Below are 225,436 nucleotides of genomic sequence, written 5' to 3'. Positions count from 1 at the left end.
CCGCTATTTCTGGCATTTGGGGCAATGGAAGGTCGATCGCCCCCCATCGACTCGGCGCTGCACGGTGCCACCACAGGGGCAAATCTGTCCTTCGCGCCCATAGACTCGCCATTGGTTGGAGAAATAGCCCAATTCGCCATCCGGCCGCGCATAATCGCGCAGAGTGGAACCGCCGGCGACGATGGCGGCGGACAGAACGGTACGAATCGCTTCTACCAGCAAAGTGAGTCGGGGCTTCGATATGCGCCCTGCCGCTCGAGTCGGGGCGATGCCCGCCATGTTCAGCGCTTCGCATACATAGATATTGCCCAGCCCCGCGACGATGCGCTGGTCGAGCAACGCCGCCTTGATCGACGTCGCCTTGCCATCCAGCGCCTGCGCCAGATAGGCCGCGTCGAAATCCGGCCCCAATGGCTCCGGCCCCATGCGGGTGAAGGGGGCATAGCCCTGCCAGGCGTCACTGCGCACCAGATCCAGCGAGCCGAAGCGGCGCGGGTCGTTGAGCGAGAGAAGATGCCCGTTGCCCGTCTCCAGCAACAGATGGTCATGCGCCCCGATTTCCGCCGGATCGATTCGCCATCGCCCCGACATGCCGAGGTGGAAGATCATCATGTCGCCGCGATCGGTTTCGATGAGGCCATATTTGGCCCGGCGCGACAGTCCCGTGACGGTGGCGCCGGTCATACGCTGACGCAGGTCCACCGGAATCGGGAAGCGCAGATCGGCGCGGCGCGGCTCGACCCGTGTGAGGGTCGCGCCCTGCAAGACGGATCGCAGGCCGGAAACGGTGGTTTCGACTTCGGGAAGCTCTGGCATGGCCCCTATGTAGGATGCCGGATAGCGGAACGACAGGGGCCTTTACACCCAGCGCCCAACCCATGCCTTCGCGCCGGACTGACGCTGAAACTGCGTAATCACACAAGAGCGGGATTCGCCGCATCGCGTGAGCGCGCATAGCGCTTCCATCTGGCACGATCAGGCTCTAGAGCGAACCGCATGAGCGAAACAGCATCTTTCGGCTATCGCGACGTCGATGCCGCCGAGAAGGCCGGCATGGTCCGCGCCGTATTCTCCAATGTCGCCGCCAAATATGACCTGATGAACGACGCCATGTCGGGCGGCGCCCATCGGCTGTGGAAGGACCAGTTCGTCAAGCGAGTGAAGCCGCAGCCGGGCGAACAGATATTGGACATGGCCGGCGGCACCGGCGACATCGCCTTTCGCATGCACAAGCTGGGCGCGCACATCACCGTATCCGACATCAATCCCGAGATGCTGGCCGTTGGTGTCGAGCGCGCGCAGAAGAAGGGCTATGAGGGCCTCATCTGGTCGGAACAGAATGCCGAGACGCTGACCTTCGGCGATCGGGAATTCGACGCCTATACGATCGCCTTCGGCATCCGCAACGTCACCCATATCGACATGGCGCTGCGCGAGGCGCACCGCGTGCTGAAGTTCGGCGGCCGTTTCTTCTGCCTGGAATTTTCGACCACCATCTGGCCGGGCTTTTCCGACGTCTATGACAGCTATTCGCACAAGCTGGTGCCACAGCTGGGCAAGCTGTTCGCCAATGACGCCGACAGCTATCGCTATCTGATCGAATCGATCCGCCGCTTCCCGCCCATGCCCAAGTTCGAGGGCATGATCCGCGACGCCGGTTTCGTGAATACCAAGGTCGAGCCGATCCTGGGCGGACTGGTGGCGATCCATTCGGGCTGGAAGATCTGACGCCCGCATGACCACCCACGCGACTCATATCTGGCGGCTCCTGAAATGGGGCCGGACACTCGCACGCCATGGCGCCCTCACTGGCATCGAACGCGATCCGCTGACGCCGACGCCGGTGCGCCGGCTGGTGCGCCTTGCCCGTTTTGGCGCGCGCGTGCCCAAGCAGCCACGCTATGCCGATGCGTTCCAGTCGATCGGCCCGGCCGCGATCAAGCTGGGCCAGACGCTGGCGACCCGCCCCGACCTGGTCGGTGAGGAGGCGGCGAACGACCTGTTGCGCCTACAGGACGCCCTGCCCCCCGTCCCGTTCGAGACGATCCGCGCCCAGATCGAGCAGAGTTTTGGCCGGCCGCTGGAGCAGGTCTATGCTCGTTTCGACGAGCAGCCTGTCGGAGCCGCATCGATCGCGCAGGTGCATCGTGCCGTTACCAGCGACGGCCGCGAGGTCGCGGTCAAGGTGATCCGGCCCGGCGTGATCGACCAGTTCAACCGCGACATCCAGACCTATGAATGGGCCGCCGCCCATGTCGAGATGCTGGGCGGCGAAGTCGCCCGCCTGCGCCCGCGCCTGGTCATCGCCAATATGAAGCGCTGGACCGCGCGCGAGCTGGACCTGCGGCGCGAGGCGGCATCGGCGTCCGAACTGGCCGAGGCGATGGAGGCGATGCCGGGCTATCGCGTGCCCGCCATCGACTGGGACCGCACGACCGGCAAGGTCATGACGATGGAATGGATCGACGGCATCAAGATCTCCGATCGCGATGCGCTGATCGCCGCCGGCCATGACCTCAAGGACATCGCCGCGCGGCTGGTCAACGCCTTCCTGCGGCAGGCGATCGCCGAGGGCTTCTTCCACGCGGACATGCATCAGGGCAATTTGTTCGTGAAGGGCAATGGCGACATCGTCGCGATCGATTTCGGCATCATGGGCCGGATCGACCGGCGCGCGCGCATGTGGCTGGCCGAGATTCTCTATGGCCTGATCACCGGCAACTACAAGCGCGTCGCCGAAATCCATTTCGAGGCGCAATATGTGCCCGGCCATCATAATGTCGACGAGTTCGCCACCGCGCTGCGCGCCGTGGGCGAGCCGATGCGCGGCAAGCCGGCGAGCGAATTGTCGGTCGGCGGTATGCTGGACGGGCTGTTCGCCATCACCCGCGATTTCGACATGCAGACCCAGCCGCACTTGCTGCTGCTGCAAAAGACGATGGTGATGGTCGAGGGCGTCGCCCATCAGCTCGATCCCGAAATCAACATGTGGGAAACCAGTGGTCCCTATGTGAAGGAATGGCTGCGCACCGAATTGGGGCCGGAAGCCAAGGCCGCCGATGCGCTGATCGAGAATTGGCGCCTGATCCAGCGGTTGCCGGCACTGGTCCGCCGCATCGAGGACGCCTTCCCCGAAAAGGGCGGTGCCCCGCCACCGCTGCCGCTGGGCGACGTGAAGCTGATCCAGGTCGGCGGCGGCTGGCGCTATGGGCTGGTCGCTCTGCTGGCGGCGGCGATCGGCGCCGGGGCGATGGCCGCGGCCACGACCTTCTTCTAAGTCGGCGACCGGACTGGACAAGTCCCGGTCGCGCGACCAAATGTTGGCCATGACCCAGCGTGTGCTTCTCATCGTCTCCGGCGGCATTGCGGCCTATAAGTCGCTGGAACTGGTGCGCCAGCTGCGTAAGCGCGGCATCGCCGTGCGCGCGGTGCTGACCGAAAGCGCGCAGCAGTTCGTCACGCCGCTGAGCCTGGGCGTGCTGACCGAGGATCATGTCTATGGCGACATGTTCGACCTGAAAGAAGAGCGCGAGATCGGCCATATCCAGCTGTCGCGGCAGGCGGACCTGATCGTCGTCGCGCCGGCGACCGCCAACATCCTGGCGAAGATGGCGGCGGGTATCGCCGATGATCTGGCCACCACGATCCTGCTCGCCACCGACAAGCCGGTGCTGGCGGTACCGGCGATGAATGTGCGCATGTGGCACCACAAGGCGACACAGCGGAACCTGGCGCAACTCCATGCCGATGGCGTCCACATCATGACGCCCGACGATGGCGAGATGGCCTGCGGCGAATATGGCAAGGGCCGCCTGCCCGAGCCGGAAGCGATCGCGGCGGAGATCGGGCGCCTGCTGACCGACCCGGCTTTGCCCGATCCGCTGGCGGGTCAGCCTGATTTTGCCGGCGCTGATCAGCCGTTGACTGGGCGCCATGTGCTGGTGACCGCCGGACCGACCCATGAGCCGATCGATCCGGTGCGCTACATCGCCAATCGCTCTTCGGGCAAGCAGGGCTTTGCCATCGCCGCCGCCGCTGCGCGTGCCGGGGCGAAGGTGACTTTGGTGGCGGGGCCCGTGCATCTGCCGACGCCTGCCGGGGTCACCCGCATCGATGTCGAGACCGCGCGCGAGATGCTGGCCGCGGTCGAGGGCGCGCTACCCGCCGACGCCGCGATCATGGTCGCTGCCGTCGCCGACTGGCGCACCGCCGATGCGGCCGAGCAGAAGCTGAAGAAGGATGGCTCCGGCCAGCCCGCGCCGCTCGCTCTGGTCGAAAATCCCGACATATTGGCGACGCTGGGCCATCATGCCCGCCGTCCCCGCCTGCTGATCGGCTTTGCCGCCGAAACGCAGAAGATCGCCGAACATGCACAGGCCAAGCTGGCCCGCAAGGGCGCCGACTGGATCGTCGCCAATGATGTGTCGGGCGACGTCATGGGCGGCGACAGCAACAGCGTCCAGATCGTCACATCCGCCGGCATCGAAAGCTGGGCTGCCATGGCCAAGAGCGATGTCGCCACCAAACTCATTGAAAAGGTTGCCAATGCCCTCTCCGCTGCCGCCGATTGATATCCAGCTCATGCGCCTGCACAATGGCGAAGGGCTCCCCGTCCCCGCCTATGCGACCGCGCACGCCGCCGGCATGGATGTGGTGTCGGCCGAGGAGATCATCCTCAATCCCGGCGATCGTCATCCGGTCGCGACCGGTTTCGCGCTGGCGATCCCCGAAGGTTATGAGATTCAGGTGCGGCCCCGTTCCGGCCTGGCGCTCAAGCATGGCATCACCCTGCCCAACGCCCCCGGTACGATCGACGCCGACTATCGCGGCGAACTCAAGGTGCTGCTGATCAACCATGGCGCCGATCCCTTCCCGATCAAGCGGGGCGATCGCATCGCGCAACTGGTGGTCGCGCCGGTTCAGCTTGCGAGCTTCGTCGAGGTCGATATGCTCGACGATACCGTCCGGGGACAGGGCGGCTTCGGTTCTACGGGAGTATGACCATCATGATGACCCCGCTGCTTTCGCTGATGCTTGCCGCCGCCACGCCGCAGGCTGCGCAACCCATGCCGCAGGATCTGAGCGAAGTACCGGAAATTCCCGACTGGCTGGGGCGCAAGAATTCGCCGCAATGGTCGGAAGAGGTCGCCAAGCTCTATCGGCGTGGCGCGTGCAGCGGTGCGGTCAATCGCCAGGGATCGCAATATCTGGAAATGGACATGCTGTTCCTGTTGAGCGGGGACGGCAAGCTGATGAAGATCGCCCCTGTCAATGCCAGCTGCCCGGGCGTGGAAAAATTCGTCAGCAACCGCATTCTGAGTTCGCTCGGCCGCAGCTTCCCCAAGACCGGCTCGGCCGAACCGGTATGGATGCGCTCGCAGGTACGCTTCCTCTGGTCGGATGCGCCGTGACGCTGACCGACGATCAACTGGAGCGCTATGCCCGCCATATCGTGCTGAAGGAAATTGGCGGCGCCGGCCAGGCGCGGCTGCTGTCGGCCGATGTCGCGGTGATCGGTGCGGGCGGCATCGGTAGCCCGGCCATCCTCTATCTGGCGGCCGCCGGCGTCGGCACCATCCGGGTGATCGACGATGATGCGGTCACCCTGTCCAACCTGCAGCGTCAGGTGCTGTTCGGCACCGATGATATCGATGCGCCCAAGGCGGAAGCGGCAATGGCGGCCGTTGCACGCCTCAATCCCGACATCAAGCTGATCCCGATCAACGCGCGGATCGATGCGGACAATGCCGCGATGCTGCTGCGCGAGGCCGATGTCGTGCTGGACGGGTGCGACAGTTTCGCGACCCGGCTGGTGGTGGCCGACGCAGCGCAGGCGCTGCGCATGCCGCTGGTCTCGGCGGCAGTCGGCCCGTTCGAGGGGCAGCTCGCCACCTATCGCGGCTGGGAGACGGACAAGCCCTGCTATCGCTGCCTGGTGGGCAGCCCGGTTGACGCGGCCGAACGCAATTGTTCGGAAACCGGTGTGATCGGCGCGCTGACCGGAGTGATGGGCAGCCTGGCGGCGCTGGAGGTGATCCGGGCGCTGGTCCCGTTCGGCACCGACATGGCGGGACAGTTGCTGATCGCGGACCTGCTGGCGATGCGGTTCCGCACGCTGGGCGTCCCCAAGGACCCGGCCTGTCCGGGCTGCGCGGCGGAACTGTGCGCGCACTGAGGATCGTCGTCATCACGGCCGATGCGGAGCGGCTGCGCGGCGCATTGGTGATGGCGACGGCGCAGGCCGCGCTGGGCGGCGAAGCCAGCCTGTTCCTGCAACTGGAGGCGGTGGCGCTGCTGGCCTCACCGCTGGCCGCGCCGGAAGATGCCGCGCATCAGGCGGCGGGCCTGCCGACGCTTGCCGAACTGCTGGCCGAGGCGCTGGACATGGGGGTGGCCCTGATCGCCTGCCAGAGCGGCCTTGCCCTGTCGGGCCTGTCCGCCGACGCCCTGCCCGCCGGGGTCGAGATTGGCGGCCCGCTTTCCTTCCTGCAACAGACCGACGACGATGCCCGGCTGCTGATCCCCTGAATCAGTCGCACAGGAAGATATCCTCGATGCGGAGGTCGAACAGGTCGGCGATGCGGAAGGCGAGCGGGAGCGAGGGGTCATATTTGCCGGTCTCGATCGCGTTGACGCTCTGGCGCGAAATGCCAAGCTGGGCGGCGAGATCGCTCTGGTTCCAGTCGCGTTCCGCCCGCAAGATCTTGAGCCGGTTCTTCATGCGCGGCCGCCGGGCAGGATCGGCGCCAGCAGCAGGCCCAGATTCCACAGGATGAAGGCGGCATAGGCGGGCGCATGGGGGGCAAGACCCGATCCTTCGAGCAGGCCCCAGACGGTGGTGATGACCAGCATGAAACCGGCCGCGATCAGCGCACGCCGGGCATGGACCATGCGCAGATATTCGTCGGCCTCCTCCACCAGCAGCCGGCCCATCGCCCAGATGAAGCCGATCAGCGGCGGCGCCGGCAGCAAGGCGACGAGCACGGCCCAGATGCCCGCCGGATGCCATTCGCGCTGGATGGTGATGGCCGCGACCACGGTGACGACATTGGCGATCATCAGCGGCACGACCCGGCCGATATAGCGGGCGATCGCCGATCCCGGCACGCCGCGCGCCAGCCGCATCGCTTCCCAGATCAGCCAGCCCAGCGCCAGCAGGCCCGGCACCATCAGCGGCAATTTGCCGTTGCCGCTGATGGTGAAGATGTTGGCGGCGACGGCGGCGGCCACCATCAGCACCGTGAACAGCGCGGCCGCCGCGCAGATGCGCCAGGGAAAGGGGTGGATGGGTTCCGGGGCGATCATGACTCGTGCCTCCTGCTCTGAAAGGGTCAAGCGTCCTTTACAGAAGCAGGAAGCAATGAGTCAATGAACCTTTACATTTTATCGTGTATGCTTGTCAGAACTGGCCATAGCGCTCATTGCCAACAAAGCCGAGCTTGGTGACGCCGGAACGGCGGATGTCGGCCAGCGTCTGGTCGACCACCAGATAGCGGGCAGCGGCATCCGGCTGGAATTGCAGTTCAGGCTCGACCGGCATGGCCAGCGTCTGGGCGAGATAGCGGCGCAGCGTCAGGGCATCGACCGCCATGCCGTTCCAGCGGACCACGCCCGATGCGTCGATCGTCACCTTGTTCTTGATCGGATCGGGTTTGGGCAGGCTGGTATCGACCGGCGCCTGGGGCAGGTTGATGCCCACGCTGTGGGTCTGGATCGGGATGGTGATGATGAACATGATCAACAGCACGAGCATGACGTCGATCAGCGGCGTCGTGTTCATCTCGCCCATCGGCGCTTCATCCTGTGCGCCACGGGATTTTGCAAAGCTCAAAGCCATAAGTCCCTCCTGCACTGATAATGATATATCAGCACATAAAACATGCGCCCGTGGGTGACTCTTGGCAAGAGGGCTTCTATTGACAGGGCAGACCGCCCATTTATGGGGAAGGCGCGGCTTTTTGGGCCGCGCAACCTGAACATTTCACAGAAAGACCCCCCGTGTCCGCCATGCTCAAGATCACCCTGCCCGATGGTTCCGTGCGTGAAGTCGCGCCCGGCACTACTCCGGCGGACATTGCAGCGGCGATCGGGCCGGGCCTGGCCAAGGCGGCGATCGCCGCGAAGGTCGACGGCGAGCTGCGCGACATCATGCGCCCGCTGGAACAGGATTCGCAGCTGGCGCTGGTAACGGCGAAGGACGAGGCCGACGCGCTGGAACTGGCGCGCCACGATTTCGCCCATGTGCTGGCCGAAGCGGTGCAGGCGCTGTTCCCCGGCACGCAGATCACCTTCGGCCCGGCGACCGACGACGGTTTCTATTATGACTTCGCGCCCAAGGATCGCCCCTTCACCGAGGAAGACCTGCCCGCGATCGAGGCGGAGATGCGCAAGATCATCGCCGCCAACAAGCCTTTGCGCCGCGAAGTGATCGCCCGCGACACGCTGATCGCCCAGTGGGAAGCCGCCGGCGAAACCTTCAAGGCGCAATGGGCCGCCGAACTGCCGCAGGGCGAGGAACTGACCGTCTATCATTCGGGCGACGGCTGGTACGACATGTGCCGCGGCCCGCATCTGGCCTCCACCGGCAAGCTGGACCCGGCCGCCTTCAAGCTGACCCGCGTGTCGGGCGCTTACTGGCGCGGCGACCAGAAGAATGCGATGCTGAGCCGCATCTATGGCACCGGCTGGCTCAACAAGAAGCAGCTCAACGAGCATCTGACGCGGCTGGAAGAAGCGGGCAAGCGCGACCATCGCAAGCTGGGCGCGGAGATGGACCTGTTCCACCTGCAGCAGGAAGCACATGGCAGCGTCTTCTGGCACCCCAAGGGCTATCTGATCTGGCGCGAGCTGGAAGCCTATATGCGCCGCGCGATCGACGATGCGGGCTATCGCGAGGTGAAGACGCCGCAGGTGATGGACGCGCGCCAGTGGGAGCAGTCCGGCCATTGGGGCAAATATCGCGAGAATATGTTCGTCATCCCCGACGAAGTGCCGAATGTGGCGGACGAAGGCCCGCTGGTGTCGGACGATGTCGACTGGATGGCCTTGAAGCCGATGAACTGCCCGGCGCACATCCTGATCTTCAAGCAGGGGATCAAGAGCTATCGCGACCTGCCGCTGCGCTTCTACGAAAATGGCTGCTGCCACCGCAACGAGCCGCATGGCGCGCTGCACGGCCTGATGCGGGTGCGCCAGTTCACCCAGGACGACGCCCATATTTTCTGCCGCGAAGACCAGATCGTCGAGGAAGTGCGCGCCTTCTGCGCGCTGGCCGACCGGATCTACCGGGATTTCGGCTTCACCTACTCGATCAAGCTGGCGCTGCGCCCGGAAAAGCGCTTCGGCACCGAGGAAATGTGGGACAAGGCGGAAGAGGAACTGCGCAACGCGGTTGCCGCCGCCGGCCTCAACACGCCCGAATATGGCTGGGAAGAACTGCCCGGCGAAGGCGCCTTCTATGCGCCCAAGCTGGAATGGCACCTGACCGACGCGATCGGTCGCACCTGGCAGGTCGGCACCATCCAGTCGGACCGCGTGCTGCCCGAGCGGCTCGACGCCAGCTACATTGCCGAGGATGGCGAGCGTCACCGGCCGGTGATGCTGCACCGCGCGATCTTTGGCAGCTATGAGCGGTTCATCGGCATCCTGATCGAACATTATGCCGGCAAGTTCCCGCTGTGGCTGGCGCCGGTGCAGGCGGTGGTCGCGACGATCGTGTCGGATGCGGACAATTATGCGCTGGACGTGGTCGAGAAGCTGCGCGCCGCCGGCATTCGTGCCGAGGCCGACGTGCGCAACGAGAAGATCAACTACAAGGTGCGCGAACATTCGCTGGGCAAGGTGCCCAACCTGCTGGTCGTCGGCCGGCGCGAGGCGGAAGAAGGCACGGTGGCGCTGCGCGAACTGGGCAAGGATGGCCAGACCATGCTTTCGCTGAGCGAAGTGATTGCGCGCCTTGAAAAAGAAGGTCGCGCACCCGATATGGGTTGAGGCAGCAATGCCACAGGGTGCGTGATTCCGTTACGACGGAGACACGCACCCCTTTCGGTTTTGTAGAAAAGCCGCTAAGAGCCACTCGGTTTTAATAGACTCAGGAGAAGCTGCTATACGTCCCCCGATGATGCGCCGCCCACTGGCGCCGCCGCCGAAGTCCGGCCCCCGGTACAACGAATTCATCACCGTGCCCAAGGTGCGCGTGATCGATGACGAAGGCGAAAATCTGGGCGTGATGTTTACGCAGGAGGCGATCGAACAGGCCGCCGACGTTGGCTTGGACCTGGTCGAAGTGTCGCCCAACGCCGATCCGCCAGTCTGCAAGTTCCTGGACATCGGCAAATTCAAGTACGAAGCCCAGAAGAAGGCGAACATCGCCCGCAAGACCCAGAAGACGCAGGAACTCAAAGAGATCAAGATGCGTCCGAACATCGACGATCATGATTATGATACGAAGATGAAGAAGGTCCATGATTTCATCGGCGACGGCGACAAGGTGAAGATCACCCTGCGCTTCCGCGGCCGTGAACTCAGCCACCAGCAGCTGGGCATGAACCTGCTCCAGCGCGTGGCGGAAAATGTCGCCGAGATCGCCAAGGTCGAAGCCTATCCGCGCATGGAAGGCCGCCAGATGCTGATGGTGCTGTCGCCGAAATAAGCGGCGGGGCGACATCGAAGAACATGCTAACGGGCGGGGTCTGGCCACAGACTCCGCCCGATACGCATTTGAGCGCGGCTTAGTCGATCAACAACGTGCCAGGCGTGGCGCGGGCATCCAGCGTCAGTTGCAGGAAGGCCAGATCGAGCCATTGGCCGAATTTCATGCCGACCTGCGGCAGCAGGCCGACCTGGGTGAAGCCCAGTTGCTCGTGCAACCGGATCGATCCGATATTGCCGGCCTCTATGCCGGCAACCATGACATGCTTGCCGATCGCGCGGGCACGATCGATCAGGGCCAGCATCAGCGCCTTGCCGATTCCCGCCCCGCGCTGATCGGCGCGGACATAGACCGAATGTTCGACCGTGTTGCGATAGCCATCCCAGGCGCGCCAGTCGCCAAAGGAGGCATAGCCAACCACGTCGCCCAGCGCATCGACCGCCACCAGCACCGGATAGCCCTGCCCCTGCCGCTCCGTCAGCCAGGCGAGTCGATCGGCGGCATCCACCTGATGATCGTTCCAGATCGCCGTCGTGTTGACGACCGCGTCATTATAGATGGCCGCGATGGCCGGCGCATCGGCCGGGCCGGCATCCCGAATGGTCATTGGCGCAGGTCACTCCTTGATGGGTTCATATAAGGGCTCAGGCGGCGTTCGGCACGATCAGATATTTCTCGCCGGTGCGGCGGGCATTATAGGCCAGCACCGCGTCGCGCGTCAGCGCATCCTTGAGCGACAGGCGCGCCTTATAGTGGCTCGCGAAGAGGCCGGTGAGATTGTCGCGCACGCGGGCGCGCATCCGCTCCACCGTTTCTGCCCCCGCCTGCGCCAGGAAGGGCGTCAGCAGCCAGCCGCCGACCCGCCAGCTGAAGCCGAAACTACGCGTCAGCAGGGTCGGCGACAGGTCGAGCGCGCCATAGATATAGGCCTGCTTCATGGTGGCGGAGCCATAACGGCTATAGGTGGCGCCCGCACTCGCCACCTGCTCCATCGCGCCCAATATCCGGCTGACCAGCGATCCGCCGCCAATCGCGTCGAAGGCGATGGTCGCCCCCGTTTCGGTCAGCGCGGCGACCAGCAGTTCGGCAAAATCATCGGCCGTGCTGTCGAGCACATGGCGCGCGCCCAGATCGCGCAGCAGGGCGACCTGGGCCGGGCTGCGGACGATATTGACCAGCGGGATGTCGTCCGCCTGGCAGATTTTGACGAGCATCTGGCCAAGGTTGGAGGCGGCCGCGGTATGGACCAGCGCCTTGTGCCCCTCTGCCCGCATGGTTTCGACGAAGCCAAGCGCGGTCATCGGATTGACGAAGGCCGATGCCCCCTGCTCCGCCGTGGCATCATCCGGCAAGGCCATGCAGGCACGCGCATCGACCAGCCGATATTGGGCGTACATGCCGCCCGGCACGCAGGTGACGCGCTTGCCGAGCAGCGCCTGTGCCTCCGGCGCTTCGCCTGCCGCGATCACCGTGCCAGCCCCTTCATTGCCGACCGGCATGGCTTCACCCAGGCGCGAGGCCATGGCGCGCATCGATGCCTCGGGCATCTGCGCCACCAGATAGCCATCGCCATATTCGGCATGGTCGACATCGGCCGACCCCAGCAGCAACCCGAGATCGGATGGATTGATCGGTGCCGCCTCGACCCGCAGCACGACCTGAGATCCGGTCGGCGCTGGCAGGGTCTGTTCTGCCAGCGATACGGTCAGGCGGCCATCGGGCGCGAGGGTCGAGAGAAGGTGCAGGCCGGTGATGTCGGACATGAGGAGGCTCCCTTGGCGGCGATGAAAGGGGCTTAGCCTGCCACGTCGCCATCGACCAGCATCGGCGCGATCAGGCGGCGGGAACCGCGCGGTAGAGCGTGGGATACATGGCGCGGAATGCCTTGAGCTTGGGCATGTCCCAGCGCTGGATATAGGGATGATAGGGATAGCGGGCCATGAAATCCTGATGATCGGCCCCGGCATCCTGGAAGCCGGTGAAAGGCTCCACCCTGGTCACGATCGGGTCGCGCCACAGCCCGGCCTTCTGCAACTGCGCCAGATAGGCGCGCGCTGCCTTGTCCTGCTCGGCATTGAGCGGAAAGAGCGCGCTGCGATATTGGGTGCCGCTGTCGGGCCGCTGATAATTGAGCGTGGTGGGATCGGTGATGACCGAGAAGAAGATGCGCAGCAGCGTGCCATAGCTGACGATCTTCGGATCATAGGTGACCCGGACCGACTCGGCGAAACCGGTATCGCCGCCGCTGACCATGTCATAATCGACCTTGCGGTCGCGGGGTCCGCCGGCGAACCCCGCCACAACGAGCCTGACGCCCTTCACATGGGAAAAGACACCCTCGACGCCCCAATAGCAGCCGCCCGCGAAGATCGCGGTTTCCAGCGATCGGGTCGGCTGCGCATCCAGCGCCGGAATCGGCGCGGGGACGGCAGGTTCGGCATGCAATGGAGAAGACGCGGCGGCGAGCGCCGCAAGGGGGAGTAGGAAAAGGCCCTTAGAGCGCCGCACTGCCGACAGGGGTCGCGGTCGACGCGATCGCGGTCGAGGTCAGCGCCGGCGGCTCATTATTGGGCTGAAGCGCGAACATCGCGACCGCCCCGATGGCAAAGCCACCCAGGAAGCGGAAGAACAGTTCGGATTTCAAAAACGCCAACATGGCCAAGCCTTTCTGTCGCGATATCTTCGCGATCGTCGCCCGGTAGGACATTGCGCCTTGCCCCTGTCTGAACATGATCGCGCCGGACAGCGGCTTTCGACCAAGGACGGGAGTGGAGCGACGAAATGCCACCGCACATAAGTTTCTTTACGCAACTGGCATATAGCGCCTGCGGCGTCAATCACAAGACGCTGCAGTGCGAAAAAGACCGTTTCAATTTCTGAGACAATGGAAAAATCCGGCCGCGATAGACAGTATCGCGACCGGATTTTCAAGAGCTTATTGCAGGCCGACGATCATCGGCCGGCGCTTATTTCAGCGCTGCGCACGCTTCCTGGATGCGCACGCAGGCGGTCTTGAGCACCTCTTCCGAGGTCGCATAGCTGATGCGGAAGGCCGGCGAGAGGCCGAAGGCGGCGCCATGGACGGCCGCGACCTTCGCTTCGTCGAGGAAATAGCCGATCAGCGCTTCGTCGCTGTCGATCAGTTGGCCCTTGGGCGTCACCTTGCCGATCACGCCGCTGGCGTCGGGATAGACATAGAAGGCGCCTTCGGGGGTCGGGCAGTCGAGGCCCGGCGCGTCGTTCAGCATGGCGACGACCATGTCGCGGCGCTTCTTGAAGGCGGCATTGCGCTCTTCCAGGAAATCCTGCGGGCCGGTCAGCGCCGCCACGGCCGCGGCCTGGCTGATCGAGCAGGGATTGCTGGTCGACTGCGACTGCAGCTTGCCCATCACCTTGATGATCCATTCGGGACCGCCGGCGAAACCGATGCGCCAGCCGGTCATCGAGAAGGCCTTGGAACAGCCGTTGACCGTCAGGGTGCGGTCATAAAGGTCCGGGCACACCTGGGCGATGGTGGCGAAGGGGGTCGGCGCGTACCAGACATGCTCATACATGTCGTCGGTCATCACCAGCACATGCGGGTGACGCAGCAGCACATCGCCCAGCGCCTTGAGTTCGGTCGCCGAATAGGCGGCACCCGACGGGTTGGACGGCGAGTTGAGCATCACCCACTTGGTGCGCGGGGTGATCGCGGCGTCGAGCTGCGCCGGGGTGATCTTGTAGCCCTGGCTGGCCGGGCCTTCGATGAACACGGGCGTGCCGCCAGCGAAGTTCACGATGTCGGGATAGCTGACCCAATAGGGCGCCGGGATGATGACTTCATCGCCCACGTCGACGGTGGCGACCAGCGCGTTGAACAGCGTGTGCTTGCCGCCCGAGTTCACGCTGATCTGGCTGCGCTTGTAGATCAGGCCATTGTCGCGCTTGAACTTGAAGGCGACGGCTTCCTTGACGTCGGCAGTGCCGTCGACATCGGTATAGCGGGTCAGATTCTTGCGAATGGCCTCGATCCCCGCCTCTTTCACGAAATCGGGCGTGTCGAAATCGGGTTCGCCGGCGGAAAGACCAATGACGTCCACGCCTTCGGCTTTAAGGGCATTCACGCGCGCGCTCATCGCCAGGGTGGCGGAGGGCTGGATGCGACCGAGGGCTGCGGAAGTCTGGCTCATGGCAATGATCTTTCTCCAGAGCGATGCCCAAACGGACAAAAGAGTCCGCGCTCGACGGCATCGCGACAAAAAATAATATTATCTCCTTGCCTGCCGCGCAGGCAGACGCGGCGGTCCTTAGTGCGCAAAGGACGCCGGAGCAACCGCCAGTTGCCGGTTATTGGCTTGTGCGCGTCCTAGGAAAACTATCGGACCAGCGAGGCCGCGACCATCCCGCGCGACGCATTGCCGATGAAGAAGCCGCGTTCCAGATCATGGATGCGCAGATCGCCCTCCACCGCCTCGCCCATGTCGAGCAGGCTCTGACGCAGGATTCCGCGCAGCAGCCCGCGCGAGGCCGGCGGCGTCACCAGCTTGTCGCCCCGCTCCACGAAGATGGAGGAGAAGCAGCCTTCGGTCAGATAGCCCTGTTCGTCGGTCATCAGCACCTCATAGGTGCCGCCGCGCTGCAGCGCGTCGCGATAGAGGGAACGGTCGGTGGTCTTGTGCTCCAGCCGCGGATCCGTGGCGGCGGCGAGCCGGGGCACGACCTTCACCTGCATGATCGCCTTGGGCCAGGTGCGATGTTCGCGCACCTCGATCGACACCGAGCCCTGGCGCGACACCAGCAGCCGCACGCGGCTGAGTTCGCGCAGGCGGAAAGTGGCGGCCTGAAGCTCGTTGCGCACGCTGTGGCGGTCGAAGGCGAAGCCCAGCGCCTGCGCGCTGTCCTTCAGCCGGCCAAGATGCAGTTCCAGCAGACGCACGCCTTCATGCGGATCGAAGGCCATGGTCTCGAGCAGATCATATCGTCCGTCAGCCACCGACATCGAACCTATTCACGCCCCACTGCAATCATCTTTCATCCCAGCGACAGGAAGCGCCCCTTGGCCAGGCATTCCGCCCATTCGGCCGACGCATCCGAATCCGCAACGATGCCGGACCCCAGGCCCAGGCGACCGATACCGCTTCCTTCTTCGACGCAAATGGTGCGAATGGCAACATTGAAAGCCGCGTCCCCCGCCGGATCCATCCAGCCCATCGCCCCGGTATAGACGCCGCGGGCAAAAGGCTCGACCATGTCGATGATCTCCATCGCCCGCACCTTGGGCGCGCCGGTGATCGATCCGCAGGGGAAAAGCACCCGCAACACGTCGACCGGCGCCAGCCCCGGCAGCACGCGGCCGCGAATGGTGGAGACCATCTGATGGACGGTCGGATAGGTTTCGACCTTGAACAGGTCAGGGACCGTGACTGATCCGGCCCGCGCCACCCGCGACAGATCATTGCGCAACAGGTCGACGATCATCAGATTTTCCGCGCGCTGCTTGGCGTCGCGCGCCAGCTCGGTCGCCAGGGCGGCATCCCGTTCCGGATCATGATCGCGCACGGCGGTGCCCTTCATCGGCCGCGCCGTCAGTTGCCCGCGCACCTGGGTGAAGAAAAGTTCGGGCGAGAAGGACAATATCTGATGCCCGCCAATGTTGACGACGCCGCCATAGCCGGCCTGCGCGCGCGGACGCAGCGCTGCATAGAGCGCCATCGGATCGCCGGCGAAGCGCAGTTCGCACGGGAAGGTCAGATTGACCTGATAGATGTCGCCGGCACGGATCAGTTCCTGCACCTGGTCGAACTGCGCGCGATAGTCGGCTTCGCTGACGAGCGGCCAGGGCGCATCGACGCTGACCGCCGCAGGATCGGGCAGCAGGTCCGCGACGCCATCGGCGGGGATGAAGCGGCAGCCTTCGAACAGGCCGAACCAGAGCAAGGGCATGGCCTGCGGCCCGCCCTTGGGCGGGCGGTGCGCGATCGGCGCCAGCCGCTCCTCCAGCGCCAGCCCGGCTTCATAGCTGATATAGCCGGCGGCATGCAGGCCGGCTTCGCGCGCCTCGGCGATGCGGTCGAGCGCGGGCTGCACTTCCTCCATCCGCCAGGCCGCGATAACCGACACCGGATCGCGATACAGCCGCGCGGGCGCTGCCCCCTGGACGCGCGCATCGTCGAACAGGGCAAAGGCTTCGGTGGGACCAGGCAGGCGCATGGCGTCCTCTTAACAGGCTTTGGCGCGCACGAAAGAGCGATGCAGATGGCGCCATCATTGCCCGGCGGGGCAAAGCTGGCCTAGACAGGGGCTATGTCCGACCAGCCCCCTGCCCCGACGAGCGAACCGCGTCCGTTCAAGCCGGCCTTGCTGCTGGGCCTGCGCAGCCGCTGCCCGGCCTGTGGCGAGGGCAGGCTGTTCGCGCGCTTCCTGAAACCGGTGCCGGCGTGCAGCCATTGCGGCCAGCGCTGGGACGGACATCAGGCCGATGATTTCCCGGCCTATATCGTCATCCTGCTGCTCGGCCATCTGCTGGTGCCGCTGATGATCGAGGTCAATGCCGCGCTGGCCATCCCGATCGGCTGGCAGGCCGTGCTATGGCCGACGCTGGCGGCGATATTGGGGCTGGCGATGATCCAGCCCGCCAAGGGGGCGGTGCTGGCCTTCCAATGGTCGCGCCGGATGCACGGCTTCGCCTGACGGCGCGCCGGGCCTTATTCCGCCGGCTTGCGGATGAAGTTGAGTTCCATCGCTTCGCGCAACGTGTCGTCGATCGAGCGACGGCCCTCCGCGCCATGGGTGACGACGGTGGTGTCGCAGGTGGCGACGCACACGCCCTTCTGGAAGCCGGCCGAGCTGATCGTCCAGCTGGTGCGGCCGATATGGCCGATCGCGCAATGGACCTCGAACGGATAGGGGAAATGCGATTCCTCGATGAAGTTGAGGTTCACATTGGCCACCAGCCAGCGCACGCCCTGTTCCTGCGGGTGGCGGCCCATATGGTGATGAAAGCGGATACGGGCCGTTTCGAAGATACCGGAAATGGCCACATTGTTGATGTGGCCCATGGTATCAAGATCCTGGAAACGCGTATCGATGCTCGTGATGAAGCGATATGCGTCGGGACTGAACCGCCAGGATTCGGGTTTGGCCATGTCCTGCTTTCCTTGAAATTGTTTTTTTCGCTCTTAGCCCAGCGATCTTGCGATGCAATGTTCGCGGCGAAAATGCCGCGACTGCGACCTTTATGACACAGACAAAATCATAACGATATTGTCACGAAACTGACGCCGCAGCGTCGCGATAGTCACATTGCAGTGCAACATGCCCAGCCTAGAGCGCCCGCCAATCACATCCGATTGGGGGATATTACCATGCGTCACGCACTCAGCCTGCTGCTCGCTTCGACCGCCTGCATCGCCGCGCCCGCCTTTGCCCAGGACATGGCGCCCGCCGCCGATGCCGCGGCCGACGCGGACAGCGCCGGCATCATCGTCTTTGGCCGGGGCGAGACCCGCCAGGTCCAGGAAATCACCACCCGCGACCTCGTCACCCTGACGCCCGGCACCAATGCGCTCAAAGCCATCGAGAAGCTGCCCAGCGTCAATTTCCAGTCGTCCGATCCGTTCGGCAGCTATGAATGGTCGCAGCGCGTCAGCATCCGCAGCTTCAACCAGAACCAGCTCGGCTTCACCTTCGACGGCATTCCGCTGGGTGACATGAGCTATGGCAATCATAACGGCCTGCACATCACCCGCGCCATCAGCAGCGAGAATATCGGCACCGTCCGCGTGTCGCAAGGTTCGGGTTCGCTCGGCACCCAGTCGACCGGCAATCTGGGCGGCACGATCGAGACCTTCTCGATCGACCCCGCCGATGCGCTGGGCGCGCAGGGCAACCTCACCTATGGCAGCGACGAGACCTGGCGCGCCTTTGCCCGGCTGAACATGGGCAGCGCCGACGGCATTCGTGGTTACGTCTCTTATGCTTACGGCTCGACCGATAAGTGGAAGGGCCAGGGCACGCAGGACCAGCATATGGTCAATGCCAAGGTCGTGATCCCGGTCGGCGACGGCAAGCTGGATGGCTGGCTCAGCTATTCGGACCGCCGCGAACAGGACTATCAGGACATGTCGATGGACATGATCAACCGCCTGGGCTGGAAATGGGACAATACCTCGCCCGACTATGCCAAGGCGGTTCTCTATGCCGACATCGGCAATAATCGCGGCGAAACCGGCGCGCCGGTCAGCAACGCCGCCGCCGGCACCGTCTATCCCGACAATGTGACGTCGGTGTGGGACGCCTATTATGATGCCGCCGGTCTGCGCGAGGACTGGCTGGGCGCGATCGGCTACAGCACGCCGCTGGGCGATCATGCCAATTTCAAGATCAAGGGCTATTACCACAACAACAGCGGCATGGGCCTGTGGGCGACGCCGTCCGTCCCCAGCCCCACCGGCGGCTCGCCGCTGTCGATCCGCACCACCGAATATGACATGGACCGGATCGGCGCGTTCGGCAGCGTCGATGCGACGATCGGCATCCAGACGCTGGAAGCGGGCGCCTGGTACGAGAATAACAAGTTCAACCAGGCCCGCCGCTTCTATGCGTTCAAGAGCCGCACCGAAGCCGGCCTGTCCTTCCGCGACTATCCCAAGAACCCGTTCGCGACCCAGTGGGAGTTCGATTTCACCACCGACACGATCCAATATTATGTCCGCGACAAGATCGACCTCGGCATGCTGACGATCAACCTGGGCTGGAAGGGCTTCAAGGTCACCAACGAGGCCGAGGCGGTCGTGTCGAGCAGCTTCCCCGAGGGCAAGATCAAGGCCGAGGACTGGTTCCAGCCGCATGCCGGCTTCGCCGTCGAGCTGAGCCCCGAGGCGGAAATTTTCGGTGGCTTCACCCAGGTGACCAAGGCCTTTGCCAGCGCCACCACCACCGGCCCCTTCTCCACCAACCAGGCCGGCTTCGACCAGATCCGGGACGACCTGAAGCCGGAAAGCTCGGACACGTACGAACTGGGCCTGCGCTACAATAGTTCGCGCTTCAACGGCACGCTGGGCGCCTATCTGGTCAATTTCCGCAACCGCCTGCTGGCGGTGCAGGTCGGCAGCCCGATCCTGGGTCTTGCCTCCGCGCTGCAGAATGTCGGCAATGTCCGCGCCGTCGGTATCGAAGCGGCGGGTAACCTCACCCTGGGTCAGGGCTTCGGCCTCTATGCCAGCTACAGCTACACCGACGCCACCTATCGCGACGATGTACTCAACAGTTCGGACGGCACGCTGGTCGCGGCGATCAAGGGCAAGACCGTGGTCGACAGCCCCAAGCATATGCTGCGCGGCGAGCTCAATTATGACCAAGGGCCGCTGTTCGGCCGGATCGGCGCCAACTATATGTCGAAGCGCTATTACAGCTACACCAACGATGCTTCGGTCAATGGCCGGGTGATCGTGGACGCCTCGATCGGCTATCGCATCACCGACCAGATCGAAGTGCAGCTCAACGCCAGCAACCTGTTCGACAAGAAATATATCAGCACGATCGGATCGGGCGGCTTTGGCAATAGCGGCGACGCGCAGACGCTGCTGATCGGCGCGCCGCAGCAATTCTTCGTCACCCTCAAGGCGGGTTTCTAAGATGAACAAGGCCGCGCTGCTTGCCTCCGCCCTGCTCGCCGTCACGCCGCTCCCGGCGCTGGCCGAGCCGGTGCTGCTGATCTCGATCGACGGGCTGCGCCCCGGCGACGTGCTGGAGGCGGACAAGCGCGGCCTTGCCTTGCCCAATCTGCGCCGGTTCCTGACCGATGGCGCCCATGCATCGGGCGTCACCGGGGTGCTGCCGACGCTGACCTATCCCAGCCACACCACGCTGATGACCGGCGTGTCGCCGGGCAAGCATGGCATCGTCAGCAACAACAGCTTCGACCCGATGCAGATCAACCAGGGCGGCTGGTACTGGTATGCGCAGGATGTGAAGGTGCCGATGCTGTGGGATGCGGCGGCCAGGGCCGGGCTGTCCACCGGCAATATCCACTGGCCGGTCAGCGTCGCCGCCAGGGGCATAAGCTGGAACCTGCCGCAAATCTGGCGCACCGGCCATGCCGATGACGCGCAACTGCTGGATGCGCTGGCGACGCCGGGACTGAAGGCGGAGCTGGAACGGGCGGTCGGCCAGCCCTATGCCATGGGCATCGACGAGAGCCTGTCCGGCGACCAGAACAGGGGCCGGTTCGCCATCGCCCTGATCACCGCGCACCAGCCTGACTTCCTGACCGTCTACCTCACCGCGCTCGACCATGAGCAGCATGGCAGCGGTCCCGATACGCCGGCCGCCAAGGCGGTGCTGGAAAAGATCGACGCGATCGTCGGCGATCTGGTCGCGGCCGAGCGCAAGGCCCACCCCGACGCGCTGATCGCGCTGGTCAGCGACCATGGGTTCGAGGCGACGCATAGCGGCCTCAACCTGTTCCGCCCCTTCATCGACGCCGGCCTCATCACCCTTGGCGCGGACGGCAAGGTCGCGTCGTGGCAGGCCATGCCCTGGATCGGCGGCGGATCGGCCGCGATCATGCTCGCCCGGCCCGATGACCAGATGCTGGCCGACAAGGTGAAGGCCTTGCTCGACAGGCTGGCCGCCAACCCCGCCAACGGCATCGACCGCATCGTCGGCCGGGCGGAGATGGCGAAGCTCGGCGGCAATCCGCAGGCCAGCTTCACGATCAACCTCAAGCCCGGCTTCGTCACCGACATCTTCCGCGGCGCCAATGCGCCGCTGGTCGCGCCGACACCGGTCAAGGGGATGCACGGCTATTTCCCCGGCCCGGCCAATCTGCGCGCCACCTTCATGGCGATGGGACCGGGGGTGAAGCCGGGCAAGGATCTGGGCCTGATCGACATGCGCGCGATTGCGCCGACCCTGGCCAAGGCGATGGGCGCCAGCCTACCCGACGCGGAGGCGGCGGCGATCGACCTGCGCTGATCCACCCGGCAACGGATCGTTTCCGGCTGCGACGATGGACTTCATTACCCCCGCGACATAATTTTGCGCCCAATCCAACAGGGTCATTTTCGGGGTAGTCCATATGCCGCAGCGTTACAGCCTGGCCGCCATCACCTTGCACTGGGCGATCGCCGCCCTGCTCGCCTTCCAGATTGCCGTCGGCTGGGCGCTGGGCAGTCTGGGCGCGCGCGGCTTTGCGCTGTTCCAGTTGCACAAGTCGATCGGTATCACCGTGCTGCTGCTGACGCTGCTGCGCATTGGCGTGCGCTGGTGGAAGCCGCGCCCGGCCAAGCTGGAAGGCGGCTGGCAGGGGGCGCTGGCATCCGGCGTTCATGTCGGCCTCTATGCCTTCATGCTGGGCGCGCCGCTGACCGGCTGGGCGCTGGTCTCGACCGCCAAGGTCAAGGTGCCGACGCTGTTCTTCGGCGTCATTCCCCTGCCCCATTTGCCGCTGCCAATGGCAAGCCATGGCCTGGCCGAAGGCGGTCATAGCCTGCTCGCCTGGATCGGCATCGCGCTGGTGGCGCTGCATGTCGCGGGCGCGCTGCGCCATCATGTGCTGATGCGCGACGGGCTGATCTGGCGGATGGCGCCGGGTCGCTCGACCGCCTTGCTGATCGGCCTGCCCGCGCTGATCCTCGCCGGCTTCCTGCTGGGACGGGCGATCCTGCCGGGTGCCGCGCCTGAAGCGCCCGCTGCCCCCGCCACCAATGCGGTCGAAGCGGAAGACGTGCCTGCCGAAGACAATGCCGTCGAAGCCGCCGGCAATGCGAGCGACAATGCCGCCACCCCGGCTGCGAACGAAACCGCAGCCGTTGCCGAGGAACCGGCCGGCCCACCGCCCGCATGGGCCGTGCAACCCGGCGGCCGGATCGGCTTTTCGGTCGGCAATAGCGGCGAGACGATCAGCGGCAGCTTCTCCAAATGGACCGCGAAGATCGTGATGGACCCCGACCATCCCGAAAGCGCCGACATCAAGGTGACGATCGACATGGCGTCGGCCAGCGTCGGCGACGCCTATAAGGACGGCATGCTGCCGGACGACGAATTCTTCGGCAGCGCCGCCCACCCGACTGCGACCTTCGTGGCCAAGGGGGCGGAGAAGAGCGGCGCCAACGGCTATCGCGCCCATGGCACGCTGACGCTGAAGGGCGTGGCCAAGCCGCAGGCGATCCGCTTCACCCTGTCGGGCAGCGGCACAAGCCGCAAGGTCAGCGGATCAGCCAGCGTCGCCCGCCTGCCCTTTGGCGTGGGCAATGGCGACAGCAGCACCGGCCTTGATCCCAAAGTGATGGTGACCTTCAACTTTGACGCCAAGGCGCAATAAGGCCATGCGATGCATGGATTAACGTAACGGTTTCTGCCAAGAAGCGGACATGGAACGACAGAGCCGGCATCGCCGAACGCAGATTGAGGATGGGGTGTTCGTCGCCCTGGTGGTGCTGGTTTCCATCGCCTTCGCGCTGGTGGTCGAGCCCTTCTTCGGGGCGATCCTCTGGGGCGTGATCGTCGCCATCCTGTTCATTCCGGTGAACCAGGGGCTGCTCAAGCTGATCCCCGGCCATCGCAATAGCGCCGCGCTGCTGACGCTGTTGCTGATCATCGCGATCGTGATTGTGCCGGCCATCATCCTGTCGATCGCGCTGGTGCAGGAAGCGACCGCGCTCTACGCCCAGATCAATGTGGGGAAGATCAACATTCCCCACATGTTCGCACAGTTCCAGGCGGCGCTGCCGGATTGGGCGTCGATCGGCCTGCGGCGGCTGGGCATATCCAATTTCGCGGCGGTCCAGCGGCTGCTGACCGATGGCCTGACCGCCAGTTTCCGCACCGTCGCGGCCCAGGCATTCCTGATCGGCCAGAGCGCCTTCAGCTTCATCATCGCGCTGACGGTGATGCTCTATCTCACCTTCTTCCTGCTGCGCGACGGACTGGATCTGGCGCGCAAGCTGGACCGGGCCGCGCCGCTGCGGGTGCTGCATCGCCGCGCGCTGATGCGGCAATTCGTCATCGTCATCCGCGCCACGATCAAGGGCAGCATCGTCGTCGCCATATTGCAGGGGCTGATCGGCGGACTGGTGTTCGGCGCACTGGGCATTTCCGGCGCGCTGCTGTGGGGCGTGATGATGGGCTTCTTCTCGCTGCTGCCGGCCGTCGGCACCGGCCTCATCTGGGCGCCGGTGGCAATCTATCTGCTGGCGACCGGCGCGATCTGGAAGGGGCTGATCCTGATCTTCTGCGGCATGTTCGTGATCGGCATGGTCGACAATCTGCTGCGCCCGATCCTGGTCGGCCGCGACACCCGCATCCCCGACTATGTGGTGCTGATCACCACGCTCGGCGGGCTGCAATTGTTCGGTTTCAACGGCATCGTCATCGGACCGGTGATCGCCGCCCTGTTCATCGCCACCTGGCAGATCGTGATCCGCACCCGCTCCAACGAAGCGGGCGCGCCACCGCTCACCTTCTAGACCCTGATCGTCTGAGGTGGAAGCGCTCCGCACTTTCACCGATGGCGTGAATCAGGGTCTAAAGCCGGAGAATCAGCCGGCTTCCAGCGCCGCGCCGGCTTCCATCCAGACTTCCTCGGCCGCTTCCAGCTTCTTCTCCACTGCGGCGCGCTTCACCATCAGTTCGCTGGTGGTCATCTTCGCCTCGGCCCCGGTTGCGCTCTTGGGATCGGACAGCACGGCGTCGATCCGCTTGCGCTCGGCAATCAGCGTGGACATCTCGCGCTCGGCCTTGTTGACGGCATTCTTGAGCGTCTTCTGCTTCTCGCGCCATTCGGCGGCAGCCTTCTTGTCCGCCTTGCGATCGACCTTGGGCGCGTCGCCGCCCGACGGGTTGCCGTCCGCCTTGCGCAGGATGATGTCGGTATAATCATCAAGCGATCCGTCGAACGGCTGGGCGGTGCCATTGTCGACCAGCACCAGCCGGTCAGCGACCAGTTCGATCATGTGGCGATCGTGGCTGACGATGACGACGGCGCCCGAATATTCGTTGAGCGCCTGCACCAGCGCCTCGCGGCTGTCGACGTCCAGATGATTGGTCGGTTCGTCGAGGATCAGCAGGTGCGGCGCGTCACGGGTGATGAGCGCCAGCGCCAGACGCGCGCGCTCGCCGCCCGACATGGAGCCGACCTTCTGCGTCGCGCGCTCGCCGGAAAAGCCGAAGCGACCAAGCTGGGCGCGCACCGCACCGGGCGTCGCGCCCTTCATGACGCGGGTCATATGCTCCAGCGGCGTGTCGGTGACGTCCAGTTCCTCCACCTGATATTGGGTGAAATAACCGACATTCATCTTGGCCGATGTGGTCATCGCGCCTTCCATCGGCGCCAGCTGCGCCGCGATCAGGCGGGCCAGCGTGGTCTTGCCGTTGCCGTTGCGGCCGAGCAGCGCCAGACGATCGTCGGGATCGATGCGCAGATTGACGCGGCGCAGGATCGGCGTGTCGTCATAGCCGACCGAGGCCATGTCCATGGTGATGAGCGGCGGGCGCAGTTCGGCGGGGCTGGGGAAACCGAAATGCAGGCTGGGGTCTTCGATCGCGGCGGCAATGGGCTGCATCTTGGCCAGCGCCTTGGCGCGCGACTGGGCCTGTTTCGCGGTCGAGGCGCGGGCGGAGTTGCGGGCGACATAATCCTGCAATTTCTCGCGCTCGGCCTGCTGCTTGGCGCGTGCCGCCTCCTGCTGGGCCAGGCGCTCGGCGCGCTGGCGCTCGAACGCGTCATAGCCGCCGGGATAGAGGGTCACCTTCCCGCCTTCGAGATGCAGGATATAGTCGACCACATTGTTGAGCAGATCGCGCTCATGGCTGATGATGACCACAGTGCCGCGATAGGCCTTGAGGAAATTCTCCAGCCACAAGGTCGCTTCGAGATCGAGATGGTTCGACGGTTCGTCGAGCAGCAGCAGGTCCGGGTTGGAGAAGAGCAAGGCGGCGAGCGCCACGCGCATCTTCCAGCCGCCCGAATAGCTGTCGAGCGGACGGCCCTGCATTTCCTCGTCGAAACCGAGGCCGACGAGGATGCGGGCGGCGCGCGCGGGCGCGGTATAGGCGTCGATCGTGGTCAGCCGCTCATAGATATGGCCGAGGCGGTCGGGATCTTCGGTATGCTCCGACTCCGCCATCAATTCGGCGCGTTCCTTGTCGGCGGCGAGCACGGTGTCGAATGGGGTGGCGGTGCCCGACGGGGCTTCCTGCGCGATATAGCCAAGGCGGGTGTCGCGCGGCATGTCGCAACTGCCCTCGTCCGGGTCGAGCTGGCCGATCATCACCTTCATCAGGGTCGACTTGCCTGCGCCGTTGCGGCCGATGAGGCCGACGCGGCTGCGCGGCGGCAGCGCGGCGCCGGCGCGGTCGAGGATGGTGCGGCCGCCCAGGCGCACGGTGATACCGTTCAAGTTAAGCATGGCCGCGCCTGTAGCAGAGCTGCGGCGGGGGGTGAAGCGGCTTGGCGCGCTTGCGAAAGCTGCAAAGTATATAGTGTCGCAGAGGACGTATTTGCGCCGCTGCCGGTCCGCAGTGATGACTTCGCAATAGGAGATTTTTGCGAAGTCGCGCGATCGACGCGCAAAAAATGGGGGTGGGCAAGGGCCCACCCCGCAGGTGTCAGAGGCCGTCGACGGCCTTGCTGACGAGGATATTGACCGCGACGCGGCGATTCTGCGCCTTGCCCTCGATCGTGTCGTTGCTGGCCACCGGATCGGCCTCGGCCATGCCGGTGGGGGTCAGCATGCGATAGGGCTTCCAGCCGCAGGCCTGCTGCAGATAATTGACCACGCGCGAGGCACGCTTTTCGCTGAGTTCCTGATTCAGCTCTTCGCCGCCGGTGGAGTCGGTATAGCCCACGACCAGCAGCAGCGCGTTGCTCATGCCATTGGCCGAGGTCGCCGCGGCGCAGAGGTCATTCTTCGCCTGATCCGACAGCACCGCCTTGCCGGTGTCGAAATTGACGTTGGTCGTACCCTTCACATTATACTGGTCGATCTCGCCCATGCGGCCACGCAGCGCCTCGGTCGCGGCGGTCTGTTCGTCGAACCGCTGGGCCGTGCCGTTGTTGATCATCGACGCGGTCTTGAGATCCTTGTTCTGCAGGGCGATCTTGCTGGCAAGCAGCCCTTCGCCGGCCTGCAGGGTCTTCACCGTCACCGGCAGACCGTTCAGCAGCGATGTCGCGGCCAGATGGTCGCGGCCAAGGCCGAACAGCCCCTTGCTGGCGCTGATCTTGGTATCGTCATTGATGGTGATGACGCTCTTGCTGCCGTCGGCGGCGGTCACCTGCATCCGGTCGCCGCTGCGCGCGGAGATGATGCCCTTGATCTCGGGCCCCTCCGTCAGTTCGGCGGCCGGCATGGCGACGCTGGCCGACACATCGGCCGGCGGCGCGTCCTGGGCCTGGTCCTGCGCCACGACGGCGGCCGGAGCGGCCCCGGCCAGCAGGGCAAGCATCACAAGATATTTTTGGTTTTTGGACATGATAGGCATCACGCTGCTCCTTCACTTCTCGATCGGTCGGGCCTGCAGCATTGCAGCTTGTCGTCCGACGGCGGCCGCCTGGTGGCGTTTCCAGCCGTCAGAACCCCCTTCTTCTGACCTTCATAAATTTTGACGTCTTGGCGCCGTGGGATGCGCCAGACACATTGCCTGTTCGTGTCCGGCTTTCTGCTGCATGAACAGCCCGTGTTCCGGCCGTGTTGCGCAGGCCAGATGAGTGGATGATGCGACGAAACGAAGGCAAAGACCGAAAGTGTTAACGCGATCCACTTGAGTCAGAACAGCTATAGATTTCCATCACACTTCGCGATGAAGACCCCTCTTGTTGTGAAACAAAAATCAGCGTCCGCGTGGAACAAATTCCGAATTTCTATTTTTGCGCTTTCATGCCATTGACTTGAAACATTATTTGACGATCCGGTCTGCGTGGGCGTGCGGAAGCAGGCCGATGGACGCCTCGACCGGCCGCAGCCGCAACGCGCATCACCCGCCGGTCGACGGCACCAACTGTGGCATTATCGTCACAGACGGAAATATTCGCATATTTTGCGCAAAATAGCATTGCGACGCATTCGCATTATTGTTGCGATCGCCTCGCAATACCGCTTAGGACGACGCCCAATTTCCTACCAGAAAACAGGGGTCTTCATGCTGTCCAAATATCACTGGCTTGCCGGCGTCGCACTATGCGTCGTCGCCCTTCCCGCCGCCGCCCAGACCAATGCCGCACCGGCCGATGAGAATCGCGACGACCAGATCGTCGTCACCGGCACCTATACGCTGCCCGACAAGATCGACACCGCGACGGGCCTGGGCCTGACGGTGCAGGAAACGCCGCAGTCGGTCAGCATCATGACCGCGCAGCGCATCCTCGACCAGAATCTGATCAGCGTGAAGGACGTCATCACCAATGCGGTGGGCGTATCCGCCAACGAAGTCGACGACGTGCGCAACAGCTTCTACGCGCGCGGCTTCGAGATCCGCAACACCCAGGTCGATGGCGTGCCCGCCGCCTGGACGCTGGCCGGCGGCAATGGCGAGACCAGCATCGACGTGTCCATCTATGAACGGATCGAGGTCGTGCGCGGCGCGACCGGCCTGCTGTCGGGCGCGGGCGATCCGTCCGCGTCGGTCAACCTGGTGCGCAAGCATGCCGACGCCACCGACCTGACCGGCTATGCCAATGCCAGCTTCGGCAGCTGGAACACCTGGCGCCTGTCGGCCGACATTGGCGGCGCGCTGACCGCCGATGGCCGCATCCGCGCCCGGCTGGTCGGCCGCTATGAAAAGGGCGACTATTTCATCGACATCCAGGACCGCAAGAAGTGGGTCCTCTATGGCGTGGTCGAGGCCGACGTCACCGATAGCACGCTGGTCCGCGTCGGCATGAGCCACCAGGACAGCAAGCCCAAGGGCGCGACCTGGGGCGCGCTGCCCACCTTCTACACCGACGGCACGCTGACCGACCTGCCCCGGTCGCAGACCACGGCGGCGGACTGGACCTACTGGAACACCACCAACCAGAATATCTATGCCACGGTGCGTCAGGAATTTGGCGATCGCTGGAACCTGACCGCCAATTACAACCGGCTCAAGACCACCGGCGATACGCAGCTCCTGTATCTCTATGGCGGCGTCGACAAGGCGACCGGCACGATGGACGGCACCAACCCCTACAAGTCCAAGGGCGAAAGCATCCAGAACAGCATCGACGCCCAGCTGAAGGGCCAGGTGGCGCTGTTCGGCCGCGATCATGAGGTCGTGCTGGGCGCGCTGCACAGCGTGCTGAAGCGGCACACCGACAATTATGTGGCGCCCTCGCCCTGGCTGACGGACGTGCCGGTGATCGGCCAGGAAGGCGTGCCCTATCCCGAGCCGGTCTGGGGCACCGACGCGGTGCGCAACGAACAGGAACGGATCGAGCAGACCGGCTATTATGGCGCGTTCCGCCTGAACGTCGCCGATCCGTTCAAGGTCATCCTGGGCGGCCGCATCGCCAGCTGGAACCAGCGCGGCTTCGCCTGGAGCGGGCCGAGCGACTATGGCGACGACAATGTGTTCATCCCCTATGTCGGCGCATTGTACGACATCACGTCGAACCATCGCGTCTATGCCAGCTATACCAAGATCTTCCAGCCGCAGAACCGCTATGACCGCGAACAGCGCCTGCTCGATCCGCTGAACGGCGCCGCCTATGAAATCGGCCTCAAGAGCAGCTTCTTTGGCGACGCTTTGCAGACCTCGATCGCGCTGTTCCGCATCGAGCAGGATAATGTCGGCGAGATGGATGGCCCGGAAATCATCCTGAACGGCCAGACCTTCCAGCCCTATCGCGCGGTCGAGGGCGTGACGAGCAAGGGCTTCGAACTGGAAACCACCGGCCAGCCGCTGCCGGGCTGGAACGTCAATGCCAGCTACAGCCAGTTCAAGATCGAGGATCCGGACGGCAACGACGTGAACACCGCGCAACCGCGCAAGCTGCTCAAGATCTTCACCACCTATGACCTGCCCGGCGTGCTGACCGGCCTGACCGTCGGTGGCGGCATCAATTATCGCAGCAAGGCCTATTCGGACGGCACCATCCCCGGCACCACGCCGGCCGTGCCCTTCCGCTTCCAGCAGGACGGCTATACGCTGGTCAGCCTGATGGCGCGCTATGCCGTGACCGAGCAGCTGCAGCTCCAGGCCAATGTCGAAAATCTGTTCGACAAGAAATATTACAGCCAGGCCGGTTCGTTCAGCCAATATCGCTACGGCGCCCCGCGCAATTTCACGATCAGCGCGAACTACAAGTTCTGATGCTGGAAGGGCGCCGCGGGAGACCGCGGCGCCCTTTTTGTTTGGGGGTGGATTGACGGCTTATGCGAAATCAGATGGGCGATAAGGACGCTTGCGCCCTATGAGGGCCGCATTTGTATGCGGCAACCGAAGTTCAAATCGCTTCAACTCGCGAGCGGCATCAACGTCTCCAAGCTTAGCAGCACGCGCCAGCCAATACCGATACCCGTGAAGATCACGTCCATTGAATGCGTTCATAGCAAGATGCTGCGCGGCGGTTAGGTGACCACGGCGAAATGCTCGATAGGCAAGACCAGCTTGGCTAAATGAATTGGCAAGGCTACCGGGCTTGTCGAATGTGCTGCCAAGTTCCGTCATCGCTAATGGATCGCGCTGAAAGGAAAGGTGCCAGATTATAGGCATAGCATAGCCAGTTTTGTGATTGTCGCGGATACCCCAATATCGATCCCAGAGACGATCATTTTTGCTCATAGCTCATCAATGCCATTCACATCGAACGTCCGCAATCAGGAACAGTTCCCGAGTGTGGACGGCACAAAATGGTCGCTAGCCGTCAAAATCCGGCATCGTCATTGCGAGCGTAGCGAAGCAATCCATGTCGTGCCGGTGGATTGCTTCGCTACGCTCGCAATGACGAGAGGTGATCGCTTCCAGCCAATCTGATACGAAAACCCGGCGACGCCGTGCGCCGCCGGGTTGCTCATTTTCAGAAGCGGTCCGCGTTCATGACCTTGGTCCAGGCGGCGGCGAAGTCGGTGACGAACTTCTCCTTCGCGTCATCCTCGGCATAGACTTCGGCCACGGCGCGCAGTTCGGAATTGGAGCCGAAGATCAGGTCGACCGGGGTCGCCGTCCACTTCGCCGCGCCGCTGGCCCGGTCCTTGCCGTCATAGAGGCCCGGCGTCGCCGACTTGCTCCACACCGTGTCCATCGTCAGCAGGTTGACGAAGAAGTCGTTGCTGAGCGTGCCCGGACGGGTGGTCAGCACGCCATTCTTCGATCCGCCGCTATTGGCGCCGAGCGCCCGCATGCCGCCGACCAGCACGGTCATTTCCGGCACGGTGAGGTCGAGGGCATCAGCCTTGTCCACCAGCGCGTCGGCCGGGCTGACCTCCGCCTTGGGGCCATACCAGTTGCGGAAGCCGTCCGCCTTGGGCTCCAGATAGGCGAAGGAGGCGACATCAGTCTGTGCCTGCGCGGCGTCGACCCGGCCCGGCGTGAAGGGCACGGTGATGCTGTAGCCGCCCTGCCTGGCCGCCTGCTCGACCGCGGCGTTGCCGCCAAGCACGATGAGGTCGGCCATCGACACCTGATTGCCGGACTTCGCGAAATCCTTCTGGATCGCGGTCAGCTTCGTCAGCACCTTGTTCAGCTCGGCCGGGTCGTTGACCGCCCAGCCGCGCTGCGGGTCGAGCCGCAGGCGGGCGCCATTGGCGCCGCCGCGCATGTCGGTGCTGCGGAAGGTCGCGGCCGAGGCCCAGGCAGTGCGCACCAGTTCCGGCCCGGTCAGGCCCGACGCCAGCACGGCCGCCTTCAGCTTGGCCTGATCGGCGGCGCTGACGGGGGCGAAGCTCGCCTTGGGCAGCGGATCCTGCCAGCTATAGGTTTCGGACGGAATGTCCTTGCCGAGATAGCGGGCCTGCGGGCCAAGATCGCGATGGGTCAGCTTGAACCAGGCGCGGGCGAAGGCCTTGCTGAACAGCTCGGGATCCTTCTGCCAGCTTTCCAGCACCTTGCGGAAACCGGGATCTTCTTTGAGCGCGATGTCGGTGGTGAACATGATCGGCGCGTGCCGCTTGTCCTTTACATGCGCGTCGGGAACCATCTGCGCGGTGGCGGGATCGGTCGGGATCCACTGGGTCGCGCCGGCCGGGCTCTTGGTCTTGACCCAGTCGAAGTTCAGCAGATTGTCGATATATTGGGTGGTGAACTGGGTCGGCGTGGCCGACCAGGCGCCCTCCAGGCCCGAGGTCAGCGTATCCTCGGCATTGCCCTTGCCGCACTTGTTCTTCCAGCCCAAGCCCTGATCCTCGATGCCGGCGGCGGCGGGTTCCGCGCCCAGGCATTCCTCGGGCTTCTTGGCGCCATGCGCCTTGCCAAAGGTGTGGCCGCCCGCGATCAGCGCCAGCGTTTCCTCGTCATCCATCGCCATATTGCCGAAGGCGCGGCGGATGTCGGCTGCGGCGCCCTTGGGATCATGATTGGCGCCGGGGCCTTCGGGGTTCACATAGATGAGGCCCATGGTGGTCGCGGCAAGCGAGCGCTTGAGCGAACCGTCGGGATTGGAGCGCTCGGTGCCCATCATCTTGGTTTCCGGGCCCCAATAGACGACGTCGGGCTGCCAGGCGTCGATGCGGCCGCCGGCAAAGCCCACGGTCTTGAAGCCCATATCCTCCAGCGCGACATTGCCGCTGAGGACCATCAGGTCGCCCCAGCTGAGCTTACGGCCATATTTCTGCTTGATCGGCCAGACCAGGCGGCGGGCCTTGTCGAGGCTGACATTGTCGGGCCAGCTGTTGAGCGGATCGAAGCGCTGTTCGCCGCCGTCCGATCCGCCACGGCCGTCACCGACGCGATAGGTGCCGGCGCTGTGCCAGGCCATGCGGATGAAGAAGGGGCCATAATGGCCATAGTCGGCCGGCCACCAGGGCTGCGACGTGGTCAGCACCTTGCGGATGTCGGCCTTGACCGCTTCGAGGTCGAGGCTGTTGAATTCCTTCACATAGTCATAATCAGCGCCATAGGGATTGGCGCGGGTCGCCTCATGCTGGCGCAGCGCGGTGAGGTCCAGGCGGTTGGGCCACCAGTCCTTGTTGGTCATGCCGCCGGGCTTTTCGGTGACGGCGGGCGCGGCAGCGGCGGGCTTGGTCTCGGCGGCGAGCGCCGGGCTGGCGAGCAGCGCGCACGCCAAAGCGAATGTGGAAATGCGGGTCGTGGACATGTTTCTCTCCCCTGTCCTGTTCTGCCTGTTCAAGGCGGAAAAAGGGGTAGTCCCGTGCGGCGGCGGATCGAAACGAATCGATTCCGTCACAGTGATCGGATTTTCCTATGAGAGAGGGTGGATCGGAGGGATCAGCCTTTCGCTGGCGGAGAGGTGGGCGCCGCCGCATAGAGGGTGAACTGGCCGTGCAGGCCGCCGGTCGAGGACTGGCCGACCCACAGGTCGAACAGGCCCGGTTCGGCGAGGCGGCGGTTGCCGGCGCCGACAAATTCGAGATCGGTGCGCGACAGGGTGAAGCGGACCTGGGTGGAATCGCCCGGCGACAGGGTCACGCGCTGGATGCGCTTCAATTCGCGGATCGGACGGGTGCGGCTGGCGACGCGGTCGCGGATATAGAGCTGCACCACCTCACTGCCCTTGCGCTTGCCCTTGTTGGTGAGGCGCGCGGTGATCTCGACCGCGCCGTCCCAGCGCAGCGCGGTGTCGGAGAGCTTGAGGTCGCTGAGGGCAAAATCGGTGTAGCTGAGGCCATGGCCGAAGGGGAAACGGGCGCTGTTGTCGGTGGTGGCGTAGCGCGCCTTATATTCGGTGCTGCCATTGTCCACGGTCGGTCGGCCGGTCGACTTGCGATCGTAGAAGAAAGGCTCCTGCCCGCTTTCCCAGGGGAAGCTGACCGGCAGCTTGGCCGAGGGATCGACCTTGCCGAACATAATGTCGGCCAGCGCATGGCCGGTTTCCGACCCCAGGAACCAGGTCGCGAGCAGGGCCTGCGCATTGGCAACGCCGTCATGCAAGGCGAGCGCGCGGCCATGGCGCAGCAGCACGACGACCGGCTTGCCGGTGGCGGCGATCGCATCGGCCAGCGCCTGTTGCGAGGAGGGCAGCTCGATCATCGTGCGCGATTGCGCCTCGCCCGACATCGCCTGGGATTCGCCGACCGCCAGGATCACCACATCCGCCGCCCTCGCCGCCGCGACGGCACGGGCAATCCCGTCCTTGATCGGGCCGTTGACCGCGCAGCCCAGTTCGACCGTCAGCTTCGCGGGATCGGGCATCGCCGCGCGCAGGCCGGTGGCGATGTCGACGCCCTTGTCGGGATCGCCGTAAAAGGCCCAGGGGCCGTAGAGATTGGCCTTGTCCTCGCCGAACGGACCGATCAGCGCGATCTTCTGCCCGGCAGCGGGATCGAGCGGCAGCACGCCGTCATTCTTGAGCAGCACGACCGATCGGGCCGCCGCCTCACGCGCCAAGGCATGATGGGCGGGCGTGCCGATGCGCGCCTTTTCAACCGCTTCGTCGAGCGAGCGATAAGGATTGTCGAACAGCCCCATCGCGGTCTTCACATAGAGGATGCGGCGCACGGCGACATCGACCGTCGCCATCGGCACCGCGCCGCTCTTCACCAGATCGGGGATGTGGCGGATATAGAGGCCGCTCTGCATCGACATGTCGACCCCGGCCAGCACCGCGAGACGGGCGGCATCGCGCTCATCCTCGGCAAAGCCATGGGCGACCAGTTCCTCGTCGGCGGTGTAATCGGAGAAGACGAAGCCGCGAAACTGCATCTCGCCGCGCAAGATGTCGGTCAGCAATTCGCGGTCGGCGGTGGCGGGCACGCCGTTAATCTCGTTGAAGGCGGCCATGGTGGTGAGCGCGCCAGCGGCAAAGGCCTTGCCGAAGGGCGGCAGATGGGTTTCGCGCAGCGTCTCGTCACTGATGTCGACGCTGCCATATTCCAGGCCCGCCGCGACCGCGCCATAGGCGGCGAAATGCTTGGGACAGGCGAGCAGCGAATCATCGCGGCGCAGATCGCGCCCCTGAAAGCCGCGAATGCGCGCCGCCGACAGCAAGCCGGTCAGATAGACATCCTCGCCTGCGCCCTCGACCACCCGGCCCCAGCGCTGGTCGCGCGCGACATCGACCATCGGCGCGAAGGTGAGGTGCAGGCCCGCCGCCGTCGCCTCCACCGCCATGACTCGCGCGGTCTTTTCCACCAGCAAGGGATCGAAGCAGGAGGCTTCGCCCAGCGGAACGGGAAAGATGGTCTTGAGCCCATGAATCACGTCGCCTGCCAGCAGCAGCGGGATGCCCAGGCGGCTGTTCTTGACCGCCATTTCCTGCGCGCGGCGCCCGCCGGCAACGCCGATGCCATTGAACAGGCAACCAACCCGGCCCTTGCGAATCTCGTCCGCCAGGCGCTTCTCGTCCTGGATGCCGGCCGCCGGGTTGGGTGGGTTGAAGGGGCGGAAGCTGTCGGCCAGGCAGGTCATCTGCCCGGCCTTTTCCTCCAGCGTCATCTTCGCGATGAGGTCATCGACGCGGGCGACGTCGGCCTGCGCCAGCGCGCGGCGGGGGATGCCAAGGGCGAGGACACCGCCCAGGGTGCGGATCAGGAGGTCGCGGCGATCAAGAGTCATGCGGGAGAGAGCGTAACCGGGGAAGAATGAACGGGGCTTGTCCGAAGACAAACGGACTTCCGCCGTTTTTGTTGCGCTGCGGCAATAAGCCTGCGGCGCGACGCCCCGATCCCGCGATCAGGCCATGCGCCGAATCATGTCGCGCGAATCAGCGGCGACGATCAGGGTCGGATATCAGGCCTGCGCCGACAATTTGGTGCCGACCACGCCGATCACGATCATCGCCATGAAGCCGATCTGGGCCATGTTGACTCGATCGCCATAGAGAATCATGCCGCCGATGATGACGCCCACGGCGCCCAGGCCCGTCCAGATCGCATAGGCGGTGCCCGCCGGCAGATCCTTCATCGCCAGCGCCAGCAGCCCCATGTTGAGGAAGCTCAGGGCAATGGGCACGACGGAAGCCTGCCAGCTGCCGACGGTGGCGGCCCATTTCAGGCTCAATGCCCAGATGATTTCGGTGAATACGGCAATGCCGAGAATGACCCAGGCCAAGCGGCGTTCCTCTTGCGGTAACGGGCTCGGCTGGAGCGGCGCGCGGACCGGAAACCCGAAAGAGGCGGCGCGCCGATGAGGGCAGTGGTGGACAGGGCTGGATTCGAACCAGCGTACGGAAACCCGGGCAGATTTACAGTCTGCTGCCTTTAACCACTCGGCCACCTGTCCAGTGCCCTACGCGGTGGAAATTTGCTGTCCCGCCGCGCTGGAGGCGGCTCAATGGCGAATGGAGGCTTGCCTGTCAATGGGGTGATGTGAAAAGAGCGAAAACATGAAAAGAGGACATCGTACCGGCAAGCCGAAAGGCGCCTTCCCCCGCTTCTACGGACGCCATGCCATCACGGCTGCGCTCGCCAATCCGAACCGCGTCGTGCGCAAGATATGGGGCACGCGCGAAGCGATCGGCGCGCTCGACCTGCCGCCTGTGCTGCCGATCGTCTATTCCGACGTCGCCGACATGGGCCGGATGGTGCCGTCGGATGCGCCGCATCAGGGCATTGTCGCCGAAGTCGAGCCGCTGGACGATGTCTGGCTGGGCGACGTGCTGGAACAGGGACGGGACGACCAGCGCCCGATCCTGGTGCTCGACCAGGTGACCGACCCGCATAATGTCGGCGCGATCCTGCGTTCGGCCGCCGCCTTCGACGCGCTGTGCATCGTCACCCAGGACCGGCATGCGCCGCCCGAATCGGGCGTGCTGGCCCGCGCCGCGTCGGGCGCGCTGGAAACCGTGCCCTGGGTTCGCGTCGTGAATCTGGCCCGTGCGCTCGAAGAGATTGCCGAAGCCGGTTACTGGCGCATCGGCCTGGATGGCGATTGCGACACCGTGCTGGCCGACGCGATCGGCGAATCGCGCGTCGCGCTGGTGCTGGGCGCCGAGGGCGAAGGGCTGCGCCACAACACCATGGCGCATTGCGACATTATCGCTAAGCTGCCGATCAGCCCGCGCATGGAGAGCCTGAACGTCTCCAATGCGGCAGCGATCGCCCTGTACGCCGCCACCAGCCGGTAAGCGGCCGCCGGGCACCATCTTGCGACGATGTGGGCGGGGCGCCCTGCCCCGCTCGCATCGTCGCGCAGACGAACGGGGGTTCGCCATGGTCCTATTGTCCCGCGCGGCGGGCGCACTGGCGGCGCTGCTGATGCTGCCCGGATGCCTGGTGACCCCCGGCAGCTTCACCTCCACCCTCGACATCCGCGCCGACCGCAGCTTCGCCTTTGCCTATAAGGGCGAGATATTGGCGTCGGACATGGACAAGGCGCTGGGCGGCCTGAACAGCGATGCGGAGGAGGATCCGCTGGAAGGCGTCGCCCCGCCCGAGGGCGAGGAGGCCGTGCTGCAGAAGGTGGCGCAGAGCCAGAGCAAGACACCCGCCCCGCCCGCCGAACCCCAGTTCGACAAGACCAGCGGCGACGATGCGCAGATGCAGGCGATGGCGAGCGCGCTCACCAAGGAGAAGGGCTTCCGGTCGGTCCAGTATCTGGGCGATCACAAATTCGCGATCGACTATGCGATCAGCGGAAGGCTGGACCATGCCTTCCTCTTCCCCTTCAACATCGACGCGCAGATCGTCCTGCCCTTCGTCGCGGTGGAAATGCGCGGGGCGGACCGGGTGCGGGTGAAGGCGCCCGGCTTTTCCAACGGTTTCGACAAGAGCCAGGGGCCGGCCGGCATGGGTGGCGGATCGGGCGACGCGGCGGCCAAGGCGCTGAACGGCACGTTCACGCTGACCACCGATGCAGAGATCGTCAGCCAGAATCAGGAAGAGGGCGCAACCACCGTGCCGGAGGGCAAGCGCATCCTATGGACCATCACGCCGCTGACCGGCGATGCGCCGGCCGCGACGTTGCGGGTCAGGCCCTGAAGTAAGGGATCAATCTTCCGGCGCGATCGTGACGCGCAGGCCGTCGAGCGCATCGCTCAGCACGACCTGACAGGACAGGCGGCTCGTCTCGTTGCGATGATCGCTGCTGTCGAGCAGGTCATTCTCGTCCTCGCTCATCGCCGGCAGGGCGTCGGCAAAGGCCGGGTCGACATAGACATGGCAGGTCGCGCAGGAGCAGCAGCCGCCGCACAGCGCAAGCAGCTCGTCAAAGCCATGGTCGCGAATGACTTCCATCACCGAGAGACCCTTGTCCCCCTCAACAGTCTGTTCGGCACCATCACGGTTGACCACGATCAGCTTCGGCATCTACCCATTCCTTTTGGACTTATCCCCGCCGCTCTGACCGACAGCGGCGGCGAAATCAAGGGCTGGACGGGCGGACATGGTAAGCACGGCGGAAGAATTGCGCGTCAGCCTGGACTTCATCGCTGCGGCGGAGCCGGCATTCGGCGCGGCGATCGCCAGCGTCGGCTATCCGGTGCCGCGCGTGCGCGAGCCGGGCTATGAGACACTGCTACGCACCATCGTCGGCCAGCAGGTCAGCGTTGCCTCCGCTGCAGCGGTCTGGCGCAAGCTGGAGGCGGAGCTGGGCGTGGGCTGCACACCCGAAGCGCTGCTGGCGCGCGATTTCGATGCGTTGCGCGCCTGTGGCCTGTCGCGCCAGAAACAGGGCTATGCCCGCAGCCTGGCCGAACTGGTCGTGGACGGCACATTGGACCTCCACGCCCTGCCCGCCGACGATGAAGTCGCGATCGCGCAACTGGTGCAGATCAAGGGGATCGGCCGCTGGTCGGCGGAAATCTATCTGCTGTTCGCCGAAGGCCGCCCCGACATCTGGCCGGCGGGCGACCTGGCGGTGCAGATCGCGGTCGGGCGGATATTGGGCCTGGGCGAGCGACCGAGCGAGAAATTGACCCGTGATCTCGCCGAAGCATGGCGGCCGCATCGCGGCGCTGCCGCGATCATGGCCTGGCACCATTATAATAGCGGGCAGGACATGCTGCAGAGCTGAGACGCGGCGGGGCACGGCCCCCGCCCGCCTGCCCGCGCTTCAGCCCAGCAGCGCGATGTTGAAGACGATGCCCAGCACCGCCGCCAGCGCCAGCGCCAGCAGACACAGCGCAATCACCAGCGTCACCGAGATCGGGAAGCGGCTGTCGGAGTGAATCAGCCCATCCTCCGTCATGATCTTGCGCCGATCTCGCAATTCGGTCGCGAACTGGACATGGCGCACGATCCCGCCGGCCAGCAGCACGATGCCGAACACCAGCAGCGCCACGCCGAAATTGCGCGGCGCGTTGACATTCTGGATGCTGCCCGCGTCCTGCATCTTCTGGAATGCCTGGTTGATGGTGAAGCCGAAGCCGATCAGCGACAGCGCCGTACGCATTTCCGACATCAAAGTCCGGTCCGCGCTCATGCGGGTGCGCTGGAACGACATGCCGGTCCGGCGCATCGACATTTCGGTGCGATGCCCGGACAGGTCGGTGCGATATTCGGACAGGTCGGTGCGATGTTCCGACAGGCCCGTGCGATGGCGCGACAGGCCGGTGCGAAAATGCGAATAGGCGGTCGATGCCCCTTCGGCATCGCTCATGTCGACCGACGGAATGGGCGGCACGGGCTCGCCCACATTGCGGGTCGGGCGGATGGGCACGCCCCTGGGTTCCTGCGATTCGGCCATATGCCTCCTCCTGTCAGTTCGGCTTGATCGGCGGCGGGAAATTGGCGAGCACGGCGGTCACCGCCTTGTCGATCACCGCCTGGTCGGGACTCTTGCGGCTGACTTCCTGCGTGGCCGTGCCGTGCCAGACCGGCTGTTTCGTCCCGGTGTCATAGATATCGACCGTCAGCGTGCCGTCGGTCACGTTGCGCACATCGACATTGCGATAGCCGCCCCAGCCGGCCCACCCGCCCCAGGGACGATAATAGGTGGCGTAGGGACCGAAATCGGTCACCTCCACCCGGTCGCGGGCGCCCAGGGTAAAGCCGATGGCAAATTCGCCGGGTTCAGCCTGGCTATAGCCGCGCGCCGCGAGGGCGGTGTCGATCGACGCCTTTACGCGCTGGAACAACAGCGGGTTCATGCCCTGCGGCACGGTGATCGACGCCCAGCTATAGCTGCGATAGCTGGCGAAATTGGCGGCGGGATCGGCATCATAATTGACCCGTGGCGTGGTGGCACAGCCTGCCAGCGCCAGCAGCAGACCCGTGACGAATATGCGCCTGTACATGTCGCGACCTCCCTTGGAATATCCCTGGGCATAGCCAAGCGCACGCCCGGCCAGCCATCGGGATTCTCCCCTAGGGAGCGCCCCGGATATCCCTATCCCATGGCGTGAAGCGGCGCCCGGCAGGCGCGATCGGACCAAAGCGGGACGATCGTCCGACCCCCGGAGAATCCGCTATGGCGCGATGCCCGCGAATGCGCGATCATCCCCTTATTCCAGCGGTCGGACGGGTGAGTCGCGGCGCCAATCGCGAAACTTTTCCTGCCGATCGCAGCCCAGCAGAGGGAGCTGTGTGCGATGGTAAGAGACTGGCCTGCAATGGTCGCAGCGGGCGCCGGCATTTGTGTGGCATTGGCCACGGCAAGCAGCATGGGCACGCCGCAGGATGCAACCCCCACCGTCAGGCTGGCGCCGCCCGCCCTGCCCTGGCTCGACGATCTGAACGCGGACAAGCCGGCGGTGCGCGCCGGACAGCAACTCGCCAGCAACCGCTAGCGCGGCCATCATCCGAGACGGACGGGCCTGCGTTGAACAGGCCGACGGATTCACGCTGAACCAGCCTGCGCTCAACCGGTCCAACTGAACCGGGAAACATTCGGCTGGGGGGCTGCACGGCTCGACTGCACGCCCTGCCCCGGCGGCGGGATGACAGCCTTCCTCATGATCGGGAGTATCGATGGATTTCCTACGCCTGTTCCAGTCGCTGGAAGAATTTCTCTATGAGGCGATGAGCTGGCTGGTCTTCTATCCCCGCACCCTATGGCGGACCATCCGCCACCCGATCCAGATGCTACGCTATTCCGACAAGGAACTGGAGGATGCGCCGGATCAGCAATTCACCGACATGCTGAGCCCGCCCTTGTTCCTGATGCTGACCATATTGCTGTCGCACCTGATCGAGGTGGCGTCGCACCAGAAGATGCCGGAGGTCGCGACCACTGGGATCGGCAAGGAAATCACCGCGTCGGAAATGAACCTGCTGGTGCTGCGCGCCTTCCTCTTCGCCATCTATCCGCTGATGTTCGCGGTGCGACGGCTGAAGGCACAAGGCCTGGCGCTCAACCGCGACACGCTGCGCCGCCCCTTTTACGCCCAATGCTATATTGCCGGGCCGGCCGCGCTGGTGCTGGGCATCGCATCGATCCTGGCGCGCCTCGGCGATGTCGGCTGGGCGGTCGCCGCGCTGGTCATCATGCTGGTGACGATCAGCTGGTATCTGCGGATCGAGACGATCTGGCTGCGCAGCCGCACCCGGAAATCGACCGGCAAGGCGTTTCGATCGGCGTTGGGCACCTGGCTGCTCGCCTCGCTGATCAACAGCGGGGCGAGCTTCCTGATCCTGGGCGGCTGACCCGGCTATTTGCCGTCCGGCGTCATCGCCATCACGTCGACGAAGCGACGCTGCGCGTCGAAGCGGCAACGGAAGCGCTTGATCCCCTCGCTGCCCTTGTCGACCGTGCCGTCGATGAAGAAGCCACCGGGCGCCTTGGCGATCGCGCCGGTCTTCACATAGGTCGGGCGAGTGCCATATTGGCCGGACGCCTCCCCCCGGCAATAAGCGGGCATGTTGCCGGGCGTCAGCGCCGGGCCGGTCGCCGCCGGCATCACCTGCGCCGCGGTCGCCGCCAGCGCCTGCACGCTGACGGTCAGGGTATAATTGGCGACTTCGTTGCGGCGGGCGGCATTGCGCATCAGATAGACGCGGATGCGATAATCGCCATTGGCGGGCAGGCGGCCGGCAAAGCTGTTGCCGGCGGTCGAACCGACGAACATGGCGCTATCCCCGGCACCGGGCGCGATCACGTTGAAATAGCTGGAGGCGTTGCTGGTCTGGAGCCGGACATTCATGGTCTGGCCGGCCCGCGCGCCGACCAGATAATCAACCATGTCATAGCCCTTGAGCGACGCCTTGATGACCTTGGACGCGGTCCCTTTGGCGAATTGCACCCGCTCGCTGCGCACCGGGGGCTGAGCGATGGCCGGCATGGCCAATGCCGACAGCGCGACGATCGCGATCATGGCATTCCTCATGATGCATCCTTTCGATCAATAGGGGTCCATCGACATCACATTGCCATTCCCCGTCACAGTGCAACGCGAGCGATAATGGCCGGACGCGATGATGATCTCGTAGCGATCCCCACCTTGCGGATAGACGCTGACCGGCACGGAACTGCCCGCCGGCACATTCTGAAACTCGTCGCCGCGCCGGGCACAGGCCCGCTGCGCCGCCGCCGGCGCGCCCCGCACGATCTGGCTGTTGGCGGCAAGCCGATTGCTCCGCTCCGCATTGCCCGCCGAAAAGCCCGAATGATAGGCTTCGCTGTCGTTGCGATCATAATCGCCGCCATACAGGCCGTCATGATAGCCGCGCTCATATTCGCTGTCATGCTGGGCCGAGCTGTCATTATGGCTCTTCTTGTGGCTGGCAAGCGCCGCGATCAGGCCGATCGCTGCCACGCCGGCTACGGCCGCTGCGGCCGTATTGCCGCCGCCATGACCGCAATCACCGTCCGACGCGCTGTCGATCGCATCATAGCGGCCATTATAGGTGACGACGCGGATGCACTGGTCCTTCGCGCTGTTCCACCAATAGTTGGTGAGGCCATTCTGCTTGGCGATGCGATAGCCGCGCGACCGGAGCGCACTTTCCCCCGAAGAGCCCCGCGCGCCGACCAGATCATCGACATCGCGCGGCGCCGCCGCATGGGCTGGCGGGATCGGAAGGGCAGCCGCCAGCAAGGCGGTCACCGACAAAAAGGTCGAAAAACGCGTCATCCTTATTTCCCCTGTTCCTGCGACGCCGGAAAGCGGAGTCGCAGACGGCCGCATGCTACAGCAACGCTGGCGCCGCGCATTCGGCAAAGCCGTGGATAGGGCTCAGGGAAAATACCGAGAAATAAAGTCCGGGAGCGATGCAAGCACCGCTCCCGGACGGCCATGGTGCCCACCGCGAAAGGGGTTAAGCGGCGGCACGGACCCGCGCGCCGATTGGGGCGACGCGCTTATGGCAAAATTCAGACGACCAGCTTGGCCGCGTAGATCAGGCTGCCCCGGCCCAACTGGGCCATGACCTGCGACCGGACGCTGTCGCCGACCGCGAAACAGCCCTGGCTGCGCCCCAGCTTGCCGCGCGCACCGGCCAGCGTGGGTTCGGCATACCAGGCACCATGCAGCACGATCGCCCGGCTCATCGCATTGTCGTTGGTCGGATCGAGCCCCTGCAAGCGCTGCGACGGGCCATGTTTGCCGACATAGGGATCGGCCGTCAGGAACGCGCCCGAACAGGAGGCGTTGGAACCGGGCGCATTGGAAAAACGCTCCAGCCAGCCGCTATGATCCGGGTCCGACCCGCTGCCATGCGCCACCAGATAGGAGGTGGTGGTGCCATCCAGCAGATTGACGATATGCAGCCGCGGCTCTGACGAGGGCGCTGCAAAATCGACCAGCGCCATGCGGTGCCGGTTGACGATCTGCGGATGCCGTTCCAGCGCCGCGCGCGCCTGCGCGAACAAAGCGGGCTTCACCAGTGCCGGCGGGGTCGGCGTGGTGAGCGGCGCGATCGGCTGGGCCGGCACCATGGGTTTCAGCGCGCGCATCGGCCCCGGCGCGGAGGCACGCGCGGTGCCAACAGCGCCCGCGACCAGGACGGAAGCGGAAAGGAGAAAACGGCGACGATCGGGGTTCATGGATGGTGCAACTAGGGTGCAGGCCCCGCCAAGGTCTTTGCCGGAATCGGGCACCGCGCACAAAGTCTTGCGCACATCCGTCCGGCCCGGCATTTTTGGCGGGCGGGGCACGTCGAAGCGGGAGAAGCGGGACATGGCCGGAACGCGGCTATCGAACGGCATCTATCGGGAAGCGGTCGCCACCATCGTGCGGCGCATCCAGAAGGCCCATGGCCTGTCCGACAGCCAGCTGGCGGAGCGGATCGGCTGTTCGGCCGGCACGGTCAAGAATGCCCGCAACGAGGCGAGCAACCTGGACGCCGTGACCCTTGCCAATATCGAGCAGGTCTTCGGCCCCGGCGCGATCGACCCCTATCTGGCGCTGGCCGATGTTCGCGCCGTACCGCTGACCCCGCCGGTGCCGGTCGAGCGGTTGCATCCGACGCTGGCGATCGTCGAGGCGCTGCACCGGATCATCGAGAAGCAGATGCCCGACAGCGAAGGCGGCACCCGCATCACATCCCACGAACTGCTGACGATCCTGAGCGAATTGCGCGAGGCGCGTGGCGTGTTCGACGCCCTCATCATGATCGCCGATCCCGCGATCGACAGCGGCGAGATCCGCTTCCGCGACAAGGGCCGCAAGCGGCTGGCCGTGGTTCACAGCCAGGGCGGCACCATCACCCGCGCCGACATCATGCACAGCGAGGACGAGGACTGAGGACTAGCGGCAGTCGATATGCGCGCCGTCCAGCCGGTGCAGGCGCAACGCCTTACCGCGCGGTTCCGCCGTCACGAAATTTCGCCAGGACGATCGGGCCTTCGGCAGCCCCACCGCGACCAGCCGGCTGTCATCGCGGATGATGGTCTCCCCTTCCAGCGTGCCGATCCGCACCGCCATCTTGCCGCATTGCCCCGCCCGGTCCTGCGCAGCATCATGGGCCAGTGCCGTCAGCACGGCGCTGCGCTCGGCATAGGCATCGCGCAGGCAGGCCGGCTGATCATCGGCGAAGGCGCAACGATTGCGGCGCTGGAACCAGGCGTCCTGCCGTTCGACATAATCGGACGCGGCATCCAGCAGCCGGGCCTGATCTGCGCTGGGCACCCGGACACGCGCATCGGCCGCCTTGAGCGCCGGGTCGGCGCAGACCAGCTTGTCCACGACGAACGCCGATCCTTCGCAGCCGGCGAGATCGGCCGGGGTTGGCGGCGGCACGGCATCGGCCGCGACCGGCGTCAGGAACAACAGCAGGGAGCAGAGCCGGGCACGCATCATGACGTCAGCCTTTTCACGCGGGGCGCCGCGACCATAGGCCAGCGCCGCCCCGCCCGGCAATCGCCCGTCGTCAGCCCGCCGTCTTGGCAATCTCCGCCGCGTAGATTTGCGGCGCGCCGTCCATGTTGGAGCGGAAGATCATCCATTTGCCGTCGGGCGTGAAGGTGATGTTGGGCTCCAGCCGATAGTCATGCTTGCGCATGTCGACGATCTTCTCGACGCCGAAAGTGCCGGGCGCGATCAGGTCTGCGGCATTGTCGGCATGGATGCCGGCCACGTCGGGAATGGCCTGGGGCGTGAAGAGATAGAGATATTTGCCGTCGGGGGCATGGGCGACCATTTCACTGTCGCCGCCGTCGCCGGAGAAATGCTGGAGGTCGGGCGCCTGGTTGTAGTGGACCGACCATTGGTTGCGGTCGACCTTGAACCATTGGCGATGCCCGGTCGCCAGCTCATAGCCCGCCAGCCAGAACACCTCGCCGCGCGGTGTCTGCAGATCATACCAGATCCACTTGCCGTCGGGCGAGAAGAACTCGTGGCCGGCGATTTCCATGTTCATGCTGCGCTTGTGGACCAGTTGCTGGCCGCTGCCGTCGGTGCGGATCGTCCAGATCCGGTCGACCTTGTGCCAGGGGCCTTCATGGCAATACATGATGAGATTGGGGTCGGTCGGCGAGAACTGGATATGGTTGAGCCAGTCGGTCGATGCGACCACCACCTTGCGCTCCCCGGTGCGGATGTCGATGGTGAAGATCTCCATCGGAATGCGCGCTTCCAGTCGCTCGTTGAGGCGCACTTCCTTCGCCTCGGCAAAGCTGAGCGGCTTTCCGTCCGGGCCGTTGGCGGCATAATTGGCCTGGCCGAACTGCTGCTTGATCTCCGGCGCGGCGCGCTTCTGGGTGCCGTCGGGCTGGAGCGGCTTGTCGCTTGCCGCCCATTGGCCGAGCAGCAGCGTCTCGTCCGCATTGATCGAGCCGATCGAACCGCGATCGACGGTCGCGATCTTGCGCACCTTGCCGCTGTCGATGTCGGCGGCATAGAGGGTCGTCGCGCCGGCGCCATCATCGCGCCTGTGACTGGCATAATAGGCGGTGCGCGTCTTGCGCCCGGTGAAGAGCAGCTGGATATCCTTGCCCTTGACCAGCGGCCTTATGCTCCAGTCCGCCAGCGTCAGCACCGAAATGCCGTCGGGGGTGGAGATCACCATCTTGTCGCCCTGCGGCGTATAGCTGTTCTGGTGGAAATAGAGGCTGGCGCTGCCCGGCGTGTCGGTCAGCCGCAGCACGCGATGACCGGTGGTCTGGTCGACCCATTCGGCCACGGGCTTGGCCAGCGCCGGGGTCGCCGCGCTTACGGTCAGCGCCGCCATCAGGCCAATCATCATCGTCTTCATCTTAAGGCCCTTCATCAGTTGGCGGCGTCAGCGAGCGCGTCGGGAATGAGCGCCAGATTCTCGATCGCGGCAAGGCCCCATTGCGACGCCGCATTGGTGGAGACGTCGGGCCATTCGACGATCGGGCGGACATAGGCCGGCCCCTTCAGCGCCACGCGCGGATCGCCGTTCGACAGGCCGAGGCCCGCGTCGCCGCCCAGAAACTCCTTCCAGGCCCGGACCGCCAATTCCCTGTCGCCGGTCTCGCGCGCGACATAGGCGGTCAGGCGCGAATGGCCTTCCTTGAGGTTGCGGCGGCCGAAGGGCTGGTCGAACTTCGCCTTCCATTCCTGTGGCGAGGCATTGAACCAGCGGCAATAGTCGAGCCAGGCGGTGCGATAGCGCGGCACGTCGAGCAGGTCGAGAAGCTCGGCATTCACCTCCAGCGCGCCGAACACGGCATTGAGGTGCGAGATGGAAATCTTGTCCCCCGCCCCCATGAAGCGCCCGGTCTTGAGGTCATAGGGGGCGCTGCCCGCCAGCCAGCCATATTTCAGCCGACCGATGCTATCCATGCCGTTCAGCAGTCGCTCGCGCCACTTCTTGTCGCCGGTCCGCTCCCATTCGGTGAGCCAGGCCGAGGCGACCGAACACCACATGGTGCCGAAGCTCAAATCAATGACCCCCGCCGGCAGCGGCGTGCGCTCCGCCCCCGGCACCTTGCGGCCGATCTCGACATGCTCCAGCGACAGGTCGGACGTCACCAGATCGCGCATCAAATCACCGGCCCGCTCGTCGGCGGTCAGATAATAGAAGATGCGGCGATACATGGCGTTGCTGACGCGCGGCTGCTTGCTGCTGTCGCTCCAGTGCTGGACGCCATGGCGGGTGCCCAGCCCCTTGAACCGGCCGAGATGATAGACGTCGACCTCGCCGGTATGGCGGGTCAGCGCCTCGGCAAAGCGGAAGGCGGCGGCATTGCCGGTGCGCAGCACGCTGGTCCAGAACCACAGGTCGGGCGACAATTCGCTATTGTCCCAGGCGAAGCCGCCAATGTCATAGCGCCAGACATGCCGGTCGAAATCATAGGTGTGCATGATGTCGCCATGGTTCCAGAAACCATACCAGCGGCGGCGATCCACTTCACCGACATAGAAGTCGACCAGGTTGCTATTCTGGTCCTCGATCCGCGCCTTCATCGGCGTCGAGCGGTCCGGCAGGCTCCAGATGCCGAACACGCCGGCTTCATGGATGCGGTCGGGCGTCACCATCAGCTGCGGCGGCACGGCGTTCGCCTGTGCCATGGCGGCCAGCGCATCGGCCGAAGGGGTGGCGGCGCAGGCCCAAAGGGTCAGCTCGCTGGTGCGGGCGACGCCGGTCGCGGCATCCCAGCCCGGTTCGTAATCCTCATAGGTGATGTCGAGCCCTTCATTCTGGGCGTCATAACCCTCCATCCCCAGGACGCCGCGATAGGAGCGCATGTCCATCGGCTTGGCGTCGGGCGACCAGAGCCAGGCGGTCAGCGTCGCGGTGTCGCTTTCGGCGTCCCGAATGCTGATCTGGGACGGGTGGCGCTGCCAGAAATAGCGGGTGGCGATCGCCGCGCCGCCCTGGGGCGATCCGATATAGCCCAGGCCCTGCGACCGGCTGCCGGCAACGGAATCGACCCAGGCATGGCCGTCCTGCGTCCGCTTGGCGATGGCGAAACCGTCGGCCGACAATTGGGTCAGGTCGAAATCGCCCCAGGTCGGGATGCGATCGAGCAGCTTGGCGACGCCGGGCGCCATCGCGTCCATCGGCACCGCCTTGCCGGCGATCTGTGCGGCGCGCACCACCTTGCCCGGATCGCGGCGCAGGCCGGTGAGCGGCCGCACCGCTTCGCTGAACAGGCCATCGTCGGCGGTGGCGAGGCGGACATGACGGTCATGCGCGGCGCCGGCCATCGGCACGGCGGCGGTGAGGCCGATGCCGCTGATGAAATCCTTCGCCGGATCGCCATCGAAGATGAAGCTATGGACGATGCGCAGATGATCGCCGCCGGCATGGGCATAGAGGCGCAGGGTGAAGGGCAATATCTGCCGCCCCTGCCCTTCATGCCCCTGTCCTTCATGCATGCCGATCAGCTTGACGACGGCGCGGACCGGCCCCTTTTGCTCGACGGTGGCGCTGGTGATGCGGCCGGTGAAGGGCGTGCGGGTGCCACCTTCAGGCGCGCTGTCGACGCTGGCGACCAGCGTCAGGGGACCAACGACGGTGCGGCCGCCCTGCTGCGCCGACTGGATAATCGCAGTACCCGACCGGCCGATGCTCCAGCGCAGCGCGCCGACCTGAATCTCGATCCGGTCCGCCAGTTCGCGCACCAGCACCGGCGCCTGCGGCGCGGCGGGCTTGCCCTGCACCACGCGCAGCGCACCGGGCTGGCCGGTGCCGGCGGGCAGCGCATGGGCGGTCCATTTGATCGACCCGTCGGGCCAGGTGGCGAGTGTCCAGTGCTGCGAGGGCAGAGCGGTGCCATCGGCGCCCTGCACCGACAGCGGCTTGCCGGCGCGCAGCACCCCGCGCGGCCATGGCACGCCGAAGGTCTGGCCGAGCGAGAGCGGCGGGGCGGCATCGTCGATCCAGCGCACCGGGGTGTCCGGCATGGCGCCGCCGCGCGCACTGGTCGCCGCCTGCGCCGCGCCCGGCAGCAGCGCGGTCGCGCTCGCCATCAATCCCGCCTTCAGGCTGTCGCGCCGGCTGATCCCCGCCCTGATATCCACTTTGCTCTCCCTTTTATGTTGTTCAGATCTTGGTGATGGTGAAGTTGCGGACCTGGAGATGGCTCTGCGTCGTGCGCAGGCCGAAATGGCCGCTGCGATAGGGATCGGGATCGTCGAGCGCGAACAGGGTCGCCCCGTCCCGCTCCACCACGATTTGCGATCCATTGGCGATCAGGCCGATCGAAAACCATTGATTGGGCACCAGCATCGCCGCCTTGTCGGTGCGGTCATGCTCGGGCAGCAGCGGGCGATGGCCCGGTTCGCCGACATAGCGACGCATCCGCGTGGTGCTGTTCCGGTTGCCGCCAATGCCGACATAATAGGTGCGGAGGCTGTCATACTCCTCGAACGTGCCGCTGCGCGTGCGGCCGAGCGCCGATCCGCCGGGCGCGGCCGGGTCGCGCGCCATCCAGAAGGCGTTGACGTCGCTGACCTCGTCATAAGGGCCGCCATCCGACACGGCGCGCACATCATAGCGGATCGCGACCGGACCCTTGAGCACCTGACGGAACCAGAGCGTCAGTCCCTTCGGCGCGACGATATCGAGCAGGCCATCCTGCGCGGTCACGCGCGCGTCGCCCACTGCCTCCAGCTGCCATTGCTTGAGGCCATGACGGAAATCGTCGCGCCACAGCGGCTTGCGGCCAGCAGCGTTCAAGGGGCCGGCGATCGGCGCGAGGGCCAGCGATGCAAGGAGGGTGCGGCGAGAGAACATGGCGACCTGTCCCGCTTGATCTTGAAAAAATGATGCTGCGGGTCGGGCATGTCCCGACCCGCAGCCTGTCTCATGACCTGGGGGAGGCCAGGCCATGAGCGCCAATCAGAGCTTGAAGCGGATACCGCCATAGACGCGGCGGCCGACCGTCTCGATGATGGTGCGGCGTTCGACGCTGTTGGCATTTTCCTTGCGCGTCGCGTCGAGCAGGTTGACGCCTTCCAGGAACATCGAGATGCCCGGCATCAGCGTGACGTTGAGCGACGCATCGAGCTGGCCATAGGCTTCGCCGAACTCGGGATTATTGCCGCGGCCCTGCGCCGTGATCAGATATTTGGACCGCCAGTTATAGGCGCCCCGCAGGCTGACGACGTCGTCTTCATAATAGGCCGAGATATTGTAGGCATGGCGCGACAGACCCTGGAAGGGCAGGGAATCGCCGGTGAAATAATCCTTCCCTTCGTAGCCGCTATCCTTGGAATAGGTATAGTTGGCGACCACGCCCATCTGCTTCAGCACCGGCACGTCGATGAAGTCGAACGCGATCTGCGCGCCGGCTTCCACGCCGTTGATCGTCACCTTCTGCGTGCCGTTGGTGGGCACGGTGATGGTGTAGGTCACGCCGCTGGCATCGGTGTAGGGCTCGGTCGTGTTCTGGATGAACGAGCTGATTTCCTTGCGGAAATAAGTGACCGACGCGAAGCTGGTGCGGTTGATATAATATTCCAGACCCGCATCATATTGGCGGGCGCGGAATGGCTGCAGATCCGGGTTGCCGCGCGAACCCGACAGGCCGACCACGTCGATGGTGAAGCGCGGTGCCAGCTGCTGCGGCAGCGGACGGGCCATCACTTCGGTCGCGGTCGCACGCGCCATCAGCTTGTTGGGGATGAGTTCCGCCTTCACGTTGATCGAGGGCAGGAATTCGGTGCCGTTGCTGTCATAGGATACGGGTGAGATCACGCCGCCGGTGCTGAGATAGCCCGAGGTGTTGACCTTGGTATTGACGACGCGGGCGCCGATCACGCCGCTGACGGGCACGGCCCCGACGTCGAAGGCAAAGCTGGCCTGGCCATAGCCGGCCAGATTGCGTTCGCCGACCTTCCAGGTGTCGGTATAGACCTGGCAGGTGCCGTCGGCATTGGCCGGGCAGCCGCCTTCCGCGAACGGATCGGGAATGCCGACCGCATCGGCAATGCCCTGCGTCATGTTGAGCCAGCCGCTATAATCGCCGGTGAAGCCCAGATTGCCGGTGTGGAAGAAGGGCGAGGTGCCAAGCGCTGCATTGCCGCTGATGATGCTGTCGATCTGCGACTGCACCGCCGGATCGCTGAAGCCATTGAGCGTCGTGGTGCGGGTGTAGAAGCGGCTCTTGACCGTCAGGTCACGATACTGGCCACCGATCTTGAACGAGGTGAACAGGCCACCGTCGGTCTTATACTCGGCGTCCAGCTTGGCCATCTTTTCGGTCTGGTCGTCATAGCGCGGACGGCGCAGCACGGTCAGCTGGTTGATGCCGGCCGTGGTGGTCGGATCATTGGGCAGGATGATGTTCGGCGCATTCTGGCCGTTGCTATAGTCGACGATCAGGCTGGACATGCCGGTAACGGCCGCGGTCGCATTGATCTCGTTATTATAGGCCTTGGCCTTGGACAGCGAGATTTTCGGCGTCAGCGTCAGGTTGCCGGTCGTCCAGTCGGCGCCCAGCGCGACATTATAGGTGGTGCGCTTGATGTCGCCCAGAATGTTGCGATAGGACACGCCCAGCTGGCTGGTCTGCGCCTTCGACGTATTGTTGGTCATCACCAGATATTCGACCGTATTGTCCGGGCCGATGATGGTGTTTTCCGTGTCGACGATGCCGCCGCTGGTGCCGGTCTGCAGATATTGCGAGGTCACCGACTGGATCGACTTGGTCCAGTTGCTTTCGACATAGGCCTTGAAATCGTCGCTCGGGCGCCATTCCAGGATGCCGTTCAGCGCATAGCGGCGGGTTTCCAGGCGGTTGATGACATAGCGCGGAATGTCGGGGAAGAAATCGCCGACGCCGTCATTGTTGAGGTCATAGACGGCACCGTTGGCGTCCTTCAGCTGGACCCAGCCGGTGGTGCGCGCCTGATGGCTTTCGACATTGCGGTTCTCGAACGTGCCCGACACCAGCACGCCGATCGTGCCATTGGCGAAGGTGTCGCTGCCGATCAGCGCCAGGCGCGGATCCATATGGTCGCCGATATCGGCATAGATGGCCTGGGCGGAACCGGCCAGATAGGGCTTACCGCCATTGTCGAACGGCCGGCGGGTGATGACGCGCACGGTGCCGCCGACGCCGCCTTCGGTCATGTCGGCGGTGGCCGACTTCACCACTTCCAGGCGGTTGACGAATTCGGAGGGCAGATCGCGGAAATCGACGTCGCGGCCGCCGCCCACGGTGGTGGACAGGGCGGTGACGCCGTTGATCTCGACGCGGTTCAGTGACGGATCGGCGCCGCGGATGGTGATGCCGGAGCCTTCGCCGTCGGAACGGGTCAGCTGGACGCCGGTCACGCGCTGCAGCGCTTCACCGACATTCTTGTCCGGGAACTTGCCGATATCCTCGGCCGAAATGGCGTCCAGAACCTGGGCGGCGTTGCGCTTGGCGTTGAGCGCGCCCTGAAGGCTGGAACGGATACCGGTGACGACGATATCCTCGCTGCTCGCTTCGGGCGCCTGCTGGGGCTGTTCGGACTGCTGCTGGTCTTGTGCCGCGGCCGGCATGGCGCCCAGCAGGACGGCGGCGACGGCCGACGTCGACAACAAGGCGCGATAATTGGAAAACCTCACTTAAACATCCTCCCTATGCGTGCCCCCCCGTTTGGGCACGGGTTTGAGGTCGACCGCGACCAGACCCCGCCGCGACAACCCTTTGATATCCCATATATTGGGTCTTTATATCTATATATGGACACGTAGGGATGGCGCTCTATTTGCGACGAAGCGAGCCAAACCATCGACAAATCGTTGACATAACGGACCATGGTTCCATCATGTGGATCATTAGGCGTCACCAGACGCTTCACCGCGAATCCGGACGCGCCAGTCGCGTTAAGCCGCCTGGCGGATCGAGCGCCAACGCGTTCCAGATTGTGGAATGGGTGCGCCGCTCAGGCGACAGGTCGCGCCAGCAGGGCGTGCAACTGTTGTTCGACAGCGATGTCCGCCCGATCTGCGATCAGCCAGCATTCGCCCGCCATCCAGGGCTGACCGTCGATCAAACCGCTCCCCTGCAACGGGATGAACCAGAACGGCCCCTGATCCTGCCGAACCCGTTCGCCAGCCTCATGCACCAGATTTTCGAGCGTGAAGGGGGCGCCGGTTTCCTCCACCAGCATAGCGGCACCCTCGCTGGTCACATGCTGCGCCAGCCGGTCATAGGGCACAGGCTCACTGACGGCCATGCCGGCATCCAGATGCAGTTCGCGGGGGCGCCCATAATCAAACAGGCGATAGGTCACGTCGTTATTCTGCTGCACTTCGACGAGGGTGATGCCGCCGCCGATGGCATGGATCGTGCCTGCCGGAATATAGTAGAAATCGCCCGGCTTCACCGGCTTCCAGTCGATCAGCTGCTCAATCGACCCATCCAGCGCGGCCGCTCTCAACGCATCGGTATCGACCGGTCGGGTCAGGCCGATACCCAGCCGGGCGTCCCCTTCGGTTGCCAGCACATACCAGCATTCCGACTTGCCACCAGTCAGCCCCATGGCCTGCGCCTGGGCATCGTCGGGATGGACCTGCACCGACAATTTTTCGCTGGTGAAGAGATATTTGACCAGCAGCGGCTGGGGCATATCGGGGGCCGCCGTGAACCAGATCTCGCCCACGCGACGATCGGTACTCAACCCAAAGCGCGCAGGCAAATCCCTGCGTCCCCAAGGCTTTTCGACGGCGCTCGGAATCAGGCGATAGGACGACATATCTGAAGCCATAGCAGAATGGCAATCGCTGTCATGCCATCATCCGTGCCAAGCCGATATCTTCCTGCGTCAACAAGTAATTCTCGACCAGACGCATGTATCAGCCTGCCAGCCCTTTGATATCGGCAGTCAGATCCAGCACCTGCGCTGCCTCGAAACTGGCGACCGGATAGGCGCAATAATCGGCGGCATAGTAAGCGCTGGGGCGGTGGTTGCCCGATGCGCCCAGGCCGCCGAACGGCATCGCCCCGCTGGCGCCGGTGGTCGGCCGGTTGCGGTTGACGACGCCGGCCCGACTTTCCAGCAGGAACCGGTCCCAAAGCGCATCGTCGGCGGAAACAAGCCCCGCCGCCAGGCCATAGCGGGTCGCATTGGCGGCCGCGATCGCCGCGTCGAAATCGGCGACGCGGATCACCTGCAGCAGCGGTGCGAAAATCTCCTCGTCGGGGGCATTCACCCCGGTCATGTCGATGATGCCCGGCGTCAGGAAGGCCGCGCCCAGGTCCGCCGGCTGTTCCAGCGGCAGCAATTCGACGCCGCCCAGCGCCAGCAGCGCGGCATGGCGCGCTTTGGCATGGGCCGCCGCCTCAGCGGAGATCAGCGCGCCCATATAGGGTTCGGGCTGGCTGTCCCAGGCGCCGATCGTCAGCCGCCGGGCCAGCGCCACCGTTGCGTCGAGGATCGCGTCGCCCGCCGCGCCCTGCGGCACGATCAGCCGGCGGGCGCAGGAACAGCGCTGGCCTGCGGTGATGAAGGCCGACTGGACGATGATCGAGGCGACCGCCTGTGCATCGCCGTCCCAGGCGACCAGCGGATTATTGCCGCCCAGCTCCAGCGCCAGGATGACGCCGGGCCGGTCGGCCATCACGCGCGAGAAATGCGCGCCCGCTGCCGCTGATCCGGTGAACAACAGGCCGTCGATATCCTGCGCGATCAATGCCGCGCCAGTGTCCCGCCCGCCCTGCAACAGGGTGAAGACGCCATCGGGCAGGCCCGCGTCGCGAAACGCCTGCGCCATCAATTCGCCCACCAGCGGGGTCAGTTCGGACGGCTTGAAGATGACCACATCGCCTGCCAGCAGGGCTGGCACGATATGGCCGTTGGGCAGATGGCCGGGGAAATTATAGGGACCAAGCACGGCCATCACGCCATGCGGCTTGTGGCGCAGCACGGCCCGGCCGAACGGGGTCGCCTGCTCGCGCGATCCGGCGCGTTCCGCCTGTGCCGCGATCGAAATATCGACCTTGCCGATCATCGAGGCGATTTCGGTCTTCGCCTCCCATAGCGGCTTGCCGGTCTCCCGCGCGATCGCCTTGGCAAAGGCAGCGCTGCGGTCCGACAGCAGCGCCTTGTAGCGGCGGACATGATCCTCGCGTTCGGATTGCGACAGTGCTGCCCAGGCCGGAAAGGCGGCGCGGGCGCGCGTCACGGCCGCTGCACAGGTCGCGGCATCGGCCGCCTCCCCTTCCCACAGGAGCGTGTCGCTGGCCGGATCGATCGAACGGAAAATCATATGGCCTCCAGAAAGCGGGACAAGGATAGCGCACCCTTTTCCAGCCTCCTAGCGCCTTGCGGGCGCGACGGGATAATGAATCCCGCCGCGCCCTTCATGCCGATCCGGAATAAGCGGTGCCTATTCCAGATAGGTGGTGCGCAGCGCCGCAATGTCCACCGGCGTCAGGCCGATTTCCTGAGCCAGATAGGCATCCACCGATCCCCAGCGCGTGTCGATTTCGGCGAAGGCATAGGTCAGGAAGGGCGTGCCGTCGGGCAGCACCAGCGGATTGGCCTTGGCCATCGCTCCGCCCTTCTGCATCTGTGCGAACATGCCGGCGATCGGGCTGCTCTGCGCCACGGCATCGCTCATCGGCGGCACTTCATATTGCGGGCGGCGCGACGGCGTCGAGAGCACATAGTCGCGATAGATGACATCGCGCGGCACGCCCAGCGACGACAGGATCATCGCGCTGACAAAGCCGGTGCGGTCCTGCCCGGCCGAGCAGTTGTAGAGCAGCGGTCCGTCCTTCGACAGCAGCCGGGCGAAGAGGATACGCAGTTGCGGCTTCAACTGGGTCGGCAGGCTGCGATAGGTGCCGGCATAGGCCTCGACCTGCTTGGCCGGGTCCATATTCTTGGGATCGAACTTCATGCCCTGCATCATCGCGGCCATCGAATAGCCGACCGCATTATAGGGGATGCCGTCCAGCTTGGTCGGCGCGAACAGCCGTTCCTCGTCCGAGCGGAGATCGACCAGATTGGCGACGCCCAGCGCCTTCACCTGTGCCACGTCGGCCGGGGTCAGCATGGCCTGCCCGCCCGATCGATAGATCCGGCCCCAGCGGACATGCTTGCCGCCGGCCGCCGGATAGCCGCCCAGATCCCGGAAATTGGAGGATTGCTCCATCACCAGCACACGCTCGGCCACGCGCGTCACCGCGCCGCTCTTGCTGTCGCGCAGCAGGAAATAGGGGCGGGTGCCCGGCGCCACCTGTACCTCCCGCACGCCGTCCTTGTCCCCGGCCGCCACCAGCGTAGCATTGGCAATGGGGGCATCGGGGCGATCGGCCTGCAACAGATCGACCGGATCGGCATCGCTCCAGCGGATCGCCAGCTTGTCGGACGCCACCCGTTCCACCACCGGATCGGCGATGGTGCCGGCGAAGGCTGCGACTGACATCGTCAGGGGCAGCGCCACCAGCGCGGCGCGGATCATCATCTTGCGCATAATCTTTCCTCTCTCCCTCTATTTTAGAAGCGGACCGTGGCTTCCAGGCCATAGGTGCGCGGTTCGTTGAAAATGCCCAGTTGCAGCGACGAAGAGCCGGTCTGGAAGAATGTGTGCTGTTCGTTGAACAGGTTGCGCGACCAGGCCGAAATCTGGAGCTTGGCGTCGCCCTTGAGCGTGATGTCGGCGAGCGACAGGCGGGCATTCACCAGGAAGGAGGAGTCGGTCAGCGCCGCGTCGCTGGACTGGGAATGATAGCCATCGCCGCCATTGGCATCGACATGGGCGCGCAGCGTCGCCCAATTAAGCGGCAGGCTATAGTCGATCGCGCCGCTGAAGGCGTTCTTGGGCGTGTAGACCACGAACACGGTCTGCAGCGCATTGCCGGCAAAGGGGTTGGCCGCCTGTGCCAGATCGCCCTTGGTATAGGCATAGGCGGCGGTCAGCGTCAGCCCCTCGACCGGCATCACCACCAGATCCGCCTCGAAGCCCTTGATCGTGCCATGGCCGTCGACATTGACGGTCTCGATCGTGGTGCGGGTCGGGCCGCCCGGCACTTCGGACAGCACCGCGTTGAAGTCGATCTGCTGATTCTTGTAGATCGTCTTGTAGGCGGCCAGGTTCAGCCGGACATGATGATCGAGGAACTCGCCCTTGAAGCCGATTTCGGAGGTTTCGACCTCCTCGGGCTTATAGGCGCGATAGGTGACGGAGCGCGAATTGGCGCCGCCGGCGCGATAGGCCGTCCCCCATTTGCCATAGAGATGGATATTGTCGGTCGCGTCGAACGCCAGCGTGACGGTCGGGTCGATCCGGCTGCTGGAAATGTCGAAGCGGAAATCCTTGTCGACGCCATTGACCTTGAACAGGTCGCCGCTCTTCTTGTCGCGGGTATAGCGCGCGCCGCCGGTCAGGTGCAGCGCATCGTCCAGGATCGCCGGGGTCCAGGTCGCCTGCCCATAGAGGGCGAAACTGTCCGCCTTGGCGTCGCTGGCACGGTCGGGATAGGGCGTGACCTGGCCGGCTTCCAGCGTCGGCAGCCGGGTCGGCGCGTCGGCCGCGGTTGCGCCCCACTGCATGGTGTAGGGCGCCCAGGCCCAATCCTCGCCCTTTTCATGATAATAATAGGCGCCGGCGACGAAATCGACGCGCGAGAGCGAGCCCACCAGCTGCACTTCCTGGCTGAACTGATTCTGGTCGAGACCCGCCAGACTGTAGCGCGCGAACTTGGCGTAGGGGGCAAAGGCACCCTGATGCGCGCCGCCATTGTCATATTGGCTCTGGCTCAGTTCGCGATAGGAGGTGATGGAGCGCAGGTTGATGCCATCGGCGACCTGCCAGTCCATGTGCAGCGCATGGCCATGGGTCTTGCCGATGCTCTTCTGGATCGGCACGCCGATATCGGCGGTCCTGGCGCGATCGGGCTGGACCTCGACCATGTCCGCGACCGGCAGACGATCCGACTTGCCCAGCATCTGGAAATAATAGGGCGTGCTGGCGTCATAGGAGGTGTCGAAATCATATTGGGCGGAGAAGCGGCTGCTCGGTTCCCACAGGATCGCGCCGTGCATGCCGCGCTGGTCGAGCTGGTTATAATCCTCCTCGCCCGCCATCGGATTGTCGGTGGTGCCGCCGCGCTTGGTGACGAGCGCGTCCAGCTTGACGCTGAAATTGGCGAAGCTGGGCAGGTCGAGATGGGTTTCGACCTTATAGCCGTCATAGTTCATGACGCCCATCGTCTGGCTGAGGTGAAACTCGCCGCTCGGCTTCCTGCTGACGATGCTCAGCGCGCCGCCGGTCGAGTTGCGGCCGAACAAGGTGCCCTGCGGCCCCTTCAGCACCTCGATCCGTTCGATGTCGAACAGGGCGGTGCCCAGCCCCTGCGAGCGGCCGAGATAGACGCCGTCAATATAGATGCCGACGCCAGCGTCGCGGCTGGGCTGGTTGGCGTCGAACGGCACGATGCCGCGAATGCCGACGGTCAGCGCCGAATTGCGCGACGCAAAGGGGGCGATGCGCAGCGACGGCACGGCGCCGTCGCCCAGATCCTTCAGGCTCACCACGCTGCGCGCCTTGAGATCATCGCTGCCCAGCACCGAAATGGCGATCGGCGTCTTCTGCAGATTGGTCTCGGTCTTCTGTGCAGTGACGACAATCGAACCAAGGCCGGCATCTCCTTCGTCAAGCGGCGCGTCCTCCGCATGGGCCGGGGCCGCGAAGCCCGCCCCCATCAGCCCCGCCCCCATCAGCATGGTGCCGGCCAGAATGAGTGCGCGACGGCGCAGGACAGACGAACATTTCATGATGCGTATCCCCCGAATGATGTTGAATTCGGAGGGGCAGTTAGAACGTCTGTATGCAGCCGCAGTTACATATGTATCTCAGTTCGATGACAGGATCAGCGACAATATGACAGCGGCGAGACACGGATATCGCCCCGACGCAGCCTTTGCCAGTTCGGGGGGATATGGCATAAAGGACGCTATGGCGACGGCTGCACATTCGGGAAAAACATCGGAAATCGGCGCAATGGCGCGGCTTATCGAGGCGGTTATCGACCTATGGGAACGTGATGGCGCGAGCGGCACATCGGCCCGTGCGATCAGCCGCCTGGCCCAGACCCCCGTATCCGGAATCTATCATCACTTCGGATCACTGGAACAGTTGTTTCTATCCAGCCACGAGCAGGCCCAGCGCGAGTCGGAGCGCTGGTGCGCGGCGCGGCTGGCGGAACTGGAGGGGGGCGTGCCCCTGTCGCGTGACGCCTTTGCGCCCCTGCTCGCCGCGCTGATCGACCAATGGTGCGAGGAGGAACGCCGGCTGGCCTTCGCCTGGCGCGAATGCCAGCTGATCGCCGCGCGCGATCTCCGCTATGTGCCGGTCTGCGATCGCTGGGCGGCGATGTGGCGCAGTTTCTGGGAAGAGGTCTGCGCGCGCTGTGGCCATCCGGGCCGGGGCGCCTTCACCGCCTATCTGTTCGACGGCGAAGCGACGCTGCACCTGATGCGCTGGCGCCGGCCGGTCGACCGCGCCGCGCTGGACGACATGTGCGCCGGCTGGAACGACTGGCTGTGCGGTCGCCCGGTGCGCGCCGGCCATTGGCGTCAGTTCGCCCGCGAACAGGCCGACCTTGCCCTGCCCGAACAGACGATCAGCAGCGGCACGATGGAACAGATTGCCGAAGCGGCTGCCGATGTGCTGGCGCAGGAGGGCATGGCGGCCCTGACCCATCGCGCCGTCGCCACGCGGGCGGGCCTGACGCTGGGCGTCGTTTCCTATAATTTCCGGTCCAGCGCCGAACTGGTCCGCGCAGCGTTCGAGATGATCTATCGCAAGGCGGTGGACTCGGGCGGCGGCACCGTGCCGGAGGCAGTGACATTGACCGACGAGCAGTTGCTCGCGCGCTATTCCAATCCCCCGCCCCGCAACGACCGCATCCTGCCGGCGATCGACGAACTGATGCTGGCCGCCGCGCGCGACGGCGACCTGCGCGATTTCGCGCCCCAGTTGCGCTATCGGCGCGGTCGTACCAGCGGCGGCCTGCTCCGCGCGATCCTGGGCCGCGATGTCGCGCCGCTGGAAGCCGCGCTCTTTTCCGGCGTCATATCGGGTCATCGCAAGACCTGTTTCGGCCTGACGCCGGCCGAGGCCGCCAGAGCCGGCGCACAGGCCATGCTGGACCTGCGCACGATGGTGCGCGCCGCTGCGGACGCCGCTCAGTCGGAAAGCGCCTGAGCCCGCGCCGCCAATATATCCTCCAGATGGTTGACCGGATCGCCGGCAACCACCCCGCCCTCGACCGGCATGGCGATGCCGGTGATCTGCCGCGCGCGGTCGCTGGCCAGGAACAGGGCCGCCTGCGCCACGTCGTCCGGTACGCCACGCCGCTTCAAGGGCTGGTTGGAGAGATAGACCGCGTCGATCGCGGCATCGACCCGCGCCGCCCGGTCCGCCTCTGCCCCCTGGGCGCTGAAGGAGGACAGGCTGGTGCGGATATGACCGGGCACCAGGCAATTCACGCGGATGCCATGCTGCGCGAGGTCAATCGCTACCGACTTGGAGAATTGGATCAGTCCCGCCTTCGACGCGCGATAGCTCATCATCGCCTGTCCGGCGAGCAGGCCCGCGATCGAGGCATTGTTGAGGATGACGCCGCCGCCATGATCCTTCATGTGCCGGGCCGCCGCCTGCGTCCCCAGCATCGGGCCGAGCAGATTGACCGCCATCACCCGGTCGAAATCGGCCAGACTGTCGTCCAGGAAATGCGGGAAGGGCGCGCAGCTGATCCCGGCATTGTTGAACAGGATGTGCAACCCGCCAAAGGCATCGACCGCGCGCGCGACCATCGCCTGCACCTGGTCCCGGTCGGCGACATCGACGGCCATGAACAGCGCCGATGGCCCGAGCGCGGCGGCCAGCGCGGTGCCGGCCGTCCCATCGCGGTCGGCGATCAGCACTTTGGCACCTTCCGCCACAAACAGCTCCACCGTTGCCCGACCGATGCCGCCCGCGCCGCCGGTGACGATGGCGACCTTGCCCGCCAGTTCCCCTGCCATGCGCCTCAGCCCCGCCGCGTGAAGCGGATCGGCAGCCGCTCGATCGACTGGGTCGCGACCGTGGGCAGATAGCGTATCTCCTCGGGCGCGATCGCCAGTTCGATATCGCCGATCCGCCGGACGATCTCGCGCGCGGCGACCTTTATCTCCATCCGCGCGAGCGCGAGGCCGATGCAGCGATGCACCCCACCGCCAAAGGACAGGTGGCGGCCGATATTGGGCCGGTCGAGGTCGAAGCGGCGCGGATCGGGGAACACATCCTCCTGATCGTTGGCCGAGGCATACATGAGCAGCAGATGCGCGCCGGCCGGCAGGATGCGCCCGCCCAGTTCCACCTCGCGCGTGGTCATGCGCGACAGGCCGCGCACCGGCGGTTCGATCCGCAGCAATTCCTCGACGAAACGGTTCATCAGCCGATCGTCATCCACCGACGCCTGCAGCAAGGTCGCAATCTCCGGCCGGGTCGCGAGAATGTAGAAGAGATTGCCGAGCGCCGTCGCCGTCGTCTCATTGCCGGCGATCAGCAGCGCCCGGATCAGCGACACCGCTTCGGCGAAGGTCAGCGCCTGCCCCTCGGCATCGCGGGCATGGACCAGGTCGGAAATCATGTCCTCGCGTGGGTCGGCCTCGCGCTCGCGCATCTTGGCGATCAGATAATGTTGCAGGTCGCAAATCTCGCGCGCATGGCCCAGCATCTGTTCCCGATCCTGCATCCGGCCGATCTGCGCCGTCACCGCGATCGACCAGCGCGCGATGCGATCCTTCATGTTCCAGTCGAGCCCCAGTTGCTCGCAGATGATCCGCACCGTCAGCGGCACGGCGAAATCCTGCACTGCATCCGCCTCGCCCCGGTCGGCGACGCTGTCGATCAGGTCGGTCACGACCTTGGTGATCCGCGGCTCCAGTTCCTTGACGCGATGCGCGCTGAACGCCTTTTCCATCAGCTTGCGGATGCGGGTGTGATAGGGCGGATCGGACATGATCGCGTCGGGGAAATAGCCGCCGCCCTCGCGCTCCAATATCGCCTGGAACTCCTGCTGGAAGCCCTTGGCCTGCTGCGTGTGATAGCCCTTGTTCACCGAATAGGTGATCGGATCCTGCTGGATCGCGGCGATATCCTCATAGCGGGACACCAGATACATGCCGAGCTTCTCGTCCCAATGGACCGGGTCATGCGACCGCATCGCCGCATAATAAGCACGCGGCCGGGCCGAGATGATCGGATCGGTCATCGACGCGGTGCCGAGCAGTCTGCGCGCTTCGGGCGCCAGGGTGTCTTGCGTCATTGCTGCGCCACCACGACGCGCAGGCCGTCGAGCGCCTGGCTCAGGCGGATCTGACAGGCGAGGCGGCTGGTGTCGCCGACGACATCGGACACCATGTCGAGCATCGCATATTCGATATCGTCGGGCGCGCCGGTGCGATCGACCCAGGCCGGATCGACATGGACCAGGCAGGTCGCGCAGGAACAGGCGCCGCCGCAATCGGCCGCGATGCCGTCGATCCCGTTCGCCTTGGCCAGTTCCATCAGCGACAGGTCGCCCTCCCCGGCGACCGCCTGCTCCACGCCATGCACATCCACAAAGGTGACCCGCACCATCGACATCCTTCTCCTCATGAAGGGGCAGGATGGCCGATGGCGCCGGACGCGGAAAGGCATGGCGCCGCGCAGCCGCTTGACTGGCGCGGCAGGCAGGGCGGCGGCGAGAGGACACGCCAAGTGCGCGTGCAGTCATTGGGTCAGGAAAGGGCGCGGCCTAGTCTTCACAGCAGAAGAGGATGCCATTCGTGCCGACGACGCTCATCGCCAACGCCACCATCTGGGACGCCACCGGCGCGCCTGCCTTTGCCGGCGACCTGCTGATTGAAGGCAACCGCATCCTTGCGGTCGGGCCGGATGCCGCCGCCGGTCATGCGCCGGCCGATCAGGTCATCGACGGCAGCGGCAAGACGCTGATGCCGGGCCTCACCGAAGGCCACGCCCATATCTCCTTCGGCGACGCCGCCTCGACCGAGGATCTGATCGCGCCCTCGCCCGAAGCCCATACGCTCATCACCGCGCGCATGGCCGGCCGCCTGATCGATCAGGGATTCACCAGCTGCTATGGCGCGTCGGCGGCCAAGCTCAAACTGGATGTCGCGGTGCGCGATGCGGTCGATGCCGGCCATATCCCCGGCCCCCGCATCCGCGCCGGATCGACCGAGATCACGGTCACCGGCGGCATGGGCGACGAGAGCAAGCTGCACAATCCGCGCATCGGCATTTCCTGTGTCGTCGACGGGCCGGAGGAGATGCGCCGCGCGGTGCGGCTGGCGATCCGCGAGGGCTGCGACAATATCAAGCTCGATGTCTCAGGCGACCCCTTCTATCCCGGCAGCCCGTCCCATGTGACGCCGATGGCGTTCGAGGAAGTGCAGATGGCAGTCGACACCGCCCATGCCTTCGGCCGCAAGGTGAACGCCCATAGCCGGTCGATAGAAGGTAGCAAATATTGCGTCCGCGCCGGGGTCGATGGCCTGTTCCATGTCGAATATGCCGACAGCGAACTGCTCGACATGCTGGAGGAAGCGAAGGACCGGATCGTCATCGCGCCCTCGATCGGGCTGTTCCATGCGATGATCCATCATGGCGAGCCGTGGATCAGCCGGGCCGCCTGCGACGCGATGGGCATAGCCGCGCTGATCGAAGCGTCGGTCGAGACGCACACCCAATTGCGCAAGCGCGGCATCCGCCACCTGATCGGCGGCGATTATGGCCTGGCCTGGAACCCGCAGGGCACCAATGCCCGCGATATCCAGCTGATGATCGACTATTATGGCTATGACGCCGCCGGCGCGCTGGCCTGCGCCACCCGCAATGGCGGGCAGGCGATGCGCGACCAGGGCGACCTTGGCACACTGGTGCCCGGCGCGCTCGCCGACATGCTGCTGGTGGACGGCGATCCACTGGCCGACGTCACCATCCTTGAAGACAAGAACCGGCTGGCCATGGTGATGAAGGACGGCGCGATCCACCGCATCGCGCCCGGCCTGATCGACTGTGCCACGCCCGCCCAACGGAGAGTTGCATGAACATGGAAAGCGGCCCGATGGCGGCGGGCGACGCCCGCTGCCCGGCGATCAGCACGCAGGATATCATCGCCCGCGACAAGGTCGCCGCGCCCGGCTGGGTGCGCAGCGAATCCTACGCCTTCCAGGGCAGCGAGGACGTGTCGACCGACCGCTATATCGACCCCGATTTCGCCCGGCGCGAGATGGACAGCCTGTGGACGCGCAGCTGGCAATTCGCCTGCCGCGAGGAGCATATACCGGAAATCGGCGACTATCAGGTCTATGAGATCGGCCGCCACAGCTTCATCATCACCCGCGTCGCGGCGGACGAAATCCGCGCCTATTACAACGCCTGCCTGCATCGCGGCACCAAGCTGCGCGCGTCGGGATCGGCCGGCTGTGCCAGCGAGTTCAAATGCAGCTTCCATGGCTGGAGCTGGCACATTGACGGTTCCAGCAAGAGCATCACCTGCCCCTGGGACTTCCCCCATGTCGACCCGGCCAACAACAGCTTGCCGCAGGTCCGCGTGCAGACGCTGGGCGGGTTCGTGTGGATCAACATGGACCCGGACGCACCCAGCCTGGAGGACTATCTGGGCGCCGAGGCGCTGGCCCATATAAAGGCCTGGAAGCTGGAGGATCGCTATATCCACCTCCATGTCCAGAAGAGCTTTCCGGCCAACTGGAAGCTGACGATCGAGGCCTTCATGGAGGCCTATCATGTGATCGAGACCCACCCGCAAGTCGCGCCGTCCAATGCCGACGCGAACAGCCAATATGATGTCTATGGCGATCATGTGAACCGCTTCATTTCCTGCCTGGGCGTTGCCTCGCCGCATCTGGAGGGGCGCTTTTCCGAGCAGGATATTCTCGACCAGTTCACCGTCGGCGACGCATCGGTGCTGAGCGAGGATCGGCCGCAGGTGGGCGATGGCACCGCGCGGCAGGCGATGGCCGACCTGTTCCGCACCATGTTCGGCGCGGCCACCGGCAGCGACCTCAGCGCCACATCCGACAGCGAGATGCTCGACTGTTTCTCCTACACGCTCTTTCCCAACACCTATCTCTTCCCCGGCGTGTCGCTGCCGATGGTCTATCGCTTCCGCCCGGACCCCAGGGATCATCGCCGCTGCATCTATGAGGTCTTCTTCCTGCGCCCGGTGCCGGACGGCGGCGCCCGCCCCGAACCGGCCGAGCCGATCCTGCTGACCGACGATCAGAGCTTCTGCGAGGCGCCGGGCATGGATGCGGGCTTCGGCAAGATACTCGACCAGGATACCGACAATCTGTTCCTGCAACAGGAGGGTATAGAGGCGAGCACCAAGCGCGGCCTGACGCTGGGCAATTATCAGGAAATCCGCATCCGCCATTTCGAGCGGGCGGTCGACCGCTATGTCGCGATGCCGCCGCTGCGGCCCGGACGCTGAGGCAGGCCCATGTCCTTTGCCCTCAACGCCCAACTGGCCGCCAAGCGCCCGCCCCTGCCGACCGCGACGGTGATCGATCCGGTCACCGCCAGCATCATTCGCGGCGCGCTGGAAACCGTCTGCTATGAAGCGACGACCCATCTCGGCCGCGCCGCCTCCTCGCCGATCATCAACCAGTCGAACGAGCGCAACGCGGCGATCGTCGACGCCCATGGGCGGCTGGCCATGGGGTCGATCGGCACGCCGCATCTGACCTTCGTGTCGCAGCTCACCGTCCGCTACGGCCTGATGCGGCAGCAGGATTATGACTGGGGGCCGGGCGATGTCTTCGTCGGCAACGACCCCGATTATGGCGGCGGCCACCTGCCCGACTATAATGTCTATGCGCCGGTCTATGACGCGGCGGGCGAACTGGTGCTGGTCCAGGCGCTGCAGGCGCATCAGGGCGATACCGGCGGCAAGGATCCGGGCGGCTTCACCCTCGACGCCACCGACATCTTCACCGAAGGGCTGGCCATCCCCTGCCTGAAGCTGGTCCATCGCGGCGAAAAACGGCGCGACGCCATCCATCTGCTCGAACGCAACAACCGCTTCCCCAGCTTCGCCGGCGATCTCGCCGCGATGATCGGCGCGGTCGAGAAGGCAACCGTCTCGATCCGCGCGATCCTCGACAAATGGGGGGCGGACATGGTGCGGGCCGCAGTCAATCATGCGATCGACCAGTCGGAACGGCAGATGCGGGCCACCGTCTCCGCCTGGCGGGACGGCCGCTATGACGCGACCGTCCATATCGATCATGACACGATGGGGACCAGGGATATCCGCGTCCAGGTCGGCTGCACCATCGCCGGCGACCAGTTGACCGTCGACCTCAGCGGCACCGACGATCGACAGGATCTGGTCGGCGTTTGGAACACCTTTGCCAATTCGCGCGGCTATATCATGACCCAGATCGCCGCCAGCATCGACCCCGACATCGTCAAGAATGAAGGGCTGTTCAACGCGGTCGAGATCATCCTGCCCGAAGGCTGCATCGCCCATCCGGCGCCCAACCGCCCGGCGGCGCTCGGCTCCTTCCACCCTGCCTGCGAGATTACCGAAGCGGTGTGCGTCGCCCTGTCGCAGGTCGCGCCCGACCGGTCCGCGCCGCAGGTCTACAAGATCGGCATGCCCAATGCGGTGATCGGCTTCGACGCGGGCGGCCAGATGTGGATGGACCAGGGCGTCGATTGCCGGTCGATGGACGTGTCGGCGGTGCAGGGGATCGACGGCTGGGGCAGTTGCCCGGTCTCGCTCGGCAATCTGCTGCTGTCGCAGGCGGAGGATGGCGAAGCGCGCTTCCCGGTGATCAATATTAGCCGCGAACTGGTCACCGACAGCGGCGGCGCGGGCCAGTGGCGTGGTATGCCGGGCAGCCGCAACGTGAAACGGATATTGGAACCGGCAATGGCGATGGCCTGGATGGTCAGCCACGATCATCCGATCAGCGGCCTGGCGGGTGGCGCCGACGGCACCCCCTATCTCAACCATTTTCAGGTCGGGACGCCCGATGAATATCGGGTCGAACTGACGGCGCGGGCGCAACTGCCGGCGGGGGCCGTCATTGCCTATCAGCATGGCGGCGGCGCGGGTTTCGGCCCGGCGCTGCGCCGCGATCCGCAGGCGGTGTGCGAGGATGTGCTGGACGAACTGGTGAGCATCGCCGCCGCCCGCGACCTTTATGGCGTGGTGCTGACCGGCAGCCTGGAGGATTACAGCCTGGCGGTGGACCATGCCGCCACGGCAGCATTGCGCGGGGAGCGGATCGCGGCATGAGCTATCGCGTCGGCATCGACATTGGCGGCACCTTCACCGACTTCGCCCTGCTGAAGGATGGGCCAGAGAACCGGCAGGTCATCCTGCACAAGAATCTGAGCACCCCACAGGATCGCTCGATCGGCGTGATGGAGGGGCTGGAGACGCTGGCCGGCAAGGAGGGGTTGTCGCTGGGCGACTTCCTTGCCCGCTGCGAGGCGATCGTCCACGGCACCACGGTTGCCGACAATATATTGATCGAGATGGACGGCGCCGTCACCGGCCTCATCACCACCCAGGGCTTTCGCGACGAGATGGAATATCGGCGCGGCTACAAGGAAAGCATCTGGGACGTGCGGCTGGAGCCGCCGATCCCGATCGTGCCGCGCCGCCGCCGGCTGACCGTGCCCGAACGGGTGCTGGCCGATGGCAGCGTGCATGAGGCACTGGACGAGGCGGCGGTGCGTGAAGCCTGCGCCAGGCTGCGCAAGCAGGGGGTCGAATCCGTCGCGATCGGCCTGATCTTCGCCCATGTGAATGGCGACCATGAGAACCGGGTGGCGCAGATCGTGGCGGAGGAAATGCCCGGCATCCCCGTCTCGCTCGGCCACCGCATCCTGTCGCGCGCGCCGGAATATGACCGGATCAGCACGACGGTGGTGAACGCCTATGTCGCGCCGCGCGTGAACGCCTATCTCGAACGACTGGTCAGTCGGCTGGCCGACGCCGGCTATGCAAAGCAATTGATGGTGATGCAGGCGTCCGGCGGGGTGATGACCCGCGCCTATATCGAAGCCGCACCGATCCGCCTGCTCGCCTCCGGTCCGGCCGGCGGCGTCATCGCATCGGCGCGCACCGGGGGCGCCAAGGGGTATCGCAACCTGCTGTGCGTCGACATGGGCGGCACCAGTTACGACATGTCGGTGGTGCGGGATGGCGCCGCCCCGGCCGAGGCGGGATGGAACATGCATCACCGCTATCTGGTCGGCGTGCCGATGGTGCAGGTGGAGACGCTGGGCGCGGGTGGCGGATCGATCTGCCATGTCGACAAGGGGGAACTGAAGGTCGGCCCCGCCTCTGCCGGCGCGGCGCCGGGACCGATCTGCTATGGCCGGGGCGGGTTGCGGCCGACCGTCACCGACGCGCTGCTGATGCTGGGCATCCTCTCCACCGGCGAAGGCTTTGCCGGCGGCAGCTTCCGCCTGCGCGACGAGGGCGTGGCGGAGGCGTTCGCGGCATTGGGCGCGGAGCTGGGCTATGATGCGCAGCAGGCGGCGTTCGATTGCTGGCGGCTGGTCAACGCCAATATGACCCAGGCGGTGCGGCGCACGACGGCGGCCAAGGGCATGGACCCGGCCGACATGGTGATGCTCGCCTATGGCGGCAACGGCCCGGCCTTCGCCGCGATCCAGGCGCAGGATCTGGGGATCGGCCAGGTGCTGGTGCCCCGCGCCTCCCCCACTTTCTCCGCGCTCGGCACGCTGGTCGCCCATCCCGCGATCGATGAAGAACGATCGTGCAGCGCGCGCGCCGATGCGCTGGATCTCGACCGGCTGCGCGGCCTGTGGGCCGATCTGGCGGCCGATGCCGCCGCGCATTTCGGCGAGGCGGGCTTTGCCGCCGATACAGTGCAGGCGCGCTGGCGGGTGGCGATGCGCTATGCCGGGCAGAATTGGGCACTGACCTTCGACCTGCATGAAGGCCGGGGGCTGGATGATCTGGGCTTCGTCGACGACACCCTGTCGGCCCGCGCCATCGCCGCCTTCAACGCGCGGCATCTGGCCGAATATGGCCATGTCCGCGAGGGTGAGGTGCCGGAAATCACCGGCGTGCGCCTGACCGCCCAGGTCGAAACGCCGATGCCGCCCGCCGGTGGCGGCTTCACCGCGCCGGTGGTGGAGACCGCGCCCCATGGCCATCGCCGCGCCAATCTGGGCGATGGCTTTGCCGATGTCGCGATCCACAAGGGGCCGGACCTGATCCCCGGTGCCCGCGTCACCGGCCCGGCGATCATCGAGGAGGTCTTCACCACCATCGCCGTCTATCCCGGCTGGCAGGCGCGGGTCGATGATGTCGGCGACTATCTGCTGGTGCGCCAGTCGTGACGGCGCTGGCCGGGCTGGTGATCGTGGAGACGGCGGAGCGGGTAGCGGGCGAATTTGCCGCCCGGTTGCTGGCCGATTTCGGCGCGGAGGTGATCAAGGTCGAAGCGCCCGGCGGCGCCCCGACCCGCGCCATGGGTCCGTTTCATGAGGGGCAGAGCACCTTGTTCCGCTATCTCAACAGCAACAAGAAATCGGTGCTGCTCGATCTTGAAGCGCCGCAGGAGCGCGCCCTGATCGACCGGCTGCTGGCGCGCGCCGATGCGCTGATCGACGATCATGGGCCGGACTGGGCGACGCAACACGGACTGGCGCTGGGGAGCCAGCCCGATATCGTCCATTGCGCGATCACGCCCTTTGGCCAGGACGCCCCGCCCCATTGGCAGATTGCCCGCCCGATCAACGTCATGAATGCTGGTGGCTGGGCCTGGCACACGCCCAGCGAGAGCGCGCCCGACCGGCCGCCGCTGATGGGCGCGGGCCGGTTCATGACCGATTATGAGGCGGGGCTGGAGGCCGCGCTCTGCACCGCCGCGTCGCTGCTGCGCAAGCGGCGCACCGGTAGCGGACAGGCGATCGACATCAGCGAAGTCGCGGTCCAGCTGTCGCGGGCTGACTGCGTGCTCGGCCGGATGCTGGCGGGGGATGCGGAGCCGGGGCCGGAGCGCACCCGCTATGACATGGGCGGGCCGGGCGCCGCCTTCGCCTGCGCCGATGGCCATGTCTATCTGCTGATGACGACGCGCGCGCACTGGCGCGGGCTGTGTGCGCTGATGGGCGATCCCGAATGGGCCGCGGCCTTCCCGGAGGACTGGCTGGAATATCATTGCACGCCCGATCGGGTCGCCGATTTTCGCCGTCATTTCCGCGTCTGGATCGCGACCCAAGCCAAGGATGTCGTGGCGCAGGCGGCACAGCAGGCGGGCGTGCCGCTGGTGCAGGTCAACAGCGCCGCCGACCTGATCGACCATGTCCAATATCGGCATCGCGGCTTCTTCCAGTCGCTGGGCGGTGCGCTGCACCCGACCGTACCCTATCGCATGAGCGCCTCGCCGGTGCAGCTGCACAGTCCGGCCCCCGCGGCGGGCGCCGATCAGGCGATGCTGGCATGAACCGGGGCGGACCGCTGGCCGGTGTCCGTGTGCTGGAGATCGCCAAGGTCTGGGCCGGTCCCTATGCCGGCAAGCTGCTCGCCTTCCTCGGCGCGGAGGTCATCAAGGTCGAAAGCCGCGCCAATCTGGACGAGATGCGCGCCTATGGCGGGGTCGATATCGACAGCGCCCCCTATTTCCGCAGCATCAACCAGGAGGTGCTGAGCGTCCAGCTCGACATGAAATCGGATGAGGGCATGGCCCATCTGCGCGCGATGATCGCCGCGTCCGATGTGCTGATCGACAATCTGCGGCCCGGCGCGATGGAACGATCGGGCCTGGGCTATGAGGATGTCCGCGCGATCCGCCCCGACATCATCCAGCTGTCGATCAAAATGTATGGCAGTGACGGGCCGCTCGGCTACCAGACCGGCTATGCCCCCTGTTTCGCGGCGCTGGGCGGGCTCAATGCACTCGTCGGCCATGTGGGCGAGACACCGGCGGGGATGAATATCCGCTATGGCGATTCGACCGTCGGCACCGCCGCCGCGCTGGCGATTGTCGCCGCACTTCACCATCGCGAGACGAGCGGCGAGGGCCAGTTTATCGACCTGTCTGCGGTCGAGACGCTGTCGATGATGGTCGGTGACAGCCTGTTCGCCTATGGCCTGACCGGCGAACTGCCGCAGGCGACGGGCAATGCCCATGCCGACATGGCGCCTCATGGCTGCTATCCTTGCGCTAACGGGCAATGGATCAGTCTCGCCATCGCCGACGATCGGGAATGGACGGCCTTCTGTGCCACCATCGATGCGCAGGCGCTGGCCGCCGATCCCCGCTTCGCCGATGCGGCCGCCCGCATCGCCAACCGGAACGCGCTTGATGCAGCGCTCGCCGGGCTCAGTCCCGAATGGGATGCCGAGGCGATGGCGCAGGCGCTGCTTCTGGCGGGCGTGCCGGCCTTTCGCAGCCAGTCCTCGCTCGACCTGATCGGGAGCGAGGCGCTCTGGGCACTGGGCGCCTATCGCATGGTCAGCGACGCCAAAGGCGAAGCCCGGCCGGTCATCGGGCCGGGCTGGCGCATGACACCGGACGAGGCCAGCATCACCCGTGGCGCGCCGTTGCTCGGCGAGCATAACCATCTGGTCTATGGCGAGATATTGGGATTGAGTGACAGCGAAATTGACGACCTGATCGCCCGTCGCGTCATTTGGTAATCAGCCGCTCTTGCAAGTTGATCCGCAGCCATTAGATTTTTGCGAACGATTCGCAAAAAGGAAAGAAGATGGCGCAGCCCAATGTCTATCAGGTGTCGGACTGGAACGGATCGAGCGGCGAACGCTGGGTCACGCACCGGCAGCGGCTCGACGCGATGCTCGCGCCCTTTGGCGATGCGGCGATGGCGGCGGCGACGGTTCAGCCGGGCGAGCGCGTGCTGGACGTGGGATGCGGCGCGGGCACCAGCAGCATCGCGCTTGCCCGCCAGGTCGGCGCGACCGGCGAGGTGCTGGGCCTCGACATTTCCGGGCCGCTGATCGCCCTCGCCCAATCGCAGCAGCCCGCCGACCTGCCGGTCCGCTACGCGCTGGCCGATGCCGGCAGTGCGACATTGACCACCCATGGCTTCAACCTGCTCTTCTCGCGCTTCGGCGTGATGTTCTTCGACGATCCGGTGGCCAGTTTCGCGCATATGCGGCGCTGGCTCCGGCCGGGCGGACGGATCGCCTTCGTCTGCTGGCGGGCGGCGGCGGACAATGACTGGGTGCGCCTGCCAATGGGCGCGATCCGTGATATCGTGCTGCCGCTGGCGCCGCCCGATCCCGAAGCGCCCGGCCCCTTCTCCTTTGGCGATCCGGCACGGGTAACGCGTATCCTGACCGACGCCGGCTTTGCCGCAATCGACCTCGCCCCGATCGATGGCGTCATCCCCTTCGGCCAGGGCACCGATCGCGAGGCGGCGCTGGACGATGCGCTCGCCATGGCGTTCGAGGTCGGCCCGCTCTCCCGCGCGCTGGCCGATCAGCCTGCCGATGTGCGGGATCGCGCCGCCCAGGCTGTGCGCCAGGCCTTCGCCGCGCGGGCCGGCGAGACCGCCATCCTGATCGACGGCGCCGCCTGGATCGTCACCGCCATCAATCCGGGCTAGAGTAGCCGCACCGGCCGGGATATAGGCGCGCCATGACCGAGCATTCCGCCTATCGCCAGATCGGCCTCATCGGCACCGGCCGGGTCGCCCGCGCGCTGGCGCTGGCGCTGGCGCCGCACAGCGCCGCGCCGATCCTGGTGCAGGGGCGCAATCCGGATCATGCCGCTGCAGCGGTCGAGGCGATCGGCCGTGCGCAGGCCGTTACCCTGTCATCTTCGCTGTCATCCAATTGCGACCTGATCCTGCTGGCGGTGGTGGATGATGCCCTGCCGGCAGTGATCGCGGGCCTGGCTACCATGCCCATGTCCGCCACCATCTGCCATGTCAGCGGGCGCAGCGGCGCGGCGCTGCTCGATCCGCTCCGGGCGCAGGGCGCGACCACCGCCGCCGTTCATCCCGCCATGACCTTCACCGGCGATCCGGCCGCCGAAGTCGCGCGGATGCAGGGCGCCCGTTTCGCCATCACCGGCGCCGACGCGCCCTCTATCGCGGCGGCGCGCAGGCTGGTCGCGCTGCTCGGTGGCGTAGCGGTCGAGGTCGCGGAGGCGCATCGCCCCCTTTATCATGCCGCCCTCTGCCATGCGGCCAATCATCTGGTGACGCTGATCGCCGGGGCCTCCGATGCGCTGGCGGCGGCCGGCGTGGCGGAGCCCGGCGCGCTGCTGGCGCCGCTGGTCCGGGCCGCACTCGACAACAGCCTGGATCGCGGGATCGACGCCCTGTCCGGCCCATTGCTGCGCGGCGACCGGGAGACGATCGGCAATCATCTGACGGCACTGAACGCGCACGCACCCGAGCTGCTGCCAGCCTATCGCGCCATGGCGCTGGCGACGCTCGACGCGCTGGACCGGGACGAGGGCGCGCTGCGCGACGATCTTGGAGCGCTGGCCGATTAGATTGAATCGGCCAGCGCTCCAATTGTCTTTTGTTTTTCGCATTCTGCGAGCCATCGGCTGTTCCAGCCGATTTCAGAACGCTCTAGCCGGCAAAGCGGCTGTTGATCATCCGGGTGGTCGACCAGCCGCCGTCCACCGCGATCACCTGGCCGTTGATATATTCGCCTTTGTCGGAACAGAGGAAGGCGACGACATGGGCGACATCCTCCGGCGCACAATCGCGGTAGAAGGGGGTCAGCCCCTGGTTGATCCGCTGGAAGGCGGGATAGTTCCAGGCGGCATCGGTCATCGGCGTGCGCACCACGGTCGGCGCGACGATGTTCGATCTTATGCCCTGTTCGCCATATTGCGCCGCCATCGTCTGGGTGAGGCCGGTCAGCCCCGCCTTCACCGCGCAATAGATGCCGCCATCCATCCCGCCCATGATGCCGAAGGTGGACCCGATAGTGACGATCGCCGACCCCATGCCCATATGCGGCAACACGGCCCGGCACAGGCGGAACGGCGCGCGCAGCGACAGGCCGATCACTTCGTCCAGCATGGCGTCGCTGGTGTCATGCACCGGTGCCCAGACCCCCGCGCCGGCATTGTTGACCAGATGATCGACCCGCCCGAACCGGGCCGTTGCCTCCGCCACGATCCTGTCCGGCGCATCCTCATCGCCAATGTCGGCCGCGACAAAGGCAAAGGCGGCGTCCTGCGGCAGTGCGGCCGCCAGCGCGGCGAGCTTGTCCGCGCTGCGGCCGGTGCCCAGCACGGCCACGCCATCGGCGCACAGGGCGCGCACGATCGCGGCGCCAATGCCGCCGGCCGCGCCGGTGACGATCGCGACCTTCTGTTCCGTCATGCCGTCATCCTCTGCTGCTCGTTCGCCCGCGCCGCAATGTCGCCCGCCGCGACAAAGCCGAAGGTCAGTGCCGGACCGATCGTCGCACCGGCGCCGGGATAGCAATCGCCAAAGGGACTCGCGGCGCAATTGCCGGCGGCATAGAGATGCGGGATCGGCCGGCCGCCGCCATCCAGCACCCGTGCCTGCGCATCGCAGCGCAGCCCGCCCTTGGTGCCCAGATCGCCATTGTTGATCGGCACCGCATAGAAGGGCGCGGTATCGATCGGCCCCAGATTGGGGTTGGGGGTGACGCCGGGATCGCCGAAGAAGCGATCATAGATATTGCCGCCCCGGCCAAATTCGGGATCGACGCCGGTCTGCGCATAGCCATTCATCACCTGCACGGTTTCGCTCAATGCCTGCGGCGCGATGCCGATCTTGCGCGCCAGTTCCTCGATCGATCCGGCGCGGAAGACATAATGGTCCCACCAATGGCCGGGAATGCGATGGTCGGGCGTATGGACCGTAGGCATCAGCCCGCCGGCGCTGAACTTTGCCCGGAACTTTGCGTCGAAGATCAGCCAGCAGGGCATGTTGGCGCCGGTCTTTAGCTGATCCGCCACCATCGCCTGGCCGAACCGGTCATAGCCGGTCGCCTCATTAACGAAGCGCAGCCCCAGCCGGTTGACGCACACGCTCCACGGCCGGCCGACATCGAAAGCGGCCTGATGGATTTCGTGGAAATTGGCGGCGCCCGGCGCCGGCAGGGTCATGGTCGGTATCCACCAGCCCTGATCGGTATGGGCGAGCGATGCGCCGATCGCTTCCGCCGCGATCAATGCGTCGCCGCGATTGCCTTCCTCCGGGGTCGAACTGTGGCGGGCGAGACCGGGCACCGGGTAGAAACGGTCGCGCAGCGCCTGATTCCATTCAAAGCCGCCGGCCGCCAGCACCACGCCATGGCGCGCGCCAATCTGCTGCACCTGCCCGAAGCGGCGGACGGTGATGCCCGACACGCGGCCGTCAGCGCCGAGCGTCAGCCCTTCCAGCGCCGTTTCCAGCCGCAGCTCGACACCGCGCGCGAACAATTGCTGGTAGAGCGCGCCCATCAGCCCCGCCCCCTGGGTGAAGCGCCGGTCCCGCGCCGACAGGCGCCGCGTGCCGATGTCGAGCCAGTAGCGCGCGATCATCTTCGCCGCGGTCCAGCGCCAGCCGCGCTGCTGCATCATCAGGGCGAAGGTCTGGCCAAGGTCCATCGCATAGCGGCGGAACAGCGTGAATCGGCTATATTGCGCCCGCATCAGCGGATAGCGATCATCACCCAATTGCCGCCCGTCGAAGGTGGGGCAGATGATCGAGCGATCGGCCCGCGCGCCCGGCGCATCGGGAAAATAATCGGGCCAGGCCGCCGCCATCACCGGCACGCCGCTGTCCTTGAGGAAGCGCAGCATTTCCGGCGCGCGATCGACATAGGCGGCCAGCCGTTCCGCATCGACCGGCACGCCGATGACGCTGCGCAGATAGCGCAACGCCTCGACCGCGCTGTCGCCCCGGTCGCCGTCCAGCCCATGGCCCGGCACCCACATTACCCCACCCGAAGTGGCCGATGTGCCGCCGAACTGATGCGCCTTCTCCACGATCAGGACGGAGAGGCCGAGATCCGCGCCGCGCAAGGCTGCCATGGCGCCGGCCGCGCCCGATCCGACGACGATGAGGTCGAAGCTCTCCATCATCAGAAGCTCGGCACCGCGTCGAGATGCGATCCGGGCGGGAAGCAGAAATATTCGAGATAATGGCCCAGATCGGCGCGCGCATCGAAATAGGCATAGGTGCCGCCCATCGTGTCCCAGGCGATCGACATCGCCCAGCGGGCTTTGGCCGCCGCGACCGCCGCGTCAAAGGCGGCGCGATCGCCGAAATGCCGGCCCTGATGATGATAATGAAGGCCAAAGCCCTCCGCCGGCAGTCCCCATCGATAGACGGCGATGTCGCCCGACAGGGGCTGAATGATCTCGAACTGCAGTTCATCCCTGGTCGCCAGCGCGAAATGGGCGACCGCCTGCCGGTCCTGCCCGGTGTCGAACAGCGCGTCGGGCATTTCCATATAATGGCCGATGCCGTGCAGCGCGCCGATCTCGTCCATCGCCCGGCGCCAGTCGGTGGTCACATAGGCATGCTGATAATAGTCCCGGCGCACGGATCGCCCTCTCCTGCTCTGTTCTTCTGCCAGCCACTATCGAAGGCAGGGCAGCGAAGCGGAATGACCCCGGCGGCAGCGCCGCTTGCACCGGCACGCGCATCGGGTTGCGGGCAATTGCCGCGCCCGTCGGCCCATGATGAATGGGGCCATGACCATGCTGACCTTCACCGCCGTCGCCCATGTCGACGATGTGCCGCCAGGCACTGCCAAGGCCGTCGCCGTCGATGGCGAGAGCATCCTCCTGTGCCACAGCAATGGCCGGCTGTTCGCGGTCGCCAATCGCTGCTCCCATGCCGACGAGCCGCTCGCCTGCGGCCGGGTGCGCGCGGGCTGGATCGCCTGCCCGGTCCATGGCGCACGCTTCGATCTGGAAACCGGCCGCGCCATGAACCCGCCGGCCAAGGCACCCATCAGGGTCTATGAATTGCGGATTGTGGACGACCGGATCGAGATCGCGCGCTAGTCCCTGCGCGGCTGCATCAGGGCCAGGAAATCCGCCAGCGCCAGTCGTGCGTCGAGCTGGGTGAAGAGGCGGATCGAGCGGCCGGGGATTTCCGCGCCATAGCGGGAATCGTCCAGCAGGCGCCGGCCCGAGATGATCGACGAGGCACTGCTCTCCGCAGACACGGACGTCAGCAACACCATCGGACTGTCGCCCAGGGTGATAGCGCCGCCCAGCTGAACGAAAGGCGGCAGATCGGCATAGCGGCCATAGAGCCAGTTCGTCGCGGGCGACATCGGCCGCAAGGTCGCCGTCATTTCCGCCACCGACATCTGTAGCTGGCGATAGGCGCCGGCGGGAATTTGCCAGATCGGCATGCGGCTCCGTTCGATCACGGCACGCGCGGCTTCCAGATCGGTGGACAGATTATATTCGCTGCCACCCTGCGGATAGTCGGCGCCGCCGATCCAGACCAGGGTCATGCGATCGGCGATCGCCGGCTCCAACTGCAACGCCTGGGCAAGGTTGGTGAGCGGTCCGCCGCAGGTGAAGAAGAGCGGCAGCGGATCGTCGCGCATCGCCTCCGCCACGATCACCCGTGCCGCCGCCGACGCCTGTGCCCCGGCGATGCCGAACTGCTCGCTGCCTGCGATCACCGGGCAGAGGTTCGTCAGACCCATGATCTGCATCAGGTCCAGCGCGGCCTGTCTGCCCGCCGCGGCGGTCGCGCCGGCCGGCTGCCCGCCCAGCGCCGCAAGCTTCGCGTCGAGCGCCGATGTCGTCACCAGCACCGGCCGCGCCGCCTTCGTCGCCAATTGATGCGCGAGCGCGATCAGGCCGTCGGGATCGCCGGCGAAATCATTGTCGATGATGATCCGTGCCTTGGGCGACTGCCGGATCACCGGCAGGGCAGATCGGGCGGCGCTGCCGATCATCAGGCTGGCGCCCGCTGCGATGAACCCGCGCCGATCGATCCTTGTCCGCATGCCTCTCCCCTGTCTGGACCGAGGGCTGGCATGGGGCAGCCAAAGGGTCAAATAGCGATTTGCAGGTAGCCCATAGGCCCGAGCTATGGATGGCTGAGCCGCGCCACCGCGACCGCGCGAATGTCGGCGGCCTTGGCCTTTTCATTGCCGGTCAGGGCAAAGTCCGCCTCGTCCAGCAGCAGCACCCGGCGCGGTACCTTGAAGCTGGCCATGCGCGCCTTGAGATGGGCGATCAGGTCGCTTTCCGTCACCCGCGCGCCATCGACCGGGACGATGCAGGCGACCACCATCTCGCCCAGCAGATCATCGGGCACGCCGACCGTCTGGCTGCGCTTGACGCCGGGGAAGGTGGCGATCGCCGCGTCCACTTCCTCCGGCGCGACATTGGCGCCCCCGGTCTTGATCATGTCGGTCAGGCGCCCTTCCCAGAAGAAGCGCCCCTGTTCGTCCACCCGACCACCGTCGCCGGTGCGGTAATAGCCTTCCGCGTCGAAACATTCTTCCGGCGCCTTGCCCAGATAGGCGGTCATCAGGGTCGGCCCCTTGATGCACATTTCGCCAGGCTGGCCGACCGGCAGGATCGCGCGGGTCAGCGGATCGACGATCTTCAGGCTGTTGCCAGGCAGCGGCGCGCCCGCACTGCCGCCATAATCCGCGTCGGACGTGTCCGCATCGAACGCCGTGCAGATCGTCATCGTCTCGGTCGTGCCGAACGCCCAGGGCGTGGTCCAGTCGGTCTGCACGGTGGGATGCTCGCCGATCCGTTCGCCCTTGGTCACATATTTGAGGCTGGAAAGGTCCGCGCGCGCCCAATTTTCCGCCGCCTGCACCCGCGCCCATTGGTGCGGCCGCCCGGTGAGGAAGGTGACGCGCTCCTGCTCGATCACATCCAGCGCCGCGGCGGCATCGAACACCGGTTGCAGCACCGCCGTCCCGCCGGTCGACAGCGCGGTGCCGATCACCAGGCTGATATTGCCCGACCAGAACAGGCCGTTGCCGGTCCAGCTCACCACCGGTTCGCGCATCGCAAAGACGCGCGGCCAGCGCCACCACTGGATGCAGAAGGCGCGCTGGGCATGGACGATGCCCTTGGGCAGGCTGGTGGTGCCGGACGAGAAGAAGATGCCGCCATGGTCGGACGGGGTGACGGTGGCGGCGCGCTGCGCCACCTGCGCATCGGGCACCGCCGCGCCGCTGGCGAGAAAAGCATCCCAGCCTTCATAGCCCGGCGCTGGCGGATCGGCATCGGTCACGCTGTCGAGCTGGACCAGACGATGGAGAAACGGCCCCTTGTCGATGCCGGCCAGCATGGCGGCAAAATCCTTCTTCATCACCCGCGTGTCGAAGAGGAGGATGCCGATCGCCGAGGTCTGGACCAGATGGCTCAGTTCCTCCGCGCTTGAAAAGCTGCTGAGTGCCACGGTCACGCCGCCTGCCATCGCGATGCCAAAGACGCTGGCGAGATATTCGGGCCGGTTCGCCATCAGCACGCCGACCCGGCCATCCTTGCCGAGGCCGGCCGCGATCAGCGCCCTGGCCACCGCGACGGACCGGGCGTGGAGTTCGTCATAGCTCCAGCAGATGCGCCGATCCGCCGTGCGCATCACGACCGCATCCCGCGCGCCGTGCCGCGCCCGCACCATGTCGAGATAGGCCGGGATGGTCTGCACGCTCTGCCCCGGCTCCTGCGCCAGCGACGTCCCATGGACCAGCGAAAGCGGCGCGCTCAATAGGGCAACTCCACCTGCGCCGTGCCCTTCAATATCTCCTCGCCATCCTGGGTGGTCATCACCGTGCGGACCTTGACCACCGGCATGCCGAAGGGGGACCGGTCGATCTTTTCCACCACCTCGCCATCGACCCAGGTGACATCGCCCTCGAACGCGGGGGAACGGAACTGGGTCTTGCTGTGCCAGACATAGCCGCCATGGCCGGCCCAATAGGCGACCGTGTCGAGATGCCAGGCATTCATCGACGCGCCATAGCCATAGGCGCCGCCCATGCCGACATTCTCTGCCTTCTCGGCATTGATATGGCCCGATGACGGGCCGTGATAGAGGCCATCACCCATGCGCGGGTCGATCTTGCGTGCGTCATGGTCGTAGCTCATGTCGGCGCCGAAGCCGGCATCCTCGGTCGCGGGATCATGAATGCCTTCGGGCGCGTCCCACGCCCAAGTCCCCCAGATATTCTGGCGATGGGCGCGGCATTCATTGGCGAAGCTCACCACCGAATGCGGCCCGATCACCCGGCGCGGCAGCCGGTCTCCGACCTTTACATCGCCATAGGCAGGCGAATGGCCGTCGCGGTTGGACAATATCCAGTCGTGGCGCGCCTTGTGAATCTCCGCCAGTTCCGCCTTGGTCCAGCGCCGGGGACTGCGCTTCTCCTTGGCATAGACGCCGCGCTTGTTCGCTTCATCGACCAGATAGCGGATCGCGGTCGCCTGTTCCTTGGCCACCAGCGCGCCATGCTGGTTGCGGTGGATCGTGTCGCCGCGCGCGAACATGGTCGGGCCGGCAAAGCCGGTCTCGGCAATCGAATAGCCGTCGAAGCGGCGGCTCTGCACCAGCTTGTCGCCGGGGCGAACGGGGGTGCCGTAGAACCACCATTCCTCCCCCGCAAAGATCAGATGCGTGCCCGGCACCTTGCCGACGCAGGCCGGGTGGCAGCCATGGCCATAGTCCATCGCCACGGTGAAGCTCTGCGGCGCGACGATGCCGCCGAAGCGGGAGGCGCGGGCGAAATTCTCGTCCCAATGAATCGGGTTGGGATAGTCCATCGCCTGCACCCAGCGACGAATGTCGGTCGCATTGCAGGCGTCCCACATCTCGGCGAAGATCACCGGCTTGCCGACCCACTGGTCGACGTCGCTGGTATCCAGCGTCAGCTTGCTGTCCTGCACATCCATATCGGCCATGATGTCCTACCCGATCACTTGCGGCGCGCCGGTGCCGAGATAGTCGGCCAGCACGCGGTGGAAATTGATGATCGCCCGTTCCTCGACCGGGCTGGGTCGCAGCCCGTCGCAGCCGCGCGAGCGCAGGCCCCGCTGCACCGCGCCCATGTTGGAGAAGTCCTGGCACAGCACCTTGCGCCAGCTTGCCTCGTCCATGTCGGGCCTGTGGAGATTGGCGGGTCGCGGCTCGGTGCCTTCGGGGAAGCGTTCGAGCGTATAGACCTCGAAGATGCAGCGATCGGGATCATGGCCATCGGGCCGGGCGCGATAGCAGAGCGCGAAGGTCGGCCCGTGGATGATCACCGTGTTGGGGAAGATGTGCCAGACATTGCCCGCCGCCGCGAAATGGGCCGGGTCGATGCGCGGCCAGGCGACACCGCGCCTGGCATCCTCCTCCACCGTGCGGCGCATCAAATGCATCTGCACCTCGGCCGGCGGCGTCCCTTCGGGCAGTTCCTCGACCAGCAGATTGGCGACCCGCACCATCGTCTCGGTGGTGGTGCCGTTCACTTCCTCCCACAGCTGGTTGAGCGAATCCGCCAGCCCCTGGCGCATGTCGGCCGCGCCGGCCGCCCCGGCGGTCGCACCGCCCGTGCCCTCGCGCGCCTGCGACCCGAACACGCCATGGAAGCCACGCCCGTCGCTCCAGGTCGGCTTGGGCGAATATTTGGTCAGTTGCGGATGGGTGCCCGCGACATGATAGCCCTCGTTGAACGCCTCGATCGCGACCTTCCAGTTGCAGGGGAAATGCAGCCACTGGCGCCAGCGATAGCGCATCTGCTCCAGCTCGAACGGGTCGAGCATCGATGCCGCCGGCTCCAGATAGTCACGCAGCGGCGGCGCGTCCGGGTCCATGCAGACGAACAGCCAGCCGCCCCAGCTGTCGACGCGCACGTCGCGCAGGCGCAGATCATCGGCCTTCAGGCAGTCGCCCCAGGCATCCTTGCGGACCACGCCGACATTATTGCCGTCCAGATCCCAGCTCCAGGCATGGAAGGGGCAGACCAGCCGCTTCGCATGGCCGCACCCTTCGGTCAGTTGCCGGCCACGATGGCGGCAGACGTTGAAATAGGCGGCAATCCGGTCGGGCGCGGCGCGCACGACGATGATCGAGTCATCGACAATGTCATAGGTGACATAGTCGCCGACCTCCGGAATTTCCTCTTCCCGACAGGCGACCTGCCAGACTTTGGGCCATAGTTTCGCGGCCTCGGCATCGGCATAGGATTGCGAGACATAGGCGGTGTTGCCGATCAGGACCGGCGGTTGGGTGATGTTGCCCTGCATGGTCATGCGCCCCTCCCGCTCAATGCAGCGCAACCGGCGGCGGCGGCGCAGCCTCCGCGCGATAGTCGCTGGGGTTGCGGGCATAGACGCGCTTGAACATGCGGCTGAAATGGGCCGGGCTTTTGAAGCCGACGGCATAGGCGATCTCGCTGATCGAGATGCTGGCCGCGTCCGATCGCGCCATCCAGGCCCGCGCCTGTTCCAGCCGGCGCTGCCAGATCAGGTCGGAAAAGCTGGTGCCATTCTGCTTGAGCAGGGTGGTGAGATAGCGCGGCGAAATGCCGCAGCCCTTGGCCGTCATCGCGGCGGACAGGCCCGGATCGGACAGATGGACCTCGACGAAGCGGCGCACATCGGCAAAGCGCTTCTCCGCGACGGAAGGGCGCGGCGGCACCGCGCGCACATCATGGCGCAGCCCCTGGCCGATCACCGCCAGCGCCGCTTCCACCAGCGTCCGCGTGGTTTCCTCCGCCACATCCGCGTCGCGCTGGAACAGGCCGGCCAGGATGCCATCGGCGATCCCCAGTTCCGCCCTCTGCATCGGCAGCAATATGCCCGCCCCGGCATCGCAATCGACGAAGCCGCGCAGCACATGGGTCGGCACCGTCACATGCAGCACCTCATGCACGCCCTGCGCATCGGGCTGGCATTCGATCAGGAAGGGCGCGGTCGAGCGCGTCATCAGGAAATCGCCATATTGGGCGGCGCGGCTACCAAGCTGGTTGGAAAAGACCAGTCGACCGCGTTTCACGAACCACAGGACGGTAAGGTCCGTGCCATCCTCGCGGATATGCTGGCGGGTGCGGCGGAAGAAGAGGCGGGTGGCCGATCGCAGCAGGATCGCCGCGCTGGGACCGGCGGGCTTGCGCCGTGCCTCCACATCGATGATGGAGCCTTCCTCCATCCAGTAATCGCCGCGATAATATTCCTGCTCGCGTTCGCCGCGAAACAGGTGCTGGCATTCGCGATAATTGCCCCGGTCGAGGCTGAAGAGCGTTTCGATCATCGCATCCGCTCCTTTCAGCGCTGTGCCCGGCCGGCGCGGCTCAGCCGCCATTCCGGGGGGTAGTTGAGGTCATTATTCTTGACGGTATGGGCGATGCCCTGGTCGAAGCCGCCGGCGCCCAGATCGATATCGGTCGGCCGGTCGCTCTTCATCAGCGGCAGCATGCCTTCCAGCCAGCCGGTGAGCAGGCTGCCCATATATTCGCCGCGATATTGCTTATAGGCCTCGATGAAGGTCTTTTGCGCGACCACCACGTCGAGCGGCCGGGTGCGGGCGCAGGCATCGGCATATTTGTCGGTCTCCGCCTCCAGCGCGTCGCGCGGCACGACGGCGTTGACGAAGTTGCAGTCCATCATCTCGGCGGCGGTGAAGGGCCGGCCGGTGAACAGCATTTCGGAAAAGCGGCGGATGCCGACCATTTCCAGCCATTGCCACATGCGCGGCCCCCAGCCGGCATAGCGGAAGGAGGGATGGCCAAAGAGCGCATCGTCGGACGAGACGATCAGGTCAGCGTCGGCGCACTGGTAGAAATGCCAGCCATAGCAATAGCCCTTGGCCTCCACGATGCTGATCTTCTTGAATTCCTGCAGCGGCCGGTTGCCGGCATAGCCCTTGGCATAATGGTCGGTCAGGCCGTGAAGGAAGCGATAGGAACCGGGCGGCGGATAGCGCACGTCGGGATCGTCAATCTCCAGGTCGGGCAGGAAATCATCATCCTCTCCCGGATGCAGATACATGTCGCCATGTTCGTTGATGTCGCCGCCCGATCCCAGATCCTGGCCGGCGCCGCGGATCACCAGCACCTTCACATCATCGTCGATATTCGCCTTGTGGACGATCTCGCCGAACAGCAGGCGCATGCCGATCGTGGTCGTATTGGCCTTGCCCGGCCGGTCGAAGGTGACGGTCGCGATCTTGCGCGCCCGGTCCTTCTCATAATGCACGAACTGCGCCGCCTCGCGCTTGAGCGCTGCCGCGCTTGCCCTGGCCATGCCGCTCTCTCCCGTCTTTCTTATGCCCGGCAGGCTGGCACGGGGCGGCGATGGCGTATTGGCATTAGGCGCAGGTTTATCGATATGATATGCAGCGACGCAACAAGCAGACAGGCAGGCGCGCGATGGAGGAGCAGGATTTTTTCTTCGGGCTGGAAGGCCCGCTGGAGGCGGCGCCGGCCGCCGGCCAGATGCGCGCGGCCAATCTGCGCGGCTTTTCCGACTATGTCCGCGCGCGCGGTGGGGGGCCGCGCCGCATTCTGGCCCAGCATGGCCTCGACCCGATGGTGCTGGCCGATCCCGACAGCCATATCGCCTGCCAGCAGGTGGCGGCGATGTTCGAATATTGCAGCCTGCTGTTCGACGATCCGCTGTTCGGCCTGCACCTTGCCGCCACCCAGGATGCCGACATTTTCGGCAGCGTCACCGCCGTCTGCCGCGCCGCGCCCGATCTGCGCGCCGCGATCGCCAGCCTGATCCGCTACCTGCCGGTCGCCCATTCGCCCGAGGCGCAGCTGGAACTGGTGGACGATGGCGGCATGGCCGAACTGCGCTGGGTGGTCGGCGCCGATCTCGGCTTCAACGACCAGGCCAATTATCAGGCGATGATGCTGATCCTGCTGCTGTTGCGGACCGTCAGCGGACAGCGCTTCCGTGCCGCCTGGGTGCAATTTTCCGCCGACCCCAGCCCACGCGATCTGATCGAGATAGAGGCGTTGCTGGGCACGGCCGTCCGCCCGCGCGCGCCGGGCAGCGCGATCGGCTTTTCCGCCGCCTTGCTCGACCTGCCGATCGCAACGGCCAATCGGCTGACCTATCGGCTGGTCGGCGGCTATCTGGGCCGGCTGCGCCTGTTCAACCATGCCGACATGGCGGAACGGGCGCGATCCTATGTGCGCGGCGCGCTGCCGGCGGGGACATGTGCGATCGAGCGCTGCGCCGACCGGATGGGCCTGTCGGTGCGGACGCTGCAAAGCCGGCTGGCCGCCCATGGCCTGCATTTCAGCGATCTGGTCGAGGAACAGCGCGAACAGCTCGCCCGCATCTATCTGCGCCAGACGCCGATGCCGATCGACGAGGTGGCGGAGCGGCTGGGCTATGCCGAACAGACCAGCTTCGGCCGCGCCTTCAAACGCTGGACCGGCCAGACGCCACGGCAATTCCGACAAGGCTAGCGCAGCAGGCGCACCCAGGCATCGGACAGCGCGTCGAGACCGAAATGATCGATCCGGTCGCCGGGACGGATCGCGGTGGCAAGATCCAGTTGCCGTGCCAGCGCATCGGCCATCGCCGCCGTATCGGCCGGGTCCACCAGCAGGCCGCACCGTCCATCATCGAGCAGGTCGGCTGCATTGCCCGCGCTGCGCGACGCAACGATCGGCACATCCACGGCCATCGCCTCCAGCAACACATTGGGCGATCCTTCCCACCAGCTGGGCAGGATGAAGGCATCGGCATGGGCCAGCCAGGGAAAGACATTGTCGACCGTGCCGGGCAGGTCGATATGCGCGGCCACGCCCAACGCCGCCGCCTGCGCGCGCAGGCTGTCGCAGGCGCGGTCGCGACTTTCGCCTAGGATGATGAGGCGCGCCGGCCTTTGCCCCCGCAGGATCGCGAAGGCGGCAAGCAGGGTGGCGAAATTCTTCTGCGGTGCCAGCCGGCCGATCGCCAGGATCACCGGCGGCGTGCGCCCCATCCAGCGATGCGGCACCGGCCCGTCCGCCAGGAAGCGGGCGGCATCGGCGTCGATGCCATTGGGGATCACCGCCACCTTGCCCGCCCGCGCCGCGCCGGCAAAAGCAGGCGTATCCGCCAAGGTCGGCGACACCAGCACCAGATGATCGGCGTCGCGCGCCAGCAGCCGCGCCATCGCGGTGCGGCTGAGGCGCCCGAGCCCACCTGATGGCGCCCCCGCCGCATTGCGCATGACGTCGTTGCTGATGCGATAGATGCGCCGCACGTCGCGCAGCCCCTGGCTCGCTGCCCAGGCGGTGCCATGGCCATGATTGCCCGCCGAAATCAGCGTCGCCCGCCCCCGCGATCGCAGATGCCGCCGCAGCGCCGCGATCGCCTGCACCTTTTCGCGCGGGCGCGACGGGTTTGGCCCGGCCAGCAGCGCATGATGCGGCACGCCGGTCACGCCCTCGCCGCCCGGCAGCGCCGTCACCAGTTCGACCGCCAGACCGCGCGCCGCCAGTTCGGCGGCCAGGATACGGACATTGCGCACCACGCCGGTCGCGGCCAGCGCATGGACATAGAGGATGATCACGCCCGGCGTGGGTCGCGCTCGATCGCGCCGGCCGCCTGCCAGCGCTGCGGCGGCAGATGGCGCAGATGATGGCAATAGAGCGCGCCCAGCCGGCTGTCGGCCAGTCCCCGGCCGCTCACCAGTTGCATGATGTCGGTGCCGGGGTTCCAGTTGCCCTCCACCAGCACCGGGCCGTCCGGCGTCAGGCCAACATCCCAACCGATCACGGTAAAGCCCGATCGAAAGGCGAGATGCGCCCGCAACGCCAGCGCCACGGCGGCATCCAGATCAGGCACCGGCCAGCCGCTGACAAGTGCGCCGGTCAGCGGATGCCGGTCGCAGCAGATCGGCGCGCCGTCCGGTCCCGCCTGCCATACCGGACCGCAGCGCCCGTCGGCGTCGATCGACAGCACCAGATTGCCGGCGTTGAAATTATCCACAGGGCGCCCGCCCCCGGCGGACAGTCGAAGCGCCAGCGCGCAGGCCTCGGGCGTGCCGACCTCGTCCAGGCAGGTGACGACCCGCAAGGTCGGCAGCGCGCCCGGCGAGATGTCTGCCAACGCTTCATGGGTGGCCAGGCAGCGCTGGATCACCCCGCCGGCCGCCCACAGCGCCAGCAGGCGCGCGCGCAGCGCATCGTCGGCGATCGGTCCTTCGGCCCCTTCCCAGCGTCCGCCCTTTTTCTCGAAGCGCACAACCCCCTGCCCCTTGGAACGATAGCTGGGCTTGGCGATGATGACGCTCTGGCCATTTAGCCAACTGGCGATGTCGCTCGCCTCCAGTTCGAAACTGTCGGGCAACGGCAATCCCGCCGCCACGGCTTGCCGGGCGAAAAGCTGCTTGTTCTTGAGCGGATTGGCCTCGGCCGGGAAGGCGCCGGGATTGAGCAGCCGATGCAATCCCTTGCGATCGCGCATGCTGAGCCCCTGCGCCCGCACCGCATCGCACAGCAGGCGCCGTTCCGATGCGGCCCAGCCACTGCGCCCGCTCGCCGCGATCAGCCGCGCAACCGTTCGCCGGCCCAGCGGCCAGTGGCGACGCAACCCGTCATGATAGGCCGCCAGCAGGATATTGCCGTCGGCCGGGGGCAACGCGCGCAACGTGAACAAGGGTCAGGCCGCCTCGACCCGCGCCAGCCGCCGCTCCAGCAATTCGCTTGCCACGCCATGGCTGCGCGCATTGTCGACGTCGATCGCGACCGCGCCGTCGCTCAGGATCACCGGCGCGATCACCATGCGGAAGCGGCGGGAGAAACGCGCAAAGGCCTGGCCCAGCGTGCCGATGCCGAAGCGGAAACGGATCAGATTGATCAGGCCGAAGGCGCCGATGATGCGCATCGGATGCTTCACGAACTGCCCGCCCGAGCGGAAGGTTTCGGCCGCCGCCAGCGCCTTTGCATCCTTCAGCCAATAGGTGTTACAGTTGGAAAATTCGTCGTCGGCGAAGCGATAGAATTTCCGCTGCCCCTGCGGATGAGCCGCCAGCACCGACGCTCGGCGGGTGAAGGCGACGGCGGCGTTCGCGCCCTGCGCGGCGCACCCGTCCAGCATCTCGGCTAGGGCATCGGGCGTCAGCAGCACATTGTCGGCGGTGGTGATAAGCAACGGGAAGCGGGCGCCATCGGCCGCCGCCAGCACGGAATCGACCAGATTGGGCCGGGCAGGAATAGCCACCAGCCGCCCGGTGTTCCGCAGTCCGCGCAGTTGCGGCAGCGCGTCGAGCACCGCCACATCCTCGATCGCGACCCGGATTTCGCCGATGCGCGGGCTGGCCGCCAGCGCCTCGATCACATGGACCAGCATCGGCTGGCCAGCGACCGGGACAAGGCATTTATGCGTGACATCTGCTGCCAGCGCGAGCGGATCGGTCGCTCCATCGCGCTTGCCGGCCAATACCAGTGCCGTCGCTGTCCCCGGCATCAGGCAGCCTCCAGCACCGGCATTTCGGTCAGCAGGCCATGCCGGGCCAGGCTGTGCGCGACGATGGTTTCGACCAGGCTCTGATGATCGACGCCGATCGACGCGGCCGAGCGCGAGATCGTCTTCTTCGACCAGAGATTGCAGGAGAGGTTCACTTCCATGAACAGCAACTCGCCCGACGCCGGGTCATAGCGATACTCGAACCGGCCATAGTCGAACGGCCAGAGTTCGGGCAGCAGGCGGCGGGTCATGTCCTCCAGCCGCGCCCGCAGGTCATGGTCCTCGACCAGGATCAGCGGATCGTCGCCGGTATCGATCAGGCCGCGCTTTTCCTCATAGCTGCGCTCGCGATGCGGATCGGCCGGCACATACATCATCGGCGGGAGAATCCAGGGCTGGCCACCGCTGCCGCCGACGACCGGCACGGCCACGTCGAGCAAAGGCGCCCAGGCCTCGACCAGCACATCATGGCCCAGGCCATGGAGATGATCGGCATGGGCATGGGCCTCCGCCCAGCTGTCGACCATCGCGAGGCCCCAGGAGGCCGAGGAGGCGTTGGGCTTCACCACCAGCCGTTCCGCCTGGAATTCCGGACCGGCCGGCATGGCGCCCCGGCGCAGGATTCGCGCCGGCATGGTCGGCACGCCATGGGCGCGGGCGATCAGCTTGGAAAGATATTTGTCGTCCGACACGCCGCGCACGATCGGGCTTGCGCCCAGGAACGGCACGCCGCGCCAGGACAGCAGGAGCGGCGCCAGCATCTCGCTATTCTGGAAGCCGCCGCGATTGAGCAGGGTGACGACGAAGTCGACATCCGGCTTGTCGAACAGCGCATCATAGCTGTCGGCGGCCGCGACATGGAGGCCGATCGCCTCCAGCGTCGATCGCATCTCATGATGATAGACGGCATGATTGCCATCCACGCTGTCGGCCCCGCCGCCCTTGCAGGCATGCTTGGCCAGGAACAGGAGGCGCAGCCGGGCCTTGTCGGCCGGGGAGATGCGCATGCAACGGTCGATCGGGTTCAGCATGGCGCCGCAATAACGCGCGCCCGTTACGCTGGATTGACGGTGCGATGACGCCGAAGGGACGAAGACGGGTCAGGGCCGTGACGGCTTCATGACCGGGCGATGTCAAACCCGTCGCAGATCAGGACTGGACCATCTGAACCGCCACCGCCTCGGCCACCTTGATGCCGTCGATCGCCGCCGAGAGGATACCCCCGGCATAGCCCGCGCCCTCGCCCGCCGGGTAGAGGCCGGCAACGTTGAGGCTCTGAAAATCCTTGCCGCGCGTGATGCGGATCGGCGAGGAGGTGCGGGTTTCCACGCCGGTCATCACCGCGTCGGGATCGTCATAGCGGGCGATCTGGCGACCAAAGGCGGGCAGCGCCTCATGAAACGCCTCGATCACATAATCGGGCAGGCAAAGCGACAGGTCGGTCGGCGTGACCCCCGGCTTGTAGGAGGGCACGACCGATCCCAGCTGGGTCGAAGGCCGACGCGCGAGGAAATCGCCGACCGTTTGCCCCGGCGCCCAGTAGGAAGAACCGCCCGCGACATAGGCCAGGCTTTCCCAATGGCGCTGCAGTTCGATCCCGGCCAATGGCCCCTCGGGGAAGTCGCGCGCCGGATCGATGCCGACGACCAGCCCCGAATTGGCGTTGAATTCGGCGCGGCTATACTGGCTCATGCCGTTGGTGACGACGCGCCCTTCTTCGGAGGTCGCGGCAACCACCCGGCCACCCGGACACATGCAGAAGCTGTAGACGGTCCGCCCATTGGCGCAATGATGGGCGAGGCTATAGGCCGCCGCCCCAAGATCGGGATGACCGGCACAATTGCCATAGCGCGCCTTGTCGACCCAGCTTTGCGGATGCTCGATCCGCACGCCGATCGAGAAGGGCTTGGGCTCGATATGCACGCCCTTGCCGTGTAGCATCTCGAAGGTCGGGCGAGCGCTGTGGCCCACTGCCATCACAACATGATCCGCCTCGATCACGCTGCCGTCATGCAGGACCAGCCCGCGCAGCTTCTGCGTGCCGTCGCCCTGTCGTTCCAGCACCAGATCGTCGACGCGGTGCTGCCAGCGATATTCGCCGCCCAGCGACTCGATCTGCTTGCGCATCGCTTCGACCATCGAGACCAGGCGGAAGGTGCCGATATGGGGGTGCGCCTCCCACAAGATATCGTCAGGCGCGCCGGCGGCGACAAACTCCTCCAGCACCTTGCGGCCCAGGAAGCGGGGATCCTTCACCCGGCAATAGAGCTTGCCGTCGGAGAAGGTGCCGGCGCCGCCCTCGCCGAACTGGACGTTGGAATCGGGGTTGAGTTCGGCCCGGCGCCACAGGCCCCAGGTGTCCTTGGTCCGCTCGCGCACCACCTTGCCGCGATCCAGGATGATCGGCTTGAACCCCATCTGCGCCAGGATCAGGCCGGCGAACAGGCCGCACGGCCCCGCCCCGATCACCACCGGGCGCTTGCCCTGCCAGCCGTCGGGCACATGGGCGACGAACTTGTAGCTGGTGTCGGGCGTCGGCCGGACATCATGGTCCTTGGCAAAGCGCTCCAGCACCGCGACCTCGTCGGCCACGTCGATGTCGAGCGTGTAGACCAGCTGGATCGCGCTGCGGCGGCGCGCATCATTGCCGCGCCGCACGACGCTGTGGCCAAGCAATTGCTGCGGCTCCAGCCCCAGGCGTTCGCAGATGGCGACGGGCATCGCCTCGGCCGGATGGTCGAGGGGCAGTTTCAAACCGGAAAGACGGATCATGGCGCCGCCCATAGTCGCAAATCGCCCGAAATGCTATTCCCGCAGGCCGTGGCACGGCCGATCGTCCTGCGCATCTTCTGACCTTGACGTAAACGTAAACCCGTCATAGTCTTTGCTCATGAACACGCGCACCAGCATTGCCGGCATCGAGCTTCCCGATGACCGTGACCAGCAGAGCTACAGCATCACCGACCTCAGCGAGGAGTTCGGCGTCACCGCCCGTGCCCTGCGCTTCTATGAGGATGAAGGACTGATCGCACCGGAGCGCCAGGGCCTGGCCCGCGTCTATTCGCGCCGCGACCGCGCCCGCCTTGCCTGGATCCTGCGCGGCAAGCGCGTGGGCTTCAGCCTGAACGATATTCGCGAGATGATCGACCTCTATGACGCCGACGAGGGTCATGAGGAACAGCGCCGTGTGACGATCGACAAGTGCCGCGCGCGCATCGACCTCCTGACCCGCCAGAAGGACGATATCGATGCCGCCATCGCCGAACTGGCGAGCTTCATCGGAACGATCGAGAAATAAGCCGGAGCCGCATCGTCGGCTCCCCCGCAGCAGAACAAAAACGCCTGGAGAAGATTCATGCCCAGCTACAACGCCCCTGTCCGCGACACCCGCTTCGTGCTCGACCATGTCGTCGGGCTGGATCGCTACGCCAATCTGCCCGGTTTCGAGAATGCGACCCCCGATCTGGTCGAGGCGATCCTGACCGAAGGCGGCAAGATCGCGTCGGAAGTGCTGTTCCCGATCAACGCCGTGGGCGACAAGGAAGGCTGTACCCGTCATGCCGACGGCAGCGTCACCACGCCGACCGGTTTCAAGGCGGCCTATGACCAGTTTGTCGAGGGCGGCTGGACCACGCTGCACGCGCCGACCGAATTTGGCGGCCAGGGCCTGCCCAATGTCGTCGCCACCGCCGTCACCGAATATGTGCTGTCGGCCAACCAGGCGTTCGAAATGTATCATGGCCTGACCGCCGGCGCGATCGCCGCGCTGATCGCCAAGGGCAGCGACGAGCAGAAGGCCACCTATCTGCCCAACATGGTGTCGGGCGTCTGGACCGGCACGATGAACCTGACCGAGCCGCATTCAGGCACTGACCTCGGCCTCATCAAGACCAAGGCCGTGCCGAACGGGGATGGCAGCTTCGCGATCAGCGGCACCAAGATCTTCATCTCGGCCGGCGAACATGACCTGGCGGAGAATATCATCCACCTCGTCCTCGCCAAGACGCCGGGTGCGCCCGACAGCAGCAAGGGCATCTCGCTGTTCGTCGTGCCCAAGTTCATCGTCAACGAAGACGGCTCGCTGGGCGACCGCAATGCCGTGTCCTGCGGCTCGCTCGAGCACAAGATGGGCATCCACGGCAACGCCACCTGTGTCATGAACTATGACGGCGCCAAGGGCTGGCTGGTCGGCGAGGAGAATAAGGGCCTGGCCGCCATGTTCATCATGATGAACGCCGCCCGGCTGGGCGTCGGCCTGCAGGGCCTGGGCCAGGGCGAAATCGCGTTCCAGAACGCCGTCCATTATGCCAAGGACCGTCGCCAGGGCCGCGCGCTCACCGGCCCCAAGGAGCCGGAAGAAAAGGCCGACACGCTGTTCGTCCATCCCGATGTCCGCCGCATGCTGATGGAAGGCAAGGCGCTGACCGAAGGCCTGCGCGCGCTGATCCTGTGGGGCGCATTGCAGCATGACTTGTCGCACAGCGCCGCGACCGAGGAAGAGCGCCAGGCGGCCGACGATCTGCTGCAGCTGCTGACCCCGGTGATCAAGGGCTATGGCACCGACAAGGGCTTCGACGTTGCGGTGTCGAGCCAGCAGGTGTTCGGCGGCCATGGCTATATCTGGGAAAATGGCGTCGAGCAGTATGTCCGCGACGCCCGCATTGCCCAGATCTACGAAGGCACCAATGGTGTGCAGGCGATGGACCTGGTCGGCCGCAAGCTGCCGATGAATGGCGGTCGCGCGCTCCAGGCCTTCCTCAAGATCCTGGCCACCGAAATCGCCGAGGCCAAGACCAATGAGAAGCTGGCGAGCTTCGCCGATGCGCTCGAAAAGGCCAAGGGCCAGCTCGAAGCGGCGACCATGTGGCTGATGCAGAACGCGATGAAGAACCCCGACAATGCCGGGGCCGGCGCGCATCATTACATGCATATCCTGGGCATCGTCGCCACCGGCCTGATGTGGCTGCGCATGGCGAAGGCCGCCACCGGCCTGCTCGACGCGGGCGAGGGCGATGCCGGCTTCCTGGAAGCCAAGCTGGTCACCGCGCGCTTCTTTGCCGAGCGCATCATGCCCGACGCCGGTTCGCTCCGTCGCAAGATCGAGGGCGGCGCCGACACGCTGATGGCGCTCGACCCGGACATGTTCCTGGCGGCCTAATCAGCCTTAATCCCGCCCTGCCGTGCCTTCGGGCCGGGAGGGCGGGCATTCGCCGATGCGCCGGCCGTTGAGCAGATAGCGCGTTTCGTCGCGAAAGCGCTCCATTTCGGTCGTCGCGAGCATCATTCCCTCGATTGTCTCGGCGGACAATATCGCACTCAGGCGCATGTCGGTGCTGCCATAGCGCGACGGACAGGAGCGGGTGACACTCAGCCGCCCCTCCTCCACCTCCATGCGCGCCATCATGCAGCCCTTGAGCCCCTCACGCTCGAAATGATCATCGACAAATTGCTGCAGCGTCTCCGCATCGCTGCGGCTGAGGCATAGCTGATAGCGATAGCCCGGCGGTGCCGGTGGCACACCACCTGGCCGTCGGGCACCGATGACCTTCCACCCCACCATCTGGCTGAACATCCGCCCCTTCTCGATCTCCCACAGACCCGGCCTGATCCGGTAGCGCGATCCGGTGACGAGGATGTCCGCATCCCGCTCGGCCGGCGGCAGGTTGATCTGCGGACCGGGCAGCGCGACCGAAGCGACCGGTTGTCGCGCCTGCTCCAGCGCAGCGGGACGAACAAGGACCACATCCTCCGCCTCCATATCCGCATCGACCAGCGCCGCGATCCGGTCGCTGACACAGGCCTGCGCCTCGCGCCGTCGGCCATGGCCATCGGCGACACACTGGCGCACGAACTCGCACATCGCCTGATCGACCCGATCCTCGCCGCTGCTGCGCGTGATCGTGCAGCGGACAAGATCGCGGCCGCGCACATCATAGTCGATACCGACCTTGCGCAGCTTGGCGGCGGTGACGACGATCGGTTCGTCCGCATCGGCCGCGACGAGCAACGAGGACAGAAGCATCAACGCGCCTATTGCGATCGGTCGCATGCCCCGCCTCTCCTGCTCTTTCCTTGGCCAAGGATCACCCGAAGCGCGCCGCCATGCAAGTCCGAACGAAGGCGCAACGATCGGCTCTGGCCCTGGCCCCTTTTCACCGATAGACAGGGATGATGGACAGCCCGCCGCCGGCACAGGATGTGATCCCCCACCGCCCGGTGCGGACGCTGGGGCTGGCCGCCTGCATCGCGCTGGTCATGGGCAATATGATCGGATCGGGCGTGTTCCTGCTGCCGGCCGCACTCGCGCCCTTCGGCTGGGATGCGGTCGCCGCCTGGGTCTTCACCATCGCCGGCTCCTTGATCCTGGCCTTCGTGATCGCCCGGCTGACCGTCGCCATGCCCGACGCCAATGCCGCGCAGATGAGCGCGCGCGCCTATGGCCCGCTGGCCGGCTTTGCGATCGGCTGGATCTACTGGCTGTCGATCATCATCACCAATGTCACGATCGCGGTCGCGGCCACCGCCAACCTGTCCAGCCTGTTGCCGGCGTTGAACCGGCCGGGCATGGGCGCGCTCTGTTCGATCGGCTTCATCTGGCTGACCACCGCGATCAACCTGCGCGGCGCCCATGCCGCCGGCACGGCGCAACTGGTAACGACGATCATCAAGGTCTTGCCGATCCTGGTCGTGCTGGTGCTGCTGGCGTTGACGATCGGGCGCGGCACGGCGGAAATCGTACCCTTCCCGACCCAGGGCTTTACCGGCAGCGGCATCACGGCAGCGGCGGCACTGACGCTGTGGGCACTGCTCGGCTTCGAATCCGCCTCGGTCGCGGCCGACAAGGTCAAGTATCCCGCCCGCACCGTGCCGCGCGCGACGATGATCGGCACGGCCGTCACCGGCCTGCTCTATCTGTTCGCCTGTTCCGGCATCGCCCTCACCCTGCCCGGCGCGGAAAGCCAGACCGGGTCGCCCTTCGGCGCCTATGTCACCCATTATTGGTCGGCCGGTCCCGCCAGCCTGATCGCGACCTTTGTCGTCATCAGCTGCCTTGGCGCGCTCAATGGCTGGACCCTGTTGCAGGGCGAGGTGCCACTGGCGATGGCGCGCGCAGGCGAGCTGCCGGTCTGGCTGGCGGGCACGGATGCGCGCGGTACGCCGGTGCGCGGACTGATACTGTCCAGCATCCTTGCCAGCCTGCTGCTGGTCGCCAACAGCCTGCAAGGGCTGGTGGCCTTGTTCACCGCCATGGCGCTGCTCGCGACATCGGCGACCCTGTGGCTCTATGTGGGCTGTGCGCTGGCCGCGCTGCGGCTGCGGATTGCAGTCCCCGCCGCAGCGGTCGGCCTCGCCTATGCCTGCTGGACTTTATGGGGCGCCGGCCTCATTCCCAGCGGCGCCAGCTTCCTGCTGATGGCGGGTGGCCTTCCCTTCTACTGGTGGGCGCGGCGCACCAGCGCCACGCCCTGACCAGCCAAGTGGGGAGGTTCAGTCCCCCCACAATTCCTTGAGCTTGCCGAAGAAGCCGCTCGATTGCGGGCATTCCTCGCCGGTTTCGGTCTCGCGGAAGGCTTCGAGCAGTTCGCGCTGCTTGGCCGTCAGCTTGGTCGGCGTCTCGACATCGACCTGGACGACCAGATCGCCCTGACCGCGCCCGTTCAGCACCGGCATGCCGGCGCCGCGCTGCTTGATCTGCTTGCCCGACTGGATGCCGCTCGGGATCTTGATCTCGTGCCGCTGGCCATCGAGGCCCGGCACTTCGATCATCCCGCCCAGCGCCGCCGTCGTGATGCTGACCGGCACGCGACAGAATAGCGTGGTGCCATCCCGTTCGAAGATGCTGTGCCGCTTCACATGCAGGAAGATGTAGAGGTCGCCCGCTGGCGCGCCGCGCGCACCGGCCTCGCCCTCACCCGACAGGCGAATGCGGGTGCCTTCGTCGACGCCCGCCGGGATATTGACCGACAGCGTCTTGGGCCGATCGACCCGGCCTTCGCCGCGACAGGATTTGCAGGGGCTTTCGATCACCTGGCCCGCGCCATGACAGCTGGGGCAGGTCCGTTCGACCACGAAGAAGCCCTGCTGTGCCCGCACCTGGCCATGGCCATGGCAGGTGCCGCAGGTCTTGACCCCGGTGCCCGGCTGGGCGCCCGAACCGTCGCAGCTGTCGCAGGCGGCCGAGACCTCGATCTGGATCTCGGTCTTCTTGCCGTGATAGGCTTCGTCCAGCGTGATTTCGAGATCATAGCGCAGGTCCGCGCCGCGACGCTGCTGCTGGCGTCCGCCACCACCGCCGCCAAAGCCGGCCTGGCCAAAGATCGTCTCGAAAATATCGCCAAGGTCGGAGAAACCACCGGCACCGCCGTGGAAGCCGCCGCCGCCGCCCTGTTGCTGCTGCTTGAACGCGGCATGACCGAACCGGTCATAGGCCGCCCGCTTCTGCGGATCCTTCAGGCAGTCATAGGCTTCGGAAACGGCCTTGAACTTGGCCTCGCTGTCGGTGCAGCCCCCGGTCTTGTCCGGGTGATATTTCATCGCCAGCTTGCGATAGGCGCTCTTGATCGCGGCCCCGTCGGCTGTGCGTTCTACTTCGAGCAGTTCGTAATAGTCGATTTCGGTCGTCATCTCGCCCTCGGCGCGCACGGTCCCCGGCCTCGCTCCGAACGGATGCACTGGTCAGAAACCAGCCTGTCCGCCCGAAGCGAAGTCGAGGAGCGTTTCATGGGGCTTACGCCTTGTTGTCGTCCACTTCGGAGAATTCGGCGTCGACGACGCCGTCATCGGCCTTCGGCGCTTCGGCCTCCGGCGAGGCTGCAGCAGCCTGCTCCTTCTCGTAGATCGCCTGGCCCAGCTTCATCGCGACGGTCGCGAGTTCCTGCGCCTTGGCCTTCATGGCTTCGGCGTCGCCGCCTTCGATCGCCGACTTGGTTTCGGCAATCGCGGCTTCGATCTCGCCCTTCAGCGACGCGTCCACCTTGTCGCCATGTTCGGCCAGCTGCGCCTCGGTCGTGTGGACCAGGCTTTCGGCGTTGTTCTTGGCTTCGGCCGCTTCACGACGCTTCTTGTCCTCTTCGGCGAAGCGCTCGGCATCCTTGACCATCTGGTCGATGTCGGAGTCGCTGAGGCCGCCCGAGGCCTGGATGCGGATCTGCTGTTCCTTGCCGGTGCCCTTGTCCTTGGCGGACACGTTGACCAGGCCGTTGGCGTCGATGTCGAAGGTGACTTCGATCTGCGGCACGCCGCGCGGCGCTGGCGGGATGCCGACCAGGTCGAACTGGCCGAGCAGCTTGTTGTCCGCCGCCATTTCACGCTCGCCCTGGAACACGCGGATGGTCACCGCCTGCTGATTGTCGTCGGCGGTCGAATAGACCTGCGACTTCTTGGCAGGGATGGTGGTGTTGCGGTCGATCATGCGGGTGAACACGCCACCCAGCGTCTCGATGCCCAGCGACAGCGGGGTCACGTCGAGCAGCAGCACGTCCTTGACGTCGCCCTGCAGCACGCCGGCCTGAATGGCGGCACCCATGGCGACGACTTCGTCCGGGTTCACGCCGGTGTGCGGTTCCTTGCCGAAGAATTCCTTCACGGCTTCGCGCACCTTGGGCATGCGGGTCATGCCGCCGACCAGGACGACTTCGCTGATTTCGCTGGCGGTCACGCCGGCGTCGGCCAGAGCCTTCTTGCAGGGCTCCATCGTGCGCTTAATGAGGTCGGCGACCAGACGCTCCAGATCGGCGCGGGTGATCGTCTTCACCAGATGCTTGGGACCATTCTGGTCCGCGGTGATGAAGGGCAGGTTGACTTCGGTCGACTGGGCCGAGGACAGTTCGATCTTCGCCTTTTCAGCGGCTTCCTTCAGACGCTGGAGGGCCAGCTTGTCCTTGGTGAGGTCGATGCTTTCCGCCTTCTTGAAGTCGGCAGCCAGATATTCCACCAGCTTGGCGTCGAAATCCTCGCCGCCCAGGAAGGTGTCGCCGTTGGTCGACTTCACTTCGAACACGCCATCGCCGATCTCCAGGATCGAGATGTCGAAGGTGCCGCCGCCAAGGTCATAGACGGCGATGGTCTTGCCGTCCTGCTTGTCGAGGCCATAAGCGAGCGCGGCCGCGGTCGGCTCGTTGATGATGCGCAGCACTTCAAGGCCCGCAATCTGGCCGGCGTCCTTGGTCGCCTGACGCTGGGCGTCGTTGAAGTAGGCGGGAACGGTGATGACCGCCTGCGTCACGGTTTCGCCCAGATAGCTCTCGGCGGTTTCCTTCATCTTCTGCAGGATGAAGGCGCTGATCTGCGACGGGCTATATTCCTCGCCACCGGCCTTGACCCAGGCGTCGCCGTTCGGGCCCTTCGCGATGTCGTAGGGGACGAGTTCCATGTCCTTCTTGGTCATGGGATCGTCGAAGCGGCGGCCGATCAGGCGCTTCACCGCGAAAATCGTGTTGTCCGGATTGGTGACAGCCTGGCGCTTGGCCGGCTGGCCGATCAGACGTTCGCCATCCTTGGCGAAGGCGACGATCGACGGCGTGGTGCGCGCACCTTCCGCATTCTCGATCACCTTGGGCTTACCGCCGTCCATCACAGCGATACAGCTGTTGGTGGTGCCAAGGTCGATACCGATAACTTTTGCCATTTGTGTCCTCTTTGAACCCCAAAATAAATTCAGCGGTTGACGGCCCCATACCTCACGTAAGCGCCAAGGCAAGGCCGGTTTGCGCAAGGGATATAGGCGCGCTTTCGCTTGGCACAAGGATCAGGCGCGATTAGTCAGGCATTGACCGGAAACGAGACAGTCACGGAGCCCTGATCCATGCGTGCGCCCCTTGCCCTTATTGCCCTCGCCGCGCCGCTGGCCCTTGCCGGCTGCGGCGACCCCGCGCCGAGCTATGTCGACCAGGCCTGGGTCCGGCTGTCGCCCAACAAGGATACGCCCTCGGCCGGCTATTTCGTGGCGCATGGCGGCGATGCCGGGGTGCAGTTGCGCGGGGTGATGACCGACTATGCGCTCAAGGTCGAGATGCATGAGAGCGTCGGCAAGGACGGCATGATGTCGATGCAGCCGATCGAAAGCGTCGACGTGCCGACCAAGGGCACGGTGGCCTTCGCACCGGGCGGCAAGCATCTGATGATCTGGGGCGTCAACGATACCGCGATCAGCCGGGGCAAGATGCAGCTGACCTTCCTGATGTCGAACGGCGACCGGTTGCTGGTCGATGCGGTGATCCGCAAGCCCGATGGCAGCGCACCGGCGGCGCCTGCCGCGGGCAATGCGACGGACGAGCATAAGGCGCATTGACCAGCCGCCCGCTGACACTTGAGGAGGCCGCGCTCTCCCGGACGATGTTCGGCGACGCGATCGCCTATGACCGGGTGCGGGTCCACAACCGGAAATGGTGGCCCTTCCAGCCTCGCGCCGTGACCATGGCGCCCGATGGCGACCTGTGGTTTCATCCCGAAGGCGGATTGTTCTGCGACGATTTCTGCGCCAGCCCGCTCAGCCTGCAGGGCCTGTTCATCCATGAAATGACCCATGTGTGGCAGGCGCAGCGATCGGGCAAATATTGGCTGCCGCTGATGCGCCACCCCTTCTGCCGTTATGATTATGCGATCGAGCCGGGCAAGCCCTTCGCCCGATATGGCATCGAGCAGCAGGCCGAGATCGTCCGCCATGCCTTCATCCTGCGCCAGGGTGGCCGGGTGGACGGCAAGCCGGGGATCGCGGTTTATGAGGCGCTGCTACCGTTCTCGACGGCATGAACTATCTTACAGATCGCTGCTTGTAAGCACAGCATGCCAACCCACCGCAACCAGCAGCAGGATCGACAGAACAAAGGCTGCAAGGACAGCGCAGCCGATCCGGCGCATAGTCCTTTTCACCCACCATGGCCGCTGCGGCAACCGTCGGGGACGACGCTGCGGCTGAGCGAGGCGGTGGAGAAGATATCCGCTTCGGGCAGGCTGTGGCTGTAGGTGAGGACCGCACTGGTCAGCCGCTCGGTCGCGTCGTCATTGGCGTCATGGATCGTCGCCGCGATGATCGCGCCGTCGTCGAGCACATCATAGGTGCGACGATTGCCGTCATCGGCGACCGCGATGCGGGATACGGGGCCATAGCGACCGCCGGTCTCCCGCCCCAGAAACTCCTTGGCGACCAGCTTGCGGTTGGCGTTGACGCCACAGGCGGCGGCCGCGAGTGACGGCGAAGTTGACACCTCTCCGGTACGTACATCCAGATGCTGCGCCTCCCCGGTCGCGCAATTGGCGACGATCCGGTCGCGCGGGGTTTCGACCCGGTGACGGTCGCCCTGATGATATTCGGCCGCCCACTCCTTGAGCTGCACTTCCTCGCTGGGCGTCACCACATTCCAGGTGCAGACCGCATATGTCGCTTTCGTTGTCCGCGTCAGCGCCAGCACCGCGTCCACATCTTCAGGGGGAGCCGCCGCCGTCAGCAACAAGGGCAGCAGGATCATCCCCTGACGTCCAACAGGTTTCCGCATCGCCGGCACCTCCTTGATCGATCGGCACCCAAGCTAGAGCCTGATCGCGCGCGCGCAATGGGCAAAGAAAAAGGGCGGACCAGATGGCCCGCCCTCTTCGGATTTCCGGCATGATGCCAGAGGCTTAGTATACGCGCGCCTTCGGCTTGATATACTCGGCCTCGTCGGTCATCGTGTAGTCGTGGACCGGACGATAATCGAGCGTCACCTTGCCGCCCGAACCACCCCAGCCTTCGAACCAGCTGATGGTGTGCTTCATCCAGTTTTCGTCGTCACGGTTCGGAAAATCCTCATGCGCATGGGCGCCGCGCGATTCCTTGCGGGCCTCGGCGCCTTCCATCGTGCAGATGGCCTGGCTCATGAGATTGTCCAGTTCGAGCGTCTCGATCAGGTCGGTGTTCCAGATCAGCGAACGGTCGGCGATCTTGACGTCCTGAAGGCGCTTGTTGACCGCCTGCATCTTGACGACGCCGTCGGCCAGCAATTCGCTGTCGCGGAACACGGCGGCATGCTTCTGCATGGTGCGCTGCATGTCCATGCGGATGTCCGCCGTCGAGGTGGTGCCGTTGGCGTTGCGATAGTGATCGAGGCGCGACAGCGCCAGATCGGCCGCATTGGCCGGCAGCGGCTTGTGCGGGGTGTTGGGCTTGAGATTGTCCTTGAGGAACAGGCCGGTCGCGCGGCCGAACACGACAAGGTCGATCAGCGAGTTGGAGCCAAGGCGGTTCGCGCCATGGACCGACACGCATGCCGCTTCACCGACCGCGAACAGGCCCGGCACCACGACTTCCGGATCGTCGCCAACCTTCGTCACCACCTGGCCATGATAGTTACAGGGGATGCCGCCCATATTATAATGGACCGTCGGGGTCACCGGCAGCGGCTGGCGGGTCAGGTCGACACCGGCAAAGATCTTGCCGCTTTCGGTGATGCCCGGCAGGCGCTCGGCCAGAACCTTGGGGTCGATATGGTCGAGGTGCAGGAAGATATGATCCTTGTGCTCGCCGACGCCGCGGCCCTCGCGCATTTCCATCGCCATCGAGCGCGACACGACGTCACGCGACGCCAGATCCTTCGCCGACGGGGCATAGCGTTCCATGAAACGCTCGCCTTCGGAATTGGTGAGGTAGCCGCCTTCGCCGCGCGCGCCTTCGGTGATCAGCACGCCCGCGCCATAGATGCCGGTCGGGTGGAACTGGACGAACTCCAGATCCTGCAGCGGCAGGCCGGCGCGCAGCACCATGCCGCCACCGTCGCCGGTGCAGCTATGGGCCGAAGTGGCCGAGAAATAGGCGCGGCCATAGCCACCGGTCGCCAGCACGACGGCATGGCTGCGGAAGCGGTGGATACTGCCATCTTCCATGCAGATGGCGATGACGCCGCGGCATTCCTTGCCGTTCGGGCCATCTTCCATGATCAGGTCGATGGCGAAATATTCGATGTAGAAGTCGGCGTCATACTTCAGGCTCTGCTGGTAGAGAGCGTGCAGCATGGCGTGGCCGGTACGGTCGGCGGCGGCGCAGGTGCGCTGCACCGGCGGGCCGGCGCCCATATTCTGCATGTGGCCGCCAAAGGGACGCTGATAGATGGTGCCGTCCTGGTTGCGGCTGAACGGCACGCCGGCATGTTCCAGCTCGATCACGGCCGCCGGCGCTTCGCGCACCATATATTCGATCGCGTCCTGGTCACCCAGCCAGTCCGACCCCTTGACGGTGTCGTACATGTGCCAGGTCCAGTGGTCGGGGCTGTTGTTGCCGAGCGAGGCGGCAATGCCGCCCTGCGCCGCCACGGTGTGGCTGCGGGTCGGGAACAGCTTGGTGATGCAGGCGGTCTTGAGACCCGCTTCGGCGCTGCCCATGGTGGCGCGCAGGCCCGAGCCGCCGGCACCCACGACGACGGTGTCGTAGGTATGGTCGATGATCTTGTAGGCTTCGCTCATTACTTGACGACCCCGATGAAGGCGATCTTGGCGATCGCGAAGACGCCCGCGGCAGCGCCGGCATAGGCATAGAAGTTCAGCAGCAGCATCGAGAAGAAGGCCAGGCCCTTGTCGTGGACATAGTCCTCCAGCATGACCTGCATGCCCAGGCGCAGATGCATGAAGATGCTGACGACCATCAGCATCAGCGGCACGGCGACCAGCGGATTGTGGATCCAGTTGACCACGCTCTCATAATCGAGGCCGGGCAGCGCGATCAGGCTGAAGAGCAGCCACAGCACCAGCAGCAGATTGCCGATGGCGGTGTAGCGCTGTGCCAGCCAGTGGTGCGCGCCATGCTTGGCCGAGCCAAGACCGCGGACGCGGCCGATTCCGGTTCCGGTACCCATCAGAATTTCCCCAGGCAGATCGCGGCCCAGAAGGCGGCGGTAGCGATCGTCGACAGCACGAAGGTCAGGATCGACCAGGTCTTGCTGGTCTTCAGGTCATAACCCGCACCCATGTCGAGCACGAAGTGACGCAGACCCGAGAAGAGATGCTGGAAGAAGAACCAGGACAGGCCCGCCATGACCAGATAGCCGATCGGCGAGGTCGCGCAGGTGACGAAGGTGGCATAGGCTTCCGGGCCGGTCGCAGCGGCCATCAGCCACCAGATGAGGCCAAGAGCACCGGCGGTGGCCAGGCCATTGCCCGTCACGCGGTGAATGATGGAGACGGCCATTGCCGGCCCCCATTTCCAGATCGTCAAATGCGGCGAGAGCGGCCGGCTTGTGGTTCGCGCCATGTCTACCCAGGTCCCTGCTATGTCCTTTGAGTCCGCTCCCCTTAGGAGCGAAGACGCCGAAGGGCAAGCCGCGCGGACCATGTCGATGCGCGCGCCCAAATAAGAAGTGATTAACCAAATGGCGCTATCACCGCCTGGTTCGTCCTGACACCTATTTGGGGTTCTGCAATCCATGACTTCCGCCACCACGCCCAGGAACGCCATCGCCCAGATGCTGGCCGAAGTGGACCCCCGCGGTGATCTGGCCCGTGGCATGGCCGAAATCGAGCAGCTGGTTGCCGACGATGCGGTCGTCGCCGCCCGCACCTTCTTCTCCACCTATATGGACAGTTCGGGCCTGCGAAACCGGTTGCAGCCCACGACGCTGGCGAAGATCGAGACCGCCGCGCATGAATATGTCCGCCAGAAGCTGCGCCATTACAGCGCCGGCGACTGGGCGCTGTCCTCCACCGCCTGCGTCCGCCACGCCCGCAAGCACGGCATTTCCGTGCGCGGCGTGCTGCTGCCCGTCGCCGCGGCCAACGAGAAACTGACCGATATCATCTGGGAACGCGCAGCCGATGACGCCACCCGGCGCCGGCTGGTCGACATCATGGCGCAGGTCGGCATGGTCGATGCCGGGCTGATGGCCAATGTGATCGCGATCGACGATGCCGAAAGCCAGCGCAATGCGCGCCAGCAGTTCGGCGTCCTGTTCGAGCAGCGCATCATGGGCGAGATCGACGGCGCGTCGCAGCTGGGCGAATCGCTGCGCGAGCAGGCCAAGGACGCTTCTGCCGCGACCCGCGGCATGCTGGGCAAGGCGTCGGAAGTCGCCGCCGCCGCCGAACAATCCGCCCTTGCGATGCGCGAGGCTGCCCGCACCTCGGCCGGCCTGATCCGCGCCATCGAGGACGCGCGCACCGAAGTGGAAAGCGCCGCCGAAGTGGCACAGCGCGCCGCGTCGCAATCGGGCGACGCCGTTTCCATGTCGGCCACCCTGTCGGACCATGCCAAGTCGATCGAATCGATCCTGGGCCTGATCCGCGACATTGCCGGCCAGACCAACCTGCTGGCGCTCAACGCCACGATCGAGGCCGCCCGTGCCGGTGACGCCGGTCGCGGCTTTGCCGTGGTAGCGCAGGAAGTGAAGAGCCTGGCCAACCAGACTGCCCGTGCCACCGACGAGATTGCCGGCAAGATCGCCGCCATCCAGGCATCGACCCGCCAGTCGGTGGAGACCAACGAGCGCATCCGCGACACCGTCGGCGAAGTGCAGGCCAGTGCCCAGCGCATCCGCCACGCCATGGACGCCCAGGCCCAGACCGTGACGATGATCACCGCCGCCGTCGACGAGACCGCGCTAGCGGCCGACTCGATGTCGACCACCATTTCGGCGATCCGCCAGGACACCGAAGTGGTCGCATCGGAAATCGACCAGCTGGAACGCGGCTTCATGAGCGTCGAGGGCAAGCTGTCCAGCCTGCGGCATGCCTCCAGCGACTTCGGCCGTCAGGTCGCCTGAGACTGGGCTGAGGCCGGGCTGCAAATAGCGCCTTTCTGCGCTTCCGGTGCTCACGTGCTTCAAGCACGCTGCGTCGGACCGAGGCACGTGACTCGGTCCGAGGTTCTCGAAAGTCACTATTTTCGCTCCGGCCTGAGCCCAATCTGACAATTGCCAGATGCTTCCCCTCTTCCCTCTGCTGGTCTAAAGGCGGCGGCATGAATGATGTCGCTGCGCCAGCCGCCCAGAGCTGGAAAGTCACCCTGCCCTGCACCCGCGCCGAAGCGGAGGCGCTGGACGGGGACATCGCCGCCTTCGCCCTGATGGAGCATCCGCCGGTGCTGATGACCAGCGAGGCGGAGCCGGACGACGAGAATAAGTGGCAGCTCGACGCCTATTTCGAGGGCAAGCCGAGCCCGGCGGCGATCAAGCTGCTCAAGACCCTGGTGCCCAGCGCATCGGGAATCAAGCCGCAGGTGGAAGCGCTGCCCGACGAGGATTGGGTGACGATGAGCCAGCAGGGGCTGGAACCCGTCACCGCCGGCCGATTCCATGTGCGCAATGTCGCCAGCGACCCCGAACAGCCCGGCCATGTCAATTTCCTGATCGAGGCGAGTCGCGCCTTTGGCACCGGCCAGCATGAGACCACCGCCGGCTGCCTGGCGATGATCGACCGGATGCGCAGCGTCGGCATGCGGTTCCGCAATGTCGCCGATATCGGCACCGGCACCGGCCTGCTCGCCTTTGCCGCAATGACATTATGGCCGCGCGCCCATGCGATTGCTTCCGACATTGATCCGGTGGCGGTCGACATCAGCCGGGAAAATGCCGTGGCGAACGGCATTGCCCTGGGCGGGGGGGCCGGCCAGTTGGCGCTCTGCACCGCCGCCGGCGTGGATCATCCCGCGCTGGTCGGCCGCGCGCCCTATGACCTGCTGATCGCAAACATCCTGGCCGGGCCGCTGATCGAACTGGCGCCTTCGCTCTGCGCGCTGGTGGAGGATGGTGGCACGATCGTGCTCGCCGGCCTGCTCAATGAACAGGCCGATGCGGTAATCGCCGCCTATCGCGCGCAGGGCATGCGCCTCGCCGAACGCAGCGATCGCGGTCATTGGCCGACGCTGCGCCTGCGCAAACGGCCGCAGATCGGCTGGAAGCGCCCCCGCCGCATCAATACCGCCGCGCGTGGCGAAGCCCCCGGCTTCGGCAGCATCTGACTTTTCGACTTATCCACAGGAGACGCTTTCATGGTCCTCACCCGTCAGACGATCATCCATGACGGTCCGGGCGGCACGTTCGAAAGCGTCGCCGTGGTCGACGATGCCGCCGCCGGCCCGGTGCCGGGCATCCTGCTGGTTCCCAATGTCCTGGGCACCAAGGAAGCCGACTTCCTCTATGCGGAGAAGGTCGCGGCGCTGGGCTATGCGGTGCTGGTCGCCGACGTCTTTGGGCAGGGCAAGCGCACCACCCGCGAGGATCCCGATGCCGGACGCTACATGAACGAACTCAACGCCGACCGCGTGCTACTGCGCGACCGGATGCTGGGCGCCCACGCGCTGCTCAAGAATATGCCGGCAGTCGATGCCGCCCGCACGGCCGCGATCGGCTTCTGCTTCGGCGGCAAATGCGTGTTCGATCTGGCCCGCGCGGGCGCCGACATTGCCGGCGGCGTCAGCTTCCACGGCGTCTATGAGGCACCGCCCTTCCCCAACGCCACGATCACCGCCAAGCTGCTGGTCTGCCAGGGCTGGGAAGACCCGATCGCGCCGCCCGAGGCGACCATCGGCCTGGCGAAGGAACTGACCGAGGCGGGCTGCGACTGGCAGATCCATGCCTATGGCCATACCGGCCACGCCTTCACCGACGAAAGCGTCCATATGCCCGAAAAGGGGCTGGCCTACAGCGCCGACGCCGACCGCCGCAGCTTCCGCGCGATGGTGAATTTCCTGGAGGAATTGTTCGGCTAAACCGCCAGCAGCTTCTCCACCGCTGCCGCGATCGCGAACAGGCGCTGGTCCTGCCCTGCCCGCGCCATCAGCATCAGGCCGACCGGCAGGCCGTCCTCGCGCGGCAGCGGCAGGGAAATGGCGCACAGGTCGAAGCTGTTGCCGAGGCCGGTGTTGCGCAGCAGCAGCCGGTTGCGGGCGACGAAGTCGTCGGCATGCGCCACCTCGGCCTGAGTCGGCGCGACGATCGGCGTGGTCGGCAGCACCAATATGTCCAATCCGGCCAGGCGCGCGTCCATCGATCGCACCAGCGCGGCGCGCTCCACCAGCATCTGCCGGTGGCGTTCGGGCGTCACGTCACGGCCCGCCTGCATCCGTGCCAGCACGATCGGATCGAAATCCTGCGCGCGGGTCGCGATTCGATCGCGATGGATGGCATAGGCCTCGACCGAGGCGATCGGCACCGGCGACTGGAGCGCCTGCATCGCGTCGAATTGCGGGAAGACTTCGTCGCTGAGCGTCATGCCCGCCTGGCCCAAGCGCGCCAGCGCATCGGCGAAACGGGCCGCGACGGTCGCGTCCAGATCGGCCAGCGGCAGGCCCTGGGGAATGCCGGCGCGCAGCCCCTTGAGCGGTGCAAGGTCGAGCCGGCGGGGTGCCTCTCCCGCCAAGATCGCATCGGTGCGGAAACAGGCGTCGACGCTGGTCGCGATCGGCCCGATCGAATCGAGCGTGGGCGAGAGCGGAAAGGCGCCGTCGGTCGGCACCCGCGCCTTGGTTGGCTTGTAGCCGACGACACCGCACAGCGCGGCGGGGATGCGGCAGGAACCGCCGGTATCGGTGCCGATCGCGATCTCGCACATCTGATCGGCCACCGCGACGCCGCCGCCGCTGGTCGATCCGCCGGGCACGCGGGTCCGGTCGGCGGGATTGCCCGGCGTGCCATAATGGGGATTGGCACCGACGCCGGAAAAGGCGAATTCGACCATGTTGGTCTTGCCGACGATCACCGCGCCGGCCTGCTTCAGCCGGGCAACGACCGGCGCATCGGCGGTGGCGGGCGGCGCATCGGCCAGGATCAGCGACCCGGCGCGGGTCGGTTCGCCTGCGACATCGAACAGATCCTTGATGCTGACAATGGCACCGTCGATCGGCGAGAGCGGCGAACCGGCGCGGGCATCGGCCGCGTCCGCCGCCGCCCGCGCGCTGTCCGCATAGAGGGTGAGGTAGGTGCGCCTGCCCTCCCCCGCCGGGTCGGCAATGCGCGCGAGCGTTGCTTCCAGACGCTCGCGCGACGGGCGGGATTTGGCGATGGCCGGCGCGCCGACGGTGCCGAGCACCATGGCGCCACCGGCGCCGTGCAGGATCGTCCGTCGCGTCACGCCGCCATGCTCCATCTATTGCCCCCGATCAGCCCGGTCAGATATCCTCGATCATCTCCGCCAGCACCGCCAGGCAATCCTTGCCGAGCTGTGCCGACCGGGCCGGCGACCAGCCGAAATCGGCGTCGGGCAGATCGTCATTATCCTTGAACGGCATTTCCAGCGTCATCGCCACCGCGCCGAAGCGTTCGGCCAGCTGGTTGGTCGACATGGCGAGATTGGCCTTGCCGCCACCCGCCACCGGATAGCCGAGGCGCGTCTGAAAATCGGGCGTCCGGGCCGCCAGCGTGTCGCGATAGCGATGATAGAGCGAGAGTTGCCGGTCGGTGATCGAGGGAATGCCCTCAAAGCCGGCCAGGAACACCGCCGGGATCGCCTCGTCGCCATGCACGTCCATGGCGAAATCGACACCGGTCTCGTCCATCGCGGCACGGACCAGATAGACTTCCGGGCTCTTGTCCATCGACGGCTCATGCCATTCGCGGTTGAGATTGATGCCCGCCGCATTGGTGCGCAGATGACCGCGCCGGCTGCCGTCGGGATTCATGTTGGGGACGATGTGGAAGGTCGCCTTCTGGCGCAGATAGCGCGCCACCGCGTCCTCGTCGTCGGTCAGGCGCTCCAGCGCGCCTTCCATCCACCATTCCGCCATGCTTTCGCCCGGATGCTGGCGGGCATAGAGCCAGACATTCTTGGGGCCTTCGCCGACGCTCAGCATGTCGAGCGGCTGGCCATCCAGCGTCAGGCCCAGTTCGCGGTGCTCGACGCCCGGCTGGCAGGCGGCCCAGGCGACCAGATCATGATGGCGCTCCATCGAATAGGGCGCGAAATAGGCAAGCCAGACGGCATTGCTGTCGGGCGAGAGGCGGATCGTCAGCGTGCCGTCGGCATAATCGGTATCGGCCTGAAGCCAATTCTCGCGATCTTCGCTCATCCGCGCCTTGTAGCCCGGCCAGCCGTCGGGATAGGCCGAGCCGGCGCAGTTCACGATCGCCAGTTCCACCTCCCGTCCGGCGGCGCCCGCCAGACGGAAATGGAACCATTGATAGAAGTCGCTGTCCTTGTCCTTGACGATTTCCAGCTCGGCGCGGACGCCTTCTGGACTGTCGGTGATGGAAAGAACGCGGATGTTGCCGCTGTCGAAGGCGCTCGAAATGGAGATGGTCATTTGACCGTTATAGTGCGCCCGGATTCGCCCGGATAGCCCCCGAGGAGGGCGGCGGCGAGCTTTTGCGCGACGGTGCGCGGCTGCGACTCGGGCGTGCCTTCACGCGATTCGGTCGAGGCGCGGCCTTCCCAGATGGCGGCCTGATCGCTGCGACGGCGAATCTGGATCTGCAATTCGGTGGAGACGATATCCTTGGGCTTGCCCGACAGGTTGATGCCGACGCCCAGCCCCAGGCCGGAATAGCCGCCACTGCCCAGCGCCCCGCCAACGCCGACGCTGACCGGCTTGTCATTGCGCGCGGTGCCGGTCGGGCGGAAGCTGCGGCGGAAGCCGACCAGCGCGACATAGTCGCTGCCTGCATCGCCCGCATTGGTGAAGCCGACCCGCTGCAACTCCTGGCTCACCGCCCCGGCATAGGTGCGGAATTCGAGGCCAACGTCCGGATTGCCGGGGATTTCCTGTACCGCGATCGATCCGGTCTGTGCCGGGCTGCCATTGTGGAATCGCGTCACCTCCACCGACGGCACCGTCGCGCAGGCGGCGAGCGACAGGGCAAGGCAGGAGGAGAGGATGATCTGTTTCAACATGCGATTGCACTCCAACGGGACTATGTCCAACACGCCGCCGACATAGCATTCCCTTCCAACGGGTGAAGCCATGACTTGGCTGCATGCAGGATGAACGGTGGCAAAAGGCGGTGGCCTGCGCTTGACTTTCGGCCGCCTCCCCCATAGGGGCTGCGCTTCGATTTTTCCAATCAGACATGATTCCAGAAGGCTGACAATGAAGATCCGCAACTCGCTCAAGTCGCTCAAGGGCCGCCACCGGGACAACCGCGTGATCCGTCGTCGTGGCCGGACCTACGTCATCAACAAGACCAACCGTCGCTTCAAGGCCCGCCAGGGCTAAAAGCGCGGACGGATCGGCTCGCCGATCCTCCGGACCTTCCAAAGGTCTTATTGAGCGCCCGATCCCATGGATCGGGCGCTCAACGTGTTGGCGCGGCATTTTCACGCGAATCGATTCGCGGCCATGAAAAAAAGCGCGGCCGCCCGAATGGGGCGGCCGCGCCGAATCGATCATGCCAAAGCCGTCAGGCCGGCAGGCTGGGTGTCTCGTCGCGCCCCTTCAGCTCGTCGCCGCGCACGGTCGCCACATGCAGCACATTGGTCGAACCGGGCGTGCCGAAGGGCACGCCGGCCAGCACCACGATCTTGCCGCCCTTGGCGCTCATGTCGTGGCGCAACGCCATGCGGCGCGCCTTGCCGATCATTTCCTCGAAATTGCCGATATCCTTGGTGCGGATCGCATGGACGCCCCAGGTCAGGCCCAGCTTGCGCGCGGTATCGGATCGCGGCGTCAGCGCCAGGATCGGTGCAGACGGCCGCTCGCGCGCCACGCGGCGCACGGTGCTGCCCGATGAGGTGAAGCAGGTGATGACGCTGGCGCCGACGACCGGCACGATGCCGGCGGCAGCCTCCGCCAGGGCGTCGGCGGTGGTCGGGTCGGGCCGCGTTTCGGTGAAGTGCAGACGGGCGAAATAGCCCGGATCGCGCTCCACGCTATGGGCGATGCTGTCCATCATCGACACTGCCTCGACCGGCCAGTCGCCCGCCGCCGTTTCGGCAGACAACATGATCGCGTCGGCGCCGTCATAGACCGCGGTCGCCACGTCCGACACTTCGGCGCGGGTCGGGGTCGGCGCCTTGATCATCGATTCGAGCATCTGGGTCGCAACCACCACCGGACGGCCCATGCGGCGCGCTGTCGCGACGATCTGCTTCTGCAGCGGCGGCACCGCCTGCGGCGGCAGTTCCACGCCCAGATCGCCACGCGCGACCATCACGCCGTCGGCCATCTCGATAATCTCCTCCAGCCGCTGCACGGCCGAAGGCTTCTCGATCTTGGCCATCAGCGCGCCATGACCACCCATCAGCTTGCGCGCCTCGGCCAGATCTTCGGGCCGCTGGACGAAGCTCAAGGCGATCCAGTCGCAGCCCTGATCGACCGCGAAGCTCAGGTCACGGCGATCCTTGTCGGTCAGCGCCGGCACCGGCACGACCACGTCGGGCACATTCACGCCCTTGCGGTTCGACAGGGTGCCGCCGATTTCCACGATGGTATCGATTCGCGTGTCCGTGACCGCCTTCACCCGCAGCACCAGCTTGCCGTCATCCAGCAGCAGCCGGGTCTCGGGAACCAGCGCGGCGTAGATTTCGGGGTGCGGCAGGTTCACGCGCTCGACGGTGCCCGGCGTGTCATCCCGATCGAGGACGAAGGCCGCTCCGGTTTCCAGCACCACCAGCCCCTTCTCGAACGTGCCGACGCGCAGCTTGGGGCCCTGAAGGTCGGCCAGAATCGTGGTCGGCCGGGAAAATTCCTTTTCCAGCTCGCGGATCGTGGCGATGCGGGCGGCATGATCCTCATGCGCGCCATGGCTCATATTGACTCGAAAGGCGTCGGCACCCGCGACAAACAATGCGCGGATCATCTCTGCGCTCTCGCTGGCGGGACCGAGGGTCGCGAGGATGCGAACCTTGCGCGAGCGGGGCGATAGTCGTGTCATGTCTTCTCCTGGCCGTATTGATCGCCTCTGGCTTGCCAGGGCGTCGTTATCGATTATCCGTGCTGCACGACAGGATGATGTAGATTAAGCGAAAGGTTCCGCCTGTGTCCGCTACCATACTCAGTGACGCCGTCGCTGCAACCGCCTTCCGTCGGCTGATCGCGCATTTGCAGCATCGGACCGACGTGCAGAATATCGATCTGATGGGCACGGCCGGCTTCTGCCGCAACTGTCTGGCCGACTGGATTGCAGAGGCCGACGGCGATCTGACCCGCGACGACGCCCGCGCAATCGTCCACGGCATGCCCTTTGCCGAATGGAAGGCCCGCCATCAGGGCGAGGCGACGCCGCAGCAGATCGCGAAGAAGCAGGAGAGTGTGGCGAAGAACGCGGACAACCATTAAGCGTTCGGCAGATCCTGCCGGACCGGCGCCGCGCGCGAAACGCAGTCCGAATTTCGCGAATGGAGCCTAATTCACGGTATCGGCGGACGCGCAAAGCGCTTCCACCTCGCCCGATCAGGCTCTAGGAGCGTCCACCAACCGATTCACACTGACACGGAGATTCCCATGAGCGAGGGCAATATCGCAGCCGACCAGCTGCGCCTTCTGATCGAGCGCATCGAGCGCCTGGAAGAAGAAAAGAAGGGCATCGGCGACGACATCAAGGACGTCTATCTGGAAGCCAAGGCGACCGGTTACGACAACAAAATCATGCGCCAGATCATCCGACTGCGCAAAATGCCTGCCCATGACCGGCAAGAGATGGAAGCGGTGCTTCAAACCTATCTTGCCGCACTCGGAATGGAGTGAGCTACTCGTCCCGCTCCCGATGCACTCGCTCGTAAAGCGCGAGCGTATCGGGATCGCCGGCTATAAGTTCATCTACAACTTTTCGTGTCATTAATGCGCTGATACGAAGCTCCCGTACAGTTTGCTCCATGACATGAAGCGACATTTCCAAAAACCAAAAGAAGCCCACCTTGGCAGCCTCAACATCTCCTTCAGAAACGTCTAAATCCTGATTTTTCTTGGGGTGGGTTATCCTGTTCCGCGTAGCAATCGCGACTTTCAATCGCTGCCATCCTACATGACCGAAATCCACTACCAAATCTGGACAGAATGTTTGTGCAACCTTGGTTGAAAAGCGGATCATAGCGGTCAAAGAAATATAACGGGCCTGCTCCACCATTTCTCCGCTACTCGAAATGGAAAAAGTTGCTTCTGCGAACGCCATCTCCATCTGCGGCGTAGCAACGTCCAAGTCCTTGGCCATCGACAGTATATGCATGCGATATACCCATGAGACACCTTCGGCGGCAGATACGATCGTCCGAAGCAAATTGCGTCGATCAGCAGCAGTATCTGACTTCGCGGCTCCATCGAGCGCCCATTGGACATCCTCAAGCAATATCCGAAAAAATTCCGTTTGCTCCTTATCCACGCTACGATACCCCCTCACTGGAGCACGTATAATAGCCTGCAACGAGGGCCGAAGAAATGACCGACATCATCGTCAGCACCACCAGCCGCCTGGAAGGCCGTCCCGCCCAGGATTATCTGGGCATCGTCACCGGCGAAGTGATCGTCGGCGCCAACCTCTTCCGCGACCTGTTCGCCAGCGTGCGCGACATCGTCGGCGGCCGATCGGGCGCCTATGAGGATGTGCTGCAACGCGCGCGCAGCGAAGCGATCGAGGAGATGCAGGGCAATGCCCGCAAGCTGGGCGCCAATGCCGTGGTCGGCGTCGACCTCGACTATGAAGTGATCGGCGCCAATGGCTCCATGCTGATGGTCTCCGCCTCGGGCACCGCGATCCGCTACTGATCGCACCGCCTCCGCTATCCTCTAGCGTTGCAGGATGGCGACGCGCTCGCTAGAGAGCGCGCTTCGGTTTCACAGAAAATGTCAGGAGAAGGCCGTGGCCGGCCATTCCAAATTCAAGAACATCATGCATCGCAAGGGTGCGCAGGACAAGAAGCGCTCGTCGATGTTCTCCAAGCTGTCGCGCGAAATCACCGTCGCGGCCAAGATGGGCATGCCCGATCCGGACATGAACCCGCGCCTGCGCCTGGCAGTCAACGCCGCCAAGGCCCAGTCGATGCCCAAGGACAATATCCAGCGCGCGATCGACAAGGCGATCGGCGGCGACATGGAGAATTACGAGGAAATCCGCTATGAGGGCTATGGCCCCGGCGGCGTCGCCATCATCGTCGAGGCACTGACCGACAATCGCAACCGCACCGCGACCAATGTCCGCACTGCCTTTGCCAAGAATGGCGGCAATCTGGGCGCGTCGGGCGCGGTGAGCCATGGCTTCGACCGCCTGGGCCTCATCACCTATCCCGCCAGCGCCGGCGATGCCGACGCCGTGTTCGAAGCCGCGCTGGAAGCGGGTGCGGACGATGTCTCGTCGAACGAAGACGAGCATGAGATCTGGACCGCGATGGACGCGCTGCACGAAGTCGCCAAGGCGCTGGAAGCCAAGCTGGGCCCGGCAGAGGGCGCCAAGCTCGCCTGGAAGCCGCAGACCACGCTGGAAGTCGACGAAGCCAATGCCGCAACGCTGCTGAAGCTGGTCGACACGCTGGAAGATGACGACGACGTCCAGACCGTCTGGGGCAATTATGAAGTCTCCGACGCCGTGATGGAGAAGCTGGGCTAAGATGCCCGGCTCCCGTTCGCTTCGGGCGAGATCGCGCAGCGCCGATGCGCGCCGGTCTTGCCCGATGCGGACGATCCTGCACCCATGATCATACTTGGCCTTGACCCCGGCCTCGGCACCACCGGCTGGGGCCTGATTGCCGCCGACGGCAATCGCCTGACCCATGTCGGCAACGGCCAGATCAAGACCGACAGCGCGATGTCGCTGGCGACGCGGCTGATGGCCCTCGACCTGGCGCTGACCGACCTGATCCTCGAACATCGGCCCGATGGCGCCGCGGTCGAGGAGGTGTTCGTCAACGTCAATCCGCAATCGACGCTGAAGCTGGGCCAGGCGCGCGGCGTCATCCTGCTGAATGCGGCCCGATCCGGCATGGAAGTGGGCGAATATGCCGCTCGCCTCGTCAAGAAATCGGTCGTCGGCGTCGGCAACGCATCGAAGGACCAGGTCCATGCCATGGTCCAGCGGCTGCTGCCCGGCGCCAAGATCGTCGGGTCGGACGCGGCCGACGCCCTTGCGGTGGCGATCACCCATGCCCATCATCTGGCGAGCGCCCGGCGGATGCCCGCGCGCTGACCTGCCATCGGAGACCATCGCGACCATGACCGACCTGCCCCACGCCCGCTACATCATCGTCCCGCATGACGGCGCGTGGAAGATCAACCTCAACAACAGCTATTATGGCCCCTTCGCAACGCAGCAGGCGGCCATCGAGAGCGCCACCGAAACGGCGAAGAAGGCGGCGGCAGGCGGCTATCCGGCATCGGTCCTGCTGATGAACGGCACCGCGTTCGACACAGCCTGGACCAGCATCGAAAACGACGACACCTGATTTTTACATATTTCGGGAACTCTTCGTCCCTTTCCGCATTTATCGACACCAGCATAAGCGGGCGCAGGGATGAGCAAGAAGATTCTGATCGTCGAGGACGAGATTTTCGTCGCGTTGGAAATCGAACAGATTGTGCAGGATGCCGGCTTCGACGTCGGCGGCATCGCGGCCGATCGCGAGGCGGCGATGGCCGCCGCCGAATCCTGCGACATCGCCCTGGTCGACCTCAACCTGCGTGATGGCCCCACTGGTCCTGCCATCGGCATGGAACTGGCCAGCCGCTTCGGCATCAAGGTCATCTATGTGACCGCCAATCCGGCGCAGATCGGCACGGCTTCCGTTGCCGCGCTGGGCGTCGTCACCAAACCCTTCCGCGCACAGAGCATTGCCCAGACCGTGCGCCTGGCCGCCACCGAAGCAGCCGACCTCGCCACGGCGGAGATTGCCGGCTTTACGCCCTTCCCGCCGCAGCGCGGTGCATCGAGCGTCGCGGTATCCGCAGGCTGAGTCGAAGCCCTTCGGGGCACCATTGTCGTTCGAGCTGACCACCCAGCTGACGCTCGACGCTGAGCGCAATCAGGCGACTGCCAAAGCCTTCGCTGGCGATCGGCGCCACACTCGGCCCGCCCTCTTCGCGCCAGTCGAGCCGGATATCCTCATCCTGCGTCACGACATGCAGCGCGATGAAGCCATCAGGCGTAGATAGCGCGCCATATTTGGCGGCATTGGTCGCCAGTTCATGAAACAGCAGCGCCAGCGGCGTCGCCGAGCGATCATCGATCGGCGGATTGTCGCCCGACAATTGCAGTCGTTCCCGGCCTCCATAGGGCGCAAAAATCTCCTCCAGCACGCCATGCAGCGATGCCTGCTCCTCCGCCATGCTGACGCCGCCGCCATGGGTCCGGACGAAGTCATGCGCCCGTCCCAGCGCCAGGATGCGGTCGCGCAGATCATCCGCCCCTTCCTGCATGCCCGGTCGCTCGCGCGCCGACAGGCCGATGAGGCCGGCGATGACGGAAAAGATATTCTTGATCCGATGCGACAGCTCATGCGCGATCATCTCGCGCTCTTCGAGCATCAGCTTCTGTTCGTGAATCTCGGTGCAGGTGCCGATCCAGCGGATGATCTGCCCCTGCGCATCGCGGATCGGCAGGGCGCGTCCCAGCGTCCAGCGATAGAGGCCGTCACGATGCCGCAGCCGATATTCGATTTCATAGGGATCGCCGCTCGCCAGCGAATGGCGCCATTTCTCCCAGGCTTTGGGCTGGTCATCGGCATGGAACATGCCGTTCCAGGCATCGCCATCGGTCGATCCCGCCGGCACACCGGTATATTCATACCAGCGCGCATTATAATAATCATGATAGCCGTCCGGCAGAGTCGACCAGACCATCTGCGGCATGGTGTCGGCCAGGGTGCGAAACATGCGGTCGCTGTCCGCCACTGCCTCTGCATCCAGTCGCTGCTGGGCGATGACATCGCGGTCGCGCCGCCGCCCTTCCAGTTCGATCATCACCTGCCGCGCCAACAGCGAAAGCCCCTGGCGCTGCAGCGGGGTCAGATCATCGCGCGGCACCGTGTCGATGACGCAGAGCGCGCCCAGCGGCTCACCATCGCCGCCGACCAGCGGCGCCCCGGCATAGAAGCGGATATGCGGCGCACCGGTGACCAGCGCATTGTCGATGAAACGCGCATCCTGCGTCGCGTCGGGCACGACGAAGATATTGTCGCCCAGCATGGCAAGAGCGCAGAAGGAGACGTCACGCGGCGTCTCCTCCGCATCCAGCCCCACCCGCGCCAGAAAGCGCTGCCTTACATCCTCGACAATGCTGACGAGCGCGATCGGCGCCCCGCATAGTTGCGCGGCGAAGCTGGTGATGTCGTCAAGGGTACGGAAACCGCCGGCGTCGAGATCATAAAGCGCCAGCAGCGCCGCCCGATCCGTTGCCAGGCCGCGTCCGTCAGCCATCGCTGACCCGCTCGATGTCGGCGCCGACGGCCGAGAGCTTTTCCTCCAGCCGTTCATAACCGCGATCGAGATGATAGACGCGGCTGACGATGGTCTCGCCTTCGGCAGCAAGGCCGGCCAGGATCAGGCTCATCGAGGCGCGCAGATCGGTCGCCATCACCGGCGCACCGACCAGCTTGTCGACGCCACGCACGACCGCAGTGCGGCCGTTGACGCTGATGTCGGCACCCATGCGCGCCAGTTCGGGCACATGCATGTAGCGATTTTCGAAGATCGTCTCGGTCAGGACCGACGCGCCCTCCGCCTTGGTCAGCATCGCCATGAACTGCGCCTGCATGTCGGTCGGGAAGGCCGGGAAAGGCGCGGTCGACAGGGTCAGCGGCTTGAGCTTGCCGTCTGACGAAACGCGGATGCCGTCGCGATGCTCGTCGACCTGCACGCCCGCGTCGCGCAGCGCAGCCAGGATGGCGTGCATGTCGTCGGCATTGGCGCCGATCAGATCGAGCGAACCGCCGGTGATCGCCGCAGCGCAGGCATAGCTGCCCGCCTCGATACGGTCGGGCATGACGCTGTAGGTCGCGCCGTGGAGACGATCGCGGCCGTGGATCACCAGCTTGTCGGTGCCCACGCCCTCGATATCGGCGCCCATCGCGATCAGCAGCTTGCAGAGATCAACGATTTCCGGTTCGCGCGCGGCGTTTTCCAGGATGCAGGTGCCCTTGGCAAGCGAGGCCGCCATCAGCGCATTTTCGGTCGCGCCGACCGACACCACCGGGAAGGTATAGATGCCGCCGGGCAGGCCGCCATCGGGCAGGCTGGCGCGGACATAGCCGGCCGCGATCTCGATGATCGCGCCAAAGGCTTCCAGTGCCTTGAGGTGCAGGTCGATCGGCCGGTTGCCGATCGCGCAGCCGCCGGGCAGCGACACCCGTGCCTCGCCGGCGCGGGCGAGCAGCGGGCCGAGCACCAGGATCGACGCGCGCATCTTGCGCACGATGTCATAGGGCGCCTCGGTCGAGGTGACGCGACCGGCGCGCATCGTCATGACGCGGCCGAAATCCTCCGGACGGGCGCCCTCGATCATGGTCGACACGCCAAGCTGGTTGAGCAGATGGCCGAAGCTGTCGACGTCGGCCAGGCGCGGCAGATTGCGCAGCGCGACGGGCTCGTCGGTCAGCAACGCGCACGGCAGCAGCGTCAGGGCAGCGTTCTTAGCGCCGGAGATGGGAAGGCGGCCATTGAGTTGCTTGCCGCCGCGAATGTGAATGCGGTCCATTGGCTAGGTTTCATAGCGTCTATTGCGCGCCGTGCAAGGCGCGCGCGCGGTCGTTCGGCGTGAAAAACGGGCAAAGCCGGGCGTAGCGGAAGACTATTTTCGCGGATCGCCGCAACCTTGATCGAGTTTAGTGCGCCTTGCCGAAATGCAGCCAAAAGGAGGTTGGGGCGTTCTGCCATCGTAACAACAATTTCAAGAAGAAGGTGTATTGGTGGCGACGAGCTGTTTCGCGGAAAGACTGGCCAAGACGGTTCCCCTGTCCGACGCAGAAAAAGCAGCATTGGCTCGGCTGGAAGAAAATCCCCGCAAGATCAAGCGCGGGGCCATGATCCAGCGCGTCAACGAGACGATCACTGAGTTGTTCGTGCTGCGCGAAGGTCGGGTCATGAGCTATGTCATCCTGCCCGATGGCAGCCGCCAGATATTGCGCGTCTACTTCCCCGGCGATTTCATCGGTTCGGCGAGCACCATCTACAGCAAGGCCCCGGAATCACTGGTCGCCCTGTCGGACGCCATGGTCTGCCCGTTCGACAAGCATGCGCTGCGCCGGCTGCTGGAGGAATATCCGCGCGTCGCCGCCCTGCTGTTCCTGCTGTCCAATGCGGAGCGGGTGGCGATGACCGACCGGCTTGCCTCGCTCGGCCGTACATCGGCGAGGGCGCGGGTCGCCTCCTTCCTGCTCGACATGTTCGACCGGCTGCGCGTGACGGACGACAGCATCACCGACAGTTTCGACCTCAAGCTGACGCAGGAAGAGATTGGCGACGCGATCGGCCTGACGTCGGTTCATGTGAACCGGATGATCCGACAGATGGAGCAGGAAAAGCTGATCAGCCGCGCCAATGGCCGGATCACGCTGGTCGACATGGCCCGGCTGGAAGAGATCGGCCATTATACCAACCGGCACAAGCATATGGACCTGGACTGGCTGCCCGCAATGAGCTGACGCGCCGCGCGTCAGGCCAGCAGTTCGACATCCCAATAGAGCCAGTCGTGCCAGCTTTCGTGGAGATAGCCGGGCGGGAAGGCACGGCCATGTTCCTGCAGCTGCCAGCTGGTCGGCCGGATCGGCTGGACATGCAACTGCATGCCCGCTTCTCTGGGCGTGCGCCCGCCCTTCTTGAGATTGCAGGGCGAACAGGCGGTCGCGACATTCTCCCAGGTGGTGCGGCCACCCGCGCGCCGCGGCACGACATGGTCGAAGGTCAGATCGTGCGTCGTGCCGCAATATTGGCAGCTGAAACGATCGCGCAGGAACAGGTTGAACCGGGTGAAGGCCGGATGCTCCGAGGGTCGCACATATTGCTTGAGCGCGATGACCGAGGGGATGCGCATCTGCAGGCTGGGGCTGTGGACTTCCCGCTCATAGGAAGAGACGATGTCCACCCGCTCCAGAAAAATCGCCTTGATGGCGGTCTGCCAGGGCCACAGGCTCAGGGGATAATAGCTGAGCGGGGTATAGTCCGCATTCAAAACCAGCGCCGGGCAGTTTTCCGGATGCCGTATCAGGTCGGGATGGTACATAGTCGCCTCTACCCCCTTGCCGACGCCGCTGATCGACCAACAACGTGACAAGAGCATGACAGCATTAACGAATATCCGCCGTCAAGAGCCTGTATGACTCAATCCACCGCACCACAGCATCTTGTGAGTCGTTTCGCGCCAAGCCCCACCGGTCGATTGCATGTCGGCCATGGCTGGTCGGCGCTGATGGCGATGGACCTGGCACGGGCCGCGGGTGGCGCCTTTCGCCTGCGGATCGAGGATATCGACGGCACCCGTAGCCGGCCCGAACATGTCGACGGGATAATCGAGGATCTGCGCTGGCTGGGCGTGGCATGGGATGGGGAGATCATCTTCCAGTCGCAGCACCTGGCCGACTATGACGCGGCGCTCGACCAGTTGCGCGCGATGGACCTGCTTTATCCCTGCTTCTGCACGCGCGCCGATATCCAGGCGAGCCTGACCGCGCCGCATGGCCCGGAAGGCCCGGTCTATCCCGGCACCTGTCGCGCCCTGCCGAACGCCGAGCGCGCGCAACGCATCGCGGCGGGCATGCCCCATGCCTGGCGGATCGACATGCAGGCGGCGGTCGCACGGGCGGGGCCACTCCGCTGGGCCGCCCTGCCCTATCCCATCGACCTGGATGCGCACGCCATCGACAGCCCTGCCGATCCGGCGGCGGCCGGTGATGTCGTGCTGGCGCGCAAGGATGCGCCGGCCAGCTATCATCTGTCCTGCACGCTGGACGATGCGGCGATGGGCGTCACCCATGTGCTGCGCGGCAATGACCTGCGCGCCGCGACCGACATCCATCGCCTGCTGCAGGCGCTGCTCGACCTGCCCAGCCCCGCCTATATCCACCACCCGCTGCTGCTGGGCGCCGATGGCAAGCGGCTGGCGAAGCGGGACGGCGCGATCGCGCTCGCCGAACTGCGTGGCGCCGGCATGGACCCGCAGCGCCTGGCCGATGATCTGCGCGCCGGGCGCTTTCCGGTTGGCATCACCGCCGGAGCGGCCTAGCATCCCCCTATGACCACCGTGCTCGTCATCGCCCTGATCCTTGCCATGGCCGCGACCCTGTTCGCGCTTGTCCGCGGCATCATCGCCTTCCTCCAGGCGACGAAGGAGGAACTGAACCTGCCGGAGGGGGCGCCGCGCCCGTCCAGCCTGAAGCAGAACCGGATGATGATGAACCGCATCCTGTTCCAGGCCGGCGCCGTCATCATCATCGCCTTGCTGCTGATGATGAAGGGCAATGGCTGAGGGCTGATGGTCAAGCTCAACAAGATCTACACCCGCACCGGGGACGCGGGCACGACCGGTCTGGTCGATGGGTCGCGCCTGCCCAAACATGCGCCGCGCATGCAGGCGGTGGGTGACGTGGACGAGGCCAACAGCGCGATCGGCCTCGCCATCCTGGCGATCGGCGACAGGCCCGAAGCAGCCTGGCTGACCACCATCCAGAATGATTTGTTCGATCTGGGCGCGGACCTTGCCACCCCGATCCCGGATGGCGCGGACGAACCCTGGGCGCTGCGCATCATTGCCGGGCAGGTCGCGCGACTGGAGCAGCAGATCGACGACATGAATGCCGATCTGGCCCCGCTCGACAGCTTCATCCTGCCGGGCGGCAGTCCGGCCGCCGCCGCCGTCCATCTCGCCCGTGCGATCACCCGCCGGGCCGAGCGCAGCGCGACGGCCGCCGCCGCCGATGTTGCGCTCAATCCGCAGGCGCTGGCCTATCTCAACCGTCTGTCCGACCTGCTGTTCGTGCTTGCCCGCTGGCTGAACGACAATGGCGCGCGCGACGTTAAATGGGTGCCGGGCGCGTCAAGACAGGTCTGATTTCAACGGCCTGGCTACCATCGGCCACGCTTTGCCTTGCACCGCAACATTAACCCTATTCATTCAGAGCGCGTTTAGCCAATTCTCCAAATTTGCGGGTTATTCGCAATTAGTGAGAGGGCCAAGATGCAATTCTATCTGGCAACATCCTTCATCTTTCCGCGCAGCCTGCGCCTGCGCCTGTTTGCACTCTGTTTCGTCGCGACCCATCTGCCGCTGATCGGCTATATCAGCTGGGGCATGGCCACCGGCCGGATCGCACTGGCCGAGTTCCTGCTGCTGCTTGGCGCCACGCTGGTCGGCACGATCATGGCACTGATGGGGATCGGCGCGCTGCTGAGCCCGATCCATGCGCTGGCCGATACGCTGCGCCCCGACAGTCCCGAGGCGCCGGTCCTGCCCGAAGTCGGCGACGTCATCCGCACCCTCTATGCCGGCGTCCACCGCGCCGCGACATCGACCCGCGCGCAGATGGACGAATTGCAGGTGGCGGCGCATGAAGACCCGCTGACCGGCATCGCCAACCGGCGCGGCCTGCTGGCGCAGATCGAAGAGCTGCCGGTCGAGAAGCGCCAGGGCTGCATCGCGATCATCGACATCGATCATTTCAAGCAGGTCAATGACCGGCTGGGCCATGACGAGGGCGACCGGGTGCTGCGCGATTTCGCCACCCGCCTGTCCGCCCAGATCCGGCGCATCGACATGGTCGCGCGCTGGGGCGGCGAGGAATTTGCCGTCTTCTTCCAGCATTGCATCGAGGATGAAGCGAGCTGGTCGCTGGCCCGCCTGGCCGAACAGATTCGCGAGCATCCGCTGGGTGATGTCGATGGTCGCCCGATCACCTTTTCCGCCGGCATCTGTCGCTGGAAGGGCGAGGAGATGGACGAGGTGCTGCGCCTTGCCGACCAGGCGCTGTACGAAGCCAAGGCCAATGGTCGCAACCAGCTGCGCCGTGCCCGGCCGGAGCGCACCGCCGCCTGATTCTGCGCCGCAGCGGGCCGGCAAGGAACCGACCTGCCCGGTCATGCGCTTACCCCTTGCGAGAGCGGTGCAACCGTATCGAAAGGGGCGTGCATGGCCAAAATCTGGATCCAGCCCGGACAGGAGGCGCTGGCGGAACGCCATCGCGCCGTCCGCGCCCTGACGCAGGCGCTGGCCGCGCCTTTGTCCGACGCGGATGCCACGGTGCAGTCGATGCCCGACGCATCGCCCGCCAAATGGCATCTGGCCCATGTCAGCTGGTTCTTCGAAACCTTTGTCCTGCGCGATCATGTCGAGGGTTATCGCCCGTTCGACGACCGCTTCGCCTATCTGTTCAACAGCTATTATGAGGCGGAAGGGCCGCGCCATGCCCGGCCGATGCGGGGCATGCTGACCCGGCCGAGCCTGAACGACGTGCGCGCCTATCGCGCCCATGTCGATGCCGCGCTGCTGGCCGCCATGCCGCATCTGCCGGAGGCCGCCTGCACGCTGGTGACGCTGGGCCTGCAACATGAGCAGCAGCATCAGGAATTGCTGCTGACCGACCTGCAGCATCTTTTTTCGCTCAATCCCATCGCCCCTGCCCTGTTCGACGCACCCAGGGCGATGCCCGCGCCGGTGCCCGGACCGCTGCACTGGATCGAGGGGCGCGAGGGGCTGGTGGAGATCGGCGACGACGGCAAGGCCGGTTTCGCCTTCGATTGCGAGGGACCGCGCCACAAGGTCTTCCTGCGCCCCCACGCCCTGGCCCACCGGCCGATCACCAATGGCGAATGGATCAGCTTCATCGAGGATGGCGGCTATCGCGACCCCGCGCTCTGGCTGTCGGATGGCTGGGCCTGGGTCCAGGGGGAAGGGATAGAGGCGCCGCTCTACTGGCAGCGCGGCGAGCAGGGCTGGACCCGTTTCGGCCTGGACGGACGCCAGCCGGTCAATCCGGCCGCCCCGGCCTGCCATATCAGCCTGTATGAAGCCGATGCCTATGCCAGCTGGGCGGGCGGGCGCCTGCCGACCGAGGCGGAATGGGAAAGCGCGGCGCTCAACATCGCGCCGACCAGTGGCGAGCAACTGGACGGCGCCGCCTGCCCCCGCCCCCGCGCCGCCGAAGACGGCACCAGCCTGACCCAGATGTTCGGCGACGTGTGGGAATGGACCGGCAGCGCCTATCGCCCCTATCCCGGCTTTCGCACCGCCCCCGGCGCGGTCGGCGAATATAATGGCAAGTTCATGTCCGGGCAGTTCGTGCTGAAGGGCGGCAGCTGCGCCACCCCGCGCGGCCATGTCCGCGCCAGTTACCGCAATTTCTTCCACCCCCATCAACGCTGGCAGTTCACGGGACTGCGGCTGGCCAAGGATCTGTAAGCCCCATGCTGCTGACACATGACATGCCCGCCGCCCGCACCATCGACCCGGCCTTTCGTCGCGATATCTTGGCCGGCCTTGCCCGATCGCCCAAGGCGACCCCGCCCATCTGGTTCTATGACCGGCGCGGATCGGAATTGTTCGAGGATATTACCGACCTGCCCGAATATTATCCGACCCGCACCGAAACCGCGCTGCTGGCCGGACATGGCGATGATTTCGCTGCCGCCATCGGCCCCGGCCGGGCGGTTGTGGAATTCGGCGCCGGCAGCGCACGCAAGACGCCGCACCTGCTGCGCGCGATCGCCCCAGCCGCCTATGTGCCGATCGACATCAGCGGCGATTTCCTGCGCACCAGCAGCGCCGAACTGGCGAGCGCCTTTCCCGGCCTGCCGGTGCTGCCGCTGGTCGGCGATTTCACCGGCGCTTTGGCTCTGCCCGATGCGATCGATGGCCTGCCGCGGCTCGGCTTCTTCCCCGGCTCCACCATCGGCAACAGCGAACCGGACACCGCCGTCGACCTGCTGCGCGCGATGCGCCGACTGCTGGGCGATGACGCGATGCTGCTGATCGGCATGGACCGGATCAAGGATCGCGACCGGCTGATCGCCGCCTATGACGATGAAGCCGGTGTCACCGCCGCCTTCAACCGCAACCTGCTGGTACGGATCAACCGCGAACTGGAGGGCGACCTGCCGGTCGATGCCTTTGCCCATCGCGCCATCTGGAATGACGAGAAGGCGCGGATCGAGATGCATCTGGAAGCGACCGAGCCACTGCATTTCCATGTCGCGGGCCAATGTTTCCACATGAAGACGGGCGAGACCATCCACACCGAGAGCAGCCATAAATATGGCGCGCGCGACGAACGGCTGCTGCTGCGCGCGGGCGGATGGGAACCCACGGCCGAATGGATGGACCCGGACGGCCTGTTCGCGCTGGTGCTGGCGAAGGCGGGGTAGAATCTGCCGGGGAATTTCACGCGACAGTCGAAGTTCACAGTGTCGCGAGGCCGATTCCGGCCAAATGCGCCGGCTATGCGCCTGCAACGCGCCGGTGAAGCGACAGTCGCGCGACAATCGGGTCAGGGCGACGCGCCTTCGACGCCACACTGACGCGACAGTGAGGCGACAGTGAAGCGCCATTTGGCGGCGGAAACCCGATGATGCGGGGTTGGTCTGGGGTTCGACTTCCATCGCCCAGGATAGATCAGAGAAAGGCCGAGTAGGAAAGCGAGGGGCGGGGCTCTTGCCGCTGCCCGGCAACTGGCATCGGGATTGAAGATGCGATATGATAAAATCATATCGGAATGGAGGCAGGCATGGCCGCGAAAGCAATTACCGTGACGCTGGGCGAAATGACGTCGCATGCCGAACGTCATCTGGCATCCGGCCGCTATGCATCGATGAGTGAAGTCATGCGCGCCGGTCTGCGCGCGCTGGATCGGGAAGAGGCTGTGCTGGACGAACTGGTGCGCGTCCGCGTGGCAGAAGCGCTGGCCGATCCGCGCCCCCCGATGCCGCTCGACAAGGCATTTGCGCAGGTCAGGGCCGCGATCGACAAGGCATGAGCCATCATGTCCAATTGTCGGCATTGGCGATCGAGGATCTGATTGCGATCCACCATTGGGTGCGTGCGGAAGCCGACCTCGCCACGGCCGATCGCTATCTGGCCCGGATCGAGGAGCGCGTTGCCGCACTGTCCGACTTCCCCGATCGCGGATCTCCGCGCGATGATCTGATCGCGGGCCTGAGGACACTGACCTTCGAGCGCCGGCTATTGATCGCCTATCATGTGGACAGAGAGATGGTCACCGTTCAGCGCGTCATCCATGCGGTGCGCGATCTGGGGGCGATGCTTCAGACACCCTGAAGCTGGCGCCGACCCGCTTATTCCGTCGCCAGCAGCAGGTCGCGCAGGTCGTGCAGGCTGGGCAGGACGGCGGTGGCCGCCAAGACCAGTTCCTCGGTCGGCGGCAGGAGGTCAGGGACCATCACCGTCGCCATGCCCGCCGCCACGCCGGCGCGGACGCCGGCATGGCTGTCCTCCACCGCGACGCAATCGGCCGGATCGACGCCCAGTCGCTGCGCGGCCAGCAGATAGGGCTGCGGATCGGGCTTGGGGCGGTCGACGTCATTGCGGGTGACGACGGTCTGGAAATAAGGAAGCAGCCCCGCCTTCTCCAGCCGCTGCTGGGCATAGGGCGCCATGGTCGAGGTGGCGATCGCCATCGGGATGCCGGCCCTGGCCAGATGATCCAATATGACCTCCGCGCCCGGCCGCAGCGGAATGCCCGCCTCCAGCGCGGCGACGAACAGCGCGTCGCTGTCGGCATAGAATTGATCGACCGGAAAGTCCGGCCCCATGCGGTCGGCCAGCATCCGCAGATTCTCGTCGCGATGGATGCCGACCATCGACAGCAGCATCTCGTCCGACATCGGCCAGCCCATCGCCGCGCCGGTGCGGGCGAAGGCGTCGCGATGCGCGGCCTCCGTATCCAGCAGCGTGCCGTCCATGTCGAAGATGACGGCGCGGATCGGGTTGGGCAGCGCAGCGGCGGCTTGCGGCGGCGCGTCGGAAAGGGATGCGGTGCTTGCCATGCCCGTCATATGGTGTGTGCGCTGCAATATTTCCATTGCAAAGCGCGCCATCGGGGCTGCAATTTTCCTATTGCAGCTGCGTCCTATTCGACCACCTGCGCGGTCCAGACGGGGATCCAGCGCCAGGCGCCACGGCATTCACCCATGCTGGTCGCTTCGGTCAGGCGGAAGCGGCTGCCATCCCAGACATAGGTCTGGCTGGTGCCGCAATCGCCGATGCCGCGCCCCTTGGCGAAGCTTTGCAACAGCGACTTTTCGGGCGCCCAGCCGGCATTGACCAGGGTGGGATGGCCGATCTCCTCCGTGCCCCAGCCGGGCGCATAGTCGAACGGCGCGAAGCGGAAGCTGCGGCGGCCCGGAATGCCGCTGGCGATCACCGGCACAGTAGTAAAATTATAGGCGCCAGAGCCACAGGGGACCAGGATCAGCGTGTCATTCTTCGACAGGCGATGCAGTTCGGACTGGCCATTGGCCATCTCGTCGGTGCAGCCGGTGAACTTGCCGAGCGCGGTCCGCTCCTCGCGCCACAGCGCGGCCGGGGCATCGCCCGCCGCGATGATCGCGCGATGGATCGCCGGCGTCGGCGGCGCGACCCGCACCGCCAGCGGCCCGAGCGGCCCGGTCGCGACCAGCGCTGTGGTGGTGCCGGCCCGACCCTGGCGCGCATCCATGTAGCGGATCGCCGCGCCCGCGCCCGCGAGCGAGGGACGACCGAGCGACCGGTTGCCGGTGCGCACTTCCATCGTGCTGCCGCGCGCCATCGCGATCGCCAGCGCCGACGCCTGCGGCCCGCGCAGGGTGGCGTCGCCATCGCGCGCGGTCACCGTCGCGACCTTGCGGCCGTCGACCAGGAAGCTGACGTCGGAGGAACCCTTGGCATCGCGGCTGACCCAGACTTCGGCCGCAGCATCGGGACCAGCCGAACGGGCAACACCGACCATCACCGGATTGTCGGGCCAATCGCTGCCGGGCAGCAGCGACACCGCCTCGCACCGGTTGCGGTTGTCGCAACCGATGGTCCAGTCCTTGTAAGTTTCAAGCGTGCCAGGCTTGGGCGCGGGCGCGTTGGTCTGCGCCGTTGCCATGCCAATGGTGCCGATGGCCGTTAAGACGGCCGCGAAAAATCTAAGTTCCCCCATCGGTTAACCATAACCGATTTGTTAAGCCGGGGGTAGAGCCTCTGTTAAGTAATCGAAATGATTTGGTTAAAGGCTTAACATCAACCCGGCCAGCGCCGCGCTCATCAGATTGGCCAGGCTGCCGGCGACCAGCGCCTTCAGCCCCAGCTTGGCGATCATCGGCCGCTGATTGGGGGCAAGATTGCCGGTCACCGCCATCTGGATCGCGATCGAGCTGAAATTGGCGAAACCACACAGCGCGAAGGTGATGATGGCGATAGTCGAGGGCGACAGGCCGTCCTGCACCTGGCCAAGGTTGATATAGGCGACGAATTCGTTGAGCACGACCTTGGTGCCGAACAGGCCGCCGGCTACCTGCGCCTCGTTCCAGGGGATGTTGAGCAGATACATGACCGGCGAGAAAACATAGCCGAGCAGTTGCTGGAAGCTGAGTTCGGGATAGCCGAAGATGCCGCCGATGCCGCCAAGGATGCCGTTGGCGAGCGCCACCAGCGCGACGAAGGCCAGCACCATGGCGCCGACGGCGACGGCCAGCTTGACGCCGGTCTGGGCGCCCTGCGCCGCCGCCATGATGATGTTGGCGGGCTTTTCCTCGTCATGGGTGGCGACGGGCATGGGTTCGCCCGGCGTGGTTTCCGCGTTCAGCACCGCCGCGACCGCAGCCGCACGGCGCGTTTCGGGCAGGTGGATATCATCCTCCAGCGGCAGTTCCGGTTCGCATTCCGGCTCGTCGGGCATCATGATCTTGGCCATCAGCAGGCCGCCGGGCGCCGCCATGAAGCTGGCCGCGAGCAGATAGTCGATCTTGATCCCCATCGAAGCATAAGCGGCCAGGATCGTGCCGGCGACGCCCGCCATGCCGCTGGTCATCACCGCGAACAGCTGCGGCCCGTTGAGGCCGGCAAGATAGGGACGGATCACCAGCGGGCTTTCGCTCTGGCCGACGAAGATATTGGCGGCGGCGCACAGGCTTTCCACCTTCGACACGCCCGTCACCTTCTCGATCGCGCCGCCGACCCAGCGGACGATGAACTGCATGATGCCCAGATAATAGAGGATCGACACCAGGCTGGCGAAGAAGATGATCACCGGCAGCGCGGCGATGGCGAAGCTGGCGCCGCCGATTTCGGGCTTCGCCAGCGGGCCGAAGATGAAATTGGTCCCCGCCTGCGCATAGCCCAGCAGATTGGCGACGCCGTGCGACATGCCCGCGATGATGGCGCGTCCGGCTGGGACATAGAGCACCAGCAGTGCGATCCCCGCCTGCAGCAGGAAGGCCGCGCCGACCACGCGCAGCCGGATCGCGCGGCGGTTGGAAGAGAGGGCAAAGGCAATGGCAAGAATCAGCAATATGCCGGCGAGGCCGATAAGAAGATGCATGAAGCGCTTTCGCGGGAATGGGCAAACCGCGCGACTATACAGGGCCAGCGCGCGGAAACCAGCAGGGAATCCCGCCCCGCGATATAAATGAGATAACCTCGCTTTTTGTCGGCAAATCGATCAGAACCATGAGGACACAGAAGATGCGATGGGGAGAGGCGATGCTGATGGAAACCGACAAGCCCGGTGCCGCTACGGAATGGCGGCGCCATTATATGCTGCCGATCGCGGCCGCGCTCGGCTATGCCACCAGCGTCGTCCATATCTATGGGCTTGGCCCCTATATCCAGCCGATCAGCGACCAGTTCGGCTGGACGCGGACGCAGGTGACGGTGGGCCTGACCCTGTCCACCCTGGTCCAGGCTGTCTTTTCCGTGCCGATCGGCCTGATGGTCGACCGGCTGGGGCCGCGCGTCTTCGGACTGGTCGGCGTGCTGCTGACCTGTGGCGCCTTTGCCCTGCTGGGCACGGCGACCGGCAGCCCCGGCCAATGGTATTTGCTCTGGGCGCTGCTGGCGCTCGCGACCCTGCCGGTGCAGGCGACGATCTGGACCAGCGCCGTCGCCACCCGGTTCGAGGCGTCACGCGGCCTGGCCTTTGCCATCACCCTGTGCGGCGCATCGATCGCGGTCGCCATCTTTCCGCTGATGGGCAGCTGGCTGATCGGCCATTATGGCTGGCAACGCGCCGCGCCGATCCAGGCGGCGATCTGGGCGGCGTGCAGCTTCCCGCTGATCTTCCTCTTCTTTCGCGGCGCGCGTGATCGGCGGCGCGGCGAGGCCGTTGCGGCCACCGCTGCGGCACCCGCTATCGGCGCCACGCTGGCAGAAGGGGTGCGCTCCTCCATCTATCATCGCCTGCTGCTCGCCAGCCTGCTCTTCACCTTCACCATCATCGCGCTGGTCGTGCATTTCGTGCCGATCCTGACCGATCGCGGCGCGGACCCGATGCGGGCGGCCGGCATAGCCTCGGTCGTGGGCCTTTGCTCGATCATCGGCCGGCTGGCGACCGGGCTGCTGCTCGACCGGTTCCGCGGATCGCTGGTCGGTGCCGGCGTCTTCCTGCTGCCGGCGGCCGCCAGCCTGTTGTTGCTGGGCGCCGGAAACAATGTCGCGCTGCTGATCGCGGCGGCCGCGCTGATCGGCCTGACATTGGGCGCGGAAGTCGACGTGATCGTCTATCTCACCACCCAGCATTTCGGCCTCAAGACCTTTGGCGGCCTTTATGGCGGGCTGCTGATGGCACTGTCGGTCGGCACCGCCACCGGGCCATTGGGCGCGTCGGCGATTTTCGACCGCTTCGGCAATTATGCGCCCTTCCTGTGGATAACGCTTGTCCTGATGGTCGGTAGCAGCCTGGCGCTTGCCAGCCTGCCGCGCCCGGCCTTTGCCCGGCCGCGAGGCCATTGAGGGGGCATTGACATAAAGCGCTACAAAGCCGCCACGTCGAGACATCGCGAGGATATATGGCGCGCCTAGTCCTGCCCTTCTGACAGTCCACAGACGACAGAAGGGTAGAGCGAGATGATGCAGGATGGCGCGCATGACGACCATGGCCATGGCCTGGCCGATGACCTGGCGCAGATGCGCAAGCTGGCCGGCGAGGCGATGGGCCGGCGCCGCACGTTGCGCCTGCTCTTTTCGGCCGGCAGCGCCGCGCTGATCACCGCCTGTGGTGGCGGCGGCAGTGACAGCGATAGTGACACGTCGACCGCCACGCCGACGCCCACCCCTACCCCGACGCCCACACCCACGCCGACCCCGACGTCGAGCACCTGCATCGCCGATCCGGAAGAGACCAACGGCCCCTATCCGGCGGACGGATCCAACAGCAGCAATGGCAGCGTGGTCAATGTGCTGGACGACACCGGCATCGTGCGCACCGACATCCGGTCGAGCTTCGGATCGTCGAGCGGCACCGCCGAGGGCATCTATATGCAGCTCACCATCACGGTGGTGAACGTCAATGGCAGCTGCGCGCCGCTGGAGGGCTATGCCGTCTATATCTGGCATTGCACCCGCGACGGCCTCTATTCGCTCTATACCGTGCCGGGCGAAAATTACCTGCGCGGCGTGGGCGTGACCGACGCCAATGGCCAGGTGACCTTCACCAGCATCTTCCCCGGCTGCTATGACGGGCGCTACCCGCATATCCATTTCGAGGTCTATCCCAGCCTCGCCAAGGCGACCAGCTATGCCAATCGCGTGCTGACGTCGCAGTTCGCGATGCCGACGGCGGCCTGCAATACGGTCTATGCGACCAGCGGCTATTCCAGCAGCAAGACCAATTTCGCCAAGATCACCACCAGCAGCGACAATGTGTTCGGCGACAACACGTCGGCCCAGGTCGCGGCGATGACGCCCACCATGACCGGCGATACGACCAATGGCTTCACCGGCACGGTGACGGTCGGCATCGCCATCTGACAGGAATTATGCGGATGACTTTGCAGGGATCGCCTTCAATCGATATGCTGACCGCCAATATGGACGGATCGCGCATATTGGTGGTCGACGATGATGCGGACATCCGCATCCTGTTGTCGGATTTTCTGGAGCAGCATGGCTTTGCCGTGACCGCGGTCGCGGACGGCGTGGCGATGGATCAGGCGCTGGCGGCGCAGACATTCGACATCGCCGTGCTGGACGTGATGATGCCGGGCGAGGACGGGCTGTCGATCCTGCGGCGGCTGGCCGCGAGCGGCGACCTGCCGATCATCATGCTGTCGGCGATCGGCGGCGATATCGACCGGATCGTCGGGCTGGAAATGGGGGCGGAGGATTATCTGCCCAAGCCGTGCAATCCGCGCGAACTGCTCGCCCGCGTCCGCACCGTGCTGCGCCGCAATCGCCGCCAGACATCGGAACCGCAGGTGCCCGCCGGACAGCGGCTGCGCTTTGCCGGCTGGCAGGTCGACATGGGCGTGCGCCTGCTGACCGATCCTGACAATGTCGTCGTCACCTTGACCGATGGCGAGTTCCGCCTGCTGCGCGCCTTCATCGAGCATCCGCGCCGGGTGCTGAGCCGCGACCAGTTGCTCGACTATTCGGCCGGCAGCGACGCGGAAAGCTATGACCGGGCGATCGATGTCCAGGTCAGCCGGCTGCGCCGCAAGCTGGAACGTGGCGAGATGGGCGACGAGCTGGTCCGCACGATCCGCAACGAAGGCTATATGTTCACCGCCGAGGTCCGCCCGGCGTGAGCCCGGCGATGCTGCCGGGCGCCGGCGAGCGGGGGCGCTACAATCCCTCGATCCTGACGCGGATCGTCTTTCTGGTCGCCGCCACCCTGTTGCTGGCGCTGGGCGCGATGATGCTGGTCGCCTTTCGCGGCCCCCCGCCCCATGCCCGGCCGATGATGCTGGTGGAGGCGACCGGCCTGCTGCGCGGCGGCACCCAGCCGCCCGGAAGCTGGCAGATCAGCCGCTATCAATCCGATCGCGCGCCCACGGCCGACGCCGGGCAGGAAAGCAACCGTGCGGGGGCCGAGCGCATTGCCGGTCTGCTGGGCGTGCCGGCCAATGCGGTGGCGCTGATCCAGGAACGGCCGCCGATCGGCATGCCGCGTCCCGGACCGGAAGGCGAGCCCCGGCCCGACATGGGCATGGAGTTCGACCCCGGCCGGATGATGCTGCGCGGCAACTTTGCCCTGGCCGTGCGCGAGGATGGCAAGAACTGGTCGGTGCTGCTGGGGCGGCAGGGGCCGAACTGGCGTTGGTATGCGATCACTCTGTCGCTGATGGCGGGCATCTTCATCCTGCTGCTGTTGCCGGCCTATTGGGTGGCGCGGCGCATCACCCAGCCGATCCGCCTGCTGGCCGAAGGCGCCGCGCGCGAGCGCCCCGAACGGGCCGAGCCGCTGCCGATCGGCGGCCCGCCCGAGGTGCGTGCCATGGGCATCGCCTATAATCACATGCGTGCGCGGATCGCCGATTATGTGTCGGAACGCACCGCCATGCTGGTGGCGATCGCCCATGACCTGCGCACGCCGATGACCCGCCTGTCCTTCCGCCTGGAACAATTGCCCGACGGCCCGCGCGCCAAGGCGCAGGCGGACGTGCAGGAAATGCGGGCGATGGTCACCGACCTGCTCGACTTCATGCGCGAAGGGACCGAAGGGCGCCAGCGCGCCCGCATCGACCTGTCGGCGATCGTCGAGACGCTGGCCGACGACCTGGCCGACATGGGCCATGACGTCGTCGTCACCGCCAGCCAGCGCGCGGTGATAGAGGGGGACGCGCTCGCGCTGCGCCGCTGCATCGGCAACATGGTCGAGAATGCGGTGCGCTATGGCGGATCGGCGCGGGTCAGCCTGCGCGTCGAGGGTAGCCGGGCGATCGTCGATGTGGTCGATTCCGGCCCCGGCGTTCCGCCCGAGATTCTCGACCGGCTGTGCGAGCCCTTCTATCGCGGCGAAGCCTCGCGCAATCGCGAGACCGGCGGCGTGGGCCTGGGCCTGTCGATCGCGCGCACCATCGCCGAAGGGCATGAGGGCAGCATCGGCTTTGCCAACCGGGCCGAGGGCGGATTGCGGGCGACGGTGATCCTGCCGCTCGACCGCTAGAGCATCATTCCCTTCAGTTCCTGCAGCACCATCGCGGTCGGCATCGACAGGAACATCGCTACCAGAAAAGGTGCCAGCGTCGCCGCGATCAGGATCAGCAGGCTGCGCAGGTCGACCGGCAGGAAGCGCATGGCATAGACGTTGGACACCACGCCATAGAGGTCGGCCGCCGCCGAAAAATCCGGCGCGGAGAGAAGATCGGGCTGTTCCTTCGCGCTGCCGTGGAACCAGCGATCCTCGAACGACCGGCCCAGCGCCACCGCCAGCGCGCCATAATGCATCGCGTTGCGCCGCCAGGCCCGCGCCATGACCGGGCGGAACACGCCGAGCGGCGCAACGCACAGCAGCAGCACCAGCGCCACCGTGCCACCGATCAGGAAGCCGCCGGTCATCGGCGTTGCTGCGCCCTGGAGATGGATGTTGGCGAAGCGGCCCGCGGTGATGCAGCCGATGCCCAGCGCAAAGGTGCCGAAGGCCCGGACCGACTGGGCCAGAAAGCCCAGGCCGCCGGCATTGTCGGGATGGGCGACGACCAGCCGCAGGTCCATGGCCGCGACCTTGTGCAGCAGCCGCGTCCAGATGAGGATGCGCCAGAGCCAGCCCATGAGCAGCGTCAGCAGCAGCGGCAGGCTGACCAGCATATGCCACCAGCCGGCCGCCGATAGCCGCCCCGGCCCGGCGATGGTCCAGGCCGGCAGGCCATGGTTCGAAATGCCGGTCGCAAACAGCCACAGGATGAACGCATAGGCGGCGAGCAGCACCAGCAGTTCGGCGACCGGCGCACGCACCGCCGCGCGCGCCCTGGCCAGTTCGGCCTTCAATCCGCCCCCGGCATCGGGCGGGATCAACCCGGAAATGGCGAAATGGCGCACCACCGCGCCCAGCCGCCGCGCGGTTTCGACATGGGCGACCAGCAGGAGCGGCACGGCAAAGGCGAAGCGGGCATGTGCCCCGACGTCGCGCAGGAAGTGGCGCAGGTCGCCGGCCCGGTCATGGCCCGGCAGGACGAGGATGAGCAGCAGGAGCGGCAGCCAGCCGACCGCCAGCGCAAGCAGGGCGCGGACGCGCACCGTGGGCAGGGCCGGCACCGACAGGCGGACAAGGCTGGGCAGCCCGCGCGGCGGCCCCCATTCGAACAGGTCGTGCCCCTCCGCCTCCGCTTCGTTGGTCACATGCACGCCCTTCCGCTTCGCCTCGGCTCATCCGAACCGCGACGATAGGAAGCATGCCCTTCCCGCCTATCGGGATTTATGCTGAGCCGGCCGGAAAATGGCGGCCTTCACGGGTTGGCGGACTTGCCGTCCTTCTTGGCCTTGTGCGCCTTCAGCAACGCGTCGATCTCGACGATCCGCTCGCGTTCCGGCGTGCCCTTGGGCAGGCCCTTGAGACGGCATTCCGCCCATAGCTTGCGCCGCTCGGATTCCAGCGCTTTGAGATAGAGATCGGCCATGGGGCCTCCTGGATAAAGGAAAAGGGCCGGCGCCTCGCGACACCGGCCCTTTTCGAAACCTACTTACCTGAAAATCAGGCGGCCTGCATATGGGCCACCCTGATAAATCAGGCGGCCTTCGAGCGGCTCATGCGCTTGCGCTCGTTCGGATCGAGGTAGCGCTTGCGCAGACGGATGGTCTTGGGCGTGACTTCGACCATTTCATCGTCGTCAATGTAGGCGATCGCCTGTTCCAGCGTCATCTTCTTCGGCGGGGTCAGGCGGACGGCGTCGTCCTTGCCGCTGGCGCGGAAGTTGGTCAGCGCCTTCGACTTCATCGGGTTGACTTCGAGGTCTTCCGGCTTGGCGTTTTCGCCGATGATCATGCCTTCATAAAGGGCTTCACCCACGCCGACGAACAGGATGCCGCGATCTTCCAGCGGACCCAGCGCATAGGCATTGGCTTCGCCGGCGCCGTTCGAGATCAGGACGCCATTCTTGCGACCTTCGATCTTGCCCTTGTGGGGGCCGTACTTCTCGAACAGGCGGTTCATGATGCCGGTGCCGCGCGTGTCGGACAGGAATTCGCCATGATAGCCGATCAGGCCGCGCGAGGGCGCGGAGAAGGTGATGCGGGTCTTGCCGCCGCCCGAGGGACGCATGTCGGTCATCTCGGCCTTGCGGATGTTCATCTTGTCGACGACCGTGCCCGAGAATTCATCATCGACGTCGATGACGACGGTTTCGTAAGGCTCGGTCTTGCCGCCATTCTCGTCTTCGCCGAACAGCACGCGCGGACGCGAGATGCCCAGTTCAAAGCCTTCGCGGCGCATGGTTTCGATGAGCACGCCCAGCTGCAGTTCGCCACGGCCGGCGACTTCGAAGCTGTCCTTGTCGTCCGATTCCGTCACCTTGATGGCGACGTTGGATTCGGCTTCGCGGGCCAGACGATCGCGGATCATGCGGCTCGTCACCTTGCTGCCTTCACGGCCCGCCATCGGCGAATCGTTCACGGCAAAGCGCATCGACAGGGTCGGCGGATCGATCGGCTGGGCCTTGATCGGCGCGCTGACCTGCGGGTCGGCGATGGTGTTGGCCACGGTCGCGACGGTCAGACCGGCGAGCGAGATGATGTCGCCAGCCTTGGCTTCCTCGACCGGCACGCGGTCAAGACCCTGGAACGACATGATCTTCGACGCACGGCCGGTTTCGATCACGTTTCCTTCAGCGTCCAGCGCGTGGATCGGCTGGTTGACCTTGACCGTGCCCGACTGGACGCGGCCGGTCAGGATACGGCCCAGGAAGTTGTCGCGGTCGAGCAGCGTGACGAGGAAGCTGAACGGCGCATCCTGGTCCAGCGACGGCGGCGGGACATGGTCGACGATCTTCTGGAACAGCGGCTCCAGCGTGCCTTCACGGCGCTGCGAATCCTCGCTGGCATAGCCGTTGCGGCCCGATGCGTAGAGGACGGGGAAGTCGAGCTGTTCGTCGGTGGCGTCGAGCGTCACGAACAGGTCGAACACTTCGTCCAGCACTTCCTGGATGCGCTCGTCGGGACGGTCGACCTTGTTGACGACGACGATCGGCTTCAGACCGAGCGCCAGCGCCTTGCCGGTCACGAACTTGGTCTGCGGCATCGCGCCTTCCGACGAGTCGACCAGCAGGATCACGCCGTCGACCATCGAGAGGATGCGCTCCACTTCACCGCCGAAGTCGGCGTGGCCGGGCGTGTCGACGATGTTGATGCGGGTGCCGTTCCATTCGACCGAGGTGGGCTTCGCCAGAATGGTGATGCCGCGTTCCTTTTCCAGGTCGTTCGAGTCCATGGCGCGCTCTTCGACGCGCTGGTTGTCGCGGAAGGTGCCGGACTGGCGGAAAAGCTGGTCGACGAGCGTGGTCTTGCCATGGTCGACGTGCGCGATGATCGCGATATTACGCAGGGACATGTCTTGCCTTTGGGATATGGGGCTCCCCTGGCCGACACAAGGCCGCGCAGAGGCTTCGGGCGCGCCCCTACAGGAAATGACGCGATGCGGCAAGGGGAGCGGAAGGATCGGCCGGAGCGCAGATGAATATCCTGTCATGTTATGATGTTTCCCTTGCCCCGCTGTGGCAGCCGCCTATGACACCGCGTCAGGTTCGCACCCTGAAAAGAAAAGGACACCCCATGCGGCTGACCGCCACCCTTGGCTTTGCTTCCCTCCTCGCCCTTTCCCTGTCCCACCCTGCCCTCGCCCAGAAGGATGGCGCGCCCGACGCGGCCAAGCAGCATGCCGAGCAGACGGCGGACGAGATCGCCAAGAACTGGGCCAGCGCCCCGGTCGAGGAAGTGACCAAGACCAGCAAGGGCACGGCCAGCGTCGACGGCAAGTCGATCGCCTACACCGCGACCGCCGGTACGCTGACCATCCGCGATGCGCAGGGCAAGCCGACCGCCAGCGTCTTCTACACCGCCTATACCGCGCCGGGTAAGCATCGGCCGCTGACCTTCTTCTACAATGGCGGCCCCGGCTCGGCCTCGCTGTGGCTGCGCATGGGCAGCTTTGCGCCCGATCATGTCCGCACCGGCAATCCCGAAGCGGTCGCGCCCGCGCCCTTCGATGTCGGCCCCAATCCCGACAGCCTGATCGGCAGCACCGACATGGTGTTCCTGGATGCGGTGGGATCGGGCTATTCGCGGCCGCTGGGCGATGCCAAGGGCGCCGACTTCTATGGCGTCGACCAGGATGTCGATGCCTTTGCCAAGGCGATCCTGCGCTACACCACCAAGAATGGCCGCTGGGGCGACCCCAAATATATTTTCGGCGAAAGCTATGGCACCACCCGATCGGGCGCGCTCGCCTATCAGCTGGAAGATCGCGGCATGGCGCTGAACGGCGTCATCCTGCTGTCGTCGATCATGAACTATGGCATCCGCCAGTCGGGCTTCGACACCATCCATATCGGCTATCTGCCCAGCTATGCGGCGACCGCCTGGTATCATAACCGCGTCCCCGGCGGCCGCCCGGCCAGCCTGGAAGCCTTTGTCGAGGAAGCGCGCCAGTTCGCCAACGGCCCCTATGCCGCCGCGCTGCTGAAGGGCCAGGACATCAGCGCCCAGGAGGAAGAAGCCGTCGCCCAGCAGATGAGCCGCTTCACCGGCCTGTCGGTCGATTATTTGAAGCGCGCAAACCTGCGCGTCAGCCTCAGCCGCTTCCGCAAGGAATTGCTGCGCGACGGGCGCGAGACGCTGGGCCGGTTCGACAGCCGCTACAAGGGGATCGACGAGGATGCGGCGGGCGAGGATCCCGAATATGATCCGTCCGATACCGCGATCAGCGGCCTCTATGTCGGCAGCTTCCTCGATCAGCTGACCAACAAGCTCGGCTATCAGACCGAGCTGAGCTATCGGCTGAGCGCGCGGGAGGGCGGCGCCTTCAACTGGGACTGGAGCCATGAGCCGCCGTCGGGCCGCAAGCAGAATGTCGCCGACGTCACCGCCGACCTCAGCACCGCGATGCGCATCAACCCGCATCTGCGCGTGCTGTCGCTCAATGGCTATTATGACATGGCGACGCCCTTCTTCTCGACCGAACGGGACCTCAAGCACATGATGCTGGAGCCGGCGCTGCGGCCGAACCTGCAGTTCAAATATTATCCGGCGGGCCACATGGTCTATCTGAACCCGGAAGCGCTGCACCAGATGCGCCTCGACATGGAGCGCTATTACGCCGAGGGCGCGCGCTGATCTGATTTCCCGTCGTCATTCCCGCGAAGGCGGGAACCCATCTCCTGACTTGGCGCATAATTGCATCGTCGGGAGATGGATCCCCGCTTCCGCGGGGATGACGGCGAGGGTCAATAGCGCAGCTTCGGATACCAGTCGGCCGGCCGCCCTTGCGGCGTCAGGTCGAGGATCGACCAGAGCGCGGCGATGTCGGGCGCGTCGCGGGGATCCTGGCCCGGATCGGCCATCTCCCGACCCATCTCGCTCATCCAGAAGAGCCGCACCTGATCGCCGTCGCGGCGATAAACGATCAGCGCAGGATATTCGCCGTCCGGCTGGAGCAGGTCGAGATCACGGGCATAATCGTCGCCGATCGTCTGGATGAAGTCGGTGTTGCGCCAGCCCCGCTCCTGCGCGAAAGCGAATTGCCGTTCGACCGGGCTGCGGCTCAGTATCTTGTAGGCGACGCGCTGCTTGATATCGTTGGCATTGCCATCGACCGCGCCGATCCAGTTGGTACACATCGGGCAGGGTCGCTCGCGTTCCGGCCCGTACATCCAATAGTAACTGACCAGCACGTCCTTGTCGCCGAACAGGTCGAGCAGGCCGACCTCGAAGCCCTGTTCGTCCTTGAAGCGATAATCCTTTTCGATCAGCGGACCGGGCGGCAGCGCCTGGCGCTGGGCGGTCAGGCGCGTCATGTGGCGGCGAAAGTCGATCTCCGCCGCCAGCAGTTGCTGCCGCGCCCTGGCATAGTCCGCGCTTTCGCCCGGAAATGCCGGCCGGCGATGCGCCGCCATATCGGCGGCCGGTGTCAGTTGTTCGTCCATGGCCTCTCTCCTCCCGCGCCGAACGCGGCGCGGGAGGAGAAGGTTCAATGGTCGCTGGCGGCGAAGGCGCCGATGCCGGTTTCCGCCCGCACCCGCTGGGCCGGATAGCCCGCCTTGTCCACCGCCGCGCGGGGCGAGCGGTCGAGCCGGGAGATCAGCCAGATGGCGATGAAGCCGGCCGGAACCGAGAAGATCGCCGCCGAGCTATAGGGGAAAGGCGCCGGCCCAAGGCCGAAGGTGGCGGTCCACACCGCCGGCGACAGGAGCGTCAGGACGAAGGCCGTCAGCAGCCCGATGGTGCCGCCCCAGGCTGCGCCACGGGTGGTGCAGCCGCTCCACAGCAGCGACAGGATCAGCACCGGGAAATTGCCGGACGCGGCGAGCGCGAAGGCGAGGCTGACCATGAAGGCGACATTCTGCTTCTCGAACACCAGCCCCAGCAGCACCGCCAGTGCGCCGAGCGCCAGGGTCGTGATCCGCGACACGCGCAGTTCGTCGGCCGAGTTGGCGCGGCCCTGTTTCAGCACCGTGGCGTAGAGGTCATGACTGACCGCCGAGGCGGCCGACAAGGTGAGCCCCGCCACCACCGCCAGGATCGTCGCGAAGGCCACGGCCGAGATGAAGCCGAGGAAGGCGTTGCCGCCGACCGCATGGGCGAGATGGATCGCCGCCATATTGCCGCCGCCGCGCAGTGTGCCGTCGGCCATCTTGTAGCCGGCGTCGGTGCCGACCAGGATGATCGCGCCGAAGCCGATGATGAAGGTGAGGATATAGAAATAGCCGATCCAGCCGGTGGCCCACAGCACCGACTTGCGGGCTTCCTTGGCATCCGGGACGGTGAAGAAGCGCATCAAGATATGCGGCAGGCCGGCCGTGCCCAGCATCAGCGCGAGGCCGAAGGAAATGGCCGAGACCGGATCCTTGATGAAGCCGCCTGGCGCCATGATCGCCCGACCCTTTGCCGCGGCTTCGGCCGGGGTGGCGCCGGCGGCCTGCGCGGCCGCACTCTTCACCGCGACCGCGCGGGCGAACAGCGCTTCGAGCGAGAAGCCGAACTGGGCCAGCACCATCAGCGCCATGAAGCTGGCGCCGCCGAGCAGCAGCACCGCCTTGATGATCTGGACCCAGGTGGTCGCGCGCATGCCGCCGAACAGCACATAGAGCATCATCAGCGCGCCGACGATCACCACCGCCACCGCATAGGGCAGGCCGAACAGCAATTTGATGAGCTGCCCCGCCCCCACCATCTGGGCGATCAGGTAGAAGCTGACCACCAGTAGCGTGGAAACCGCCGCGAAGCTGCGCACCGGCGGCTGGGCGAAACGGTAGGAGGCGACATCGGCAAAGGTGAAGCGGCCAAGGTTGCGCAGCCGCTCCGCCATCAGGAACAAGAGGATCGGCCAGCCGACCAGGAAGCCGGTGGAGTAGATGAGGCCATCATAGCCGTCGGTGAAGATCTGCGCCGATATGCCGAGGAAGGAGGCGGCGGACATATAGTCGCCCGCCATGGCGAGCCCGTTCTGGAAGCCGCTGATGCCGCCGCCGGCGGTGTAGAAGTCCGACGCGGTGCGGGTGCGCGCGGCCGCCGCCTTGGTTATCCACAGGGTCAGGCCGACAAAGGCGACGAACATCGCGATCGCCACCCAGTTGATCGGCTGACGCTGCGCCTCCCCCTCCAGCGCGGCGGCGAAGGCGGGAGCGGGCATCAGGGCAAGAACGGGGGCGAGCGCGCCGGCAAGCCGCGCCCTCATGCGCCATGATCCTTGAGGATGGCGGCCATCTGCGCATCATGATGCCGGTTGGCATAGGCGACATAGAGGCCGGTCAAGACTATCGCGAGCAGGATGAGGCCCAGACCGATCGGAATGCCGATCGAAGTGACGCCGTTGCCGATCGGCCTGCCCAGCAGCGCCTTGTCAAAGGCGATCAGCGCCAGATAGCCGACAAAGGCGGTGAAGATGATCGCCGACAGCCACCAGCCCAGCCGCGCCCGCCGCGCCACCAGTTCGATATAGCGGGGATCGGCCCCCACCGCCGCGATCAGCGCCTCGTCCGGGCGCCCAGCCTCTTGCGTCATCCATGCTCCCCTGTTCTTGACCGCCATGCTAACCGGGCGGCGAGCGATTGCAATGGCATGGCCCGAGCGCCTATATCTGCACGGAGAGAGACTTGCAGCCTTACCGTTTTATGCACATATGACAGTAAGGCCGATCTGGCCCCTGGGAGATGACATGGCTTCGACCGCGCCGACCGCGACCGCTGATACGCTGAACCTCACGCCGCCCGACCCGGTGCCGGTGGTCGCGCCCGAAAAGGCGGCGGGGCTGGTGCCGATCGACGACGACAAGCGATCCAAGCTGGACGAGAAGGTCGATGCCTTCATCGACGATCTGGTGGCGCAGGACGCCAACTCCCCCGCCTTCGGCCAGCGCGTCGACCAGTTGACCAATATGGGTCGCAAGGAAATTGCCGAGGCCGCCGGACACAGCAACCGCTTCCTCGATCGGCCGGTGCGGGCAATGGACAGCGACAATAAGGTCGGTGCGGACCTGGCTGAACTGCGCCGCACGGTCGAGGATCTGGATCCGGGCAAGCGCGGCAGCCTGACCGCGCCCAAGAAGCTGTTCGGCATCATCCCGTTCGGCAACAAGATGCGCGACTATTTCGACAGCTACAAGTCGAGCCAGACGCATATCAACTCGATCCTGGGCAGCCTCGCCAGCGGCAAGGACGTGCTGATCAAGGATAATGCCGCGATCGACGTGGAACGCCAGAATATGTGGCAGACCATGGGCAAGCTGGAGCAGATGATCCACATCAGCAAGACCATGGACGCGCGCCTCGAGTCCAAGGCGCTGGAGCTGGATTCGACCGATCCGACCAAGGCCAAGGCGATCCGCGAGAGCGCGCTCTTCTACATCCGCCAGCGCACCCAGGACCTGCTGACCCAGATGGCGGTCACGGTGCAGGGCTATCTGGCGCTGGACCTGGTGAAGAAGAATAATGTCGAGCTGGTGAAGGGCGTCGACCGCGCCAGCACCACCACCGTCGCCGCGCTGCGCACCGCCGTGACCGTGGCGCAGGCGCTGGTTGGCCAGCGGCTGGTGCTGGAACAGATCACCGCGCTCAACACCACGACCGCCAATATCATCGATTCGACCGGCGAACTGCTCAAGAGCCAGACCGCGCAGATTCATGAGCAGGCCGCCAGCAGCACGATCCCGATCGAGACGCTGCAGCGTGCCTTCCAGAATATCTACGACACGATGGACAATATCGACACGTTCAAGCTCAAGGCGCTGGAGAATATGAAGACGACGGTCACTGTGCTGTCGAGCGAGGTGGAAAAGTCCAAGGGCTATATCGCCCGGTCCGAGGGCCAGGCCCAGGCCGCCAAGGAAGCGCGCGCGGAAAACCCGCTGCTGAGCGCGATCGAGGGATAAGGATGCGCCCCACCCTGCCCCTTTTCCCGGAGTTGATGGCATGAGCCGGTCCGACCGCGTGCTGGCCGATGCCGAGGCGGTGCTGCGCCGCCATAGCGAGCGCGGCCAGAGCCTGACCAGTCGTGCGCGCGAACGGCGCAACGCATCGATCATGCGGCGGCTGGGCCGGATCGCTGGCGCCGCCTTCGCGATCATCATTGCGGCCATGGTCGCCGGCTGGTTCATGCCGCTGGGCACCAGTGGCGTGATGATCGTTCTTGGCCTGCTGCTGGTCACCACATTGTTCTTCGCGCTGCTGCCGGGCGAGCGGGCGGTCAGCCCGGACAAGCTGGCGGACACGGCGTTGACCGCCCTGCCGCTGAAGACCGAAATCTGGCTGGAAAATCAGCGCAAGGCGCTGCCCGCGCCGGCGGTCACCCTGGTCGACAGCATCGGCGTCAAGCTGGAGACGCTGGCGCCGCAGCTTGAACGGCTGGGCGAGCAGGATCCGGCCGCACACGAGATTCGCAAGCTGCTGGCCGATCATCTGCCCGAACTGGTCACCGGCTATCAGTCGATCCCCGCGCCGCTGCGGCGCGAGGAACGCAATGGCCGCGTGCCCGAGAAGCAGCTGATCGAGGGACTGTCGGTGATCGACGCCGAGATCGGCCGGATGAGCGAGCAACTGGCGAGCGGCGATCTCGACAAGCTGGCGACCCAGAATCGTTTTCTGGAGCTGAAATATCAGGAGGCGAAGGAACTTGGCGCCTAGCGCCGTCTTCCTTCCTGCATGATCCACCTCACCCTCATCATCGTCGATTTCCTGACGGGCCTGCTGGCCGCCGGGGCCTGGGCGCTGGCCTCGGCCGGCGGCGCGATCGCGGCCGTGGTGGGCGGCGGGGTGCTGGGGCTATCGCTGTTCCGGCGCTGGCGACGGCGGGGCTGACAGCCTGTGCCGGCGGCCGGCGATCCCGCCTGCCTCCGGCACATCCACACTGCCTGATCTAGAAGCGAAAGGTCAGGTAGGTGGCGGCGTAATAGAGGTCGCGGCCGGGTTTGAACTTTTCCGAGACGTCGCCATAGATGGTGTAGAAGCCCAGCGTCATGAACGGGTTGAGCGCATATTGGCCGGCCGCCGTCGCGCGCTTGCCGAAGAAGCGGCTGTCGCTTTCGTCGCCGCGCCGTAGCACCTGGCCCCCAAGCGAATAGACGCCGTCCTTGGTGGAGGTGCGCCACAGGCCCGCCGCCGAGAAATCGAGCTTCAGCTTCGCGGTCGGCTGGATCGACAACTGCGGTTGTATGATGGTCAGATTATGTGGGCCAAGGTCGCCATTATAGGTGAGCGGTTTGGGGAAGAGTGGCGCATAGGTGCCGATCTTGCCGTCATTGGGGTTCCTGTCGCCCGAGCCGACATCGACGCGCAGGGCCAGCTTGGGTTTCCATCCGCCCTGCCAGCCATAGGCGGCCGTGCCGGTGACATAATAGGCGTCGATGTCGAGATCGCCGAACGAGCCCCATTGGCGAATACCCTCGACATCGATGCTCCAGGCGTCGCGCTTGCCGGCATAGCGCAGCGACAGGGTGCGACGCTGGTCGCGGGCGGCGGCTTCGCTGTCGAAGGCGAGGCTGGCGCGGTCGGACGAGACGAACAGCGCCTCGGCGCGCCCGGTGCGGGCGCCGGCGCCGAAGCTGCGGCCGGCATGAAAGCCGGTCAAGTCATAATCATGGTTGGTCTTGTCATCGAAGGTGCCGAGCTTCTCCAGCACCGCATGGCCAGTGAGGAAGCCGCCATCCCATGGTCCCTGCGTCGCCATGACGCGCAGCAGGTCGAGCGAGCGGCGGGTATTGGCGCCTTCGCGCATGTCGAACACGGTCTGGTTGCCGATGCCGATTTCCTGCCGGCCGAGGCGCGCGGTGATGCGCCCCTTGCCGACCGGGACATGCGCCTCGAAAAAGGCCTGGTTGAAGTCGAGCCGGCCTTCCTCGATCGGGGCGACGACGGAATCGAGGCCGGTGCTGGTCGCATGTTCAAGATCGACGAAAGCGCGGAACAGGCCTTCGATCTGAATGTCGCCCCAGATGCGGCTGCGCTGCTGGAAATTGCCGTCGTCATCCTGCGGGCCGCGGCCCCAGCGCTCGCCCAGCCGCAGTTCGGGGCGCAGGCGCAGTTCGCCGCCCAGCGTGGCATAGGTGTTGCCGACGATCGGCAGATATTTGAGGCGGGTCCACAGATTGGCGTCGCGCACGTCGCGGAAGCCGGAATAATCCTCGTCATGGTTGATCGGGCGGAAGGCGGGCTTGGGCGCCTTGGGCCGCTCGCTGGTCTGTGATGGGGGTAGTTGGGCCTCGGCCGGCGCCGTCTCCTTCGGCGCGACTTCGACAGGAGCGGGCGGCGGGGCGGGGGCGGCTTGTGCCGCGGAGGCGGCCAGTACGGGCGCCAGAAGATCGAACATGCATACTCTCCGGTATATGGGTTTTTCTGGTTATGCGGTGGCCCGTTCGGGCTGTTTCGTGATGGCGCTCTGGAGCAGGTGGACGGCGAGGCCGAAGATCAGGCCCCAGAAGGCGGAGCCGAGCCCGGCCAGCGTCATGCCCGATGCGCTGACAGCGAAAGTGACAAGGGCGGCGTCGCGTCCCTGCTCGGCGCGCAGCGCGGTGCTGAGCGAATTGGCGACGACCGGGAACAAGGCGAGGCCCGCCAGCGCGGCGATCAGCGTCTTGGGCAGGGTGGCGAACAGGGCGAGTACGGTGGCGGCAAAGGCGCCGAAGACGAGATAGGTGACGCCGCCCGCGATGCCGGCCATGTAGCGGCGGGCGGGATCGGGATGGGCGTCGGGGCCAAGGCAGATGGCGGCGGTGAAGGCGGCGAGGTTCAGGCCATGGCAACCGAATGGCGCCAGCGCGATCGAGGCGATGGCGCTGGTCGAGACGATCGGCCGGGCGGCGGGCTGGTCGTAACCGGCGGCGCGCAGCACGGCGATGCCGGGCAGGAACTGACCGGTCAGCGCGACCACCGCCAGCGGCACGGCGATGCTGGCGGTCGCGGCCCAGTCGAAGCGCGGCGTCGTCCAGACCGGCATGGTCAGGTGCGGCGTGCCGATCGATCCGGACAGGCCGCCGCTGAGCGCGGTGATCGCGACACCCGTTACCAGCACCGCGACCACGGCATAGCGCGGCGCCAGCACGCGGCCAGCGAAGAAGGCGGCGATCATCGCGATCAGCATCAGCGGCGCGGACGGCACGGCGCCAATCATATCGATAACGAAACGAAATAATATGCCGGCCAGCATCGCGGCGGTGATCGCGGCGGGCAGCCGCTGCATCAACCGGTCGAAGGCGCCCGACAGGCCGACCAGCAGCACCGCGAGATTGGCGACGATATAGGCGCCGATCGCGGTCGCGAAATCGGTCTGCGGCAGCATCGTCACCAGCAGCGCCGATCCCGGCGCCGACCAGGCGATGACGATCGGCACGCGCCAGCGCCAGCTAAGCACGATGCCCAGAATGCCGCTGCCGATCGAGATTGCCCAGATCCAGGAGGCGACGAGGGCCGGTTCGAGGCCCTGCGCCGCCTGGAAGATGATCACCAGCGGGCCGGCATAGGATATGGTGGTGGCGATGATCCCGGCGATGATCGCCGGGATCCAGCCGGTCTGGCTTGCAGTCATGATGGTCCGATCACGCCGCCAGGGCGTAGTTTTCTCGGGCAACCTGCTGGCGACGGCTCAGCATGAAGACCAGGGTGGCCAGCACCGAGACGAGGCCCGGAATGGCGAAGGCGACGAAGTTGAGCGTCATCGGCAGTTGCGCTGCGAGCAGCACGCCGCCCAGCATCGGCCCGACGATCGCGCCGACCCGGCCCATGCCCGATGCCCAGCCAAGCCCGGTCGAGCGGACCGACAGGTCGTAGAAATCGGCGACGCTGGCATAGAGCAATATCTGCGTACCGGTGGTGCCGGCGCCGGCAACGAAGATCAGCAGATAGAGGATCGGCATCGGCCCGTTGAGGCCGAGCAGGCTGATGCAGATTGCGCCGAGCAGGAAATAGGCGATGACCACCTGGGGCAGGCCGAAGCGGTCCGCCAGGCGTCCGCCGGCGATCGCGCCGAACATGCCACCGAAATTGAGCGCCAGCAGGAAGGACAGGCTGGACCCCAAACTGTATCCGGCGCTGCGCATCAGCTGCGGCAGCCAGGAGCCGAGCGCATAGACCATCAGCAGGCAGCAGAAGAAGCAGAGCCACATCGACAGCGTGCCGAGCGTGCGATTGTGCTGGAAAAGGGCGGCGATGCTGGTTTTGGCGGCAGCGCCCTGCGGCTGGATCAGCAGGCCGTCGAGGCGCTGGCCGGGCGACAGCCGCTGGAGGATGGCGCGGGCCTGTTCCTGGCGCCCCTGACGGACCAGGAAGCCGGCCGATTCCGGCAGGCCACGCAGGACGAGCGGCAGGAGGATGAGCGGCACGGCTGCCGCGAAGAACATCGCCTGCCAGCCGAACAGCGGCAGCAGCCAGATGCCCAGGCCCGCGGCCGCCATGCCGCCTACGGCATAGCCGCTGAACATCAGCGCGACGAGCGTGCTGCGCATCCGCTTGGGTGCATATTCATTGGTCAGCGCCACCGCATTGGGCATCAGCCCGCCGCAGCCGAGGCCGGCAAGAAAGCGCAGCACGCCGAACATGGTCGGGGTCGTGGCAAAGCCGTTGACGAAAGTGGCGGCGCTGAACAGCGCGAAGCAGATGGTGATGCAGGTCTTGCGGCCGATCCGGTCGCCCAGAGGACCGAAGAAGAGGGCGCCCGACATCATGCCGAACAAGGCCCAGCTGGCAAGCGACCCGGCCTGTGGGGCGCTAAGTCCCCATTGGTCCATCAACTGCGGAAGGACGACGCCGTAAATGAAGACGTCATAGCCATCGACTATAAGCAGGATAGCACAAGCAATGATGATCTTGAGATGTAGGTTTCCGAACCTGGCTTCGTCGATGTGACGATTTATATCGATACCCTGCATATCGATTCCTCTCCCTTATTGATGGGTATGATTTCCCGGGAAAGTGAAGGACATGCAGGGCGGCGCCAAATACCAATTAAGTCCGATCGAAATACGCTGAGGGTATGGCGGGCGGTTCGGTGGCTTCAAAGCTCCTCGGTCAGGGCGGCCGGCACCTCATAGCCCCATTGCGCATATTGGCGCGCGATCACCGACGCCATCAGCGCCAGTTCGGGCGATCGGTCGCCGGGGCGGTGGCTCATGATGATCGGGGAGGTGGCCGGCTCGACCAGGTCGCGAAAGGCGACATCGTGGCTGCGGGCGCGATGGACCGATTCGGGGACGATCGCCATCCCCTCCTGCGCCGCGACCAGGCCGATGGCGATCTGCAGTTCGCGCGCCTCATGGACGATGCGCGGTTCGATCGCATGGTCGCGGAACAGCGATATGACCTGGTCGGCATAGCTGGGGCGCGGCGCGCGCGGATAGATGATCTGCGGTTCTTCGGCCAGGTCGCGGATCGAGATCGGTCCTTCGCCGCGGGCCAGCGGGTGGTCCATCGGGAAGGCGGCGACCATCTTCTCATTGCGCAGGATGATGCGACGGACGGCAGGATCCTCGAACCGGATGCGGCCGAAGCCGACATCGATGCGCCCGTCCTTCAATGCTGCAATCTGTTCCAGCGTGGTGCTTTCCACCATGACCAGTTCCACATTGTCGGCGACCTTGCGAAATTCGCGGATCAGTTCGGGTAGGCGGGCATAAATGGTCGAAGCGACGAAGCCGATCACCAGCCGGCGGCGCTGGCTGGTGGCGGCGGTCTTCACCATTGTCTCGACATCCTCCATCCGCGCCAGCAATTGCAGCGCCTGCGCATGGAGCAGGCGTCCGACATCGGTCAGCCGCAGCGGGCGGCTGGCGCGGTCGAGCAAAGGCGCGCCGACATGCGCCTCCAGTTGCTGGATCGCGCGGGACAATGGCGGCTGGGCAATATGCAGCCGGTCGGCGGCGCGGTTGAAATTGCCTTCGTCGGCCACCGCCACGAAATAGCGCAAGAGGCGCAGGTCCATCACTGACTTATACCTCCAGAGTATGGCCCCTTGACCGCATTGATCTTTGAAACCGGCGCGGACGAGGCATAGCTATCCCATGAAACGTAAGCATTTGGGAGAGTCGCCGCAATGGCTGGATTGAGCCACGCCGATACCTTCATCGTCGATGTGCCGACGATCCGCCCGCATGTGCTGGCCATGGCGACCATGCACGCCCAATCGATGGTGATTGTCCGCCTGACCGATGCCGACGGTATCGAGGGGATTGGCGAGGGCACCACGATCGGCGGCCTCAGCTATGGCGAGGAAAGCCCCGAAAGCATCAAGTCGGCGATCGACACCTATATCATCCCGGTCCTGGAAACCTGCGACCTGGCGCAGGTCGGCGCCACCATGGCCAAGGTCGCCCGCTGCGTGCGCGGCAATCATTTCGCCAAATGCGCGGTCGAAACCGCGCTGCTCGACATGGCCGGCAAGCGGCTGGGCATCCCGGTATCCGAACTGATCGGCGGTGGCCGGGTGCGCGACAGCCTGCCCGTCGCCTGGACGCTCGCCAGCGGTGATACCGCGCGCGACATTGCCGAGGGCGAGGAAATGCTCGACCGTCGGCGCCATCGCATCTTCAAGCTGAAGATCGGCAAGCGCGAGGTCCGCGACGACGTCGCCCATGTCGGCGCCATCTGCAAGGCGCTGGGCGACCGCGCCAGCGTACGCGTCGACGTCAACCAGAACTGGTCGGAGGCGCAGGCCAAGATCGGCATGGCCATGCTGCATGATGTCGGCTGCGACCTGGTCGAGCAGCCGATCGCCGGCGACGCGATCGCCGCAATGGCGCGCCTGTCGAAGAACCAGCCGGTGCCGCTGATGGCGGACGAGGCATTGAATGGTCCGCGCAGCGCGATGCGGATCGCATCGGCTCATGCCGCCGGCGTCTTCGCGCTCAAGATCGCCCAGTCGGGCGGCCTGTTCGCCGCGGCCGACGTGGCCGCGATCGGCACGGCGGCCGGCATCGGCCTTTATGGCGGCACGATGCTGGAGGGTGGCGTCGGCACGGTCGCGTCGGCCCATGTCTTCGCCACGCTGCCGGACCTTGCCTGGGGCACCGAACTGTTCGGTCCGCTGCTCCAGACCGAGGACATATTGCGCGATCCGCTCGGCTATGCCGACTTCTCGCTGGCCGTGCCGACCGGGCCGGGCCTGGGCATCGCCTTTGACGAGGACAAGCTCGCCTTCTTCCGGCGCGATCGCACAGCTTCGGTTGTCGGTGGGCCCACCCTTCACGCCGTTACCGCAGGAGCCTGAAACCCATGCTGTTCATGGTCGAAATGGACGTCAACATCCCGCTGGATTTCGATGCGGCGGAAGCCGCCCGGATCAAGGCGGCGGAAAAGGCCTATTTCCAGACGCTGCAGGCGGCCGGCACCTGGCGCCATATCTGGCGCAAGGTCGGCCTCTATTCCAACGTCTCGATCTTCGATGTCGAGAGCAACGCAGCCTTGCATGACACGCTGATGGCGCTGCCGCTCTACCCCTTCATGACGATGAAGATCACGCCGCTCTGCCGCCATCCGTCCTCGATCCATGAGGATGATCGCTGATCGTCCGACACAGACCGCAAAGCTTAGGAGAGAAAAATATGGGTACCAGCTTCGTAGAAACACCGGAAATCCAGAACCTGCTCGACCGTGTCGCGGGGCTGGACTGCGACGGTGGCAACGCCCGCATGAAGGGCATCGTTCGCGACCTGATCCAATCCTGCATGACTGTCATCGCCCGCTATGACGTCAGCGAGGACGAGGTTTGGAATGCCGTCAACTTCCTGCAGGGCGCGGCGGGCGCGGGCGAACTGGGCCTGCTGATGCCGGGCGTCGGCCTCGAACATTTCATCGATCTCTACATGGATGCCAAGGATGCCGAGGCCGGCAAGTCGGGCGGCACCCCGCGCACGATCGAAGGGCCGCTCTATGTCGAGGGCGCGCCGATTGTCGAGAGCGGCGCCTATCTGACCAACGATGCCGACGATACCGACACGCTCTACATGACCGGCCGCATCATCGGCCCCGATGGCGAGGCGGTGACGGATGGGCTGGTCCATGTCTGGCATGCGGACTCGCACGGCTTCTATTCGCATTTCGACCCGACCCATGAACAGACGCCGTTCAACAATCGCCGTCGCCTCAAGATCGCGGCCGATGGCACCTATGCCTTCTCGTCGAAGATGCCGAACGGCTATTCGGTGCCGCCGGGCGGCGCGTCCGACACGCTGATGAAGGCGCTCGGCCGGCACGGCAATCGCCCCGCCCATGTGCATTTCTTCATCGAGGCGCCGGGCTATCGCCGCCTGACCACGCAGATCAATTTCGGCGACGATCCGTTCGCTGCCGACGATTTCGCCTTCGGCACCCGCGAAGGTCTGCTGCCGGTGCCCAACCGTCAGGGCGACAGCGCCCATATCGCCTTCGATTTCCATCTGCAGCGCGCGGACGATGAGGGTGACGAGGCCTTCTCGACCCGCAAGCGCCTGGTGGTGGATGCCGTCGAACCGGTCGCAGAGCCGGCCTGAGAGGAGAGAGGATCATGACCAGCCCCATGGCTTTCCTGCGCGATCGTGTTGAAACCGCGGTCGTGGACGATCCGGAAACCGGCATCTTCCGCTGCCGCCGCGATGTCTTCACCGACCCGGAACTGTTCGATCTGGAGATGAAATATATCTTCGAGAGCAACTGGGTCTATCTGGCCCATGAAAGCCAGGTCGAGAAGAAGAACGACTATTTCACCACCTGGATCGGCCATACGCCGGTGATCCTGACGCGGGCCAAGGATGGCGGCCTCAATTGCGTGGTCAATGCCTGCGCCCATCGCGGCGCCAAGCTGTGCCGCCGCAAGCGCGGCAACCAGCCCTTGTTCGTCTGCCCTTTCCACGGCTGGAGCTTCAAGACCGACGGCAAGCTGCTGCGCGCCAAGGATGCCAGCACCGGCGCCTATCCCGACAGTTTCGACCATGAAGGGTCGCACGACCTGACCAGGGTGCGGGTCGAAAGCTATCGCGGCTTCATCTTCGGTTCCCTGAACCATGATGTCCTGCCGCTGGAGGCGCATCTGGGCGAGGCGAAGGTCATCATCGACCAGATGGTCGATCAGGCGCCCGAGGGTCTGGAGGTTCTGACCGGAAATTCCACCTACACCTTCCATGGCAACTGGAAGATGCAGATGGAAAATGGCTGCGACGGCTATCATGTCAGCTCGGTCCATGAAAATTATCAGTCGACCATGGGCCGCCGCGCTGAAGGCGGGACCAAGGCGGTCGACGCCAATGGCTGGTCGAAGGCACCGGCAAGTGGCGTCTATGGCTTCGAACATGGCCATATCCTGCTCTGGACGCAGGTGCTGAACCCCGAAGTCCGGCCGGTCTGGAATTACAAGGACCAGCTGGTCGAGCGACTGGGCGAGGACAAGGCCCGCTTCATCCTGGAGCAGACGCGCAATCTGGCGCTCTATCCCAATGTCTTCCTGATGGACCAGTTTTCGACCCAGATCCGCGTCGTCCGCCCCATCGACGTGCATACGACCGAAGTCACCATCTATTGCTACGCCCCCAAGGGCGAGAGCGCGCAAGACCGGGCGCATCGCATCCGCCAGTACGAAGACTTCTTCAACGTCACCGGCATGGGCACGCCCGACGATCTGGAGGAATTCCGCAGCTGCCAGTCGGCCTATGAGGGCGCTGGCGAATTGTGGAATGACCTGAGCCGTGGCGCGACCCGCTGGATCGCCGGGCCGGACAGCAATGCGACGGCGATGGGGATGAACCCGCTGCTGTCGAGCGAGCGGAGCGAGGATGAAGGACTGTTCGTGCGCCAGCATGAATTCTGGGCGCAGATCATGCTCGACGGCATGGCCCGCGAAGCCGGTGTGCCGATGATGGAGGCCGCAGAATGACACTGGTTCTCGACACGGAGCGCGCGGCGCTCTCCTATCAGGATGTCTGCGCCTTTCTCTATCGCGAGGCACGGCTGCTCGACGATCGCGAACTGGACGAATGGCTGGAATGTTATTCGGAACAGTGCGAATATTGGATGCCGGCCTGGACCGATGATGATGCGCTGACCACCGATCCGCACAGCGAAATCTCGCTCATCTATTATGGCAACCGCAAGGGGCTGGAGGATCGCGTCTATCGCTTGAAGACCGAACGGTCGTCGGCGAGCACGCCGGAGGCACGTACCTCGCACTTCCTGGCGAATATCGAGGTGATCGAGACGCGGAGCGATGCGATCGACCTGCGCTACAACTGGCACACGATGAGCCATCGCTACCAGAAGACGCAGCAGTTTTTCGGAACCAGCTTCGTCACGCTGGACATCAGCGGCGCGGCGCCGAAGATCCTGAAGAAGACGATCGTCCTCAAGGACGACTATATTCATCAGGTCATCGACGTCTATCATATCTGAGGGGCGGGCGATGATCTTCCAGGGACGCTTCGCCGGCAAGGTGATGGTCGTGACCGGCGCGGCGCAGGGCATCGGTGCCGGTGTCGCCACCCGCGCCGCGGCCGAAGGCGCCAGCCTCGTGCTGGTCGACCGGGCGGACTTCGTGGCCGATGTCGAGCAGGCGATCGTGGCGGCGGGCGGCAAGGCGATTTCGGTCACCTGCGACCTTGAAACCTATGAGGGTGCGGCGCAGGCGATGGCGGCGGCGATCGCGGCGTTCGGGCGCATCGACATCCTCATCAACAATGTCGGCGGCGCGATCCGCATGCGGCCCTATGCGCAGTTCGAGCCGGATCAGATCGATGCGGAAATCCGCCGCTCGCTGATGCCGACCCTCTATTGCTGCCATGCGGTCCTGCCTGTGATGCTGGAGCAGGGCGCGGGGACGATCGTCAACCTGTCGTCCAACGCCACGCGCGGCATCCGCCGCGTGCCCTATTCGGCGGCGAAGGGCGGGATCAATGGCCTCACGCAGGCACTGGCGATGGAATATGCCGAGAGCGGCATCCGCGTCGTCGCAACCGCGCCCGGCGGCACCAGCGCGCCGCCGCGCCGCGTGCCGCGCAATGCCGAGGGCGACAACCGCCAAGAACAGGCCTGGATGGCCGAGGCGGTGGAACAGGTGACGTCGTCGGCCTTCATGAAGCGCTACGGCACGCTGGACGAGCAGATCGCTCCCATCCTTTTCCTCGCCTCCGACGAGGCCAGCTATGTGACCGGATCGGTCTTGCCCGTTGCGGGCGGCGATATCGGCTGAAGGGACTGAAGACATGCAGAAAATCTACGACAGCCCTCGGGTCGCACTGGAAGGCCTGTTGTTCGACGGGATGACGATCATGTCGGGCGGCTTCGGCCTGTCCGGCAATCCCGAAAGCCTGATCCCGGAAATCCGCGCGAGCGGCGTCAACGATCTGACCGTCATTTCCAACAATGCCGGCGCCGACGGCTTTGGCCTGTGGATGCTGCTGGAAAGCCGGCAGGTGCGGAAGATGATCTCTTCCTATGTGGGGGAGAACAAGCTGTTCGAAAGCCAGTATCTGTCGGGCGAACTGGAGCTGGAGCTGAACCCGCAGGGGACGCTGGCCGAGCGCATCCGCGCTGGGGGCGCCGGCATCCCGGCCTTCTATACCAAGACCGGCGTCGGCACGGTGGTGGCCGAGGGCAAGCCGGTCGAGAATTTCGAGGGCGAGGACTATGTCCGCGAAACCTGGCTGCGCGCTGATCTGTCGATCATCAAGGCGTGGCGCGCCGACCCGGCCGGAAACCTCATGTTCCGCAAGACCGCGCGCAACTTCAACCCGAATATGGCGACCGCCGGCAAGGTCACGGTGGTGGAAGTCGAGGAAATCGTGCCCGAGGGCAGCTTTGACCCCGACTGCATCCACACGCCCGGCATCTATGTCGATCGCATCGTCCTTTCCACCATAAACGAGAAGCGGATCGAGAAGCTGACGGTTCGCGAAAGGGAGACCGCCTGATGCCTTGGACCCGCGACGAGATGGCGGCGCGCGCCGCGAAGGAACTGCGCGACGGCTATTATGTGAACCTCGGCATTGGCATCCCGACCCTGGTGGCGAACCATGTGCCCGAGGGCGTCAATGTGACGCTGCAGAGCGAAAACGGCATGCTGGGCATCGGTCCCTTCCCGTTTGCGGGCGAGGCGGACCCGGATCTCATCAACGCCGGCAAGCAGACGATCACCGCGCTGCCGACCAGCAGCTTCTTCTCCTCGGCGGACAGTTTCGCGATGATCCGGGGCGGCCATATCGACATGGCGGTGCTGGGCGCGATGGAGGTGGCCGCCAATGGTGACCTCGCCAACTGGACCATCCCCGGCAAGATGGTGAAGGGCATGGGCGGCGCGATGGACCTGGTCGCGGGCGTCAAGCGCGTGGTCGTGGTGATGGACCATGTGTCGAAAAATGGCAGCCCCAAGATCCTCGACGCTTGCACCCTGCCGCTCACCGGCAAGGCGGTGGTCGACCTCATCATCACGGACCTCGCCGTGATCGCCGTCGATCGGGCGAAGGGCGGCCTCACCCTGGTGGAACTGGCCCCCGGCGTGACCGAAGCCGAAGTCATCGAGAAGACCGGCGCGCCGCTGGCGATCCTCGAAAACGCATAGACTGGAATTTACCGTGCCCAATCTGATCGTCGTCAACCGTGCGGGGGACGAAACCAATATCGATGCCCGTGAGGGCGTCTCCGTGATGGAGGCCATTCGCGACAATGGCTTTGACGAACTGCTGGCGCTGTGCGGTGGCTGCTGTTCCTGCGCCACCTGCCACGTCTTCGTGGATGATGCCTGGACCGGCGCGGTCGGCGCGGCCAGCGGCGACGAGGATGACCTGCTCGATTCCTCCGACCATCGCGGCGATCGGTCGCGCCTGTCCTGCCAGATCATGATGACGGCCGCGCTTGACGGGCTGCGCGTCGCCATCGCGCCGGAGGATTGAGCATGGCCTTCATCCAGCGCAATGGCGTGAACCTCTACTGGAAGCGTGACGGGCGGGATGACGCGCCCGCGCTGCTACTGCTGAACAGCATCGGCACCGACATGGATTTGTGGGACGGCGTGCTGCCCCATCTGCGTGATCGCTACGCTGTGCTGCGAATCGATGCGCGCGGCCATGGCGCTTCGATCGCAGAGGCGGGTGATTATGCGCTCGCCATGCTGGCCGACGATGTGCTGGCGGCGTCTGATGCCGCCGGCTTCGATCGTTTCTCTGTGGCGGGTGTCTCGCTGGGCGGCATGATCGGCATGGAACTGGCGCTGCGGGCGCCGGGCCGGGTCGAGAAGCTGTTGCCGATCTGCACTTCCGCGACGATGGACAGCGCGTCATGGAACGACCGTATCGCCAAAGTACGGGGTGAGGGCATGGCGGCGATCACCGATCTTGCCATGGGCCGTTTCCTGTCCGACGCTGCCGAGCCGGCCCTTTATGAGGCGGTGCGCCGTCAGCTGCTGACGATGGATGCGCAGGGCTATGCCGGCTGCGGCGCGGCGATCCGCGACATGGACCTGGCCGACCGGATCGGCGGCATCGCCTGTCCGACCCTGGTCGTGACCGGCACCCGCGACACATCGACACCCTATGCGGGGCATGGCGAGCATCTGGTCGCCCGCATCCCCGGCGCGGCGCATGTAGCGCTGGAAGCCGCGCATCTGGCCCCGCTCGAAGCGCCCGAGGCGCTGGCGGGCGCCATCACCTCTTTCCTGGAAAGCTGAGACATATGGCACAGGCCTTCATCTGCGATGCCGTCCGCACCCCGATCGGCAAGCTCAACGGATCGCTGGCGACCATTCGCGCCGACGATCTGGCGGCGCTGCCGCTCAAGGCGCTGATGGCGCGCAATGCACAGGCCGACTGGTCGGCGCTGGACGATGTAATCCTGGGCTGCGCCAACCAGGCGGGCGAGGATAATCGCAACGTCGCCCGCATGGCGGTGCTGCTGGCGGGCATGGGCGAGGCCGTGCCGGGCGTGACCGTCAATCGGCTTTGCAGCTCGGGCCTCAACGCGCTGGGCATGGCGGCGCAGGCGATCCGCAGCGGCGACGCCGATTTCCTGATCGCCGGCGGTGCCGAGAGCATGACCCGCGCGCCCTATGTGCTGGGCAAGGCCGGCAGCGCCTTTGGCCGCGACCAGAAGATTGAGGATACGACGCTCGGCTGGCGCTTCATCAATCCGGCGATGCAGGCCGCCTATGGCGTCGATACCATGCCCCAGACCGGCGAGAATGTCGCCGAACAATGGGGCGTCAGCCGCGAGGAGCAGGATCGCTTTGCCCTGGCCAGCCAGGAAAAGGCCGCACGCGCGCAGGCGAACGGGCGCTTCGCCGCCGAAATCGTGCCGGTCTCGATCCCGCAGAAGAGGGGCGATCCGCTGCTGTTCGAGGCGGACGAGCATCTGCGCGCCACCAGCCTGGAGGCGCTGGCGAAGCTGAAGCCGGTGGTGAAGGCCGACGGCACGGTGACGGCGGGCAATGCATCGGGCCTGAATGATGGCGCGGCGGCGATGCTGGTCGCGTCGGAAGCGGCTGCGGTGACGCACGGCCTGACGCCGCGTGCTCGGGTGATCGGCATGGCGGCGGCCGGCATCGCGCCTCGCATCATGGGCGCCGGTCCGATCGAGGCGGCGCGCAAGCTGCTCGCCCGCAACGGCATGACCGTCGACCAACTGGATGTGATCGAACTCAATGAGGCCTTTGCCAGCCAGGCGATCGCGACGCTGCGCGACCTGGCCGTCGATCCCTTCGACCCGCGCGTCAATCCCAATGGCGGGGCGATCGCGCTCGGCCATCCGCTCGGCATGTCGGGCGCGCGCATCGCGCTGTCGGCGGTCGAGCAACTGCATCGGACCGGCGGGCGCCATGCGCTGGCCTTCATGTGCATCGGCGTGGGCCAGGGCCTGGCCCTGCTGCTGGAGCGGGTGTGATGGACCGCGCAGATATCGTCATCGTCGGGGCCGGCCATGGCGGCGCGCAATGCGCGATCGCGCTGCGCCAGAACGGCTTTGCCGGGACCATCATGGTGATCGGCCGCGAGCCGGAATATCCCTATGAGCGGCCGCCGCTGTCGAAGGATTATTTTGCGCGCGAAAAGGCGTTCGAGCGGCTGCTTATCCGTCCGCCGGCCTTCTGGGCCGAAAAGGATGTGAACTTCCTGCTCGGCACCGAAGTGACGGCGGTCGATCCGGCCGGCAAGCAACTGACGCTCTCCGACGGGCGTAGCCTTGGCTATGGCAAGCTCATTTGGGCGACCGGCGGCGATCCGCGCCGGCTGAGCTGCGCTGGCGCCGATCTGGCCGGCGTCCATGCGGTGCGGACGCGCGCCGACTGCGACGCGCTGATGGCGGAAATCGACGCGGGCAAGCGGGAGATCGTGGTCATTGGCGGCGGCTATATCGGGCTTGAGGCCGCCGCAGTGCTGAGCAAGATGGGCCTCAAGGTCACTTTGCTGGAAGCGCTGCCAAGAGTGCTGGCGCGGGTGGCGGGCGAGGAATTGTCCGCCTTCTACCAGCAGGTCCATCGCGACCATGGCGTCGACCTGCGCCTGGATGCCAGGGTCGATTGCCTGGAGGGGGCGGACGGCCAGGTGACGGCGGTGCGGATGGCGGATGGCGAGCGCATCCCCGCGCAGGCGGTGATCGTGGGTATTGGCATCATACCGGCGGTCGAGCCGCTGATCCGTGCCGGGGCGAAGGGCGTCAATGGCGTCGATGTCGATGCCGGATGCCGCACCTCGCTGCCCGACATCTATGCCATCGGCGACTGCGCCGCCTTCGCCTGCGACTTTGCCGGCGGGCAGGTGATGCGGGTGGAATCGGTCCAGAATGCCAATGACATGGCGACCTGCGTGGCGAAGGCGATCTGCGGCGACGAACGGCCCTATCGCGCCTTCCCCTGGTTCTGGTCGAACCAATATGATCTCAAGCTCCAGACCGCCGGGATAAACGCAGGTTTCGACCAGACGGTGATGCGCGGCACGCCCGCCGACGGCGCCTTCTCGATCGTCTATCTCAGGGATGGCAAGGTTATCGCGCTCGACTGCGTGAACAGCGTGAAAGACTATGTGCAGGGCCGCAAGCTGGTCGAGAATGACGTGCAGATCGATATCGACCGGCTTTCGGATAGCAGTGTCGCGCTCAAGGACACCGTCCGCGCGACACCGGCTGCCGTCGACTAAGTGCAGGCGATCGCCGTGCTCCCATGGCGGCGGCGGTCGCTCACGGGCCGATCATGACCATGCCAAGGGCGTGGCCACGGCACCGCATGCGGCTGTGGCCACGCCCTTATCAATCCACGACACAAGGAGCGCCTGGCCTGGTTCCAAAGCCCGTTGCAGGTTTCCGCCCGCCTCTATGCGGGCACCGGATTGGTTGCTTCAATCACCTCGCATTCGGTTTGTGCGCCCGATAATATCGGCCCGGCCACAACTTCGCTTTGCAGAAGGTCCGGCAGCTCGTCTAAAGGCAGGCCGTCAGGATCTGAAACACAATGAATTATCGCCATTCCTTCCATGCGGGCAACAGCGCCGATGTGGTCAAGCACAGCCTGTTGATCGCCCTGATACGGGCCTTGCAGCACAAGCCGGGCGCGCTCACGCTGATCGACACCCATGCCGGTTGTGGCCTGTACGACCTTGGCGGCGATGCCGCTCAACGCACCGGCGAGGCGACGCAGGGCGTGCTGCGGGCCTTTGCCGACCAAAACCCCTTGCTGGACGACTATCGCGCCGCCGTGCGGGCGGTGAATGTGAGGGACGAGCCGCAGCTTTACCCCGGCTCGCCGCGGTTTCTGGCACAGCTTTTGCGCCCGCAGGATGTCCTGATCCTCAACGAGAAGCACCCGGAAGACGCTTACACCCTGCGTGGCGTGATGCGCGGGACGAGCGCTGCCGTGCATGAACGCGACGCCTACGAATTGTGGCTGGCAATGGTGCCGCCCCGCACCGCGCGCGGCGTGGTGGTGGTCGACCCGCCCTATGAGCAGACGGACGAACGCGCCCGCATCACCGCCACCCTCGCCGCCGCGCAGCGCAAATGGGCGCATGGCGTGACGGTAATCTGGTTTCCGCTGAAAGACTACGCCACGCATGCGCGGTGGAAGGCGCAGTTGCGCAAGCTCGGCATCCCGAAATTTCTGTGCGTGGAGCATTGGCTATATGATAGCGAGCAACCCGGCATCTATAACGGTGCGGGCCTCTTCATCGTCAATCCGCCCTACGCTTTCACGCAGGCATTACCGCCCATGTTGGAGGCCTTTCGCGCGGCGTTGGCACCCGAAGGGCATCGGGGCGAGATTCTCGCCGATTGGTTGAGCGACTAGGATAAGCCGAAACCCACTCTTCCCCCAGAGCGAGCGTTGCTGCGCTCCAGATTGCAGGCAGCCTGGATCAGGCTGATCGCTGAAACACGAAGTTCGCCGATCATATCGCCAAAGCCGCAGCCCGCAGGCATAAGGAGGCGGCAGAGATGATGCGCCTCCAACAGCCCACCCCTTTCCTGAAATTGTGCTGCGCACAACCTTGCTTCGTTGAGCATTCCGACACCTCATCCGCTCTGCATTCCGCTAATGGAGCCGGCATGGGTGCTGCCGCGATCGCCAAGACCATGGGGATCGGTCGGGCATCGGTCTATCCGGCACTGGCTGACTGATCGGTATCCTCCGGGACCCCGTCTTCACCGCCGACGGTCGTTACCAGCATCAGGCCGGGATCATCTCGCCCGATCGTCGACCCGACATCGTCAGGCCACATCGTCATCCGCCGACCATCACCGCCCATGCTCTGGGCGACCGTCAGCGACATCATGGAGATCAGCATATGGCATCACGTTCGAAGCCGAAGGCAACGTCGGCCACCCATGCTGCTGCCCATGATCAGGGGGAGAGCGTCGCCGGGATCATCGAACATATCGATGGTGACGCCGGGGACGATGGCGAGGAAATGATGGCCGAGGACGCTGGTTCGCCGCAGCCCTCCAGAACCACCCGACAGACCCGCGCCACCCGCTCCACCTGCCTCGCATCGCCTTGATCTCCATCGTGACGCTCGATCCTCCGGCGTGATGATATCCCGCGCGATCACAGCAGTGACGATCGGTGGAGACGGTTCGAACCCGGTGCGGAAGTCGAACTACTGCTCCACTTCAACGCTACAACCTGCTACGTTCACCCCTCAAAAAGGCACGCAATATCAGCATGTTTGACGCGAAGAACGGCTTCCCTCCCTCTCCGCCACGACTTTCCTAAGTGATTGTCGTTACTCAACTTTATAAAATAGCGTCGCTTTTACCATCCGGGTTCTACAAAACGGTCAATTCTCGTAGGAAATATCCGTCAAAAGCCCTGTATTATATTACATATAAGCATAATGGCCATCGGAAGGGGAAAAATGTTCAGAGTTTTTGCTAGACTACGGAGTCTACCAGAGACACTTATGTTCCGGTTTTACCCCCAACTTTCTCAATTTCAGCTCGACCGTGCAACCTATAATGCACGACAGCAGATGGATTGTCACCCAGCACTTCGCATTCTCGTCGACAATACTATCCTCGATTTGGCAATCACGCACGAGTCTCGATGGATAACCACTGGCGCTGTTGATTGGGGCGGACAAGTGAGACACACCGGCTACCAAGCCCGAGTTCCAGTCTACAGCCGGAAAAATCTAACGGAAAATACCGCAATGTCACTTTCCTAACAGGCATAGCGCACCTCGCTCGCCTCGGTGCGCTTGAACTTTGCCAATCGGCCGAACTGGATGACGAGCTGTTTCGTCAGCCTGTTGGCCGCTACAAGGGCTATGGTTATTTCGACTATTCGCTCTTCTCTGGTATCAATATCAGAAGTGTGGACGGTTCCGCATTCACCACATTGGGACCATCGTGGATGAATCTGCCCTCACCTGAACAGCAACAGCGGACTCGTTTGGCTCAATCTGACGATCAACTATTTCATGATCTTTACGCCCTGCTACGCGAGCAGCTTGGTAAGAAATGCGATCAAGATGCGTTGCATATCCGCACAGCAGAACGGCATGGCGCTCTTTGCTTTCTCACCACTGACCGTCCGCTCTTGCTTACATGCAAAAGCCTATCAAAAAAGGAACCCCTTCGTTCGCTCAAGGCAAAATAATGGGCCCCATAGACCTCGGGAATCATCTCTCGATCAAGCCGGTCCCACCACATCTATTGAGCTACAACGACGCGAGTTGGTTTGTCCGAATAGGCCATACCATGCCGGAGCGGCGACGGCGCAAGCGAGGTGAATATGGATGATCGAATTTATAAGATTTGAGGGTCGTATCGCGGCAGAATGGCAATAGCTGCCGCCAAGACATCAATCGGCCAATCCCCGTAAGCCTCCCCAACGCTACGTGGCGCGTGCCCCTGTATGGCATCTCGAACTTCCGGATCGATCCCAGCACGACGAGCGATCGTCTTGAACAAATGTCGCCACCCATGGTTTGGCTGAACGTGGGTATCATCAACGCCGAGGTCGCGCACCCACATAGCCAAGCGCTCGCCTACCTTTTTGTAATGGGCGTTGCCAGCAGACCCGCCTCGACCACGCGCGGGGTCATAGAAGATCGGTCCGTCGCAATCTGGACACCTCGAATAACCGGGTGATTTTGGTCTGATGGCGTAGGAAGGGGCACGCGGCGCTGATGAAAGGCGGCGTTTCGGCTGCATTGGCGGCGTGATCGCGGTATCGGCCGAGTTCGGGACGCCAATTCCATGTCATGCAGGCGTAGTTCTGCCCTCGAGCCATGCAAGGCGCTGGAAGTTATAGACCAGGTTGGCCATGCCGATCTTGATCCTGGCACGAGCGATGCCGATGGTACGGATGACGAGGCTTATGCGGTGTTTCTGTCCGGCAAAGACATGCTCAACGGCGGCGCGTACCTTTGAGCGCCTTGCATTGGCTCTGGCTATCCGTTCAGGCAGCGGCCGCCTAGGCAAGCGCTTCTGGTGGATATTGCTGGTGAACATGCCCCTCGCGAGGAATGCCTCGTTCTTCTTCGATCGATAGGCGGTATCGGCCCAAACGCCCGAGGCGGTGTTCTCCTTGCTGATCAGATCGGGCAGTCGCGCCCCATCATGGGCATTGGCGGCGCTCGCATCCCAGGTGCGGATCAGGCCGTGAGTCCGATCTATGCCGATATGATTTTTATAGCCGAACATCGGAATGGCCAGATCGACCGGTTTTGTCGCCCTGGGATCGGCGCCTTCCTGGGCCTTGGCCTTGGTATATTTGATCGACCAGCGCGCATCGCGGTCTTTCTGCCGAACCCTGGCCGGCGTCCAGTCCTTGGGGATGCGGCCTTCCTTGATCGCCGTTTTCTCCTCCTGGGTGTTGCGCTGCTTGGGCGCGGGCACGACGGTGGCATCAATGATCTGACCGCCCATGGCCAGATATCCCCGGTCCTTGAGCGCGGCATCGAAGCGCGCGAATAGCCGGTCGATCGCCTTGGCCTTCACAAGCCGTTCGCGGAACAGCCAAACCGTGGTGGCATCGGGCACGGTGCCTTCCAGCCCCACGCCCAGGAAACGCTGGAACGATAGCCGGTCCTTGATCTGGAACTCGGTCGCTTCGTCGGACAGCGAATACAACGCCTGTAGAACCAGGATCTTGAACATCAGCACTGGATCGAACGGCGGTCGTCCGCCCTTGTTACGAGGGCCGCGTCGCAGCGCGGCCACCAGCGGTCCCCGGAATAGCTCGAAGTCCACCACGGCCGACAACCGTTCCAGGGGATCGCCCGCCGCGCTCAGCACCTCGTATCGGTCCGAAAGATCAAAGAAACCCGGCTGTACTGCCATCTCTGCCTCCGCTGTCGCGTACCGGCAGTGAATCACCTCAAGCCGTCAGACGCCACCGGTTTTTCGAGGTGTCCAGCTTTCTCCCATCGGCATCGTTCGCGCCGGGATCAAGATCGGCATGGTCAATCTGGCCTATAATTTCCAGCGCCTCGCAAACTGCGTCTGCATGACACGAAAACCGGACCCAGCGATCGGCCTTGCCCGCCCGCCGAGGCCTCCTCCTGCGTCCATCAGGACATAATCCGACGGTTCTTCGAATCCGCCAGCTGGCATATGATTGATATCTCACCGTCTGCCAATTTTAGGTGCATTCGGCATTGACTACAATTCCCACGTCCACTTAGTCATAGCGACGAAAAATGTTCCAGCACGCGCCAGGTCCCTGTATGTGTCTCTTGATTTGAACCTCATAGAATAAGAGAGCGTCAGAGGTGTAACGCGCTTGGACGCGGCCATTTGGATAAATTGCAGGAATGAATATGCTGAGCCCAGAAAATCAATATAGCCGTAAGAGCAGTGATGTTCAGGAACAATCTTACGATGCTCTGACCGCGATGCAGGCCGACCATGCGCGGGTCGTTGATAATCTTGCAAAGGCAGAAATCGAGCTCTTACGCATTTCCAGATTGTGGAGCGAGGCAGAAGCAAAAAATATTAATTTGCAGAATAATATATCTAATCTGGAATCCAAGGTTAGAAATATTGAAGATTCTTCAAAACCAATCTACAGCATTAATGATGAAATAAAAATATTGCAGAAAAAATTAGACGATCGACATCATGAGATCGCTTCATTGACAAAACTTCTTAAGTTTTCTCAGCATCAGACAGATGAAGAACAAAAAAAATATGAATGGATGCGCGAAATAGCCATGTTTCTAATTAAAATTCCGCGCTGGTGGAGTGTGCTGCCAAAGAAAGAAATGGATAAAAAGAAAAATGAATCACTTTTAAACTCAGGATTGTTCGATTCAGAATATTATATTAACAAATATCCTGATGTGGGGTCATCGAACATTAATCCATTGAAACATTATATATTTCATGGAATAAATGAAAATAGATCAATACGTCCTTAATTAATATTTTTCTAAAAAATGGATAAGTATCTATATCATGAGTAATGACCTAGAAAATTCCACGTTCGATGCAAAATGGTACGCATCAGAATATCCTGATGTTGCTCTGACGGGAATGGACCCCCTTGATCATTACAGATGGATAGGTCAAAAAATCGGTAGAAAACCCAGGCCTTCCGGCAATATTTCTTCGTCGGTACAAAATGGTGCTTTTCCATCAGAAAAAACTATTTCCACAGATGTGGATCGCAATGATGGCGCGCCGACCACGCTTCCAATGCCAGTTGCGACAGGCAATCGCCTGTCGCAATTTTGTGCGATAGAGCAAGATCCATCCGCAGCCGCACCTGGCCTCAGCCCGCTCATGCTGCACATCTGGAATTCACGACCAGATCTTCAGGCGGCCTTCGATTGTGCGAACGCGGCCGGCCGCGCGGCTTTTTTAAATTGGTTCAATGACAGTTTCAGTCGGGAATATGGCCTGACGCTGGAAGATCGGGCGCTACCTGCCGGCACCTTGCGGGACGATGGCGTGAATTTGATTGGCTATGCACATGCACCTACGGGACGGGGGGAGGATGTCCGTATGGTCGCACATTCTCTGGCAGCCAATGATGTGCCTTTTACCTTGCTCGATGTTCCTATGGCGGCGGACCAAAAGGATATGAGTGTCGCCCATTGGATTTCCGACAGCCAGCCATATCGAACGAATATTTTCCATGTCAATGCCGACATGTTCCCGATCGAAGCCCTGAAATATGGCAAGGGCCATCATAATATCGGTTACTGGGCATGGGAGCTTGCGGATTGCCCTCCTGCCTTTGACGATGCGTTGCAACTGGTCGATGAAGTCTGGGGCATTTCCAATTTTGTTTCCAACGCATTTCGCCGCCGGTCCAGTGTGCCGGTGCACACCATTCCACTAGCTGTCGAGGTTCCGCATTTGCTGGAAGCGGACCGCAGCAAGGCCCGTTTTGGACTAGCGGACAATCCTTTCACCTTCCTGTTCACCTTTGACGCATTTTCCTATTTGGATCGGAAAAACCCGATCGATGTCGTTCGTGCTTTCAAGCGTGCTTTTCCTAATGGTGATGAAAATGCCCGCCTGGTGCTGAAAACGCACAATGTGGAAAAAGTAGTCCAATCACCACACGCCGCCTTTCTCTGGAAAGAGCTGGTCAATGAAATTGGCAATTCTCCTTATATCCATATTCTGGACCGCACACTTCATCGCCATGAAGTTTTTGCGCTTACAGCTTCTTGCGATGCCTTTGTTTCCTTGCATCGGTCTGAAGGTTTCGGGCGAAATCTGACGGAAGCCATGCTCTATGGTCGCCCTGTGATATCGACGGGATATTCAGGATCAAATGAATTTATCAACGACGATACCGCTATCCCTATTCAATATTCTCTCACCCCGGTGGGCGAGGGCACTTATCCCCACGGGGATGGTCAATTTTGGGCACAGCCGGATGTAGACCACGCCGCCTGGGCGATGCGTCGCGTGAAAGAAGATAGCGACTGGCGTGAACGTATTGCGCGGTCGGGTCAGAAATTTGTGTCTGAGAATTTCAATAAGAAACTCATCGGTCACAAAATAGAACGGCGTATTGAAGCGCTGCACCGGACCACAAAATTTGTTGGCTATAGCCCTAGCCCGTCCCGGAATGCAATTAACAGCTTCGACGCCGAAATTCTTTCTCATGTTGGCGAAAAGAAGACGGTATTGTTTACCGTTGTTTCCCAGAATTATATGGCTTTTGCACTAACTGTCCTTCAATCCGTTCGCGAACAGCACCCTGAATTTGCGTTGTTCATTTGCCTGGTCGACGAAGGCAATGGTCTTGATATCGAAGAAAAGGATGACTTCAAAATCGTCCGAGTTAAAGATATCGATTTACCAAATTTTCTCGACATGCGTATTCGCTACGATGTTATGGAGTTGAATACTGCGGTCAAGCCTTTCTTTATAGATTGGATTTACAATAAAACAGATGTTGAAAAGGTTATATATTTCGATCCAGATCTATTTTTGTATAATAGGATTGAACATGTTATTAATCCTCTCGATGCAGGGGCCTCAGCTGTATTAACGCCGCATGTAAATAATCCTATTGAAGATGATGGGTTTTCCCCCACAGATCATACGATCATGCAATCAGGCGTCTTCAACTTGGGGTTCATCGCCACGCGGCGATGTGATGAGACATTGCGCTTCATTCGCTGGTGGGCAAAGCAGTTGGAAACGGCATCCATATCCGATGTCAGCAACAACCTGTTCACCGATCAGCGCTGGTGTGATTTTGCGCCATGTTTCTTGCAGAATCTGAAGGTTCTTCATCATGAAGGGCATAATGTTGCCTATTGGAATCTGGATCAACGTTCAGTCCAGCGTGATGAATCTGGAAACGTAACCGTCAATGGTGTCCCGTTGGTATTTTTCCATTTCAGTGGGTTCCATCCTCGTCGGCTTGAGCAAGTGTCTAAGCATCAGACGCGCTTCACCTGGGGCAAACTGTCCGAAACCACACGCGAGTTGATGCAGGCTTATGGGGACAGGTTGCTGGCCAACGGATTTGAAACTGCTACCAATAGTCCCTATTCCTATGACGATATCGAAGGATTGAAAATTCGACCTGTAATGCGGCAAATTTACCGCGCAGCCTATCCCCAGCCTCATATTTTCAGGTCTTCAGTGGAAGGGCGCGATTGCTTGATCGAATTGTGCCTGGCATCCGTCGCCCCCCCCCCAGCAGATGAAGGTCAACCATTCAGCGAACTGGCAATGCAGATTTATCGAATTCGCCCTGACGTGCAGGCAGCCTTTCCGATCTCCTCACCGCAAGGTGCTGCTGGCTTCCGGGGCTGGCTTAACCACAGCATCAAGGGCGAATATGGCATTGATATGGAAGCTCTGCTAGCAATCCATCAGAAGGCATTGGCTTGAATTCCAGCCATTCCCTAATACCCACCGTGACGAGGTGGGCCTAGATTGGCACTCTAATATGCGCGTCGTTGTGCATGGGGCGGAACAGAGTAGCGCATTTAAATCCTGCCTGCTTGCCCCCCCCTGGGTGCCGTTGGTTTGTAAAATTAGAAAGGTAACATCATGCTAGAAACTCAATACTATCCTCCACATATTGTGAAAAAATTCGAAGTGGATCAGATTAAGGACGCAATTTCTTATTTTAACGAAAATGGTTATGTCGTTTTCAGGAATTCATTCGATGTAAATGAAGGAGAGAGTTTTTGGAGTGATGTAGAGAACGCTCTTAATAACGGCACTCCCCTTAAGTTCTCGCATTATGGTAAAATTTATACCAATCCGGATGTGCCTTTGGAAGGTTTTAAAATCCCTCGAATTATTGATGCGGAAACGCATATCGAAAGTGCTCGTCGGATGATGTTGCATCCGATCGTCAGGAATTTCTTGCGCGAACTTTATGATGGTCAGGAGCCAACCTGCCTGCAGACGCTGACCTATAAATATTCCAGCGAACAAGGCGCGCATTCAGACAAATCGCTCGTCGCCCCGCCATATGCATCGTCCTATGATCGCGAAAGTCTGACGGCATCCTGGTTTGCGATTGAAGCATCGGACGAACGCAATGGAGCCCTGATTATTTATCCAGGTTCTCATCGTCTGGAAAAGCGTCCGATCCATGACGGCTTTGGTGACGACTATGGCGCATTCGTCAAACATTGCATTGACGTATGCTTGGAAGCTGGCTGCAAGCCTATTTCTTTCCGCGCAGAACCTGGCGACGTACTTTTCTGGCATGGTGATTTCGTACATGCTGGCGGCCCCATTCTGGCTCCTCATAATCAGCCTACGCGGCGTAGCCTAGTGTGCCATTATGCCGCCATTCCCGAAGGCAAAGGCAGCGATGACCCAAGCTGGGAACGTGTTCCCTTCGATGGTGCGACTTATTTTCGCGCTTGCGCCTGACAGGCACTCACCAAATAGGCTGGGGATCAGATATGCGTCAAATTAGTGCACGTAATGCCGTTCGCAACATGCGAAGTTTGGGCGAATATGCGCAATGGTCATTTGGCGGTCCGGAAGCAGATGCTCAGGGATATGAGAATGCCACGGGCGACATGGCCGCCAATCGGGTCTATCGTGAATTTTTACCGAAGATTAAGCCAAAATTCCTTCTCGGCGAAAATCCATCTATATTCACCAGTGGATCCTGTTTCGCGCGCGAGATCGAGCATGCTCTGCATGTTCTGGGGAAATCGGTCCTGAGCTGGTCGCCCAATGAAACCTCGCTGGATCCCGGATCATTCAACCGTTACAATACTTTTTCCGTAATCAACGATTTTCGATTGGCCCATGAAGGCGGTTATGATGAAAATCTGATTTGGGAAACACCTGTTGGCTGGGTCGATTATTCCGCAAATGGGATTCAATCTTCTCGCGAAAAACTGATTGAAACACGTCAGTCGTCGATCGAAGTGCATAAGCGGTTGGCACAAGCTGATGTATTTGTCCTTACTCTTGGACTTATCGAAGCATGGTATGATCTCAAAACAGAAACATATCTAAACTTCACACCTAGTGAAGTTTTGGCAGGAAACTTAAGCCGTTTCGAATGTCGTGTTACAGATTACGAAGAAAACGTAGCGGCGGCAAAATATCTTATCGATTATTTGAGAAGAAATTTCAATAATGATTTGAAGGTCATTATAACTGTTAGCCCAGTTCCTCTCGGTGTATCTTTTACTGGGGAAGATATATCTCAATCAAATACTCTGTCTAAGTCAACTCTTCGTGCGGTTGCTCAGAAGATCGCAGATGAAGATGATATGGTTGACTATTTTCCTTCTTATGAAATAGTAACTTTGTCAGACCCGCACAAAACTTGGCTTCCAGATTATAGGCATGTCCGTAGGGAAGCGGTGTCTCGTATCATGGCTACATTCATAGAGCATTATTTGAATTAGAGCGGTTTTCGACCGTTCTGAATCGGCATGGGATTCCTTTCCGGCGCAATTTTTGATTTCAGAATCCGTGCTGGTGAAGGAGGCCGGCATGGATGGCTCTTTCGATAGATTTGCGCACTCGGCTTTTGGCAGCGGTGGATAGTGGATCGAGTTGCCGTGCTGCGGCGGACCGGTTCGGTGTAGCACGGCAACGGCTGTCCGCTGCCGGACACAGCAGTGCGAGATGGGGGGGGGCATTGCCCCATAGCTGGACACCTCGAATAACCGGGTGATTTTGGTCTGATGGCGTAGGAAGGGGCACGCGGCGCTGATGAAAGGCGGCGTTTCGGCTGCATTGGCGGCGTGATCGCGGTATCGGCCGAGTTCGGGACGCCAATTCCATGTCATGCAGGCGTAGTTCTGCCCTCGAGCCATGCAAGGCGCTGGAAGTTATAGACCAGGTTGGCCATGCCGATCTTGATCCTGGCACGAGCGATGCCGATGGTACGGATGACGAGGCTTATGCGGTGTTTCTGTCCGGCAAAGACATGCTCAACGGCGGCGCGTACCTTTGAGCGCCTTGCATTGGCTCTGGCTATCCGTTCAGGCAGCGGCCGCCTAGGCAAGCGCTTCTGGTGGATATTGCTGGTGAACATGCCCCTCGCGAGGAATGCCTCGTTCTTCTTCGATCGATAGGCGGTATCGGCCCAAACGCCCGAGGCGGTGTTCTCCTTGCTGATCAGATCGGGCAGTCGCGCCCCATCATGGGCATTGGCGGCGCTCGCATCCCAGGTGCGGATCAGGCCGTGAGTCCGATCTATGCCGATATGATTTTTATAGCCGAACATCGGAATGGCCAGATCGACCGGTTTTGTCGCCCTGGGATCGGCGCCTTCCTGGGCCTTGGCCTTGGTATATTTGATCGACCAGCGCGCATCGCGGTCTTTCTGCCGAACCCTGGCCGGCGTCCAGTCCTTGGGGATGCGGCCTTCCTTGATCGCCGTTTTCTCCTCCTGGGTGTTGCGCTGCTTGGGCGCGGGCACGACGGTGGCATCAATGATCTGACCGCCCATGGCCAGATATCCCCGGTCCTTGAGCGCGGCATCGAAGCGCGCGAATAGCCGGTCGATCGCCTTGGCCTTCACAAGCCGTTCGCGGAACAGCCAAACCGTGGTGGCATCGGGCACGGTGCCTTCCAGCCCCACGCCCAGGAAACGCTGGAACGATAGCCGGTCCTTGATCTGGAACTCGGTCGCTTCGTCGGACAGCGAATACAACGCCTGTAGAACCAGGATCTTGAACATCAGCACTGGATCGAACGGCGGTCGTCCGCCCTTGTTACGAGGGCCGCGTCGCAGCGCGGCCACCAGCGGTCCCCGGAATAGCTCGAAGTCCACCACGGCCGACAACCGTTCCAGGGGATCGCCCGCCGCGCTCAGCACCTCGTATCGGTCCGAAAGATCAAAGAAACCCGGCTGTACTGCCATCTCTGCCTCCGCTGTCGCGTACCGGCAGTGAATCACCTCAAGCCGTCAGACGCCACCGGTTTTTCGAGGTGTCCAGCTTTCTCCCATCGGCATCGTTCGCGCCGGGATCAAGATCGGCATGGTCAATCTGGCCTATAATTTCCAGCGCCTCGCAAACTGGACACCTCGAATAACCGGGTGATTTTGGTCTGATGGCGTAGGAAGGGGCACGCGGCGCTGATGAAAGGCGGCGTTTCGGCTGCATTGGCGGCGTGATCGCGGTATCGGCCGAGTTCGGGACGCCAATTCCATGTCATGCAGGCGCAGTTCTGCCCTCGAGCCATGCAAGGCGCTGGAAGTTATAGACCAGGTTGGCCATGCCGATCTTGATCCTGGCACGAGCGATGCCGATGGTACGGACGACGAGGCCCATGCGGTGTTTCTGTCCGGCAAAGACATGCTCAACGGCGGCGCGTACCTTTGAGCGCCTTGCATTGGCTCTGGCTATCCGTTCAGGCAGCGGCCGCCTAGGCAAGCGCTTCTGGTGGATATTGCTGGTGAACATGCCCCTCGCGAGGAATGCCTCGTTCTTCTTAGATCGATAGGCGGTATCGGCCCAAACGCCCGAGGCGGTGTTCTCCTTGCTGATCAGATCGGGCAGTCGCGCCCCATCATGGGCATTGGCGGCGCTCGCATCCCAGGTGCGGATCAGGCCGTGAGTCCGATCGATGCCGATATGATTTTTATAGCCGAACATCGGAATGGCCAGATCGACCGGTTTTGTCGCCCTGGGATCGGCGCCTTCCTGGGCCTTGGCCTTGGTATATTTGATCGACCAGCGCGCATCGCGGTCTTTCTGCCGAACCCTGGCCGGCGTCCAGTCCTTGGGGATGCGGCCTTCCTTGATCGCCGTTTTCTCCTCCTGGGTGTTGCGCTGCTTGGGCGCGGGCACGACGGTGGCATCAATGATCTGACCGCCCATGGCCAGATATCCCCGGTCCTTGAGCGCGGCATCGAAGCGCGCGAATAGCCGGTCGATCGCCTTGGCCTTCACAAGCCGTTCGCGGAACAGCCAAACCGTGGTGGCATCGGGCACGGTGCCTTCCAGCCCCACGCCCAGGAAACGCTGGAACGATAGCCGGTCCTTGATCTGGAACTCGGTCGCCTCGTCGGACAGCGAATACAACGCCTGTAGAACCAGGATCTTGAACATCAGCACTGGATCGAACGGCGGTCGTCCGCCCTTGTTACGAGGGCCGCGTCGCAGCGCGGCCACCAGCGGTCCCCGGAATAGCTCGAAGTCCACCACGGCCGACAACCGTTCCAGGGGATCGCCCGCCGCGCTCAGCGCCTCGTATCGGTCCGAAAGATCAAAGAAACCCGGCTGTACTGCCATCTCTGCCTCCGCTGTCGCGTACCGGCAGTGAATCACCTCAAGCCGTCAGACGCCACCGGTTTTTCGAGGTGTCCAACTGCGTCTGCATGACACGAAAACCGGACCCAGCGATCGGCCTTGCCCGCCCGCCGAGGCCTCCTCCTGCGTCCATCAGGACATAATCCGACGGTTCTTCGAATCCGCCAGCTCTCGACCTCCGAACATGCGTCATCAACCGCATTTTGTAGCACCCGGACGGTGAAAAGCGACGCTATTTCAGAAAGTTGAGTAACGACAATCACTTAGGAAAGTCGTGGCGGAGAGGGAGGGATTCGAACCCTCGGTACCCTCACGGGCACGCCGCATTTCGAGTGCGGTGCATTCGACCACTCTGCCACCTCTCCGCAGAAGACCGGAAGCATTGAACCGCAAGGGAAAATGCCGCACCGATCGGGTCGAGGGGCGGCCATTAGCGAATGATTCCATCCTTGCCAAGCACCCTTTTCGGTATTTTTCTTGTCTCCCTGCGCGGGCACCCTAAATTGGTCATATGAAAGTCACGATTCAGAATATCGGTACCGGCATCACCGCCCCGCCGGTCGTCCATGCCCGCTTCAGCATCGGCGATGTCCTCAAGCATCGCAGCTTCGGCTTTCGCGGCGTGGTGTTCGACATCGACCCGGTCTTCGCCAACAGCGAGGAATGGTATGAATCGATCCCCGAACATGCCCGGCCCGACAAGCAGCAGCCCTTCTACCACCTGCTCGCCGAAAATGGCGAGAACAGCTATGTCGCCTATGTCAGCCAGCAGAATCTGGTGGCCGACGATAGCGAGGAGCCGGTCGATCACCCGGCGATCACCGGCCTGTTCGGCGATTATGCGGATGGCAAATATCAGCTGCGCCCGCGCCATCGGCACTGAGCCGCACTGGCGGGCGGCGCTGGGCCTTGCCCTGCTGCTCGCCGCGACCGGGCCGTTGCAGGCTGCCCCGCTGCCGGCGCCGGACAAGGTCGCGGTTCCCAATGCCGACCCGACCTTCCCCTTCTCCAACGAGATCGCCGCCTTTGCGAAGGCCGAAGCGGCCGGCCCGCCGGTCGCCGACGCCACGCTGTTCCTGGGCAGTTCCAGCATCCGCCTGTGGGACATCAAGGGCAGCTTCACCGATATCGGCACGGTCAATCGCGGCTTTGGCGGCGCGACCACGCCCGACGTGCTCCATTATTACAAGCTGCTGCTGCCCAAGGCCAAGCCGCGCTCGATCATCGTCTATGTCGGCGAGAATGACCTGGCCGCCGGCGCCACGCCGGACAAGGTCGCTACTGACGTGCTGACCCTGCTCCGCCAGCTTCGCGCCGACTATCCCAGGGCGCATATCGCCTATCTCTCGCTCAAGCCCAGCCCGATCCGCTGGACGCTCTGGCCCCAGATGGCAGCGGTCAACATGACCGTTTCGGCGAGCAGCAAGGCGATGAAGTTCGATTATCTCGATGTCGGCCGCCCCTTGCTCGCCACTGACGGCCTGCCCGATGCATCGCTGTTCCGTGCCGATGGTTTGCATATGAATCCGCGCGGTTACGAGCGCTGGACCAGGCTGGTCGACGCCTATCTGGACCATGCCGTGCTGGCGGATGCGGGCGCCGGCCGCGATTCCTGACCGTCCTGCCGGCCAGTTTAAGATTGATCCAAGCGCCAGCAACATTATTACCAGCCGCTTGATCGATCGACTGGCGAAGGGAAAAGAGCAGTGACAACCGATTCGGCCAAGGCCGTGCCGATGGCGGAGCTGACGCTACGCGGCGTCATCCTGGGCGCGCTCATCACCCTGCTGTTCACCGCCGCGAACGTCTATCTGGGCCTCAAGATCGGCCTGACCTTCGCCACCTCGATTCCCGCCGCCGTCATTTCCATGGCGGTGCTGCGCCTGTTCGCCACCGGCACGATCCTGGAAAACAACATCGTCCAGACCATCGCATCGGCCGCCGGGACGCTGTCGGCGATCATCTTCGTGCTGCCGGGCCTGGTCATCATCGGCTGGTGGCAGGGCTTCCCCTATTGGCTGTCCGCCTGCACCATCGCGCTGGGCGGCATATTGGGCGTCATGTATTCGGTGCCGCTGCGCCGCGCGCTCGTCACCGGATCGGACCTGCCCTATCCCGAGGGTGTCGCCGCTGCCGAAGTGCTGAAAGTCGGCGCCGGTTCGCGCGAGGGCCTGGAAGAGAATAAGCGCGGCCTGGCCGCCATCGTCATGAGTTCGATCGCCGCCGCCGGCTTCTCGATCATCGCCAAGACCAAGATCCTGGCCGAGGAAGCCGCCACCTTCTTCAAGCTCGGCGCGGGCGCCAGCTCGGTCTCGACCAGCTTCTCGATGGCGCTGATCGGCGTCGGCCATCTGGTCGGCATCTCCGTCGGCGCCGCCATGTTCGTCGGCCTGCTGATCAGCTGGGTCGGCATCGTCCCCTATCTCACCAGTCCGCTGCCCGCCGGCGCGGACCTGGCCGACCTGGTCGGCACCACCTTCCGCATGAAGGCCCGCTTCATCGGCGCCGGTACCATCGGCATCGCCGCGATCTGGACCCTGCTCAAGATCCTGGGTCCGATCATCAGCGGCATCCGCTCCGCCCTCAACGCCGCCAAGGTCCGCAAGTCGGGCGATGCCGGCACGCTGGACATTACCGAGCGCGACCTGCCGATCGGCATCGTCTTCGGCACCATCCTCGCCTCGCTGGTGCCGATCGCCGTCTTGCTGTGGATCTTTGCCCAGGGCGGGCCGATCGCCGCCAATCCGGTGCCGATCATCGGCCTGACGCTGGCCTATATCCTGGTCGCCGGCATCGTCATTGCCTCGGTCTGCGGCTATATGGCCGGCCTCATCGGTGCGTCGAACAGCCCGATCTCGGGCGTCGGCATCCTTGCCGTGCTGGGCGCCTCGCTGATCCTCGCCGCCATCTATGGCTCGGGCCATCCCGAACAGAGCCAGGCGCTGATCGCCTACGCCCTGTTCACCACCGCGATCGTATTCGGCGTCGCCACCATTTCCAACGATAACCTCCAGGACCTCAAGACCGGCCAGCTGGTCGGTGCGACGCCGTGGAAGCAGCAGATCGCGCTGGTGCTCGGCGTGCTGTTCGGCGCGCTGGTAATCCCGCCGGTCCTCGACCTGCTGAACAGCGCCTTCGGCTTTGCCGGCGCGCCCGGTGCCAAGGCGACCGCCCTGCCCGCGCCGCAGGCCGCGCTCATTTCCGCGCTGGCCAAGGGCGTGCTGGGCGGCGACCTCGACTGGGGCCTGATCGGCTTTGGCGCCGGCATCGGCGTGGTCGTGGTCGCGCTCGACGAACTGCTCGGCAAGACCGGCAAGATGCGCCTGCCCCCGCTCGCGGTCGGCATGGGCATCTATCTGCCGATGGCGCTGACACTGCTGATCCCGGTCGGTGCGGTGATCGGCCATTTCTACAATCGCTGGTCGCTGCGCCAGGCGAACCCGGAATTTGCCGAGCGCATGGGCGTGCTGATGGCAACCGGCTTCATCGTCGGCGAAAGCCTGTTCGGCGTCGCCTTTGCCGGCATCGTCGCTTCGACCGACAGCGACGCGCCGCTGGCGCTGGTCGGCGAAAGCCATTGGGCGGTGCCGCTGTCAGTGCTGATCTTCGCCGGCGTGATCGCCGCCCTTTATGCGCGCCTGCGCCATTGGGCGACCGCGCCGCTCGCCTGACGGGATGAGATGGGGCGACCGAACCAAGGCCGCCCCATGCTCACGAAATCCTACGATGATAGAATGGATATGGGCTGGGCTACGGCTCGAAACCCTATGTCCGGCGGTTTAATTCTCCAGCAGCATCCAAAGGCTGGAGAGACTCTGATGCCCGCCGAATTTCTGGTCGCCATTGCCCTGTGTATCGGCGCTGTCTTTTTCATCGACCATATGGCTCGGCTGGAAAAAGGCGGCTGGCTGCGCCATCGTGGCGGCCTGTCCCTCCGCAGCGGCCCGCGGCGCGATTGAGCCTTCACAATGTGGCCCCTGTATCACGTCACATAAGTTACATTTTTCAGACTTTTAACTGCAATCATACTGCCATGAAGCCGTAAGGACTCATCGCCAATGGCCTCCCCAACCGAAGGGGAGCATTCACCATGAAGACCTTGTTCCGTGGCGCGAGCCGCGCCGCGATCATCCTTGCCACCGCCATGCCCGTCGCCGCCCTGGCCGGCACCATCAGCGGCACCGTATCCGACGGCACCGGCACCCGCGCGCTGCAGTCGACCCAGCTCCGCATCGTCGAAAATGGCCGCATCGCCGAAGCCGGCCGTGACGGCTCCTACCGCTTCCCCGACGTTGCACCGGGCACCTACACGATCGAAGCCCGCTACACCGGCGCTGATCCGGTGCGCACCACCGTCGTCGTGCCCGCCACCGGTGACGTCGATGCCGACATTCGCATCGGTTCGAACGTCGACGCGTCGATCATCGTCGTCGGCCAGGTCGCCAACCAGGCATCGGCCCTGTCGCGTCAGCGCGCGGCCGACGGTGTCGAAAGCGTCCTGACCCGCGACGCGATCGGCCAGTTCCCCGACCAGAATGTCGCCGAATCGCTGCGCCGCCTGCCCGGCGTCAACATCATGAACGACCAGGGCGAAGGCCGCTTCGTCTCGGTCCGCGGCCTCGACCCGGAACTCAATGCCGCGTCGGTCAACGGCGCCCGCCTGCCCGCGCCGGAAAGCGATGTCCGCTCGGTCGCGCTGGACGTCGTGCCTTCGGAACTGATCGAATCGATCGAAGTGAAGAAGTCGTTGACCCCGGACATGGACGCCGACACGATCGGCGCCTCGATCGAAATCAACACCACCAGCGCCTTCGACCGCAAGAAGGATCTCTATTCGGTCAAGCTGGAAGGCAGCTATAACGACTATGCCGACGCCGTGACGCCCAAGGGCAGCGTCGATTTCGCCACCCGCCTCAGCGACAATTTCGGCGTCTCAGGCGGCTTCAGCTATTACAAGCGCAAGTTCGAGACCGACAATATCGAAGCTGCGGACTGGACCACCAGCGACGACGGCATCGCCTATGCCGAAACGCTGGAATATCGCGACTATGACGTTCAGCGTAAGCGCATCGGCGGCACGCTGAACCTGGACTGGAAGCCGTCCGACACCACCAAGCTTTATGCCCGCGGCATCTACAACCAGTTTGAAGACCATGAATATCGTCGCCGCCTGACCTTCGTCCTGGATGAGCAGCCCGCTTCGGGTGATGCCGACAGCGCCAACTTCACCGATGAGGATGGCCGCATCGAAGTGCGCCGCGATCTCAAGGATCGTTTCGAGCGTCAGCGCATCAAGTCGCTGGTGCTGGGCGGCACCACCGAAACCGGTCCGTGGAAGCTGACTTATTCGGGTAGCTGGTCGGAATCGACCGAGAAGGAAAAGGGATCGATCGACCCGATCCGCTGGCGCGCCCGGTTCGACGGCGATGGAGTCGATGTCGGCTTCAACTATTCCGATCCGCGCGTGCCGACCTTCAACGTCACCAGCGGCGCCGACCTGTTCAACGACCCGTCGGAATATAGCTTCAACCGCGTCGAGCAGACTGCCCTGTCGGACTCGCGCGACCGCGAATATGCGCTGAAGGGCGATGTTTCGCGCGCCTTCGCCACCGACGGCGGCACCTTCACCGTGCAGGCCGGTATGAAGGCCCGCTGGCGCAAGAAGAGCTATAATTTCAACATGAACTATTATGGCGATGCCGATCTGGATCTGGCCGATGTGCTGGGCGCCCAGACCTATCGCCTGTCCGATCTAGGCCCGCTGCCCGGCAAGGGCCAGGCCACCGACTATTTCTACAACAATATCGGTGAATTCGAACTCGACCCGATCACCAGCGCCTATGAATCGGCAGCGCAGGATTACAGCGCGAAGGAAGATATCCTCGCCACCTATCTGCTCGGCCGTTGGGATAGTGAGAAGGTCCGCATCATCGGCGGCGTCCGCATGGAGCAGACCCGCAACGTGCTGCGTGGCAATGTCACCGAATATGAGCTGGATGACGAAGGCGAAGCCACTGGCGTCATCTCGACGCCCAATGGCTTCACCAAACATTATACCGACTGGCTCCCCAGCCTGACCGCGCGGTTCGAACCGAGCCAGGGCCTGGTGTTCCGCGCCGCCGCCTACAAGAGTCTGGTCCGTCCCAAGCTGTCGCAGCTCGCGCCGCGCTTCATCCTCGACGAGGATTATGCCGCCGAATTCGGCAACCCGGACCTCAAACCCTATCGCGCCTGGAACTTCGATGCCTCGGCCGAGTGGTATTTCTCGAACAATGGCGCGCTGAGCGCAGGCCTCTTCTACAAGTCGATCAAGGACTATAGCGCGCAGGTCCGCGACTTTGACGACGGCGTCTATAATGGCGTCGCCTACAGCGAGGCATCCTATTATGTGAATGGCGACACCGCCAAGGTGAAGGGCGTCGAACTCTCGTTCAGCCAGGTTCTGAACTTCCTACCGGCGCCGCTCGATGGCTTCCTGGTGAACCTCAACTATACCTTCACCGACGCCGACGGAAAGATCACCAGCTACGACGGGGACGATAACGCCTATACCCGCAAGATCGGCCTGCCCAATGCTTCGCGTCACACCTTCAATGCGGTGCTGGGCTATGAAAAGGGTCCGATCTCGCTGCGCGCCGCCGGCACCTATCGCAGCAAATATCTGGACGAGATCGGCGACGGTCCGGACACCGACCGTATTGTCGACAACCACTTCCAGCTCGATCTGAGCGCGAAGTACAAGATCCTGCCTGGCGTCCGCCTGTTCGCCGACTGGGTCAACGTCAACAACGCCAAATATTTCGCCTATCAGAACTTCGAGGGCAGCAAGCGCCTGCTCCAATATGAGGAATATAACTGGACCGCGAAGTTCGGCGTCACCGCCAGCTTCTGATCCCGTTCGATGCCCCCTGCTTGCCGGTCGCGCCCTTGCGCGGCCGGCAAGTCCCGTTTTCCCGGAAAGGACGCCCATGTCCCGACTGTTCCTGACCATGCTGCTGATGGCGAGCGCCGCGCCGCTCTCCGCCCAGCCGACCGCCAGCCCGCCCGTGCCCCGCTCCGCCGGCACGCCCTATGCGGCACGCAGCCTACCCGACCGGATCATGCTGACGCCCGCCGCCGATCCGTCACACGGCATGGCTGTCGCCTGGCGCACCGATGCCACCCAGACCGGCAGCGAAGCGCAGATCGCCATCTCCGTCGACGGCCCGACACTGGAGGAGAAGGCAAGGACCGTGACCGGCGCCGCCGGCATGGCCAAGGACAGCGCCAATGGCCCGGCACTTTACCACCAGATCCGGTTCGACAATCTGACCCCCGACACCGTCTATGCCTATCGGCTCAAGGGCAGCGCGGGCTGGAGCGAGTGGCTGCAATTCCGCACTGCGGCGGCTGAGGCCAGGCCGTTCCGGTTCCTCTATCTGGGCGACATCCAGAACGGCATCCTCACCTATGCCAGCCGCGTCATCCGCCAGGCCTTCCACGCCAATGGCGGGATCGAGCTGGTCGCCCATGCCGGCGACCTCGCCGCGCAGCGCGACGACCTCGACCATGACGATGAATGGGGCGAGTTCAACCAGGCTGGCGCCTATAACTGGTCGATCGTCCCGCAACTGCCGGCGACCGGCAATCATGAATATGTCGATGTGGTGAAGCCCGACGGCAGTGAAAGCCGCACGCTCGGCCCCTATTTCCCGCTGCAGTTCGCGCTGCCCGACAATGGCGTGCCGGGCCTAAAGACCACCTATTATGTCGATTATCAGGGGGTGCGCTTCATCATCCTCGACGGCACGTCGGCGATCGACCTCGGCACCATGGCGCAGCAAACCGCATGGCTCGACGCCACCCTCGCGTCCAGCAAGGCGAAATGGAATGTCGTGCTGTTCCACCAGCCCGTCTTCACCTGCGCCCGGCCGCAGGACACGTCCGAGGTGAAGGCCGCGTGGAAGCCGGTGTTCGACAAGCGCAAGGTCGATCTGGTGCTGCAGGGCCATGACCATTGCTACAGCCGCCTGACGTCGGAAGCGGGCCGCGAGGCATCGGCGCAGGCGCGGGCCAATGGCGCGATCCAGGGGCCGGTCTATCTCGTCTCGGTCACAGGCTCCAAGATGTACGGCCTCAACGACCGTGCCCGCACCCAGCCGGACAAGACCGCCGAAGCGACCGAACTCTATCAAGTCGTGGACGTGGATGGCGATCGCCTGAAATTCCGCACCTATACCGCGTCGGGCAAGCTCTATGACGGCTTTGACCTCACAAAGCGGGCGGACGGCAATCACCTGAGCGACACCAGCGAACCCACCATCGCGGTGCGCACCTGCACCGGCAACATTGGTCCCGACGGCGGCAAATGCGTCGCGCGCGGCAAATGAGGAATATCGTGATGAAGCCTTTCTTCCTGTCGCTCACCAGCCTGCTCGCGCTGGCCGCCTGCACCACCGCCGAGACGGAAGCGCCGGTCGAAGTACGCATCGCCAACGCCACGCCGGCCGTGACCGTCACCGCGCGCGGTGAAACTACGCCGGTCGGCACGCCCAATGCCGATGCGGCGGATGATCCGGCAATCTGGCGCAATGCCGCCAATCCGGCCGCCAGCCTGATCGTCGGCACTGACAAGAAGGCCGGCCTCTATGTCTATGGCCTGGACGGCAAGACCCGCGATTTCCTCGACGCCGGCCGGGTCAACAATGTCGACCTGCGCGATGGCGTGGCGGTGAACGGCCAGGCCGGCATCCTGGTCGTGGCGTCGGACCGCAATGACGTCGCCAATGCCAAGCTTGCCCTGTTCCGGCTCGATAGCGTGACAGCGAAACTGACAGCCCTGGGCAAGGTCGATGCTGGCAAGGGCGAGGCCTATGGCATCTGCCTGTACAAGGCACCGGAGGCGACCTACGCCTTCATCGTGCTGAAAGACGGGACGATCAATCAGGTCGCGCTCGACGCATCCGGCACCACGCCGACCGGCCGGATCGTCCGCAGCATGAAGCTTGGCACCCAGTCGGAAGGCTGCGCAGTGGATGACCGCACCGGCATCCTCTATGTCGCGGAGGAAGATGTCGGCCTGTGGCGCTTCGACGCGCGCGCATCTGGCGCCGCCACGGCCACGAAGATCGCGTCGGCGGATGGCAAGAATCTGGTCATGGATGCCGAAGGTGTCGCCATCGCGCCGATCGGCGAGAAGGACGGCTATGTCCTCGTCTCCAGCCAGGGTGACAATGCCTATGTCGCCTATCGCCTGTCCGACGACAGCTATATCGGCCGCTTCCGCGTCGTCGACGGCGCGATTGGCGGGTCGGAGGAAACCGACGGCATCGAGCTGATGCTGGGCGATTTCGGCCCGGCCTATCCCGGCGGCCTGTTCATCGCGCAGGACGGCCATAACGCGGCGGCCGCGCAGAATTTCAAGCTGGTCGCCTGGGACGACATCGCCAGGGCATTGAACCTGCCCCGATAAGCAGCCTTGTCCCCCTCCCTTTCAAGGGAGGGGTTAGGGGTGGGTAGCCTCCGAAGGAGGCTCGCTTCGCTCGCCACCCACCCCCCGGCCCCTCCCTGGAAGGGAGGGGAGGCAAGCCCTATTTCTTGCCCGCGAACCAGGCCGCGGTCGGCGCCTTCAGGCGGCTGCGCGTCTCGATCCGGGTCTTGATCGCGGCAATCGAGCGGTCGACCACCTTGCGCGATTCCGGCGTCAGATACTGGGTCGCATAGGCGTCCAGCTTGGTCACCATCGCCGGGTCGGCCGATCCGCCGCCCAGACGGGCCAGCGCCTGGCTGCGCGCCGACACGTCGATCAGCGCCTCATATTGCGCCTTGTGCGCCAGCACATAGTCGACCGCCAGCATCGGATGGGCAACGCCCACCTGGCCGATGATCGCGGCGCTCGTGGTCTTGCCCGGCTCGTCGGTCAGGGCGAGATCCAGAGCCTGCTGCCCAAGCTTCTCGTCCTTCGCCTTGCCGAGCAGCGCATAGAGCGTGCTCTTTTCGAGATCGCTCTGCGCGCCCTTGGCCATGACGCGCAGCTTGTCCCAGGTCGCCTGGTCCGCATTCTGGGCGATGATGCCCAGCCAGACATTGCGCAGCGGCCCGTCGAGCGCGGCCGGGTTGGTCGCCAGCGCGGCGAAGCGGCGGTTGGCCTCGGCCACCACACCCTTGTCGCCCATGCTGCCCAGCGTCGCGACCAGACTGGTGCGCAGTACCGGCACCTGCGGCCCTTCGCCGGCCTTGGCATCATAGCCGATGGCCGTCAGCGCCGGGGTCAGCTTGGCCGAGGCATAGGCCGCGACCTTCGCCTGCGCGGCGGCGTCGCCCTCCAGCATGTCATAGCTGCTCTTCAAATAGCCGGGCACTTCGGCCAGCACGGCCGGGCTGCCATTGACCGGCACGGCGTCGACCAAGTCGAGCGCCAGGCCGATCGGCTGGTATCCGCCCAGCGCCAGCTGGAAATTGTCCGCCATCAGGCCGGTCTGGTCCATGCTGGACAGCTGGCTGAAGCCCTTGGCCAGCGCCTGGATATTGGCGGCGGGATAGAGCGAGCGATAATAGCCGGTCTGGCCCGCATTGATGACATAGGCGCCGCAACCCGGCAGCGTGATCTGGCCATTGCCCTGCAGGATCAGGCGCTGCGCCTCGCCGCCCTGTACCTGCGCTTTGACCGGCACATTCCACTTGAGCGGGGTCTTGTCCTTGGCGTCGCGGCTAAACTCGCCCTGGCTCAGCGTCAGGATGGTGTTGCCGCCCTGGCACTGGGCGCTCTCCACCTTGACCAGCGGGATCCCCGGCTGGCTGGTGAAGTCATGGGCGATGCTGACCAGCCCCTTGGCGCCCGCGCCCTCGACCGCCTTCCACAGATCGTCGGTGACGGTGTTCCCGTAAGCATGGCTCTTCATGTAGGACTGGATGCCTGCCTTCCACGCATCCTCGCCGGCATAGCCTTCGAGCATCGTGATGACCGCCTCGCCCTTCTGATAGGTGATGGCGTCGAACGCCTGGTTCACCTGATCGACGGTGGTGATCTTCTGCACGACCGGGTGGGTGGTCTTGAGCGCGTCGAGGCTCATCGCCCGCTCGCGGCCATCGACGCGCGACAGCAGGGCTTCCCATTCCGGGTTCAGCTTGTCGGTAACCTTGGTCGCCATCCAGCTGGCAAAGCCCTCGTTCAGCCACAGATCGTCCCACCAGGCCATGGTGACAAGATCGCCGAACCACTGATGCGCCATTTCATGCGCGGCCACTTCATAGATGGCGCGCTTGGTCTCTTCGGAGGTGAAGCGCGGATCCACCAGCAGGGTGCGTTCGAAGGTGAAGATCGCGCCCCAATTCTCCATCGCGCTGAAGAACTGGCTCTGGCCCGGACCCGCGACATTGTCGAGCTTGGGCAGCGGGAAGGGCACGCCGAAATAATCGTTATAATAGGGCAGGATCGCCGCCGACGCATCGAGCGCCAGCTGCGCCTTGCCGGTATTGCCCCGGCCGGTGATGACGCCGACTTCGGTATTGCCCGCCATCTTGGTCGCGCGGTCCAGTTCGCCGAGGCCAAAGAAGAGCAGATAAGAGGACATTTTGGGGCTGGTGCCGAAGGTCACCAGCTTCTTGCCGCCGCCGATGTCCTTGGTCGCCTTGACCGGCATGTTGCCGACCGCCAGCTGGTCCGCCGGGACCACGGCGCTGAGGTCGAACGTCGCCTTGTAGCTCGGCTCGTCGAAGCTCGGCACGAAACGGCGGGCGTCGGGCGCCTCGAACTGGGTGAAGAGCGCGCGCTTCGCCGCGCCTTCATTGTCGGTATAGTCGAGCGCGAACAGGCCATTAGCCTGCTGGTTGATGATGCCGGCATAGACCATGGTCAGCTTGTAGCTGCCCGGCTGGACCGGCTTGCCGAAGTCGAGGCTGACGGTCTGGGCATCGGCATCCACCTTGGCGGTGCCGGTGATCGCCTTGCCCTTGGCCGGGGTCAAGGTGACGCTGGAGACGGCCAGGTCGGCGGCGTTGAGCACCAGCGCCGGCATGGCCGTGGCGACGGTGACATCGATCGTCACCTTGCCGGTGAATTTGAGGTTCGCCGCATCGGGCGTCACTTCGATCGCATAATGGCTGGGCGCGGCGCCACGGGGCAGCTGGGTGGTGACGCCGGCGGCGGGGCCGGCAGGCGCGGTCTGGGCCAGCGCGGGCGCGGCGATCGCCAGCGGCGCGGCCGCCATCAGGAACGGCAGGATTTTCGACAAGGGCATGGGGGAAGGCACTCCGATACGGCTTGGATGGCGCAATGAGACATAGTCACGCGCAACATGCAAACCGGATCGGCCCTTTCCCGCGGGGGGTCAAGTGAACTATCCGCAAGAGAATGTCGTTGGTCGAAACCTGTTGCGCGTTCGTCCAACAAGGGCAGATGCTTGCTCGTCCCTAGTCAGCGAACAAGGTCTCGCTCATCCTCCCCTGCAAGGGGAGGGGGACCATTTGCGCAGAAAATGGTGGAGGGGTGTCACTTCTATCGAGAGGGCGACACCCCTCCGTCTGGCCTTCGGCCAGCCACCTCCCCTTACAGGGGAGGATGAAATGGAAACTTATCCCCGGCCGCGATAGCCCGGCACGTCCTGCGGCGGCAGCCACAGGCCGGCGGGCGGTTCGCCCGACTGCCAGAAGACGTCGATCGGGATGCCGCCGCGCGGATACCAATAGCCGCCGATGCGCAGCCAGATCGGCTGCATCTCGGTGAACAGCCGCTCGCCGATGCCGACGGTGCAATCCTCGTGGAAGCCGGCATGGTTGCGGAAGCTGCCCAGGAACAGCTTGAGCGCCTTGGATTCGACGATCGTCGCGCCGGGCGCATAGTCGATCACCAGATGGGCGAAGTCGGGCTGCCCGGTCACCGGGCAGAGCGAGGTGAATTCCGGCGCCGTGAAGCGCACCAGATAGGGCTTGCCCGGACGGGGATTGGGGACATAGTCGAGGACGGCGTCCTCGGGCCGCTGCGGCAGGATGCTGGCGCGGCCGAGATGGAGCGGGGTATCGGTCATGAGGGCGCATGTAGTCGATTGCACGCAATTTGTCATCGGTCCGGCGCGCAAGGCCATCCGTTCATCTGGCGTTCAGCAAAATTTCTGCCTTGGCAGGGCCATGGGGTCTATGCGTCTGTTCCTTTCCGCCCTGCCGCTGCTGGCAGTCACGCCCGCGCTGGCACAGCAAGCCACCGGCAGCGATCCGGTCGTCAATCTGCAGCGCGCCGCGCCGCCGCCGCCGGCCGATGACCCGCGCCGTCAAGGCCCCGAACTCGACGTGTTCCGGGGCACGGCAACGCCGACCCCGGCGCCCACTCCGTCGCTGCCGCCGATCGTCGCCCCCACGGTGACGCCGGCGCCGACCCAGCGCGCGCCCACGCCTGCCCCCGCATCGCAGCGCCCGACACCAGCGCCAGCGCCGACGCGAACCGAAACACCGCGTACGACGCCCACGCCCGCCCCCACCGAACGCCCGGCCGCGCGCGACACCATGCCGGCGCAGGCCAGTCCGGCGCCCACCGTGGCGGAACCGGACAATGCCGCCAATGCGGTGGAAACGCCGCCGCCGGCCGCCCTGCCCGCGCCCGAGCCGGTCACGGCCGACAACAGCGTCACGACTGCCGAACCCGCCCCGGCAACCGAAGCGCAGGGGCTGAGTTGGCCCTGGATCGCCGCCGCCATCGCCGCACTGGCGGTGATCGCCGGCTTCCTGCTGATGCGGCGCCGTCGTGCCGCGGTGGACGTCGATACCACGCCGGCGAGCGCGCCACCCCCGGCAGCGCCCCAACCCGCCCCGGCCCCCGTCGCGCCGCCGGCTCCGGCACCTGCTCCCGCGCCCATCCCTGCGCCCACGCCAGCACCTGCCCCCGAACCCGTGGCATCGGCGCCGGCCAGCGACGCCGGCGATCGCCCCTGGATCGAACTGGGCCTCGACATCAGCCTCGCCCGCTCCTCGCTGATCGGCGTGACCATCGGCTATACGCTGCTGCTCCATAATCGCGGCGATCGCCCGGCCCGCGACATCATGGTGCGCGGCATATTGGGCAATGCAGGCGCGCAGCAGGATGCGTTGCTGCGCCATTTCTTCGGTGGCGAAACCGGCATGCCGCTGCATTCGATCGTCTCGATCGCGCCGGGCGAAACCGTGCGCATGACCAACGAGCTGCGCCTGGCGCAGGACGAGATCGTGCCGGTGACGATGGGCGAACGGTCGCTGCTGGTGCCGATCGCCGCCTTCGACGCCCATTATCGCTGGGGCGAGGATGAGGAAGCGCCCGAAGGCACCGGCCGCACCGGCCGCGCCTTCATCGTCGGCCAGGAACAGGATCCGCCCGCCGAGCGCCTGTCGCCCTTCCGCCTCGACCAGGGGCCGCGCCAATATCGCCGGCCGGCCGCCCGCGCCGCCGCCGAAGTGCCACCGGCCTGAGCATTTCCCTTTCCTGTCCGGCCAGGCGCTCCTAAAGTGCCTGCCGGACAAGGCAAAAGGGGCCGCATGGACATTCTCGTTTCCACCGACTGGCTGGCCGGCGAAATCGGCAAGCCCGATCTCGTCATTCTCGACGCCAGCCTGTTCCTGCCCGGCACGCCGCGCGACCCGCGCGCCGAGTTCGACGCGGCCCATATTCCCGGCGCCGCCTTCATGGACCTGCCGAGCCTCAGCGATCCCGCCGATCCGGTGCCGGGCCAGTTGCCGCCCGACGCGCTGATGACGCAGCGCATGCAGACGCTGGGCGTCAACGCCGACAGCCGCATCATAATCTATGACAACAGCCCGACCCACAGCGCGGCGCGCGGCTGGTGGATGATGCGCGTCTATGGCCTGGGCGCATCGGCTGCGATCCTGGACGGCGGCCTGCCCAAATGGGTCGCCGAAGGTCGCCCGGTAGACAGCGGCATGCCCGCCATCGCGCCCGGCAATGCCGTCGCCCGGCTCGACCGGACGCAGGTGCGTAGCAAGGCGGACATTCTCGCCAATCTCGACAGCGGCACGGCGCAGCTGCTCGATGCGCGCGGCGCGGGCCGCTTCACCGGCGCCGAAGCGGAACCGCGCCCCGGCATGGCGTCGGGCCATATTCCCGGCAGCCGCAACATCCCCTCTTCCGCCTTCTTCGGCGCCGACAACAGCCTGAAGCAGGGTGAGGAACTGCGCCGCCTGCTGCTCGACGCCGGCACCGATCTCGACCGGCCGATCATCACCACCTGCGGCAGCGGCGTGACCGCGGCGATCATCCTTGCGGCGCTCGAAACGCTCGGGAAGCGCGACGTCAGCCTCTATGATGGCAGCTGGTCGGAATGGGGGTTCGATCCCGCCACGCCCAAGGCGACCGGGCCGGCCGCATGAGCGAGGACAGCAGAAGGCCGCTGACCAGGCTGGCGCAGGCCGGCCGCCGCGCGGACTGGACCGGCATGCCGGGACAACCCGGCGCGATCGTCAGCCCTGGCGTGTGGCGCGCCTCCACCATCCTCTATGACGATGTCGCCCATTTGCGGAAGGCGGCCGGCAGCAGCACGCATGAGCGGCTCTTCTACGGGCGCAAGGGCACGCCGACCAGCTGGAGCCTGGCCGATGCGCTGACCGAAATGGAGCCGGGCGCGGAGGGCACAATGCTCTTCCCCTCGGGCGTGGCGGCGATCGCCTGCGCGCTGATGACGGTGCTGCGGCCGGGCGACCAGTTGCTGATGGTCGACAGCGCCTATGACCCGACCCGCAATTTCTGCGAACAGGTGCTGAAGCCCTTCGGCGTCGAGACGCTCTATTATGATCCGACCATCGGCGCCGGTATCGCCGACCTGTTGACCGATCGCACCCGCGCCATCTTCCTGGAATGCCCCGGCAGCCTGACCTTCGAGGTGCAGGACGTGCCGGCGATCACCGCGATCGCGCGCGATCGCGGCATCGTCACCCTGCTCGACAATACCTGGGCGACGCCGCTTTTCTTCCCGGCGCTGGCCCATGGCGTCGATATTTCGATCCTCGCCTGCACCAAATATATTGTCGGCCATAGCGACGTGATGATGGGGTCGGTCACTGCCACACCGGCGCTGTTCCCGAAGGTCCGCCAGTCTGCCTATCTGTTCGGCCAGATGACCAGCCCCGACGATGCCTGGCTCGCCAGCCGGGGGCTGCGCACGCTCGGCGTCCGCCTGGCCCAGCATCAGGCGAGCGCGCTGGAGATCGCGCAGTGGCTGGCCGAGCAGCCCGATGTCGCCCGCGTGCTGCACCCGGCGCTACCCGACTGCCCCGGCCATGAATTGTGGGCGCGCGATTTCAGCGGCTCGACCGGCCTGTTCAGCTTCGTGCTGCAGGGCGGGGACGAGGCGGCCCGCGCCGCGCTGATCGACGGGCTCGCCCATTTCGGTATCGGCTATAGCTGGGGCGGGTTCGAAAGCCTGGCCCTGCCGGTCGATCCCGCCCGCTATCGCACCGCGCCCCAATGGGAAGCTGAAGGGCCGGTCATCCGGCTGCAGATCGGGCTGGAAGATTCCGCCGACCTGATCGCCGACCTTGACGCCGGTCTCGCCCGCTTCCGGGCTGCCCGCGGATGACGCAATTGTCCGCATGGCTGGCCCGGCTGCCGGGCAATGCGGACATCACCCAGCCGCTGATCGCGGTCGGCATCGCGCTGCTGCTCCATGCCATGGCCTATGGTCTGGCGCGGCTGCTGGCCCCGCGCATCCGCGAGCGCCTGCCTGCCCTCAGCGAACTGGCATCCACCCATGTCCGCCCGATGCTGCGCCATGCGATCAGCGCGCCGCTGTTCGCGACGGCGCTGGCGCTGTGGCCGGCGGACAGCATCGCCCATCTGATCCTGGGCGCGGCGCTCGCCTTTGCCGTCGCCCTGTTCGCGCTGCATCTGCTGCAGGCGCTCAGCTTCCCGCGCTGGGCGATCACCCCGCTCGCCCTGCTGCTGTTCGTCATGGTGATATCGGGCAGCAGCGGCGGGATCGCGCCGGTAGGCTCGATGCTCGACGATGTCGCACTGACGCTGGGCAAGCGGCGGATCAGCCTGCTCGACCTATTGTCGGTCGCGGCGACATTGGTTGCACTGCTTGCCGGCATCCGCCTTGCCAACCGGCTGATCCGGCGCAGCATCCAGAAGGCGCCCGATCTCGACCCGACCCAGAAATTGCTGGGCCAGAAGCTGGCCGGCATCGCCGTCATCATCGCCGCCTTCTTCATCGGCATCGACATATTGGGCATCGACCTCACCGCCTTCACCGTCTTTTCCGGGGCGCTGGGCCTGGCGGTCGGCTTCGGCCTGCAGAAGACGGTCGGCAATCTGATCGCCGGCATCATCCTGCTGATGGACCGGTCGATCAAGCCGGGTGACGTGATCGCGGTCGGCGACAGTTTCGGCTGGGTCAGCAAGATCGGCGTACGCGCCGTGTCGATCATCACCCGCGACGGCAAGAAGCATCTCATCCCCAACGAAAATCTGATGACGCAGGAGGTGGAGAACTGGTCCTATTCCGACCGCAATATCCGCGTCCGCATCCCGGTGGGGATCAGCAATGACAGCGACATCGCGCTGGCCCAGCAACTGATGCTGGAAGCGGCCAAGGAAAGCCCGCGCGCGCTCAAGCATCCCGAGCCCAAGGTATGGCTGACCGCGCTCGGCCAATATCGGCTGGAGCATGAGATCCGCGTCTGGATCAACGATCCGGAAAATGGCGTGGGCGGCGTGACATCCGACGTGCTGATGCGGGTGCTGGACAAGTTCCAGGCACAGGGCATCATCGTCCCCTATCCGCGCCAGATTATCGAATTGCGGCAGCCGCAGGACAGACATGATCCAGCAATGAATGAGCCCGACATTTCGGACCATTCCCCGTCCTGAGCGACCGCGACAGGGTTCGAATATCCGAATAGTAACGCCTTATCATATAGATACATCGCACATCCGGCGAACCCAGTCGCGCACCTTGTTGCGTCGTAGCAACAATAAAAGACGTAAAAGACATGAAACAGCAATAATATCTTGTGCGCCGCAGCGCGCGCAGGCATGGCCAAACTTGTTGAGGCAAGCTGGCCCACTTCCCCTGGGGGAAGCATAGAGGCAGGCGCCTGAACGCAGGCGGGACGATCGCAGAACCATCAAGGGGATTATCATGCGTAAGTCCATTCTCGGCCTCTCGGCCTTCGCTCTTGTTGCGCTGTCGGCACCCGCCATGGCCCAGGATGAGCCCGCTCCCGCGGTGACCGTCACCGGCAATGCCGCCGTCGTCAGCGATTATCGCTTCCGCGGCATTTCGCAGACCAACAAGAAGTTCGCGCTGCAGGGCGGCATCACCGTCACCCATGAATCGGGCTTCTATGTCTCGACCTGGGGCAGCTCGATCGACGAATATGTCGCCAACGGCTCGGACCAGGAACTCGACCTGATCGGCGGCTATTCGACCACGGTCGGCGGCGCGACGATCGACGTCGGCGTTCTCTATTATTACTATCCGGGCAATGCCGGTGCGAACACCGACTTCGTCGAGCCCTATGCCTCGATCAAGGGCACGTTCGGCCCAGCCACCGCCAAGCTGACCGCCAACTACGCCCCCAAGGCGAAGGCGCTGACCGTCGGCAATGGCAAGGAAGACAATCTCTACCTCGCTGGCGACGTCTCGGCCTCGATCCCCAACACCCCGCTGGGCGTGTCGGCGCATCTGGGCCACAGCTTCGGCCCGAGCTACTTGACCATCGGCAAGGAATATACCGACTGGAATATCGGCGCGACCTACACCTGGGGTCACCTGACCTTTGGCGTGTCCTATGTCGACACCGACAAGTCGCTCTATTCGTCGGCAGGCCACAATATCAGCAAGGCCGGCGTGCTCGGTTCGCTCACCGCCTCCTTCTGATCCGCCTTCCCTTCGGGGATGAACAGGGCCGCGCTCTCCAGGGGGGATCGCGGCCCTTTCCTATATGCGGTGTTTACGGGTCGCCTTGGCCCGCGCCGCTGCCTATAAGGCGCCGATGCCTCCGATCGCCCTCCTGCTGCTCTTCGTCGTCACGATCGCGCTGATGGAGGGTTTTGCCTATGTGATGCACCGCTGGGTGATGCATGGGCCGGGCTGGTTCCTCCACGCCAGCCACCACCGCCCCCGGACCGGCTTCTTCGAGGCCAACGACCTCTATTTCGTGATCTTCGCCATGCCCTCCATCCTGCTATTGCTGGGTGGGGTGCAATGGGGCTGGGGCAATTGGGCGACGGCCGTGGGCGCCGGCGTCGCCGCCTATGGCGCCATCTATCTCGGCTTCCACGACATCATCGTCCACCAGCGGGTGCGCCACCGCTATGTCGCCCGCTCGCGCTACATGAAGCGGATCGTCCAGGCGCATCGGCTGCACCATGCGGTCGAAACCAAGGAAGGGACCGTCAGCTTCGGCTTCCTGATCGCGCCCCATCCCACGGACCTGAAACGCGAACTGGCGCGGCGCGGCCGGGCCGGCGTGCGCGCCGCAAGGGATTGGCAGCCCGGCACGCGGGACTAGATCCGCGCGACATCGGTGGGAAGTAGACTGTCCGATAATCCTCCCTAAGCTTGCTTGGGGGGGGGGAAATGAGAAACGTCCACCCTTGGTCGTCAGCCGCCCTTTCCTATTCGGTCATTCTCTGCTCCACCCTTGTCCATGGACGAGAGTGCCCGCCAATCCATGCGCGACATCCCGCCAATGGCTGGCCGACGCCTGACTGGCGCGCCCTTGTCGCGTCACTGTCGCAAATAGGGTGAATCACCCCGATAAGGGTGTGAACTTCGGCGGACATGAAACTGTCGCGTCGCGAACCGGACTGGGCAGGCCCCTATCCGCGCAGCGCGCAGGGGACGATGCTGGACGGATCGGGTCGCGCGGTGCTGCGACGGAAACGGGCCATATAGCCACCGGCAGTGGGCTTGGCGATCATCTCCTCCAACCGGAAGCCCATCGCCGCCAGTTCGCAGGTGAGCAGGCGCCGGGGCGTGCCATGCTGGTCGGTCGGCCGATCCGCATCGACCACGATCAGTTCGCCATCGGCTTTCAGCGCGGGGCTGAGGTGCCACAGGAACGCATAGGGTTCGGCGATCTCATGATACATATGGACCATGAAGATGCGGTCGAAGCTGTTTTCGGGCAGCTTGGGATCTTCCGGCGCGCCCAGCTTCACGCTGACATTGGTCCAGTTTTCGCGGGTGATGCGGCGGCTGAGCGCATCTATGACCTCGGGCAATATATCCTCGGCCAGCACCCGGCCCCTGGCGCCGACGCGCTTGGCCAGGCGGACCGTATAATAGCCCTCGCCAGCACCGATGTCCGCGATGGTCATGCCCGGCCGGATGCCGGCCCGGTCCATGATGTCCTCCGCCTCATTGACCCGGTCGCGCGCTTCCTCGCTCGACCAGCGGGTCGACACGATCGGCGCCACCGGCCGGTCAGCGCGGGGGAAGGACGCGGCGCCGGCCGCGCGTTCCGACTGATTGCCGCCCGACCACTGGCCACAGGCAGCCAGCAGGAGCGACGCCCCCAGTGCGGCCACCTGCCGGTGGATCATTAATCCACATCCTCCACATCGACCTTCTCGCCCGTGACCTTCTGCGACAGGGCAGCGGCCATGAACGGATCGAGCGCGCCATCGAGCACATCGTCCGGGGCGGTCGAGGTGACGCCGGTGCGCAGATCCTTCACCAGCTGATAGGGTTGGAGCACATAGGAACGGATCTGGTGGCCCCAGCCAATCTCGGTCTTGGCGGCATAGTCGGTCGACGCGGCTTCCTCGCGCTTGCGCAGCTCTGCCTCGTACAGACGCGCCTTGAGCATATTCATCGCGGTGGCGCGGTTCTTGTGCTGCGAGCGGTCATTCTGCGACGCCACGATGATGCCCGAGGGGACGTGGGTGATGCGGACCGCGGAGTCGGTGGTGTTGACGTGCTGGCCACCCGCGCCCGAGGCGCGATAGGTGTCGATCTTGAGGTCGGATTCCTTGACCTCGATATCGATATTGTCGTCGATCACCGGATAGACCCAGACCGACGAGAAGCTGGTGTGGCGACGCGCCGCGCTGTCATAGGGGCTGATGCGGACCAGGCGGTGGACGCCGCTTTCGGTCTTGGCATAGCCATAGGCATTCTCGCCCTTGATCAGGAAAGTGGCCGACTTGATGCCGGCGGTCTCGCCCGCCTGATAGTCGACCAGTTCCACCTTATAGCCGCGCCGTTCGGCCCAGCGGCGATACATGCGCGACAGGATTTCGGCCCAGTCCTGGCTTTCGGTGCCGCCGGCGCCGGCGTGGATTTCCAGATAGGTGTCGCTGGCATCGGCCTCGCCCGCCAGCAGCGCCTTGATCTTGTCCTCGTCGGCGCGCTCGGCCAGCGCCTTCAGGGCGGCGATGGCTTCGGAGACCATGTCCTCGTCGCCTTCGGCCTCGGCCATTTCGATCAGTTCGGCATTGTCGGTCTTTTCGGCCTCGATCGCGCGGGTGGCGCCGATCGCGCTGTCGAGACGGGTGCGCTCGCGCATGACCTCCTGCGCCAGCTTGGCATTATCCCACAGGGTCGGATCCTCGACGCGGGCATTCAGCTCGTCCAGCCGGCGCAGCGCACGGTCCCAGTCGAGGAAGCGGCGCAGCAGGTCCAGCGCGGCGTCGATACGGTCGATATATTGCTGCGCTTCGGCGCGCATGGGAGGTCTCCAGAATCTCGTGGCGTCTCAACGCATCAAGCGACCGCCCCTATCCCAGACCGGCAGGCTTGGAAAGATTCAATCCTCCCCTGGCAGGGGAGGTGGCAGCCCGCAGGGCTGACGGAGGGGTAGCTCGCCCCGTGCCTTGGCGGTGATATGAAGCACAACAGCCTCCACATCCCTCAGCACGTCCGTTGCCGGGATACGCAGCACCCGGATACCCTCGCCGACCAACCAGGCATCGCGGTCAGCATCGCGAACCGGTGCGTCACCACGCCCATGCACTTCCCCATCGACCTCGACCGCAAGGCGATGACGGGGACAAAAGAAATCCAGCACATAGCTGCCAGCAGGATGCTGTCGCCGAAAACGCAATCCAGCGGGGCGCTTGCGCAATTCCTGCCACAGCAGCACTTCGGGCAGGGTCATCGACTGGCGCAGGCTACGGGCGCGATGTTGCGTGCCTTTGGGACCATGGAGCATGGCGGCACCCTACCCCTCCGTCTGGCCTTCGGCCAGCCACCTCCCCTTCCAGGGGAGGAATTTACGCTGCAGGCGGCAGCGGCAACGGTCCGAAATCTGGGGGACATAATCGCATCTTAGCCCGATGGCGCAGACCGCCCCGCGCGAGGGCGGCGCATCAAGGGGGAAAAGCTTTTTCCATGAAAGGCGATCCCATGAACCCGACCCCGCCCATGCCGGCAACGCACAGCCCGGCCACCCTCTATATCCTGCTCGACGCCGTGCGTTGCTGGGCAGCGGCGCGACGCCGACATCGGCCGGCGATGGCCCAGTTGCACCTGCGGCTGCGACGCTATGGCTGCGAACAGCTATCGCCTGCGCTCGACAGCCTGTTGCGCCTGGGCGAACAGGTGACCGGCCATGGGCTGCGTACCGGCCGGGGCCCGCGCCTGAGCGAAGACGAGAATCTGCTGATCGACCTGTTGCAGGCGCGCTGGACCGGCCCCGTTCCCTATGCCTGCAGCGACGCGATCGCCTGCGCCTTCTGCTATGCGGTGCGATCAACCCAGATCCTGCTGGCGCAGGCGCTGGAGGGCCGGCGCGGCGCCACCAGCCTGTCGATCCGCGACGCCAATCCGCGCCACTGCTGAGGGAAAGAGGGCGGGCGCCGACGCGCCCGTCCTTCAATAGATGCCGCCCTGATCCTGCAGGAAGTCGGCGTCGTTGCGCTGGCGGGTGCGGACCGCGTCGGCCTTGGCCGCGACTTTGGCCTGGGCCTCTGCCTCTTCCTTGCGGATGGTGCGGCGCGGTTCGGATTCGGGCTTGAACGCTTCCCAGATGACCGCCGGCTTGGGCTCGTCGGTCGGCCAGGCGCCATAGACGCGCTTGCCCGAACGGCGGTCGATCGCGACCATGCGAATGCCGGCCGGGGCGATGAACGGCGTCTTGGGCATGGTCTCCAGGATCGGGGCCATCGCCTCCTTCCAGATCGGCGCGGCGATGCGGCCGCCCTGTGCCCAGCCGCCCAGGCTGCGCGGCTGGTCGTAACCGATATAGACGCCGGCGACGAGATCGGGCGAACCGCCGACGAACCAGACATTGGTCGGGCCATTGGTGGTGCCGGTCTTGCCGAACAGCGGGCGCTTGAGGTCCGCCAGCACGGTCGCGGTGCCGCGCTGGATCACGCCCTCGGTGATGTGGACGACCTGATAGGCGGTCATCGGGTTCATCACCTGGCGCCCCTCGAACCCGAAGCGCGGCATCGGCTTGCCGTCCCAATTGGCCATGTTGCAATTGTCACAGGGATGCCAGCGTTCCGGCCAGATCACCTTGCCGCGCCGATCCTGGACATAGTCCATCAGCTTGGGCGCGAACTGCCGGCCCTGATTGGCGAGCGTGGCATAGGCGTTGACCATGCGCTCCACCGTCGTCTCGCCCGCGCCGAGCGCGAAGGAGAGATAGGGCTGATAGTCGCCGATGCCCATATTCTTGATGGTACGCACCACGCGGTCCATGCCGGTCTGGCTGGCGGCGCGCACGGTCATCAGGTTGCGCGACTGCTCGACGCCCCAGCGCATCGTCTGCGGCCCGGCACTGCCGCCCGAGAAGTTGCGGAAGCATTTCTGGCCAAGGCCGGCGCCCTGATAGACGCACAAGGGACCGTCGACGATGATCGAGGCCGGCGTCATGCCATTGTCGAGCGCGGCGGCATAGACGAAGGGCTTGATCGTCGAGCCCGGCTGGCGCTGGGCCTGGGTCGCGCGGTTGTAGGAGGACAGGCGATAGTCGAAGCCGCCCTGCATCGCGCGGATGCGGCCCGAATGCACTTCCTCCACCACCATGCCGCCCGACACTTCGGGAATATTGCGCAGCGCCCAGCTGGCGCCGTCGCGGGCGACAAGGATCAGGTCGCCCGGCTTCATCGCCGAGATGGCGGGGCCGCCGGTGCGGCGATAGGGCAGCTGCGCCAGGCTGGCGGGCAGGGTGCCGGTGGTGCCGTCGGCAAAGCCGATCTGAGCGCCACTGCTGTCGCGGCTGATGACGGCGGCGACGCGCCAGCCGGCATAATCGACGCTGATGAAGCTGGCGGCCAGTTCGCGTTCCCAGCCCTTGTCGGGGTCGATATGACCGACCGGGCCGGACCAGCCGCGGCCGGCGCCAAAGCGCAACAGGCCGTTGCGCAGCGCGGTCTGGGTATGGTCCTGCGCCACCGGATCATAGGGGCTGCGCACCCACAGGCCGCCGGCATAGACGCTGTTGGGGCCATCCTCCGCCTTTTCGCCGAACTGCTGGATCAGGCGACGACGCACCTCCTCCATATAATAGCCGCCGGCATTGGCGTCGAAGCTGGAGCCATGGGCGGCAACGGTGCCGAGCGGCAGGGCGATGGCGGCGTCGCGCTGGGCCGCGCTGATCCAGCCATTTTTCTCCATCTCGCCCAGTGCCCAGTTGCGGCGGTCGATCGCGCGGGCATGGCCGGTGGTGCTTTCCGGACGATAATTGGCCGGCCCCTTGGGCAGGATCGCCAGATAGGCCATTTCATGCAGCTGGAGATCGGCGACGTCCTTGTCGAAATAGGCGCGCGCCGCCGCCTGCACGCCATAGGCGTTCCGGCCGAGGAAAATCTGGTTGAGATAGAGTTCGAGGATCTGCTGCTTGGTGAGGACATTTTCCATGCGCCAGGCGAGGATCATCTCCTTCACCTTGCGGGTGGGCGAATATTCGTCGCCGATCAGAAGATTCTTCGCCACCTGCTGGGTAATGGTGGAGCCGCCACGGGCGCGCTGGCCCGAGCCGAGCTTGCTGGCATAGTCGAACACGGCGCCGGCAAAACCGGGAATGTCGACGCCATGATGTTCGAAGAAAGTCTTGTCCTCCGCTGCCAGATAGGCGTGGATCAGCTGCTGGGGATAATCGCTATATTGCAGCTGGACCCGGCGCTCGCGCGCATAGCTGTGGACCGGCTGGCCATTGATGTCGCGCACCATGGTCGGCAGCGGCGGCTCATATTCCAGCAGCGTCGCCGCATCGGGCAGACCGCGCGCGAAGATCAGCCAGAACAGGAAGATGGCGAGCAGGAAGCCGCCCAGCAGGATCGCGGCCCAGCGGAACAGGCGACGCTGCCACAGCGGCTTCAACCGGTCGGCAATGCCCCCGCCGCCACGGCGCAGGCGATAGGCGAAGGACGATGCGGGCGGATTGGAACGGGCCTCTTCCATGGTGAAAGAGGCTCTAAGGTCAAAAGTCCTTCAATACCAGCACCGATGCGCGGATAGGCGCGTCAGCCGCCCGACCGGCCGCTGCCCATGGCGAGCTTGCGCGCGAAATGGACGTCGATGGCGCGGGCGACGCCGCGCGCGATTGCCTGCTGCCCCTCGTGCGAGGAGAGGAAAAGGGCATCATCCGCATTGCTGATATAGCCGGTCTCGAACAGGACCGAGGGCGTATCCGGGGCCTTCAGCACCATCAGCGAGGCGAAGCGGTGATAGGCGCTGCGGAACGGCACATAGGGTGCCGCCTCGCGCTGCAGCAGCCGCGCGAAATTGGCCGAAATGTTCATCGATTCCCGCTGCGTCAGATCGATGAGGATCGAGGAGACATCGCCCGACTGATTGCCGAGATTGACGCCGTTCAGCACATCGGCCTTGTTCTCGCGCGCGGCGAGCCGGGCCGCCTCCCGGTCCGATGCGGTTTCGGAGAGGGTGTAGACGGTGGCGCCATGGGCATCGGCATTGTCCGCCGAATCGGCATGGACCGAGATGAAGAGATCGGCACCCAGCTTGCGGGCGATGCCATAGCGTTCCTGCAGCACGAGGAAGCGGTCATCGTCGCGGGTCAGCGCCACGCGCACCCGGCCGGACTTGACCAGCTGGTCCCGGATCGCCTGCGCGATCGCCAGCGTCACATCCTTTTCGCGCTTGCCATTTTCCTTGTTTATGGCGCCCGGATCATGACCGCCATGCCCCGCATCGATCACCACCAGCGGGCGCGATCCGTCGCGCACGCCCTCGATCGCGGGCAGATCGACGCCGCGCGCGACCGGCGGGATCGGCACGGTGATCGAATGAATGCGCTTTTGCGGCCGGGCGCTCATATTGGCGGGCGCGTCGAAGCGCAGCCGCCCCTGCCCCACCGCGGTACGAAACCGGCCATCGGTCACATTCTGGAGCGAGAAGCTGAGCGACTTGCCGTCGGCCGCGATCTGCGGGTCGCCCAGCGTCGCCGGCGTCGTCAGGTCGAGCACGATGCGCGCCATGGTGTCGCTGAGCTGCCCCTGGCGAATGCCGCTGACCACGGCATTGGAACCGGCATAGCGACTGGCACCGGCCTGCGCGCCGGCGACATCGAGCGCGATGCGGCGCGGCCCATCGAGCAGGAAGGCGGACGCGCCCTCGACCCGATCGTCGAACCGAACGGTGACGCGGTCGCCCTGCACGTCCACGGCCGCGATGCCGCCGGCATCGCCGGGGGTCGCGGCCAGCATCGTCGTTGCCAGCGCAATTATGTTGAGCATGCGCCGCTTGTGCAACGCGCGCCCATCGGCCGTCCAGCCCATTTTCATGACGTCTATCCGTCCAGCGTCCCCACGCTGAATTTCGGATTAAGCATCGCCTGTTGTGACGGGGTAAAATGAAACGGTTAATATCAGTTTCAGCATGAATCGCCGACCGGCCGATCAAGGTCATCATAAAGACATAATCTTTTCAGGGACCGTTGCTCCCCGCGCCCATGACTGCTACCCCTTCACATTCCGGGAGGACCGACCATATCAATAAGGTCCTTTGCGGATCTTGATTATTTGCATCGGCGCGCGCCTGTCGCTCGAGCCGATGCGCAACAGGTTGACGCTGCATGAGGCATGACTTTCCTTCCACGCTGGCCCCGATACCGGGTGCTGTGGCGTGGATGGTCCGGCCCGGCGCACTGTCCGGCCCTGCCGACGCAGCAGACACGCAATTTTTCCTTCAAACCTGGACGATGCCGCCTCGCGCGCCGAACCCGGCGCGCGCACGGCCGTCCCATCACTATCGCGTGGCGGCCCGGCCCAGTGCCTGCGGCCGCCATCGCCGGAGACACATAAATGACAATGCGTATGCTGATCGATGCGCGCCACCGGGAAGAAACCCGGGTCGCGGTCGTCAAGGGAAACCGGATCGAGGAATTTGACTTCGAATCCGCTGAGCACAAGCAGCTCAAGGGCAATATCTATCTCGCCAAGGTCACCCGCGTAGAGCCTTCGCTCCAGGCGGCCTTCGTCGATTATGGTGGCAATCGCCACGGCTTCCTCGCTTTCAGCGAAATCCATCCCGACTATTACCAGATCCCGCGCGAAGATCGCGAGGCACTGCTGCGCGAGGAACGCGCGCATGCCGAGGAAGAGGCCGCGCTGCGCGCCGATTATGACGAGGATGAGGACGCCGCCGGGGACGATGGCGTCGAGGTCGTGGAAGCGACCCATCATGACGATGAGGAAGGCACCCACGAAGCCGAAGCCAGCGAAGGCGAAAGCAACGAAGGCGGCCGCCCCAACCGGCGCAAGCGTGAAAAGGGCGACGACGCGGCCGACGAGCTGCGCCGCAAGCGCATGGCGCTGCGCCGTCGCTACAAGATCCAGGACGTCATCAAGCGCCGCCAGGTGCTGCTGGTGCAGGTCGTCAAGGAAGAGCGCGGCAACAAGGGCGCGGCGCTGACCACCTATTTGTCGCTGGCCGGTCGCTATTGCGTGCTGATGCCCAACACCAGCCATGGCGGCGGCATTTCGCGCAAGATCAGCAATGCGGCCGATCGCAAGCGGCTGAAGTCGATCATCGCCGAAATGGCGCTGCCTTCGTCGATGGGCTGCATCGTGCGCACCGCCGGGCTGCAGCGCACCAAGCCCGAGATCAAGCGCGACTTCGACTATCTCGCCCGCCTTTGGGACGAGATTCGCGAGAAGACGCTGCGCGCCGCCGCGCCCGAGCTGATCCATAACGACAGCGACCTCATCAAGCGGGCGATCCGCGATATCTACAACAAGGATATCGAGGAAGTGATCGTCGAGGGCGAGCATGGGTACAAGGCCGCCAAGGACTTCATGAAGCTGCTGATGCCGAGCCATGCCCGGCGGGTGAAGCAATATGCCGACGCGGTGTCGCTGTTCCAGCGCGCCAGCGTCGAGGACCAGCTGGCGGCGATGTACAACCCCGTCGTGCAGCTCAAGTCCGGCGGCTATCTGGTGATCAACCCGACCGAGGCCCTGGTGTCGATCGACATCAATTCGGGCCGGTCGACCCGCGAGCATGGCATCGAGCAGACCGCCGTCGCCACCAATCTGGAAGCGGCGCGTGAAATCGCTCGCCAGCTGCGCCTGCGCGACATGGCAGGCCTGGTCGTCATCGACTTCATCGACATGGAGATGAACTCCAACATCCGCAAGGTCGAGAAGGCGATGAAGGAGGCGCTGAAGGACGATCGCGCCCGTATTCAGGTCGGCCGCATTTCGGGCTTCGGCCTGATGGAAATGAGCCGTCAGCGCCTGCGCACCGGCGTGCTGGAAGCGTCGACCCGTCAGTGCCCGCATTGCGAAGGCACCGGCCTGGTCCGTACCGCATCGTCGGCGGGTCTGGGCGCGCTGCGCATGCTAGAGGAAGAGGCCGCTCGCGGTCGTGGCAGTGTCATCACCCTGCGCGCCAGCCAGGAAGCCGCCTTCTACGTCCTCAACAACAAGCGTCGCGAATTGGACGAGATCGAACAGCGCTATGGCGTGCGCATCGTCGTTCTGCCCGATGGCGAGATCGAGGGCGCCCGCATGTCGGTCGAGCCCAGCGGTCCGCGCCCCGAACGCGTCGTCACCTATGCCCCGCTCGCGGAGGAAGAGGATGACCTCGACGTGATCGAGGACGAGGAAGAAGAGGAAGAGATCGAGGAGGAAGCCGCCCCCGAACGCCAGGAGCGTGGCGAGCGCGGTGACCGGGGCGAGGAACGCGAAGGCGGTCGCCGCCGTCGCCGCCGTCGCCGTCGCCGTGGTGGCCAGCGCGATGATGCGCAGGGCGAGACCGGCGAAGACAATGGCGCCGAAGACGGTGAGGAAGGCGAGGAATCGGCTGACGTCGAGACCGATGCCGAGGCTGTTGCCGCCGAACCGGCCGCCGAAGGCGAGGATGAAGGTGGCAGCCGCCGTCGTGGTCGCCGCGGTCGCCGTGGCGGTCGTCGCCGTCGCGAAGGTGGCGAAGCGGGTGCCGAAGCCGGTGAGACCGCTGGCGAGGACGGCGCTGAGACGGTGATCGAAGCCGAAGCGGCCGCGCCTGTCGAGGAAGCTCCGGTTGCCGATGCAGCGCCGGAAGAAGCTCCGGCCGAGGAAGCACCCAAGACGCGCCGTCGCCCCCGTGCCCGCAAGGCGAAGGACGCGGCGGCCGAGCCGGCTGCCGTCGAAGCGACCGAGGCCCCGGCCGAAGTCGTTGCCGAAGCGCCCGCCGCCGAGCCGGTCGTCGAGGAAGCGGCCGAAAAGCCCAAGCCCAAGCGCACCCGCAAGAAGAAGGCGGATGTCGAGGCCGAAGCCGCTACTGCCGCCGAAGCGCCCGCCGTCGAGGTGGTTGCCGAGGAAGCGGCCGAAAAGCCCAAGCCCAAGCGCACCCGCAAGAAGAAGGTCGAACCGGTCGCCGAGGAAGCTGCCGTCGAGGCCGCGCCGGCCGTGACCGAGGTCGCTGCGGCGCCGGCCGAGGCACCGGCTGCGGCTGCACCGGCCAGCGAAGCCGTCACTGCCGACCCCGCCACAGAGGCGGAGAGCGACGAGAATGGCGAACCGCGCCGTGGCTGGTGGCAGCGCACCTTCGGCCAATAAGGCAGAAGTTCAGACCTGAATGAAACACGCCGTCATCCAGCCCCAGGGGTCGGATGGCGGCGTTTTTCGTGGCTTCACTTGATGTTCAGGGCGAGAAGGGCATAAATCGGGCCAATGCCTGTTCCCCTTCCCCATCAAGGCTTTGCATGATGACGCGGTGGCTGCGCCTTGCCGCGCTCCTGTTGGGGTCGCTGATGCTGATGGCGCGGCCGGCACTGGCCCAGAGCATCCTGCGCGATGCCGAGACCGAAGCCTTCATGGCGGACATGTCGGGCGATCTGGTCAAGGCGGCGGGCATGCAGCCGCGCAATGTCCAGGTGATGGTGATCAACGATCCGGAGATCAACGCCTTCGTCGCGGGCGGCCAATATGTCTGGGTGCATAGCGGGCTGATCGCGCAGGCCGACAATGTGAACCAGTTGCAGGGCGTGGTCGCGCATGAACTGGGCCATATCGAGGGCGGCCATGTGATCCGCACCGACGGCATCAAGGAAGCGACCAGCATCACTTTGCTGAGCCTGGTGCTGGGCGCGGCGGCGATCGCAGCGGGCGGCGCGGAGGCCGGCATGGGCATCATGGGCCTGGGCCAGCAGGTCGGCATGTCCAAATATCTCGCTTTCTCGCGCGCGCAGGAAAGCTCCGCCGACCTTGCCGGCGCGCGCTATCTGAGCGGCGCGCATCTGAGCGGCAAGGGCAGCCTGGAATTCTTCAAGAAGCTGCAGAATCAGGAATATCGCCTCGCGATCCCGCAGGACAATAGCTATGGCCGCACCCACCCGCTGTCGGGCGAGCGCATCAATGTGCTGCGCGAAGTCTATACCGTCGATCCGGCCTGGGACAATCCGCCCAATCCGCAGCTGGAAGCGCGGTTCGAGCGGATCAAGGCGAAGCTGATCGGCTTCGTGTCGGAACCGCAGCAGACGCTGCTCAAATATCCCGAGAGCGACCGGTCGATCCCGGCCCATTATGCGCGCGCCTATGCCTGGCATAAAAGCGCCTATCCCGAGAAGGCGCTGAGCGAAGCGGACGCGCTGCTGACGGCGGCGCCGCATGATCCCTATTTCCTGGAGCTGAAGGGCCAGATCCTGCTGGAGAGCGGGCGGCCGGGCGAGGCGATCCCGCCGCTGCGCGAGGCGGTCGCCAAGACGCAGCAACCGCTGATCGCGGTATTGCTGGGCCATGCCCTGATCGCGACCGAGGATGAGAAAAATTACGCCGAGGCCGAGACCGTGCTGCGCAATGCGATCGCGCGAGACCGCGAAAATCCCTTCGCCTGGTATCAACTGGGCGTCGTCTACGAGCATCGCGGCGACACGCCGCGCGCCGCGCTGGCCAGCGCCGAGCGCTTTTCGATGATCGGCCAGGACGCCATGGCGCTGCGCAGTGCGGACGCGGCGATGCAGGGTTTGAAGCCCGGAACGGTTGACTATCTGCGGGCGCAGGATATCGCGATGGTCTCGCGGGCTGCCGTCGAGCAGAAGCGGAAGAGAAGATGACAGATCAGACCCGGCCCAGCTTTCGTGCGGCCCTATCCAACAGGAAAATTCAGATGACCCTGGGCGCCCTCGCCTTGATCGCTGGCGCCGCCGGCACCGCCCTTGCCGTGCAGGCGCCCGGCAGCGTCTCCACCGGCGACAAGGCCGCGATCGAAAAGATCGTTCACGACTATATATTGGAGCATCCCGAGATCATCCCGCAGGCGATCGAGAAGCTGCAGGCCAAGCGGATGGAAGGCACGATCGACGCGAATCGCCAGACGATCGAGACGCCCTATGCCGGTGCATGGGAAGGCGCGGCCGATGCCGATGTCACCGTGGTCGAATTTTTCGACTATGCCTGCGGCTATTGCCGCGCCTCGCTGCCCGACCTTGCCAAGCTGGTCGGTGCCGATGCCAAGGTGAAAATCGTCTATCGCGAACTGCCGATCCTGTCGGAGGAAAGCTCCGACGCGGCCAAGGTGTCGCTGCTGGCGGCCGAACGCAATCGCTACATGGTCTATCACAAGGCGCTCTATGGCGCGGGCAAGGTGACCCGCGAATCGATCATCGGCGCCGCCACCCAGGCCGGAATCACCAAGGCCGATGCCGAAGCGGCGATGGCGTCGAGCAAATATGATGCCGAGCTGCAGTCGAACATCGCCCTCGCCCAGAAGCTCCAGGCGAGCGGCACTCCGACCTTCGTCATCGGCAATCAGGTGCTGAACGGCGCGGTCGGCTATGATTCGCTCAAGGACGCAGTGACGAGCGCGCGCGGGAAATAAGCCTGACGACGGTTCGGGCGGGACAAGCGGGAGTTTGCGGGGAAGCGCGGCGCAGCGCCATTGACTTCCCCGCCCCATTTCCCTATCGGACGGCCCCTGACTTGCGGTCGCCCCGTGTGGCGGCCCTTTTTTGTCATACCTGATTCTCTAGTTTGTTTGAGGAATGAACGATGAAGCGCACTTTTCAGCCGAGCAATCTGGTTCGGAAGCGCCGTCACGGTTTTCGCGCTCGCATGGCGACCCCCGGTGGCCGCAACATCATGCGCGCCCGTCGTGCCCGCGGCCGCAAGAGCCTGAGCGCCTGAGCGACCTGACGCCGCCGGCCGCGCCTGCCATCATGGGCAAGCGCGCGGATTTCCTGGCGGCGAATCGGGGCCGACGCGCGCCCATGCCGGGATTCGTCCTGCTGGTGCGTGAGCGCGGCGATGGCGATCCGGCGATGCGTATCGGCATCACGGTGACCAAGAAGATAGGCGGCGCTGTCATCCGCAATCGGATGAAGCGCCGTTTTCGCGTCCTGGCACGCGAACTGCTGCCTGTGCATGGTGTGGCTGGTGCCGACCATGTGCTGATCGGCCGTGCCGAAGGCGTGGAGCGCGACTTCGCGCTGCTGCGCGGCGAACTGGAAAAGGCGCTGGGCAAGATATTGACCCGGCCCGAAGGCCAGGGCCGCCCGCCCCGCCGCAAGGGCGCGAGCCAGGCAACGACGAATCACGCCAAGCGGCCCTCCCCCTCCGACGCGCCTGCGGCGCGCCACCTCCCCGCCAGCGGGGAGGAGTGATGATTGCCCGGCTGCTGATCCTGATCGCGCGCACCTGGCAGCTGGGCCCGTCCCGCATCCTCCCCCCCACCTGTCGCTATGCCCCCTCCTGTTCGGAATATGCGATCCAGGCGGTCGGCAAATATGGTGCGATCAAGGGTAGCTGGCTGGGGTTCAAGCGGCTAATGCGTTGCCACCCATGGGGTGGTTCGGGCTATGACCCGGTCCCCTGAGACATTGACGAGTATAGACGGCGGAGCCGAATAGCGTGGACGACAAGAAGAATATCATTCTGGCGGTGCTGCTGACCGCCGCGATCCTGTTCGGCTGGCCCTATATCTCCGAACATTTCTTCCCGGCGGCCAATCCGCCCGCGACGAAGATCGAGGGGGGCAAGACCACCCCGCTGACGCCGGCGGGCGAGGCCCCGGCGCAGGATGCGTCGACCGCGATCCGTGATCGTGCGCTGGTGCTGAAGGAAACGCCGCGCGTCGCGATCCGCACGCCCAAGATCATAGGCTCGATCAACCTGAAGGGGGCGCGCATCGATGATATCGTGCTGCCGACCTACAAGGAAACGATCGCCAAGGATTCGCCGGCGATCCGCCTCTATAGCCCGAGCGGCACCAAGGACGCCTATTTCGCCGGCTTCGGCTGGCAGGGCGAAGGCATCAAGACCCCGGACGCCAACACCGTCTGGACCGCCAGCGGCACCGAACTGACCCCCACCAGCCCGGTCACGCTGAGCTGGAACAATGGCGCGGGCCAGAGCTTCGAGATCCGCTATTCGATCGACGAAAATTACATGATTTCCGCCGCGCAGAAGGTGTCGAACAGCGGCACCGGCGCGATTGCGGTCAAATCCTATGGCTATGTCAGCCGTGCGGCTCCGTCGGCCGATCCCGACACCTGGACCATCCATGTCGGCCCGATGGGCGTGTTCAACGGCGCCGCCAATTATGACGTGAACTACAAGGATCTGGAAAAGGGTCCGGCCAGCCAGAGCTTCCAGTCGACCGGCGGCTGGATCGGCTTCACCGACAAATATTGGCTGTCTGCGCTGATCCCCGACCAGAAGGACGCCTTCACCGGCCAGATGCGCAAGGGTGCCGGCACCCAGTTCCAGACCGATATCGCGCTGGCCCCGGTCATGCTGGCCCCCGGCAAGGCGATGACCCAGACCAACCGGCTGTTTGTCGGCGCGAAGGAAGTGAAGACGCTGCAGGCCTATGAGCGTGCCGGCGTGCCGCTGTTCGACCGCGCGATCGACTGGGGCTGGTTCTACTGGTTCGAGCAGCCGATCTTCGCGCTGCTGCACTGGCTGTTCGAGACGCTCGGCAATTTCGGCGTCGCCATCATCTGCCTGACCTTCTGCGTCCGCGCCCTGATGTTCCCGGTCGCCCAGCGCCAGTTCGCCAGCATGGCGGCGATGCGCGCGGTGCAGCCCAAGATGAAGGCGCTGCAGGAGAAATATAAGGACGACAAGCAGCAACTGCAGCAGAAGATGATGGAGCTGTACAAGCAGGAGAAGGTCAATCCGCTGGCCGGCTGCCTGCCCATCTTCATCCAGATCCCGATCTTCTTCGCGCTGTACAAGGTGCTGCAGCTGACGATCGAAATGCGTCACCAGCCCTTCGTGCTGTGGATCAAGGATCTGTCCGCACCCGACCCGCTGCATATCCTCAACCTGTTCGGCCTGCTGCCCTTCACCCCGCCCTCCTTCCTGGCGATCGGTGTGCTGGCGCTGCTGCTGGGCATTTCGATGTGGCTGCAGTTCAAGCTGAACCCGGCCCAGATGGACCCGATGCAGCAGCAGGTGTTCGCGATCATGCCTTGGATGATGATGTTCATCATGGCGCCGTTCGCCGCCGGCCTGCTGGTCTACTGGATCACCAACAACTGCCTGTCGATGGCGCAGCAATGGTGGCTGTACAAGCGCCACCCCGTGCTGAACACCGCGACGGCCACCAAGTAAGGAAAAGGAAATCCTCCCCGAAAGGGGGGGATTTTTTCGATATGACAGAAGACGACAACACCGCCCTGATCGAGGAAGCCCGCAAGCTGTTTTCCGGGCCGATCAGCTTCCTCAAATCCGCGCCGACGCTCGACTATCTGCCCGACATGGCGGTGAACGAGGTCGCCTTTGCCGGCCGTTCCAATGTCGGCAAATCGTCGCTGCTGAACGCGCTGACCAACCGCAATGGCCTGGCTCGCACATCGAACACGCCGGGCCGGACGCAGGAACTCAACTTCTTCGACGTCGGCGATCCGCTGCGCTTCCGCCTGGTCGACATGCCCGGCTATGGCTATGCCAAGGCGCCCAAGGATCTGGTCAAGAAGTGGCGGTTCCTGGTGAACGACTATCTGCGCGGGCGTGCTGCGCTCAAGCGTGCGCTGGTGCTGATCGACAGCCGCCATGGCATCAAGGATGTCGACACCGACATGCTGGACATGCTGGACGGCGCGGCGGTCAGCTATCGCATCGTCCTGACCAAGAGCGACAAGATCAAGGCGAGCGAACTGGTCGCCGTGACCCAGCGCACCGCCGATGCGATCCGCAAGCGCCCGGCCGCCCATCCCGAGATCATCGCCACGTCGAGCGAAAAGGGCATGGGCATCCCCGAGCTGCGCGCCGCCGTGCTCGAATCCGTAAGCCAGGGATAAGCCGATGGCCGACGATGATTATGTCTATGACGAGGCGAGCGGCGAATGGATCAGCGCGGCGGATGCCGCCGCCAGGGCCGATGCCCGCGATGCCGTGGAAGTCCGCGATTCGGTCGGCAATCTGCTGGCCGATGGCGACCAGGTGACGCTGATCAAGGATCTGGTGGTCAAGGGCGCCGGCCAGACGCTGAAGCGCGGCACGCTGATCAAGTCGATCCGCCTGACCGGCGACGCGCAGGAAATCGACTGCCGCTATGACGGCATCAAGGGGCTGGTGCTGCGCGCGGAATTCGTGCGCAAGCGCTGAGCGCCATCAGAACAGGCTATATTGGCCGCTGCCGCGCAGCGGCCATCGCCCCAGCAGCTCATGATGGGTGCGGCCGACATGGCTGCATAGCAGCACGAAATCCTCCACCCGCCAGTGGAAGCCGCTGATCCGCTGGGTGGCCGGCGCGCCGTCGCGATAATAGAGCGTCTGGTGCGGGTTGAAGCTCCAGCCCGGACGGGCGCCCACCCCTGCCCGCTTCATCGCCAACGCCACCTTGCGCTGCAATTCCCGGAGCGGCGGCAGTGCATGGGCCGGTCGCAGCGCGGCCGACCGGCCGCCCTCGCTCAGCTGGTTCAGCGACAGATCGAACGGATCGGCCAGGATGCCGGTGAAGCTGCGGTGCATCGCCTTCACCAGCGCATAGGGATAGTCCGGCCAGTCGTCGGTGATCCCCAGCGTGATATGCTGGTGCGCCGGCAGGATGCGCTGGGCATCGGGCGCCAGCGTCTCGGCGAAATGGTCGATCTGCCGCGTGACAAGGATCGGCGGCTTGAGCGCCACGATCAGGCGATAGAGCGGCGTGGTGCGGGCAAGCATGGCGAACATCCTCCGAATCGGACCATTTGTTCACTATATGTTCTTTTCTTCATCCTGACGCATCCGAATCCGCTCTGTCAGCGTTGAACCGGGCAGAAGAGGAGAGCGACCATGGCCCAGCAGACCATCGCCACCCTGGCAGACAAGATGCAGCAGATCGATTTCGCGATGCTGTCCACCCATACCGAGGACGGCCAGATTGGCGCCCGGCCGATGAGCAACAATCAGGATGTCGCCTATGGCGGCGACAGCTATTATTTCACGACCGAAGACACGTTGATGGTGAAGGATATCGAGCGCGATCCGCGGGTAGGCCTGTCCTTCCACGGCAAGGGCGGACTGCTGGGGCAACGCCCCCTGTTTATCGCGGTCGAGGGCCGCGCCGATCTGATCCGCGACCGCAGCGCCTTTGAAGCGCATTGGAACCCGGACCTGGAGCGCTGGTTCGCGCAGGGTGCCGATACGCCCGGCCTGGTGATGATCAAGGTCCATGCCGAACGCGCCCATTATTGGGACGGCGAGGATGAAGGCGAGTTGGAGCTGTAGCCGTTACCGCGCGCGTCATCGCCCGTGCCGTCCTGGCGCTGGCCTATGCGGTTGCGGGCGCGGCGCATCTGATGCGGCCGACCGGCTTTGTCGCGATCACGCCACATTGGGTGCCGGAGCCGCAGCTCGTCGTCGCGCTGACCGGCATTGCCGAACTGGCCGGAGCCGTCGGGCTGATGATCCCGGCCACGCGCCGTGCCGCCGCGATAGCCCTCGCTCTTTATGCGCTGTGCGTCTGGCCGGCCAATTTCAACCATGCTCTGCATGACATAGCGCTGGGCGGCGTGCATCTGAGCTGGTGGTATCATGGCCCCCGGCTGGCGCTGCAGCCGGTGATCATCTGGTGGGCACTCTGGGCCGGCGCGGTAATCGACTGGCCGTTTCGCCGACGATAGCGGTCAGGCCTTCGCCAGCAGGTCCGCGATCAGGGCGATCTCGTCGGCGCTGTTGTAGATATGGGGCGAGAAGCGGATGGTCGGCTTGCCGTCGGCCTTGGACGGCGCGACCACCACCTTGCCCTGGGTCCACAGATGGTCGCGGATGGCCAGCACATCCTTGCCGGCGAAGGTCGGGGTGATGACCGGGCCGGTCAGCCCCTTGGTGGTCGTGCCGACCAGCTTCGCGCCGGGCAGGCGCAGCACCATGTCGCGCATCTGGTCGCCGATCGCGAAGGCGCGGCGCTCCACCTCCGCCTCGCCGATCGCATCCAGCGCATCGAGCGTCGCGTCGATCGCGATCAGCTTGGGATCGTCGCGCTGGCCGAGAATCTCATATTTCTGCGCAGTATCGAGATTCTTCTCGTCGGTCAGCCAATAGCCATGGCTGAGCATGATCGGCTGAAGCTGTGCCTGGCCTTCGCGCCGGACATAGAGGACGCCGCCCTCCAGCGGCCCCATCATCCATTTATGGGTGCTGCCCGAATAGGAATCGACGCCGAGCGCCGGCAGGTCGAGCCGCAGCCAGCCGAAGGTCTGGGCGCCATCGCCATGCAGCCAGATGCCTTTGGGCCGGGTCAACTGCGCGATCTGCGCCAGCGGGAAGATCATGCCGGTGACGTTCGACATGTGCGACAGGAAGATGGCGCGGGTGCGCGGCGTGATCGCGGCGGCGAACAGATCGACCACCGCCTGGGTAGAGGTCGCATAGACCGGCACCGGCAGGATCTTGAGTAGCAGCTCCTCGCGCGCGGCGCGCAGCTTCCATGTCTCCAGGGTCGAGGGGTGGTTGTGGTCGGTCAGGATCACCTCGTCCCCGGCCTTGAGCGCCAGGCCGCGCACGGCGACCGTATTCGCCTCGCTGCTGTTGCGGACCAGCGCAATCTCCTGCGCACTGACGTTCATCCGCTTGCCCAGGCGCGCGCGCAGGGCATCGGCCGCGACCGGATATCTGGTGCGATATTGGGGTGAGGGGTTAGCCTGGAAGGCCTGGGTCTCGCGCTCATGGGCGGCGATCGCGCTGCGGAAGGCCGGGCCGATATTGGCGGCGTTGAAATAATGGATGTCGGGCGCGAGCAGCAACTGGTCGCGCGTCGCATTGCCCGTTGTCGCCGCGCGCGCCGCCAGCGGCAGTGCCGCACCCACGACCGCCGCCGCCTGCAACAAGCCCCTGCGCGAAACGTCCTTGCTCCGGTCGGTCATGCGATGCCTCCTGCCCTGTTCACCCGATGGACGAACGAACGCGCCCGAATCCCCTAACCCCGACAAGCGCCTAACCCAGACTGGCGGTTGTCTTTCGGGGGGAGCGGCCTAGTGTGGCGCCCAATCCCTATCCCGAACCGTTGAGAGAGCGATGACCCGGCACATTCCATGGATACTGACTGCGCTGGTGGGCGCGGTGTCGCTGGCGGTCGTCGCGGTCTCGCGCGGCGAAACAGTCAATGCGCTGTGGATCGTAGTCGCATCGGTCAGCTGTTTCCTGGTCGCCTATCGTTACTATGCGCTGTTCATCGCGCGCGAGGTGATGCGGCTCGATCCGGCCCGGCCAACCCCGGCGATCCGCCGCGCCGATGGCCTCGACTATGTCGCGACCGACCGCACCGTGCTGTTCGGCCATCATTTCGCGGCGATCGCCGGAGCGGGGCCGCTGGTGGGGCCGGTGCTGGCGGCACAGATGGGCTATCTGCCCGGCACGCTGTGGATCATCGCCGGCGTCGTGCTGGCGGGCGCGGTGCAGGACTTCATGGTCCTGTTCATCTCCATGCGCCGCGACGGCAAGTCACTGGGCGAACTCATCCGCATGGAAATGGGCCAGGTGGCGGGCACGATCGCGCTGTTCGGCGCCTTCATGATCATGGTCATCATCCTCGCCGTGCTGGCGCTGATCGTGGTCAAGGCGCTGGCGGAAAGCCCCTGGGGCATGTTCACCGTCGCCGCCACCGTGCCGCTGGCCATGGCGATGGGCGCCTATACGCGCTGGATTCGCCCCGGTCGCATCGGCGAAGTGTCGATCCTGGGCCTGATCGGCCTGCTCGCGGCGATCGTCTATGGCCAGGCGATCGCGCAATCGCCGGTCTGGGGACCGATCTTCACCTTCACGCCCGTACAGCTCTGCTGGATATTGATCGGCTATGGTGCGGTCGCGTCGGTGCTGCCGGTGTGGCTGCTGCTGGCGCCGCGCGATTATCTGTCGACCTTCCTCAAGATCGGGGCGATCGCGGCGCTGGCGATCGGCATCGTCATCATGGCCCCGCCGCTCAAGATGCACGCCGTCACCCAGTTCGCCGCCGGCGGCGGGCCGGTCTGGTCGGGCGGCCTCTTCCCCTTCCTGTTCATCACCATCGCCTGCGGCGCGGTGTCCGGCTTCCATGCGCTGATCGCCAGCGGCACCACGCCCAAGCTGATCGCGACCGAAAGCGACGCGCCGCTGATCGGCTATGGCGCGATGCTGATGGAGGCGTTCGTGGCGATCATGGCGCTGGTCGGCGCATCGATCCTAGACCCCGGCATCTATTTCACGATGAACAGCCCGGCCGCTGTGATCGGCACCGATCCTGCCAGCGTGTCCGCCGCCGTCACCGCCATGGGCTTCCCGATCAGTCCGGACATCATCGTCCAGACGGCCAAGGATGTCGGCGAACATACGATCATCAGCCGGGCGGGCGGCGCACCGACGCTGGCCGTGGCAATGGCGGAAATCTTCAGCCATGTGTTCGGCGGCCCGGCGATGAAGGCCTTCTGGTATCATTTCGCCATATTGTTCGAGGCGCTGTTCATCCTGACTGCGGTCGATGCCGGCACCCGCGCCGGCCGCTTCATGCTGCAGGATCTGATCGCGCTCGCCGTGCCGAGCTTCAAGGACAGCAAGAGCCAGGTGCCCGGCTTCATCGCCACCGGCCTGTGCGTCGCGGCCTGGGGCTTCTTCCTCTATCAGGGCGTCACCGATCCGCTGGGCGGGGTGAATACGCTGTGGCCGGTGTTCGGCATTTCCAACCAGATGCTGGCCGCGATCGCGCTGATGCTGGGGACCGCCGTGCTGTTCCGGATGAAGCGCGACCGCTTCGCCTGGGTGACGATGGTGCCGGCGGCCTGGTTGCTGATCTGCACCTTGTCGGCCGGCTTCCTGAAGCTGTTCTCGACCGATGCGAAGGTCGGCTTCCTGGCCCATGTCGCCAAATATAGCGCCGCCCTCGACAAGGGCGAGATACTGGCGCCGGCCAAGTCGGTGGCGGAAATGCGCCAGATCCTGTTCAACGATTATGTCGATGCCGGGCTGGTCGCGATCTTCCTGGCGGTGGTGCTGGCATTGCTGGTGTTCACCATCCGCACCTGTCTCGCCGCACGCGGTTTCGCTGCGCCGACCGCGCGCGAGATTCCGGCGCAACTGGTCACGACGCCATGAGCCCGTTCTTCCAGACGCTGCGGCGCATGGCGCATCTGATGGTCGGCCAGCCGGACTATGACGCCTATCTGCGCCACATGCGCGACCATCATCCCGGCCATGCGCCGATGGACCGCACCGCCTTTTTCCGGAACCGGCAGGAGGCGCGCTATGGCGGCAAGAATGGCGGGAAATGCTGCTGAGCGATTGCGCCTGATCAGCGACGGGCGTTGAAGCCGGCGACCATGCCGGCGGTGATCGACAGGGCGATTTCCGCCGCACCGATCGCGCCGATGTCCAGCCCCGCCGGCCCGTCGATCCGGACGAGGTCGTCCGTGCCGAAGCCCTGCGCTGCCAGCCGTTCGAGCCGTGCGGCATGGCTGCGCCGGGAGCCCAGCGCCGCGACATAGCCGGTCGGCGCGGCGAGCGCCGCGATCAGCGCGGGATCGTCGATCTTGATGTCATGGCTCAAGGTCACGACGGCGGTGGATTCGCCGGGATGATGCGCGGCGATCGCCGCGTCGGGCCAGCGATCGTCCAGTTCGATGCCGGGGAAACGCTCCGCCGTCAGGAAACGGCCGCGCGGGTCGATCACCACCGGGGTGACGTCGATCGCCTGTGCCAGCGCGGCCAGCGACTGGGCGATCTGCACCGCGCCGACGATCAGCAGCCGGCGGGGCGGATCATAGCGGTTGAGGAACTGTCCCTCGACCACGCCCTCGCGGGTGACGCCGCTGTCCAGATCGGTCGAGAGGGTGAGCGCCCGGCCGCGCGCGCTTTCCGACGCGATCCGGTCGAACAGGGCGGGGGCAAAGCCACCGTCCCCCACCGGCTGCACCAGCACGCTGATCTCCCCGCCGCAGGGCAGGCCGACCTCCCAGGCATCGCCATCGGCCACGCCATAGCGCGCGACATGGCCGGGCCGGCCGGCGATCACCTCGGCCGCGCGCTGCAACACATCGGTCTCGACGCAGCCGCCCGATATGCTCCCCTCCAGCCGGCCATCCTGATGGACGATCATGTGGCTGCCACGCGGGCGCGGCGCCGATCCCCAGGTCGACACGACGGTCGCCAGCGCCATCGGTGCGCCGCGCCATTCAATCGCCTTGCGGATCACTGCGCCATTATCGTTCATGATCCAGCCTTCCCCTGTTTTCCTAGACATAGGAAAGGCACGGCGCCTTTCAAAGACGGATCAGACTTCTCAGACCAGCCGCCTGCCTGTCCAGACGACCCGGCCGACGATCGCCACCATCGCCGGATCGATATCGGTCCAGTCGGGATAATGGGGATTGTCGCTCAATACGCTGAACCGGCCGCGCAACGGCCCCATCGCCACCCGCTTGACCATCAGCACGCCGTCGAGCCGCAGCACATAGACGCCATCACGCAGGCGATCGGCATCATCCTCATGATCGACCATGATGTCGTCGCCATCGTTGAGCGTGGGCGCCATCGATTCGCCATCGACCCGGATGATCGACACGCGCTGCGGCCGCACGCCCAGATGCCGCAGCCATTGCGCGTCGAACGCCATCACGCCGGCCGTGCGCTCATCCTCATCCAGCGAGCCCGCGCCAGCGGAGGCGCCAAGCGACAGGCGCGGCACCGCCACCACCGCCGGCAGGCCGCGCACACGCGGGATCGGTGCGCCGGCCTGCACAGGACTGCCCAGCATCGTTTCCGCCACGCCGAAATAGCGCGCCAGGATACGGCGATCCGCCTCGTCCAGCTTGCGCGGCGTGCCGCGCTTGATGAACTGCTGAATATAGGCGGGATTGCGCCCGATCAGCCGCGACAGATCGGCATAATTTTCCCCGCGTTCGACGATCAGCCGATCGAGGGCAGTCCGGGCGTCCTGCGCTTCATCCATGTTGCATCCATAATGATAGGAATTTTCCTAGACAAGTAGGAAAATGAATATGAGATAGGAAATTACCTATCGATTCGCAGGGGGCGAATCGGCTCGAAAGAGGAGAGTTCCGTCCATGCTGTTGCGCACGATTGAGAAATTCCTGCGGGATCATCAGATAGCGCCGACCAGATTTGGCCGCGATGCCGTGCGCGATCCGCGCCTGGTCTTCGACCTGCGCATGGGGCGCGATCCGGGCGATCGGGTAAAGAGGCGCGTGGAACATTTCATGAACGAATATCGCAGGAGCGTGAGCCAATGACAAGCGCCGACATGCTGCGCACGAGCGCGAATCTGGTCCGTAATCGAGCAGGAGAACGGCGCGAGGCCGATCCACTGGCGCAGTTGTTGGTCCAGCTGATCGCCCGAATCGGCGAGCCGGCGACGGTCGAGCGCGCGGTCAGCCGCCCCTGGGCCAGCGCCCTGTTCGAAGGACGCCGCCATGTCATCCTGTTGCGGGTGGCGGGCGGCAGCCTGCGCGCGCGCCGGGAGGCGCTGGCCAGCGAATTGCAGGATGCGGAATGGGCATTGCCGGGCCATTTCGTCGCCGACATGGTGATCGACGACCTGCGCGGCGACGCGGAAGGCGAATGGATCGAGCTGTCCGCCCTCACCATCCGCGACTGGTAGCCTGATCGTTTAGCGCGGGCGCCCGGTCATGGTGCGCAGCGTGCCGAGCGCGGCACGCAGCGCATCCTCGACATCCTCCGACACCGCCTCGCGCACCGGCACCGCCGAGGCGATCGGCATGTCGGCGATGACGCGCGGCGCGGTTGCCGGCCGGCCACGCTGGACCAGCGCCCGCTCCAGCCGCTCGGTCAGTTCGGTGATCGACAGACTGTCGATGCTGCGCGGGGTCGGAGCGGGCGATGCCTCCGCCCTCGGAACGAAAGGTGCAGGCTCGGGCGCTGGATCGAACGCCTGGATCGGTTCTTCGATCACCGGTTCCGGGACGAAGGCAGGGGCCTGCTCAGCGATCGGCTCCGGTGCGATATCCGGTGCGATATCGGTCGGCTCTTCATCGAAGGCGGCAAATTCCGCCGCTGCCTCTTCTTCCCAGGGCTCGAATATAGCGTCTTCCGGCGGCGCGAACGGTGCGCGGCCGAGCGGGATCGGATTGGCCGACAGGGTCGGCATGGCATCGAACGGACGCGAGAAGGCGGGCGCGGGTGCGATGGCCATATCCTCGACCGGTGCCTCTTCATGCGGGGTCGGCATGGCAAAGGCGGCTGGCGTCTCCATGCGCACCACCGTCGCCGTCGCCGGCTCTACCGGATCGCTATCGACCACCAGACGACGACGCCCCGATTCCGGGCGCGCGAAGATATCGGCGCCGCCAAAGTCGCGGCTGGCAAAGATCGGAGGACGGGGCGGCGCATCGGGATGCGCGTCGGCACGGCGCTGGCTAGGCGCAGCCTCTTCGGCAGCGGGCACATTGCGTCCGCGGGCAAGCGCGGTCAGCTTTGCAAATGCGAAACCCATTTTTCTTGCTCCTTGGGCGTCTGGATGACGCCTTCCGCTTATTCTCAAGCGCCTGTGCGGCGCATCCGATCCATCTCGCCGCACCGCGGCCACAATTCCTACACTCATCAGCGCGGCAAAACCGGCCAGCAGCAATCTTGCCTTCATGCCCAGCGGCGGACCGGCCGCCGGGATCGTCTCTTTCAGGCCGCTCGATGCGACCAGCATTTCCATCCAGCCGACCGGCAGGGTCAGCACCACCAGGGCGCCGCCGCCTGCCGCGGCCAGCGCCATGATCGCCAGTCCCCGCATGGACGGTGTGAACTTTGGCATCGCCGCCGTTCCTCAGGCCGCCTTTGCGGTCGAGTCGCGTCCCAGAAGTTGCTGGTAAACAGGCTCATAACGCAAAATGTTTGACGACCAGTTACGCTCCCTCTCGACGAAATCGCGCGCCACGATGCGGCGTTCGTCCCAGAATCCGCGATCCGCGAACATGCCTGCCAGCGCCTGCGCGATCGCGGCCGGATCGTCCGGCGCGAACAGGGTGCCGGTCACGCCATCCTCGATCAGTTCGCGATGACCGCCGACGCTCGACGCAGCGACGAGTCGGCCCTGCGCCATCGCCTCCAGCGGCTTCAATGGCGTCACCAGATCGGTCAGGCGCATCGCCTTGCGCGGATAGGCGAGGACATCGACCTGGGCATAATAATGTTCGACCTGGTCGTGCGGCACCCGGCCGACAAAGACGATATGGTCAGTGAAGGGCGATGCCAGCGCCTGATCGCGCAGCGCCTGTTCCATCGGCCCGCCGCCAACCAGCAGCAGCTTGGCCCTGGGCCGCGCCCGCACGAGTCGCGGCATGGCGGCGATCAAATCGTCCAGCCCTTCATAATCATAGAAGCTGCCGATGAAGCCGACGACATCGGCCCCCTCGAGCCCCAGCTTCGCGGTCAGGGCGGTATCACGTGGCACCGGCGCGCCGAACTGATCAAGATCGACGCCATTGGGCGACACGGTGATCTTGCCCGCGTCGATTCCGCGCGCGACCAGATCGGACCGCAGCCCTTCGCAGATGACGGCGACCGCGTCGGCCGCACGGACGGCATGGGTTTCGAGCTGGCGGGTCAGCCAGTAGCGCGGGCTGCCTTCGGTCCCGGTGCCGTTGCCGACCGCCGCATCCTCCCAGAAAGCGCGGATCTCGTAGATCAGCGGAATGCCGTGCCGGCGCGCGACTCGCTGCGCGGCCATGGCGTTGAGCACCGGCGAATGGGCATGGATGATGTCGGGCCGCCATTGGCGCACCAGCGACTCGATCGCATCGGCATGGGCGGATATGTCCCGCCATTCGCGCAGCAGCGCGTTGCCGCCAGCCGCTTCGCCCGGTGTGCGGTGGAAATGCAGGCCGTCGACCAGTTCCTCCTGCGGTCCCGCCGCGACGTGACGCCGGCCGGTAAGCCCGCGCACATCCCAGCCCTTGGCCAGTTGCGCGCGCAGGATCGCCCGCGTGCGGAACGTATAGCCGCTGTGCATCGGCAGGCTGTGATCGAGAACATGAAGGATACGAGTCATAGCGGTAACTTTTTGCCGAAAAAGGTTTAACGCCCCGTCAACTCTGTCACGCTAGGGATTTTACGGGGCAAGAGTCCAGAACCGGCAGATCAAAACGCGCAATGATTGATACCCTATCCCTGCTGATCAGCCATGGCGTCATCCTGCTGGCCGCCTGGCGGCTGCTGTCGCGCCCGGACCTGGATCGCGACATCGACACCCCGCCGGCATCGCCGGACGGAGACGCCGCCGATGCGTGACCTTTTCTTCATCGCCTTCCTGGGCGCCTTCTTCCTGATGGGATTCAAGCGGCCGTTCCTGCTGGTCATCATCTACGCCTATATCGACATCGTTTCGCCCCAGCGGCTCTGCTATTATCTGCTCAATTCGATCCCGATCTCGCTGATCGCCTTCGTCTGTGCGGTCGGGGCGTGGATAGTGGTGGACGACAAGAAGGATTGCCGCTTTTCCGCGCGGCAGGTGCTGCTGCTGATCCTGCTTGCCTGGTGCGGCTATACCACCGCCACCGCCGATTTCCCGATCAACGCCGCGACCAAATGGGCCTGGGTGTGGAAGGCGATCGTCTTTGCCGTGTTCCTGCCGCTGGTGCTGCGCACGCGGTTGCGGATCGAGGCGCTGGCGCTGTTCATGGTGCTGTGCGCGAGCACGATCATCATCAATGGCGGCATGAAGACCGCGCTGTCGGGCGGCGGCTATGGCGTGCTCAATCTGATGGTCGACAATAATAGCGGCCTGTATGAGGGCAGCATCATTTCCTGCGTGGCGATCGCGCTGATCCCGATCATCCTGTGGCTGACCCAGCATGGCACCATCTTTCCGCCCGACTGGAAGGTGAAGGCCTTTGCCTATGCCTTGTGCCTGGCCTGCATGCTGATGCCGGTCGGTACGGAGGCGCGCACGGGCCTGGTCTGTCTGGTCATCCTGGCCGGCATGATGCTGATGCGGTCGAAGCGCAAGTTCGTCTATGGCCCGTTGCTGGCCTTTGCCGCGCTGGCCGCCATCCCCTTCCTGCCCGCCAGCTTCACCAAGCGGATGCAGACGATCGAGAATCATCAGGGCGACGAAAGCGCGTCCACCCGCGTCGCCGTGTGGATGTGGACGCTCGACTATGTGAAGACCCATCCGGGCGGCGGCGGCTTCGACAATTATCTCCAGAACAGCTTTACCTATTTCGCCCAGAGCGAGGTCGGCGACGGCGACGAGAAGCGGATCGAGCGCCGCCTGGTTACCGACAAGGGCCGTGCCTATCACAGTGCCTATTTCGAGATGCTGGGCGAACAGGGCTATTTCGGCTTCTTCCTGTGGGCGCTGCTGCATCTGAGCTGCTTCATCCGCACCGAATCGATCCGGCGCATGTATCGCAAGCGCGACGGACCGGATGAGGCCTGGATCGCCCCCTTCGCCGTGGCGCTGCAGCAGGGCCATGTCGTCTACATGATCGGATCACTGTTCGTGGGCATCGCCTATCAACCCTTCATCTTCATGATGCTCTCGCTCCAGATCGGCCTCGACACTTATTTGACCCGCAAGCGCAAGGACGCCGGACGCGTGCCGTTCTTCGAACAGCCTGGCGCGCAGGCGGGAGTGACGGCATGACCATGGAATTGCGGATTTTGGGCTGGCTTCAGGGACTGATGCTGGGATTGATCCTGGCCGCCCCGCTGCTGTCTCCCGCTTATATGCCATGGGGTGTGCAGATGCTGTTTGCCCTGTCCGCCTTCCAGTTGCGGCAGGCCGATCGACGCTGGGCATTGCGGCCGGGCATGACCGGCTGGTTCAGCCATATCCGCATGGCACCGTCGCGGATGCTGCCCTGGGCGGCGAGCGCGGTCGTCGCCTTCATCGCGGACGGACGGGGCGCGGCGGCCCCTGGCGCGATCCTGCTGGCGGCGCTGACCTGCGAATTGCTGCTCTATCCGCTGCTCACCCGCCTGATCGGTGGCTGGCAATGGCGTCGCGCATCGCAGGCGATGATCGGGCTGATTGTCGCCTGCGCGATCGTGCCGGCCGGCGCGATGCAGAATATCGCCATGTTCGCGCTGGGCGTCACGGGCTGCCTGTTCTGGCTGCGCGGTCCCGACGGCGACCTGCGGGCGACGCTGGCGGCCTTTGGCGGCGGGCTTTCGGCGATCACCCTCGCCTTCGCCATGCCCTCCACCATGATGCTGGCCTTCCCGCTGGCGGTCATCAGCCTGATCGTCGGCTGCGCCCAGGCGACGACGGTGCGCCGCCAATTGCTGCCCTGGACCGGCCATTATGGTGCGGGCACCGGCTGGTTGCAGCGGCTGCGATCGCGCCCGTCCTGACGGCGCCAAGCCGGCTGCACGCGGAACGAAGCGGATCATCACGGGTTGGACCGGAAGAAAGAAGGTCGCCCGGTTCCCATGTCGTCCCCCGCCATCATCCACAGCCATGACGGCATGCCCGGCATCAGCCGGCGTGCGCTGAAGCAGGGATGGGCCTATCGCGCAGCGGACGGCAGCCGCATCACCGAACGGGACGAGATCGACCGGCTGAACGCGATCGCCATGCCGCCCGCCTATCGCGACTGCTGGTTCTGCCCCTCCCCCCACGGCCATATCCAGGCGACCGGCTATGACGAGCGGGGGCGCAAGCAATATCGCTATCACCCCGATTTCCGGGCCGCGCGCGAGGCGGAGAAATATGCCGGCTGCCCCGCCTTCGGCCGTGCCCTGCCGCAACTGCGGGCGCAGATGGAGGAGGATCTGTCGCGACGCGGCCTGCGCAAGGCGCGGACGATCGCGGCGGTGGTGCGGCTGCTGGACCTCGCCAAGCTGCGGGTCGGCAACGAACATTATGCCACCACCAACAAGAGCTTCGGCGCGACCACGCTGCGGCGGCGGCATGTCGACCTGAATGGCCGCAGCCTGACCCTGCGCTACCGCGCCAAGTCCGGCAAGGAGCAGCAGCTGAGCATCACCGACAGCCGCCTGCTGCGATTCGTGCGGGCGGTGCAGGATCTGCCGGGCCAGCATCTGTTCCAATATCTGGACGAGGATGGCGAGGCGCGGCCGATCAGTTCGAGCGACGTCAACGCCTATATCGCGCAGGCCATGGGCGGCGACTTCACCGCCAAGCATTTTCGCACCTGGGGCGCATCGACCATCGCCTTCGAGACGCTGGCAGCGGGCCATGTCTCGCTCAAGGAGATGATCGACCCGGTCGCGGCGGCGCTGGGCAACACACCGGCGATCAGCCGCAAATCCTATATCCACCCCGCCCTGATCGACCTGTGCAAGGACGGACAGGATGAATGGCGGCAGGGGCTTCGCCTGCCGCGCCGGACGCGCTATCTGTCGCGTCACGAACGCGGGCTGATCGCGTTCCTCGACGATCTGGCCAACGCGCCCCCGCTGGCAGCGGCGGCCTGATCGAGCCCACGGACCATCAATCAAGGATCAGCATGGCCAACAAGAACGACCCCGGCATCGACATCAGTGTGCGTGCGCCCAACCTCACCGAAATGTGGCATTCGACCATCGCCTGGTTCCAGCTTCATTATATCCAGATCCTGATCGCCATCGGCGCGGCCACGATCATCTATCTGGCGCTCGCCACGTTGCGCCGGATCGGCACCAAGCATCGCGGCCGGCGTGGCGACCCGCTGGGCCTTGGCAATGTGCTGAGCCGCGCGGCGGCGCGCACCACGCAATATTTCATGGTCATGGTCGCGGCCCGACTGGTGGTGGTGTTCGCCGATGCGCCCGCGTCGCTGGACAAGACCGTCACCTTCTTCTTCACCATCGCCGTGGTCGTGCAGGCCGCGATCTGGGCACGGGAGATCATCCTGGGCCTGATCGAGCGCAAGACGCTGGCCGAGGATGGCCAGGGCGAGACACTGGCCAATGCGATGGGCCTGATCCGCATCCTGGTGACATTTGCCCTGTTCGCGATCGCCGCAATCGTGGTGCTCGACAATCTGGGCGTCAACGTGACCGGCCTGGTCGCGGGTCTGGGCATCGGCGGCATCGCGATCGGCCTTGCCGCGCAGGGCATCTTCTCCGATCTGTTCGCGGCGCTGTCGATCATCTTCGACAAGCCGTTCCGCCAGGGCGAGATCATCACCTATGACCAGACCACGGCGCGGGTCGAGAAGATCGGCCTGAAATCGACACGGCTGCGGGCGATGAGCGGCGAGAAGAAGGTGATATCCAACGCCAATCTGCTGCAGAAGGAAATCACCAGCCTGCAGACGCTGATCCAGCGCCGCGTCACCTATGCCATCGGCATCATCTACCAGACGTCGGAGGAACAGGCCGAAGCGATCCCCACCATATTGAAGGAGATCGTCGAGGCGGAAGGCATGATCTTCGTCAATGCCGGTATCATTGCCTTTGGCGCCAGCAGCCTGGACTATCAGCTCAATTTCGATGTGCCCGATCCCGACCATCATGACTATTTCCAGATGCGCCATCGCATCGGCCTGGCCATCTGGAAGCGGTTCAATGCTGAGGGTATCGAGTTCGCCTATCCAACCCAGACCAGCTTCACCGCTAGCCCCGACGGCAAGGCGATCATGCCCTATGCCGAGGTGCAGCCGGTGCGCCGCGTCGACGGATAGAGCGAAACACCTCGCTTTACCGCAGGACCGATTCGGCTGGTCCCCTTTCCGCTTGCCGGCGGGGACCGGCCGCGCCCTTACCCACCCATCACCAATGACTGATATGGATTTGCCATGAAAATGAACCGGATGGCGGCCCTTGGCCTGCTGATCGCTGCCCCCCTTATGGCGCCTGCCGCCCATGCCGAAGGACTGGGCGCCGAAGTCAATTATGGCCGCGCCGACGGCCATTGGGGCACCGAGATCGGCGCCGGCTATGCGCTCGACATGGCGGGCTTCAGCCTGACGCCGGGCGGCGGCGTCTATCTGCGCGATGGCGACACCAAGCTCTATGGCCGGGTCGAGGCGGCCTATACGATTCCCATGTCGGTCTCGATCGGTGCGGGCGTGCGCTTCAGCGGCGACAATACCCGCCCCTATGCGACGCTGGCGATGCCACTGATCCCCAAGCTGCGTGCCAAGGCCAATGTCGGCCCGAAATATTATAGCGTCGGCCTGACGCTGGGTTACTGAGCCGAGACAATCTGCCGCGATCGGCGGGCCTGGCAGGGTCACGCCGACGCGACAGCCCCGAAGTTCACAGTGTCGTCGGGCAAATCGGGCCGTTTGCCCCGGATATGCACCACCCACGCCCCTGTCACGCGACGCCGGCGCGACACCTGGGTCACAGTTGCCTGCCGATCGGGCCACGACCAGGCGACGGTGACGCGCCATCGAGGCGACATTTGGGTCACCCCGCCATGGGCAACGGGCGATGACGCGGATTGCATCGCCGAGGATAGACCAGAGAGAGGCCGAGTAGGAAGGCGGTGGTCGGTTGGGGCCAGTTCAAGGCGGCCTGCCCCCTCCACCATCCTTCGGATGGTCCCCCTCCCCGCAAGCGGGGAGGAATGGTTTCAGCCCTGGCCCCAGAGGGTGCCGGGGTGGAGCAGGCCATCGCGCAGCGGCAGGGCACCGTCGCGATCCTTCGCCAGCAACAGCGCGCCGTCGAGATCGATCCAGTCGGCACCCTGTGCCACCAAGGCGGCAGGCGCGATGCCGAGCGAGGTGCCGAGCATGCAGCCGACCATGATGCGAAAGCCGCGCGCGCGTGCTGCCTGCGCCAATGCCAGCGCTTCGGTCAGGCCACCGGCCTTGTCGAGCTTGATATTCACCGCGTCGAAATCGCCCAGCCGGTCGAGATCGGCGCGGGTGTGGCAGCTTTCGTCAGCGCAGAGCGGCAGCGGCGCGTGTAGGCCGGCCAGCCTGTCCTCCCGCCCGTGCAGGATCGGCTGCTCGACCATTTCCACGCCCAGTTCGGCGAGCGCCGCCGCCTCCGCCACGATGTCCCGGTCATGCCAGCTTTCATTGGCGTCGACGATCAGCCGGACGCCGGGTGCGCCGGCACGCACGGCGGCGATGCGGGCATGATCGCCCTCCCCCGTCAGCTTGCATTTGAGCAGGCCGAAGCCGCGCGCGACGGCAGTGCGGGCATCGGCCTCCATCCGCTCCGGTTCGCCCAGGCTGATGGTGAAGGCGGTGGGCAGCGGGGCAGGCGCGGCAAGGCCGGCCAGTTGCCAGACCGGGACGCCAGCCCGTTTCGCCTCCAGATCCCACAGCGCGCAGTCGAGCGCATTGCGCGCGGCCCCGCGCGGCATCGCCTGCAACAGCGCCTCGCGATCGAGCGGCCCGGCATAGCCGTTGATCGCCGCCGCGCAGTCCTGTGCGGTCTCGCCCTCATAATAGATGGCCGTGCCCTCGCCCCGTCCGACATGATCGCCGTCGCCCACGGTGCAGACGACGACGTCCAC

215 protein-coding genes and 2 tRNA genes (1 of these 217 cut by a window edge) are annotated in these 225,436 nt (G+C 64.9%); 119 read left to right on the top strand and 98 right to left on the bottom strand.

Translation table 11 applies throughout. The features are described 5' to 3' along the window. Positions 1-3: 3 nt before the first annotated feature. Entirely contained in the window at positions 4-816 is an 813-nt protein-coding gene (gene mutM / locus ACI6S0_RS23330; RefSeq protein WP_434404517.1) for a bifunctional DNA-formamidopyrimidine glycosylase/DNA-(apurinic or apyrimidinic site) lyase, read from the bottom strand. Positions 817-996: 180 nt separating this feature from the next. Between mutM and ACI6S0_RS23325 the strand changes: the two genes are divergently transcribed. From ACI6S0_RS23325 to ACI6S0_RS23295, 7 genes are read left to right on the top strand one after another with little or no spacing between them, the layout of a single operon-like run. Next, on the top strand, positions 997-1,728 hold the full coding sequence (locus ACI6S0_RS23325; protein WP_434404516.1) for a class I SAM-dependent methyltransferase: 732 nt from the start codon (positions 997-999) through the stop codon (positions 1,726-1,728). A gap of 7 nt (positions 1,729-1,735) precedes the next feature. Continuing rightward, positions 1,736-3,277 carry a 2-polyprenylphenol 6-hydroxylase gene (gene ubiB, locus ACI6S0_RS23320; RefSeq protein WP_099233554.1) on the top strand — a complete coding sequence of 514 codons (1,542 nt, stop codon included), beginning with the start codon at positions 1,736-1,738 and terminating at the stop codon, positions 3,275-3,277. A gap of 49 nt (positions 3,278-3,326) precedes the next feature. Further along, entirely contained in the window at positions 3,327-4,571 is a 1,245-nt protein-coding gene (gene coaBC / locus ACI6S0_RS23315) for a bifunctional phosphopantothenoylcysteine decarboxylase/phosphopantothenate--cysteine ligase CoaBC (protein ID WP_434404515.1), read from the top strand. After that, positions 4,546-5,001 (top strand): dUTP diphosphatase, encoded by a 456-nt coding sequence (dut, locus tag ACI6S0_RS23310; protein ID WP_434404514.1) that lies wholly within the window; start codon positions 4,546-4,548, stop codon positions 4,999-5,001. Before coaBC ends, dut begins: the two co-directional genes overlap by 26 nt. Before the next feature lie 5 nt (positions 5,002-5,006). Then, on the top strand, positions 5,007-5,411 hold the full coding sequence (locus ACI6S0_RS23305) for a hypothetical protein (RefSeq protein WP_169863142.1): 405 nt from the start codon (positions 5,007-5,009) through the stop codon (positions 5,409-5,411). Then, a complete protein-coding gene (locus ACI6S0_RS23300) occupies positions 5,408-6,175 on the top strand; it encodes a HesA/MoeB/ThiF family protein (RefSeq protein ID WP_434404513.1) in 768 nt (255 codons plus the stop codon). The genes ACI6S0_RS23305 and ACI6S0_RS23300 overlap by 4 nt, the downstream gene beginning before the upstream one ends. Continuing rightward, positions 6,163-6,528, top strand: a complete 366-nt coding sequence (locus tag ACI6S0_RS23295) for a DsrE/DsrF/DrsH-like family protein (RefSeq protein WP_206434112.1) — start codon at positions 6,163-6,165, stop codon at positions 6,526-6,528. The genes ACI6S0_RS23300 and ACI6S0_RS23295 overlap by 13 nt, the downstream gene beginning before the upstream one ends. Before the next feature lies 1 nt (position 6,529). On the opposite strand, the gene ACI6S0_RS23290 is transcribed toward ACI6S0_RS23295, so the two are convergent. The 3 genes from ACI6S0_RS23290 to ACI6S0_RS23280 all read right to left on the bottom strand — a co-directional run bounded on the left by ACI6S0_RS23290 (position 6,530) and on the right by ACI6S0_RS23280 (position 7,837). Further along, entirely contained in the window at positions 6,530-6,721 is a 192-nt protein-coding gene (locus ACI6S0_RS23290; RefSeq protein ID WP_434404511.1) for a helix-turn-helix transcriptional regulator, read from the bottom strand. After that, positions 6,718-7,305 carry a hypothetical protein gene (locus tag ACI6S0_RS23285; protein ID WP_434404510.1) on the bottom strand — a complete coding sequence of 196 codons (588 nt, stop codon included), beginning with the start codon at positions 7,303-7,305 and terminating at the stop codon, positions 6,718-6,720. The genes ACI6S0_RS23290 and ACI6S0_RS23285 overlap by 4 nt, the downstream gene beginning before the upstream one ends. Before the next feature lie 94 nt (positions 7,306-7,399). Next, a complete protein-coding gene (locus ACI6S0_RS23280; protein ID WP_434404509.1) occupies positions 7,400-7,837 on the bottom strand; it encodes an ExbD/TolR family protein in 438 nt (145 codons plus the stop codon). A gap of 170 nt (positions 7,838-8,007) precedes the next feature. On the opposite strand from ACI6S0_RS23280, the gene thrS reads away from it, so the two are divergent. Both thrS and infC read left to right on the top strand, forming a co-directional pair. Next, positions 8,008-9,990 carry a threonine--tRNA ligase gene (gene thrS / locus ACI6S0_RS23275; protein WP_069337495.1) on the top strand — a complete coding sequence of 661 codons (1,983 nt, stop codon included), beginning with the start codon at positions 8,008-8,010 and terminating at the stop codon, positions 9,988-9,990. 127 nt (positions 9,991-10,117) lie between these two features. After that, positions 10,118-10,651 carry a translation initiation factor IF-3 gene (gene infC / locus ACI6S0_RS23270; protein ID WP_029547879.1) on the top strand — a complete coding sequence of 178 codons (534 nt, stop codon included), beginning with the start codon at positions 10,118-10,120 and terminating at the stop codon, positions 10,649-10,651. A 79-nt stretch (positions 10,652-10,730) separates the two neighbouring features. On the opposite strand, the gene ACI6S0_RS23265 is transcribed toward infC, so the two are convergent. From ACI6S0_RS23265 to pabB, 7 genes are all read right to left on the bottom strand, one after another. After that, entirely contained in the window at positions 10,731-11,258 is a 528-nt protein-coding gene (locus ACI6S0_RS23265; protein ID WP_434404508.1) for a GNAT family N-acetyltransferase, read from the bottom strand. A gap of 37 nt (positions 11,259-11,295) precedes the next feature. Further along, complete coding sequence (locus ACI6S0_RS23260; protein ID WP_434404507.1) at positions 11,296-12,414, bottom strand: zinc-binding dehydrogenase; 1,119 nt, start codon at positions 12,412-12,414, stop codon at positions 11,296-11,298. A 70-nt stretch (positions 12,415-12,484) separates the two neighbouring features. Further along, the gene (gene msrA / locus ACI6S0_RS23255; protein WP_434404506.1) at positions 12,485-13,159 is read right to left on the bottom strand and encodes a peptide-methionine (S)-S-oxide reductase MsrA; all 675 of its coding nucleotides are present in this window, start codon (positions 13,157-13,159) and stop codon (positions 12,485-12,487) included. Continuing rightward, complete coding sequence (locus ACI6S0_RS23250) at positions 13,146-13,307, bottom strand: hypothetical protein (RefSeq protein ID WP_170319005.1); 162 nt, start codon at positions 13,305-13,307, stop codon at positions 13,146-13,148. The genes msrA and ACI6S0_RS23250 overlap by 14 nt, the downstream gene beginning before the upstream one ends. A 310-nt stretch (positions 13,308-13,617) precedes the next feature. Further along, on the bottom strand, positions 13,618-14,820 hold the full coding sequence (locus tag ACI6S0_RS23245; RefSeq protein WP_434404505.1) for a pyridoxal phosphate-dependent aminotransferase: 1,203 nt from the start codon (positions 14,818-14,820) through the stop codon (positions 13,618-13,620). Between the two features lie 185 nt (positions 14,821-15,005). Next, entirely contained in the window at positions 15,006-15,629 is a 624-nt protein-coding gene (locus tag ACI6S0_RS23240; protein ID WP_004210299.1) for an aminotransferase class IV, read from the bottom strand. Between the two features lie 32 nt (positions 15,630-15,661). Next, on the bottom strand, positions 15,662-16,840 hold the full coding sequence (gene pabB, locus ACI6S0_RS23235; RefSeq protein WP_017500848.1) for an aminodeoxychorismate synthase component I: 1,179 nt from the start codon (positions 16,838-16,840) through the stop codon (positions 15,662-15,664). A 93-nt stretch (positions 16,841-16,933) separates the two neighbouring features. Between pabB and ACI6S0_RS23230 the strand changes: the two genes are divergently transcribed. Continuing rightward, positions 16,934-17,320, top strand: a complete 387-nt coding sequence (locus tag ACI6S0_RS23230) for a DUF983 domain-containing protein (protein WP_434404504.1) — start codon at positions 16,934-16,936, stop codon at positions 17,318-17,320. A gap of 14 nt (positions 17,321-17,334) precedes the next feature. Here the strand turns inward: ACI6S0_RS23230 and ACI6S0_RS23225 are convergent, their stop codons facing one another. Then, entirely contained in the window at positions 17,335-17,775 is a 441-nt protein-coding gene (locus ACI6S0_RS23225; protein ID WP_004210293.1) for an acyl-CoA thioesterase, read from the bottom strand. 219 nt (positions 17,776-17,994) lie between these two features. Here ACI6S0_RS23225 and ACI6S0_RS23220 point away from each other — a divergent pair, with 219 nt between their 5' ends. From ACI6S0_RS23220 to ACI6S0_RS23205, 4 genes are all read left to right on the top strand, one after another. Beyond that, on the top strand, positions 17,995-20,265 hold the full coding sequence (locus tag ACI6S0_RS23220; RefSeq protein WP_434404503.1) for a TonB-dependent receptor: 2,271 nt from the start codon (positions 17,995-17,997) through the stop codon (positions 20,263-20,265). A 1-nt stretch (position 20,266) separates the two neighbouring features. Next, positions 20,267-21,607, top strand: a complete 1,341-nt coding sequence (locus tag ACI6S0_RS23215; RefSeq protein ID WP_434404502.1) for an alkaline phosphatase family protein — start codon at positions 20,267-20,269, stop codon at positions 21,605-21,607. A 103-nt stretch (positions 21,608-21,710) separates the two neighbouring features. Continuing rightward, positions 21,711-22,955: a YceI family protein gene (locus ACI6S0_RS23210; protein WP_434404501.1), complete on the top strand. Its 1,245-nt coding sequence runs from the start codon at positions 21,711-21,713 to the stop codon at positions 22,953-22,955. Between the two features lie 49 nt (positions 22,956-23,004). Continuing rightward, a complete protein-coding gene (locus ACI6S0_RS23205) occupies positions 23,005-24,099 on the top strand; it encodes an AI-2E family transporter (protein WP_037515942.1) in 1,095 nt (364 codons plus the stop codon). 72 nt (positions 24,100-24,171) lie between these two features. Here the strand turns inward: ACI6S0_RS23205 and ACI6S0_RS23200 are convergent, their stop codons facing one another. Continuing rightward, positions 24,172-26,040 (bottom strand): ABC-F family ATP-binding cassette domain-containing protein, encoded by a 1,869-nt coding sequence (locus ACI6S0_RS23200; protein WP_434404500.1) that lies wholly within the window; start codon positions 26,038-26,040, stop codon positions 24,172-24,174. A gap of 199 nt (positions 26,041-26,239) precedes the next feature. Then, entirely contained in the window at positions 26,240-27,115 is an 876-nt protein-coding gene (locus ACI6S0_RS23195; RefSeq protein ID WP_026109112.1) for an OmpA family protein, read from the bottom strand. A 657-nt stretch (positions 27,116-27,772) separates the two neighbouring features. On the opposite strand from ACI6S0_RS23195, the gene ACI6S0_RS23190 reads away from it, so the two are divergent. Next, positions 27,773-29,923 carry a TonB-dependent siderophore receptor gene (locus tag ACI6S0_RS23190; RefSeq protein WP_434404498.1) on the top strand — a complete coding sequence of 717 codons (2,151 nt, stop codon included), beginning with the start codon at positions 27,773-27,775 and terminating at the stop codon, positions 29,921-29,923. A 60-nt stretch (positions 29,924-29,983) separates the two neighbouring features. Here the strand turns inward: ACI6S0_RS23190 and ACI6S0_RS23185 are convergent, their stop codons facing one another. The 5 genes from ACI6S0_RS23185 to ACI6S0_RS23165 form a co-directional block, all read right to left on the bottom strand. Then, positions 29,984-30,394 (bottom strand): hypothetical protein, encoded by a 411-nt coding sequence (locus tag ACI6S0_RS23185; protein WP_434404497.1) that lies wholly within the window; start codon positions 30,392-30,394, stop codon positions 29,984-29,986. Positions 30,395-30,629: 235 nt separating this feature from the next. Continuing rightward, positions 30,630-32,864, bottom strand: a complete 2,235-nt coding sequence (gene katG, locus ACI6S0_RS23180) for a catalase/peroxidase HPI (protein ID WP_434404496.1) — start codon at positions 32,862-32,864, stop codon at positions 30,630-30,632. Between the two features lie 131 nt (positions 32,865-32,995). Beyond that, positions 32,996-35,281, bottom strand: a complete 2,286-nt coding sequence (bglX, locus tag ACI6S0_RS23175) for a beta-glucosidase BglX (RefSeq protein WP_434404495.1) — start codon at positions 35,279-35,281, stop codon at positions 32,996-32,998. Positions 35,282-35,455: 174 nt separating this feature from the next. Then, positions 35,456-35,776 (bottom strand): DMT family transporter, encoded by a 321-nt coding sequence (locus ACI6S0_RS23170; protein ID WP_097385455.1) that lies wholly within the window; start codon positions 35,774-35,776, stop codon positions 35,456-35,458. A gap of 85 nt (positions 35,777-35,861) precedes the next feature. Further along, positions 35,862-35,947, bottom strand: a tRNA-Tyr gene (locus tag ACI6S0_RS23165). Between the two features lie 103 nt (positions 35,948-36,050). Here ACI6S0_RS23165 and rlmB point away from each other — a divergent pair. Next, positions 36,051-36,791, top strand: a complete 741-nt coding sequence (gene rlmB / locus ACI6S0_RS23160; RefSeq protein WP_004210274.1) for a 23S rRNA (guanosine(2251)-2'-O)-methyltransferase RlmB — start codon at positions 36,051-36,053, stop codon at positions 36,789-36,791. 85 nt (positions 36,792-36,876) lie between these two features. After that, the gene (locus tag ACI6S0_RS23155; RefSeq protein ID WP_434404494.1) at positions 36,877-37,644 is read left to right on the top strand and encodes a hypothetical protein; all 768 of its coding nucleotides are present in this window, start codon (positions 36,877-36,879) and stop codon (positions 37,642-37,644) included. A gap of 9 nt (positions 37,645-37,653) precedes the next feature. Here ACI6S0_RS23155 and ACI6S0_RS23150 read toward each other — a convergent pair whose 3' ends face one another. Next, positions 37,654-37,971, bottom strand: coding sequence for a 2Fe-2S iron-sulfur cluster-binding protein (locus tag ACI6S0_RS23150; protein WP_004210272.1), 318 nt, complete (start codon positions 37,969-37,971; stop codon positions 37,654-37,656). 76 nt (positions 37,972-38,047) lie between these two features. Between ACI6S0_RS23150 and ACI6S0_RS23145 the strand changes: the two genes are divergently transcribed. Further along, positions 38,048-38,677 (top strand): DNA-3-methyladenine glycosylase family protein, encoded by a 630-nt coding sequence (locus tag ACI6S0_RS23145; protein WP_004210270.1) that lies wholly within the window; start codon positions 38,048-38,050, stop codon positions 38,675-38,677. Positions 38,678-38,716: 39 nt separating this feature from the next. On the opposite strand, the gene ACI6S0_RS23140 is transcribed toward ACI6S0_RS23145, so the two are convergent. Beyond that, on the bottom strand, positions 38,717-39,349 hold the full coding sequence (locus ACI6S0_RS23140) for a YidH family protein (protein WP_017499384.1): 633 nt from the start codon (positions 39,347-39,349) through the stop codon (positions 38,717-38,719). A 13-nt stretch (positions 39,350-39,362) separates the two neighbouring features. Next, entirely contained in the window at positions 39,363-39,899 is a 537-nt protein-coding gene (locus ACI6S0_RS23135) for a DUF4136 domain-containing protein (RefSeq protein ID WP_434404492.1), read from the bottom strand. A 294-nt stretch (positions 39,900-40,193) separates the two neighbouring features. Here ACI6S0_RS23135 and ACI6S0_RS23130 point away from each other — a divergent pair, with 294 nt between their 5' ends. Both ACI6S0_RS23130 and ACI6S0_RS23125 read left to right on the top strand, forming a co-directional pair. After that, positions 40,194-40,391, top strand: a complete 198-nt coding sequence (locus ACI6S0_RS23130) for a hypothetical protein (protein WP_185705936.1) — start codon at positions 40,194-40,196, stop codon at positions 40,389-40,391. Between the two features lie 181 nt (positions 40,392-40,572). Continuing rightward, a complete protein-coding gene (locus ACI6S0_RS23125) occupies positions 40,573-41,247 on the top strand; it encodes a hypothetical protein (RefSeq protein WP_185705938.1) in 675 nt (224 codons plus the stop codon). A gap of 5 nt (positions 41,248-41,252) precedes the next feature. On the opposite strand, the gene ACI6S0_RS23120 is transcribed toward ACI6S0_RS23125, so the two are convergent. From ACI6S0_RS23120 to ACI6S0_RS23110, 3 genes are all read right to left on the bottom strand, one after another. Further along, a complete protein-coding gene (locus ACI6S0_RS23120; RefSeq protein ID WP_434404491.1) occupies positions 41,253-41,927 on the bottom strand; it encodes a hypothetical protein in 675 nt (224 codons plus the stop codon). Between the two features lie 15 nt (positions 41,928-41,942). Next, positions 41,943-42,674: a hypothetical protein gene (locus ACI6S0_RS23115; RefSeq protein ID WP_434404490.1), complete on the bottom strand. Its 732-nt coding sequence runs from the start codon at positions 42,672-42,674 to the stop codon at positions 41,943-41,945. Between the two features lie 239 nt (positions 42,675-42,913). Further along, on the bottom strand, positions 42,914-43,585 hold the full coding sequence (locus ACI6S0_RS23110; protein ID WP_029547954.1) for a murein L,D-transpeptidase catalytic domain family protein: 672 nt from the start codon (positions 43,583-43,585) through the stop codon (positions 42,914-42,916). 133 nt (positions 43,586-43,718) lie between these two features. Here ACI6S0_RS23110 and ACI6S0_RS23105 point away from each other — a divergent pair, with 133 nt between their 5' ends. Further along, positions 43,719-44,285 (top strand): XRE family transcriptional regulator, encoded by a 567-nt coding sequence (locus ACI6S0_RS23105; protein WP_367348276.1) that lies wholly within the window; start codon positions 43,719-43,721, stop codon positions 44,283-44,285. Positions 44,286-44,288: 3 nt separating this feature from the next. Here the strand turns inward: ACI6S0_RS23105 and ACI6S0_RS23100 are convergent, their stop codons facing one another. The 9 genes from ACI6S0_RS23100 to ACI6S0_RS23060 form a co-directional block, all read right to left on the bottom strand. Then, entirely contained in the window at positions 44,289-44,840 is a 552-nt protein-coding gene (locus ACI6S0_RS23100) for a hypothetical protein (protein WP_367348275.1), read from the bottom strand. Between the two features lie 70 nt (positions 44,841-44,910). Continuing rightward, the gene (locus ACI6S0_RS23095; protein WP_434404489.1) at positions 44,911-46,233 is read right to left on the bottom strand and encodes an oligogalacturonate lyase family protein; all 1,323 of its coding nucleotides are present in this window, start codon (positions 46,231-46,233) and stop codon (positions 44,911-44,913) included. A gap of 14 nt (positions 46,234-46,247) precedes the next feature. After that, on the bottom strand, positions 46,248-48,971 hold the full coding sequence (locus ACI6S0_RS23090; protein ID WP_434404488.1) for a Tat pathway signal sequence domain protein: 2,724 nt from the start codon (positions 48,969-48,971) through the stop codon (positions 46,248-46,250). Positions 48,972-48,993: 22 nt separating this feature from the next. Beyond that, the gene (locus tag ACI6S0_RS23085; RefSeq protein WP_434404487.1) at positions 48,994-49,686 is read right to left on the bottom strand and encodes a DUF6250 domain-containing protein; all 693 of its coding nucleotides are present in this window, start codon (positions 49,684-49,686) and stop codon (positions 48,994-48,996) included. Positions 49,687-49,791: 105 nt separating this feature from the next. Then, entirely contained in the window at positions 49,792-52,506 is a 2,715-nt protein-coding gene (locus ACI6S0_RS23080) for a TonB-dependent receptor (protein WP_434404486.1), read from the bottom strand. Between the two features lie 320 nt (positions 52,507-52,826). Then, the gene (locus tag ACI6S0_RS23075; RefSeq protein WP_434404485.1) at positions 52,827-53,639 is read right to left on the bottom strand and encodes a class I mannose-6-phosphate isomerase; all 813 of its coding nucleotides are present in this window, start codon (positions 53,637-53,639) and stop codon (positions 52,827-52,829) included. A 100-nt stretch (positions 53,640-53,739) separates the two neighbouring features. Next, a complete protein-coding gene (astD, locus tag ACI6S0_RS23070) occupies positions 53,740-55,152 on the bottom strand; it encodes a succinylglutamate-semialdehyde dehydrogenase (protein WP_434404484.1) in 1,413 nt (470 codons plus the stop codon). A 120-nt stretch (positions 55,153-55,272) separates the two neighbouring features. Then, entirely contained in the window at positions 55,273-56,364 is a 1,092-nt protein-coding gene (locus ACI6S0_RS23065; RefSeq protein ID WP_434404483.1) for a tyrosine-protein phosphatase, read from the bottom strand. Between the two features lie 23 nt (positions 56,365-56,387). Continuing rightward, a complete protein-coding gene (locus ACI6S0_RS23060) occupies positions 56,388-58,667 on the bottom strand; it encodes a TonB-dependent receptor (protein ID WP_434404482.1) in 2,280 nt (759 codons plus the stop codon). A gap of 226 nt (positions 58,668-58,893) precedes the next feature. Here ACI6S0_RS23060 and ACI6S0_RS23055 point away from each other — a divergent pair, with 226 nt between their 5' ends. Continuing rightward, positions 58,894-60,099, top strand: a complete 1,206-nt coding sequence (locus tag ACI6S0_RS23055) for a TetR/AcrR family transcriptional regulator (protein WP_434404481.1) — start codon at positions 58,894-58,896, stop codon at positions 60,097-60,099. Here the strand turns inward: ACI6S0_RS23055 and ACI6S0_RS23050 are convergent. Genes ACI6S0_RS23050 through ACI6S0_RS23040 form a run of 3 tightly spaced genes read right to left on the bottom strand, consistent with a single transcriptional unit; the run spans position 60,081 to position 62,526 of the window. Continuing rightward, positions 60,081-60,920 carry an SDR family NAD(P)-dependent oxidoreductase gene (locus ACI6S0_RS23050; RefSeq protein WP_434404480.1) on the bottom strand — a complete coding sequence of 280 codons (840 nt, stop codon included), beginning with the start codon at positions 60,918-60,920 and terminating at the stop codon, positions 60,081-60,083. The two genes, ACI6S0_RS23055 and ACI6S0_RS23050, sit on opposite strands and share 19 nt — an antisense overlap. 5 nt (positions 60,921-60,925) lie before the next feature. Then, the gene (locus ACI6S0_RS23045; protein ID WP_434404479.1) at positions 60,926-62,206 is read right to left on the bottom strand and encodes a cytochrome P450; all 1,281 of its coding nucleotides are present in this window, start codon (positions 62,204-62,206) and stop codon (positions 60,926-60,928) included. Next, complete coding sequence (locus ACI6S0_RS23040) at positions 62,203-62,526, bottom strand: 2Fe-2S iron-sulfur cluster-binding protein (protein ID WP_434404478.1); 324 nt, start codon at positions 62,524-62,526, stop codon at positions 62,203-62,205. Before ACI6S0_RS23040 ends, ACI6S0_RS23045 begins: the two co-directional genes overlap by 4 nt. Before the next feature lie 173 nt (positions 62,527-62,699). On the opposite strand from ACI6S0_RS23040, the gene ACI6S0_RS23035 reads away from it, so the two are divergent. From ACI6S0_RS23035 to ACI6S0_RS23000, 8 genes are all read left to right on the top strand, one after another. Continuing rightward, a complete protein-coding gene (locus ACI6S0_RS23035) occupies positions 62,700-63,992 on the top strand; it encodes an amidohydrolase family protein (protein WP_434404477.1) in 1,293 nt (430 codons plus the stop codon). Beyond that, complete coding sequence (locus ACI6S0_RS23030) at positions 63,989-65,398, top strand: aromatic ring-hydroxylating oxygenase subunit alpha (RefSeq protein ID WP_434404476.1); 1,410 nt, start codon at positions 63,989-63,991, stop codon at positions 65,396-65,398. The genes ACI6S0_RS23035 and ACI6S0_RS23030 overlap by 4 nt, the downstream gene beginning before the upstream one ends. A 9-nt stretch (positions 65,399-65,407) precedes the next feature. Next, positions 65,408-67,213 carry a hydantoinase B/oxoprolinase family protein gene (locus ACI6S0_RS23025; RefSeq protein ID WP_434404475.1) on the top strand — a complete coding sequence of 602 codons (1,806 nt, stop codon included), beginning with the start codon at positions 65,408-65,410 and terminating at the stop codon, positions 67,211-67,213. Beyond that, positions 67,210-69,297, top strand: coding sequence for a hydantoinase/oxoprolinase family protein (locus tag ACI6S0_RS23020; protein WP_434404474.1), 2,088 nt, complete (start codon positions 67,210-67,212; stop codon positions 69,295-69,297). Before ACI6S0_RS23025 ends, ACI6S0_RS23020 begins: the two co-directional genes overlap by 4 nt. Then, positions 69,294-70,406: a CaiB/BaiF CoA transferase family protein gene (locus tag ACI6S0_RS23015; protein WP_434404473.1), complete on the top strand. Its 1,113-nt coding sequence runs from the start codon at positions 69,294-69,296 to the stop codon at positions 70,404-70,406. The genes ACI6S0_RS23020 and ACI6S0_RS23015 overlap by 4 nt, the downstream gene beginning before the upstream one ends. Continuing rightward, positions 70,403-71,602, top strand: a complete 1,200-nt coding sequence (locus ACI6S0_RS23010) for a CaiB/BaiF CoA transferase family protein (protein ID WP_434404472.1) — start codon at positions 70,403-70,405, stop codon at positions 71,600-71,602. Before ACI6S0_RS23015 ends, ACI6S0_RS23010 begins: the two co-directional genes overlap by 4 nt. A gap of 68 nt (positions 71,603-71,670) precedes the next feature. Continuing rightward, positions 71,671-72,531, top strand: a complete 861-nt coding sequence (locus tag ACI6S0_RS23005; protein ID WP_434404471.1) for a class I SAM-dependent methyltransferase — start codon at positions 71,671-71,673, stop codon at positions 72,529-72,531. 32 nt (positions 72,532-72,563) lie between these two features. Beyond that, positions 72,564-73,427, top strand: coding sequence for a Rossmann-like and DUF2520 domain-containing protein (locus tag ACI6S0_RS23000; protein WP_434404470.1), 864 nt, complete (start codon positions 72,564-72,566; stop codon positions 73,425-73,427). An 82-nt stretch (positions 73,428-73,509) separates the two neighbouring features. Here ACI6S0_RS23000 and ACI6S0_RS22995 read toward each other — a convergent pair whose 3' ends face one another. From ACI6S0_RS22995 to ACI6S0_RS22985, 3 genes are read right to left on the bottom strand one after another with little or no spacing between them, the layout of a single operon-like run. After that, entirely contained in the window at positions 73,510-74,274 is a 765-nt protein-coding gene (locus tag ACI6S0_RS22995; protein WP_434404469.1) for an SDR family NAD(P)-dependent oxidoreductase, read from the bottom strand. Then, the gene (locus ACI6S0_RS22990) at positions 74,271-75,989 is read right to left on the bottom strand and encodes an FAD-dependent oxidoreductase (protein WP_434404468.1); all 1,719 of its coding nucleotides are present in this window, start codon (positions 75,987-75,989) and stop codon (positions 74,271-74,273) included. The genes ACI6S0_RS22995 and ACI6S0_RS22990 overlap by 4 nt, the downstream gene beginning before the upstream one ends. Next, positions 75,989-76,453, bottom strand: a complete 465-nt coding sequence (locus ACI6S0_RS22985) for a hypothetical protein (protein WP_434404467.1) — start codon at positions 76,451-76,453, stop codon at positions 75,989-75,991. Before ACI6S0_RS22985 ends, ACI6S0_RS22990 begins: the two co-directional genes overlap by 1 nt. Positions 76,454-76,604: 151 nt before the next feature. Here ACI6S0_RS22985 and ACI6S0_RS22980 point away from each other — a divergent pair, with 151 nt between their 5' ends. Next, complete coding sequence (locus ACI6S0_RS22980; protein ID WP_251007528.1) at positions 76,605-76,919, top strand: Rieske (2Fe-2S) protein; 315 nt, start codon at positions 76,605-76,607, stop codon at positions 76,917-76,919. Here ACI6S0_RS22980 and ACI6S0_RS22975 read toward each other — a convergent pair. The 6 genes from ACI6S0_RS22975 to ACI6S0_RS22950 all read right to left on the bottom strand — a co-directional run bounded on the left by ACI6S0_RS22975 (position 76,916) and on the right by ACI6S0_RS22950 (position 84,128). Next, positions 76,916-77,884, bottom strand: a complete 969-nt coding sequence (locus tag ACI6S0_RS22975; RefSeq protein WP_434404466.1) for a nucleoside hydrolase — start codon at positions 77,882-77,884, stop codon at positions 76,916-76,918. The genes ACI6S0_RS22980 and ACI6S0_RS22975 overlap by 4 nt on opposite strands. A gap of 83 nt (positions 77,885-77,967) precedes the next feature. Beyond that, a complete protein-coding gene (locus ACI6S0_RS22970) occupies positions 77,968-79,614 on the bottom strand; it encodes a class I adenylate-forming enzyme family protein (RefSeq protein ID WP_434404465.1) in 1,647 nt (548 codons plus the stop codon). Further along, positions 79,611-80,804, bottom strand: a complete 1,194-nt coding sequence (locus ACI6S0_RS22965; RefSeq protein WP_434404463.1) for an FAS1-like dehydratase domain-containing protein — start codon at positions 80,802-80,804, stop codon at positions 79,611-79,613. Before ACI6S0_RS22965 ends, ACI6S0_RS22970 begins: the two co-directional genes overlap by 4 nt. Before the next feature lie 6 nt (positions 80,805-80,810). Next, positions 80,811-82,136: an aromatic ring-hydroxylating oxygenase subunit alpha gene (locus ACI6S0_RS22960; RefSeq protein WP_434404461.1), complete on the bottom strand. Its 1,326-nt coding sequence runs from the start codon at positions 82,134-82,136 to the stop codon at positions 80,811-80,813. Between the two features lie 13 nt (positions 82,137-82,149). Further along, positions 82,150-83,136 carry a helix-turn-helix domain-containing protein gene (locus tag ACI6S0_RS22955; protein WP_434404460.1) on the bottom strand — a complete coding sequence of 329 codons (987 nt, stop codon included), beginning with the start codon at positions 83,134-83,136 and terminating at the stop codon, positions 82,150-82,152. 14 nt (positions 83,137-83,150) lie between these two features. Beyond that, complete coding sequence (locus ACI6S0_RS22950) at positions 83,151-84,128, bottom strand: enoyl-CoA hydratase/isomerase family protein (RefSeq protein ID WP_037515860.1); 978 nt, start codon at positions 84,126-84,128, stop codon at positions 83,151-83,153. A 125-nt stretch (positions 84,129-84,253) separates the two neighbouring features. On the opposite strand from ACI6S0_RS22950, the gene ACI6S0_RS22945 reads away from it, so the two are divergent. Beyond that, a complete protein-coding gene (locus tag ACI6S0_RS22945) occupies positions 84,254-85,303 on the top strand; it encodes an AraC family transcriptional regulator ligand-binding domain-containing protein (protein WP_434404459.1) in 1,050 nt (349 codons plus the stop codon). Here the strand turns inward: ACI6S0_RS22945 and ACI6S0_RS22940 are convergent. The 5 genes from ACI6S0_RS22940 to ACI6S0_RS22920 all read right to left on the bottom strand — a co-directional run bounded on the left by ACI6S0_RS22940 (position 85,300) and on the right by ACI6S0_RS22920 (position 91,067). Continuing rightward, a complete protein-coding gene (locus ACI6S0_RS22940; RefSeq protein ID WP_434405997.1) occupies positions 85,300-86,397 on the bottom strand; it encodes a glycosyltransferase in 1,098 nt (365 codons plus the stop codon). The genes ACI6S0_RS22945 and ACI6S0_RS22940 overlap by 4 nt on opposite strands. Further along, on the bottom strand, positions 86,394-87,485 hold the full coding sequence (locus ACI6S0_RS22935) for a sugar-transfer associated ATP-grasp domain-containing protein (protein WP_434404458.1): 1,092 nt from the start codon (positions 87,483-87,485) through the stop codon (positions 86,394-86,396). The genes ACI6S0_RS22940 and ACI6S0_RS22935 overlap by 4 nt, the downstream gene beginning before the upstream one ends. Positions 87,486-87,488: 3 nt before the next feature. Next, positions 87,489-88,295 (bottom strand): NTP transferase domain-containing protein, encoded by an 807-nt coding sequence (locus ACI6S0_RS22930; RefSeq protein WP_434404457.1) that lies wholly within the window; start codon positions 88,293-88,295, stop codon positions 87,489-87,491. Continuing rightward, positions 88,295-89,326 carry a phosphoribosylglycinamide synthetase gene (locus tag ACI6S0_RS22925; protein WP_434404456.1) on the bottom strand — a complete coding sequence of 344 codons (1,032 nt, stop codon included), beginning with the start codon at positions 89,324-89,326 and terminating at the stop codon, positions 88,295-88,297. The genes ACI6S0_RS22930 and ACI6S0_RS22925 overlap by 1 nt, the downstream gene beginning before the upstream one ends. Positions 89,327-89,444: 118 nt before the next feature. Then, positions 89,445-91,067, bottom strand: a complete 1,623-nt coding sequence (locus ACI6S0_RS22920) for an FAD-dependent protein (protein WP_434404455.1) — start codon at positions 91,065-91,067, stop codon at positions 89,445-89,447. A gap of 118 nt (positions 91,068-91,185) precedes the next feature. On the opposite strand from ACI6S0_RS22920, the gene ACI6S0_RS22915 reads away from it, so the two are divergent. Both ACI6S0_RS22915 and ACI6S0_RS22910 read left to right on the top strand, forming a co-directional pair. Further along, positions 91,186-91,593 (top strand): MerR family transcriptional regulator, encoded by a 408-nt coding sequence (locus ACI6S0_RS22915; protein WP_004210206.1) that lies wholly within the window; start codon positions 91,186-91,188, stop codon positions 91,591-91,593. A gap of 57 nt (positions 91,594-91,650) precedes the next feature. Further along, entirely contained in the window at positions 91,651-93,453 is a 1,803-nt protein-coding gene (locus ACI6S0_RS22910) for an acyl-CoA dehydrogenase C-terminal domain-containing protein (protein WP_037506263.1), read from the top strand. Between the two features lie 6 nt (positions 93,454-93,459). On the opposite strand, the gene ACI6S0_RS22905 is transcribed toward ACI6S0_RS22910, so the two are convergent. Continuing rightward, positions 93,460-94,344, bottom strand: coding sequence for a DUF3617 domain-containing protein (locus tag ACI6S0_RS22905; RefSeq protein ID WP_434404454.1), 885 nt, complete (start codon positions 94,342-94,344; stop codon positions 93,460-93,462). Between the two features lie 122 nt (positions 94,345-94,466). On the opposite strand from ACI6S0_RS22905, the gene ACI6S0_RS22900 reads away from it, so the two are divergent. After that, a complete protein-coding gene (locus ACI6S0_RS22900; RefSeq protein WP_434405996.1) occupies positions 94,467-95,765 on the top strand; it encodes an amino acid permease in 1,299 nt (432 codons plus the stop codon). An 18-nt stretch (positions 95,766-95,783) separates the two neighbouring features. Here the strand turns inward: ACI6S0_RS22900 and dnaJ are convergent, their stop codons facing one another. Both dnaJ and dnaK read right to left on the bottom strand, forming a co-directional pair. Continuing rightward, on the bottom strand, positions 95,784-96,920 hold the full coding sequence (gene dnaJ, locus ACI6S0_RS22895) for a molecular chaperone DnaJ (RefSeq protein ID WP_026108782.1): 1,137 nt from the start codon (positions 96,918-96,920) through the stop codon (positions 95,784-95,786). A 103-nt stretch (positions 96,921-97,023) separates the two neighbouring features. After that, on the bottom strand, positions 97,024-98,922 hold the full coding sequence (dnaK, locus tag ACI6S0_RS22890) for a molecular chaperone DnaK (protein WP_004210200.1): 1,899 nt from the start codon (positions 98,920-98,922) through the stop codon (positions 97,024-97,026). 177 nt (positions 98,923-99,099) lie between these two features. On the opposite strand from dnaK, the gene ACI6S0_RS22885 reads away from it, so the two are divergent. Both ACI6S0_RS22885 and ACI6S0_RS22880 read left to right on the top strand, forming a co-directional pair. After that, the gene (locus ACI6S0_RS22885; protein ID WP_434404453.1) at positions 99,100-99,585 is read left to right on the top strand and encodes a copper chaperone PCu(A)C; all 486 of its coding nucleotides are present in this window, start codon (positions 99,100-99,102) and stop codon (positions 99,583-99,585) included. Then, a complete protein-coding gene (locus ACI6S0_RS22880) occupies positions 99,582-100,046 on the top strand; it encodes a vgr related protein (protein WP_434404452.1) in 465 nt (154 codons plus the stop codon). The genes ACI6S0_RS22885 and ACI6S0_RS22880 overlap by 4 nt, the downstream gene beginning before the upstream one ends. A gap of 116 nt (positions 100,047-100,162) precedes the next feature. Here the strand turns inward: ACI6S0_RS22880 and ACI6S0_RS22875 are convergent, their stop codons facing one another. From ACI6S0_RS22875 to sdhC, 4 genes are all read right to left on the bottom strand, one after another. Beyond that, positions 100,163-100,789, bottom strand: a complete 627-nt coding sequence (locus tag ACI6S0_RS22875) for a hypothetical protein (protein ID WP_434404451.1) — start codon at positions 100,787-100,789, stop codon at positions 100,163-100,165. Positions 100,790-100,913: 124 nt separating this feature from the next. Then, complete coding sequence (gene sdhA, locus ACI6S0_RS22870) at positions 100,914-102,728, bottom strand: succinate dehydrogenase flavoprotein subunit (RefSeq protein WP_010339302.1); 1,815 nt, start codon at positions 102,726-102,728, stop codon at positions 100,914-100,916. Further along, positions 102,728-103,117, bottom strand: a complete 390-nt coding sequence (gene sdhD / locus ACI6S0_RS22865) for a succinate dehydrogenase, hydrophobic membrane anchor protein (RefSeq protein ID WP_004210192.1) — start codon at positions 103,115-103,117, stop codon at positions 102,728-102,730. The genes sdhA and sdhD overlap by 1 nt, the downstream gene beginning before the upstream one ends. Next, complete coding sequence (sdhC, locus tag ACI6S0_RS22860; RefSeq protein ID WP_037490915.1) at positions 103,117-103,512, bottom strand: succinate dehydrogenase, cytochrome b556 subunit; 396 nt, start codon at positions 103,510-103,512, stop codon at positions 103,117-103,119. Before sdhC ends, sdhD begins: the two co-directional genes overlap by 1 nt. Before the next feature lie 211 nt (positions 103,513-103,723). Between sdhC and ACI6S0_RS22855 the strand changes: the two genes are divergently transcribed. From ACI6S0_RS22855 to ACI6S0_RS22845, 3 genes are all read left to right on the top strand, one after another. Beyond that, complete coding sequence (locus tag ACI6S0_RS22855) at positions 103,724-105,016, top strand: methyl-accepting chemotaxis protein (RefSeq protein ID WP_004210187.1); 1,293 nt, start codon at positions 103,724-103,726, stop codon at positions 105,014-105,016. A gap of 197 nt (positions 105,017-105,213) precedes the next feature. Next, positions 105,214-106,212 carry a 50S ribosomal protein L11 methyltransferase gene (locus tag ACI6S0_RS22850; RefSeq protein WP_037515821.1) on the top strand — a complete coding sequence of 333 codons (999 nt, stop codon included), beginning with the start codon at positions 105,214-105,216 and terminating at the stop codon, positions 106,210-106,212. A 30-nt stretch (positions 106,213-106,242) separates the two neighbouring features. Continuing rightward, on the top strand, positions 106,243-106,962 hold the full coding sequence (locus tag ACI6S0_RS22845; protein WP_434404450.1) for a dienelactone hydrolase family protein: 720 nt from the start codon (positions 106,243-106,245) through the stop codon (positions 106,960-106,962). On the opposite strand, the gene ACI6S0_RS22840 is transcribed toward ACI6S0_RS22845, so the two are convergent. The 3 genes from ACI6S0_RS22840 to ACI6S0_RS22830 are packed head-to-tail and all read right to left on the bottom strand — an operon-like array spanning position 106,959 to position 110,078. Continuing rightward, a complete protein-coding gene (locus ACI6S0_RS22840) occupies positions 106,959-108,323 on the bottom strand; it encodes an amidase (RefSeq protein ID WP_434404449.1) in 1,365 nt (454 codons plus the stop codon). The two genes, ACI6S0_RS22845 and ACI6S0_RS22840, sit on opposite strands and share 4 nt — an antisense overlap. Positions 108,324-108,360: 37 nt before the next feature. Beyond that, the gene (locus ACI6S0_RS22835; protein ID WP_017499327.1) at positions 108,361-109,491 is read right to left on the bottom strand and encodes a M14 family metallopeptidase; all 1,131 of its coding nucleotides are present in this window, start codon (positions 109,489-109,491) and stop codon (positions 108,361-108,363) included. Next, positions 109,488-110,078: a DUF4136 domain-containing protein gene (locus ACI6S0_RS22830; RefSeq protein ID WP_434404448.1), complete on the bottom strand. Its 591-nt coding sequence runs from the start codon at positions 110,076-110,078 to the stop codon at positions 109,488-109,490. Before ACI6S0_RS22830 ends, ACI6S0_RS22835 begins: the two co-directional genes overlap by 4 nt. A 196-nt stretch (positions 110,079-110,274) precedes the next feature. On the opposite strand from ACI6S0_RS22830, the gene ykgO reads away from it, so the two are divergent. Further along, positions 110,275-110,400, top strand: a complete 126-nt coding sequence (gene ykgO, locus ACI6S0_RS22825; protein ID WP_004210176.1) for a type B 50S ribosomal protein L36 — start codon at positions 110,275-110,277, stop codon at positions 110,398-110,400. Between the two features lie 184 nt (positions 110,401-110,584). Here ykgO and pyk read toward each other — a convergent pair whose 3' ends face one another. After that, complete coding sequence (pyk, locus tag ACI6S0_RS22820; RefSeq protein ID WP_080726918.1) at positions 110,585-112,057, bottom strand: pyruvate kinase; 1,473 nt, start codon at positions 112,055-112,057, stop codon at positions 110,585-110,587. Positions 112,058-112,161: 104 nt separating this feature from the next. Between pyk and ACI6S0_RS22815 the strand changes: the two genes are divergently transcribed. Both ACI6S0_RS22815 and ACI6S0_RS22810 read left to right on the top strand, forming a co-directional pair. Then, the gene (locus tag ACI6S0_RS22815; protein WP_434404447.1) at positions 112,162-112,461 is read left to right on the top strand and encodes a DUF1244 domain-containing protein; all 300 of its coding nucleotides are present in this window, start codon (positions 112,162-112,164) and stop codon (positions 112,459-112,461) included. Positions 112,462-112,626: 165 nt separating this feature from the next. Then, positions 112,627-112,869, top strand: a complete 243-nt coding sequence (locus ACI6S0_RS22810; RefSeq protein WP_097385405.1) for a DUF2312 domain-containing protein — start codon at positions 112,627-112,629, stop codon at positions 112,867-112,869. Between the two features lies 1 nt (position 112,870). On the opposite strand, the gene ACI6S0_RS22805 is transcribed toward ACI6S0_RS22810, so the two are convergent. Then, positions 112,871-113,500 carry a hypothetical protein gene (locus ACI6S0_RS22805; protein ID WP_150131291.1) on the bottom strand — a complete coding sequence of 210 codons (630 nt, stop codon included), beginning with the start codon at positions 113,498-113,500 and terminating at the stop codon, positions 112,871-112,873. Positions 113,501-113,556: 56 nt separating this feature from the next. Between ACI6S0_RS22805 and ACI6S0_RS22800 the strand changes: the two genes are divergently transcribed. The 5 genes from ACI6S0_RS22800 (at position 113,557) to ACI6S0_RS22780 (ending at position 116,060) form a co-directional block, all read left to right on the top strand. After that, the gene (locus tag ACI6S0_RS22800) at positions 113,557-113,883 is read left to right on the top strand and encodes a heavy metal-binding domain-containing protein (RefSeq protein ID WP_004210170.1); all 327 of its coding nucleotides are present in this window, start codon (positions 113,557-113,559) and stop codon (positions 113,881-113,883) included. A gap of 94 nt (positions 113,884-113,977) precedes the next feature. After that, the gene (locus ACI6S0_RS22795; protein WP_004210169.1) at positions 113,978-114,721 is read left to right on the top strand and encodes a YebC/PmpR family DNA-binding transcriptional regulator; all 744 of its coding nucleotides are present in this window, start codon (positions 113,978-113,980) and stop codon (positions 114,719-114,721) included. Between the two features lie 84 nt (positions 114,722-114,805). Further along, complete coding sequence (ruvC, locus tag ACI6S0_RS22790; RefSeq protein ID WP_004210168.1) at positions 114,806-115,297, top strand: crossover junction endodeoxyribonuclease RuvC; 492 nt, start codon at positions 114,806-114,808, stop codon at positions 115,295-115,297. Positions 115,298-115,322: 25 nt separating this feature from the next. Next, positions 115,323-115,553 carry a DUF2188 domain-containing protein gene (locus ACI6S0_RS22785; RefSeq protein WP_434404446.1) on the top strand — a complete coding sequence of 77 codons (231 nt, stop codon included), beginning with the start codon at positions 115,323-115,325 and terminating at the stop codon, positions 115,551-115,553. Between the two features lie 69 nt (positions 115,554-115,622). Beyond that, positions 115,623-116,060 (top strand): response regulator, encoded by a 438-nt coding sequence (locus ACI6S0_RS22780; RefSeq protein ID WP_037515798.1) that lies wholly within the window; start codon positions 115,623-115,625, stop codon positions 116,058-116,060. Here ACI6S0_RS22780 and ACI6S0_RS22775 read toward each other — a convergent pair. Further along, positions 116,005-117,522 carry a PAS domain-containing protein gene (locus ACI6S0_RS22775; protein ID WP_434404445.1) on the bottom strand — a complete coding sequence of 506 codons (1,518 nt, stop codon included), beginning with the start codon at positions 117,520-117,522 and terminating at the stop codon, positions 116,005-116,007. The genes ACI6S0_RS22780 and ACI6S0_RS22775 overlap by 56 nt on opposite strands. Further along, entirely contained in the window at positions 117,515-118,798 is a 1,284-nt protein-coding gene (gene murA, locus ACI6S0_RS22770) for a UDP-N-acetylglucosamine 1-carboxyvinyltransferase (protein WP_004210161.1), read from the bottom strand. The genes ACI6S0_RS22775 and murA overlap by 8 nt, the downstream gene beginning before the upstream one ends. 208 nt (positions 118,799-119,006) lie before the next feature. Between murA and ACI6S0_RS22765 the strand changes: the two genes are divergently transcribed. Then, the gene (locus ACI6S0_RS22765) at positions 119,007-119,744 is read left to right on the top strand and encodes a Crp/Fnr family transcriptional regulator (RefSeq protein WP_434404444.1); all 738 of its coding nucleotides are present in this window, start codon (positions 119,007-119,009) and stop codon (positions 119,742-119,744) included. An 11-nt stretch (positions 119,745-119,755) separates the two neighbouring features. Here the strand turns inward: ACI6S0_RS22765 and ACI6S0_RS22760 are convergent, their stop codons facing one another. Beyond that, positions 119,756-120,322: an HNH endonuclease gene (locus tag ACI6S0_RS22760; RefSeq protein ID WP_037506283.1), complete on the bottom strand. Its 567-nt coding sequence runs from the start codon at positions 120,320-120,322 to the stop codon at positions 119,756-119,758. A 93-nt stretch (positions 120,323-120,415) separates the two neighbouring features. Between ACI6S0_RS22760 and gluQRS the strand changes: the two genes are divergently transcribed. The 8 genes from gluQRS (at position 120,416) to ACI6S0_RS22720 (ending at position 126,361) form a co-directional block, all read left to right on the top strand. Next, a complete protein-coding gene (gene gluQRS / locus ACI6S0_RS22755) occupies positions 120,416-121,321 on the top strand; it encodes a tRNA glutamyl-Q(34) synthetase GluQRS (protein ID WP_434404443.1) in 906 nt (301 codons plus the stop codon). A gap of 9 nt (positions 121,322-121,330) precedes the next feature. Then, positions 121,331-121,564 carry a twin transmembrane helix small protein gene (locus ACI6S0_RS22750; protein ID WP_004210155.1) on the top strand — a complete coding sequence of 78 codons (234 nt, stop codon included), beginning with the start codon at positions 121,331-121,333 and terminating at the stop codon, positions 121,562-121,564. A 6-nt stretch (positions 121,565-121,570) separates the two neighbouring features. Further along, positions 121,571-122,146: a cob(I)yrinic acid a,c-diamide adenosyltransferase gene (locus ACI6S0_RS22745; protein ID WP_434404442.1), complete on the top strand. Its 576-nt coding sequence runs from the start codon at positions 121,571-121,573 to the stop codon at positions 122,144-122,146. Between the two features lie 126 nt (positions 122,147-122,272). Next, the gene (locus tag ACI6S0_RS22740) at positions 122,273-123,127 is read left to right on the top strand and encodes a GGDEF domain-containing protein (protein ID WP_278984850.1); all 855 of its coding nucleotides are present in this window, start codon (positions 122,273-122,275) and stop codon (positions 123,125-123,127) included. 93 nt (positions 123,128-123,220) lie between these two features. Then, positions 123,221-124,489, top strand: coding sequence for an ergothioneine biosynthesis protein EgtB (egtB, locus tag ACI6S0_RS22735; protein ID WP_434404441.1), 1,269 nt, complete (start codon positions 123,221-123,223; stop codon positions 124,487-124,489). 5 nt (positions 124,490-124,494) lie between these two features. After that, positions 124,495-125,451: an L-histidine N(alpha)-methyltransferase gene (gene egtD / locus ACI6S0_RS22730; RefSeq protein WP_434404440.1), complete on the top strand. Its 957-nt coding sequence runs from the start codon at positions 124,495-124,497 to the stop codon at positions 125,449-125,451. Between the two features lie 359 nt (positions 125,452-125,810). Continuing rightward, positions 125,811-126,059 (top strand): ribbon-helix-helix domain-containing protein, encoded by a 249-nt coding sequence (locus tag ACI6S0_RS22725; RefSeq protein ID WP_099231618.1) that lies wholly within the window; start codon positions 125,811-125,813, stop codon positions 126,057-126,059. Then, a complete protein-coding gene (locus tag ACI6S0_RS22720; RefSeq protein WP_434404439.1) occupies positions 126,056-126,361 on the top strand; it encodes a type II toxin-antitoxin system RelE/ParE family toxin in 306 nt (101 codons plus the stop codon). Before ACI6S0_RS22725 ends, ACI6S0_RS22720 begins: the two co-directional genes overlap by 4 nt. 17 nt (positions 126,362-126,378) lie before the next feature. Here the strand turns inward: ACI6S0_RS22720 and ACI6S0_RS22715 are convergent, their stop codons facing one another. The 3 genes from ACI6S0_RS22715 to ACI6S0_RS22705 all read right to left on the bottom strand — a co-directional run bounded on the left by ACI6S0_RS22715 (position 126,379) and on the right by ACI6S0_RS22705 (position 129,608). After that, the gene (locus ACI6S0_RS22715) at positions 126,379-127,089 is read right to left on the bottom strand and encodes an HAD family hydrolase (RefSeq protein ID WP_434404438.1); all 711 of its coding nucleotides are present in this window, start codon (positions 127,087-127,089) and stop codon (positions 126,379-126,381) included. An 83-nt stretch (positions 127,090-127,172) separates the two neighbouring features. Next, positions 127,173-128,228, bottom strand: coding sequence for a DUF1176 domain-containing protein (locus ACI6S0_RS22710; protein ID WP_161732199.1), 1,056 nt, complete (start codon positions 128,226-128,228; stop codon positions 127,173-127,175). A gap of 66 nt (positions 128,229-128,294) precedes the next feature. Continuing rightward, complete coding sequence (locus tag ACI6S0_RS22705; protein ID WP_004210148.1) at positions 128,295-129,608, bottom strand: NupC/NupG family nucleoside CNT transporter; 1,314 nt, start codon at positions 129,606-129,608, stop codon at positions 128,295-128,297. A gap of 161 nt (positions 129,609-129,769) precedes the next feature. Between ACI6S0_RS22705 and ACI6S0_RS22700 the strand changes: the two genes are divergently transcribed. The 4 genes from ACI6S0_RS22700 to ACI6S0_RS22685 all read left to right on the top strand — a co-directional run bounded on the left by ACI6S0_RS22700 (position 129,770) and on the right by ACI6S0_RS22685 (position 134,171). Beyond that, positions 129,770-131,017 (top strand): MFS transporter, encoded by a 1,248-nt coding sequence (locus tag ACI6S0_RS22700; RefSeq protein WP_434404437.1) that lies wholly within the window; start codon positions 129,770-129,772, stop codon positions 131,015-131,017. Positions 131,018-131,131: 114 nt separating this feature from the next. Continuing rightward, the gene (locus ACI6S0_RS22695) at positions 131,132-132,034 is read left to right on the top strand and encodes an intradiol ring-cleavage dioxygenase (protein ID WP_434404435.1); all 903 of its coding nucleotides are present in this window, start codon (positions 131,132-131,134) and stop codon (positions 132,032-132,034) included. Positions 132,035-132,048: 14 nt separating this feature from the next. Next, positions 132,049-132,810 (top strand): response regulator, encoded by a 762-nt coding sequence (locus ACI6S0_RS22690; RefSeq protein ID WP_004210145.1) that lies wholly within the window; start codon positions 132,049-132,051, stop codon positions 132,808-132,810. Between the two features lie 8 nt (positions 132,811-132,818). Then, positions 132,819-134,171: a sensor histidine kinase gene (locus ACI6S0_RS22685; RefSeq protein WP_434404434.1), complete on the top strand. Its 1,353-nt coding sequence runs from the start codon at positions 132,819-132,821 to the stop codon at positions 134,169-134,171. On the opposite strand, the gene ACI6S0_RS22680 is transcribed toward ACI6S0_RS22685, so the two are convergent. The 3 genes from ACI6S0_RS22680 to typA all read right to left on the bottom strand — a co-directional run bounded on the left by ACI6S0_RS22680 (position 134,168) and on the right by typA (position 137,546). Further along, positions 134,168-135,343, bottom strand: coding sequence for a hypothetical protein (locus ACI6S0_RS22680; RefSeq protein WP_434404433.1), 1,176 nt, complete (start codon positions 135,341-135,343; stop codon positions 134,168-134,170). The genes ACI6S0_RS22685 and ACI6S0_RS22680 overlap by 4 nt on opposite strands. 107 nt (positions 135,344-135,450) lie before the next feature. After that, positions 135,451-135,621 (bottom strand): hypothetical protein, encoded by a 171-nt coding sequence (locus ACI6S0_RS22675; RefSeq protein WP_004210141.1) that lies wholly within the window; start codon positions 135,619-135,621, stop codon positions 135,451-135,453. 107 nt (positions 135,622-135,728) lie between these two features. Continuing rightward, positions 135,729-137,546, bottom strand: coding sequence for a translational GTPase TypA (typA, locus tag ACI6S0_RS22670; protein WP_010339276.1), 1,818 nt, complete (start codon positions 137,544-137,546; stop codon positions 135,729-135,731). A gap of 221 nt (positions 137,547-137,767) precedes the next feature. On the opposite strand from typA, the gene ACI6S0_RS22665 reads away from it, so the two are divergent. Further along, a complete protein-coding gene (locus tag ACI6S0_RS22665) occupies positions 137,768-139,327 on the top strand; it encodes a S10 family peptidase (protein ID WP_434404432.1) in 1,560 nt (519 codons plus the stop codon). A gap of 110 nt (positions 139,328-139,437) precedes the next feature. Here the strand turns inward: ACI6S0_RS22665 and ACI6S0_RS22660 are convergent, their stop codons facing one another. The 3 genes from ACI6S0_RS22660 to ACI6S0_RS22650 are packed head-to-tail and all read right to left on the bottom strand — an operon-like array spanning position 139,438 to position 142,213. Beyond that, positions 139,438-140,136 (bottom strand): DUF899 family protein, encoded by a 699-nt coding sequence (locus ACI6S0_RS22660; RefSeq protein ID WP_434404430.1) that lies wholly within the window; start codon positions 140,134-140,136, stop codon positions 139,438-139,440. 44 nt (positions 140,137-140,180) lie between these two features. Next, a complete protein-coding gene (locus ACI6S0_RS22655) occupies positions 140,181-141,887 on the bottom strand; it encodes a cation acetate symporter (RefSeq protein WP_434404428.1) in 1,707 nt (568 codons plus the stop codon). Further along, the gene (locus ACI6S0_RS22650; protein ID WP_434404427.1) at positions 141,884-142,213 is read right to left on the bottom strand and encodes a DUF485 domain-containing protein; all 330 of its coding nucleotides are present in this window, start codon (positions 142,211-142,213) and stop codon (positions 141,884-141,886) included. The genes ACI6S0_RS22655 and ACI6S0_RS22650 overlap by 4 nt, the downstream gene beginning before the upstream one ends. A 154-nt stretch (positions 142,214-142,367) precedes the next feature. Here ACI6S0_RS22650 and ACI6S0_RS22645 point away from each other — a divergent pair, with 154 nt between their 5' ends. Genes ACI6S0_RS22645 through ACI6S0_RS22635 form a run of 3 tightly spaced genes read left to right on the top strand, consistent with a single transcriptional unit; the run spans position 142,368 to position 144,504 of the window. Next, a complete protein-coding gene (locus tag ACI6S0_RS22645) occupies positions 142,368-143,579 on the top strand; it encodes a toxic anion resistance protein (protein ID WP_434404426.1) in 1,212 nt (403 codons plus the stop codon). Between the two features lie 40 nt (positions 143,580-143,619). Next, complete coding sequence (locus ACI6S0_RS22640) at positions 143,620-144,330, top strand: hypothetical protein (protein WP_434404425.1); 711 nt, start codon at positions 143,620-143,622, stop codon at positions 144,328-144,330. A gap of 18 nt (positions 144,331-144,348) precedes the next feature. Beyond that, positions 144,349-144,504, top strand: a complete 156-nt coding sequence (locus ACI6S0_RS22635) for a hypothetical protein (RefSeq protein WP_004210133.1) — start codon at positions 144,349-144,351, stop codon at positions 144,502-144,504. Positions 144,505-144,562: 58 nt separating this feature from the next. On the opposite strand, the gene ACI6S0_RS22630 is transcribed toward ACI6S0_RS22635, so the two are convergent. The 4 genes from ACI6S0_RS22630 to ACI6S0_RS22615 all read right to left on the bottom strand — a co-directional run bounded on the left by ACI6S0_RS22630 (position 144,563) and on the right by ACI6S0_RS22615 (position 149,614). Then, positions 144,563-146,011, bottom strand: coding sequence for an alginate export family protein (locus tag ACI6S0_RS22630; RefSeq protein ID WP_434404424.1), 1,449 nt, complete (start codon positions 146,009-146,011; stop codon positions 144,563-144,565). A gap of 30 nt (positions 146,012-146,041) precedes the next feature. Further along, positions 146,042-147,226, bottom strand: coding sequence for a benzoate/H(+) symporter BenE family transporter (locus tag ACI6S0_RS22625; protein ID WP_434404423.1), 1,185 nt, complete (start codon positions 147,224-147,226; stop codon positions 146,042-146,044). A 10-nt stretch (positions 147,227-147,236) separates the two neighbouring features. Then, positions 147,237-148,565: an MFS transporter gene (locus ACI6S0_RS22620; protein WP_434404422.1), complete on the bottom strand. Its 1,329-nt coding sequence runs from the start codon at positions 148,563-148,565 to the stop codon at positions 147,237-147,239. Positions 148,566-148,690: 125 nt separating this feature from the next. Then, complete coding sequence (locus ACI6S0_RS22615; protein WP_017499296.1) at positions 148,691-149,614, bottom strand: LysR family transcriptional regulator; 924 nt, start codon at positions 149,612-149,614, stop codon at positions 148,691-148,693. A gap of 111 nt (positions 149,615-149,725) precedes the next feature. Here ACI6S0_RS22615 and ACI6S0_RS22610 point away from each other — a divergent pair, with 111 nt between their 5' ends. From ACI6S0_RS22610 to ACI6S0_RS22550, 13 genes are all read left to right on the top strand, one after another. Next, positions 149,726-150,898: a muconate/chloromuconate family cycloisomerase gene (locus ACI6S0_RS22610; protein ID WP_434404421.1), complete on the top strand. Its 1,173-nt coding sequence runs from the start codon at positions 149,726-149,728 to the stop codon at positions 150,896-150,898. A 5-nt stretch (positions 150,899-150,903) separates the two neighbouring features. Then, on the top strand, positions 150,904-151,194 hold the full coding sequence (catC, locus tag ACI6S0_RS22605) for a muconolactone Delta-isomerase (RefSeq protein ID WP_037511893.1): 291 nt from the start codon (positions 150,904-150,906) through the stop codon (positions 151,192-151,194). Positions 151,195-151,232: 38 nt separating this feature from the next. After that, positions 151,233-152,159 (top strand): dioxygenase, encoded by a 927-nt coding sequence (locus ACI6S0_RS22600; protein ID WP_434404420.1) that lies wholly within the window; start codon positions 151,233-151,235, stop codon positions 152,157-152,159. Positions 152,160-152,185: 26 nt separating this feature from the next. After that, on the top strand, positions 152,186-153,535 hold the full coding sequence (locus tag ACI6S0_RS22595; protein ID WP_434405994.1) for a Rieske 2Fe-2S domain-containing protein: 1,350 nt from the start codon (positions 152,186-152,188) through the stop codon (positions 153,533-153,535). After that, positions 153,532-154,047 carry a benzoate 1,2-dioxygenase small subunit gene (gene benB / locus ACI6S0_RS22590; protein WP_434404419.1) on the top strand — a complete coding sequence of 172 codons (516 nt, stop codon included), beginning with the start codon at positions 153,532-153,534 and terminating at the stop codon, positions 154,045-154,047. Before ACI6S0_RS22595 ends, benB begins: the two co-directional genes overlap by 4 nt. Positions 154,048-154,057: 10 nt before the next feature. Continuing rightward, positions 154,058-154,843 (top strand): benzoate diol dehydrogenase BenD, encoded by a 786-nt coding sequence (gene benD / locus ACI6S0_RS22585; RefSeq protein WP_434404418.1) that lies wholly within the window; start codon positions 154,058-154,060, stop codon positions 154,841-154,843. A 13-nt stretch (positions 154,844-154,856) separates the two neighbouring features. Continuing rightward, complete coding sequence (locus ACI6S0_RS22580; protein WP_434404417.1) at positions 154,857-155,564, top strand: CoA transferase subunit A; 708 nt, start codon at positions 154,857-154,859, stop codon at positions 155,562-155,564. Then, complete coding sequence (locus ACI6S0_RS22575) at positions 155,564-156,211, top strand: 3-oxoacid CoA-transferase subunit B (protein ID WP_434404416.1); 648 nt, start codon at positions 155,564-155,566, stop codon at positions 156,209-156,211. The genes ACI6S0_RS22580 and ACI6S0_RS22575 overlap by 1 nt, the downstream gene beginning before the upstream one ends. 13 nt (positions 156,212-156,224) lie before the next feature. Then, complete coding sequence (locus ACI6S0_RS22570; protein ID WP_434404415.1) at positions 156,225-156,542, top strand: 2Fe-2S iron-sulfur cluster-binding protein; 318 nt, start codon at positions 156,225-156,227, stop codon at positions 156,540-156,542. Positions 156,543-156,544: 2 nt separating this feature from the next. Further along, on the top strand, positions 156,545-157,315 hold the full coding sequence (gene pcaD / locus ACI6S0_RS22565) for a 3-oxoadipate enol-lactonase (protein ID WP_434404414.1): 771 nt from the start codon (positions 156,545-156,547) through the stop codon (positions 157,313-157,315). A 5-nt stretch (positions 157,316-157,320) separates the two neighbouring features. After that, on the top strand, positions 157,321-158,523 hold the full coding sequence (pcaF, locus tag ACI6S0_RS22560; protein ID WP_434404413.1) for a 3-oxoadipyl-CoA thiolase: 1,203 nt from the start codon (positions 157,321-157,323) through the stop codon (positions 158,521-158,523). Beyond that, the gene (locus ACI6S0_RS22555; protein WP_434404412.1) at positions 158,523-159,773 is read left to right on the top strand and encodes an NAD(P)/FAD-dependent oxidoreductase; all 1,251 of its coding nucleotides are present in this window, start codon (positions 158,523-158,525) and stop codon (positions 159,771-159,773) included. The genes pcaF and ACI6S0_RS22555 overlap by 1 nt, the downstream gene beginning before the upstream one ends. A 311-nt stretch (positions 159,774-160,084) precedes the next feature. Next, a complete protein-coding gene (locus tag ACI6S0_RS22550) occupies positions 160,085-160,915 on the top strand; it encodes a 23S rRNA (adenine(2030)-N(6))-methyltransferase RlmJ (RefSeq protein WP_434404411.1) in 831 nt (276 codons plus the stop codon). A gap of 307 nt (positions 160,916-161,222) precedes the next feature. Here ACI6S0_RS22550 and ACI6S0_RS22545 read toward each other — a convergent pair whose 3' ends face one another. Beyond that, the gene (locus tag ACI6S0_RS22545; RefSeq protein WP_434404410.1) at positions 161,223-161,411 is read right to left on the bottom strand and encodes a hypothetical protein; all 189 of its coding nucleotides are present in this window, start codon (positions 161,409-161,411) and stop codon (positions 161,223-161,225) included. On the opposite strand from ACI6S0_RS22545, the gene ACI6S0_RS22540 reads away from it, so the two are divergent. Further along, positions 161,412-161,624, top strand: coding sequence for a hypothetical protein (locus ACI6S0_RS22540; RefSeq protein WP_434404409.1), 213 nt, complete (start codon positions 161,412-161,414; stop codon positions 161,622-161,624). 569 nt (positions 161,625-162,193) lie between these two features. Next, the gene (locus ACI6S0_RS22535) at positions 162,194-162,724 is read left to right on the top strand and encodes a hypothetical protein (RefSeq protein ID WP_434404408.1); all 531 of its coding nucleotides are present in this window, start codon (positions 162,194-162,196) and stop codon (positions 162,722-162,724) included. Positions 162,725-163,329: 605 nt separating this feature from the next. On the opposite strand, the gene ACI6S0_RS22530 is transcribed toward ACI6S0_RS22535, so the two are convergent. After that, positions 163,330-164,412 (bottom strand): IS5 family transposase, encoded by a 1,083-nt coding sequence (locus ACI6S0_RS22530; protein ID WP_434403967.1) that lies wholly within the window; start codon positions 164,410-164,412, stop codon positions 163,330-163,332. 479 nt (positions 164,413-164,891) lie between these two features. Here ACI6S0_RS22530 and ACI6S0_RS22525 point away from each other — a divergent pair, with 479 nt between their 5' ends. The 4 genes from ACI6S0_RS22525 (at position 164,892) to ACI6S0_RS22510 (ending at position 170,438) form a co-directional block, all read left to right on the top strand. Next, positions 164,892-165,491: a hypothetical protein gene (locus ACI6S0_RS22525; protein WP_434404407.1), complete on the top strand. Its 600-nt coding sequence runs from the start codon at positions 164,892-164,894 to the stop codon at positions 165,489-165,491. 37 nt (positions 165,492-165,528) lie between these two features. Next, a complete protein-coding gene (locus ACI6S0_RS22520; protein ID WP_434404406.1) occupies positions 165,529-168,438 on the top strand; it encodes a glycosyltransferase family 4 protein in 2,910 nt (969 codons plus the stop codon). Positions 168,439-168,600: 162 nt separating this feature from the next. Then, a complete protein-coding gene (locus tag ACI6S0_RS22515) occupies positions 168,601-169,440 on the top strand; it encodes a phytanoyl-CoA dioxygenase family protein (RefSeq protein WP_434404405.1) in 840 nt (279 codons plus the stop codon). Positions 169,441-169,472: 32 nt separating this feature from the next. After that, positions 169,473-170,438 carry a GSCFA domain-containing protein gene (locus ACI6S0_RS22510; RefSeq protein ID WP_434404404.1) on the top strand — a complete coding sequence of 322 codons (966 nt, stop codon included), beginning with the start codon at positions 169,473-169,475 and terminating at the stop codon, positions 170,436-170,438. Positions 170,439-170,821: 383 nt separating this feature from the next. On the opposite strand, the gene ACI6S0_RS22505 is transcribed toward ACI6S0_RS22510, so the two are convergent. The 3 genes from ACI6S0_RS22505 to ACI6S0_RS22495 form a co-directional block, all read right to left on the bottom strand. Further along, positions 170,822-171,904, bottom strand: coding sequence for an IS5 family transposase (locus tag ACI6S0_RS22505; protein ID WP_434403967.1), 1,083 nt, complete (start codon positions 171,902-171,904; stop codon positions 170,822-170,824). 292 nt (positions 171,905-172,196) lie between these two features. After that, positions 172,197-173,279, bottom strand: coding sequence for an IS5 family transposase (locus ACI6S0_RS22500; protein WP_017501924.1), 1,083 nt, complete (start codon positions 173,277-173,279; stop codon positions 172,197-172,199). Between the two features lie 293 nt (positions 173,280-173,572). Beyond that, positions 173,573-173,662, bottom strand: a tRNA-Ser gene (locus ACI6S0_RS22495). Between the two features lie 146 nt (positions 173,663-173,808). On the opposite strand from ACI6S0_RS22495, the gene hspQ reads away from it, so the two are divergent. From hspQ to ACI6S0_RS22460, 7 genes are all read left to right on the top strand, one after another. Then, positions 173,809-174,180, top strand: coding sequence for a heat shock protein HspQ (gene hspQ / locus ACI6S0_RS22490; RefSeq protein WP_004210078.1), 372 nt, complete (start codon positions 173,809-173,811; stop codon positions 174,178-174,180). Next, a complete protein-coding gene (locus tag ACI6S0_RS22485) occupies positions 174,137-174,913 on the top strand; it encodes a GDSL-type esterase/lipase family protein (protein ID WP_434404402.1) in 777 nt (258 codons plus the stop codon). Before hspQ ends, ACI6S0_RS22485 begins: the two co-directional genes overlap by 44 nt. Positions 174,914-175,033: 120 nt before the next feature. Then, the gene (locus tag ACI6S0_RS22480; RefSeq protein WP_202600257.1) at positions 175,034-176,968 is read left to right on the top strand and encodes an OPT family oligopeptide transporter; all 1,935 of its coding nucleotides are present in this window, start codon (positions 175,034-175,036) and stop codon (positions 176,966-176,968) included. 36 nt (positions 176,969-177,004) lie between these two features. Then, positions 177,005-177,256: a hypothetical protein gene (locus ACI6S0_RS22475; protein WP_434404401.1), complete on the top strand. Its 252-nt coding sequence runs from the start codon at positions 177,005-177,007 to the stop codon at positions 177,254-177,256. 131 nt (positions 177,257-177,387) lie between these two features. After that, the gene (locus ACI6S0_RS22470) at positions 177,388-180,189 is read left to right on the top strand and encodes a TonB-dependent receptor (protein WP_434404400.1); all 2,802 of its coding nucleotides are present in this window, start codon (positions 177,388-177,390) and stop codon (positions 180,187-180,189) included. A 76-nt stretch (positions 180,190-180,265) separates the two neighbouring features. After that, a complete protein-coding gene (locus ACI6S0_RS22465; protein WP_434404399.1) occupies positions 180,266-181,666 on the top strand; it encodes a fibronectin type III domain-containing protein in 1,401 nt (466 codons plus the stop codon). A gap of 11 nt (positions 181,667-181,677) precedes the next feature. Beyond that, positions 181,678-182,748, top strand: a complete 1,071-nt coding sequence (locus tag ACI6S0_RS22460) for a phytase (RefSeq protein WP_434405993.1) — start codon at positions 181,678-181,680, stop codon at positions 182,746-182,748. 118 nt (positions 182,749-182,866) lie between these two features. On the opposite strand, the gene ACI6S0_RS22455 is transcribed toward ACI6S0_RS22460, so the two are convergent. Then, on the bottom strand, positions 182,867-185,515 hold the full coding sequence (locus ACI6S0_RS22455; RefSeq protein ID WP_434404398.1) for a M1 family metallopeptidase: 2,649 nt from the start codon (positions 185,513-185,515) through the stop codon (positions 182,867-182,869). Between the two features lie 333 nt (positions 185,516-185,848). Next, entirely contained in the window at positions 185,849-186,301 is a 453-nt protein-coding gene (gene queF, locus ACI6S0_RS22450; protein ID WP_434404397.1) for a preQ(1) synthase, read from the bottom strand. Between the two features lie 109 nt (positions 186,302-186,410). On the opposite strand from queF, the gene ACI6S0_RS22445 reads away from it, so the two are divergent. The 6 genes from ACI6S0_RS22445 (at position 186,411) to ACI6S0_RS22420 (ending at position 192,767) form a co-directional block, all read left to right on the top strand. Then, positions 186,411-187,709 carry a hypothetical protein gene (locus ACI6S0_RS22445; protein WP_434405992.1) on the top strand — a complete coding sequence of 433 codons (1,299 nt, stop codon included), beginning with the start codon at positions 186,411-186,413 and terminating at the stop codon, positions 187,707-187,709. 66 nt (positions 187,710-187,775) lie between these two features. Continuing rightward, complete coding sequence (gene sseA, locus ACI6S0_RS22440) at positions 187,776-188,624, top strand: 3-mercaptopyruvate sulfurtransferase (RefSeq protein WP_434404396.1); 849 nt, start codon at positions 187,776-187,778, stop codon at positions 188,622-188,624. Then, positions 188,621-189,829: a cystathionine beta-lyase gene (metC, locus tag ACI6S0_RS22435; RefSeq protein ID WP_434404395.1), complete on the top strand. Its 1,209-nt coding sequence runs from the start codon at positions 188,621-188,623 to the stop codon at positions 189,827-189,829. Before sseA ends, metC begins: the two co-directional genes overlap by 4 nt. Next, positions 189,826-191,121, top strand: a complete 1,296-nt coding sequence (locus ACI6S0_RS22430) for a mechanosensitive ion channel family protein (RefSeq protein WP_434404394.1) — start codon at positions 189,826-189,828, stop codon at positions 191,119-191,121. The genes metC and ACI6S0_RS22430 overlap by 4 nt, the downstream gene beginning before the upstream one ends. A 271-nt stretch (positions 191,122-191,392) precedes the next feature. After that, positions 191,393-192,133, top strand: a complete 741-nt coding sequence (locus ACI6S0_RS22425; RefSeq protein WP_004210057.1) for a TorF family putative porin — start codon at positions 191,393-191,395, stop codon at positions 192,131-192,133. A 115-nt stretch (positions 192,134-192,248) separates the two neighbouring features. Continuing rightward, positions 192,249-192,767, top strand: coding sequence for a sterol desaturase family protein (locus ACI6S0_RS22420; RefSeq protein ID WP_136186331.1), 519 nt, complete (start codon positions 192,249-192,251; stop codon positions 192,765-192,767). A gap of 310 nt (positions 192,768-193,077) precedes the next feature. Here ACI6S0_RS22420 and ACI6S0_RS22415 read toward each other — a convergent pair whose 3' ends face one another. The 3 genes from ACI6S0_RS22415 to ACI6S0_RS22405 form a co-directional block, all read right to left on the bottom strand. Next, on the bottom strand, positions 193,078-193,803 hold the full coding sequence (locus ACI6S0_RS22415; protein WP_122129943.1) for a class I SAM-dependent methyltransferase: 726 nt from the start codon (positions 193,801-193,803) through the stop codon (positions 193,078-193,080). Further along, positions 193,803-194,930, bottom strand: coding sequence for a peptide chain release factor 2 (gene prfB / locus ACI6S0_RS22410; RefSeq protein WP_004210053.1), 1,128 nt, complete (start codon positions 194,928-194,930; stop codon positions 193,803-193,805). The genes ACI6S0_RS22415 and prfB overlap by 1 nt, the downstream gene beginning before the upstream one ends. Positions 194,931-195,008: 78 nt before the next feature. Continuing rightward, positions 195,009-195,413: an endonuclease domain-containing protein gene (locus ACI6S0_RS22405; protein WP_434404392.1), complete on the bottom strand. Its 405-nt coding sequence runs from the start codon at positions 195,411-195,413 to the stop codon at positions 195,009-195,011. Between the two features lie 194 nt (positions 195,414-195,607). Here ACI6S0_RS22405 and ACI6S0_RS22400 point away from each other — a divergent pair, with 194 nt between their 5' ends. Further along, positions 195,608-196,042, top strand: coding sequence for a hypothetical protein (locus ACI6S0_RS22400; RefSeq protein ID WP_434404391.1), 435 nt, complete (start codon positions 195,608-195,610; stop codon positions 196,040-196,042). Positions 196,043-196,075: 33 nt separating this feature from the next. On the opposite strand, the gene ACI6S0_RS22395 is transcribed toward ACI6S0_RS22400, so the two are convergent. Together ACI6S0_RS22395 and ACI6S0_RS22390 are read right to left on the bottom strand one after the other, a co-directional pair. Then, a complete protein-coding gene (locus ACI6S0_RS22395) occupies positions 196,076-198,610 on the bottom strand; it encodes a penicillin-binding protein 1A (RefSeq protein ID WP_434404389.1) in 2,535 nt (844 codons plus the stop codon). Between the two features lie 62 nt (positions 198,611-198,672). Beyond that, the gene (locus tag ACI6S0_RS22390) at positions 198,673-199,953 is read right to left on the bottom strand and encodes an N-acetylmuramoyl-L-alanine amidase (protein WP_434404388.1); all 1,281 of its coding nucleotides are present in this window, start codon (positions 199,951-199,953) and stop codon (positions 198,673-198,675) included. A gap of 519 nt (positions 199,954-200,472) precedes the next feature. On the opposite strand from ACI6S0_RS22390, the gene ACI6S0_RS22385 reads away from it, so the two are divergent. The 9 genes from ACI6S0_RS22385 (at position 200,473) to ACI6S0_RS22345 (ending at position 209,202) form a co-directional block, all read left to right on the top strand. Next, positions 200,473-203,211: an Rne/Rng family ribonuclease gene (locus ACI6S0_RS22385; RefSeq protein ID WP_434404387.1), complete on the top strand. Its 2,739-nt coding sequence runs from the start codon at positions 200,473-200,475 to the stop codon at positions 203,209-203,211. Between the two features lie 149 nt (positions 203,212-203,360). After that, on the top strand, positions 203,361-204,707 hold the full coding sequence (locus tag ACI6S0_RS22380) for a M48 family metalloprotease (RefSeq protein WP_434405991.1): 1,347 nt from the start codon (positions 203,361-203,363) through the stop codon (positions 204,705-204,707). Then, entirely contained in the window at positions 204,704-205,471 is a 768-nt protein-coding gene (locus tag ACI6S0_RS22375; RefSeq protein ID WP_434404385.1) for a DsbA family protein, read from the top strand. The genes ACI6S0_RS22380 and ACI6S0_RS22375 overlap by 4 nt, the downstream gene beginning before the upstream one ends. Before the next feature lie 170 nt (positions 205,472-205,641). Then, complete coding sequence (gene rpmH, locus ACI6S0_RS22370; RefSeq protein WP_004210039.1) at positions 205,642-205,776, top strand: 50S ribosomal protein L34; 135 nt, start codon at positions 205,642-205,644, stop codon at positions 205,774-205,776. A gap of 32 nt (positions 205,777-205,808) precedes the next feature. After that, entirely contained in the window at positions 205,809-206,252 is a 444-nt protein-coding gene (gene rnpA / locus ACI6S0_RS22365; protein WP_333884514.1) for a ribonuclease P protein component, read from the top strand. Continuing rightward, positions 206,252-206,464: a membrane protein insertion efficiency factor YidD gene (gene yidD / locus ACI6S0_RS22360; protein ID WP_434404384.1), complete on the top strand. Its 213-nt coding sequence runs from the start codon at positions 206,252-206,254 to the stop codon at positions 206,462-206,464. The genes rnpA and yidD overlap by 1 nt, the downstream gene beginning before the upstream one ends. A gap of 35 nt (positions 206,465-206,499) precedes the next feature. Next, a complete protein-coding gene (yidC, locus tag ACI6S0_RS22355; RefSeq protein WP_434404383.1) occupies positions 206,500-208,206 on the top strand; it encodes a membrane protein insertase YidC in 1,707 nt (568 codons plus the stop codon). A gap of 41 nt (positions 208,207-208,247) precedes the next feature. Then, positions 208,248-208,895 carry a ribosome biogenesis GTP-binding protein YihA/YsxC gene (yihA, locus tag ACI6S0_RS22350; RefSeq protein ID WP_010336896.1) on the top strand — a complete coding sequence of 216 codons (648 nt, stop codon included), beginning with the start codon at positions 208,248-208,250 and terminating at the stop codon, positions 208,893-208,895. A 4-nt stretch (positions 208,896-208,899) separates the two neighbouring features. Further along, a complete protein-coding gene (locus ACI6S0_RS22345) occupies positions 208,900-209,202 on the top strand; it encodes an alkylphosphonate utilization protein (protein ID WP_434404381.1) in 303 nt (100 codons plus the stop codon). A gap of 6 nt (positions 209,203-209,208) precedes the next feature. On the opposite strand, the gene ACI6S0_RS22340 is transcribed toward ACI6S0_RS22345, so the two are convergent. Further along, a complete protein-coding gene (locus tag ACI6S0_RS22340; RefSeq protein WP_434404380.1) occupies positions 209,209-209,760 on the bottom strand; it encodes a 2'-5' RNA ligase family protein in 552 nt (183 codons plus the stop codon). A 111-nt stretch (positions 209,761-209,871) separates the two neighbouring features. Here ACI6S0_RS22340 and ACI6S0_RS22335 point away from each other — a divergent pair, with 111 nt between their 5' ends. Continuing rightward, a complete protein-coding gene (locus ACI6S0_RS22335; RefSeq protein WP_004210025.1) occupies positions 209,872-210,306 on the top strand; it encodes a pyridoxamine 5'-phosphate oxidase family protein in 435 nt (144 codons plus the stop codon). 17 nt (positions 210,307-210,323) lie between these two features. Then, the gene (locus ACI6S0_RS22330; protein WP_434405990.1) at positions 210,324-210,701 is read left to right on the top strand and encodes a DoxX family protein; all 378 of its coding nucleotides are present in this window, start codon (positions 210,324-210,326) and stop codon (positions 210,699-210,701) included. Positions 210,702-210,704: 3 nt separating this feature from the next. Here ACI6S0_RS22330 and ACI6S0_RS22325 read toward each other — a convergent pair whose 3' ends face one another. Then, positions 210,705-211,943 (bottom strand): aminotransferase class V-fold PLP-dependent enzyme, encoded by a 1,239-nt coding sequence (locus tag ACI6S0_RS22325; RefSeq protein ID WP_434404379.1) that lies wholly within the window; start codon positions 211,941-211,943, stop codon positions 210,705-210,707. A 151-nt stretch (positions 211,944-212,094) separates the two neighbouring features. Here ACI6S0_RS22325 and ACI6S0_RS22320 point away from each other — a divergent pair, with 151 nt between their 5' ends. Then, positions 212,095-214,143 carry a carbon starvation CstA family protein gene (locus ACI6S0_RS22320; protein ID WP_434404378.1) on the top strand — a complete coding sequence of 683 codons (2,049 nt, stop codon included), beginning with the start codon at positions 212,095-212,097 and terminating at the stop codon, positions 214,141-214,143. Then, complete coding sequence (locus tag ACI6S0_RS22315; protein WP_004210018.1) at positions 214,140-214,325, top strand: YbdD/YjiX family protein; 186 nt, start codon at positions 214,140-214,142, stop codon at positions 214,323-214,325. The genes ACI6S0_RS22320 and ACI6S0_RS22315 overlap by 4 nt, the downstream gene beginning before the upstream one ends. Positions 214,326-214,339: 14 nt before the next feature. Here the strand turns inward: ACI6S0_RS22315 and ACI6S0_RS22310 are convergent, their stop codons facing one another. After that, positions 214,340-215,257 carry an XdhC family protein gene (locus ACI6S0_RS22310; RefSeq protein ID WP_434404376.1) on the bottom strand — a complete coding sequence of 306 codons (918 nt, stop codon included), beginning with the start codon at positions 215,255-215,257 and terminating at the stop codon, positions 214,340-214,342. A gap of 69 nt (positions 215,258-215,326) precedes the next feature. Further along, the gene (locus ACI6S0_RS22305; RefSeq protein ID WP_004210014.1) at positions 215,327-215,995 is read right to left on the bottom strand and encodes a S24 family peptidase; all 669 of its coding nucleotides are present in this window, start codon (positions 215,993-215,995) and stop codon (positions 215,327-215,329) included. Positions 215,996-216,110: 115 nt separating this feature from the next. Between ACI6S0_RS22305 and ACI6S0_RS22300 the strand changes: the two genes are divergently transcribed. Together ACI6S0_RS22300 and ACI6S0_RS22295 are read left to right on the top strand one after the other, a co-directional pair. Next, positions 216,111-216,296 carry a hypothetical protein gene (locus ACI6S0_RS22300; protein ID WP_434404375.1) on the top strand — a complete coding sequence of 62 codons (186 nt, stop codon included), beginning with the start codon at positions 216,111-216,113 and terminating at the stop codon, positions 216,294-216,296. Further along, on the top strand, positions 216,293-216,664 hold the full coding sequence (locus tag ACI6S0_RS22295) for a hypothetical protein (protein WP_037507352.1): 372 nt from the start codon (positions 216,293-216,295) through the stop codon (positions 216,662-216,664). Before ACI6S0_RS22300 ends, ACI6S0_RS22295 begins: the two co-directional genes overlap by 4 nt. 9 nt (positions 216,665-216,673) lie before the next feature. Here ACI6S0_RS22295 and ACI6S0_RS22290 read toward each other — a convergent pair whose 3' ends face one another. Together ACI6S0_RS22290 and ACI6S0_RS22285 are read right to left on the bottom strand one after the other, a co-directional pair. Beyond that, positions 216,674-217,828 (bottom strand): hypothetical protein, encoded by a 1,155-nt coding sequence (locus ACI6S0_RS22290; RefSeq protein WP_434404373.1) that lies wholly within the window; start codon positions 217,826-217,828, stop codon positions 216,674-216,676. 12 nt (positions 217,829-217,840) lie between these two features. Continuing rightward, the gene (locus ACI6S0_RS22285; protein WP_434404372.1) at positions 217,841-219,064 is read right to left on the bottom strand and encodes a TIGR04063 family PEP-CTERM/XrtA system glycosyltransferase; all 1,224 of its coding nucleotides are present in this window, start codon (positions 219,062-219,064) and stop codon (positions 217,841-217,843) included. Positions 219,065-219,165: 101 nt separating this feature from the next. Here ACI6S0_RS22285 and ACI6S0_RS22280 point away from each other — a divergent pair, with 101 nt between their 5' ends. The 6 genes from ACI6S0_RS22280 to ACI6S0_RS22255 all read left to right on the top strand — a co-directional run bounded on the left by ACI6S0_RS22280 (position 219,166) and on the right by ACI6S0_RS22255 (position 224,159). Further along, positions 219,166-219,303, top strand: coding sequence for a hypothetical protein (locus ACI6S0_RS22280; RefSeq protein WP_004210005.1), 138 nt, complete (start codon positions 219,166-219,168; stop codon positions 219,301-219,303). After that, positions 219,296-220,660, top strand: a complete 1,365-nt coding sequence (locus ACI6S0_RS22275) for a putative O-glycosylation ligase, exosortase A system-associated (protein WP_037507350.1) — start codon at positions 219,296-219,298, stop codon at positions 220,658-220,660. Before ACI6S0_RS22280 ends, ACI6S0_RS22275 begins: the two co-directional genes overlap by 8 nt. Beyond that, the gene (locus ACI6S0_RS22270) at positions 220,657-221,370 is read left to right on the top strand and encodes a hypothetical protein (protein WP_434404371.1); all 714 of its coding nucleotides are present in this window, start codon (positions 220,657-220,659) and stop codon (positions 221,368-221,370) included. Before ACI6S0_RS22275 ends, ACI6S0_RS22270 begins: the two co-directional genes overlap by 4 nt. Positions 221,371-221,448: 78 nt before the next feature. After that, positions 221,449-222,456, top strand: a complete 1,008-nt coding sequence (locus tag ACI6S0_RS22265; RefSeq protein ID WP_434404370.1) for a DNA topoisomerase IB — start codon at positions 221,449-221,451, stop codon at positions 222,454-222,456. Positions 222,457-222,488: 32 nt separating this feature from the next. Continuing rightward, entirely contained in the window at positions 222,489-223,646 is a 1,158-nt protein-coding gene (locus ACI6S0_RS22260) for a mechanosensitive ion channel family protein (protein WP_214863657.1), read from the top strand. A gap of 114 nt (positions 223,647-223,760) precedes the next feature. Further along, positions 223,761-224,159: a hypothetical protein gene (locus tag ACI6S0_RS22255; protein WP_010336879.1), complete on the top strand. Its 399-nt coding sequence runs from the start codon at positions 223,761-223,763 to the stop codon at positions 224,157-224,159. 383 nt (positions 224,160-224,542) lie between these two features. On the opposite strand, the gene dgcA is transcribed toward ACI6S0_RS22255, so the two are convergent. Beyond that, positions 224,543-225,436: the 3' portion of an N-acetyl-D-Glu racemase DgcA gene (gene dgcA, locus ACI6S0_RS22250; RefSeq protein ID WP_434404369.1), read on the bottom strand. It continues 81 nt past the right edge of the window; only the last 894 of its 975 coding nucleotides appear in the window; its start codon lies beyond the right edge, outside the window — the gene reads right to left on this strand; the stop codon is at positions 224,543-224,545.

This window comes from Sphingobium sp. DN12 (assembly GCF_051058005.1).
Classification (GTDB): domain Bacteria; phylum Pseudomonadota; class Alphaproteobacteria; order Sphingomonadales; family Sphingomonadaceae; genus Sphingobium; species Sphingobium yanoikuyae.
Note: the sequence above shows the minus strand (reverse complement) of the source record. Positions and strands in the feature narration are given on the sequence as shown.

Excerpts from the sequence above, each read along its gene's own strand:
- ACI6S0_RS22665 (WP_434404432.1), top strand. The coding sequence starts at position 137,768 with ATGCGGCTGACCGCCACCCTTGGCTTTGCTTCCCTCCTCGCCCTTTCC.
- ACI6S0_RS22920 (WP_434404455.1), bottom strand. The coding sequence starts at position 91,067 with ATGATCCGTCTTTCCGGTTTGAAACTGCCCCTCGACCATCCGGCCGAG.
- ACI6S0_RS22965 (WP_434404463.1), bottom strand. The coding sequence starts at position 80,804 with ATGGCCGATATGGATGTGCAGGACAGCAAGCTGACGCTGGATACCAGC.
- ACI6S0_RS23130 (WP_185705936.1), top strand. The coding sequence starts at position 40,194 with ATGGTAAGAGACTGGCCTGCAATGGTCGCAGCGGGCGCCGGCATTTGT.
- ACI6S0_RS22380 (WP_434405991.1), top strand. The coding sequence starts at position 203,361 with ATGACGCGGTGGCTGCGCCTTGCCGCGCTCCTGTTGGGGTCGCTGATG.
- ACI6S0_RS22400 (WP_434404391.1), top strand. The coding sequence starts at position 195,608 with ATGAACCCGACCCCGCCCATGCCGGCAACGCACAGCCCGGCCACCCTC.
- ACI6S0_RS22855 (WP_004210187.1), top strand. The coding sequence starts at position 103,724 with ATGCTGGCCGAAGTGGACCCCCGCGGTGATCTGGCCCGTGGCATGGCC.
- catC (WP_037511893.1), top strand. The coding sequence starts at position 150,904 with ATGCTGTTCATGGTCGAAATGGACGTCAACATCCCGCTGGATTTCGAT.
- ACI6S0_RS22720 (WP_434404439.1), top strand. The coding sequence starts at position 126,056 with ATGAGCCATCATGTCCAATTGTCGGCATTGGCGATCGAGGATCTGATT.
- benD (WP_434404418.1), top strand. The coding sequence starts at position 154,058 with ATGATCTTCCAGGGACGCTTCGCCGGCAAGGTGATGGTCGTGACCGGC.
- ACI6S0_RS22550 (WP_434404411.1), top strand. The coding sequence starts at position 160,085 with ATGAATTATCGCCATTCCTTCCATGCGGGCAACAGCGCCGATGTGGTC.
- egtB (WP_434404441.1), top strand. The coding sequence starts at position 123,221 with ATGGCCAAAATCTGGATCCAGCCCGGACAGGAGGCGCTGGCGGAACGC.
- ACI6S0_RS22625 (WP_434404423.1), bottom strand. The coding sequence starts at position 147,226 with ATGACTGCAAGCCAGACCGGCTGGATCCCGGCGATCATCGCCGGGATC.
- ACI6S0_RS22650 (WP_434404427.1), bottom strand. The coding sequence starts at position 142,213 with ATGACGCAAGAGGCTGGGCGCCCGGACGAGGCGCTGATCGCGGCGGTG.
- ACI6S0_RS22540 (WP_434404409.1), top strand. The coding sequence starts at position 161,412 with ATGGCATCACGTTCGAAGCCGAAGGCAACGTCGGCCACCCATGCTGCT.
- ACI6S0_RS22270 (WP_434404371.1), top strand. The coding sequence starts at position 220,657 with ATGACCATGGAATTGCGGATTTTGGGCTGGCTTCAGGGACTGATGCTG.
- ACI6S0_RS22430 (WP_434404394.1), top strand. The coding sequence starts at position 189,826 with ATGACGCAATTGTCCGCATGGCTGGCCCGGCTGCCGGGCAATGCGGAC.
- ACI6S0_RS23240 (WP_004210299.1), bottom strand. The coding sequence starts at position 15,629 with ATGTCGGTGGCTGACGGACGATATGATCTGCTCGAGACCATGGCCTTC.
- ACI6S0_RS22345 (WP_434404381.1), top strand. The coding sequence starts at position 208,900 with ATGGCCGACGATGATTATGTCTATGACGAGGCGAGCGGCGAATGGATC.
- ACI6S0_RS23205 (WP_037515942.1), top strand. The coding sequence starts at position 23,005 with ATGGAACGACAGAGCCGGCATCGCCGAACGCAGATTGAGGATGGGGTG.
- ACI6S0_RS23285 (WP_434404510.1), bottom strand. The coding sequence starts at position 7,305 with ATGATCGCCCCGGAACCCATCCACCCCTTTCCCTGGCGCATCTGCGCG.
- ACI6S0_RS22280 (WP_004210005.1), top strand. The coding sequence starts at position 219,166 with ATGATTGATACCCTATCCCTGCTGATCAGCCATGGCGTCATCCTGCTG.
- ACI6S0_RS22485 (WP_434404402.1), top strand. The coding sequence starts at position 174,137 with ATGCGGATGGCAAATATCAGCTGCGCCCGCGCCATCGGCACTGAGCCG.
- hspQ (WP_004210078.1), top strand. The coding sequence starts at position 173,809 with ATGAAAGTCACGATTCAGAATATCGGTACCGGCATCACCGCCCCGCCG.
- ACI6S0_RS22660 (WP_434404430.1), bottom strand. The coding sequence starts at position 140,136 with ATGGACGAACAACTGACACCGGCCGCCGATATGGCGGCGCATCGCCGG.
- ACI6S0_RS22800 (WP_004210170.1), top strand. The coding sequence starts at position 113,557 with ATGACCGACATCATCGTCAGCACCACCAGCCGCCTGGAAGGCCGTCCC.
- ACI6S0_RS22655 (WP_434404428.1), bottom strand. The coding sequence starts at position 141,887 with ATGAGGGCGCGGCTTGCCGGCGCGCTCGCCCCCGTTCTTGCCCTGATG.
- ACI6S0_RS22640 (WP_434404425.1), top strand. The coding sequence starts at position 143,620 with ATGAGCCGGTCCGACCGCGTGCTGGCCGATGCCGAGGCGGTGCTGCGC.
- ACI6S0_RS23025 (WP_434404475.1), top strand. The coding sequence starts at position 65,408 with ATGTCCTTTGCCCTCAACGCCCAACTGGCCGCCAAGCGCCCGCCCCTG.
- ACI6S0_RS22260 (WP_214863657.1), top strand. The coding sequence starts at position 222,489 with ATGGCCAACAAGAACGACCCCGGCATCGACATCAGTGTGCGTGCGCCC.
- queF (WP_434404397.1), bottom strand. The coding sequence starts at position 186,301 with ATGACCGATACCCCGCTCCATCTCGGCCGCGCCAGCATCCTGCCGCAG.
- ACI6S0_RS22415 (WP_122129943.1), bottom strand. The coding sequence starts at position 193,803 with ATGATCCACCGGCAGGTGGCCGCACTGGGGGCGTCGCTCCTGCTGGCT.
- ACI6S0_RS23000 (WP_434404470.1), top strand. The coding sequence starts at position 72,564 with ATGACCGAGCATTCCGCCTATCGCCAGATCGGCCTCATCGGCACCGGC.
- ACI6S0_RS22950 (WP_037515860.1), bottom strand. The coding sequence starts at position 84,128 with ATGGCCAGGGCAAGCGCGGCAGCGCTCAAGCGCGAGGCGGCGCAGTTC.
- ACI6S0_RS22385 (WP_434404387.1), top strand. The coding sequence starts at position 200,473 with ATGACAATGCGTATGCTGATCGATGCGCGCCACCGGGAAGAAACCCGG.
- gluQRS (WP_434404443.1), top strand. The coding sequence starts at position 120,416 with ATGACTCAATCCACCGCACCACAGCATCTTGTGAGTCGTTTCGCGCCA.
- ACI6S0_RS23045 (WP_434404479.1), bottom strand. The coding sequence starts at position 62,206 with ATGACGCAAGACACCCTGGCGCCCGAAGCGCGCAGACTGCTCGGCACC.
- ACI6S0_RS22420 (WP_136186331.1), top strand. The coding sequence starts at position 192,249 with ATGCCTCCGATCGCCCTCCTGCTGCTCTTCGTCGTCACGATCGCGCTG.
- ACI6S0_RS22295 (WP_037507352.1), top strand. The coding sequence starts at position 216,293 with ATGACAAGCGCCGACATGCTGCGCACGAGCGCGAATCTGGTCCGTAAT.
- ACI6S0_RS22285 (WP_434404372.1), bottom strand. The coding sequence starts at position 219,064 with ATGACTCGTATCCTTCATGTTCTCGATCACAGCCTGCCGATGCACAGC.
- ACI6S0_RS22505 (WP_434403967.1), bottom strand. The coding sequence starts at position 171,904 with ATGGCAGTACAGCCGGGTTTCTTTGATCTTTCGGACCGATACGAGGTG.
- ACI6S0_RS23115 (WP_434404490.1), bottom strand. The coding sequence starts at position 42,674 with ATGACGCGTTTTTCGACCTTTTTGTCGGTGACCGCCTTGCTGGCGGCT.
- coaBC (WP_434404515.1), top strand. The coding sequence starts at position 3,327 with ATGACCCAGCGTGTGCTTCTCATCGTCTCCGGCGGCATTGCGGCCTAT.
- ACI6S0_RS22470 (WP_434404400.1), top strand. The coding sequence starts at position 177,388 with ATGAAGACCTTGTTCCGTGGCGCGAGCCGCGCCGCGATCATCCTTGCC.
- ACI6S0_RS22580 (WP_434404417.1), top strand. The coding sequence starts at position 154,857 with ATGCAGAAAATCTACGACAGCCCTCGGGTCGCACTGGAAGGCCTGTTG.
- ACI6S0_RS22405 (WP_434404392.1), bottom strand. The coding sequence starts at position 195,413 with ATGCTCCATGGTCCCAAAGGCACGCAACATCGCGCCCGTAGCCTGCGC.
- ACI6S0_RS22645 (WP_434404426.1), top strand. The coding sequence starts at position 142,368 with ATGGCTTCGACCGCGCCGACCGCGACCGCTGATACGCTGAACCTCACG.
- sdhC (WP_037490915.1), bottom strand. The coding sequence starts at position 103,512 with ATGGCGCGAACCACAAGCCGGCCGCTCTCGCCGCATTTGACGATCTGG.
- ACI6S0_RS23110 (WP_029547954.1), bottom strand. The coding sequence starts at position 43,585 with ATGAACCCCGATCGTCGCCGTTTTCTCCTTTCCGCTTCCGTCCTGGTC.
- ACI6S0_RS22425 (WP_004210057.1), top strand. The coding sequence starts at position 191,393 with ATGCGTAAGTCCATTCTCGGCCTCTCGGCCTTCGCTCTTGTTGCGCTG.
- ACI6S0_RS23145 (WP_004210270.1), top strand. The coding sequence starts at position 38,048 with ATGGTAAGCACGGCGGAAGAATTGCGCGTCAGCCTGGACTTCATCGCT.
- ACI6S0_RS22390 (WP_434404388.1), bottom strand. The coding sequence starts at position 199,953 with ATGAAAATGGGCTGGACGGCCGATGGGCGCGCGTTGCACAAGCGGCGC.
- ACI6S0_RS23290 (WP_434404511.1), bottom strand. The coding sequence starts at position 6,721 with ATGAAGAACCGGCTCAAGATCTTGCGGGCGGAACGCGACTGGAACCAG.
- ACI6S0_RS22910 (WP_037506263.1), top strand. The coding sequence starts at position 91,651 with ATGCCCAGCTACAACGCCCCTGTCCGCGACACCCGCTTCGTGCTCGAC.
- ACI6S0_RS22690 (WP_004210145.1), top strand. The coding sequence starts at position 132,049 with ATGACTTTGCAGGGATCGCCTTCAATCGATATGCTGACCGCCAATATG.
- ACI6S0_RS22905 (WP_434404454.1), bottom strand. The coding sequence starts at position 94,344 with ATGCGACCGATCGCAATAGGCGCGTTGATGCTTCTGTCCTCGTTGCTC.
- ACI6S0_RS22745 (WP_434404442.1), top strand. The coding sequence starts at position 121,571 with ATGGTCAAGCTCAACAAGATCTACACCCGCACCGGGGACGCGGGCACG.
- ACI6S0_RS22555 (WP_434404412.1), top strand. The coding sequence starts at position 158,523 with ATGGACCGCGCAGATATCGTCATCGTCGGGGCCGGCCATGGCGGCGCG.
- ACI6S0_RS22835 (WP_017499327.1), bottom strand. The coding sequence starts at position 109,491 with ATGACCATCTCCATTTCGAGCGCCTTCGACAGCGGCAACATCCGCGTT.
- ACI6S0_RS22510 (WP_434404404.1), top strand. The coding sequence starts at position 169,473 with ATGCGTCAAATTAGTGCACGTAATGCCGTTCGCAACATGCGAAGTTTG.
- sseA (WP_434404396.1), top strand. The coding sequence starts at position 187,776 with ATGGACATTCTCGTTTCCACCGACTGGCTGGCCGGCGAAATCGGCAAG.
- ACI6S0_RS23060 (WP_434404482.1), bottom strand. The coding sequence starts at position 58,667 with ATGAAATGTTCGTCTGTCCTGCGCCGTCGCGCACTCATTCTGGCCGGC.
- ACI6S0_RS23095 (WP_434404489.1), bottom strand. The coding sequence starts at position 46,233 with ATGAAGACGATGATGATTGGCCTGATGGCGGCGCTGACCGTAAGCGCG.
- ACI6S0_RS22780 (WP_037515798.1), top strand. The coding sequence starts at position 115,623 with ATGAGCAAGAAGATTCTGATCGTCGAGGACGAGATTTTCGTCGCGTTG.
- ACI6S0_RS23225 (WP_004210293.1), bottom strand. The coding sequence starts at position 17,775 with ATGGCCAAACCCGAATCCTGGCGGTTCAGTCCCGACGCATATCGCTTC.
- ACI6S0_RS22520 (WP_434404406.1), top strand. The coding sequence starts at position 165,529 with ATGAGTAATGACCTAGAAAATTCCACGTTCGATGCAAAATGGTACGCA.
- ACI6S0_RS22575 (WP_434404416.1), top strand. The coding sequence starts at position 155,564 with ATGCCTTGGACCCGCGACGAGATGGCGGCGCGCGCCGCGAAGGAACTG.
- sdhA (WP_010339302.1), bottom strand. The coding sequence starts at position 102,728 with ATGAGCGAAGCCTACAAGATCATCGACCATACCTACGACACCGTCGTC.
- ACI6S0_RS22290 (WP_434404373.1), bottom strand. The coding sequence starts at position 217,828 with ATGCCAAAGTTCACACCGTCCATGCGGGGACTGGCGATCATGGCGCTG.
- ACI6S0_RS22760 (WP_037506283.1), bottom strand. The coding sequence starts at position 120,322 with ATGTACCATCCCGACCTGATACGGCATCCGGAAAACTGCCCGGCGCTG.
- ACI6S0_RS23280 (WP_434404509.1), bottom strand. The coding sequence starts at position 7,837 with ATGGCTTTGAGCTTTGCAAAATCCCGTGGCGCACAGGATGAAGCGCCG.
- ACI6S0_RS22960 (WP_434404461.1), bottom strand. The coding sequence starts at position 82,136 with ATGACCATGCAGGGCAACATCACCCAACCGCCGGTCCTGATCGGCAAC.
- ACI6S0_RS22310 (WP_434404376.1), bottom strand. The coding sequence starts at position 215,257 with ATGAACGATAATGGCGCAGTGATCCGCAAGGCGATTGAATGGCGCGGC.
- ACI6S0_RS22515 (WP_434404405.1), top strand. The coding sequence starts at position 168,601 with ATGCTAGAAACTCAATACTATCCTCCACATATTGTGAAAAAATTCGAA.
- ACI6S0_RS23215 (WP_434404502.1), top strand. The coding sequence starts at position 20,267 with ATGAACAAGGCCGCGCTGCTTGCCTCCGCCCTGCTCGCCGTCACGCCG.
- ruvC (WP_004210168.1), top strand. The coding sequence starts at position 114,806 with ATGATCATACTTGGCCTTGACCCCGGCCTCGGCACCACCGGCTGGGGC.
- prfB (WP_004210053.1), bottom strand. The coding sequence starts at position 194,930 with ATGCGCGCCGAAGCGCAGCAATATATCGACCGTATCGACGCCGCGCTG.
- ACI6S0_RS23020 (WP_434404474.1), top strand. The coding sequence starts at position 67,210 with ATGAGCTATCGCGTCGGCATCGACATTGGCGGCACCTTCACCGACTTC.
- thrS (WP_069337495.1), top strand. The coding sequence starts at position 8,008 with ATGCTCAAGATCACCCTGCCCGATGGTTCCGTGCGTGAAGTCGCGCCC.
- ACI6S0_RS22715 (WP_434404438.1), bottom strand. The coding sequence starts at position 127,089 with ATGGCAAGCACCGCATCCCTTTCCGACGCGCCGCCGCAAGCCGCCGCT.
- ACI6S0_RS22900 (WP_434405996.1), top strand. The coding sequence starts at position 94,467 with ATGGACAGCCCGCCGCCGGCACAGGATGTGATCCCCCACCGCCCGGTG.
- ACI6S0_RS23210 (WP_434404501.1), top strand. The coding sequence starts at position 21,711 with ATGCCGCAGCGTTACAGCCTGGCCGCCATCACCTTGCACTGGGCGATC.
- ACI6S0_RS22300 (WP_434404375.1), top strand. The coding sequence starts at position 216,111 with ATGCTGTTGCGCACGATTGAGAAATTCCTGCGGGATCATCAGATAGCG.
- ACI6S0_RS23245 (WP_434404505.1), bottom strand. The coding sequence starts at position 14,820 with ATGAGCCAGACTTCCGCAGCCCTCGGTCGCATCCAGCCCTCCGCCACC.
- ACI6S0_RS23190 (WP_434404498.1), top strand. The coding sequence starts at position 27,773 with ATGCTGTCCAAATATCACTGGCTTGCCGGCGTCGCACTATGCGTCGTC.
- ACI6S0_RS22740 (WP_278984850.1), top strand. The coding sequence starts at position 122,273 with ATGCAATTCTATCTGGCAACATCCTTCATCTTTCCGCGCAGCCTGCGC.
- ACI6S0_RS23075 (WP_434404485.1), bottom strand. The coding sequence starts at position 53,639 with ATGTCGTCCTATCGCCTGATTCCGAGCGCCGTCGAAAAGCCTTGGGGA.
- ACI6S0_RS23135 (WP_434404492.1), bottom strand. The coding sequence starts at position 39,899 with ATGTACAGGCGCATATTCGTCACGGGTCTGCTGCTGGCGCTGGCAGGC.
- ACI6S0_RS22990 (WP_434404468.1), bottom strand. The coding sequence starts at position 75,989 with ATGATGGAGAGCTTCGACCTCATCGTCGTCGGATCGGGCGCGGCCGGC.
- ACI6S0_RS23155 (WP_434404494.1), top strand. The coding sequence starts at position 36,877 with ATGGTCCTATTGTCCCGCGCGGCGGGCGCACTGGCGGCGCTGCTGATG.
- ACI6S0_RS23260 (WP_434404507.1), bottom strand. The coding sequence starts at position 12,414 with ATGTCCGACATCACCGGCCTGCACCTTCTCTCGACCCTCGCGCCCGAT.
- ACI6S0_RS22785 (WP_434404446.1), top strand. The coding sequence starts at position 115,323 with ATGACCGACCTGCCCCACGCCCGCTACATCATCGTCCCGCATGACGGC.
- ACI6S0_RS22545 (WP_434404410.1), bottom strand. The coding sequence starts at position 161,411 with ATGCTGATCTCCATGATGTCGCTGACGGTCGCCCAGAGCATGGGCGGT.
- ACI6S0_RS22340 (WP_434404380.1), bottom strand. The coding sequence starts at position 209,760 with ATGCTTGCCCGCACCACGCCGCTCTATCGCCTGATCGTGGCGCTCAAG.
- ACI6S0_RS22525 (WP_434404407.1), top strand. The coding sequence starts at position 164,892 with ATGCTGAGCCCAGAAAATCAATATAGCCGTAAGAGCAGTGATGTTCAG.
- pcaF (WP_434404413.1), top strand. The coding sequence starts at position 157,321 with ATGGCACAGGCCTTCATCTGCGATGCCGTCCGCACCCCGATCGGCAAG.
- ACI6S0_RS23230 (WP_434404504.1), top strand. The coding sequence starts at position 16,934 with ATGTCCGACCAGCCCCCTGCCCCGACGAGCGAACCGCGTCCGTTCAAG.
- ACI6S0_RS22610 (WP_434404421.1), top strand. The coding sequence starts at position 149,726 with ATGGCTGGATTGAGCCACGCCGATACCTTCATCGTCGATGTGCCGACG.
- ACI6S0_RS23040 (WP_434404478.1), bottom strand. The coding sequence starts at position 62,526 with ATGTCGATGGTGCGGGTCACCTTTGTGGATGTGCATGGCGTGGAGCAG.
- ACI6S0_RS22915 (WP_004210206.1), top strand. The coding sequence starts at position 91,186 with ATGAACACGCGCACCAGCATTGCCGGCATCGAGCTTCCCGATGACCGT.
- ACI6S0_RS22455 (WP_434404398.1), bottom strand. The coding sequence starts at position 185,515 with ATGCCCTTGTCGAAAATCCTGCCGTTCCTGATGGCGGCCGCGCCGCTG.
- ACI6S0_RS22480 (WP_202600257.1), top strand. The coding sequence starts at position 175,034 with ATGGCGGAGCTGACGCTACGCGGCGTCATCCTGGGCGCGCTCATCACC.
- ACI6S0_RS22700 (WP_434404437.1), top strand. The coding sequence starts at position 129,770 with ATGCTGATGGAAACCGACAAGCCCGGTGCCGCTACGGAATGGCGGCGC.
- katG (WP_434404496.1), bottom strand. The coding sequence starts at position 32,864 with ATGTCCACGACCCGCATTTCCACATTCGCTTTGGCGTGCGCGCTGCTC.
- ACI6S0_RS23220 (WP_434404503.1), top strand. The coding sequence starts at position 17,995 with ATGCGTCACGCACTCAGCCTGCTGCTCGCTTCGACCGCCTGCATCGCC.
- ACI6S0_RS22885 (WP_434404453.1), top strand. The coding sequence starts at position 99,100 with ATGCGTGCGCCCCTTGCCCTTATTGCCCTCGCCGCGCCGCTGGCCCTT.
- yidD (WP_434404384.1), top strand. The coding sequence starts at position 206,252 with ATGATTGCCCGGCTGCTGATCCTGATCGCGCGCACCTGGCAGCTGGGC.
- ACI6S0_RS22695 (WP_434404435.1), top strand. The coding sequence starts at position 131,132 with ATGATGCAGGATGGCGCGCATGACGACCATGGCCATGGCCTGGCCGAT.
- dut (WP_434404514.1), top strand. The coding sequence starts at position 4,546 with ATGCCCTCTCCGCTGCCGCCGATTGATATCCAGCTCATGCGCCTGCAC.
- ACI6S0_RS23265 (WP_434404508.1), bottom strand. The coding sequence starts at position 11,258 with ATGACCATTCGGGATGCCGGCCCGGCCGATGCGCCGGCCATCGCGGCC.
- ACI6S0_RS22475 (WP_434404401.1), top strand. The coding sequence starts at position 177,005 with ATGCTCACGAAATCCTACGATGATAGAATGGATATGGGCTGGGCTACG.
- ACI6S0_RS23085 (WP_434404487.1), bottom strand. The coding sequence starts at position 49,686 with ATGTTCTCTCGCCGCACCCTCCTTGCATCGCTGGCCCTCGCGCCGATC.
- ACI6S0_RS22375 (WP_434404385.1), top strand. The coding sequence starts at position 204,704 with ATGACAGATCAGACCCGGCCCAGCTTTCGTGCGGCCCTATCCAACAGG.
- ACI6S0_RS22530 (WP_434403967.1), bottom strand. The coding sequence starts at position 164,412 with ATGGCAGTACAGCCGGGTTTCTTTGATCTTTCGGACCGATACGAGGTG.
- ACI6S0_RS22930 (WP_434404457.1), bottom strand. The coding sequence starts at position 88,295 with ATGCCGGGGACAGCGACGGCACTGGTATTGGCCGGCAAGCGCGATGGA.
- ACI6S0_RS22315 (WP_004210018.1), top strand. The coding sequence starts at position 214,140 with ATGAGCCCGTTCTTCCAGACGCTGCGGCGCATGGCGCATCTGATGGTC.
- dnaJ (WP_026108782.1), bottom strand. The coding sequence starts at position 96,920 with ATGACGACCGAAATCGACTATTACGAACTGCTCGAAGTAGAACGCACA.
- metC (WP_434404395.1), top strand. The coding sequence starts at position 188,621 with ATGAGCGAGGACAGCAGAAGGCCGCTGACCAGGCTGGCGCAGGCCGGC.
- ACI6S0_RS23195 (WP_026109112.1), bottom strand. The coding sequence starts at position 27,115 with ATGCCTATCATGTCCAAAAACCAAAAATATCTTGTGATGCTTGCCCTG.
- ACI6S0_RS22980 (WP_251007528.1), top strand. The coding sequence starts at position 76,605 with ATGACCATGCTGACCTTCACCGCCGTCGCCCATGTCGACGATGTGCCG.
- ACI6S0_RS22850 (WP_037515821.1), top strand. The coding sequence starts at position 105,214 with ATGAATGATGTCGCTGCGCCAGCCGCCCAGAGCTGGAAAGTCACCCTG.
- ACI6S0_RS22500 (WP_017501924.1), bottom strand. The coding sequence starts at position 173,279 with ATGGCAGTACAGCCGGGTTTCTTTGATCTTTCGGACCGATACGAGGCG.
- ACI6S0_RS23105 (WP_367348276.1), top strand. The coding sequence starts at position 43,719 with ATGGCCGGAACGCGGCTATCGAACGGCATCTATCGGGAAGCGGTCGCC.
- ACI6S0_RS22460 (WP_434405993.1), top strand. The coding sequence starts at position 181,678 with ATGAAGCCTTTCTTCCTGTCGCTCACCAGCCTGCTCGCGCTGGCCGCC.
- ACI6S0_RS22945 (WP_434404459.1), top strand. The coding sequence starts at position 84,254 with ATGGAGGAGCAGGATTTTTTCTTCGGGCTGGAAGGCCCGCTGGAGGCG.
- ACI6S0_RS22830 (WP_434404448.1), bottom strand. The coding sequence starts at position 110,078 with ATGTTGAAACAGATCATCCTCTCCTCCTGCCTTGCCCTGTCGCTCGCC.
- ACI6S0_RS22675 (WP_004210141.1), bottom strand. The coding sequence starts at position 135,621 with ATGGCCGATCTCTATCTCAAAGCGCTGGAATCCGAGCGGCGCAAGCTA.
- ACI6S0_RS22320 (WP_434404378.1), top strand. The coding sequence starts at position 212,095 with ATGACCCGGCACATTCCATGGATACTGACTGCGCTGGTGGGCGCGGTG.
- ACI6S0_RS23010 (WP_434404472.1), top strand. The coding sequence starts at position 70,403 with ATGAACCGGGGCGGACCGCTGGCCGGTGTCCGTGTGCTGGAGATCGCC.
- ACI6S0_RS23125 (WP_185705938.1), top strand. The coding sequence starts at position 40,573 with ATGGATTTCCTACGCCTGTTCCAGTCGCTGGAAGAATTTCTCTATGAG.
- ACI6S0_RS23150 (WP_004210272.1), bottom strand. The coding sequence starts at position 37,971 with ATGCCGAAGCTGATCGTGGTCAACCGTGATGGTGCCGAACAGACTGTT.
- ACI6S0_RS23200 (WP_434404500.1), bottom strand. The coding sequence starts at position 26,040 with ATGCTTAACTTGAACGGTATCACCGTGCGCCTGGGCGGCCGCACCATC.
- ACI6S0_RS22335 (WP_004210025.1), top strand. The coding sequence starts at position 209,872 with ATGGCCCAGCAGACCATCGCCACCCTGGCAGACAAGATGCAGCAGATC.
- sdhD (WP_004210192.1), bottom strand. The coding sequence starts at position 103,117 with ATGGGTACCGGAACCGGAATCGGCCGCGTCCGCGGTCTTGGCTCGGCC.
- ACI6S0_RS23050 (WP_434404480.1), bottom strand. The coding sequence starts at position 60,920 with ATGGCAGGGGAACTGGCGGGCAAGGTCGCCATCGTCACCGGCGGCGCG.
- infC (WP_029547879.1), top strand. The coding sequence starts at position 10,118 with ATGATGCGCCGCCCACTGGCGCCGCCGCCGAAGTCCGGCCCCCGGTAC.
- ACI6S0_RS22995 (WP_434404469.1), bottom strand. The coding sequence starts at position 74,274 with ATGACGGAACAGAAGGTCGCGATCGTCACCGGCGCGGCCGGCGGCATT.
- ACI6S0_RS22615 (WP_017499296.1), bottom strand. The coding sequence starts at position 149,614 with ATGGACCTGCGCCTCTTGCGCTATTTCGTGGCGGTGGCCGACGAAGGC.
- rlmB (WP_004210274.1), top strand. The coding sequence starts at position 36,051 with ATGAAAAGAGGACATCGTACCGGCAAGCCGAAAGGCGCCTTCCCCCGC.
- dnaK (WP_004210200.1), bottom strand. The coding sequence starts at position 98,922 with ATGGCAAAAGTTATCGGTATCGACCTTGGCACCACCAACAGCTGTATC.
- ACI6S0_RS22750 (WP_004210155.1), top strand. The coding sequence starts at position 121,331 with ATGACCACCGTGCTCGTCATCGCCCTGATCCTTGCCATGGCCGCGACC.
- ACI6S0_RS23005 (WP_434404471.1), top strand. The coding sequence starts at position 71,671 with ATGGCGCAGCCCAATGTCTATCAGGTGTCGGACTGGAACGGATCGAGC.
- ubiB (WP_099233554.1), top strand. The coding sequence starts at position 1,736 with ATGACCACCCACGCGACTCATATCTGGCGGCTCCTGAAATGGGGCCGG.
- ACI6S0_RS22600 (WP_434404420.1), top strand. The coding sequence starts at position 151,233 with ATGGGTACCAGCTTCGTAGAAACACCGGAAATCCAGAACCTGCTCGAC.
- ACI6S0_RS22845 (WP_434404450.1), top strand. The coding sequence starts at position 106,243 with ATGGTCCTCACCCGTCAGACGATCATCCATGACGGTCCGGGCGGCACG.
- mutM (WP_434404517.1), bottom strand. The coding sequence starts at position 816 with ATGCCAGAGCTTCCCGAAGTCGAAACCACCGTTTCCGGCCTGCGATCC.
- ACI6S0_RS23185 (WP_434404497.1), bottom strand. The coding sequence starts at position 30,394 with ATGAGCAAAAATGATCGTCTCTGGGATCGATATTGGGGTATCCGCGAC.
- ACI6S0_RS22685 (WP_434404434.1), top strand. The coding sequence starts at position 132,819 with ATGCTGCCGGGCGCCGGCGAGCGGGGGCGCTACAATCCCTCGATCCTG.
- ACI6S0_RS22630 (WP_434404424.1), bottom strand. The coding sequence starts at position 146,011 with ATGTTCGATCTTCTGGCGCCCGTACTGGCCGCCTCCGCGGCACAAGCC.
- ACI6S0_RS23305 (WP_169863142.1), top strand. The coding sequence starts at position 5,007 with ATGATGACCCCGCTGCTTTCGCTGATGCTTGCCGCCGCCACGCCGCAG.
- ACI6S0_RS22255 (WP_010336879.1), top strand. The coding sequence starts at position 223,761 with ATGAAAATGAACCGGATGGCGGCCCTTGGCCTGCTGATCGCTGCCCCC.
- rnpA (WP_333884514.1), top strand. The coding sequence starts at position 205,809 with ATGGGCAAGCGCGCGGATTTCCTGGCGGCGAATCGGGGCCGACGCGCG.
- ACI6S0_RS22275 (WP_037507350.1), top strand. The coding sequence starts at position 219,296 with ATGCGTGACCTTTTCTTCATCGCCTTCCTGGGCGCCTTCTTCCTGATG.
- ACI6S0_RS23030 (WP_434404476.1), top strand. The coding sequence starts at position 63,989 with ATGAACATGGAAAGCGGCCCGATGGCGGCGGGCGACGCCCGCTGCCCG.
- ACI6S0_RS23100 (WP_367348275.1), bottom strand. The coding sequence starts at position 44,840 with ATGATGCGTGCCCGGCTCTGCTCCCTGCTGTTGTTCCTGACGCCGGTC.
- ACI6S0_RS22395 (WP_434404389.1), bottom strand. The coding sequence starts at position 198,610 with ATGGAAGAGGCCCGTTCCAATCCGCCCGCATCGTCCTTCGCCTATCGC.
- ACI6S0_RS22445 (WP_434405992.1), top strand. The coding sequence starts at position 186,411 with ATGCGTCTGTTCCTTTCCGCCCTGCCGCTGCTGGCAGTCACGCCCGCG.
- ACI6S0_RS22975 (WP_434404466.1), bottom strand. The coding sequence starts at position 77,884 with ATGCGGACAAGGATCGATCGGCGCGGGTTCATCGCAGCGGGCGCCAGC.
- ACI6S0_RS22810 (WP_097385405.1), top strand. The coding sequence starts at position 112,627 with ATGAGCGAGGGCAATATCGCAGCCGACCAGCTGCGCCTTCTGATCGAG.
- ACI6S0_RS22465 (WP_434404399.1), top strand. The coding sequence starts at position 180,266 with ATGTCCCGACTGTTCCTGACCATGCTGCTGATGGCGAGCGCCGCGCCG.
- pabB (WP_017500848.1), bottom strand. The coding sequence starts at position 16,840 with ATGCGCCTGCCTGGTCCCACCGAAGCCTTTGCCCTGTTCGACGATGCG.
- ACI6S0_RS22705 (WP_004210148.1), bottom strand. The coding sequence starts at position 129,608 with ATGCATCTTCTTATCGGCCTCGCCGGCATATTGCTGATTCTTGCCATT.
- ACI6S0_RS23325 (WP_434404516.1), top strand. The coding sequence starts at position 997 with ATGAGCGAAACAGCATCTTTCGGCTATCGCGACGTCGATGCCGCCGAG.
- ACI6S0_RS22265 (WP_434404370.1), top strand. The coding sequence starts at position 221,449 with ATGTCGTCCCCCGCCATCATCCACAGCCATGACGGCATGCCCGGCATC.
- ACI6S0_RS23120 (WP_434404491.1), bottom strand. The coding sequence starts at position 41,927 with ATGAGGAATGCCATGATCGCGATCGTCGCGCTGTCGGCATTGGCCATG.
- ACI6S0_RS23140 (WP_017499384.1), bottom strand. The coding sequence starts at position 39,349 with ATGGCCGAATCGCAGGAACCCAGGGGCGTGCCCATCCGCCCGACCCGC.
- ACI6S0_RS22925 (WP_434404456.1), bottom strand. The coding sequence starts at position 89,326 with ATGCTGAACCCGATCGACCGTTGCATGCGCATCTCCCCGGCCGACAAG.
- astD (WP_434404484.1), bottom strand. The coding sequence starts at position 55,152 with ATGATTTTCCGTTCGATCGATCCGGCCAGCGACACGCTCCTGTGGGAA.
- ACI6S0_RS22775 (WP_434404445.1), bottom strand. The coding sequence starts at position 117,522 with ATGGCTGACGGACGCGGCCTGGCAACGGATCGGGCGGCGCTGCTGGCG.
- pyk (WP_080726918.1), bottom strand. The coding sequence starts at position 112,057 with ATGACACGACTATCGCCCCGCTCGCGCAAGGTTCGCATCCTCGCGACC.
- benB (WP_434404419.1), top strand. The coding sequence starts at position 153,532 with ATGACACTGGTTCTCGACACGGAGCGCGCGGCGCTCTCCTATCAGGAT.
- ACI6S0_RS23065 (WP_434404483.1), bottom strand. The coding sequence starts at position 56,364 with ATGCGCAAGATGATGATCCGCGCCGCGCTGGTGGCGCTGCCCCTGACG.
- ykgO (WP_004210176.1), top strand. The coding sequence starts at position 110,275 with ATGAAGATCCGCAACTCGCTCAAGTCGCTCAAGGGCCGCCACCGGGAC.
- egtD (WP_434404440.1), top strand. The coding sequence starts at position 124,495 with ATGCTGCTGACACATGACATGCCCGCCGCCCGCACCATCGACCCGGCC.
- bglX (WP_434404495.1), bottom strand. The coding sequence starts at position 35,281 with ATGACTCTTGATCGCCGCGACCTCCTGATCCGCACCCTGGGCGGTGTC.
- ACI6S0_RS22725 (WP_099231618.1), top strand. The coding sequence starts at position 125,811 with ATGGCCGCGAAAGCAATTACCGTGACGCTGGGCGAAATGACGTCGCAT.
- ACI6S0_RS23250 (WP_170319005.1), bottom strand. The coding sequence starts at position 13,307 with ATGTTGGCGTTTTTGAAATCCGAACTGTTCTTCCGCTTCCTGGGTGGC.
- ACI6S0_RS22305 (WP_004210014.1), bottom strand. The coding sequence starts at position 215,995 with ATGGATGAAGCGCAGGACGCCCGGACTGCCCTCGATCGGCTGATCGTC.
- murA (WP_004210161.1), bottom strand. The coding sequence starts at position 118,798 with ATGGACCGCATTCACATTCGCGGCGGCAAGCAACTCAATGGCCGCCTT.
- ACI6S0_RS22710 (WP_161732199.1), bottom strand. The coding sequence starts at position 128,228 with ATGGGGGAACTTAGATTTTTCGCGGCCGTCTTAACGGCCATCGGCACC.
- typA (WP_010339276.1), bottom strand. The coding sequence starts at position 137,546 with ATGTCCCTGCGTAATATCGCGATCATCGCGCACGTCGACCATGGCAAG.
- yihA (WP_010336896.1), top strand. The coding sequence starts at position 208,248 with ATGACAGAAGACGACAACACCGCCCTGATCGAGGAAGCCCGCAAGCTG.
- ACI6S0_RS22620 (WP_434404422.1), bottom strand. The coding sequence starts at position 148,565 with ATGCAGGGTATCGATATAAATCGTCACATCGACGAAGCCAGGTTCGGA.
- ACI6S0_RS23055 (WP_434404481.1), top strand. The coding sequence starts at position 58,894 with ATGGCGCGGCTTATCGAGGCGGTTATCGACCTATGGGAACGTGATGGC.
- ACI6S0_RS22325 (WP_434404379.1), bottom strand. The coding sequence starts at position 211,943 with ATGACCGACCGGAGCAAGGACGTTTCGCGCAGGGGCTTGTTGCAGGCG.
- pcaD (WP_434404414.1), top strand. The coding sequence starts at position 156,545 with ATGGCCTTCATCCAGCGCAATGGCGTGAACCTCTACTGGAAGCGTGAC.
- ACI6S0_RS22875 (WP_434404451.1), bottom strand. The coding sequence starts at position 100,789 with ATGCGGAAACCTGTTGGACGTCAGGGGATGATCCTGCTGCCCTTGTTG.
- ACI6S0_RS22635 (WP_004210133.1), top strand. The coding sequence starts at position 144,349 with ATGATCCACCTCACCCTCATCATCGTCGATTTCCTGACGGGCCTGCTG.
- ACI6S0_RS22955 (WP_434404460.1), bottom strand. The coding sequence starts at position 83,136 with ATGATCGAAACGCTCTTCAGCCTCGACCGGGGCAATTATCGCGAATGC.
- ACI6S0_RS22595 (WP_434405994.1), top strand. The coding sequence starts at position 152,186 with ATGGCTTTCCTGCGCGATCGTGTTGAAACCGCGGTCGTGGACGATCCG.
- ACI6S0_RS23035 (WP_434404477.1), top strand. The coding sequence starts at position 62,700 with ATGCCATTCGTGCCGACGACGCTCATCGCCAACGCCACCATCTGGGAC.
- rpmH (WP_004210039.1), top strand. The coding sequence starts at position 205,642 with ATGAAGCGCACTTTTCAGCCGAGCAATCTGGTTCGGAAGCGCCGTCAC.